The organism is Saccharothrix xinjiangensis (assembly GCF_039527585.1).
Taxonomy (GTDB): domain Bacteria; phylum Actinomycetota; class Actinomycetes; order Mycobacteriales; family Pseudonocardiaceae; genus Actinosynnema; species Actinosynnema xinjiangensis.
In genome coordinates, this window is sequence record NZ_BAAAKE010000001.1 from 454,233 (window position 1) to 683,463 (window position 229,231).

Sequence of the window (229,231 nt, forward strand, 5' to 3'; positions counted from 1 at the left end):
CCGCCCGTGAACCAAGAACGCCCCCGGGACCAACGGTCCCGGGGGCGTTCCAGCAACTCAGATCAAGCAGACTCGGCGTCGGACTCCCCGCCGCCCTCGCCACCCGAGGAGGCGAGGTCCACCGGCGGCGCGTCCGGCACCCGCATCGGCTTCGACTCACCGCGGAACACGAACCGCGCCTTGTCGTCCGACTCGGTCTCGCCGTCCCAGCCCTCGACGTCGGTGATGATGATCTGCCCGGCCTGGATCTCGCCGAACAGGATCTTCTCCGACAGCTGGTCCTCGATCTCGCGCTGGATGGTCCGGCGCAGCGGCCGCGCGCCCAGCACGGGGTCGAACCCGCGCTTGGCCAGCAGCTTCTTCGCGCGATCCGTCAGCTCGATCGCCATGTCCTTGTTCTTCAACTGCTGCTCGACGCGGGCGATCATGAGATCCACCATCTTGATGATCTCGTCCTGCGTGAGCTGGTGGAAGACGATGATGTCGTCGATCCGGTTGAGGAACTCGGGCCGGAAGTGCTTCTTCAGCTCGTCGTTGACCTTGTTCTTCATCCGCTCGTAGTTGGACGCGGTGTCCTGACCCGAGGTGAAGCCCAAGCCCACGGCCTTGCTGATGTCCGACGTGCCCAGGTTCGACGTGAAGATGATGACGGTGTTCTTGAAGTCCACCGTCCGGCCCTGGCCGTCGGTCAGGCGCCCGTCCTCCAACACCTGCAACAGCGTGTTGTAGACCTCCTGGTGCGCCTTCTCGATCTCGTCGAACAGCACCACCGAGAACGGCTTGCGACGCACCTTCTCCGTCAGCTGGCCGCCCTCTTCGTAGCCCACGTACCCGGGAGGCGCGCCGAACAGCCGCGACGCGGTGTACCGGTCGTGGAACTCGCCCATGTCGATCTGGATGAGGGCGTCGTCCTCGCCGAACAGGAAGTTCGCCAGCGCCTTGGACAGCTCGGTCTTGCCCACGCCGGACGGGCCGGCGAAGATGAACGAGCCCGACGGCCGCTTCGGGTCCTTCAACCCGGCCCGGGTGCGGCGGATCGCCTGGGACACGGCCTTGACCGCGTCGACCTGGCCGATGATCCGCTTGTGCAGCTCGTCCTCCATGCGGAGCAGACGCGTGGTCTCCTCCTCGGTGAGCTTGAACACCGGGATCCCGGTCCAGTTCGCCAGCACCTCGGCGATCTGCTCGTCGTCGACCTCGGCGACGACGTCGAGGTCGCCGTCCTTCCACTGCTTCTCCCGCTCGGCCTTCTGGCCGAGCAGCTGCTTCTCCTGGTCCCGCAGCTTCGCCGCGCGCTCGAAGTCCTGCGCGTCGATCGCGGACTCCTTGTCCCGGCGCACGTCGGCGATCTTCTCGTCGAACTCGCGCAGGTCCGGCGGCGCGGTCATCCGGCGGATCCGCATCCGGGCCCCGGCCTCGTCGATCAGGTCGATCGCCTTGTCGGGCAGGAACCGGTCGTTGATGTACCGGTCCGCCAGCGTCGCCGCGGCCACCAGCGCGGAGTCGGTGATCGAGACGCGGTGGTGCGCCTCGTACCGGTCGCGCAGACCCTTCAGGATCTCGATGGTGTGCTCCAGCGACGGCTCGCCGACCTGGATCGGCTGGAACCGGCGCTCCAGCGCGGGGTCCTTCTCGACGTACTTGCGGTACTCGTCGAGGGTCGTCGCGCCGATGGTCTGGAGCTCACCGCGAGCCAGCATGGGCTTCAGGATCGAGGCCGCGTCGATGGCGCCCTCGGCCGCGCCCGCACCCACCAGGGTGTGGATCTCGTCGATGAACAGGATGATGTCGCCGCGGGTGCGGATCTCCTTGAGCACCTTCTTCAGGCGCTCCTCGAAGTCACCGCGGTACCGCGAGCCCGCCACCAGGGACCCCAGGTCCAGGGTGTAGAGCTGCTTGTCCTTGAGGGTCTCGGGCACCTCGCCCTTGACGACCATCTGGGCCAGGCCCTCGACCACGGCGGTCTTGCCCACGCCGGGCTCGCCGATCAGGACCGGGTTGTTCTTGGTGCGGCGGGACAGCACCTGCATGACCCGCTCGATCTCCTTGGTGCGCCCGATCACCGGGTCCAGCTTGCCCTCCCGCGCGGACGCGGTCAGGTTGCGCCCGAACTGGTCGAGCACCAGGGACGACGACGGGGTGCCCTCGCCGCGGCCGCCGGACTCGGCGGGCTCCTTGCCGCCCGAGTAGCCCGACAGCAGCTGGAGCACCTGCTGGCGCACGCGGTTGAGGTCGGCGCCCAGCTTGACGAGCACCTGGGCCGCGACGCCCTCGCCCTCGCGGATCAGACCCAGCAGGATGTGCTCGGTGCCGATGTAGTTGTGGCCGAGCTGGAGCGCCTCGCGCAACGACAGCTCGAGCACCTTCTTGGCGCGCGGGGTGAAGGGGATGTGACCGGAAGGGGCCTGCTGGCCTTGGCCGATGATCTCCTCGACCTGCTGGCGCACGCCCTCCAGCGCGATCCCCAACGACTCCAGCGCCTTGGCGGCGACACCTTCACCCTCGTGGATCAACCCCAGGAGGATGTGCTCGGTGCCGATGTAGTTGTGGTTGAGCATCCGGGCCTCTTCTTGGGCCAGGACAACCACCCGCCTCGCGCGGTCGGTGAACCTTTCGAACATTCGCACTCCCTGACTGCTGCGCCGGCGGTCCTCGAGCTCACCACAGGCAGACCGTGGAGAGCGCGGCACCGTGGGACCACTGTAGTCGCCGGCCCCGAGACTCTCAGTTCCCCTTCGCCCGCAGTCGCCTTCGGGGATCTCTGACATCGGTGCCAACGTGTGATCTGCCTGGGAGATTCCACGGATCGGGCGCTGTCCGCTCAGCGCGAACATTCAGCCGTTCGGCGTCCCGCACGTGACCGGTGTCACCGGATGGGCTTAACTTAGGGGAACCTCGGTAAGGTTAGGCAAGCCTGAGGAACCCCTCGGGTGAAGCCCGGGGAACCAACCCGGCGAAGACCCGCGGACGTTGAGGACCTTCTGGACATGACCGTACCGGCGAGGGTGACCGCACGCGAGGCGACGACCCCCCTGTCCGAATCCCTGACCAGGGCGGCGTCCCTGGCCACGGGGTTCGAGGTGCGGTTCGGCCTGCCGGTCGACCCGGTCGAGCGGGCGGCGTGGACGACCTGCGCGGAGTTCACCTCCGAGCCGGAGCGGTTCGACACCTGGCGCGGCGCGCTGGCCGAGTGGCTGCGCGACCAGTACGGCGAGGCGCCGGAGCGCACCACCGCCGGCTACGTCATGAGCTGGTACCTCAACGTCGTCGGCGTGCTGGGCGGGGTGCTGTTCCACATGGCCCGCCGGGTGCCGTCGCTGCGCCCCTCCGACGTGGCCATCAAGGTGGCCGGCTCCGGCCGGCCGCACACCATGGGCGTGGCCCTGCTGACCGACGACTTCGCGTGCCTGCCCGACGACCCGGCGGGCAACCACCCGGCGGCCACCGTCGTCGCCGACGAGAACGCCCTGGCCGCGCTCCTGCGGGCCAGGTTCGCGGCGCACGGCGCGGCGTTCGTGGCGGCGTTCGGCCCGACCGTGCGGCTGGGCCGCCGGATGCTGTGGGCCGCGGCCACCGACGCCCTGGACAGCGCCGCGTGGACGGCGGGCCAGATGTGCGGCGACGAGTCCTCCGGCGTGGTGGACGCGGCGCTGCTGCTGCCCGCGAAGCTGGAGCCGTTCACCTCGGCCTCGACCCTGCGGGCGACCGAGACGGGCTGGACGCGCCGCCGCGAGAGCTGCTGCTTCCACTACGTCCTGCCGGGCGCCGAGGCCTGCGCCACGTGCCCGAGGGTGCGCTGACCGGTTCGGCTCGTGCCGGCCCCTCACCGGCGCGACCGCTCACCGGTGCCGGTGACCGATGGGCACCACCAGCGGCGTGCCCGCCACCGGGTCGACCACCACCTTCGCGTCCAGCCCGAACACCTCCAGCAGGGTCTCCTCGGTCAGCACCTCCGCGGGCGGCCCGGCCACCACGACCTCACCGGCCCTCATCGCCACCAGCCGGTCGGCGTACCGGGCGGCCAGGTTCAGGTCGTGCAGCACCATCACCACGGTCCGCCCGAACTCCGAGTTCAACCGCTGGACCAGGTCCAGCACGTCGATCTGGTGGGCCAGGTCCAGGTAGGTCGTCGGCTCGTCGAGCAGCAGCAGGTCCGTGCCCTGCGCCAGCGCCATCGAGATCCACGCCCGCTGCCGCTGCCCGCCGGACAGCTCGTCGACGGCCCGGTCGGCCAGCCCGCTCATCCCGGTCATCTCCAGCGCCGACGCGACCACGGCCTCGTCCTCCGCCGACCACTGGCGGTACCAGGCCTGGTGCGGGTGCCTGCCGCGCGCCACCAGCTCGGCCACGGTCAGCCCGTCGGGGGCCTGCGGCGACTGGGGCAGCGTCGCCAGCACCTTCGCCACCTCGCGGGTCGGCGTGCGGTCGATGCGCTCGCCGTCCAGCAGCACCTCGCCCGAGCGGGCGGGCAGCAACCGCCCCAGCGCCCGCAGCAGCGTCGACTTGCCGCACCCGTTGGGCCCGATGACGGCCGTCACCGAGCCGGTCAGCACGTCCAGGTCCAGCCCGGACACCACCAGCCGCTCGCCGTAGCCCACGGACAGCGCCCGCGCCCGCAGCCGGGCCCCCGGCGCCGCGCCAACCCCGGTCATACCCGTGCCTCCCGACGACTGCGGACCAGCAAGTACATGAGGTAGGGCGCGCCGAGCACGGCGGTCACCACGCCGACCGGCAGCTCGACCCCGCCGAACGCGACCCGCGTGACCAGGTCGGACGCCACCACCAGCAGCGCGCCGACCACCGCGGAACCCAGCACCGGCGGCGTGGCCGTGCCCGCCAGGCGCAGCGCGACCTGCGGCGACACCAGCGCCACGAACGCCACCGGCCCGGCCGCCGCCGTGGCCACGGACGCCAGCACGACCGCCAGCAGCAGCAGGCCAGCCCGCGCCCGGTCGAGCCGCACGCCCAGCCCACGCACCGTGTCGTCGTCCAGTTGCAGCGCGCCCAGCGACCGGGACCCCAGCAGCGCCACCGGCAGCAGCACCGCCAGCGCCGCCGCGACCGGCACGACGTGCTCCCACCCGCGGCCGTTCAGGCTGCCGGTCAGCCACGCCACGGCCCGCGCCGCGTCGGTGACGTCGCCGACGGTCAGCAGGTAGCTGGTGGCGTTGACGGCCACCGCGGCCACGCCGATGCCGACGAGCACCAGCCGGAACCCCTCGATGCCGCGCCGCCACGCCAGCCCGTGCACCAGCAGCCCGGCCACCAGCCCGCCGCCCAGGGCCGCGAGCGGCACCCCGAAGCTCGCCGCCGCGCCGCCGACCGCGCCGAACGACCCGGCGAAGGTGATCAGGAGCACCGCGCCCACCGCGGCGCCACCGCTGATCCCGAGCACGTCCGGGCTGGCCAGCGGGTTGCGCGCGATCGCCTGGAACAGCGCGCCGGCGATCCCGAACGCGGCGCCGACGCACACCCCGGTCAGCACCCTGGGCAGGCGCAGGTCGAGCACGATGAACCGCTGCCCGCGCGTCCCGCCGCCAAGGAGCACGTCGAACACCCGGCCCAGGCCGATCGGCACGTCGCCGAGCCCGACCGCGACCCCGCCCGCGACGGCCAGCGCCGCCAAGCCCGCGACGACCAGCGCCAACGGCCGCCACCGCAGCCGCCAGGACACCGGCCCGACGCGCACCCCGCCCCCGCCGCGCGCCTCGGCGACGACGCCGGCCGCCCCGCCCCGGCTCACAGCCCCACCAGCTTGCGCCGCCGCACCAGGGCGATGAAGAACGGCGCGCCCACCAGCGCCATCACGATGCCGACGTCCAGCTCGCCGGGCCGCGCCAGCACGCGCCCCAGCACGTCGGCCGCCAGCAGCACGACCGCGCCCACCACCCCCGAGAACGGCAGCAGCCACCGGTGGTCGGGCCCGGTCAGCGCCCGCGCCACGTGCGGCACCACGAGCCCGAGGAACCCGATCGGGCCGCACGCCGCGACCGCCCCGCCCACCAGCAGCGTGATCGCCACCACGCCCACCACCCGGGTCGCCGCGACGCGGTGCCCGAGGGACCGGGCCACCTCGTCGCCCAGGGCCAGCGCGTTGAGCCCGCCCGCGTTGAACGCCGCCAGGACCAGCCCGACCAGCAGGAACGGCAGCACCTGCCACAGCACCGCCAGTTCGCGCCCGGCGAGCCCGCCGACCTGCCAGAACCGGAACGCGTCCAGGCTCTGCCGGTCCAGCAGCACCAGCGCGGACACCAGGCCGGTCATCAGCGCGGACACCGCCGCGCCCGCCAGGGCCAGGGTCACCGGCGTCGGCCCGGAGCGGCCGGACCCGAGCAGGAACACCACCACGCTCGCCACCAGCGCGCCCGCGAAGGCCGACCACACGTACCCGTAGAGGTTGTCCACCCCTAGGGTGAAGATCGACAGGACCACCGCGAACGACGCGCCCTGCGTGACGCCGAGGATGCCGGGGTCGGCGAGCGGGTTGCGGGTGTGGCCCTGCATCAGCGCGCCGCCGACGCCCAGGGCCACGCCCACCGCCACGCCGAGGGCCGTCCGGGGCACCCGCAGCTCGCGCACGACCACGTCGTCCTCGGCGCCGGTCCGGGCGGTCAGCGCCCGCCACACCTCGTCCAGCGGGATGTCCCGCGCGCCCACGGCGACGCTCGCCAGGGCCACGAGGACCAGCACGCCGGACAGCGCGCCGAGGAGCGAGAGCAGGCGGGTGGCGCGGAGGCCCAAGGTTTCCCCCTCACCAGTCCAGACCAGGTGAGGGCAGCCTAACCGAACCCGACCGGGGAAGAGGCGCCGCGCCCGACGTGCCGAACACCACAACCAATCGAGACGGCCGAAGACCGAACAGAAGATCGCCGTGCGGGGAACGGGTGAACAAAAGGATCTTCAACGCGCGCCGGCCGTCGGGAAGATCACCTCATCGGACCCCGCGCTACTCGGCCGGCACGAGCCCCCACAAGTCCGTCGACACCCCCATCCGGCACGCGCGAAGCCCTCACCCGAACGACCGCACAAGCCTCCCCGACCCCCTACCGAGTCGGTGCGGAAAAACAACCAAGGGGCGCCGGAATACCCGGCGCCCCTTCGTCGATTGGCGTAATTGCCCGTGGCCTGCGCCACGTCGCCGTGGTCAGCCCTGCTGGTGGTAAGCCTCCAGCACCTCGGCCGGGATGCGGCCCCGGTCTGAGACCTTCATGCCCTGCTTGCGGGCCCACTCCCGAATCGCCTGGTTCTGTTCCCGGTCAGCCGAGGCCGGACGCGCCGCCTTCACACCGGCGGGCCGACCAGGACCGCGCTTGCGGCCACCGGCCTTGCGCGCGCTGGCGACGAAGTCGGCGAGGGCCTCGCGAAGCCTGGACGCATTGCCCTCGGAAAGGTCGATCTCGTAGGACACGCCGTCCAAACCGAAACCGACCGTCTCCTCGGCCTGCCCACCGTCCAGGTCATCGACCAGGGTCACGGTGACCTTCTGCGCCATGCGTATCCTCCTGGACTCGAATGCGCGGCGTGCTCCCCGACCGCGACCTAAAGCATTGGCGAGTGCAGGTTAGCGCACAAGTAGCGTAATCCGCCGCCCGGAGTCCGAGAAGTTACTCATTCCGGGCGCACGAGGGGGAACAGGATCGTCTCCCGGATACCGAGACCGGTGAGCGCCATGAGGAGGCGGTCGATGCCCATTCCGACCCCGCCGCTCGGTGGCATTCCGTACTCCAGCGATCGCAGAAAGTCTTCATCGACCGGCATGGCCTCGACGTCGCCACCGGCGCCAAGGCGCGCCTGGGCTTCCAACCGCTCCCGCTCCACCACCGGGTCGACCAGTTCGGAGTATCCCGTGGCCAACTCGAAACCGCGCACGTACAGGTCCCACTTTTCGGCCACACCCGGACGGGTGCGGTGCTGCCGGGTGAGGGGTGACGTCTCGACCGGGAAATCGCGCACGAACGTCGGCGCGTGCAGGCCGTCGCCGACCAGGTGCTCCCACAGCTCCTCGACCAACTTGCCGTGGCCCAGCTCGGGATCGACCTCGAAGCCGTGCTTGTCGGCCAGTTCCCGCAGCCGCTCCGCGGTGGTCCCCGGCGAGACCTCCTCGCCGACCGCCTCCGACAGCGACTCGTACATGCCCAGCGTGGTCCACTCGCCGCCGAGGTCGTACTCCTCGCCGTCGACCAGCGTCACCACGTGCGAGCCGGCGACCGCCAGCGCGGCCTCCTGGATCAACTCCCTGGTGAGGACCGCGTTCGTGTCGTAGGTGGCGTACGCCTCGTAGTACTCCAACATGGAGAACTCGGGCGAATGGGACGAGTCCATGCCCTCGTTGCGGAAGTTGCGGTTGATCTCGAAGACCTTCTCGATACCGCCGACCACGCAACGCTTGAGGTAGAGCTCCGGCGCGATGCGCAGGAACAGGTCGATGTCCAGGGCGTTCGAGCGGGTCACGAACGGCCGGGCGGTGGCGCCGCCCTGCAACGTCTGCAACATCGGCGTCTCGACTTCGACGAAACCGCGCCGGTGGAACGACTCCCGCAAGGAGCGGACCACGGCGGCCCGGTTGCGCACCGTGTTCCGCGCCTGCTCGCGCAGGATCAGATCCACGTAGCGCTGCCGAATGCGGGTTTCCTCGGCGAGTTCCTTGTGCGCGACCGGGAGCGGGCGCAGCGCCTTGGCCGTCAACCGCCACTCGTCGGCCAGCACGGACAGTTCGCCGCGGCGGGAGGTGATGACCTCGCCGTGCGCGAATACGTGGTCGCCCAAGTCGACGTCGGACTTCCATTCGGCCAGCGCCCGCTCGCCCACGCCGTCCAGGCTCAGCATCACCTGGAGTTCGGTGCCGTCGCCTTCGCGCAGCGTCGCGAAGCACAACTTGCCGGTGTTGCGGATGAACATGACCCGCCCGGTCACGCCCACGACGTCACCGGTGGACGTGTCGGGGTCCAGCCCCTGGTGGGCGTCGCGCACCTCGCGCAGCGTGTGCGTGCGGGGAACTTCGACCGGATAGGGATCGACGCCCCGTTCCAGCAGACGCGCCCGCTTCTCGCGGCGCACCCGCATCTGCTCGGGGAGGTCGTCGTCGCTGGTCGCGGAAGGGATCGCCGGCTGCTCGCTCACGGAGAGGAAGGGTACGGAAGAACTCGCCCGGTATTCGAACCGGCTCTCACTAGGCTCGGGCCGGTGACGTCAGACGACTTGCGCGCCCGGCGGGCGAACTCCTTCGGAGCGCACGCCGCGGCCTACGCGGAACACCGACCCGACTACCCGGTCGCCGCCGTCCGGTGGGCGCTGGGACCGCTGGGCGACGACGGCCCGCTCCGGGTGCTCGACCTGGCCGCGGGCACGGGGAAGCTGACCGGCGTGCTGCTCGCCGAGGGCCACCACGTCACCGCCGTCGAGCCGGACGAGGGGATGCTCGCCGAGCTGGTGCGCCGGCACGGCGCGGCGCGGGCGCTGCCGGGCTCCGCCGAGCGCATCCCGCTGCCGGACGACACCGTGGACGCGGTCCTGGTGGGACAGGCGTTCCACTGGTTCGACCCGGGGCGCGCGTTCCCGGAGATCGCGCGCGTGCTGCGGCCGGGCGGCGTGCTGGCGGCGCTGTGGAACGACCTGGACCGGTCGGTGCCGTGGCTCGTCGAGTTCGACCGGGTCGCCGGGTCGAGCGTCGGCTCGAACGACGCGCGCGGCGACTGGATGCCCGCGCACGAGGACTTCGCCGACGTGGCCGAGCGGGAGTTCCGGCACGCCCACCCGCGCACGGCCGAGTCGTTGGTGGCCACCGTCAACACCCATTCGCACATGCTGGTGATCCCGCCCGAGGAGCGCGACGAGGTCAACGCCCGGGTGCTCGCGTTCCTCGCCGCCAACCCCGAGACCGCCGGTGGCGGGTTCGACGTGCCCCTGACGACCCTCGTCAAGCGGGCGCGGTCGACGCGCTGAGCCGGCGCGCCGGGTCGACGTGCCGAGCCCGCGCGCCGAGCCGCGTCAGCGCATGTTCCGCTCGAACACCAGGCGCAGGCCCAGCAGCGTCAGGTCCGGCACGTGCGCCTGGATGGTGGCGGACTCCGTCACCACCAGGGGCGCGAGCCCGCCGGTGGCGATCACCGTCACCGGACCGGGCTCGCTCGCCTGGAGCTCGGCCACGATCCGCCGCACCAGGCCGTCGACCTGGCCGACGAACCCGTAGACGATGCCGGACTGGAGGCACTCGACGGTGTTCTTGCCGATCACCGACCGGGGCCGCACCAGCTCCACCTTGCGCAGCTGCGCGGCGCGGGAGGCCAGCGCGTCCACCGAGATCTCGATGCCCGGCGCCAGCGCGCCGCCGAGGAACTCGCCCTTGGCGGAGATGACGTCCAGGTTGGTCGAGGTGCCGAAGTCCACCACCACGCACGCGGTGCTGTGCAGGTGGTGCGCCGCCAGCGTGTTGATCACCCGGTCGGAGCCGACCTCCTTGGGGTTGTCCACCAGCAGCGGCACACCGGTCCGCACGCCCGGCTCGACCAGCACCTTCGGCACCGCCGAGTAGTAGCGGCCGAGCATCACGCGCAGCTCGCGCAGCACCGCGGGCACGGTGGACAGCGCCGAGATGCCGGTGACCTTGTCCGCGTACTCGCCGAGCAGGCCGCGCATGGTCAGCGCCAGCTCGTCGGCCGTCATCCGCGCGTCGGTGCGCATCCTCCAGTCGCGGACCAGGGAGGCCTTGTCCCCGGTGCCGTCGTACAGGCCGAGGACGATGTTGGTGTTGCCGACGTCGATGGCGAGGAGCACAGCCGTTCCCCCCTAGTTCTCGGCCTGGATCAGCGCGTCCAGCGCCGCCGCGTCCTCGGTCTCCGCGGGCGCGGCCTCGGCGTGCGCCCCGTTGGCGTGGGTCCCGTTCGCGGTCGCCCCGGTGGCCTGGGTCCCGGTGGCCTGGGCGGACGTGCCGCCGTTGACCAGGCCGGAGCCCTCCGGCGCGTGGGCGGGGTCGGCGCCGAGGTCGACCACCCGGTTGTCGGCGTCGACGAAGACGACCTTCGGCCGGTACGCCCGCGCCTCGGCGTCGTCCATCTGGCCGTAGGCGATGAGGATGACGAGGTCGCCGGGCTTCACCAGGTGCGCGGCCGCGCCGTTGATGCCGATCACGCCGCTGCCGCGCTCGCCGGGGATGACGTAGGTCTCCAGGCGCGCGCCGTTGGTGACGTCCACGATCGCGACCTGCTCGCCCGCCAGCAGGTCGGCGGCCTCCATCAGGTCCTCGTCCACCGTGACCGAGCCGACGTAGTGCAGGTCGGCCTGCGTGACGGTGGCCCGGTGGATCTTCGACTTGAGCATGGTGCGGAACACCGCGGTCCCCCTATCTACTCGTCACCGGTGCCGAGCAGCACGGCGGCGTTGTCGATCAGTCGGGTCGAGCCGACGCGGGCGGCGACCAGCAGCCGGGCGTCACCGTTCTCGGGCGCCGGACCGAGGTCGGGCGCGCGCAGCTCCAGGTAGTCCAGCTCGACGCCGGGCTCGGCGGCGAGCGTGTCGCGGGCCGCGGACAGCACGGCCCCCGCGCCCTGGCCGCTGACGTGCGCGCCCGCCACCAGCGCGGCGGACAGCGCGGTCGCCGCGTGCCGCTCGGCGTCGGACAGGTAGCGGTTGCGCGAGGACAGCGCCAGGCCGTCGGGCTCGCGCACGGTCGGCACGCCCACCACGTCCAGCGGGAAGTTCAAGTCGCGCGCCATCCGGTGGACCAGCGTGAGCTGCTGGTAGTCCTTCTCGCCGAACACCGCGTAGGTGGGCTGCACGATGTTGAACAGCTTGGCCACCACGGTCAGCACGCCCGCGAAGTGCCCCGGCCGCGACGCGCCCTCCAGCTCGTCGCCGAGCGGGCCCGGGTGGACGGTGACCGTGCCGCCCGGCGGGTACATGTCCTCCGCGGAGGGCGCGAACACCAGGCCGACGCGCTCCTCGCGGCAGATGTCCACATCGGACTCCAGGGTGCGCGGGTAGCGCTCGAAGTCCTCGCCCGGCCCGAACTGGGCGGGGTTCACGAAGACGGAGACGACGACCACGGTGTTCTGGAGCACCTGGGCCTCGCGGATCAGCTTGCGGTGACCCTCGTGCAGCGCGCCCATGGTCGGCACCAGCGCGACGTTGCGGCCGGCGGCCCGGAGCGCCTTCGTGACGCGGTTCAGCCGCCGGGGGTCGTGGTGCACCGTGACGTCGCCCGGCTTGTAGTCGTCCTTGGTGAGGGGCTTGGTCATGCCTGTTCAGTCCTCGAGGGTCGAGCGGACGTCGGACGCCGGTCCGGGCTTGAGCAGCCCGGCGGTTCGTGCGCGCGCCTCGGTGCGGCGCGCCAGGACCCGGTAGGCGGGCAGGGTCTCGTGGTCGGCGAGCACCGCCAGGTGCTTGGCCACGGTACCCGCGTCGCCGCGCGCCACCGGGCCGGTCAGCGCGCGGTCGCCGTGCCGCAGGACGTTGTCCAGCGCGGCCGACAGCAGGGGGCCGAGCACCCGCTCGGCGTTGGCGACGCCCGCCTCGCGCAGCAGGTCCGCGCAGTCGGCGACCAGGGTCATCAGGTGGTTGGCGCCGTGCGCGAGGGCGGCGTGGTAGAGCGGGCGGGCGGCCTCGGGCACGCGGACCGGCTCGGCGGACATCTCCACCACGAGCGCCTCGCCCACGCTCCAGGCGACCTCGTCGCCGTCGGCCGCGGTGACGCCGACCGAGCAGGCGCTCATCCGCTGCACGTCCTCGGCGCGGCCGGTGAAGGTCATCACGGGGTGCAGCGCCACGCACAGCGCACCGGCCTCGGCGGCCGGGGCGAGCACGGCGACGCCCTGCGCGCCGCTGGTGTGCACGACGATCTGGCCCTGGCGCAGCGAACCCGTCGCGACCAGGCCGCGGACGAGGCCGGGCAGCTCGTCGTCGGGCACGGCGAGCAGCACGAGGTCCGCGGGGGCGGCGACCTCGGGCGGCGGCAGCACCGGGGTGTCGGGCAGCAGTTCCTCGGCGCGGCGCAGCGAATCGCGCGACACGGCGGAGGCGGCGCTCACCACGTGCCCCGCGCGGGACAGCGCGGCGCCGAGCACCGAGCCCACCCGACCGGCCGAGATCACTCCCACGGCCAGCCGCGCGGGGCGGGGGGTCGCGTCCATGCGACGTAGCTCCTTAAGCGGCGTTCCAGTCCCTTCCACCGGGTACCGGACGACGGCCGCGAGCGTAATCCGACGGGTTGTCCGCGGTGGTCAACTGCGACGAACGCCACCCGCGGCCTTGAGCGCGCCCGGCGCGTCCACAGCGGCCTGACGTGCGACGACGAGGGCGTGCAGCAGCTTCGAGTGACGTTCGTCGGCGTCCGCGCCCGCGGTGCCCTGCGCCATCCGGTGCCGCAGGAACGCCAGTTCCGTGGCCGCCACCTGGTAGCCCGCGACGGCCTTGGCCGCCTGCTCGCCGACCTTGCGGCGGACCGCGCGCCGCCACCGCCGCCGACCCTGGAGGCTGGCCAGCAGGGTGACCTCGCTGGAGGCGATCCAGCGCTGCTCGGCCATCGCGGGCAGCTGCGCCGCGACGACCCGCTGCTCGCGGCGGCGCTGCCAGACGACCATGCACACCATGCCCGCGAAGATCGGGACCATGATCAGGAAGTAGAGGTTGATGAACGTGGAGCCGGTGCCGACCGTGGTGGAGAAGTTCCACAGCGAGTGCAGGCCGACCGCGGCGAGGTAGCCCAGGAGGGGCGCGGCGACCTTCAGCGCGCGGTGGCCGGTCATCGCCGCGACGCCGATCCCGATGCCCGTCAGCGAGGTGAACAGCGGGTGCGCGAACGGCGAGAGCACGCCGCGCAGCACGAACAGGGCGACCACGCCGCTGCTCAGGTCGCCGAACCCGCTGTCGGCGAAGACGCGGGAGAAGTACCAGATGTTCTCGGTGAAGGCGAAGCCCGCGGCCGTGACGCCCGCGTAGACGATGCCGTCCACCACGCCGTCGAACTCCTGCCTGCGGCGCAGGAACACCGCGACGATGAACGCCGCCTTGGCGGCCTCCTCGACGACCGGGGCCCCGATGACGGCGGCGAACGTGGCGCCGTCGCCGTTGATCAGCTCGCCGAGCACGTAGGCGGTCTGGTTGAACACCAGCGAGGTGATCGTCGCGCCGCACGCGCCCCAGGCGAAGGCCAGCAGCAGCACCTTCGCCGGTTCGGGTTCCCACCGGTCCACCCACAGGTAGGCGCCGAGGACCGCGAGGACCGGCACCAGGGCGGCCAGCGCGCCGACCAGGATGGGCAGCAGGCCGACGCTGCTCGTGCCGAGGCCGAGCAGCACCAGCCCGGACACGCCCAGCGCGATCAGGCCGACGACCGGGAGCAGCACGGTCCAGCGGCGCTGGTCGACGCGCTTGCGGGCGGGAGTGGTCACGGACGCAAACCTTAAAGGGACACTTGACCGGTGGTGGAGTCGGAATCCGCTTGGCGGGAGGCGCTGTACGGACCGGCGGGGTTCTTCACGCGCGGCGAGGTGCCCGCCGACCACTTCCGCACCGCCCCCCTGGTGGGACCCGAGCTGGCCGAGGCGCTGCTCGTGCTGCTGGACCGGGTCGACGCCGCCCTGGGACGGCCCGACCGGGTGGACTTCGTGGACGTGGGCGCGGGCGGCGGCGAGCTGGCCGCGGCGGTGCGGGCCCTGGCGCCCGGGTCGCTCGCGCCCCGGCTGGTGGTGACGGCGGTGGACGTCGGCCCGGCCCGGTCCCTGCCGGGGGTGCGGTGGGCGCGGGAGCTGCCGACGTCGGTGCGCGGGCTGCTGGTGGGGCACGAGTGGCTGGACGCGATCCCGTGCCCGCTGGTCACCGGCCCGTCGGAGGACGGGTGGCTGGCCCGGTGGTGGCCGGTGCGGGAGGGCGAGCGGGCGGAGGTGGGCGCGCCCCGGGACGCGGCGTGGGCGGGCGCCGTGGCGCGGGTCGCGGCCGGCGCGGCGCTGGCGGTGGACTACGGGCACGTCCGGGCGGACCGGGCGGCGGGCCGGTACGCGGCGGGCACGTTCGCGGCCTACCGCGGCGGGCGGCGGGTGGAGCCGGTGTTCGACGGGAGCTGCGACCTGACCGCGCACGTGGCGCTGGACGCGTGCGGCGCGGCGGCCGGCGGGGAGTGGGTGCTGGTCTCCCAGCGGGACGCGCTGGGCGCGCTGGGCCAGGGCGGTTCGGTGGACCCGGCCGCCGCCGACTGGCTGGCGGCGGCCGAGCGGGCGTCCCGGGTCGCCGAGCTGCGGGCGGTGGGCGGCCTGGGCTCGTTCGGCTGGCTCCTGCACGGGGTGGGGGTGCCGGTGACCGACCTGCTGCCGCCCCTGCCGCCCTGGCGGCCGTGAAGCCACCGGGCCCGGGGCGGCGGCGCCGCTCCCCGACCAGCTCGGAGCCGGTGTGCGGCGGCACGACGACGGTCTCGCCGGGGCCGGTGCCGCACGGGAGCCCGCGGGCGGTGCACGGCAGGCAGTTCGCAGCGAGCCGTGCGCGGCGAGCCGTGCGCGGCGAGCCGTGCGCGGCGAGCCGGCGCCCTCCGCGCGAGCGGCGAGCCGGTGCCTTCCGCGCGAGCGGCCGGCGCCAGGGCCGAAGACCGCCGGCCGGCGCATCCCCTCCCGGGCGACCCTGGGGCCATGAGGATCCACGCCCTGCCCGCCGACGTCCTGGACCGCGCCCGCGCCCGAGCCGGCGCGGACGAGCACCACGAGCTGCACCCCGAGTCGCCGGGCGCGCCGCTGCGGTGCTGCCTGCGCCGCGCCGGGGACGGTGAGCCGGTGGTGCTGTTCCGCTACTCGCCGACCGCCGGGCGCGGCCCGTACGAGGAGGTCGGCCCGGTGTTCGCCCACGTCGAGCCGTGCGGCGGGCCGGAGACCACCGCGGCGCTCCCGGAGGCTTTCCGGCACGCGCAGCGGCTGCTGCGGGCGTACGCGGCGGACGGCCGGATCCACGGCGGCGAGGTGGCCGCGCCGGAGCGGCTGGAGGACGGCATCAGCGGCCTGCTCGACGACCCGGCGGTGGTCGAGGTGCAGGTGCGGAGCGCGTCGCACGGCTGCTTCCTGTTCGCCGTCACCCGCGACTAGCGGCCGTGCGAGCATGACCGGGTGGAGATCACCGTTGGCGTGGGAGCCGGGGCGCGCCACCTGGGCGTGGACCGGGTGGTCGACCTCGGCCCCCTGCACCCGTCGGCGCACGGCGCGTACCGGCTGAGGCTGACCGTCCGCGACGACGAGGTCATCACCGCCGCCGAACCGCTCGTGGGACACCTGCACCGGGGCGCGGAGAAGCTGTTCGAGGTCCGCGACTACCGGCAGGTCCTGACCCTCGCCAACCGGCACGACTGGCTGGCCGCGTTCTGCAACGAGCTGGCCGTCGCGCTGGCCGTGGAGCGGATGACCGGCATGGAGGTGCCCCCGCGGGCCCAGGTGCTGCGCGCCCTGCTGTGCGAGCTGAACCGGGTCATGGCGCACCTGGTGTTCCTGGCCCCGCTCACCGGGACGCGCGACCGGGACGCGGTGCAGGCCGTGCTGGAGGAGGCGTCCGGCGGGCGGATCCACTTCATGTTCAACCGGATCGGCGGCCTGCGCGAGGACGTCCCCGCGGGCTGGACCGACCGGGTGCGCGAGGTGCTGGCGGGAGTGGACCCCGGCGAGGCCCCGCCGGGGCTGGCGGGGCTCGGCGTGCTCGGCCGGGAGGACGCGCTGGCGTTCGGGGTGACCGGCCCGATCGGGCGGGCGTCCGGAGTGGACTTCGACCTGCGCCGGGACGACCCGCTGCCCGGCTACGCGGGCCTGGACGTGCGGCCGGTGGTGCGCGCGGAAGGCGACGCGCTGGCCCGGGTCCGGTGCCTGGTGGACGAGGTGCGCCTGTCCGTCGAGCTGGCCGGGCGGTGCCTGGACCGGTTGCCGGGCGGACCGGTGAACGTGCGGCTGCCCAAGGCGGTGAAGGCCCCCGAGGGGTCGGTGTACACGTGGGTGGAGGCGCCCTTGGGCACGTCCGGGGTGCACCTGGCGTCCCGGGGCGAGAAGACGCCGTGGCGGTTGAAGCTGCGGACGCCGTCGTTCAACAACGTCCAGGCGCTGTCCGCGCTGCTGCCGGGCACGCGGGTGGCCGACCTGCCCGCGGTGCTGGGGTCGTTCGCCGTGGTCGTGGGCGACATCGACAAGTAGCAGGTGGCCGGTGGCGAGTCAGGGGGAAGGGCTGACCCCTGCTCTTCCGGCCCGGCCCCGGCCCGACCAAGCCCAACTACCGCCCGGCTCAATCCCGGCCCGGCTCAGTCCTCGCCGCGACGCCGGCGGCGGCGCGGCGAGTCGGCTCCGCCGAACGCGGCGAGCAACTCGCTGACCGACTTGCCGTCCGCGTGGGCGCCTGCGGGCTCCACCGGCTCGGGGGCCTTGCGCCGGCTCGGCTTGGAGATCTCCTCCCACGTGTCGCCCCGGTCCTCGGCACGGCGGTGACCGCCCGCCTCGGTGGGCTCCGGCGCCCGGCGGCGACCTGCGGAGGGCGCGGCTTCCGCCTCCAGGCGCTCCACCGATCGGCGTCCCGGCCGACCTTCCAGCTCGGCCGATGCGCGACGTGCGGCGTCGGCGGACCTGCGGCCCGTCTCCGCGGCCACGGGGCGGTGGGTCCCGGCCTGGTCAGCGCGCGAACCCGTCACCGGCTGGGGCGTGCCCGGCTGCTCGGCCCGCCTGCCCTGCACCGGCTGGTGGGTGCCGGTCTGCTCGGCCCGCCTGCCCGCCACCGGCGGGGGCGTGCCCGGCTGCTCCGCTCGCCTGCCCTGCACCGGCTGGTGGGTTCCGGTCTGGTCCGGACGTGCGCCCGCCACCGGCTGGTGCGTGCCGGTCTGCTCGGGCCGCCTGCCCGGCACCGGCTGGTGGGTGCCGGTCTGGTTCGCGCGCGCCCCGGTGACCGGTTGGTGCGTCCCGGTCGGGGTGGCGTGCGCGCCCGGCGCCGGTCGGGGCTCGCCGGGTGACCGCCGGGGGTCCCCCGTCACGGGCCGGTGTTCGCCGGTCAGTTCGGCGCGGCGCGCTTCCAGGCTCGGGCGGCGGCCCGCCGCGCTCGTCACCGGGCGGTGCTCGCCGACCAGGTCCACCCGGGCGGAACCGGTGCGGTCCTCGGCCACCGGGCGGTGCTCACCGGTCAGCTCCGCCGGCGACCGGCCGGCCGCGCGCTCGGCGGGCGACCGCCGGACCGGGACCGCTCGCGCCGCGTCGGCCCGATTCGCGTCAGCCCGATTCGCGTCGGCTCGCGTCACGTCGGCTCGCGTCACGTCCGGGCGGCGCGCCTGCTGGGCCTCCGCCTGCCGCACCTGGGCCACCGCTTCCCGGCTGATCATCTCGGTGCGCTCGGCCACCCGGCTGCGTCGCTGGCCGCCGTGGTCGTCCTGCGCGTAGTCGTCCTGGGCGGGTTCCGGCGCTCGGGCCGGTTCGGCCGGGGCCGGGCGGCTCGCCGCGTCAACCCGGTTCGCCGCGTCCGCCCGTCCTGCCGCCTCCGCCCGGCCCACGCGCTCGGTCGGCTCGGCCTGGGGGCGCGCCACCGCCTGGGGCGTCGGGCGCTGCTGGGCCGCGCGGGCGGGCTCGCGGCGCGCCGGCTGGGCCGGTTCCCGCCGCACCGGCTCCGGGCGTGCCGGTTCGGGGCGCCGAACCTGGTCCTTGCGGGACGTGTCGTGGCCCACCCGCTCGATCAGCTCGGTGCGGTCCGCCGAGGGCTTGTCCGCGGTCTTGGCCACGACCTTGTTCGCGACCTTCTTCGCGCTCGCGGCGGGCAGCGCGGGCCCCGCGGTGATGATCCGCTGGTCACCCAGCGCCATCAGCCGGGACTGGTCGGACAGGGCGCGCATCCGGGTCGACTCGGCGCGCAGCGCCACCCGTTCGACCAGGACCTCGCCACCGAGCAGGGCCTCCAGGTTCTCCCGCAGGGCGCGCAGCTCGTCGCGCAGCGCCTCCAGGTCGTCCTTGGCCTCGTCCTGGACCCGCTTGCGGGCCTCGGTCTCGACCTCCAGCTCGTACTCGCGGCGGGCGGCGACCTCGCGTTCCAGCTCCAGCTCGTAGACCGACTGGAGGTCCGCCACCTCGTCCTCGCGGTCGGCGACCTGCCTGCGGTAGCGGGCGGCCAGGAAGGCGCCCACCAGGGCCGCCCACAGCGCGGCGACCACGGCCAGGCGCAGCCAGCGGGCGTTGTCGCTGAGCACGAGCACCGCCGCGGCGCCCAGGGCGAGCGCCAATGCCGCTACCAGCAGTAGTCGCCCGGAGCCACGACCGTGATCTTGCTGGTCGTCATCGTCCGACGCGCCTCGCCCGGTCATGGCGTCTACCGTACCGGTCAGTTATCCGATTGAGACCTCGGCGTCGGTATTCACTCGTCGCGGTGGGGATCGGTCGGCGTTCTGCAGCAGTGCTCCAGCCACAGCGCGGCGCCGATCAGCGCGGCGGCGCACACGACCCCGACGACGGCGCTGACCACGTCGTGGCCCGCCGCCTCGAACTCGTCCCGCACCGGCAGCACGTGGACCAGCACCCCGGCCCACGCGCCGAGCATGATCGCCCCGAGCAGCGACGACGCCTTGGCCAGCGCCACGGCGCGCGCCGCCGTCAACGGCTGCACCGGTTCCGCGCCGGGCTTGCGCAGGATGCGGGCGCGCAACGAGAACGCGAGCCACAGGTCCACCGCCGCGATCACCAGCAGGGTGAACCCGGCGAACGTGGGCAGCGGCGGCAGCGTGTCGTAGGTGAGCCTGATCAGCAGGTGCGCGAGCAGACCCGCGACGAGTCCGGCGGCGAGCAGGTCACGGGGCTTGGTGAACCTCACCCCACCATCGTCCCCGACACCGCGCGGCAGGCCGGAACACCCCACCGCTGGTTGCTCGTAGGTGGTCACCGGAGCGAGAGATCATCCCTCCGGGTGACACCGCTCAGGTCCAGGCCCGCCACCAGGTCCGCCACCCGCCCGTGTCCGGGCAGCACCGCGCCCGGCTCCACGTCCAGCCACGGCACCAGCACCGTGGCCCGCTCGAACGCCCCGGGGTGCGGCAGCAGCAACGACGGGTCCGACGAGGTCACCCCGTCCACCACCACCACGTCCACGTCCAGCGTCCGCGGCCCCCAGCGCCGCTCGCGCACCCGCCCCGACGCCTCCTCCAGCGCCTGCCCGCGCCGCAGCCAGCCCCACTCGTCCTCGTCGCCGGACACGACCAGCACCGCGTTGAGGAAGTCGTCCTGGTCGGTCACGCCCCACGGCGCGGTCTCGTACACCGGGGACGCCGCGACCAGCGACCCGGCGAAGCCCTCCACCGCGGACCGCAGGTGCCCGAGCCGGTCGCCGAGGTTCGACCCGATCGACAGGACCGCCCTAGTCACGGGTCCTCCGGACGGTCACGGACACGTCCGCGAACACCAGCGGGATCGGGGCGGACGGCTTGTGCACCGTCACCTCGGTCGCCCGCACCCGCAGGTCGGTCATCACCTCGTCCGCGACCTTGCCCGCCACGGTCTCGATCAGGTCGTAGGGGCCGCCGGCCACGATCGCCGCCGCCCGCTCGGCCAGCTCGCCGTAGTGCAGCGTCTCCCGCAGGTCGTCGGTCGCCGCCGCGCGGGACAGGTCCAGCCACGCGGTGATGTCGACCAGGAAGTCCTGGCCGTCGCGCTTCTCGTGCTCGAACACGCCGTGGAAGCCGCGCACGCGCAGGCCGCGCAGCGAGATCCGGTCAGCCACCGGAACCACCCCTGCCCGCCCTCCACGCACCGGCCACCGCGACCGCGTCCAGCGACTTCGCCACGTCGTGCACCCGCACGCCCCACGCCCCGTTGAACGCCGCCAGCGCCGAGACCGCCGCGGTCGCGTCCTCGCGGCCGTCCGGCTCGCGACCGCCCAGCAGCGAACCCAGGAAGCGCTTGCGGGACGCGCCCACCAGCACCGGGAACCCGAGCGAGACCAGCGCGTCGAGGCGGTTGAGCAGCTGCCAGTTGTGGTCGGCGTCCTTGGCGAAGCCCAGGCCGGGGTCGAGCACGATGTCGTCCTCGGCCACGCCGGCGGCCAGCGCCGCGTCCACCTGGCGGCACAGCTCGTCCCGCACGTCCTTCACCACGTCGTCGTACACGGCCAGCCGGTTCATGCCCCGGCTGTGCCCGCGCCAGTGCATCAGCACGTACGGCACGCGGGCCGACGCCACCAGCGGGATCATCGCCGGGTCGGCCAGCCCGCCGGACACGTCGTTGACGATGGACGCGCCCGCGTCCAGCGCCGCCTCGGCCACCCGCGCCCGCGTGGTGTCCACGCTGACCGGCACGCCCTCCGCGACCAGCGCGCGGATCACCGGCGCGACCCGCGCGGCCTCGACCTCCGGGTCCACCCGCTCCGCGCCCGGCCGGGTCGACTCGCCGCCCACGTCGACCAGGTCGGCGCCCCGCCGGAACAGGGCGACGCCGTGCGCCACGGCGTCGTCGAACCCCAGGTAGCGGCCACCGTCCGAGAACGAGTCGGGGGTGACGTTCAGCACGCCCACCACGACGCAGCGGTCCGGTCTGGCCACGCTCACCGCAGGCGTCCCCGGATCAGCTCGATCGCCTCCGCGCGGGACGACGCCGAGTCGCGCAGCAGGCCGCGCACGGCCGACGTGGTGGTCCGCGACCCGGGCTTGCGCACGCCGCGCATCCCCATGCACAGGTGCTCCGCCTCGACGACCACGATCGCGCCGCGCGGTTCGAGCCGCCGCACCAGCGCGTCCGCGATCTGCGACGTCAGCCGCTCCTGCACCTGCGGCCGCTTGGCGTACAGGTCGACCAGCCGCGCCAGCTTGGACAGGCCGGTCACCCGCCCGTGCTCGTTCGGGATGTAGCCGACGTGCGCCACGCCGTGGAACGGCAGCAGGTGGTGCTCGCAGAACGAGTACATCGGGATGTCGGTGACCAGCACCAACTCCTCGTGCGACTCGTCGAACGTCTTCGCCAGCACGCTGTCCGGGTCGGTGAACAGGCCCGCGAACAGCTCGCGGTACGCCCGCGCCACGCGTGCCGGGGTGTCGCGCAGCCCTTCGCGCTCCGGGTCCTCGCCGCACGCGAGCAGCAACTCGCGCACCGCGGCCTCGGCGCGCTTCTGGTCGAAGGGCCGGCGTGCGAGACCGGCCCCCCCGTTCACGGGGAGGCCGGTCTGGTCGATCTCGGTCACGTGCGGTTGTCCGGATCCGTCTCGAAGTTCCGCTTGCCGGCCTCGGCGTCCTGCGGCTGCTCCGGCTGGGGCTGCCACGGCGGCTGGGCCACCCCGCCACCCGGCGCGGTCGCCGGGGTCCACCCGGGCGGCGCGCCGTAGTTCGGCGGGACGGCCGACGGCGCGTGCGGCGGCTGGGGCTGGGGCTGCTGCCCCCCGTACGGCTGGGGCTGCGGCTGCTGCCCACCGTACGGCTGGCCCTGGTACTGCTGGCCGCCGTACGACTGGCCGCCGTACTGCTGGCCGGGCTGCGCCGGCTGCTGGTGCGGCTGCGGGTACTGCGCGCCGTTGCTGCCGTTCGGGCCGTTGGGCCCGTTCGGGTTGACCGGCGGCGCGGGCGTCGGGTCCGGCGCGGAGGGCTCCGCGTCGAGCACGTCCTCGATCGCGGGCGGCCACGGCTCGCCGCGCTCCTTGGCCAGTTCCGCCGGGGTCTTGACCGGCGGCTTGTCCGACGGGGTGCGGTTGCCGAACTCGTTGAACTTGGTGATCCGGGGCCGCTTCTCGACCGAGGCGAAGACCCGCTCCAGGTCCTTCTGGTGCAGGGTCTCCTTCTCGATCAGCTCCAGGGTCAGCGCGTCGAGCACGTCGCGGTAGGTGTTGAGCACCTCGTACGCCTCGGTGTGCGCGGCCTCGATCAGCTCGCGCACCTCCTCGTCGATCTCGTGCGCGACCTCCAGCGAGTAGTCGGCCTGCCTGCCCGCGGTGCGGCCGAGGAACGGCTCGCCGCCCTCCTGGCCGTACTTGACCGCGCCCAGCCGGGCGGACATGCCGTACTCGGTGACCATCGCGCGGGCGATCTTGGTCGCCTGCTCGATGTCGTTGGACGCGCCCGTGGTCGGCTCGTGGAAGACCAGCTCCTCGGCGGAGCGGCCACCCAGCGCGAACACCAGCCGGGCGATCATCTCCGACCTGGTCATCAGGTCCTTGTCCTCCTCGGGGACGGACAGGGTGTGACCACCCGTCCGGCCGCGGGCCAGGATCGTGACCTTGTAGACCGGGTCGATGTCCGGCATCGCCCACGCGGCCAGGGCGTGCCCGGCCTCGTGGTAGGCGGTGATCTTCTTCTCCTTCTCGGAGATGATCCGGCTCTTGCGGGCCGGACCGCCGATCACGCGGTCGACCGACTCCTCCAGGGCGGCGTTGGTGATGACGGTGCCGTTCTGGCGGGCGGTCAGCAGGGCGGCCTCGTTGATCACGTTGGCCAGGTCGGCGCCGGAGAACCCGACGGTGCGCTTGGCCAGGCCGTCCATCTCGGCGTCCGGGGCCAGCGGCTTGCCCTTGGAGTGCACGCGCAGGATCTGCTTGCGACCCTTGAGGTCGGGCACGGACACCGGGATCTGCCGGTCGAAGCGGCCCGGCCGCAGCAGCGCCGGGTCGAGGATGTCCGGCCGGTTGGTCGCCGCGATCAGGATGATGCCGCCGCGGGAGTCGAAGCCGTCCATCTCGACGAGCAGCTGGTTCAGCGTCTGCTCGCGCTCGTCGTGGCCGCCGCCCATGCCGGCGCCGCGGTGGCGACCCACCGCGTCGATCTCGTCCACGAAGATGATGCAGGGCGCGTTCTGCTTGGCCTGCTCGAACAGGTCGCGCACGCGCGAGGCGCCGACGCCGACGAACATCTCGACGAAGTCGGAGCCGGAGATCGAGTAGAACGGCACCCCGGCCTCGCCGGCCACGGCGCGCGCGAGCAGCGTCTTGCCGGTGCCGGGCGGCCCGTAGAGCAGCACGCCCTTGGGGATCTTGGCGCCCAGGGCCTGGTAGCGGCCCGGGTTCTGGAGGAAGTCCTTGATCTCGTAGAGCTCCTCGACCGCCTCCTCGGCGCCCGCCACGTCGGCGAACGTCGTCTTGGGCATGTCCTTGGAGAGCTGCTTGGCCTTGGACTTGCCGAAGTTGAGGACGCGGTTGCCGCCGCCCTGGGCGTTGTTCATCATCCACATCAGCAGGAGCAGCAGCAGGCCCAGCGGGACCAGGTACAGCAGCATCTGCATCAGGAACGAGTCCTGGGTGACCTTGGTCTCCAGGACGGGGTCGTTGGGCGCCTCGTCGAGGATGGTGAAGATCTCGTCCGTGGAGCTCGCCGGGAACTGCGCCCGCACGCGGTTGCTGCCCTCGACGGTCACCCCGTCGTTGAGGGTGAGCTTGAGCAGCTGCTCCTTGTCCTCGATCGTGGCTTCCTTGACCTGGCCGTCCCTGATCTGTTGCAGTGCCTGGGACGTCTTGATCGGGGTGTAGCCCCGGTTGTCGTCGAAGAGCACGTTGAAGGCGTAGAAGAGCAGCAACACCGCCACGATCCACAGCAGCGGGTTGCGAAGCAGGCGCTTGCGGTCCATGCACTTACGGCCGGCGGGCGGCCTCGACCCTCCCTGACTTGTCGACGGGCGCGGACGGGCACACCCGTCCGACCAGCCTACCGCCCGTGCTCGGGCGGAGTGCTCCGCGTGCGGGACCCGTCGTGTCTTGCCGGACCAACGGGCGGGGGCCGCCCGGTGTTCCCGGCCCGGGATACCCGGTGACCGCGGACACGGATCGCAGGTCGAACCGGTTCAGCCGGGAGGGGCGCCGGGGGTGAACCGGTTCGGGTCCGGGTCCGTAACACTCACCGGGGGTGGTGCGTTACCAGCAGGTAGCGAGGACATGAGCAGCACTCGGGTGACATGGGACACGAGAGGTTGTCATGTGAGCAACGCGTGTCATCCTCGGCAACTACCGCCAGTTCCCTGTAGCGCCCAACCGGGTGAACACCGAGCGAAGGTGTGAACAACATGCCAGCGCGCAACCGAGCGACCCCCGGTCGCCTCCGCCGCGTCGCCCTGCCGGTCGGCGCGCTGCTCGGCGTCGTGGCGGCCGCCGGCGCGGCCGTCGTGGCGATCCAGGCCACCAGCGGTCCCGAGTGCCGGGGCACCCTCCCGCTCAAGGTCGCGGTCACGCCCGCGGTCGAGGAGGTCGTCCGGGGCGCCGCCGACGACTACCTGGCCACCCAGCCCGTGGTGGACGGCAAGTGCGTCCAGGTGCAGGTGGAGGCGCGCGGCGCGGCCGACGTGGCCAAGGAGCTGCCCACCGCCCAGATCAACCCGCCCGCGCTGTGGGTGCCGGACTCGTCCATGTGGGCGGCGGAGACCCAGCGGCAGGCCGGCGACCAGGGCGTGGACGCGCCGCGGCTGGAGGTCCGCGACCCGCTGGCCACCTCGCCGCTGGTGATCGCGGGCTCCGAGCGGGCGATGGCCTCGCTCGGCTGGCCCGTCACCCCCGTGAGCTGGGCGCGGGTCGTCGACCCGAAGGTGACGGTGACGCTGAGCGACCCGACCACGTCCACCGAGGGCCTGGCCACGCTGGCGGTCGTGCGCTCGCAGCTCGGCAACCCCGACGGCACGCCCAAGCCCGAGCTGATCGGCGCCCTGCTGCGGGTCGGCCGGGACGCGCTGCCGTCCGTGCGCGACGCGTTCGGCAAGGTCGTGCAGGGCGCCGAGGACGCGCCGGTGTTCACCGCCTCCGAGCAGTCCGTGCTCGACGCCAACCGGGCCGCCGGCACGCGCCGGGTCGTCGCCTCCTACCCCGCGGAGGGCACGGTCGCGTTCGACTTCCCGGTGGTGCGGGTGAGCCGGGTCGGCGAACCGGCGGGCACCGCGGCCGCCGCGGACGGCTTCGAGGAGGCGCTGCGCGCCGGCGGCACCGCCCGGCGGTTCGCCGAGCAGGGCTTCCGCACCCCCGGCGGCGAGGCGCCCGACGGCTGGACCAACGAGGTCGACGGCGTCCGCGGCGACGACGTGGCCACGCTGGGCACGCCGTCACCCGACGAGGTCTCCGAGCTGCTGCGCACCTGGGGCGCGGTCAGCCTCGACACGCGGCTGCTGGCCGTGCTGGACGTGTCCGGCTCCATGGCCGAGACCACGAGCAACGGCCAGACCAGGGTCGACGCGGCCAAGGAGGCCGCGCTGACCGCCCTGGGCATGCTGCCGGACACCTCGGAGATCGGCCTGTGGGCGTTCTCGACGAACAAGAAGCCGCCGAACGACTGGATCGAGCTGGTGCCGATCGGGCCGCTGGGCGAGCCGATCGCGGGCGCGCCGCGGCGCGTGCAGCTCCAGAAGGGCGCGGGCGGCCTGCCCGCGCTGGTCGGCGGCGGCACCGCGCTGAACGACACGGTGCTGGCCGCGTTCCGCCACGTGCAGCGGACCTACGACCCGTCGATGATCAACTCGGTCACGCTGATGACCGACGGCAGCAACGACGACATCTCCAGCATCGACCTGCCCTCGCTGCTGACCGCGCTGCGCGAGGAAGCCGACCCGGCCCGGCCCGTGCCGATGATGATGGTGGGCCTGGGGCAGGACGCCGACATGGACGCGCTCAAGCAGATCGCCGAGGCCACCGGCGGCAAGGCCTACCAGGCCATGGAGCCGGAGGACATCCGCGGCGTGCTGCTGGACGCCATCTCACAACGCCGCTGCCGGCCGAATTGCTGATACCGGCCCGCCGAGGCCGACTTCCCGGCGGCCGAGCCGCCGCGACGGAGGAGCGGCAGTTCTACGCTGAGTAAACCTTCGGGTCCAGCGTGCCGATGTACGGCAGGTCGCGGTAGCGCTCGGCGTAGTCCAGGCCGTAGCCGACCACGAACTCGTTGGGGATCTCGAAGCCCACGTACTTCACCGGCACCTCGACCTTGACCGCGTCCGGCTTGCGCAGCAGCGTGCACACCTCCAGCGACCGCGGCTTGCGCGACGCCAGGTTCTTGAGCAGCCACGACAGGGTCAGGCCGGAGTCGATGATGTCCTCGACGATGACCACGTCGCGGTCGGCGATGTCGCGGTCGAGGTCCTTGAGGATGCGCACCACGCCGGAGGACGAGGTCGACGAGCCGTAGGAGCTCACCGCCATGAACTCCAGCTGCACCGGCACCGGCAGGGCCCGCGCCAGGTCGGTCATGAACATGACCGCGCCCTTGAGCACGGTGATCAGGACCAGGTCGTGCTCGCGGTCGGCGGGGTAGTCGGCGGCGACCTTGTTGGCCAGCTCGGCCACCTTGTCGCTGATCTCCTGCTCGGTGATGAGGACGGAGCTGATGTCGCCGTCGTACACGGACGGTTCCCCTTTGGTCATGCCTGCACTGGTTCCACGTCCAGCCTGCCATGCGCGCGCCGCGCCACAAAGCCGCCCGGCAACCACACCCCGCCCTGACCTCGCCAGTCCCCCACAAGGGCGTCCACCCTCCGGAGGTGCGAGTCGGACAACTCGGGCACGTCCTGCTGGAGCAGCCACCGCCGCAGCACGCGCCGGCGCAGGGCGGCGGGCAGGGGCTCGATCTCGGCCACGGCGCAGCAGTCGCCGTCGAACGCCTCGGCCAGCTCGTCCAGGGCGTCGTTGTCCTCCCGCAGCTGGGCGGCGGTGCGGGCGAGGGCGTCCGCGACACCGCCCTGGAGCACGTCCTCCAGCAGCGGCAGCACCTCCCGGCGCAGCCGGACCCTGGTGTAGCGGGGGTCCTCGTTGTGCGGGTCCTGCCACGGGACGAGGCCCAGCTCGGCGCAGGCGGCGGCGGTGGTGGCCCTGGGCACGCCCAGCAGCGGGCGGCCCCACGGCGGGTCGTGCGGGCGCATCCCGGCGATGCTGCGCGGCCCCGAGCCGCGGCCGAGGCCGAGCAGCACGGTCTCGGCCTGGTCGTCCCGGGTGTGGCCGAGCAGCACCAGCCCGCGCCCCGGTCTCAGCGCCGCGTACCTGGCCCGCCGGGCGGCGGCCTCAGGACCACCCGGACCGGTGACCTCGACCCGGCGCACCTCGGCGTCCAGGCCCAGGTCGCGGCAGGTCCGCGCGGCGTCGTCGGCGACCCGCGCCGAGCCGTCCTGGAGGCCGTGGTCGACCACGACCGCCCGTGCCGCGGTCAGCCGCGCGGTGACGGCGGCCAGCGCGAGCGAGTCCGCGCCGCCGCTCACCGCCACGGTGACCGCCTCCGGGCGGTGCTCGTCCAGGAACCTCCGCACGGCCACGCGCACCTCGGCCAGCGGGCCGTTCACGGCACGCGCCTCACGGCTGGACGCGGCGCAGCCAGGAGGCCGGGTCGGCGATCTCGGCGCGCGTCGGCAGGGTCTCCGGGCCGGTCCAGACGGTGTTGAAGCGCTCCATGCCGACCGCGTCGACCACGTGCCCGGTGAACGCCGCGCCCTCGGCGTACTGCCGGACCTTGGCCTCGACGCCGAGCAGCGTGCGCAGCACCCGGTCGAGCAAGCCGCCGCCCTTGCGGCGGGCGGTGAAGCGCTCGCGGATGACGCGGACCGACGGCACCACGTCCGGGCCGACGGCGTCCATCACGTGGTCGGCGTGCCCCTCCAGCAGCGTGGACAGGGCGAGCAGCCGGTCCAGCACGTCCCGCTGGGCGGGGGTCTGGAGCAGGTCGACCACGCCGCCCGCCTCGCGCAGCCGCTTGGGCAGGTCGCGCAGGCGCGGCGAGGAGCCCTCGTCCATGGTGCCGAGCAGGGTCTCCACCAGGCCCGAGAAGTGCTCGGCGAGCCACGGCACGGCGGTGAACTGGAGCCGGTGGGTGCCCTCGTGCAGGCACACCCACATGCTGAACTCCTCGCCGGGCACGTCCAGGGACCGCTGGGCGCCGACGATGTTGGGCGCCACGAGCAGCAGCCTGCCGCCGTCGGAGAACGGGTCGTACTGGCCGAGCACCCGGCCGCTGAGGAACGCGACGACCACGCCCGCCTGCACGCCCGCCGTGCCCGCCAGGACACCGCCGAGCGCGCCGGACTGCCGGGGCAGCGCGCCGTCGGTCAGCGCGGCGAGGCCCTGCACGGCGGCCCGCACCCAGCCGGGCCGGTCCACGACCTCGCCGGGCTTGAGCGGCAGGCCGTGCCCGAGGCCGGTCAGCTCGCGCACGTGCGCCTCGGCGTCGACGGCCAGCTCGCGCAGCCGGTGCACGGCCACGTCGGCCTCGGCCCTGGGCACCACCGGCCCGGGGCTGAGGAGCTTGGTCGCGGTGGTGACGGCCAGGTCCCAGTCGACCGTGGTCCGGTTGCCTGGGGCCTGCCCGCTCGGGGCGCTGCGGTCCTGCGTCGCCGGGTTCACCCCGTTGACGCTACCGGCGCGGACCCGGTCGGGCGACACTCCCGCGCCTAGCAGCCGCAGGTGCGCAGGGCCGCCGCCATCTGGTCCAGCGCGCCGCGCACCTTCGTCGTGTCGTCGCCGCTGAGCGACATGAACGCGAACACCAGCAGCCGCCCGTCGGTGTCCAGCACCACGCCGGCCAGGGAGTTCACGCTGGTCAGCGTGCCGGTCTTGGCGCGGACCCAGCCGCGTCCCCCGGTGCCGCGCTCGGCGAACCGGCCGGCCAGGGTGCCGCTGCCGCCCGCCACCGGCAGCGCGGTCAGCAGCGGCCGCAGCTCCGCGGTCTTCGGGTCGGCGGTGTCGGGCCCGGCCGCCGCGGCGAGGATGTCCGCGAGCAGCCGCGAGGGCAGCTTGTTGTTCGGCGACAGCCCGCTGCCGTCCTCGAACGCGGCCCCGGTGAGGTCGAACCCGTTCTCGGTGAGCACGTCCCGCACCGCCTGCGCGCCGCCCGCGAACGACGGCTCCGCGCCGCGGACGATCGCCACCTCGCGGGACAGCGTCTCGCCGAGCACGTTGTCGGACAGCTGCATCATGTTCTCGACCAGCTGCCCCACCGGCACGGACTTGACCTCGCCGAGCACCTCGGCGCCCTCCGGCGCGGCGCCGGCGGCGACCGACGTCACGCCCAGCCGCTGCGCGAGCGCGGCCGCGGTGTCGGCGGCCGGGGTCCCGGTGCGCCGGACGTCGGCCATCCGCGGGTCGCTGCGGCCGCCGCTGAGCATCAGCGGCTGGATCGGCGAGACGTAGCCGTCGGGCACGTCGGCGGGGGCCCAGCCGGGCGCCAGCCCCGGACCGGTGTACCGCGACGCGTCGTAGAGCACCCGGGTGACCGGTCCGGTCGCCCGCACCTGGGCGACGAGGTCGTCGAGGGTCGGCGCGCCGGGGTAGACCGTGGCCTCGCCCGCGGGCAGCGGCGACAGCGTCGGGTCGCCGCCGCCGACCAGCACCACCGTGCCGGGCTCGGCGCCCCGCACGACCTTGGTCGACAGCTGGGCCGCGTGGTCGAGGCCGAGCAGCGCGGCCGCGGCGACCAGGACCTTCGTGGTGGACGCCGGGGTCGCCGGCGTGGTCTCGCCCTGGTTCCACAGCACCTGGCCGCTCGCCGGGTCGATCACCGTGCCCGTCAGGGGGGTCAGCAGCTCGTCGGCCATCGGCCCGGCCAGCACGGATTGCACGCCCGCCGGGGTGGGCCGCGCGCCGCCGGGGCCCACGCCCTTGACCGCGAGCGTCACCGGCGCGGGCGGCGGCGCCGCCGCGGTGGTCGCGGCGGGCGTCCGGTCGAACCACCCGCGCTGCGCGCCCACCACCGCCGTGCCGGCCAGCGCGAGCACGAGCAGCACGGCCGCGGCGATCAGGACCGGGCGCTTGCGGCGCCGGGCGGTCGGGGCTTCCCCTTCACTTTCCGTGATCGGTTCAGGGACCGGTTCAGGTTCCGACTTGATCTCGTTCGCGGGCCGCGCCGGGGGCGGCGAGGGTGGCGCGGCGGGCTCGGGCGCGGGCGGGCGGCGTTCCGGGGGCACCGGGGCCGGGATCCGGACCGTGGGCGGGTCCGGCCGCCTGACCTGCACCGTCGGCGGCTCGTGGTTGCTGTCGTCGCCGTCGACGGTCGGCCAGGACGGCTCGTTGGGCAACGCGATCCTCCGCGGTCGAGTACGGGCAACGTCACACCCTCGGCTCAGGGTTGACGAGACGGCGTAGTCCACACTAGTGGCGTAACGAACGGCGAGAACGAGCGAGGACCGCGCAGTGGAGTTCGACGTCACCATCGAGATCCCCAAGGGGGTCCGCAACAAGTACGAGATGGACCACAAGACGGGGCGAATCCGGCTGGACCGCACCCTGTTCACGGCCACTCAGTACCCGGCGGACTACGGGTTCGTCGACGACACGCTCGGTGAGGACGGCGACCCCCTCGACGCCCTCGTCCTGGTCCAGGAGCCGACGTTCCCCGGCTGCCTCATCCGCGCGCGCGCCATCGGCATGTTCCGGATGACCGACGAGAAGGGCGGCGACGACAAGCTGCTCTGCGTGCCGGCGGAGGACCCGCGCAGCGAGCACCTGCGCGACATCCACCACCTGAGCGAGTTCTACCGGCTGGAGATCCAGCACTTCTTCGAGGTCTACAAGGACCTGGAGCCGGGCAAGAGCGTCGAGGGCGCCACCTGGGTGGGCCGGACCGAGGCCGAGGCCGAGATCGTCCGCTCCTACCAGCGCCTCAAGGACGCCGTGGCGCGCGGCGAGGAGCACTGAGCGCGTGGACGACGAGGAGGAGGCCCGCCCCCGTGATCGGGGGGCGGGCCTCCTTCCGCTCCGGCGTCAGTGCATCGCGATCGGGGCGGGCTCGTCGGGCGACTCGGCGTCCTTCACCCGCTCCAGGCCGGAGCGCGTGGACAGCGGCACCTCGCGCAGGAACCACACGATCACGAAGCCGACCAGGGTGACCACCGAGCCGACCAGGAACACCAGGTCGATCGAGCCGGAGAACCCGTCGAGGAACGGCCGGGCGAGCACCGGGTCGAGCCCGTTGAGGAACTCGGTGTTGTCCAGGTCGAACCCCTGGCCGCCCTGGAGCGCGCCGGCGAACTCGCGGTTCTCCGGGCGGGCCAGCGCCGCCTGGAAGTCCGGCGAGCCGAACGCCGAGCGCAGCGACTCGCCGATCTTGTCGCCGACCGTGCTGAACAGGATCGACAGGAACACCGCGGTGCCGACCGTGCCGCCGATCTGCCGGAAGAACGTGGCCGAGGCGGTCGCCACGCCCATGTCCCGCGGCTCGGCGTCGTTCTGGATGGCCACCAGCAGGGTCTGCATGTTCAGGCCCAGGCCGATGCCCAGGAAGAACATCAGCGCCAGCGGCTGGTACATCGGGGTGTCCGGGCCGACGAAGCTGAACAGGAACAGCATCACCGTCATCACGCCGAACCCGACCACCGGGAACACCTTGTAGCGGCCGGTCCTGGAGGTGATGCTGCCGCTGGTGCCCGCCGCGGTCATGATGCCGATGGTCAGCGGCACCATCATCAGGCCCGACTCGGTGGCCGAGTAGCCCTTCACGATCTGGAGGTACAGCGGCAGCGAGACCATGCCGCCGAACATCCCCAGGCCGAGCACGAAGTTGACCGCGTTGCCCAGCGCGAACGTCTGCTTGCGGAACAGCCGCAGCGGCAGCAGCGCCTCGTCGCCCATGCGCTTCTCGGCGAGGACGAACCCGATCAGGCCGAGCACGCCGACCACGCACAGGGCGATCGAGGTGGTCGACGCCCAGCCCCACTCGCGCCCCTGCTCGGCCACGATCAGCAGCGGCACCAGGCCCACGGTGAGCAGGGCCGCGCCGGCGAAGTCGATCCGGTGGTTCACCCGCTGGTGCGGGATGTTCAGCACCTTGGCCACGACGACCAGCGCGACCAGCGCGATCGGCACGTTGATCAGGAACACCCAGCGCCAGCCGGCCGTGCCCAGGAACGTCTCCAGGCCCGCGAACAGGCCGCCGACGACCGGGCCGGCCACGCTGGAGACGCCGAACACGGCCATGAAGTAGCCCATGTAGCGGCTGCGCTCGCGCGGCGAGGTGATGTCCGCCATGATCGCCATGGCCAGCGACATCAGGCCGCCCGCGCCCAGGCCCTGGACCGCGCGGAACGCGGCCAGCTCGTACATCGAGCCCGCGATGCCCGACAGCAGCGAGCCCGCGAGGAACAGCGAGATCGCGGTCAGGTACAGCGGCTTGCGGCCGTAGATGTCGGACAGCTTGCCGTACAGCGGCGTCGAGATCGTCGCGGTGATCAGGTAGGCCGTGGTCGCCCACGCCTGGAGGGTCTGGCCGTGCAGCTCGTCCGCGATGGTCTTCATGGCGGTGGCCACGATCATCTGGTCCAGCGCGGCCAGGAACAGCCCCAGCAGCAGGCCCGACAGGATGGTCAGGATCTGCCGGTGGGTGAGCAGCGCGGCGCCGGGTGGCGGCGCGTCCGCTCGGGTTGTCGCTTCCGACATGGTCATCTCTCCCCTTCTGAGCGCGGCCCCAGCCCGCCCTCAGCGATGAAAAACGGGAGCGCTTTCTCGTAGTCCCCCACGAAGCGCTCGAAGTACTCGACGAACCGGTCCCGGTCCTCCGGGTCCCAGTCCGCGAACAGGCGGATCAGCGCCTCGTTGCGCTGCCTGCGGCGTTCGGCGACCAGCCGGGCGCCCGCCTCGGTGACGGCCAGCACGCTGGCGCGGCCGTCCTCCGGGTCGGCCCGGCGCTCGACCAGCCCCTCCCTCACCAGGGCCGCCACCTGGCGGCTGACCGTGGAGGGGTCCGAGAACACCGCTTCGGCGAGGGCGCTCGCCCGCGAGGGTCCCAGCTGGTTCAGGTTGGCCAGCAGGATGAACGCGGACTTGTCCACGCCCGACTTGCTCAGGTGGGAGGCGACGCAGGCGTGCATCTTGTTCATCCGCACCAGCGCCATGCCCAGCCGGTCGGCGCTCAGCAGGTCGTCGGCCTGCCCTTCGTCACGCACCGGGGTCACCGTCCCACACTCCGTTTGCTTGCAGCAACCAACTAGTTGCTGAGTACAAGCATGAACCTCGCGCGGGGTTCCGGCAAACGAATTGCCGGTGACGCGCGTCTCACGGGTTACTGACCGGTAATATGACGGCCATGAGCGCTGATCACTCGTTCGTCGCCGAGGCGATGAAGCAGGCGGTGCCGTGGGTGAAGACCACGGGCATCGAGTTCGTCGAGGTCGGGGGCGACCGGGTGGTGGCCGAGCTGCCCGACCGGGAGGAGCTGCGCAACCACGTCGGCGGCCCGCACGCGGCCGTGGTGTTCGGCGTCGCCGAGACCGCGTCCGGCGCGGTGGTGATGGCCGCGTTCGCGCCGCACCTGGACCGGGCCACGCCGCTGGTCGTCCGCTCCGAGATCGCCTACCGGAAGCTGGCGCTGGGCGTCCTGCGCGCCGAGGCGGTCCTGGGCAGGCCCGCCGCGGACGTGGTGGCGGAGCTGGGGGGCGGCACGCGGCCGGAGTTCCCCGTGCACGTGACGATCACCAACGCCGAGGGCGTCACGACCGGCGAGGTGACCGTCGTCTGGACGCTGCGCCCGAACCGCTGAGGCCGCCGTCGCGGGACGCGGGCCCGGCGGTGCGGGGCGGTAGCTTCACCGGGGTGAAGGTGGACCGGCTGGAGATCGACCCCGACCCGACGACCGTCCCCGACGCCGCCCGCGCCGCCGAGGAGGCCGGCTGCGACGGGTTCTGGGTCGCCGAGACCAGGCACGACCCGTTCCTCGCGCTGGGCCGCGTCGCCGGCGCCGTCGACCTGGAGCTGGGCACGGCCATCGCCGTCGCGTTCGCGCGCAACCCCATGAGCACCGCCGTGCTGGCCAACGACCTCCAGCTGCTCTCCGGCGGCCGGTTCCACCTGGGCCTGGGCTCGCAGGTGGAACCGCACGTCACCAAGCGGTTCGGGATGCCGTGGTCGCGGCCGGCGGCGCGGATGCGCGAGTTCGTGCTCGCGGTCCGCGCCGTCTGGCACAGCTGGGCGACCGGCGACCGGCTGCGGTTCCGCGGCGAGTTCTACACGCACACGCTGATGACGCCCTTCTTCGACCCCGGGCCCAACCCCTTCGGCAACCCCTCCGTGTGGCTGGCCGGCGTCGGCGAGCTGATGACCGAGGTCGCGGGCGAAGTGGCGGACGGCTTCCTGTGCCACAACTTCACCACCGAGCGGTACCTCCGCGAGGTCACCCTGCCCGCCCTGGCCCGAGGCCGGGCCAAGGCGGGTCACGCGGCGGACGTCGAGGTCCTGGGCCCGTCCCTGGTCGCCCACGACGACCTGTCGGTCGCGGAGGTCCGCAGGCAGATCGCGTTCTACGGCTCCACCCCCGCCTACCGCAAGGTCCTGGACCTGCACGGCTGGGGCGACCTGCACGAGGAGCTGCACCGGATGTCCCGGCGCGGGGAGTGGACCGGGATGGCCGACGCGGTCACCGACGAGGTGCTGCACGCGTTCGCCGTCGTCGGCACGCCCGCCGAGGTGCGGGCCGAGTACGCCCGCCGCTACGGCGACGTGGTCACCAGGGTCGCCGCGCCCGTGCTCAGGACCGGGTGAGCGGCGCCCCGCCGTCGCCCGATCCGCTGATGATCGCGACGCGCCCGTCCGGCGACCGCCCGGACACCCCGGCGCGCCAGTAGCTTCCGCGCCGTGAAGACCGACCGCCTGGAAGTCAGCCCGAACCCGACGAGGGTGCTCGACCTCGCGCGCACCGCCGAGGAGGACGGCTGCGACGGGTTCTGGGTGGCCGAGACCTCCCGCGACCCGTTCATCGCGCTGGGCCGCGTCGCGGGCGAGGTGGAGCTGGACCTGGGCACGGCCGTCGCGGTGGCGTTCGCGCGCAACCCGATGACCACCGCGATGGCGGCCAACGACCTCCAGCTGCTCTCCTGCGGCCGGTTCCACCTGGGCCTGGGCACCCAGGTGGAGGCGCACGTCTCCAACCGGTTCGGGATGCCGTGGTCACGACCGGCGGCGCGGATGCGCGAGTTCGTGCTCGCGATGCGCGCGATCTGGCACTGCTGGGCCACGCGCGGGCAGCTCGGGTTCCGCGGCGAGTTCTACACCCACACGCTGATGACACCGGTGTTCAACCCGGGCCCCAACCCCTTCGGCAACCCCTCCGTGTGGCTGGCCGGCGTCGGCGAGCTGATGACCGAGGTCGCGGGCGAGGTCGCGGACGGCTTCCTGTGCCACAGCTTCACCACCGAGCGGTACCTGCGCGAGGTCACCCTCCCGGCCCTGGCCCGAGGCCGGGCCAAGGCGGACGGGTTGCCGCCCCTGGAGGTCCAGGGGCCCTCCCTGATCGCCTACGACGACCGGTCGGTGACCGGGATCAGGCGGCTGATCGCGTTCTACGGCTCCACCCCCGCCTACCGCAAGGTCCTGGACCTGCACGGCTGGGGCGACCTGCACGAGGAGCTGCACCTGCTGTCCCTGGACGGGCGGTGGGACGAGATGGCCGGCCTCGTGCCCGACGAGGTGCTGCACGCGTTCGCCATCGTCGGCACGCCCGCCGAGGTGCGGATCGAGTACGCCCGCCGCTACGGCGGCCTGGTCACCAGGAGCGCCGCGCCGACGCCGGCCGCCGTCAGGACCGGATGAGGTGGCCCCCGCTCGGCTCGTCACCGAGCACCCGGTGCCGGAACAGCTCGGTCCGGCCCCGCGGCCTCACCCACCGCCGCCGCCCGACCCTCGCCGCCACCACCGCTAACGGCAGGGCGAGCACCGTCACCAGGATCATCGTGCCCATTGGCGATCACCTCCAGGCTGGCAACGGCACGGTCGCCCGACCCTGACGCCGATGGCAGAAGTGTCACCCCGATGGAGCAGCCTGGCAACCTCCCGCGCCGAGGACCGGCACGACGAAGGCCCCGGACCGGGGTCCGGGGCCTTCGGATCTCGCGAGCCGCCTATCGGAATCGAACCGATGACCTGCTCATTACGAGTGAGCCGCTCTGGCCGACTGAGCTAAGGCGGCGAGACGTGACAACTATAGCCGAAGCGCCGGCGTCACCTGACCGGGGGGTCGGTCGTTACCCCGAACGTGACGGATGCACGTGTCCGCCACAGCTGACGCCGCCGTCACGGGAGGTACCAGACCACATGCGCCCGTTGGCCCTGCCCGCCGCCGCCCTGCTGGTCGCGCTCACCGCCTCCCCCGCCTTCGCCCAACCCGTGGTCACCACCCCGGTGCCGGCGCCGCAAAACCCCGGTCAGCCGCCCGCGTCCTCGGGACCCGAGCTGGTCACCCACGCGATCGGCGACGCGGGCACCGGGCTGGCGGTGGTGCGGCTCGCGCCGGGCTCGACGCCGACCAACTCGATCCTGCCCGGCTTCGGCGAGCAGCTGCCCGAGCAGTCGGCCGCCGAGATCGGGGTCGGGCTGGCCAGCGCCCAGGCCAACACCGAGGCGTTCCTCAGCTACGAGCGCGCGGTCGCCCAGGCGTCGCCGCTCGGGTTCGCCGTCCAGGGCCGCGCGCCCCAGACGCCCGGCACGCTCGTCCAGACCGCCTCGCCGGACAACGCCGAGCCCCTCGCCGGCGTCCTCGCCCCGCCCGCCACCCCGCTGGACGCCCTGCTCAAGGTCGGCCTGCTCAACGGCAGCGCGCACGCCCGGTGGCACGACGAACTGGGCCCGTGCGTGAGCCCGGTCGCGGACGCCAGGACCTCCGTGGCGAGCCTGAGCGTGCTCAACGCCATCCCGACCCTGCCGAGCTCGCAGGACCTGACCGGGATGCTCACCCAGGACACGCCCAAGCTGGACGAGGGCGCGAAGCGGTCCCTGGTCGACGACCTCAAGCAGCTCGCCGGCCCGCTCAGCAGGCTCGGAGGCCTGCTCTCCGGCACACCCGACAGCGGCGCGAACGGCTCGCTGCTCAGCCTCCCGGACACCCTCGGCGCCAACTCCAAGGTCGAGCTGGTCGACCTGCCGGGCAGCGCGAACAAGGCCGTCAAGTCCACCTCCACGCTCCAGGCGGCGAGCATCCGCCTGCTCCAGGGCACCCCGGCGGAGCTGCGCGTCGACGTGGTCTCCCAGCCCTCGCTCACCGCCCTGTCCACCGGTGACCCGGCCACCTCGACCGTCACCTACAGCGCCCCCGTGCTGAGGGTCAGCCAGGGCGGCCGGGAACTGGGCACGCTCGACGCCGCCAACCCGGGTCTCGACGTGCCGATCGGCGTCCTGCCCGGCCGGGACCTGCCCCTGGTCGGCGACCTCGGCGACGCCCTCGACATCGGCGTCCTGCGGCTCCAGGTCGCCCAGTTCAACCGGAAGGAGCAGGTCATCGACGGCCCGCTCCAGCAGGGCGGCCCCGCCATCAAGGGGTTCATGCTCGGGGCGACCGCGCGCCTGCTCGACCTCCAGCTGCTGCCGACCGATGCCCTCGGGCTGCCGAACCTGCCGTCGGCGTTGGCGCAGGTGTCCCTGGGTGAGCAGATCGTGCGCGCGGCCGCCCCGACCGGCGGGGTGGTGTGCGGCGCGCCCACGCCCACCCAGCCGGAACCGGGCGGTGGCGGCCAGGCCGCGCCGCCGAAGCAGCAGCTCGCCTACACCAACGCGGCGTACAAGACGGTCCCGATCTTCTGGACCGGCACCGCCCTGCTGCTGCTCGGCGTCGTGCTGGTCGCCGCCCTGCCCGCCCGCCGCGCCGTCCCGGCCCGGTCGACCGAGCGGCCCCCGTCGGGCTGAGACCGGCGTCAGCCGCGCTGGAGCGCGACGAGCATGGCCTCGACCGCGATGCGCGGCTTGACGTTGCGCTCCAGCGCGGTCCGGCAGCCCAGCACCGCCTCCAGCCGGCGCAGCGCCGACTCGGGCGTCCACGCCTCCGCGGCCCGCCGCGCGTCGTCGGCCCGGTCCGGGTGGTTCAGCACGGCCCGCGCGCCCGAGGAGGTGACCAGCACGTCCCGGTAGAACGCGGCCAGGTCGATCAGGGCCTGGTCGAGCGAGTCGCGCTGGGTGCGGGTGGCCCGCGACTTCTGCCGCTTCTCCAGGTCCTTGATCGCGCCCTTCGCGCCCCTGGTCGCGGCCGCCGTGCCCTTGCCGGTGCCGCCCGCGCCCATGGCCGTCTCCAGCGCCTCGCGCTCGGCCACGTCACGCCCCTCGTGCGCGCTCACCGCGTCCGCCTCGGCGGCGTTGACGAGCTGGTCGGCGCACGTGAAGACGTCCGCGGGACGGCGCAGCGCGAGCGGGATGCGCAGCACGGACTCGCGCCGCGCCCGCACGGCCTCGTCGGTCGCCAGCCGCCGCGCCCGCCCCACGTGCCCGCCGCACACCGAGGCCGCCCACGAGGCCACCTCGGGCGACAGGCCCTCCTCCGCCAGCGCGGAGGCGATGGCCGCGGGCCGGGGCGTGCCCAGCGACACCACGCGGCACCGCGACCGGATGGTCACCGACACGTCGTGCGGGTGGCCCGACGGCGCGCACAGCAGGAACACGGTCCGCTCCGGCGGCTCCTCCACGGCCTTGAGCAGCGCGTTCGCCGCGCCCTCGGTGAGCCGGTCCGCCTCGGTGACGAGCACCACCTGCCAGCGCCCGGACGTCGGCCGCCGCGCGGACACCTGGACCAGCGACCGCATCTCGGCCACCGAGATCGACAGGCCCTCCGGCGCGACCACGCGCACGTCGGCGTGCGTGCCGGCCAGCGTCGTGTGGCACCCGGCGCACGTGCCGCAGCCCGGCCGGTCGTCCGTCACCGCGCACTGGAGCGCCGCGGCGAACGACCGCGCCGCGTCGACGTGCCCGGACCCCGGCGGCCCGGTGAACAGCCACGCGTGGGTCATCGCGCCCGGCGCGGGGGTGCCGCCCGCCACGATCGACGCGGCCGCCTCGGCCGCCGCCGACAGCACCGCGACCGCCTCGGGCTGGCCGACGACCTCGCCCCACACACCACGGTTCACCAGGCGACCGTACCGATCCGTCAGGACCTCTCGGCCACCGGTCGGGACGTCGTCCCGGCGCGCGCCGACAGCAGCGGCAGCACCGCCTGCGCCACCCGTTCGGCGACCTCGTCCTCGGTGCCGTCCGCGTCGACCACCACGTACCGCTCGGGGTCGGCCGCGGCCATCTCGGCCAGCAGCTCCCGCACCCGCCAGTGGTGCTCGGCGTTCTCCATCGCGCCGCCCGACCGCGCCTGCGACGGCGTGCGGTCCAGCAGCACGGTCACGTCCGGCCGCAGCCGACCGGTGGCCCAGTCGACCAGGCCCTCGACCTCGCGCGGCTCGACGCTGCCCACCGCGCTGAAGTGCGCCAGCGGGCTGTCGACGTACCGCTCCATGACGACCAGCGCGCCGCGGTCCAGCGCGGGCCGCACCTCGCGCTCCACCACGTCCGCCCGCACCGCCGCGGCCACCAGGGCATGCGCCCGCACGCCGGCCAGGTCGGCGGTGGTCAGCAGGTTGCGCAGCCGCTGCTCGTCCAGGTCCGGGTCCGACGCCAGCAGCACGTCGCGCCCGCGGGCGCGCAGCGCCTCGGCCAGCCGCCGGGACTGCGCGGCGGTGTCCAGCCGGGTGTCGCCCTCGACCGCGATCAGCACGCCGCCCTTGCGCCGCCCGCGCCCGCGCAGGGCCGAGAGCAGGTCGGACAGGATCGGCTCGCTGCGCCGGTCGTCCATCTGCCGGTAGGCGACCAGCCCGAGCAGCGCCGCCAGCAACCCGGCGCCGAACAGCACCGGCCGGGTGCCGTCGACCTGCATCGGGTGGCCGAAGACGGTGATCGTGCGCTGCTGCACCAGCGACACCAGCAGCGGCGCGGCGGCCGAGGAGATGGCCAGCACCACCTTCAGCAGCGACTGGAGCAGCGCCACGGTCCGGCCGCGCATCGCGTCCTCGACCTGCGAGCCGACGATGGTCAGGCCGGTCAGGAACGCCACGCCCGCCGACGCGCCGACGAATGCCACCGCGACCAGCGCCACCCACAGGTGCGGCGCGAGCGCCACCACCACCAGGCTCAGGCCCGCGACCAGGATCGTCAGCCCGAACAGCCGGTCGTGCGACAGCTGCCGTGCCATCCGGGGCGCCGAGCCCATGCCGAGCGCCAGGCCGACGAACACCGCCACGAACAGCAGGCCGAACGTCGACGCGCCGCCCAGCAGCGACTGGGTGTAGAGCGGCGCGGTGCCGATGACCGCGCCCGCCGCGGCGAACGCGCCGACCATGCCGATGACGAGCCCGCGCACCAGCGGCGTGCGGCCCGCGTACCTCAGGCCGTCCCGCATCATGGCGAAGAACCCGTCCGCCTCGCCGTCCTCGCGCTTGCGCCGGTTCACCGAGGCGATCCGCCCGGACAGCTCGGGGATGCGGGTGGCGACCATGATCGCCGCGGACACGTACAGCGCGCCGTTGACCATCACGGCGATGGTCGCGATGCGGAAGTCCAGGTTGGAGCTCTGGAGGTTCAGGTAGCCGGGGATGCCCGAGATCAGCGCGTACAGGCCGGACGCGGAGATGACCGAGATGCCGTAGGTCATGACCAGGCCGAGCTGGTTGGCCGTCTCCACCTGGTCGGGCCGGCGCATCAGGTTCGGCACCGCGGAGTCCTTGGACGGGATCCACAGCATCGCGCAGCAGCCGACCAGGAAGTTCGCGATGAACAGCCACCAGGTGGTCCCGACCAGGGCGATCGAGATGAACAGGCCGCCGCGGAGCAGGTCGCAGACGACCATGACCTTGCGGCGGTCGAACCGGTCCGCCAGCACGCCGCCGACCGGGGCGAACAGGATGCCCGGCAGCAGCTGCGTCAGCACCACCAGGCTCAGCGAGAAGCTCTGCCACTGGTAGCTGTCCGTGAGCTGCGTGACCAGGCCCGTCAAGGCCAGGAACGACAGCCAGTCACCGACACTGCACAGATAGGTGACGGCCCACAGCCTGCGGAACGGCCGGATCGCCAACACGCTGCGAATCCGGTGGCTGGTCGAAGCCGCTGTGCCGCCGTCCTGGATCGTGCTCACCCCCGTTGTGCCAGGCCACCAGCGTAGCCGGGGCGATTCACCCGGATGGCCACAACCACCTCACGGGTGACCGAAGCGAGATCACCTCAGCAGGTCGGCCACGGCCCCGATGATCTCACGGAGCACGTTGACCAGCAGTCCGCTCACCACGAGCAGCACGACCAGGCACCCGACGAGCGCGCCGCGGCCCTTCTTCGGCTCCGCCGGCAACGCCGCGTGCAGCGTCGGCGCGGGAGGGTCGGGCCGCGGGACCTGCCGCCGCCGTGCCGGCCCCCGCTGCACCGGCGCGGGGACGGCCACCACCGGCGGCGCCACGGGCCGGGCCGGCTCCACCGGGGTCACGACCTCCCGGTGGGGCGGCCCCTCGCCCGTGACCAGCCCGGCCAGCGGGTCGGGGAAGGACGGGGGAGGTGGCAGGGCCTGCGTGCCGTCCGGACCGAACTCGTCCACGCCACCTCCCAGCGCCGACCCCCGAGACTAGCCCTTGGACTTGGCCGGGGCCTTCTTCCGAGCGGGTGCCTTCTTGGCCGCCGGCGCCTTCTTCTTGGTCACGGGGCCCTTCGCCCGCTTCTCCGCCAGCAGCTCGGCCGCCCGTTCGTCGGACAGGCCCTCCACGCTGTCGGACTTGCGCAGCGACGCGTTGGTCTCGCCGTCGGTCACGTAAGGGCCGAACCGGCCCTCCTTGACCACCATGGGCTTGCCCGAGACGGGGTCCGCGCCCAGCTCCTTCAGCGGCGGCGCGGCCGCCGCCCGACCCCGCTTCTTCGGCTCCGAGTAGATCTTCAGCGCCTCGTCCAGGGTGACCGTGAACAGCTGGTCCTCGCCGGTCAGCGACCGCGAGTCGGTCCCCTTCTTCAGGTACGGCCCGTACCGCCCGTTCTGCGCGGTGATCTCGGCGCCCGTCTCCGGGTCCTTGCCGACCACGCGCGGCAGCGACAGCAGCTTCAGCGCGTCGTCCAGCGTCACCGAGTCCAGCGACATCGACTTGAACAGCGACCCGGTGCGCGGCTTCGCGGCCTTCTTGCCCTCCGGGGGATCCGGCAGCACCTCGGTCACGTACGGCCCGAACCGGCCCTCCTTGGCCACGATCTCGTGACCGCTGACCGGGTCGACCCCCAGCGAACGCCCCTCCTGCGGGGTGGCGAACAGCTTCTCCGCGATCTCGGGCGACAGCTCGTCCGGCGGCAGGTCGTCGGGCAGGTTGGCCCGCTGCGACGCGCCGTCGACCTCCCGCTCCAGGTACGGCCCGTACCGGCCGACCCGGACGTAGACCGTGCGGCCCTCCTCGTCGGCGAACAGCGGGATCGAGTTGACCTCCCGGGCGTCGATCTCCTCGACGCTCGACCCGACCAGCTTCTTCAGGCCGCCGGACCGCCCCACCGACGACTCCGGCCCGACGTTCCCGCCGAAGTAGAACCCGGACAGCCAGGTCGTCCGCTCCTGCCGGCCCGCGGCGATCCCGTCGAGCTCGTCCTCCAGCGCGGCGGTGAAGTCGTAGTCGACCAGCCGGCCGAAGTGCTGCTCCAGCAGCCCGACCACCGCGAACGCCACCCACGACGGGACCAGGGCGGAGCCCTTCTTCCACACGTAGCCGCGGTCCTGGATGGTGCTGATGATCGAGGCGTACGTGGAGGGGCGCCCGATGCCGAGGTCCTCCATGGTCTTGATCAGCGAGGGCTCGGTGAACCGCGGCGGCGGCGACGTCGAGTGCCCGTCCGCCGACAGCTCGGCGGCCGTCACCACCTGGTCCTTCACCAGCTGCGGCAGCCGCGACTCGACGTCGTCCGACTCGCCGCCCGCCTCCGCGTCGACGGTCTCGACGTACGCCTTCAGGAACCCGGCGAACGTGATCGTCCGGCCCGAGGAGGCGAACGTGACCTCCTCGCCGCCCGCCGCCCGCCCGGTGATCCGCACCGACGTGGTGTTGCCCCGCGCGTCGGCCATCTGCGAGGCGATCGTGCGCTGCCAGATCAGCTCGTAGAGCTTGAACTCGTCGGAGTCCAGCTCGCCGGCGACCTGGCCCGGCGTCCGGAACACCTCGCCCGCCGGCCGGATGGCCTCGTGGGCCTCCTGCGCGTTCTTGACCTTGCGGTTGTACTGCCGCGGCGCGCTCGCCACGTACTGCGCCCCGTACAGCTCGGTGGCCTGCGCCCGCGCCGCCGTGATCGCCGTCTCCGACAGCGTCGTGCTGTCGGTGCGCATGTAGGTGATGTAGCCGTTCTCGTACAGCTTCTGGGCGGTCCGCATGGTCCGGTCGGCGGAGAACCGCAGCTTGCGACCCGCCTCCTGCTGGAGCGTGGAGGTCATGAACGGCGCGTACGGCTTCCGCGAGTACGGCTTCTCCTCCACGGAGGAGACCGCCAGCGACGCGTTGACCAGGCCTTCCGCGATGGCCCGCGCCCGCGCCTCGTCCAGCACCCGGACCTCGGCGCCGTCCTTCAGCCGCCCGTCCGAGCCGAAGTCGCGCCCGACCGCCAGCCGGACCCCGTCGACCGCGACCAGGCGCGACGCGAAGTTCCGCGGCGCCGCCCCGGCCCCGGCGTCCATCACCGCCGACACGTCCCAGTACCCGGCGGACACGAACCGCATCCGCTCGCGCTCCCGCTCGACCACGATCCGGGTCGCCACGGACTGCACGCGGCCCGCCGAGAGCTTCGGCATGACCTTCTTCCACAGCACGGGGCTGACCTCGTAGCCGTAGAGGCGGTCCAGGATGCGGCGCGTCTCCTGGGCGTCGACCAGGCTCTGGTCCAGGTCGCGCGGGTTGGCGGCGGCCGCGCGGATCGCGGGCTCGGTGATCTCGTGGAACACCATCCGGCGCACGGGCACCTTGGGCTTCAGCGTGTCCAGCAGGTGCCAGGCGATGGCCTCGCCCTCGCGGTCGCCGTCCGTCGCGAGGTACAGCTCGTCGGCGTCCTTGAGCAGTTCCTTCAGCTCGGCGACGGTCGCCCTCTTGTCCGGCGTGACCACGTAGAGCGGCTCGAACGCGTTGTCGACGTCGACGCCCAACCGGGCCCAGGGCATGCCCTTGTACTTCGCGGGCACGTCGGCGGCGCCCCTGGGCAGGTCCCGGATGTGCCCCCTGGACGACTCCACGACGAAGTCCCGTCCGAGGTAAGACGCGATCTTGCGCGCCTTGGTGGGCGACTCGACGATCACCAACCGCCGGTTGCCCGTGCCCCCGTTTGTCCTCTTCGCCCGTGTCGATCCAGCCACGCCGTCCCGCTCTCTTCGAACACTGTGTCCCAACCCGCCAGTGTGCACTGTCCTTTGTCGCCGTTGGGCAGCCCTGGTCGGGACAGGGTGACACAACTGTGCCCCATCTTCCGCCGGGAGGACGCGCTACGCGGCCGGCCAGGTGCGCTCCGCAACACCCCGAGGAGCCCGTCCGACCAGCTCAGCGAGCCGTTCGAGCCTCCTGCGACCAACCACACGAAGTGCGGGTCCGCCCGAGATGGTCGAGGGCAACCCCGCCCAACCCAATGCCTCGCGCAAAGGCTCGTGCGTCTCCGGCGCACCGGCGTCGAGCCCCAGGAAATACCCGGACTCGATCCACCGACCGGCCCCCAGCGCCCACAAGCGGAGCACACCACCGTCAAGGGCGAAACCGGGTGGAACGACCTTCCGCCCACCATCAAGCCACTGCGAGGCCAATCCGGTCAAATCAGTTCGAAAAGCGGTCGAGACCCGCAAACCCCCATCCCCGACCTCAACCCGAGCCTCAACCCCCCGCTCGGCCAACGCCCCCGCAACAGCCCGCCCCCGAGCCTCCGTGTCCACCCCCACCACAACCCGAGCCGCCCGCCCCCGGGCGAACCCCAGCGCCTGACCGGGTCCGCACAGCAGACCCGCCAGGTCACCGACACAAGGCTGCCGGGCCTCGGCCGAGAAGAAGGACAGTTGCCCCACGGCCAAGCAGCGTAGAACACACGTTCGACCCCCACCAGTCTCCGAAGGGCTGAAACACACCAGCCCCACCAACCACAGGGGTCCCGAACCCAGAACTCACCGGTCCCGAACGTACGACACGCGCGACCTGAACGTACGACACGCCCAACCGGAACGTACGACACGCGATGCCGGACCGGACGACTCGCGATGCCGGACCGGAGGACACGCGATGCCCGACTGGACGACACGCGGGTAGAACGGGACCGGCAGCGGCCGGCGGCCCCGATTTGACATGGGTTCGAGTGCCATAGGCTGGTCGGAGCCGGCAGGCTCGGCGGGACGCTCTTCCCCGCCGTGCCTGCCGGCTGCGGCCTGCCTCCGGTACTCGTAAGGGCCCCATGTCAAATCGAGGCCTTCGCCACCACCGGGGCTTTCACCAGCGGCTTCCCACCACCGGGCTTGAACCACCGCCCAGGACTCAGCCGCCCGGCACCCAGCCGGCCAGCACCCAGCCGGCCGGCACCCAGCCGCCCAAGACCCAGCCGGCCGGCACTCAGCCGCCCAGCGACTGGAGCATCTCCGTCATCTCCACGCACTGCGGGGCCTGCTTGAACGCCTCACCCAGCTCCGGGTCGTCCTGGAGCTTCTTCACCTGCTCCTGCAACTTGGACGGGTCGGCCTGGTCCCCGCCCAACTGCTCCAGCTTGGTGGCGAACTCGGGGTCATTCGGGTCGAGCGCCGCCAACTCGTCGTTGACCTGCGTCAACGTCTCCCCGGAGTCGTTGAAGAACTTGACCAGCTCGTCGTGCAACTGCTGGGTGTCCGCCGACGGCGCACCCATCTCCTCCAGCTTCTCCCCGGCGTCGGTGAGCGACTTGCCGGCCGGTCCGCTGTAGTCGAGCAGCGCCTGCTTCTGCACCGCCGGGTCCTCGGCGCCGCCTTCGAACATGGTCTTGAGCAGGTTCATCACGCCCTCGACCGTGGGCCCGATGCCCTCGCAGAACGTGCCGGCCCACTCCACCGGGTCGGCACTGGCCGACGCCGTGGTGCTGGTCGTCGTCGCCGTCGACGAGCCCGAGCCCGAGGCCGAAGACCCGCTGCCACCGCCGCACGCGGCGGTCACCAGGGCCGCCGACAGCACACCGGCGACCGCAGCGCGGCGCTTCAGAGCACTCTTCACAATTACCCCCCATTAGGGTGAAGTCAGAGGGCGCAACCTACTACGACCCCTACACCGCGCTTACAGGACGCCTGCTACGGCCATCACCGCACAGGTACCCACGAACAGCCACTCCTGTAACCCACAACCGCACCGCGCCACATCCAGGTGAGCCTCACGTGGTCGGCGCGGCGCTCTCCGGCGGCGTCAACGTGCGCAACGACTGACAGGCGTCGGCCTTCTCGGCCGCCGCGGCCAGCTCCGGCGACGCCTCCAACTGCTTCAGCGGCTCCACGAACGAGTCCAACCGCGTGATGGCCTCACCAGCGGCCTGCAACCCGCCCACCGGGTCGTTCGCGTCAGCCGCCTCCAGCGCCGCCTTGGCGTCGCCGAAGTTCTTCGCGATGTCGGTGAACGTGACCGCCATCCGCTCGACCTGCTCGTCCCCGCCCGTCACGGGCGAGGGCCCGACCTCCCTCAGCTGACCAGCCGTCCGGGTGAACGCGTCGGCCATCTGCCCCATGTACACGGCCATGTCGGCCTTCAGCGCGGCCGGGTCGCCCCCGTCGAGCCGGGGCGGCGTCTTCGGGGTCGTCACGAACGCGGAAGCCGCCGTGCACACCTTGTCCATGTACGCCACCGCCGCCTCGTCCCCCGGCGGGGCGGACGACGACGGCGCGGTGGAGTCACCCCCTGACCCGCACCCGGCAACCACCAGCACCGCGGCCACCAGCGGAACAAACCTCATCAGGGCACTCCCACCTCTCGCCCGGGGATCCCACCCCGACCCGGGGCCTCGACCTCTGGACCACCCCAGTCTGCCCCACCAACGCGAAAGGGGCGGGGCGCCCACACCGGGCGCCCCGCCCCACCGGCCAACCGGCTCAACCACCCAACCGGCCCAACCGCACGCTCAGCTCGACCAACCAACCACTCAGCTCGGCCGAACCACCCAGCTCAACCCGACCACCCAGCTCACGCCGAGGTGGTGGCCTCCGCCGGAGCGTCCGCGATAGCCGTCCCACGCCGCTTCGACACCACGACCGCCGCCACGATGATCGCCGCGGCCACCGCCGCGATCGCGTACCGCACCCCGGCCGAGGCGTCCGCCCCCACCGAGTAGGTCACGATCGCCGGCGCGATCAGCACCGACACCAGGTTCATCACCTTGAGCAGCGGGTTGATCGCCGGCCCGGCGGTGTCCTTGAACGGGTCGCCCACCGTGTCGCCGATGACGGTCGCCGCGTGCGCGTCCGACCCCTTGCCACCGTGGTTGCCGTCCTCGACCAGCTTCTTCGCGTTGTCCCAGGCGCCACCGGAGTTGGCCAGGAACACCGCCATCAGCGTGCCCGTGGCGATCGCGCCCGCCAGGTACCCGGCCAGCGGCCCGACGCCCAACCCGAACCCGACCGCGATCGGCGCCATGACCGCCAGCAACCCGGGGGTGGCCAGCTCGCGCAGCGAGTCGCGCGTGCAGATGTCCACGACCCGGCCGTACTCCGGCTTCACGGTCCCGTCCATGATCCCGGGGTTCTCCCGGAACTGCCGCCGCACCTCGAACACGATCGCACCGGCCGCCCGCGTCACCGCGTTCACGGCGAGGCCGGAGAACATGAACACGACCGCCGCGCCGATCACCACGCCGACCAGCACGTTCGGGTCGGACACCAGGTTGGAGAACGAGACGGGCACCTCGTCCAGCCCGACCGACACCTGGGCCAGCGCCTGCGAGATCGCGTCCTTGTAGGAGCCGAACAGCGCGGTCGCGGCCAGCACGGCCGTGGCGATCGCGATGCCCTTGGTGATGGCCTTGGTGGTGTTGCCCACCGCGTCCAGCTCGGTCAGGATCTGCGCGCCCTCGCCGTGCACGTCGCCGGACATCTCCGCGATGCCCTGCGCGTTGTCGGACACGGGGCCGAAGGTGTCCATGGCCACGATGACGCCCACCGTGGTCAGCAGGCCGCAGCCGGCCAGCGCCACCGCGAACAGCGCCACCACCACGGACCCGGACAGCAGGAACGCGCCGTAGACCGCGCCGCCGATGACCAGCGCCGTGTAGACGGCGGACTCGAAGCCGACCGAGATGCCCGACAGGATGACCGTCGCCGCGCCGGTCAGCGAGGTGCGCCCGACCTCCTTGACCGGCTTGTGCTCGGTGCCGGTGTAGTAGCCGGTCAGCCACAGGATGACGCCGGCCAGCACGATGCCGATGATCACGGCCATCGCCGCGATGAACCGCGGGTTGCCGCCGGTCGAGGCCACCGCCTCGGACACGCCCTCCAGCGCCCCGAACGACGAGGGCAGGTAGACGAACGCCGCCACCGTGCACAGCACCGCGGAGATGAGCGCCGAGATGTAGAACGAGCGGTTGATCGCCGCCAGGCCGCTCTCGCCGACGCGCGCCCTCGTGATGTAGACGCCGATGACCGCGGTGAACACGCCGATCGCGGGCACGATCAGCGGGAACAGCAAACCCTGCACGCCGAACGCGGCCGTGCCCAGGATCAGCGACGCCACCAGCGTCACCGCGTAGGACTCGAACAGGTCGGCGGCCATGCCCGCGCAGTCGCCGACGTTGTCGCCCACGTTGTCCGCGATGGTCGCGGCGTTGCGCGGGTCGTCCTCGGGGATGTTCTGCTCCACCTTGCCGACCAGGTCGGCGCCGACGTCGGCGGCCTTGGTGAAGATGCCGCCGCCGACCCGCATGAACATCGCGAGCAGCGCCGCGCCGAAGCCGAAGCCCTCCAGCACCTTGGGGGCCTGACCGGCGTAGACCAGCACGACCACCGCCGCGCCGAACAGGCCGAGGCCGACGGTGAACATGCCGACCACGCCGCCGGTGCGGAACGCGATCCGCGTGGCCTTCTCACGGCCGCCCGCCTCGTTGGCCGCGGCGGCGACGCGCACGTTCGCACGGGTCGACAGCCACATGCCGAGGTAGCCGATGATCGCCGAGAACACGGCGCCGACGATGAAGAACAGCGACCTGCCGATGCGTTCCCCGATGTCTTCGGCGGGGAGCGCGAACAGCAGCACGAACACGACGACCACGAAGATGGCGAGCGTGCGGAACTGCCGGTTGAGGTAGGCCGCCGCGCCCTCTTGGACCGCCTTGGCGATGTCCTGCATCTTCGGGGTGCCCTGGCCCGCGGCCAGCACCTCCCGGAGCAGCACGTACCCGACGGCCAGGGCGGCCAGCGCGACCACGGCGACCACGGCCACGAGGCCGCGATCACCCCCGGAGAGCTCCAAGCCCTCCGCGAGGAATTGCCGGGACATCCGTCCTCCTGGTGAGTTTTTCTGGCCCAATGAGGGCCATCACGTTGATGTGAGGCCGGTCACTTCCGTGCCTGTCACCCTCGTCACAACGTGATGCATCCCTCATTGGATGCGATAGCGGCGGAGTCTATTCATAGCGCGCAACAGGGCAACGGCGCGCGTCGATCCGTACACACACCGTTATCCACACAGGACGCGGAGCACCCCGCCAAGTACCCGGACACCCTGTGAAAACACCACCCGAATCCGGCTCCTCCCCACACGCACACCTCCCTGCCCCGCCTCCGACCACCCCCGCTTCCCGCTTCCCGCCCCCCACCTCCCCGCCCCTCCCCCAGCACGTGAAGCCCACCCGGAGCACCGGTGTGCGAAGCTGCCGGACGTGGCGGAGCAGGGACGTCGTTTGCTGGACCGGGTCCTCGCCGGCGTGCCGACCGGGGAATCGCCGCTGACGCACACCGAAGACCTGCCACCCCGCCCCGCGCAGCACGCGCCCTGGCCGTCCTGGGTGCCGGAGGCCGTCACGTCCGCCCTGGTGGAGCGTGGCGTGACCCGACCGTGGCGGCACCAGGTCGAGGCCGCCGAACGCGCGTGGGCCGGCGAGCACGTGGTGGTCGCGACCGGCACCGCCTCGGGGAAGTCGCTGGCCTACCAGCTGCCGGTGCTGAGCGCGCTGACGACCGACCCGAGGGCGACGGCCCTCTACCTGTCGCCCACCAAGGCGCTCGGCGCTGACCAGCTGCGGTCGGTGGAGGAGCTGCGGCTCCCCGGCGTGCGCGCGGCGTCGTTCGACGGCGACACGCCGATCGCCGAGCGCGATTGGGTGAGGGCGCACGCGAACTGGGTGTTCAGCAACCCCGACATGCTGCACCGGGGCGTGCTCCCGAACCACGCCCGGTGGATCCGGTTCCTGCGCCGGCTGACCTGCGTGGTGGTCGACGAGTGCCACACCTACCGCGGGGTCTTCGGCTCGCACGTGGCGCTGCTGCTGCGCCGGCTCCGCCGGGTGGCCGCGCGGTACGGCGCGAACCCGACCTTCGTGCTCGCCTCGGCCACGGTCGCGGACCCGGCCGCGTCGGCGCGGGCGCTGCTCGGCGTGGAGGTCGTCGCCGTCACCGAGGACGGTTCGCCGCGCGCCGGTCGCACGGTCGCCCTGTGGGAACCCCCGCTGCTCGAAGACCTCGAAGGCGAGAACGGCGCCCCGGTGCGCCGGTCGGCGGGCGCGGAGACGGCGCGCATCCTGGCCGACCTGACCGTGGAGGGCGCGCGCTCGCTGGCGTTCGTGCGCTCCCGCGTCGGCGCCGAGCTGACCGCGATCGGCGCCCGCCGCCTGCTGTCGGAGGTCGACCCGGAGCTGGCGGGCCGGGTCGCCGCCTACCGCGGCGGGTACCTGCCGGAGGAGCGGCGGGCGCTGGAGCGGGCCGTGTCGTCGGGCGAGCTGCTGGGGCTGGCCACCACGAACGCCCTGGAGCTGGGCGTGGACATCGTCGGCCTGGACGCCGTCGTGGTGGCGGGCTTCCCGGGCACGCTGGCCTCGTTCTGGCAGCAGGCGGGCCGCGCCGGCCGGACCGGCGACTCGGACGCCCTGGTCGTGTTCGTGGCCCGGGACGACCCGCTGGACACCTACCTGGTCCACAACCCGTCGGCCGTGCTGCACAAGCCGGTCGAGGCCACGGTCCTGGACCCGACGAACCCGTACGTCCTCGCGCCGCACCTCGCGTGCGCCGCGGCGGAGCTGCCCCTCACGCCGGACTCGCTGGCGGACTTCGGCGGCGACGCGGCGCTCGCGGTCGTCGAGGGCCTGACCGCCGACCGCGTCCTGCGCGAACGGCCCAACGGCTGGTACTGGACGTCGCACGACCGGCCGCACGCGAACGTCGACATCCGTGGTTCCGGCGGCGAGCAGGTCGTGGTGGTGGAGGCGGACTCGGGCCGGATGCTCGGCACGGTGGACCCCGGCTCGGCGCACTGGACGGTGCACCCCGGCGCCGTCTACCTGCACCAGGGCGAGTCGTACGTGGTGGACCAGCTGGACCTGGGGACCGGCATCGCGCTCGTGCGCGCGGAGCGGCCGGAGTGGTCGACCACGGCGCGGGACACCAAGGACATCTCGGTGGTGCGGGTGCTGGAGGAGCGCGAGTTCCCGGGCGTGAAGGTGTGCCTGGGCGAGGTCGAGGTGACCTCGCAGGTGGTCGGCTACCTGCGGAAGCTGCCGTCCGGCCAGGTGGTCGACTCGGTGCCGCTGGACCTGCCGCCGTTGACGCTGGTGACGCGGGCGGTCTGGTACGCGGTGTCGGCGGGGTTGCTGGGCAGTGCGCCGGGGGGCGCCGGTCTGGCTCCGGCGCGCGTCCCCGGCGCACTGCACGCCGCCGAACACGCGGCGATCGGCCTGCTACCGCTCTTCGCGACCTGCGACCGCTGGGACATCGGTGGTGTCTCGACCGCCTTGCACCAGGACACCGGGGAGGCGACGGTGTTCGTGCACGACGGTCATCCGGGCGGTGCCGGGTTCGCCGACCGCGGTTTCGACGCGGTCGTCCCGTGGTTGATCGCTACTAGGGAGGCCATCGCTGCTTGCGCGTGTCCGGCCGGGTGCCCGTCCTGCGTTCAGTCGCCGAAGTGCGGGAATGGCAACGATCCGCTGGACAAGGCTGGCGGGGTGGCCGTGCTGGACGTCGTGATCGGGGCGGTCGGGGTGAACCCCGGCGACGCCCGGCACGGCCACGGTGATCACGACCGGTCGGCGGCGACCAGGTCGTAGCTCGGTGCGCTGAGCAGTGCCTCGTGCACGACGCTCGCGTGCGGCAGCTGCCAGGCGCAGATGTGGGGCTTGACCCGCCAGTGGACGACGCCGTGGTGGGCCGGGCTCGGCGGCAGCGGGACGTACTCGCCCTGGGCGCGGTGCGTGACGCCGGGGTCGGCGATCAGCACGCCGCCGGAGGCGACGAGGAACATCCAGCGCCCGGCGGGCGTGGCCACGATCGGGACGGGGATCCCGGTGGCGCGCAGCGCGACCGCGGCCCGCCGGCCGAGTTCGGCGTCGACCTCGACGGCGTCCACGCCGTGCCCGGTGGCCAGCAGGATGCTGTAGGACTGGCCGCTCCACCAGGTGGCGACCTGGTCCGCGCGGGTGCCGATGCGGTCCTGCCAGTCGTGGTGGACGGGCACCGGCCCGCGGTCCTCGACACCGTCGGGCCCGGCCCACCGCTCACCCGCCGGATAGGTGCCCGGCAGCACGGACCACCCGTGCCACGCGAGGGTGACCGCCTCCGCGCGCAGCTCGATGCGGAAGGCCCCGCGCCAGCTATCCGACCACTCCATCGTCCGTTCGCCTCCTGTGAACCCGCGACACCGCGTCTGGTGTTCCTCGACACCGCGTCGGTGTCGCCACTTGAACTAACGACATGACCGGCGGTTCTGGTAACCGCCAGTCGACAACTGGTCGATTCGGCACGTCGAGCGAAACAGCGGCGGACGAGCGGCAGAACAGCGCGGGAACTGCTGATCCACCGCGAGGCCGCGAATCTGCGGCCTGGTCCACCCGTTCATCGCCGACGAACGACCGCTCGTCGCGGGAGCAGGGGTTCAGCCTTCAGCCGGACCTGCCCGTGCCCGCGCGCTCGGCGCGCCGAACAGCGGACGACCGCCGAAGAGCCTCGTCCCACCGACGACCGACGGCTCACCGACCACCCGGACGCTCACCTCCCACCCGTCCACCTCGCACCCGGCCAACCGACCGCCCATCCGCCCGACCACCGCCTCGGCCTGCCCGCAAGCAGCCCCGACCCCGGCCACCAGGTGCCCGGCAGCCGCCAACGCCGCGAGATCGGCGGCGGCGGCCACCCGGTGCCGGTCCACCACGGCCGCCCCGACGTGCACCCCCACCAGGACGAGCCCGAACCACACCCCCGCCACCGCGACCGCGAGGACCGACGCCGTCCCGCGGTCGTCACCGGGCCACCACCTCCGCACACCGCTCACCGCACACCCACCACCCCCGGCTCCACGACCGCGTAAGCACGGGCCCGCAACTCGACGCCCAACCGGGACACGGCGACCTCGACCCACACCCCGTCCCCCTCCCGCCGAACCGCCACCCGCGCACCCGCCGGAGCGATCGCCTCCACCACACCGCCGACCCGCCCCCCTTCCCCGCGAGCGACGAGCCGAGCCGCCTCCCGAGCCGCGTCCGTGCACCGGAGCTGCCCGACGACCGCCATCACCGCCGTCACCCCGAGCACCAGCACGACGGCCAACCCGCACATCGCGACCGCCGCCTCGACGGTCACCGCGCCCCGATCCCCGCGCGGCAACCACCGCGACTCCGCACACCCCCGCCACACCGAGCGCGACCGCCACCGCCGCCGCGAGCCCGAGCGCCGCCGAGACCGCCACACCGACCGCAGCCGACATTCCGGCACCAGCGAGCCGGGACATCGCCTACCCGCTCCCCCGACCGGTCGCCCACCGCCGGCCGCAGCGCGCCCACCGCTCCCCGCTGCCGGCACAGCCAACGTGGTCGCCGTGGTCGCCGCCGTCGCCGTGGTCGCCGTGGTCGCCGCCGTTGTCGTGGTCGCCGTGGTTCGCGCGGGCAGCACGCTTGCTCGCGGCGACCTGATCGGCATCGGCTCGATCGGTATCGGCTTGATCGGCATCGGCCTGGTGGGCGAGTTGTTCCGGGTCAGCTCGTCCCCCGGCCCGGCGCGGACCGGGTCGAGCCGCCGTTCCTCCCGGCCTTCCCCTGTGACAGCCGGGTTTCCCGGGTCCGCCGCGCAGCCGGTCCTCATGCGCTCACCTCGAAGGCTCGTTCCAGCATCCCCTGGACCAACCCGACCACCCAGTCGCCCTTCAAGGCGACGAGCAGGACCGTGGCCAGCGCCGCGGCGGCGAGCAGGCAGAGCGAGTACTCCACCGTCACCGTCCCCTTGTCGTCCAACGACATCTTCTTCCTCCATCCACAGTGGACACTCTTCATCACTCGCCCATGCCACCGATCAGCCCCATCACCACCGGCAGCACCCCGAGGCACAGGAAGGCGGGCAGGAAGCACAGCGCCAGCGGTCCCGCGACCAGGACCGACGCCCGTTGCGCGCGGGTCTCGGCCCGGTCGGCGACCTTCGCCCGCGCCTCGGCGGCGAGGTCCGCCGCCGCGCTCGCCAGAGCCGCGCCGGAACGGGCCGTGCGGCGCGCCGCCCGTGCCAGCGGTGCGATGTCGGGGTGACCCAGGGCCCCGGCCCACGCCGTCACCGGGTCCGCTCCCAGGGCGAGGAGGTCGCCGACCTCGCGCAGGCGTTCGGCCGGGCCGGGCGGCACACCTGAGCGCACGGCGTGCACGGCCCTGGCCACGGGCAGCCCCGCCCGGAGCGCCGCGGCGAGCAGGTCCCAGGTCGCCGCCGCCGCGAGCGGGTCCGGTGGGACGGGTTTCAGCCGGCGCGGGCGGGCGCGAGGTGGCTTGAGCCTCGACGCGGCCCTCCGGGGCGGTGGGAACACGAGCAGCGCCAGGGCAAGCAGCAACAGGCTCATGCGATCACCTGCCTGGTCAGCCGACCGCTCCAGCGCAGACCCGCGCAGATCAGCAACGCACCGACGACGAGGAGCACCTGACCCGCCGCGCTACCGGTCAGCACGGCGAGCGGCCCCGCGCCGGTCAGCTCGCCCAGCAGGACGCCGAACAGCGGCAGACCGGCCAGGACGGCGGTGCTGGTGCGCGGCCCCGCCATGCGGGCCTGGACCTGCCTGGTGAACGTCACGCGCCGGTCCAGGTCCCGGCGCACCGCCTCCAGCACGTCGGCCAGCGGCACGCCGTGGTCCACGGCCAACCGCCACGCCCGCGCCAGGTGACGGGCATCGGGGAAGTCCGCCAACGCCACCTCCACGTCACCACCCCGGGCGGACGCGGCGGCGATGGCGCGCAAGACCTCGGTGGCGGGCGACTCCGAGTCCTCGGCGGCACAGGCGGCCGCCCTGGCCGGGTGCGCGCCCGTGCGCAGTTCGGCCGCGAAGGCGCTCAAGCCCTCGGCCAACGCCGCAGAAGCCCGGAGCCGAGCGCGACAACGCGCGGTCTCGCGGCGGTGGTGCCACGCGGTGGCCGCCAGCAAAGCGCCCGCGATCGCACCCCCGACACCGACGAGAAGACCAACGGCCGCCCCCGCCACCACCACCGCAGGCCGGCCGGGAGTCGGCAGTCGCCAACGGCGGGTCGGCCGCCCCCGGAGCAGCGCCAAGCGCCGCCTCGCCGATGGTGATGGATAAACCAGGACGGCGGCTGCCAACAGCAGGAAGCTCATGGCGCACCTGCCTTGGACCTCGCCCTGACCACGGGTTGGGTTTCGGACAGCGATGCCCCGCCGGACGACAGCACGGCACCGGCCAACAGCGCCCCGCCAGGCGGCGATGCCGCACCGGACGACAGCGCCACACCAGGCGGCGATGCCATACCGGTCGGCAGCGCCGCACCAGCCGAACGTGCCGTGCCGGCCAGCGGTGCCACGCGGGCCAGCGGTAGCGCGCCGGCTGGCGGTGCCATGCCGGCCGGTGGTGCCGACTCGGCTGGTGGTGTCCGGCTGGTTAGCGGTGCTTGGTCGGCCGGTCGCGCTTGGTCGGCCGGCGTTGCCCGGTCGGCCGGTGGTTGCCACGTGCCCACCGGTTCCGCCCTGCTTTCCGTCCTGCCTTCCGTTCGCGCCGGAGGCGAAGCGGAATGCGGCTTCGACCGGCCCACCAGTGACCTGAGGACGGCGCCGGCCTCGTGCCAGCCGGTGTCGCGCCGCCAGGCCGGTTCCACTGCCAGGTCACCGCCACGGCGGTGCAGGACGCCGATTTCCGCGAGGTGCCGGGCGCCGTCCGGTGCGCGGCGCACGTGGAGCACGACCTTGACCGCTGCGGCCAGTTGGCTGTGCAGCGCGTGCCGGTCCAGTCCGCCCAGGGCGGCCAGCGCCTCCAGCCTCGCGGGGACCTCGGCCGGTGAGTTGGCGTGCAGGGTGCCCGCCCCGCCTGTGAGACGTCATCGAGGAGTTCAGCAGGGCGACGCTGTGACCTGGTGAGTGAACGGTTCAACGACAGGCCGGTGTGCGGGTGTCGTGTCAGCGAACCGTTCAGCAATCCGGGCGGTTGGCGTCCGAACCTACGCTGGTGCTTCGACCGCTCGTCCTGGCCGCGCCGGGGGCGGGTTCCGCTTTCGCGTCCGGAGCTTGGTGGCTTTCTCGAAGTGCTCGGCTGCGGACTTGTCGACCGTGACGCGGTCCATGACCTCGCGGGTGATGGCCTCGGCGCCGCTGTTGACGGCTTCGATGGCGGACTCGCGGATCAGGCTGGACAGGCTGGCGATGCTGCCGCCGGTGCGCTCGTGGAGGTATCGCCCGTGGTGCCGGGTGAGGCTGCCTGGTTGGTGCTGGTAGAGCAGCAGTGCGGCTTCCATCGATGCGATCACGCCGACCCATTCCTTGGCTTGTGCCGGTGTGCCGATGGAGAAGGGGGTGACTCGGTGTAGGTCGTTGCGTCCGGCGGTTTGTGTGGCGCGGGACTTGGCGCTGCCTTCGAGGAAGAGGCCGCCTTCTTCGAGGTCGTGCCCGGTGTAGACGAACGTGGCGGCGGTGTAGTTGGCCAGGTACTTGAGGTGGTCGTTGGCGACCTTGCCCTCCTTGAGGGACACGTCGAGGAAGTGCGCGTCGTCGATGATGACCAGTTCGGTGCCGACGATGCGCATGGCCCTGAGGACCAGGGTGGTGATCTCGGACTTGGTCGCGGATTTCCGGTAGGGCTGCATGAGGAAGTCCGCGATGGCGATGGACAGGTCCTTTGGGGTGGTCTGGGCTTGGATGCTGATGTAGACGACCGGAACGTAGTCGCGGACGAACTCCTGCCCCTCGTCGGTGACGAACCGCTCGGGCTCGGTCTCGCGGAGTTCGTTCTCGTAGTCCGCGGCGAACAGCTTCACCAGGGTGGACTTGCCGGTGGTCGGTGGCCCGTCGATGACCTTGCCGCGCCGGGCTCCGGCGGGCTGGTAGCGGTTGACGTCGAGGCGGCGGTGCAGCTCGTAGTGCAGGCGTTCGATGTCGGGCGTCCGTACCAGCACGCCGGCGCTGTGGTGGGCTTTGCGTGCCCGGTTGAACTGGGCACGGGCGACGGAGGACATGTCGTGGTACTCGGTCGGGGAGGGCATGTCGGGCGCCGGTGGCGGCGTGGCGGTGAGGTAGCGACGCCACTCCTCCTTAGTGGCGGGCTCGGCCAGTCCTGGATGCATCAGCTCTCCCGGAGGTGTCGGGGCACCCAGGTCTTGGCCGGGGTGATGTCGCCGAAGTCGAAGTCGTCGAAGTCGTCGTCGGGGGTGGGGGCGGCCAGGTCGGGCACCACGCGCAGCGGCGGGACCTTGTGCTCGTCCGGGGTGTCGGCCGCGCCGGCCAGGGCACGGTGGTGGTCTCGGGCGGAGGCGCGGGCGCGTTCGGCGTCGCGTGCGGCACGGCGGCGGTCCTGGCTGGTCCAGGACTCCGGGGCGTCGGTGCGGTTTTGCAGGTCGAGCAGGGCGGCTGCGACCTCGGCCTGGTCCGCTTTGCGTTTGCCGCGGCCGGCGATCAGCCGGGTGACCTCGCGCAGGGTGTTGTCGGTGAACGGCTGGTGCTCGTCGAGGGCGTGAGTCCAGCGCAGCATGTGCCAGCGGCCGTCGGCGGGGTCGCAGAAGTAGGCGTGCAGGGCGTTGCGCGGGTCGAACCGGATCGGCCACTTGCCGCCCGAGTTGGGGTAGGGCGAGGTGGCGTTGCGGTAGCGGTACAGGACGTCGTCGTAGTAGGTCAGGTGGTTGTTCTCCACGCCGTCCGGGTGGATCTTGCGCCACGCGATCGGCATGAGCTGGAAGTACATGGTGGGGTCGCTGGGGCAGGTGACGTACCCGGCGAGGCTGACGCCCAGCTCGTATGCCTGGTTGGGCGAGAGCCGTTCCGACGGGTAGCCCGGCACGGTCAGCCCGGCGTGCCAGCGACGCTGGTAGACGGCGACGACGTACTCGGCGAAGAACTCTTCGAGTTCGGCGATGGTCCAGCGGGCCACGCCCTGGGGATCACGTCCTCGGCGGGCGACGTCGGGCCCCTTGTAGCCGGCGACGTGTTCGCTGAACTGCTGGCGGATGGTGTTGAACACCGCTTCGACTTCCGGCTTGTCGGTGGGCTTTCCCTTGCGTGCCAGGGGAAAGTTGATGCCCAGCGAGGTGCAGGCGCGGCGAACGACGTCGGACTTGTAGGGCTTGCCGTGGTCGACGAGCAGGGTCTCGGGGTAGATCACCGGTCGGGCCGCGGCGGCGGCGAGACGCTGGTCGATCTTGAGGAGGCGCTCGTTGGGGATGCGCATCATGGAGAACCGCAGGGTGTCGGCCCAGCCCGGCCGCATGGGTTCGGGGGTCATCGCGTCGGCGACCAGCAGCCCGATGTCGATCGCCTTGGTGCCTTCGGGGGTGAGCCGCCAGGCCAGCAGCGACCGGGAGAACAGGTCGAGGGCGACGGTGAGTTCGACGGGCACGGTCTCGTCGGTGATCGGGTCGTAGGCGAAGACGTCGAGCCGGGTGGTGTCGAGCATGACGATTTCGCCGGGGCGATGGGCGACGACGTGGCCGAAGGACCAGTCGGGCTGGTTCGCGGTGGTCTGGCGGGTCTTGGACAGGCCGAAGGTGTGGCGGTTCTTCAGCAGCAGGTTGGTCGCCCGGCGGAAGGTCGACTCGGAGGGGAGCACGACCGCGCCGGGCCCGTGTGCGGCGTCGAGCCGGTTCTGGACGCGCCGGTAGAACCGCAGCAGGGTGCCGGTGGAGTCGTTCTCCTCGTAGGCGGCCTGGTCGAGGATGGCGTCGATGATGCGTGGGTCGAGGCGGGCCAGCGGGTTGCGGGCGCGCTGCTTGCGCTGGTCGACCAGGGCCATGACGCCGTGTTCGCGGTAGCGCAGCAGTTGCTTCCACAGCCAGCGGCTGCTCAGTCCCAGTTCGTCGGCTTTGGCTTCCAGCCGGTCCCGCTGGGTTCGTGCGGGGTCGTAGGCGGGCCGGGGTTCGCCGGGAGCCGGGTCGGCGGCGTTACCGGAGCGGTAGCCGGTGGTGGCCTCCCGCAGGTGGTCCTCCAGCTCGAACGCGGCGGCGCGCACGTCGTCGGCGAGGTCGTCCCACAGCGCGCCCTGGTCCCAGCCGGGTGTTGCCGCGGTGTCCAGGGGCGGGTCCGCGTCGGTCCCGCCAGGGGCGTTCCCGGCGGTGAGGTCGGTGGTGGGTGCCGTGGCGGGCGTCGGGGCCGCGGCGAAGGAGAGGTCGGCGAGCAGGGCGGCGGTGGTGATGATCTGGGTGACGCCGCTGGCCGAGCGCAGTCGCACGGCGGTGTCGAGGAATCCGACGATCTGGTGGTCGTCGTCCTCGAACCGGATCCACTGGTGCAGGGTCAGTTTCTGCGGCCGGGTCACGGTTGGCCTCCGGTGGTGGACGGGTCGGTGACACGACTGGTCGGGAGCCGGCGCGCTGGATTGCCGATGGGGGTCGACGTGCTGGGCGGGGCCGTCGGCGCGGGCCCGGACGGGGGTGGATTCCCGCAGTGGTTCGGTGAGGTCGAAGACGATCTGCTGCTGCCAGCACAGGTGGAACAGCACCGGCCGGGCCAGCTCGGGGACTTCGGTGAAGCTGCACAGGTCACCGATGGGGACCGGCTTGTGGGCCAGTGCCAGCAGTTGGGGGAGGTACTCGGCGCCGGCGTGCGGAGGTCTGCGGAATCCGGCCAGCCAGGACACGGTCGCCCACAACTGCGGGTCGGGTTCGCCGACCAGGCCGTAGTCCCAGCCCAGTTCCCGGCAGGCGGCGCGGGTGCGGCGGGCTTGGCGCTGCACGTCGAGGTGGTCGAGCTTGCCGGGGTTCTTGACGTCCAGCAGCAGTACGCTGCCGTCGACGCGGCGGGCGAACAGGTCGGGCGTATGGGTCCACGGGCCGTCGGTGTCCACGCCGTCGAAGGTCAGCGGCTGGCCGACGAACGCGGTCACGTCCGGGTCGAAGTCCAGCAGGGTCATCCACTTGGACTCCAGCCAGCTCTCGTAGCCGACCAGGCGGCCCGTGGTGGCCGACCAGTAGTCGCCGGGGGTGTGGCGGGAGCCGATGTAGTGCGGGATTACGCGGGCGGGCGGGCAGTGCTCGAACGCGACGTCGCGGGCCTGCGCGAGCGGGATCACCTGGTCGGCGCCGCCGGGCTCGCGGTAGTACACCGCCGTGCGGGTGCCGGTGCCCATCGTGTGCCAGCGCGGCATGATCGGTGTCATGGCCCCTCTCCGTCGAGGAAGTGGGTCGTGGCCCAGGTGAGCAGGTCAGCGGCCAGTTCGTCGGGCAGCCACCGGGCGAACCGGCGCGATGTCTCGCGCACGGATTCGGGGGTGGCCGTCCAGCCGTGCCGGTAGGCGGGGGCATCGCGGATGTCGCCGTCGGTGAGCCGAGCCCAGATCCAGGCGGCGGCGTGGCGGCGGCGTGCGGGGGTCACGGGGAACCCGAGCCGGGCGCACGTCGGGCGAAGTACGGCCTCGGGAACCTCGTGCAGGGAGCGGAGCCGACGGCGGCGGTCGGCGTAGTCGACCAGCGGACGCCGGCCCAGGCGGCGGGTGGCCTCGCTGATCGCGTCCCAGAACGCGCCGACGTCGCCGATCCGGCGCAGCACGGTGTCGGAGGCGCGCGCGGCCTTGCGCGGGTCCATGTCGAGCTGCCGTCCGGCCTCCGGCCAGCTCGCCGCGCCCACCAGGCGGGCCACGGCCAGCGCGGCGAGCCTGCGTCCGCTGGGTTCGGCGGTGCCGGGCAGATGGCGGACGATCAGGTCGCGGTAGTCGGCGCGGTCGAGTTGCTGGGGCACGTGTCGGAGTTCGACTGCCCCGGGATCGGTCAGGACCGGGACCGCCCCGGCGACACGGGAGGACGGCGGGACCAGCTCGTCCAGGACGGCGGCCAGCGGTTCGGGGGCGCGTACGTGCCGCAGCGGGTTGTGCCCGCCCGACCTGCGCCGGGTGGCGGTCATGGCCTCGACCAGCGGGGCGATGCCGTGGGCGCACGCCCGGCGATCCGGGGCGGCGAAGACGTGGTGGGCGGCGGCCAGCAGCCCGGCGGCGTGTTCGGCGCCGGCCGGGATGGCACGCAGGCTGCCGGGCACGACCTTGCCGGCCTCGCGGCGCTGCCGGTACTCACAGGCGAACGTGCGCATCCACGCCCGTGTGCTCGCCTCCGCCCGACGCGGCAGGCGCACGACGGCACCGGTGAACCGGATCATCCCGGCGAGGTACTTCACCGCCTGGAACCACTGGGCCGGTTCCACAGATTCCCCGGCGATGGGCACCGGCCGGCCCTCGGCCGCCCACAGCGCCGCCTGCTGGGCGGCGACCAGGTGCTGCTCCACCGGCGTGGCGGGCATCGCGCCCATCGGCTGGGCGCAGCGGCCCGGCCCGATGTGGTTACCGCACACGCGCGGGTCGATGAGGACCGCCCTGGACAGCCCACGGGGGTGACCGGCATAGCCGCGGCGCAGCGGGATGCCGCAGCTCGGGCAGACATCGAGCAGCAGCACCCGGTGCACCGGGCAGACCGCGGCGATCCCCAGCCGCCACCACGTCGGCCACACCGGCGCCTCGGCCAGGCAGCGCGGACAGGCCCGGCTGCCGTGCGGCAGGAACCACTCCCGCTTGAGCAGCCGCCGCAGGCTGGTCTCGCTGCTCAGGTCCAGTCCGGTCAGGTTCAGGGCGGTGCCGTCGTAGCGGGCCAGCTGCATGTCGTCGAGCACCGCCGCCTCCAGCCCGGTCGCGGCGACCAGCCTGCGCCGGGTGGTCGCCGACAGGGCCAGGCCGTAGAACACCGGCCGCACGTCGGAGGTCCGGTAGCCGCGGACCTCCAAGCCGAGCAGGGTTGCTGCCGTGCCCGGCGGAATCCGGTGCTCGGCGGCGAAGCGGTCCACCCAGGAGGCGAACGACTCCCCGGCACGCGGCAGGATCACCACGGCGACGCGGCGCGGCAGGCCGGCGGGAAGGGCGGTGACCTCGGCGCGTGCGGTGTCCGCGACGGCGACAGCCGGGGAGGTGGCGCCGGAGGACGACGGGGACGCCGAGCGGGATGCCGCGGCCGATCCTGCCATCCTCCGCCTACCCTTCCGGTAGCACCAGGCCAATGTGCTTATAGTTTATAGAAACTATCAGAGAGTAGGTGTGATGGCCGACCGGGTCCCACCGGACGCGTTGCACGAGCTCAGCGCCGCGTTGTTCGGCCGTGCCGTGCGCCTGCCGCTGGCCGTGTGGGTCCGTGGCCGGACCGGGCCGTTCTTCCAACGCGAGGCCGCCGAGGGCGTCGGCACCCACCAGCCCTACATCCGCAAGGAGCTGGCCACCCTGGTCACGCTGGGCATGGTCCGCGAACTCCCCCGCACCAGCCGGGCTCGGGTGTTCTACGAGCAGGTCCCCGACCACCCGTGGTGGTCGATCATCGACACGGCACGGCAGGTCGCCCGGACCGCGCCCGACGCAGGCCGCCCGACGACGGGGACCTGAGCACCGTCCCGGGCCTGCGCGCACCACAGCGCCCGCCCGGTCCTCACCCTTGGTGACCGGGCGAATCCGGGATGCGACAGGATGGGCGGTGGACGCCTCGCCCGGCCCGCCGACCAGACGGGCGCACCGGGACGCCGACGCCGACGGAAGGGAACACGTGACGGTCCAGGACGTGTACCTGCTCGCCCTGCACGGGCCCTACCGGTCCCCACAACACCCGGTGCCGATCGACGCGACGATCGTGCACGCCCTGACGCTGCTGCACCCGGCGGTGCCGCAGCCGGACGGCGGCCGGATGTACCGGTGCCTGACCGAGTTCCCCGGCCGCACGGCAGGCTGCGTGGTGCCGCTGTCCACGCTGACCTTCGAGCTGGACGGCGGGCGGCTGTGGCCGGAGGTCGCCGACTGGGAACGTGTCGTCGACGCCGTGGTACACATCGCTCGCCACCAAGGCTGCGACGCCGTGCCGTTGGGCCTGCCGCAGGTCGCGGCCGTCCTGCTGGGCGGCGGCCCGAACACCGTGCACGAGCTGTACCACCCGGACGGCTCCCGCTCCCAGGCCGGGCCGGACGACCGGCAACAGCACCTGGACGAGCTGACCGGCCACGTTCACCGGTTCGCCGCGGAAGGCCCCTTCTGGCCGGGCGACGACCTCGTCGCTCCCCCGCGCGAACCGCGCGTGCTGCCCTACCGGCCCTACGGCTTGTAGTTCCGGCAGGACGACCATGCACAGCACCGACCTGCTGCTTCCCGTAGAGCCGTCGTGAACGCCGACGATCGCGTCCTGCTGCTGGACCTGGAAAACCTCGGCACCGTGCGGCTGCGGCCCCGGCCGCTGCGGGCACGGCTGGAGACGCTGCTGGCCGCCGCGGGCGAGATCCACCACGCCGTCGCCGCCTACGCCCTGCCCACCGGCGAGGACACCGACCCGTTGGCGTCGTTGCTGGCCGAGCTGCGCATCGCGCCGCTGCGCGTGCCGCCCGGCGCCGACGGAGCCGAGGTGGCGCTGCTCGCGCACGCCCGTCACGTCCACACCGAAGGCGGCCGGATCTTCCTCGTCGGCAGCGCGGACGGCCGCTTCGTCGAACTCGCCGGGCTCGGCCGCGTCGAACTGCTGGTCTGGGAGGGCCAACCCGTCGCCACCCGGCTGGCCGAGCGCGCCCACCACGTACATCGCCTCGCCCGCCCGACCGGCACCCCCACCGAGGATGCCGGCGGGCAGCACGAGCACGAACCATCCGACGCTCCGATTATGCCCGCTCCATCGGCGGGTCCGGTCCGGGGTGAGGTGAGCGTGGCGGTCCGGTTGCTCACCGGCGTGGCCACCGGCATCGGCGTCGCCGTAGGCCACCGCCTGCTCGACACCGTGCTGCCGCGCCGGAACCGCTGAATGCCGATCGTCCCGTCCCAGGTGCGCAATTCTGTGATCAGAATCCGCTCACCGACGATGAACTACACCGTTCCGCGTGATCACCGCCTCGGTCAGACTCGCGCCGGGCTCGGCCTGCCCGACGACGTCGCTGCGGAGTAGTGAGGTGCCGTCACCGCACGGACCGGCAACTCGGCCGTGATCCTCTGCACGGAGGAGGCTCAGACGGCCTGGAACTAACGCCGTACCCAGATGCGACTGTACACATGGTAGCCACGCGGCTTGCCGTCCTCGGGACGTACAACCAGGTAACCTAGATCTGCCTCAGCAGTTTTAATGCAGGCGACAAGCGCATAGCTGCCCAGCTCGTCGGCCGCGAAATTTTCCCTCCAATCTTCGGGCTTGACCTCCGCGCAGTCCTTTTCCCCGGGAAGGTACCCGTCAGGAACCGGGTGATCCTCCTTTTTGAGAGCAAAGTTTTCGAGCCAGCTTGGCCTGTCATTCCACTTTTTTTCATCATATTTGGTCGACCGGGCAATTCTTGCCGCCCCGTAAGCCTTGAGCTCGCCCGTCACGTGATCGTAAGAGATGTCACCGCCCACCCCTCCGAAATCAGCTTCGAGGTCAACGACCGTTTCAGCACTGGTTTCATGAAAATGGAACTTCTTTACAGCGATTTCGGCAGGCCCTCGTGGCTCGGTCGACTTCGGGGGGCCTGCATCGATGACAGCGATCTTTGATCCGGATGCAGCCTCCACGATCACCCGGTCCCGGCTGACTTCCCGCACGAACTGGCCGTCCTGCTCAATCCGCATGGTTCGCCCACTGCCGAGTTGGTATGCCTCGCACACCTGCCTGTTAGTACCTTTCTGACAGATGAACAACTGCGACGCATCCTGAGGGTCGGCAGGGCCGGGACCGCCGCCTTGCGCCAAGGGCACTTCGCCGTTGAAGGACACCTGTCCGTAGGGTGTCACGATCTTATGCGAAACCTTGACGGAAAATTTTCCAGTCGTGTCCAGCGAGAACTCAATCGGAGCGAAGGGTAGTTGCACGGCAATGCTGCCGCTGATGGGCAGGCCCTCAGCCTTCTTCTCGACAGTCTGCCCTGGCGGTTCAGGCAACCCGGCCAACGGGTGCGACCGTGCCGCGTCGGCACCGCAGCCAGCCAGTAGTAGCGAAAAGGATGCAGCAGTCAGCACCGAAAAGGTGAGAAACCTTCTAGACATGGACGGTCGACCTTCCTCGGCGAGTTGCAAGAACCGGGCAGTCGTTGTTCTACCATGCGTCGCCTAGTCATAAATAGCGTTCGCGCGAGGTCGGAGCAAAAGATCATCCGAACAAGCTAAGGGGACCCCTAAGGGCCCTACGACCTGCGTCGACCGGTAGATGATCCACTTATGCGCATGTGCGCGTCGAGAGCATTGTTGATCACTTCGCTGCCTCGTCGGGCAGTTTTAGCTGGACAACCTCCAGGTCTCGCACATGAGTCTTCCAACCATCGCCCTGCCTACCGACCTGGAGATCGCCCGGCAACTCCCCCCGGGGGCTCTCGCTCGGCGGCAACCGGCCGCACGTCAAGGGCAAGATCCGCGAGTACCTGCCGCTGTAACGCCCTGATCGGCAACTATTCGAACTCGTGGCAGGTTTCCGGCGTATTCCGGCTGTCCCCCTCGGGCTGCCGCAGCGATAGGTGCAACGCCCAGGCCGCTGCCCGGGTGGAGTCGAGCAGGCTCTGCCGGAGGGGTTCCGGCATGGTTCCGGTTCCCAGGCCGGAGGCGTCCACCAACGCGGCGAGCGCTGCGCGCTGCCCACCGGTCGCAGCGGCCTGCGTGCCGGGGTGCCGCAGTAATTCCCGAGCGGCGTATCCGTCCGCCGCCCCGATCGCCTCGTCAACCACCTGGAGGAGCACCCGGTTGGCCGCCTCGGGGTCGGTGGTGTCGGCGAGCGTGGCCACGGTGAGTCCGAGTTGGGCTCGGAAGAAGGCGTAGCCGGGGATCGGCCAGCGCTCGACGAACCTCGTGATCATTGTGGCGACGGCCCGTCGCCGCGACGGGCTGTCCGTGTCGGTGCACATCACCGTCAGGCAGGAGGCGACCTGGAGTTCCCATGGCTGCTGCGGGGTGCTGTCCGCCAGGGCTGCCCGTGCCGCCGTGAGGTCTCCGTTCACCCAGGGGGCCACAATCGCCGTCTGGCGGCCCTCCATGAGGTGCAGGCCGATCCCACGGTGAGCGTGGGCAAGGGCGAGCGCGTCGTCCCACCGTCCGGCCAGGACCAAGGCCCGGATGCCGTCTCCGAGCAGGTGCAGCCACACCCATTCCCGCAGCTTGTGGTGTTCGGCGCGGCTGCCGGTCAGGTCGGCCAGCGGCAGGATGTGCCCGTCGACGACCAGGTCGGTGTTGGACTTGACGGCCTGGAATATCGCGGTGAGCAGCCGCAGCGCCTGGTCGCCGTCGTGGGCGCGCAGCCGGAGCCGGGCGAGGTTGACGACGGGTTCGAGCATGTGGCGGGCGTGCAGCACGCTGAGCGGCCGGTCGGCGGCGCGGTAGAGGTCGATGTGCTGCCGGCACAGGTCGCGGGCCAGGTCCGGCAGGCCGCAGTCGCTGGCGATCAGCGCGGCCTTGTTCAGGGCGTGGGTGCCTTCGGTCAATCGGTCCGCGCTGTCGTGTCTGGCGGCGCGGGCGCTGTCGGCGATCTCCTGGACGCGTTCGGGCAAGGACGGGCAGGCGGGTCGGGGACGGCCCAGCATCGGGAAGCGGCGGATCACGGCCGCCGACGCGGACGAGTTCGGCGCGGGGGTCATGGTCAGCTCCGGGGCAGCAGGGCGGTGCTCGCCGCGCGGGCGAGGATGCCCTGGCTGGTGGCCGAGAGGCCGAATCGGTTCCAGTGGAAGATCACCATGTGGGTGAGGATCGCTCGGAGGCCGCGGTCCAGGACGCCGTCTGCGGCGTCGTGGCCGAGCTGTTGGCCGGCGGTGCGTAACGCGGCGAGCCACGGCGCGGCGTGCGCGACCGGCCCGCCGGGCGTGAACAGCTCGCTGTCGGCAAGGTCGGTGATCGACAGGAGCACGCGTAGGTTGTCCACGAGCGTGCCGGTGCGTGCCGTGTCGGCGTCGGTGGGCGCGGGGCGTAGCCTGGCGACCCGGTCGAACACGTCGCCGCACTCGAACGTGTCCAGCCCGGCGGTGCGCATCAGCCCGCTCAGCAGCAGGATGGACAGTTCCCGGCGGCCGAGGCCGGGAGCGTCGTGGCGCAGGTAATCGAGCACGCCGGCGCTGTCGGCGCAGAACAGATCGTGGACGGTGTCCATGCCGGCCGGGCCGCCGAAGGCGGCGGTCTCCGGCTCGTACACCGTCGGCCACCACCGTATGACGGCTCCGGTGTCGGCCAGTTCGTCGAGTACCCCGTTGACGGCCGCGGTGTCCGCGCGCAGCAGCCGCAGCCGCCAGCAGGGGTGTTTGCGCAGGAACCACCATCCGGCCACCGCCCCGTCGGCGCGGAGCCAGTCCAGGGCCGGCCCGAGCGTCGTGGCGCCGGCGGTCTCGGCGTGCGACCAGTCGGCGAACCGGACCCGGACCTGGTACCAGGTGTTCTCGGCGGCTCGCTCCAGCGCCGCGAGCCCGGCGGCCCGGTAGGTGTGCACCGCGTCGTCGAGGTCGGCCGGGTCCAGGTCGTGGCCGGCCGCGACGGTGGCGGGATCGGTGCCCGCGAGAACCGCCAGTACGGCGGCGGCGAGTTCGGTGGGCGGGGCTGTGCGGCAGGTGGCGGTCAGGCGATCAGCAGGCATGTGTCCCATCCGGTGTGAGGCGGCGTGCTGTGCCGCGCGGTCTCCAGCGCCAGGCCCGTTCCGGCGCGCCCGGTCAGCAGCCCGGCGGCTGCGTCGTCGCCCTCCGGGTCGTCGCCGGTCGACGGCGCGTGCCGGGCGAGCCGGGCGGCCAGGACAGGGAGCCGGCGGGCGAGGGCGGGTCCGAGGGCGTCGTGGGAGGCGCGGTAGGCGGTCTGGTACACCCCGGCGATGCCGTGGCACAGGCCCGGCTCGGTGATCCGGTCGAGCTGGGTGTCGGTCAGGCCGGCAGCCAGGGTGTCCTCGGCGGCGTGCCGGCGTCGCGGGTCGTCGGTGGCCAGGGCGGCCAGTTGCTGGGCGCGGGCGATGCCGACCGTCCCGTAACACCAGGAGGGCCGGCCGGGATGGGTGTGGGCGGGGCAGCCGGCGCGCAGTTCCTCGCGGGTGATCCACTGCGGCCACCAGGGGCCGTCCGGTCCGTCCTGCCGCCACCGGTCGAACCACGCGGTGAGCGCGGCGATCGCCTCGTGCTGGTCGTCGACCACAGTCCCGCGCAGGGTGGCCAGGGCGAGCAAGGACAGCAGGCCGGCCGCGCCGTGGGCCATGCCGAAGTTCGCGTGCCCGCCTGGGGTCGGCAGGATCTCGTCCGGGTCGTGCGCCACCCACCAGCCGGGCAGTTCGTCGTCCTCGGAGCACGGCCGGGTGGCCAGCGTGACCGCGTACCGCAGGATTCCGGCCAGTTCGTCGCTGTCGGGGTGGTGGTGCAGCAGCAGGGCGCCGATGCCGGTCAGCCCGTAGAACAGGTCGTACTCGCCGAATGTGGCGAACCCTCCGCGGTCGATGCGGGTGGCGGCGACGGCCAGTCGCCGCCGGGTCAGGCGCAGCACGTGTTCGTCCAGCGTCTGGCCGGCGGCGCGGTAGCGGGGGTGACGGTCGGCGACCGTGTGCAGCAGGAACGCGACGGCGGGCGCCCCGTAGTAGAGGCCCGCGTGTTCGGCGGCGTCGACCGGCCCGGTCACCACCCCCCGGATGTGGGCCTGTGCGGTCTCCCACCTGCCGGAGCCGGTCCGGGCGCGTTCGACATGCAGCAGCGCGGTTCCCACCGCACCGCGGGCCAGGGACTGGCCGGTCACCTCGTCGCGGGTCAAGGTCACCTCGCCGGTGTCCGGGCGGAAGTTCGCGTCGGCGCTCACCGGACGCCGGCCAGGGCGAGACGGCGCAGCGCGACGGCGCGGGCGAGTCGTCCGGTCTCCTTCTCGAAGATCGGATCGACGCCGACGGCGCGGATGTGGTGCTCGTGCAGCAGCGTGCGCAACACCGTGCCCGGCTCGCGGCCCTGCTGGACCAGCGCACGATGGTAGGTGCCCAGTGCGGTGTCGCGGGCGTGCCAGGCGTCGACGACCGTCTGGCCGCCCGGCAGGGCGCGAACGGCGTGGTACTGCTGTCCGGGGTCCGCCACGGCGAGCGCCCGGTCGCGCAGGGCCCGGTCCAGGGGGCCGTGCTCTTGACGCAGGCATTCCAGCAGCGCCCGGTGCCCGGCCACCGGGTCGGGCGCGAACGCGGCGGCCAGATGGGCCATCGAGGCCGCGGCTAGGGCCTGGGCGGGAATCCCTGATTCCTGCGCTGCGGCGAGCTGCGCGATGGCGGCCGTGGTGTCGGTGGCGAACACCTGCTCGGCCGCCGCCCGTGCGGGGCCGTCGCCGTAGCGGGCGGGGTGCTGCGGCATCGGGGCGAGGGTGAGTTGGCCGGGAAGTCCGCGGGAGTCCAGGTCGGCCGCGAACGCGGCCAGGCGGGCGGCGACGGCTGCGTAGTGCCGTGGGCCGCTCAGGCGCAGGAACACGGCGAGGTGGTGATCGGTGTCGGGCCGGATCATGTCGCGGTGCCGTCGCGCCCACCAGGACCGGACCGGTAGGTCCGGGTCACGTGGGTCGTGGAGTTCGGAGACGAACCGGGGCAGGTGCGCGGTGAGGATTTCGTCGAATCGGGCCGGGTTGCCCGCCAGTTGCGCGTGGACCAGGGCGGAGTCGCCGGGCTGGAGGGCGGCACCGGGTGCCGCGGTGGCGGGCAGCGGCCGTGCGGGCGGGGTGATTGCGGTCATCGGGATCAGCAGCTCCGCCGGTCGCCCGATCCAGCCCTGCCCGTCCGGCGGGCCGTCCTCGTGTAGCTCGATCCGGTCAGTGCGCTCCAGGCGGGCGTACAGCAGCGCACGATCCAGTACGTGGTCGAGGTCCACGGGCAGGCGCAGCTCTCCCTGGACCAGCACCACGCGTGCCGGTACGCCCCACCGCTGCCGCCACGACCGCAACGCCTGCTCGCCGCCCCGGGCTCCGGGGCGGTCGGCTTCGGGGCGGGCGTCGAGGTCGGCGGCGGTGAGGACCCAGCGGGCGGCGGAGAGCACCGTGCGCCGGTAGCGGATGCGCGGCACGTAGGGCAGGACGCGGGCGGCGCCGAGGTCGAAGCCGCGGAACACCGCGCTGCGGGCGTCGGCGACCTCGGCGAGGAACCGGGCCAGCAGCGGGCTTTGCACGGCGGTGTCCAGGGCGTGCGGAATGCGGGGCATCACCCGCCGACCGGTGGAGACCTGCACCAGGTACATCTGCTCGGCGTCGGCGGTGACCGCCAGGTCGTCCACCTCGATGACGGTGAGGTCGGGGCGGGCCGGTCCGGGGTGCCCGGGGTGCTCGGACAGCGACACGACCTCGCCGAGCAGCGGCGGCACCCGCACCACGTTCTCGTTGTGCGGACGGCGCGGCGGGAAGGACAACTGCACCGCCACCACCGTGTCGGGTGCCTCCCGGCTCGGGGGCCGCGCCGGTCCGGCGGTGTAGGTGGCGGCCAGGCGGGCGCGGTCGGCGTCGTCGAGCAGGTGGGCGAACCGTCCGGCCATGCTGGTGTGGGCGGGCGGCGCGGCGGTGACGCGGAGCCGGAACTCGCCTCGGTCGAGCGCCTCAGTCGACGCGGCGTGCACCTCGGCTCCCAGTTCGATCCGCTGGGGCGCGACGGCGTCGGCGTGTTCGCCGACGGTCAGCGCCTCGACGTCGGCGTCGGTCAACTCGACCTCCCGCGCCCCGGTCAGGGTGGCCTGCTGGATCAGCGACAGGAGGGCGGCGTCGCGGTCGGTCAGCACGCGCCACGCGGGTCGGGCGCGGGGCGCGCCGAGGTAGCCGGCCGGGTATCCGAGGCCGGAGTCGGCGACCAGGTCGCGCACCGGCACCAGCGCGCCGGGACCGTAGCGGGCGCGGAACCGGGCGTGGTAGTCCAGCCACACGGCCGACCCGAAGGGTTGGGTGCTGGTCCGCAGCAGCACCGTGGCGGCGCGCGCTGCCTCGTCGAGCACCCGCTCGGGGATGGCGATCGTGGCGTCGATGCGCACGTCGGTGGCCAGCGCATGACCGACTCCGGGGACCAGGGCGGTCATCCGCGTGACGACCGCCGCGCGGATCCGGCGTGCCCGTGCGGGGTCGCCGGTGGTGTTGTGCCGGGCGAGATCGGCGCGGATCGCGTCGAGTTCGTGCAGTGGCGCGGCGAGGTCGTCCAGGGTGTGCGCTTGGGCCGCGCGCAGGGCACCGATCAGATGGGACAAGGCGTCGACGCCGGTCATCGGGGGCCGCAGGCTCGTGATCAGGACACCGGCGTCGACCAGGCCGTGCAGCAGTGCGTGGACCTTGTCGGGGGCCGCGGAGGGGAACCGGACGGTCGTCTTCTCGGCGAGCGTGTCGAAGTGGATCGGCGCACCGGCCGCGGCCAGCACGAACTGCACAGGACGGGTGAGCCGGACCGACGACTCCCGCAGCGGCCCCGGTGTGGAGGCCCCGACCTCGGCCCGCCGGTGCACGATCACCCGCCCATCCCGCACGACCCGCGCGGTGTCGACCACGACCGTCAGGCGTGGGCGCAGACCGGGGTGCCGTTCGAGCCGGTCGATCAGCGTGGTGAGCCATTCGCCGTCCACCCGCGCCACGGCCCGGTGACGTGTTCCCACCTCGGCCGTCGCGGGCCCGACAGCGACCGGCCCGACCCCGGCGAACAGGCCGAACGGCGTCGCCCGCCGCCGCCAGCGCAGCAGGTAGGACGCCACGGAGATCACGGCACGGCGTAACTCCTTCGCCGTGGGCGTGCTCGTGTCCTCGCCCAGGATCCGGTCCAGGCGCGCGCCCAGGACGGGGCTGGCCAGCGTCAGCGCGTCGCGGGCCTCCGGGCGCGCCCACACTTTCGCCAGCCACGCACGGCCGTCCTGTTCCACCGCGACCGGGTCCGCCGGGTTCAGCCGCGTGGCCGGGTCAAGGTCGCCGGGATCGGTGGTGACGCGGGCCAGCACGAGGCCGGTGTGCTGATAGCGCGGGGACACGGTCATGGCGATTCGTTCTCCTCACCCGGTCACGGTCGGTCGCAGGCACCGCCGTCGGCACCCGGGCACAGCCCGGGACACCGACGGCGGCAAGGGGTTGGATCAGAACGGGTCGTTGGAGCCGGTGCTGCATGCGCTGGTGTTGCAGGTGTCGCCGCATCCGTCGCTCGTGTCGCACATCATGATCACGAGCCTGGTGGTGGACTCCACCACGCGCATGTCCAGCTCGAACTCCGCGTCGTCGACCGCGGTGTCCAGGGACTCCGAGTGGTCAACGGCCAGTGCTGCTGTCATTCGGTTCGCTCCTCACTTCTCGGGGTTGTGCAGGGCGCCCTGGCCGGCCGCGGCGTCCACCGTGGGCGGCCAGGAAATCGTGACCAGGCCGTGCGCCTTGACCAGCACGGCCGTGTCCTCGCCGGGCTCGGGAGGCTGTGAGCCGGCCGGCCAGTAGGCGAAGGCGGGCTCGACGATGCGGGCCGTGCGGTCCCATGCCCGGATCTGTTCGACCATCGCGGTGGCGGCGGCCTCGCCGTGCGGGCCGTAGGCGCGCGCGCCGAACTCCACGCCGCCGCCTTCGGGCAGGGGGCGCACGGCCAGGTAGGCGAAGGAGTCCTCGCGCACGACGCCGAAGGGGAACCAGCCCTTGCGTTCGGCGGCCATGTCGGTGCCCTCGTCCACGGCCAGCTTGCAGAAGCCGGGCAGGAACGCGGCGAACCACAGGTGCAGGTCGGCGAAGGACACGCCGTGCCTGATCGTGACGCCGGACCAGACCTCGCCGCGGTCGGTGGCCAGCACGCCGTCCAGCAGGCTCATCTCCTGCGGCACGTCCCCCTCGAAGCGCAGCTTGACGTGCCGGCCGTTGCGGTCGGGCAGCAGGAAGACCCGCTCGTCGCGGGCGCCCTCGCCCTGCATCGGGACGAACCCGGCCACCTCCGCCGACGTGCTCACCAGGTGATCGCCCTCGCGGCGGAAGCCGATGGCGCGGGTGATGCCGTTCATCCGCAACGGAACGACGATCCTGCCGTCCGCGGACAGGTGCTCCAGCCAGGCCGGCGCGAGATCCCACGCCCCCACCGTCACCAGGATCGCGTCGAAGGGCTCGTGAAGCCCCGGCAGCGGGTTCTCCGCGTCGGCCTGCACCACGGCGACCCGGCTGCCGTATCCGGTCGCGTCCAGCAGCTCGCGGGCGCGGTCGGTGACCTCCGGGTCGATGTCCACACTGACGACCCGCCCGGCCGGGCCGACGACCTCGGCCAACAACGCGGCGTTGTACCCGCCGGACCCGATCTCCAGCACGCTCATGCCCGGACCGAGTTCGGCCTGCTCGATCATCCGGGCCTGGATGTACGCCGCGCTGGTGGAGGAGATGATCACACCGTCGGGGTCGCGCTTGATCGCCACCGGGTTGTCGACGTTGTAGGTGACGTCCAGCGGCGTGCCCTCGGCGACGAACAGGTGTCGGGGCACCGTACGGAAGGCCCGCTCCACCACCGGCGAGGTGATCATGCGGCGGTCGAGGAGCTTGTCCACGAGGGCGTCGCGGAACTCTGAGACGCTCGCGTCGTCATGTCGGAGAGTGTTCACCTGGTTACCCTTTCAGAGGGGTGGTCTCGATGACGCGCCGGTTCACAGCCGGTTGGACCGGCGGTACGCCGCACTCGGGGCGTGGCATATCCCCTGGTCGGGAAGCCTCCGGTCCCGCGACGGTCGACCGGCCGGCGGCAGTCGCGTACCTGCCGGTTCGGTGGGCGGGAGAACCGTCGGCGGCGATCGGGTGCCGGTGGGCGGTGGTCCGGACGGTGCGGGGGCGGGGGCGAAGCCGGCCCGAGCACTGCCGACAGCGGCCGTGCTGGTCGGGTCGGTGGGCGTCCGGCAGGCTGCGCCACGCCGAGGCCGGCCGGGTGATCCCGGTACCGGCTGGCGCGGCGCGGGGACGCAGGTCGCCGTCGGTGGCCGGCTTGTCCAGGTAGTCCAGGCGGTCGTGCACCGCGCGCCGGACGGTGTCGGCCGGGATCTCATCCATCACGGGGCTCCTCGTCCTGTGGTGCCGGGCAGCGCCGAGCTTTCGGGACCGTGACCGTTCGGGGCGGCGGCCAGGAGACCGGGACGGCCCGGGGTTCTGATGTCCGCGCGCAGCAGCGGGCTGTCCGCGCGTCGGTGTGCCCAGTCGCCGTTGTCGGTGCACACGTACAGCAGGCTCGCGTACCGATCGGTGCACGGCCAGACGCCGATCACCGGGGACAGTTCGCCCAGGCCGGGCAGCACCACGAGGTCGTTGAGGCGGATCTGGCGGGCGGGCACCGGTTCCAGGGGCACGGCCAGGATGCGCGGGTCGCGGACCTCGATGATCGGCTCGGCCTCGTTCTCCAGTTCCTTTTCGGTGCGCCGGTGCCCGCGATGGCAGAACACGCCCGGTGGGTCACCGGGACGCCGCGACAGGGTCGGGTTCCACTGCCAGAGGCGTCCGGCGCGGTCCAGCAGCGTCCGTGGCCGCGCTGGCGGGATCGGTGGAGTCAAGGCCGGCTTCTTCCTGGGGCGGGAGAGGAGTCGATCGGGACGAGGTGCCGGACCGGCAGCTGGATGTGCAGGCGGGTGGCGGCACCGGGTGGGCCGGGCGGGGACAGCTCATCGAGGATCGCCAGGGCGGCGCCCGGCAGCAGCACGACCGCCGGCAGGACGGCGACCGCCCGCAGCGCGCTGGTCGGGGTGGCGTGGATCGCGCGACGATGGTCGTCCTCGGGCACCTGCACGTCCTCCGTTCCTGGTCACAGCCGCCATAGCCCGTCGAGTACGTGTTGCAGCAGCACCGGGTCGATCCGGCGGGGGTTACGCAGGGCGTCCACGGCGGCGGCGCGTTCGCCGGTCGCGTCGTCGGGTACCGCGGTCGGGTCGTCGAGGTCGTGGGCGGCGGGCAGCACCGCCGCGGGCCCCTGTCCCACGGGTGGGTTTCATGGATCGGCGTCCTTGCCGGTCACCGGCATCGCGGCTGTCCGCTCGGCCGGCGACTCGGCCGCAACCGGCCGGTCGGGGCCGGTTGCCCTCCTGGGCAGCGGGGGCGCGGGGGTGAGTGGAAACGGCGGGTGGGAGGCGGCCATCGCCAGCACGCAGCAGTCCGGGCACAGGTGCTCGGGCGTCGGCGGGCGCAGTTCCCACACGTCGTCCACGGGCAGGCCGCACAACCCGACCGTCGGTTGACCGGGATGCACGACGTGGGCACGGCCAGCGTAGAAGGTGCCGCCGGGCCGATTGGTCCCCCACCACCCCGTCGACGGTCCGACGGAGTGGACCGGTGTCCTGTCCTGCATCAGCGACCGCACCCCGATCACGCCTGCCGCGTACGGGGCCGCTCGGCCACCGCTCCCGCCGAGGCGCTGCCGTCACCGGTCGGCAGCGCTGGCGGGCACGGCGTATCCAGTCGGCGGGTCGACCAGTCCGGCGACCGCGTCCCGGCGATGCTCGGCGCCGCGACCGGCGGGCCGGTCGGACCGGAGCGAATGGTCGGGTGGCGGTTGCGGTGCAGGGCCGGGTTCAGGGTGCTCATCGCGCACCTGCGCCGGTGGGGGCGTTGATCCGGCGGACGTGGCCGTGCACGCACTCGTAGAACCCGCACACCAGCCGATACAGGCCGCAGCGGTGGCCGCCGGTGGGGAAGGTCAGCATCGGGCGTGCGGCCGGTGCCGGTGAGGTGGGAGCCCGGTGGCCCGACCCGGGTCGGGGGTCCGCGTCGGGCCACCGGGGGCTCGTGTCGGCCGCTGCCTTCGACGAGCCCGGCCCGGTTGCGCAGCGGCGGGGACCAGCGAGGGTCGGCCCGGGTTCGGGCTGGTCGGTCATCAGCGTCGGCGTGGCCATGACGTCCACCGTCGCGGCTCGCGTCGACCTTCCCGATCCCCAGCGGTGCTAGCCCCACTGGGGCTTGACATCGCGGACTGGACAGGACTGGCTGGTATCCAGCGGGGGCCACGCTGTGAACCTGCGCGAACACCGTTCGGCGTCGGAAGGCGAGTCATGACTGGTCCGGGACGACAACGCTGTCGGTTCTGCGGCACCGCGCCGGCCGCCGCCACCGACCCGATGTGCGGTTCCTGCGCCCGCGCCGCCGGGTTCCGCAAACCGATCCCGAAGGGGTTCTACGAGGACGCGGACCTGCGCGCCGCGCTGGCCCGCTACGACTTCGGCGCGGTGTTCGCCGCGGTGCGGCAGCACACCGGGCTGTCCCAGCTCCAGCTCGCCGCCCTGCTGGATCTGTCCCAGTCCAGGGTGTCGGCCGTGGAACGGGGCGAGCGGCGGCTGACGCACGTCAAGCTGGTCGCCCGTCTGGCCACCATCCTGCGCATCCCGCCGGGATTGCTCGGCTTCCCCGTCGGGACCGGCGGTAGCGTGACGACACAGGAGGAGGTGAGCTGGTTGGAGCGCAGGGACTTCCTCGCCCTGGTCACGGCCGCCACGTTGGGATCGAGCCTGCATCCCGAGCTGGCCCGGTTGGGCTCGCTGCTGCCGGATCAGGTCGAGCCGGTGACCCGGCCGCGTATCGGCGCGGCCGACGTCGACGCGATCGAGGCGATCACCGACGGGTTCCGCCGCTCGGACTTCGCCCACGGCGGCGGCCTGTGCCGCGCCGCCGCGGTCACGCAACTGCACCAGGTGCGCCGGCTGGAGGACGCCGTGTGCACTCCGGAGGTCCGCACCCGGCTGTTGGTCGCGGTCGCCGAGCTGGCCAGCATGGCCGGATGGCTGGCCTACGACGTCGAGGACCACGACGCCGCCCGCCGCCTGTGGACCTACGCCCTGGACACCGCCCGCCGCGCCGAGGACCACCCCCGCGCCCCCGACCTGGCCGTGGACGTGCTGCTGGACATGGCACACCAGGCGCTGCACCTGCATGGCCTGGACCCGGTCGAGCACGCCGACCGGGCGGGCGAGGCGCTGCATCTGGTCCAGCTCGCCTCGGCCACCGCCGCCAACCGCCGCCACCCGGTCTCCACGATCACCTCCGGCTACATCTCCGCCGTGCTCGGATGGTGCCGGGCCACGCTCGGCGAAGCCGACTCGACCCGCCGCGCCATCGGCAACGCCCAGGACACCTACGCCGCCGCCGACCCGGCCACGACCCCGCCGTGGGCATGGTTCGTCACCGACGCCGAGATCACCGCCCAACAGGGCCACTCGCTGTACCTGCTGTCGCTTCAACGCCCGGAGTTCGCCCCGGAGGCGATTGAGAAGCTGACCAGCGCCGCGACCGGATACGGGGCTGCGTACGAGCGCAGCCGCGCGGTGATCCTGCCCCCGCTGGCCTCGGTGCAGTTCCAGGCCGGCGACCTCGATGTCGCCGTGGCCACCGGGTACGACGCGGTGGATGCGATCACCGGGCTGTCCTCCACCCGCGGCTACGCCAGGCTGCGCGTGCTGGACACCGTCGCCGCCCCGCACAGCGGCCGGCCGGAGGTCGCCGACCTGCGCGAGCACATCCGCAGGACGCTGGCCAGCACGGCGGCATAGGCCGCCGATGGCCCTACCCGCCCGTCAGGAGGACTCCGGTCTGCCCGGCGTGCCCGCGCTGCGGGAGGCGTGCCGGATCTTCGGCGCCGACCCTGCCGGTGCCCGCCTGCTGCACCAGCGGTCCAACGCGGTGTACCTGCTGCCCCGCGACCACCTCGTCGCCCGACTGGCCCCGGACACCCCGGTGCGCCGCCGCCGCGCCCGAACCAGCGTCGAGGTCACCCGCTGGCTGGCCGACCAGTCCGAGCCGGTCGCGCTGGCACCGGCGCCCGGAGAGCAACCGGTCCTCGCCGCCGACGCGGTGGCCACCTTCTGGCCCCACCGGCCCACCACGCCGGTACCGACGCCGGCCGACCTGGCGGCGCCGCTGCGCCGCCTGCACACGCTGCCCATCCCGCCGTTTCCGCTGCCCCGCTACCAGCCGCTACTGCGGCTGTTCGAGGCCGTGGACCTCGACCGCAGGCGCCCGCACCCGGCCGTCACCGACGACGACCGCGCCTGGCTGCTCGACCGCGCCCACACCCTGGTCGACACCTTCACCACCACCTCCTTCCCCTTGGGCGAAGGGCTCGTCCACGCCGACGCACACAGCGAAAACCTGGTCCGCGACCACGACCACTGGCTGCTCATCGACTGGGACGGTGCCTGCCTCGGCCCCCGCGAACTGGACCTGGTCACCGGCATCCCGGACCACTTCCATGAACCCGAAGCCGAGCGGACCCGGTTCCTGGCGGCCTACGGCCGTAACATCCTCGACTGGCCCGGCTGGGTGCTGCTGCGCGACATCACCGAACTCCACGCCCTCGGCGCCTACATCCGCCTGGCCCCCGGCAAGTCGGCCGCTGCCGCCGAACTGCGCCACCGCGTCCGGTCCCTGCGCACCGGAGACCGGTCCGCCCGCTGGCGCGCGATCCCCTGACCAACCGACCATCGGCGGAACCCACACCTCGGCGGGGGTCGCCCACGTGCAGCATGGTCTTCCGAACCCGCACCACCGGTTCGCGCACCCCCGTATGGGATTCTTGAACTTTCCAAGCTAACGCAACCGCGACGCCACCCATTCGACTATAAATGACAGCAGATTCTGCGGCTTGACTTCGGCGACCAGAAGAGTGACCATCGCAATCATAAGGGAAACAAATGCAAGCCAGAGCGCAACACGACTAATCTTAAGAGAGTCATTGGACGCACCAAGCGCCGCCACGGTGGAAAGAATCTCCCGGTAGTCCCTGTCCGCAGCAATCAGATCTTCGAACCACTCGGACTGGCGTTGCTCCAGTTCCTCATTCATGCTGGTCGGCTCGGGCACTTTGCCCCCCTGGGCGGCATAAGCGTCAGCGCTCTGCGGGAACCAGCCCACCATGAACTGCGCATCTCCTGTGTCGCGCCACTTCCGACCATGGAACCGTTGCAGATCGCGAGCGACGCTCGTCAAGTCCAGGCTGAGTGTGAGAAATGACGCCCGAAGCAGTTTCAGCCCTTTTCCCTTGAAGCGGCCGTGCCGGGTCTGCGCTTCATCCCGAAGCCTTGCATAATCTTCGTCCATATGCATGGCCATACGCGACACCGCCAGCAACACGAAAAAGTTCCGAGCGTGCTCTTGGGTGACGTGAACGATACCGTCGATCCCACCGCCTCCGTAAGCAGCGAGATTTTCCATTCGCTCCTCCACGGTGTTCCTGTTTCCCCAGATCGCCCACGTTTCCGCACCACCTATTGTAGGTGTGAGAGTCTTGCTTGCAGGCTCGACCACCAGTCCCGGCAGATCCCCCGAGGTCCGAGAACGAATTGAGTAATCGGTCAACCCGAGCGCCCGCATGGATTCCCGCTGCGCAGCTTCAGAGTCGGAATCCGCGAACGGATCGCCCTGTTCCGTCAGTATGAGATCGACTAGAGGATGCAGCCTGGAGTGTGCGGCGAAAAATCCTGGACACGAGTCCGCCAGCCATCTACGAGCCGCGTCGTGGATTGACCTCCTCGCCTGTTGGGTTTTTCGGAACTTCGTCCACATTCGACCCTGAGCCATCGGTCGGCCGAAGTTTCGCACGACCTCCGGCTCATGCGTTTCGTGCCATATATCGTCCACCGCTTTCGCGGACTCCTTGTTTATGTCGAACCTGGCCAGTACGGCAGTGAGACCCGCTCCGATCTGGATAGCGATCAGACTCACTTGGTCAAAGTGGTCGGGAAGCTTCTCGCGCAGGCTGTCCGGCGACCATCTATCCGAGTCCGGGTCGATCACATCCGCGAGTCTCCACCACGACCAACCCTTCCCCGTACGGGATTGCTCAAGAATTTCCCTGCCTGTAGGCCCGCTACCCGTCCATGCGTGATACTCTCCCCACGACTTGCGCTTCAACGCGGAGGCGAGGTTTTCAAATTGACTTGGCGGGAAGAACTCCACCAACCACAGCGCCGGAATATGGACATGCTCGTCATCGGCCACAATCAGGTTCTGCCTAGGGTCGTCCGGACTCCACGCCCTGTACACTTCCGCCTGGCGAAAAGTCATCAACGACACCATGCGACGATTGATCCATCGTCGCCCCCGGTGCGGAACTAGCTTTGCGCGCCATGAACTGTCGATCCAGGAAAGAACATTGTACAGCGCGTCCTGCCAGCGCCGCCCCGAACCAAGCTCCGGCACCGCCGAAAAAGCCCTGTCGCTAAATGATTCCAAATCGTCGGCTACCGGCCGACTGTCGTCTCGACTTCCTTCGCCCTGTTTATTCTCGTTCACTCTGACGCCGATCTTTGAGCTTACGCACGTCTCCGGACAAATCGGCTTTAGGCTGCCCGAATTTGCGACCTCTCGAAATCCAGGTAAGACAGCATAGAGCAGGCGAACATCAGTGCCTGCATGGCGTTGCACCTATTGTACTGACGAGGACTGACGGTATGTGCCGTTGCGTGGCGACTGTAGGTCTCCGGCACGGCGTCGCCTTTCTCTACGAAGAACTGCTGGTACGCCTGCCACAGAGGGGCGAATGCGATGAACTCGTGAATTTCGAGGTCGTCGTAGGCTTCTGTGGTGCGTTTCCCGCTTCGATCGGGGGTGTAGTTTTTGCGATCGTCTCCGAAGTGGGCACCGACGAGGGCGTCGATGAGGGAACTCGCCAGCGCCTGCGCAGCCTCGGCATGGCCCGCGTCGAGGGCGTCGAGGGCGGCAACCACAAACGGCACATACGGCGCGGTGAATTCTGCCGTACAGGCGGCGACTAGTTCGTGACAGTCTTCCGAGATGCTCTTCCAGTGCTGCTCAAGGAGCATTCTGCGCTTGCTCGCGCTGTCGGCGAGAATGAGTTCCTCGGCAGTGGAAGCGCGCGGGATGCCGTAGAGCGGGATGCCGTCAACCATGACGACGCTTTCAACCTGCTCGAACTTGAGGTTCTCGATTTCCCGCAGGTTCGGGGGGTAGAAGGAAAATTCTACCTTGGCAAGCGATGCTTGTACATTCGCCAGAAAGTCGGCGTATTGTCCAGCGAAATTCGACAGGGCCCCGGTTGCCATGCTGCCGATGCGGAAGTCAACGTTTTTGATCAACTGTTCGGCGATGCCGTTGAGGTTCGCCTGCAGGAGCGCCCTGGTCTTGAAAAGGTCGCTGTTGATAATGGTGGAGAGTTGCTTCTGCATTGCACTCTGTGCGCTGAGGAGAGGTGCGGCGACGCTTTCAGCGACTACCTGTTGCGCCCTGGCGACCGCCATCAGGGCCTCACTGTTGACGGACAGTGAGGCGGCCGTTCGACTTAGGAACTGCTGGACCTGCGCCAGGCTTTTGCGAAGTTCTTCCTGTTGCTCTGGTGTCAACTGAGCAACTCTGGCGCCCTCGGGGGTCTTTTCGATCTCCTGCGGGGTCTCTCGCTCGTCGTCTGCCACATGAGGAAGGTTAGCCATGGAGACAATCGCGGCTGGCAGGCACTTGGGGAAGCCGTGAGGCGAGGGTCGGTGTGGCGGTGTCTGCGGCCACCACACCGACAAGCGCTCAGCCTCCCCAACTCGGTCTCAACCGTAGGGCTCCACGCGCGGCGGGGCGGCGATGTCCTCGGCTCGGTGGTCCGCCGACAGTGCCAGTAGGGCGTTCCGCTGAACAGTTCGTCCGGGGCGGGCGGCCCGACTGGACTCCGACCGATCTGCAGGCTCTCGGGGCCTACATCCGCCTGGCCTTCAGCCAACCCGCTCGCGGCCGTCGAACCACACCACCGCGTCCGGTCCTTGCGCATCGGTGACCGGTCCGCCCGTTGGCACACGCTCGGCTGAGCCGCGTTCCGCTCGATAGAGGCCAGCAGGTCCGTCGGAGCGGGCTGAGGTCACGTCGGCATAGTCATGCGGTTGAGGAGGACGCGGGTCAACAGCAGGGCCTCCTTCAGCGTGGTGACCAGTCGGCACGACGGTCGTCGCGGTTCCTCGGGTCGCCCCGCGGAGGCGTGAACACCGGCGCCGTCAGGAGGTTCCTCCGCCGCAGTTCCCAGCGCCGCCGCGGCCGGTCCACCCACTCCCACGGCAGCCGGTCCGTCTCGGTGGCCTGTGGCGTCCCGTCCTCCTCGGCGGGGACCACAGACCATCCGGCTGTGCCGGCGTCCGGCTGTGCCGTGCTGTCCGTGGAGTCCGCGTTCTCTTGCGCGGACGGCGAGACGATTGCCGGGGAAGTCACCGCGATCGCCCATTCCCCCATCGCCACCAGCAATTCGGTATTGGCGAATTGTCTGGCGACGCCCTCGTCCTCGTCGAACAGCAACTCGTCCCGCCAGGCCGGCTGCGGTTCCATGTCCAGGACTCGCAGGCCGGGTATCGCCTGTACCGCTGATTTGCCGAAGACGTAGTTTGCGACCAAGGCCCGCTCCAGGAGCCGGAACGCGGGTGTGGCCAGCCTATTCGTGTAGTACTCGACGATGTACTGGGCCGCCTGGATCGGTTGGCTCTCGTCGTCCCACAACGCGTCGAGGATGCTCATCGCCGCCGCCATCAACATCGGTCCGGGCTGGTGGCTATACAGGCTCGCGTACTGGAACTCCGCCTCGGCGCCGGCCATCCGAGCGACTTGGTCTCTCACGGGCTGGAACAGCGAGTACGCCAACCACACAGGTGGGTCGACATCCGGTCCGAGCATGTCCACCACACCGAGCTGCACCGCCAGCCTCAGCGCCATGTGCAGGTCATTCCCGTACCCAGGCGACAAGTCTGCCGCCTCCAACCGACCGGTCAACATGTCCTGCAAGGTGAGCACCCGGTCGCTGGTGACCGGGTAGCGGGGCAATTCGTCCCAGCGTGCACCACAACCGGCCACACGACGCCCCCCGGCCCGGGTGTTCCGCTGGCGCCACTTCCCGTCGAGCGACCGGCGCCTCACGAACTCGGCAGTCGGCCCTCCACAGGTGCTCAGGTACCGCGTCTGGCGGCCGATCTGGATGGGTGTCCGACAGGCGGGACACCAACTGTGCAGGTAGAGCCGATGTTCGGTGCACGCGACGACGGTGAGGAACCGCCAGTCCCTCTTCCAGATCGTCGGCTCCTGCGCGACGCACTCAGGGCACACAGCCGAACCGGTCGCCCGCAACGGCCACGGAGGACGGCCGCGCGACCGGTTCCAATTCCAAGTCAGCAAGCGGGGGCCGGTTTCCCTTACCCCAGCCGTCAGGAGCATCGCCCGCACCCGCTGCTCGTCGAGGCCCGTCGCGGCCGTCACCGACTCCAAGCGCTCAGCAGTCAACTCCACGCCGTTGCGTACCACCGACACGTTGGTCGGCAACTCCAGATACCCCAGCATCTGGTCGATCGTGACCTTGTGTGTATCCGCCGAACGAGCGACCCACGAGGCGAACGCCTCACCGCATTGCGGAGTCGGGACGCAGGCCAGCCGACGGGACTTCAGCCCCTGTTCGCGAGCCCACCGGAGCCTGGCGGCGCGCAGTTCCTCCTCCTGCTCACGCTGAGCCGCCCTGGCCACCTCCATCCGGTCGGCGGTCTCCAGAAGCCGAACCCGGGCCTGCTGCCAAGCAAACACAGGTGAAGAGATACACGATATGAGGCGTCAATGGACTGTGACCCCGGAATGGCGTGTCGACCGGTCACTGTCGGTGGTGACCGCGCGCCCGTGTCGTCCCGGGTCGCCAGCCGGCCGGTTCGGCAGGGCTGCACCGTTCAGCTGCCTGGTCCGTTCGTCGTGAGCGGCGGCACGTCGCGGTGGCCCTGCGCGACCCGACGGGTGTGGAGGAGTCGTCGTCCGCCTCGGCAGCCGGGTCCAGGACGTTGCGAGAGATCGCGTCTCACGCACCGAGGACGTGGTCCTCGGCCAAGTTCTCCGCCTCGTCGAAACGTCCTTCCTCGGCCAGCCGCAGGATGGCCCGGCACATGGCGTCGGGGGCGCAGTGGGCGGTGTGGTTGATGTCGTAGAAGGCCATGGCCCGCGCGTTGGCCGAGTCGGAGTGCTGGGGCTCCACTACCGCAGGGCACAGCGCGCTAGGGTCGATGCAGATCCAGCTCTCCAGGTTCATTCCTCCGGGGCAGTCCTGCCAGTCGTGGTACGGCTCGCCACCGTGTGCATCCGCTCCGTCCGGATCGACGAGGTCGTAGTCGATGGGGACCGCGGGGCGCGGACGGTGTGGGGCCGGCAACGACGGCCGTGCACGATGCCGGACCGGCTTCGACGTCGAGGGCTGCATCCCCGGCGCCTCCACGTGCACGTTCCAGCCCGGCCCCATCACGGCCGCCACAGCGTCGCGCAGCAGTCCCAGGTTGCGTTCCTCGGCCAGTCGACGGGCGATCGGGGCGGATTGGTGCCGCACGATGAGCGTGCGGTCTTCGATCAGGTCCGGTACGACGTTGGTCAGCATGGCCTCGGCGGACCGGCTGTGGCTCCTGATCTGTTCCAGCATTCGTGGCCATGCTTCGCGCATGGCGTGTGCGTCCGGGCCGGTACCGGCCTGACCGACAGGAGTGCTCGGCGGTGCAGGAAGGGAGCCCGCCATCGACCGCAGCCGGTCGAGTGCAGCCCGACAGTCTCCTGCGGCCCGGTGCCCGCCCTCCAGCTTGTGGTTGCGGAATCCGGAACCCCGGCTGTTTCGGTCGCCGGCCCAAGCAGCGTGGCGGCGCATCGCGCACTCCCATGCCCCCACCAGCCACGCCGGTTGCGCGGTACCGCCCACGACCTGCCGGTGCTCGGCGCGGAGGCGACCCTGGTCGAACGGTGCATTCCACGCGATCACCGACCGGTCCCGCAGCAGTTCGTCCAGGCGCGGCCACAGCTGTGCCATCGTCGGTGCGCCGACGAGCATGGCCGCGGTGATGCCGTGGGTCTGCTGGGCCCTGGGGTTGATCACCGCGCCTTCGGGGTCGACCAGGGTGTCCAGCAGTACGGTTCCATCGGTGGCCAGCACGGCGATCTCGATCACCCTGCCGTGGTAGTCGGTGGTCTCGGTGTCCAGGACGACCGCCGACGGGTCGCGGAGTACGCGTCGCGCCCAAGCCGCCACGTCCTCCCCGCCCTCCGGCCGGGTGTTCGGCGTGGAATCGTGCACCGGGAGCGAGTCCCACCTCGGAACGGACGTCGGCGGTGCCAGGGGGCGAGCCGAACGCACGTCGTAGAGCACCGTGCGCCACACGTCGCCCTCGAACACCCTCTCCAGCCAACCGCCTGCGACAGCCGGATTGCCAGGCCGCAAACCCGATCGCCGCAACTGGTCCGTCGTCTTCAAGTGCTCGGGCATACGGCCCTGGTACACCGTGCTCACCGCTCGCGCCTCCTCGCCCTTCTCGATGTCGCGATCAGCATGGCCTCGGACACCCATAGAGACAGGCGACACGCCGCACGGGACACCACACACGTGTTCGATCGGGGAACACCCCTACGCCGGTGAATCGCTGCCGTGCCACCACATAGAGGCCGGCACCCGCTCTTTCGGAATCTGCGCTCGTCAAGAGTTCTCCACCGATGCTCCACAATAACAGTAACGCAGGAACGTTAGATTGTAGGGTGCACCATGTACAGTGGGTGCAAAATACGACGGCCACCCACATAACCTTCATAGCCGCAGATTTGCCTTACCGCGGCACTCGACCACACCTTCACTGTTCCCTATTGCGTCGAAAATGTCCGATTGCCTACCTCGCAGGCCCTAGCCCGCAGAGTTGCCGTCAAGAAGAAGGCAACCGCGCGCTTTTGATTCAACAATCCTGCCACTTGCAACGCTGGCGGCTCAGGCCCGCAGTTGACACCTCCGAGTACCAACTTGCCAGCTACGGCGGAAATTTGTTACTACAGCACAGGGAGAACGCTCAAGCGTACAATTAAAACCCGCTTCCATGACGCGAGCAGTGCGAGATCACGAACATGCCAAGTCCGCTCGAATTGTGCGACTACTTCTCCCTCTTGACCTCTTGCTGACCCTTTTCATAGTTCTCATCCCAGTTTCCACCTTCCTTAAACAACTCGGAACCAGCTGCACGACCGAGCGATGCAGTATTGATCGTATCCGCGAATCCATCGCGCCCACGCGGGGCCATGATGTCGTCCGTCCTGCTGGCTGCGTTCTTTAGCATGTCTTCACCTAACGTAACCTTGTCGCGGATAGCGTTGTTGATCCGAGACAAAGGCTCCTCGATCTTCTTCACCGCAGCGTGGTTCTTACCGATCGCCTGACCGACACTGTTGGCCTTGCGACCGATACCAACCGCAGCCTTGGCGAGCGCGTCCGACACTCCTTTAAGGTTATCGAACTTGCGAACGATCAGTGCAAGCTTCATCAACAGCTTACTCACCTTGCCCGCGATCTTGCCTGCAGTCGCCGCTGCTCGTGCCACCGCCCACCCGGTGAACGCGGCGATCGAGGCCCCGAAGCTGCACCAACTCGTCGCGATCGCGGTCGCCGCAGCGATGAGGAACTCCGCCACAACATCAGCAATAATGTCGCGGATAACCCCACGAACCGCAGCAACCAGCATTCCGGTAAACCGCACACCGGTGGCAACTGCGTCTGCAGTACCCTCCAACGCCTTGATCTGGTCGGCGAGCGTGGCCGCGGCCTTGCGGTAACCATCGCCGGATGCACCAGTCCACGTTGAGGTCTGACTAGTGGCGATCTGCGCATAGTCGTTGCCTACCTCCACGCACGCCTTCGCGACTTCACCCCAGGTGGCTGCGACGACATTGATCGCACCTGGATCGCCAGCGAGGTCATCGAGCGGTTCCTTGAGGAATGACACGTGCTCGATCAGCCAGCCGATACCCGCGCCCCCGAGCGTGCCCAGCGGGTTGGCAATGAATCCGAGTAAGTCCAGGCTCGCCGCAACACCATCGAACGCCCAATCACTGGGGTTTTTGAGGTCTTCGGCGCTCTTCCAGACGGAGTCGATGATACGAGCACCCTCGGTGGCGTTGTCAGCACTGACGTCAAAAACCATCATTCCCCCATGAATTTGCCGAATAGCTTTGCGTGGTCGTCGTCGGTCTGCTGGGTGGTATCTGCACAGTCGCGCAATGCGTCGGCAATATCGGGGAGCGCCGAGGCCAGTTCGTTGACCGATTTAGCGATCAACGCGATGTGAATGCGCACGGGCACGCTGAACACCTGACCGATGAGCCCATAAGTCTCGGTACCAAGTTCTACGCTCTCGCCTCGCGTAGCCACCTTCGCGAGCTCCGCGCCTATCGACTGCACATTGACAGCATGGTTTATTATATCTTCGGGCACCATTTCAAAGCTTTCCGACATTGGATTCCCTTACCGGTAGATGGTTCCGAACGGTTCATCATCGTTAGGGTTTCGCGGTCGCTGCCACTGCTGCTGCCGATCTTCGACTTCTTCCGGCTGCTGCGCCGCAGTGACCTGTTCGCGCAGGAAGTCCATGGCGGCAGTGTCACCAATCAGAGGTCGCATCGTTGCCTCCATCTTCTCGGCAACGACCGCATGCCCCCTGCTGATGGTTTCAGTGATCACGGCAGCCAGCCGGTCATGAGACATCCTCATTGCCGAAGGCTTCAGGCTCAGCTTTTCCAATCGACCACCCGGCGCCATCGTCACAGCGACCGAACGGTCCGGACTGCTCACATGTGCTCGCAACGCTTTGAGCTGAGCCTGCGTCTCCTCGGCCCGCTGTTGAATGTCGTTAACACGACGCACGTACTCGTCAAGGCGCTGCTGTCCAGCACCCATTTCCGCGGAGCTCATGCCTGATGAGGTTAGAGCACAAAGCTCTCTCTACCTGTCAACCAGTTGGGTGACCATGCCCTTTGCAGACTGCCGGGTGCTGACCGTGATGATCAACATTGCCAGCAGGACGACTGCGTCTCTACCGCCTGCTAGCCATACTAGGAGTGGAGCTTCTGCAGGCACAGAGAGCGAGGCCTTGACGATCGCGCCCGCCACGAGCATCCCGATCAATACAGTCGGTACCCAACTAGTGCCACCGTCGGGCACCGGCGTCCTTGAGTCGAGGTACGGCTGTCCGTATCGTACGATCCGCGCGGCATCCTTGTGCACACTGTCCGCGATCACCCCGACGAATGCGGCTACCAGCACGGCGAACCCCGCGAGCACTCCAGAGGGCGGGTCGACAAGCCAGGCGTCCTCCAACTCAGGCCACGGCGATACGAAGGCGCCAGCTCGACGCGGCGCATCGAAGAACGGCATCGACGCCAACCCCTCCGCCGCTGCTGTGGCGAGCCCGAGCCAGGCGTACAGTCGCAGCCGCCGGACACGCCGCGTAACAGGAGTTACCCTCACGTCCTTCTTGGTCACCGGCCACTGTTGCTCAGGCTCCTTTTTCTTGCGCTCACCGGTCGGAACAACGAGCAGAAGAACCGCCGCCCAGGAAAGCCATGCGATCAGCAGCCCGAGTACTACGGCCGCGAGCGGCCCGGCGAGAAACCACCGCCCGCTGTCGTTGCGCCCGGGATCCCGGTTCGACAAGAAGACCGCGACATCACGCTCACCTGGCTTAAGCTGCCCAGGCGGGAACGCGAGTTGCTGAGTATGCCCGTCCTCCCAACGCACGTCGGCAGTGCACTCGTAGCTGGTGCCGAACCCCCACCTCCCGATCGGTCCGTGCTCGGTACACGACGACACGGTGGCGACGCCCACCTGTCTCGCGTCGACCGACCCCACCAGGACGTCGGTGGTTCGGACCGTCGTGGTCAACACCAGGAAGACAGAAACGGCGGCTACAGCGAAGGTCAGAGCTAAGACGAGAGCGCGCACAGTGACACCATAGACACCAAACGTGTGGTCCGAGCCCGGCCGTAAGTAGTCAACTTGCCGGTGGGCACCAAGATCCGCAGGTGTACTTCCTTCACGCCATCCGCGTGTACGCCGGAGTAGCCTGTGCGCGCGCCATGTGGCAGTGAGCACAGGGGCGACGACGACAGTCGGGCGATTCTCGGTAGGCACCATGTGTGATCGGGCAACGCATGGAGACAGAGCCGTACGGAACCGCTTGCGCGTGTTCTAGAGATGTTCGCCGCTGTGGTGCCGCAGGAAGCCGTCGTCGACGACCGGATCGCTTAGGCGCCAGCCGCGTCCTTCACGCGACAGGTCTCCGGTGACGGTGAAGGGGAGTTTGCTCCGGTACGCCAGGATGGCCCAGTCGTGGTCCTGGCCGGTGACGGTCACGTTGACCGCGCGGGTCTTGCCGCGGACGTCGGCCACCAGCACGATCGTGGCGGATTCGGGTTCGTCGGGTGCGGTGTCCTCGCGAGTGAGTGACCGGACGGAGCCGATCAGGGTTTCCCGTCGTGGTGGTTCCTCCCGTCGTACCAGCCGTTCGCGCACTTGGGGCAGTCCGTTGATGGCGTCGCGGTCGAGAACGATGGCCCGGGTGCCCACGGCAGGCGCGGGTTCGCTGGCTGCCCAGCGGAACGACAGGTCCAACGACCGCAGCGACTGCGGGGCCGTGATGTCCTCCAGCGACTCCACCACGCCGGCGCTGAGGCCGAACTGGGCGGCGGACTCGATCACGGACTCGTCGAGTGCGCGGGTCAGGTTCCGGGTCGTCTCCAGCGCCTGGGCCAGGGTCTGCATCGCGGAGCGGGAGAAGGCGGGGGCCACGGTCGGCTGTGCCGCGTCCGCGGCCGGCGCGGGTTCGGCGGGGTCTCCGAGGCGGGCGAGGATGGTGAACACGAAGCTGCCTCGTTGGGTGTGGCCGAGGCGGACGTCGTGGTCGAGGAAGTCGTTTACGACGTTGGACCGGCGACCCTTGTGGGAGTGGTTGGGGTCGTGGGCGGTCGTCGCGGCGGCCTTGAGCATCTTGTACAGCGCGTCGATCGTGGTCTCGGCCTGCTTGAACGGGATGGTGCCGTCGGCCATGGGTTGATCGAGCCGGACGAAGAACAGGTCCGCACGGGCGGAGACGATATGGTCGGCCAACTGTGACGCACCGACGCCGTAGACCTCCGACAGCGCGATCAGGGCATCCTGAAAGCGGTCGGCGAAGTCGGCGTATCCGGTGGCCAGCGGCAGCATGATGCGGGCGAGGTCGCCGCGGGCTCCCGGCAGGCGCCATATCTCACGGACGGCGTCACGCCGGGACTCCAACTGCCAATCGTGGCTGGCCAGGTACTGCGATACCGCAGACGGGGCGAGTGTGGTCGCGAGTTCGCGGTAGTCGTTCGCGGTCGATGCGCTCACCAGTCACCTCCGTCCCCGATAGCAGCCATGATGGCCTCCAGGCCAGCGACATCAAAGAGGTTACTGCGCGGTAGGTGCACTGTCCTGCTGTCCTGTCCCGGGAGCAGGTCACCGAGGTTCGTGGCGCGTTGGTAGTACAGGCGGCTGTGGGTGAGCAGGCGTTCGTCGTCCTGGTCCAACCAGTCGTCGCCGTCAACGGGGACGAGCAGGACGCCGAGATAAGCGGGGATGAAGCGGTCCGGGGAGACGAGCTTGGTGTACGCCTTGGCCTTCATCGGCCACGCCAGGTGATCGGCTGCGAGGTAGCGGTGCTGGGTGGTGCACTTGAGCTGCAACTCGAACTGGGGGCCGTAGAACTTCTTGTAGCGGACCGAGGAGGCGATGGTGATGTCGACGCCGTCGTAGTCGGTGGCGTGGGTCTTGATCCAGCAGCCCGCCGCCGCCGCGACCATGTGCACGAATCCCAGGCTGAACTGTTCCTGGCGCGCGGACTTGGGCAGACCGGTGTCCGCCTGGTCGTCGACGTCGTCGTGCTGCTCCGTGTCTACCCCGGTCATGCGTACCTTTCACCGCCTGCCCTGTGGTCAGCACGATGCCACGGCAGTTGGGGTGACACTCGACGGTGGTTCTATTCCACCTGATCGGAGCATCATCGCGGTGCCGTGGCGTCACCGGTCCGCCACGGCGCGTTGCGGTGGTCAGCTGCTGAGCAGCTTGAGCAGTTCCAGGAGTTCGTCTCGGGAGAGTTGGTTGCGCAGCACGGCGGCGATCTCGGGTATCGACGCGGTCTTCTGCACTCGGACCTTGGGCGGCGGTTGGCGGAGCCCTGAGTCGATCATCGCCTTGTTGGCGGACATCTCTCCGGCGATGACCTTCGCGTGGTACTCCGGTGCGTCCTTGCGGAGTCGGCGCAACGCGGCCTGCCGCGATGTGCCTGTCGGCCGAGAGGGGGCAACTTCGTTGATATTATCAACGAAGTTGCCTGTGTCTTCCGTGTCTGTGGACGGGTGGTCGCCATCCGGTTCGGCGACCACGTCGATCCGTTCGGGTGCGCGGGCCGCCGCGAGGTCACGGCGTTCGCCCTGGTGCGAGCCCAGTGCCTGGTCGAACCTGTCGAGCAGTTCGACATCGGAGGCGATCAGCGATTTGATCCGCGTCGGAGTCGTGTTGAGCCCTTTGGGGCTGGTGACGAACTTGGCGAACGAACTGAACTTCACGACGCTGCCGTCGGCGTAGACGTACTCGCGCCAGGGTTCCTCGTCGATGAGGCGGCCCAGGCCGAGCAGGACCGTCTTGAGCCCGTCGGTGCCGTACTTGAGAGCCTCGCCTGTGGCTCTCACGATCCGCCAGTTGTCCTGCAAGTCCGCCACTGCTAGCGCCCCCGGTCCATGTCGGTCACGATCCGCAGCAGCTCCTCGAGCTGGGGGATCGTGGCCTTCTCGCGCTTCTCGACGCCGACTCTCCTGTTGAGCTCGCCGTTGAGGGCGCTGTACTCGATCCCCTTGGTCTTGCACATCCGCTTCACAATAATGTTGATCTGTTGCCGGAGCGCGGAAACCTTCTTGTAGTTCGGCACCGCGGGTGCCGCCGGCGCGGCCGGCGCGGCCGGCGCCGGCGGGGCCACCGGCTCCGTCGTCGGCGTGGCCATGTCGAACAGCATCCCGGGCGCCGCCGGCACCGCAGGGGCCTGCGCAACGACCGCCGCCTCCGACATGATCTTCGCGGTGAGTTTGGCCGCGAACGCCACGTTGGTGGAGGTCGGGGTGAAGCCGAGTTCGGTGACCCGGCGCGTGGCCTCCTCGATCGACGGCGTCAGCCACTGTTCGCCGGACAGGATGGTCGCGTGGTGCTCGGCGCGCGTGGAGTCCAGGGGGATGATCCCCTGCGGTTGGGTCGACCCGCCGCCGCCATTGCCCGCGGGGACGTCGTCGTCCTTGGCCTTGTCGGACAGGGCGTGGTCGATCTCGCGTTCGATCTTCTTCGCCATTTGGATCATCGACGGCAGCGACGGGATGAACAGCGTGGCGATCGACGTGTCCGGCTCGCCCGAGGGGCTGCGGCGGGTGCGGACGAACCTGCCGACCACCTGCCGGAAGAACAACTCGGCTTCGACGTTGGTGGCCCACACGCCGACGATCAGACGGGGGATGTCCACGCCCTCGGAGACCATCTTCACCGCGACGAGCCAGGGATCGCGGCTGTTGGCGAACGCGGTGATCTTGTCCGACGCGAACGGGTCCTCGGAGATCGCGAGTACGGGAGCCCTGCCGGTGATACTGGTCAGCACCTCGGCGTAGCGCTTGGCCTTGGCCTGGTCCTCGGCGATGATCAGACCGCCCGCGTCGGGGGTCTCCTTGCGTGCGTCGATCAGGTCGCGATGGGCCTGCTCGATCACCGAGGGGATCCACTTCCCGTCGGGGGCCAGGGCTGTCCGTAGTGCGCGCTTGGCTTCCTTGGGGTCCTGCTCGTTGTGGATGCGCCCGCTCGTGGTGACCCCACCGGCGTCCCAGGTGCCTTCCCCGTCCAGTGCGGGGAACACGATCGGGCGGACCACGCCGTCGGAGTCGACCAGGGCGTCGCCGTAGTTGTACTGCACGTCGGACTTGGAGACCAGAATCCCGTTCTCGTCGGGTTCGTAGGCCACGAACGGGATCGGGTTGTCGTCCGAACGGAACGGGGTTCCGGTGAGCAGCAGTCGTTTGGTGGCGTTCTGGAATGCCGTCTTCACCGCATTGCCCCACGACCGGTCCTCTCCGGCGTGGTGCACCTCGTCCAGCACGACGAAGGCGCTCTGGCTCATCCGCCGGTACACGTGTGGCTGGCTGGCGACCGCACCGTAGGTGACCACCACGCCGTCGTAGGTCCTGTTCACGGCGAGGTTGGAGTTCTCGAACTTCGGGTCGAGCTGCAACCCGAACTGCGCGGCGGCGTTCGCCCACTGGTAGCGCAGGTGGCTCGTCGGCACGACGATCACGATGTTGCGGCAGCCGCGACGGAAGTGTTCGACCGCCGCCAGCGCGAACGTCGTCTTCCCGGCGCCCGGCGTGGCCGTGACCATGAAGTTCGGCCCCGGCGACAGGTCCATGGCGTCGAGGGCCCGCTTCTGCCAGGCGCGGAGGCGACGTTGGGTCATCGTGGAGTTGCCCTTCTTCCGATTGCATGGCGGACACAGCGCCTGGCCGTTGACGACATCGGTGACGCCACCCCTGCTGTACGGGATCACGTGGTCGCCGTGGAATCCTGTTTCGAGGTCAGCCCCGCACGCCTCGCAGCGGCCATCCGCGGTGAGGTACAGGGCAATGCGCTCGCCGCCGTTGAATGCCCGTCGCTCCCCCGCACTCATGGACACCTCCGCGATCGGGATCCCTCCGGGTCGAGGGCTGCCTGGTCATGGCGGTCGGCGCCGACGCGCCGTCAGGATCGCCTGTCAACTGTGGAGACCCGAGGTCACGAGGGCTGACCGAGGAACCGCACCTTAACAGCGGACGACGACAATGTGTGCCCCGCCACGTCCTCGCCGGATCGACCTCACATCCCGCCGGATGTCCAACCTGTGGCTGGAGCGTCGTTCCAGCGGCACCAGACCTCGACCCGCGCCGGGATGACTGCGCGGTGATCGCGGTTGCTCCTAGTGTCGGCGCCGACACCGGGCATGAGGCCGACAGGCGGCCCTAGCTGGGCCGCCCATCGCCATGCGGGATCCGTGCGGTCCCGGCGTGTCCTCCACCCCGGTGCCAGCGGGGGCTGTACCCCTCCCTGCTGAACGATTCGATGACAATGCTGAACTACACGCTGAACGAATCAGTGACGCGCTGAACTTCTTGACGCCGTCTCACACCGCCGTCGTGGCCGGTGTTGAGGGCGGACAGGAGGTCGCACACCTCCGGGCCCCGCACCTCGCCCACGACGATCCGGTCCGGGCGCATCCGCAGCGCCTGGCGGACCAGGTCGCGCATCGTCACCTCGCCCGCGCCCTCGATGTTCGGGCCCCGGGCCAGCAGGCGGACGAACTGCGGGTGTCCGGGCTGGAGCTCACCGGCGTCCTCCACGCAGACCAGTCGTTCGTGGTGCGGCACGCAGCCGAGGAGGGCGGCGAGCAGGGTGGTCTTGCCCGAGCCCGTTCCGCCGACCACGAGGAACGCCTGCCTGCTCACCACGATCGACCGGAGCAGGTCGGCGATCTCCGGGTCGAACGTGCCCTTCGCCCCCAGGGTCGCCAGGTCGTGCGCCGCCGGGCGGAGGACGCGCAGCGACAGGCAGGTCGTCGGCGCGATGGGCGGCAGCACCGCGTGCAGCCGCACCGAGCCGGGCAGCCAGCCGTCCACGTAGGGTGCGGCGTCGTCCAGCCGGCGGCCCGCCGCCACCGCCAGCCGCTGCGCGAGCCTGCGGACGGCGGGCTCGTCGGGGAACGCGACGCCGGTGCGGCGCAGGCCCTCGACGCCGTCGACCCACACCTGGTCGGGCGCGGTGACCAGGACGTCGGTGGTGTCCGGGTCGCGCAGGAGCGGTTCCAGCGGCCCCGCGCCGACGAACTCTTGACGCAGCACGGTGAGCGCGCGCCGGACGTCCTCGTCGCCGAGCACGCCGCCCGCCTCGCCCCGCACCGCCGCCGCGACGGAGGCGGAGGTGAGGGCGGCAGGGCCGTTGGCCAGGCGTTGGCGGACGCGTTCCACCAAGTCAGCCATGACCCGCTCCTCGGTGGTGGTTCCGTTGCGATACAAAGAAAACGGTGTTATCGGTCGGATCGTCGGGAAAGGGCCGGGGTCGAGACCGGGATCGGGACTGCGGTCGGGGAAGGATCGGGTGCCGGGGACGCGGCGGCGAGGCGAACGAGCCGCCGTGCGGCGGGTCGAACACGCCGCCGTGCGGCGGGTCGAAAGCGCCGCCGTGCGGCGAGGCGTACGAGCCGCCATGCGGCAGAGCGAACGCACTGCCGTGCGGCAGGCCGAACGCACTGCCCTGCGGTGAACCGAACGCACTGCCGTGCGGCGGCTCATCGGTGTCCGGTGCAGACCGGCCGAACACCTCCGCGCGCACGAGCCGTGCGAAGCGGTCCTCGATCGGGGCCCGGGAGAACCCCGACGGCGCCGACCGCTCGTCCGGCGGCACGTGCGGGCGGCAGGTGCGGAACCCCGGGCGCGGGCGGTGCAGCGGGTGCCGCACCACGGCTGGTCCGCGGTCAGCAGGCATCGAGCACCGCCAGGACCTCACGGGCCGCCTTGGCCAGCGGCCCCCGCCCGGCGCCCGGGACGCGGCCCTCGTCCAGCGCGGCCGCCAGCCCCGGCTCGGAGCGCATGGTGGCGAGCAGCGGCAGGTCGACCGCGTCCACCACCTCGGCCGTCGACAGGCCGCCGGGCGCCGGGCCGCGCACCACCGCGCGCAACCGCACGCCGCGGGCCGCCACCTGCTCGACCAGGCCCTTGGCGGCCATGCACGCCTTCACGTCCGCGGGCACCACGAGCACCGCCAGGTCGGCCCGGTCCAGCGCCGCGCAGGCGGCCCCGGTGAGCTGCCGCGGCACGTCGCACACGACCGTCCCGCCGGCGCGCCTGCCCGCCTCGACCACCGCCGCCACGGCCTCCGGCGCGGGGCCGGGGCCGGTCCGGCCGCAGGACAGCACGGACAGCCTGCCCGGCCCGCGCTCGCGCCCCGGCAGCGCCGAGTGGAGCGCCGCCGCCGGCACCCGCCCCTCCTTGAGCTGCAACGTGGACCAGCGCAGGCCGTCCTGCCGTTCCGCGCCCAGCAGCAGGTCCAGCCCGCCCGCGAGCGGGTCGCAGTCGACGAGCAGGGCCCGGCCGCCGGCGGCCAGCACGGCCTGGCCCACCGCGACCGCCAGCACGGAAGCCCCCGCGCCACCCCGCGCGCCCACCACGGCCAGCACCTTGCCGTCGCCCGCCGAACCCTCGACCGCGTCGGCCAGCGCCGCGCCCAGCCCGACCACGCCGTCGGGCAGCTCGAACACCTGCTCCGCGCCCAGGGCCAGGGCGCACCGCCACGTCCCCGAGCCCGGTGGACCCCCGCTCACCACCAGCACGCCCGGTCTGCGCGGCAGCTCACCGGCCGCGCACGCGGCCACCGCGTCCTCGTCCAGCACCACCGCGGGCGCGCCGGCCCACCGGCCGCGCAGCTCGCCCACGTCGGCCACCCGCTCCAATTCGCAGCCCGCCACCGCCGCCGCGTGCAACACCTCGTCGACCAACACCTCGTCGGCTACCAAGGCCACCGGTCGCTTCATCGCCCCTCCCGGGCAGGAGTCGTGGATCTTCGGGTTCCACGGTCTCGGGCGGTGAGGAAGGACACAACGGAGCAAGATCAAGATGTGGACAACTCGGTGGCCTGTGGACAAGTCGCCTGGACTCGCCCGGCGCGCACCGCGGATGCGAAAAAGCTTCAGAAGCCGATGGAAACCGCCGCGAACGCGTTCGGCGGTCCGGCGAGGGGGCCGGGGAACCGACCCCGGACATGGGACGACCCCCGCCAGGGGGGAGGGACGGGGGTCGTCGATGGTTCAGTCCCGGGGGGTCGGACTGAACCTGTCCGGTCGAGCCGGACCCATCTACTGTATCCCCCTGGGCCAGGGTCTTGCGTGTCTTCCGTTAGAGGGACGCGGAAAATTCGGTGGACCGCACACTCAGTTCGTAAACTGCCGAACGACCGCGAACGGGCCCGCACCGCCACCCGGCCTAAGCTGGACCGGTGACCGATCTCGCCACCGAAGGCAGTCGCGTCGCCGCGTTCTTCGACTTGGACAAGACGGTCATCGCCAAGTCGAGCACGCTGGCGTTCAGCCGGCCCTTCTTCCAAGAGGGCCTCATCAACCGGCGTGCGGTGCTCAAGAGCGCCTACGCGCAGTTCGTCTTCATGCTGGCCGGCGCCGACGCCGACCAGATGGACCGGATGCGCTCGCACATCACCGCGCTCTGCGAGGGCTGGGACGTCGGGCAGGTTCGCTCGATCGTGGAAGAGACGCTGCACGACATCGTCGATCCCCTGGTCTACAAAGAAGCCACGCAGCTCATCGGCGAGCACAAGGAGCAGGACCACGACGTCGTCGTCGTGTCCGCCTCCGGCGAGGAGCTGGTCGCGCCCATCTCCACCATGGTCGGCGCGACGCTCAGCGTGGGCACGCGGATGGTCGTCGCCGAGGGCCGCTACTCGGGCGAGGTCGGCTTCTACTGCGCGGGCGAGAACAAGGCCATCGCGGTCAAGCAGCTCGCCGACCAGCACGACTACGACCTGTCCCGCTGCTACGCCTACTCGGACTCGATCAGCGACCTGCCGCTGCTGGAGGCGGTCGGCCACCCCACCGCCGTCAACCCGGACCGCGCGCTGCGCAAGGTCGCGGCGCAGCGCGGGTGGCCCGTGCTGACCTTCTCCGACCCGGTGTCGCTGCGGGCGCGCATCCCCCGCCCCTCGGGCACGGCGGTCGCGGTGACGGCCATCGGCCTCGGCGCGGCGACCGCGGCCGGCGTGGCGTGGTACGGCCTGCGCCGCCGTCGCCGGAGCTGATTCACCCCGCGCCCGCCCCGGACAGCGGTACCCGGACCCGCGCGCGGGCGGGAATCCCTGCCCCGGCGGGAAAACCGCTACGGAACGTCGCTTGACCGGTGCACCCCATCGAGCTCTTGCTGTGACGCCGAACACGGATTACAAATGAAGTGCGGACCTCGGGTCGGCCAGGGGCGAAGCGGAGGAGAAGCCTCGCCCACCCCGGCAGAGCTCCGTGCGCGGACTTCGAGACACCCACGCGCAGCACGCCGCGGGAGGCTTGTCGTCTAGGGCCTGCGTACCGGGACGCCGGACGCCGAGGCCAGGTCGGTACGACACGAGTTGCACGCTTGGTAACTCGACAGCCCGCGCCACGGCGGTGGGCCCCTCTTCGGAGGGGCCCACCGCCTGTTTGTGCGCCCTGAACCCCACCAACTTCACCCGATCGAATGGCCGCGCACGACGCGGCCTTGTCGGTGCCCCCCAGCACGATTCCCACGTCGGGCGACCCGTTGACCCGCTCCTGTGACGTGGGTAACTTGCCAAACGTCGCCACTAGTGGTTGATGATTTCCAGTGGGGAGGCCGAAGTGCTCCGTCCGCTCTTCGCCGCCGTCGTGGTCGCGGCCTCCGCCGCGTCCGCGCCGGCCGGCGCGACCCCCGTCCCGGACCAGGCCGACGGCGCCGACCGGGTCCGCGGCGCCACCGCCCTGGTCCGCGGCATGACGCTGGAGCAGAAGGTCGGCCAGCTGTTCGTCACCTACGTGCACGGCCAGTCGGCCGACGAGGCCCACCCCGGCAACCTGCGCGACTTCGGCGTGGCCACCCCCGCCGAGGTCGTGGCGAAGTTCCAACCGGGCGGCGTCGTCTACTTCAACAACTCCAGCTACGACAACATCGACACCCCGCGCCAGGTCGCCGCCCTCTCCAACGGCCTCCAGGCGGCCGGCCGCATCCCGCTGGCCATCGCCACCGACCAGGAGATGGGGATCGTCACCCGCATCGGCGCGCCCGCCACCCAGTTCCCCGGCAACATGGCGCTCGGCGCGGGGCGCAGCGCGCGGGACGCCGAGCGCGCCGCCCGCATCACCGCCCGCGAGCTGCGCGCGATGGGCGTCAACCAGGACTTCGCGCCGGACGCGGACGTCAACTCCAACCCCGCCAACCCGGTCATCGGCGTCCGCTCGTACTCCAGCGACCCGGCGCTCACCGCCGAGCTGACCGCCGCCCAGGTGCGCGGCTACCAGCAGCACCCGCTGTCACCGCACGCGGTCAGCGCCACCGCCAAGCACTTCCCCGGCCACGGCGACACCGCCGAGGACAGCCACACCAGCCTGCCCGTGGTCGACCGCACCGCCGAGCAGTGGCGCGCCCTGGACGCCCCGCCGTTCGAGGCCGCCATCGCCGCCGGCGTCGACTCGATCATGACCGCGCACATCAGGGTGCCGGGGATCGACCCGTCGGGCGAGCCCGCGACGCTGTCCAAACCCGCCATCGACCTGCTCCGCGAGGACCTGGGCTACGACGGCGTGGTCATCACCGACTCGCTGGCCATGGCGGGCGTCCGCCAACTGCACCCCGACGCCGAGATCCCCGTGCTGGCCCTGAAGGCGGGCGTCGACCAGCTGCTCATGCCCGTCAAGCTCGGCGAGGCGGTCGACCGCGTCGTCGCGGCGGTGCGCGCCGGCGAGCTGACCGAGCAGCGCATCGACCGGAGCGTGCTGCGGGTGCTGCGGATGAAGCTGCTGCGCGGCATGTTCACCAGCCCGCCGACCAGCCGGGCGCGGGTCGACTCGACCGTGGGCGCGGCGGAGCACCTGGCCGCCGCGCGGGAGATCACCGACCGCACCGTCACCGCCGTGCGCAACGACGCCGGCGTGCTGCCCCTGGCGACCCGCCCGACCGCGCCGCTGGTCACCGGCTGGGGCGAGACGACGACCCGCACCCTGGCCTCGGCGCTGGGCGGCGCCGCGCTGCCCACCGGCGCCGCGCCGACGGACGCGCAGGTCACCGCCGCGGTGCGGGCCGCGGGCGACGCCGACCTGGTCGTCGTGCTCACCAACGCGCTGTCCCGGCAGCCCGCGCAGCGGGCCCTGCTGACCGCGCTGCTGGCGACCGGCAAGCCCGTGGTCGCGGTGGCCGTGCAGAACCCGTACGACGTGGCTCACACCGACGCGCCGACGTGGCTCGCCACCTACTCCTACGGCGCCGTCGCGATGGAATCACTCGCTCGTGTGATCACCGGCGAGGTCCGACCCAGTGGCGAGCTCCCGGTGGCCGTGCCGGGACCGACGCCGTACCCCTTCGGCCACGGCCTGGGTTGGTGAGGCCGGTGGACCGCAGGCACTTCCTCGCGGCAGGGGCGGGCGCGCTCGCCGTGCCCGCGCTCGGGGCTCCCGCCGGGGGCCGCGGGCCGCGCCGCCCGCACCGGGTCGAGACCGGCGCGGAGCTGCTGGCCGCGCGCGGCTGGGAGCGGTTCGCCGGGCGCAGGGTCGGCGTGGTCACCAACCCGACCGGCGTGCTCCGCGACCACGGCCACGTCGTCGACTCCATGGTCGCCGCCGGCCGCCCGCCCGTGGCCGCGTTCGGCCCGGAGCACGGCTTCCGCGGCACGGCCCAGGCCGGCGGCTCGGAGGGCGACTACTTGGACCCGCGCACCGGCGTCCCGGTCTACGACGCGTACGGCGCGAACGCCACCAAGCTCGCCGCCATGTTCACCAAGGCGGGCGTCGACGCGGTCGTGTTCGACATCGCGGACGTGGGCGCGCGCTTCTACACCTACATCTGGACCATGTACACGGCCATGCAGGCCGCCGCGGCCACCCGCGCCGAGTTCGTCGTGCTCGACCGGCCCAACCCGGTCGGCGGCACGGCCCGCGGACCCCAGCTCGACCCCGCGCACGCCACGGGCGTCGGCCGCAAACCGGTGGTCCAGCAGCACGGCATGACCGTCGGCGAGCTGGCGCTGCTGTTCAACGACGAGTTCCTGCCCGACGACGGCGGCCGCGTCGAGCGCCTCGACGTCGTGGAGGTGCGGGGCTGGCGCCGCGACGACCTGGACACCGGCGTCCCGTGGGTCGCCCCGAGCCCGAACATGCCCACGCGCGACACCGCGCTGGTCTACCCGGGCACGTGCCTGTTCGAGGGCCTGCTGTTCTCCGAGGGCCGCGGCACGACGCGCCCGTTCGAGACCATCGGCGCGCCGGGCCTGGACTGGCGGTGGGCCGAGGACCTGAACGCGCTGGGCCTGCCCGGCGTCCGGTTCCGCGAGGCCCACTTCACGCCGACCTTCCACAAGTTCGCCAACCAGCTGTGCGGCGGGGTGGCCCTGCACCTCACCGACGCGAGCCGGTTCGACGCGCCGCGCACCGCCGTCGCCATGATCGTCGCGGCCAGGCGCCGCTACCCCGACCGGTTCGCCTGGCGGCCGGACAACTGGATCGACAAGCTCAGCGGCTCCGACCGGCTGCGCCGCATGGTCGACGCGGGCGCGGGCGCCGACGAGGTGGTCGGGGCCTGGCAGGACGAGCTGGCCGCGTTCGAGCGCACCCGACGGCCCCACCTGCGCTACCGGTAGATGGAGGAGCGATGCGCGTACCCGCCCTGCTGATCGCCACCACCCTGCTGACCGGCGTGCCCGCGCACGCCGGCACCGGCCGCGAGGCCCGGTTCGACCGGCCGCACGAGGGCTGGTCGAACAGCGTGCTGCGAACGGGTACCCCGGAGCGCGTGGGACTCGACCCGGCGCCGCTGGACGACGCGTTGGCGCAGGTGGAGCGCTACACGCGGGCCGACGCGAGCGGCCACCCGCTGTTCTCCGGCGCCGTCACGCTGTACGCGCACGAGGGCGCGGTGGTCACCCACGAGCCGACGGGGTGGGCGGTCCGCTACGCCGACGCGGCCACCGAGCTGCCCGAGGACCAGCGGGTGCCGATGACCCGCGACACGATCTTCGACCTCGCGTCGATCTCGAAGCTGTTCACCTCGATCGTGGTGATGCGGCAACACGAACGAGGGAAATTCGAGCTGGACGACCCGGTCGCGCGCCACCTGCCGGAGTTCGGCGTCAACGGCAAGGGGGACATCACCGTCCGGCAGCTGCTCACGCACACGTCGGGCCTGGTGGCGTGGCTGCCGCTGTGGTCGCGGTACCCGGACGTGCCGTCGCGGCTGAAGGCCGTGATGGACGCGACGCCGGTCAACCCGCCCGGCACGAAGTACCTGTACTCCGACCTGAACCTGATCACGCTCGGCGTGCTGGCCGAGAAGTGGTCCGGGATGGGGCTGGACGACCTGGTCCGCGAGGTCGTCACCGCGCCGCTGGGTCTGAGGGACACCGGCTACAACCCGCCCGCGAGCAAGCTCGACCGCATCGCCGCCACCGAGCACCAGGCGGGCCGGGGCGTGGTCAGGGGTGTGGTGCACGACGAGAACGCCTGGTCGCTGGGCGGCGTCGCGGGCCACGCGGGCGTGTTCTCCACGGCGCGCGAGCTGGCCGTGCTCGGCCAGGCGATCCTCAACGGCGGCCACCACGCGGGCAGGCGGATCCTGCGCGAGGAGACCGTCGAGCTGATGCTCACCGACTTCAACCAGGGCTTCCCCGGCAACTCGCACGGCCTGGGCTTCGAGCTGGACCAGCGCTGGTACATGGGCGCGCTGACCTCGCCGCGGGCCGCCGGGCACACCGGGTTCACCGGCACCACGCTGGTGCTCGACCCGCTGTCCCGGTCGATCGCGATCCTGCTGACGAACCGCGTGCACCCCACCCGCGACTGGGGCTCGATCAACCCGGCGCGGCGCGTGGTGGCCGACGGGTTGGCGCGGGCGATGGCCGTGGCGCCGCGGCGCGGCACCGCGTGGGCGCCGGAGGTCGACGGCGCCGTGCTGAGCACCCGCGACCTCTCGCGGCAGGCCGGTGAGCAGCGGTTGTCGTTCTCCGCGTTCGTCGACCTCGACCCCGGCGACCGGGTTGTCGTGGAGGCGACTAACGACGGGGCCGCTTGGCGCGATGTCCAGGTGTTGGCCGGTTACGGGCAGCGGCGGTGGCAGCGGGTCGAGGTGGTGGCCGAGGCGGCGCTGCGTTACCGCTGGCGCTACGTCCGGGGCACGGGCTACCACGGCCGCGGCGTCTACGTGGACGCCGTGCGCATCACCGACCGACACGGAGTGTTGCTCGACGCGGAACGCGAACCCCATGGACTTCACTCCACTGGGTGGCGAGTTGCGGACCGCTAGTCACCCAAGGTCACGGTTTGGGGTGTTATAGGCCCACTCTCCGTTGACCACTCCTTGAACGGTTAGTAAGTTTCCCACGTGTCCACCGAGAGCACCGCCGAGTCCAGCCCCTTGGTGACCATCCGCTCCCTGCTGCCGGGCCTGGCCCGCGCGGAGCAGCGGGTCGCCAAGGTGGTGCTGGAGAACCCGGCGACCGTCGCCCACCGCAGCATCACCGAGGTCGCCGAGGCCGCGGGCACCAGCGAGACCACGGTGACCCGCTTCTGCAAGGCCATCGGCGTCGGCGGCTACCCGGAGCTGCGCATCGCGCTGGCCGCCGACACCGCCCGCACGGCCGCCCGCACGGCCGCGCGCACCGACCGGGACCTCGGTGGCGACATAGGGCCGGGCGACGACCTGCGGCAGGTCGTGGGCAAGGTGGCGTTCGCCGACGCGCGGGCCGTCGAGGAGACCGCCGAGCAGCTGAACGTCGAGACGCTCCAGGCGGTCGTCCACGCGGTCGCCGGCGCCCGGCGGGTCGACGTGTACGGCTTCGGGGCCAGCGCGTTCGTCGCTTTCGACCTCCAGCAAAAACTTCACCGGATCGGGCGAACATGTTTCGCCTGGAACGACACGCACATCGCGCTCACCTCCGCCGCCGTGCTGACCGGCGACGACGTCGCGGTCGGCATCTCGCACACCGGCTCCACCTCGGAGACGGTGGAGGCGCTGCGGGTCGCCCGCGACCACGGCGCGACCACCGTGGCGCTGACCAACTTCCCGCGCTCGCCGATCAGCGAGGCCTCCGACCACGTGCTGACCACGGCCGCGCGCGAGACCACGTTCCGCTCCGGCGCCATGGCCAGCCGGATCGCGCAGCTCACCGTGATCGACTGCCTCTTCATCGGCGTCGCGCAGCTGCACGTGGACAGCGCCAAGACCGCCCTGGAGGCCACCTACGACGCGGTCTCGGGGCACCGGCTGGGCGCCCGGCCGGACGGCAGGCGGCGTCGGGAGCCGGGTAAATGACGCCGCCCCGGGAGGACGTCGCGGTCCGCGTGGACTCGCCGACCGAGGCCCGCAACCCCAGGACCGGCGACCTCGACCGGCTCTCCACCCTGGAGGTGCTGCGGCTGATCAACACCGAGGACCACCTGGTCCCGGACGCCGTGGCGGCCGTGCTGCCCGAGCTGGCGCGGGCCGCCGACCTGGCCGTGGGCGCGCTGCGCGCGGGCGGGCGGGTGCACTACGTGGGCGCGGGCACGTCCGGCAGGCTCGCCACCCTCGACGCGGCCGAGCTGGTGCCGACGTTCAACGCGCCGCCGGACTGGTTCCTCGCCCACCACGCGGGCGGCCGCGAGGCCCTGGTGCACGCCGTCGAGGACGTGGAGGACCAGGCCGCCAGCGGCGCGGCCGAGATCCGGCGGCACGCCTCGCCCGGCGACGTCGTGCTGGGCGTGACCGCGTCCGGCCGCACCCCGTTCGTGCTGGCGGCGCTGGCCGAGGCCCGGCTGCTGGGCGCCCGGACGGTGCTGGTGTCGAACAACCCGACCGCGCCCGCGCCGGTCGACGTGGACGTGCTGATCGCGGTCGACACCGGTCCCGAGGCGATCGCGGGCTCCACCCGGATGAAGGCGGGCAGCTCGCAGAAGCTGGTGCTGACCTCGTTCTCCACCGCGGTGATGGTCCGCCTGGGGCGCACCTACTCGAACCTGATGGTGTCCATGCGGGCCACCAACGCCAAGCTGCGCGGCCGCACCGTGCGCATCCTGCGCGAGGCGACCGGGCTGCCGGAGCACGAGTGCACCGCCGCGCTGGCCGACGCGGGCGGCGACCTGAAGGTGGCCCTGGTGCACCTGCTGTCCGGCGTGCCCGCGGCCAGGGCCGCCGAGGCGCTGGAGAGCACCCAGGGGCACGTCCGGCAGGCGCTCACCCTGCTGTCACCGGGCGCCACGGGATAGGCGTCGACAGCACCATCGCGCTGGACGTCTCGCCGTAGCCGCCCAGCCGCACGAGCAACCGCTCCAGCTCGCTGACCGAGGTGGTCACCACCTTGACCACCGAGCAGATGTCCCCGGTCAGCCGCACCACCTCGACCACCTCGGGGCAGTCGTCCAGCAGCTCCGGGTGCACCGTGATGCACCTCGGGCCGTAGCACTTCATCCGCACCAGGGCGACCACCGAGCGGCCGACCGCGGTCGGGTCGACCGCCGCCCGGTAGCCGGTGATGACGCCCGCGTTCTCCAACCGCCGCACGCGCTGCGCGACCGTGGGCGGCGAGACGTGCACCCGTCGGGACAGCTCGTTGTACGACAGGCGCGCGTCCTCCTGGAGGGCCTCCAGCAGGGCCCAGTCCACGCGATCCAGCTCGATGCTCACGAATGAAAAGCTACCGACCCCACGGCTTCACGGACGCGAGAAGATGGGTGCCGGACAACGTGCGTCGCCCCTTCAACTCACCCGATCGCGCGCCCATCATTGAGGTCATGACTTGTCCCGTCTCACCCAAGCTCGACTTCGGCGGCACGACCCCCTACGAGGACTACGTGCACGCCTCCGTGCTGCACGACCTCCAGCGGCAGTGGTCCGACGACCCGCGTGAGATGTCGTTCCTGGTGATCACCCAGGTCATGGAGCTGTACTTCGGCCTGCTGTGCTTCGAGTGGCGGCAGGCGCAGAAGGAGCTGCGGGTCGACGACGTGCGCGCCGCCGTGCGCACCCTGCGCCGCAGCGAGCTGCACATGCAGGCGCTGAACGCGGCGTGGCGGCCGATCGCGCGGATGACCCCGGCGGAGTTCAACTCGTTCCGCGACGCCCTGGGCGAGGGCTCCGGCTTCCAGTCCGGCCGCTACCGCGAGGTCGAGTTCCTGCTCGGCGAGAAGTCCCGGTCGATGCTGGTGCCGCACCGGGCCGTGCCCGCGCAGCACGACGCGCTGGAGGCGCTGCTGCACGAGCCGAGCCTGTACGACGACGTGCTCGCCGCGCTCCAGCGGCAGGGCCTGGCCATCCCCGACGAGGTGCTGAAGCGGGACCTCAGCCAGGCGTACGAGCCGAACGCCGCCGTGGAGGAGGTGTGGGCCGGCGTCTACCGCGGCGGTTCCGGCGACCTGCTAGAACTGGGCGAGGCGCTGACCGACGTCGCCGAGGAGTTCGCCCGCTGGCGCTACGACCACCTGCTGGCCACGCGGCGCTCCATGGGCGCCAAGGCCGGCACCGGTGGTTCGGCGGGGGTCGCGTGGCTGGAGAAGCGCACGCGGCGCTCGGTGTTCCCGGAGCTGTGGACCGCGAGGAGCTACGTGTGATCGACCCGTTGGCGCACGTCCGCGACCTGTTCGACCTGGACGACGACGTCGTCTACCTCGACGGCAACTCGTTGGGCGCGCCGCCGAGGAACGTGGCCGCGCGGGTGGACCGGGTGGTGCGGGAGCAGTGGGGCAGGCGGCTCATCCGGTCCTGGTCCGAGGGCTGGTGGGAGGCGCCGGAGCGGGTCGGCAACCGGATCGGGCGGCTGGTCGGCGCCGGGCCCGGTCAGGTCGTGGTCGCCGACTCGACCAGCGTGAACCTGTTCAAGGCGCTCATGGCGGCGGTGCGCAACACCGACCGGTCGGAGATCGTGGTGGACGCCGGGACGTTCCCGACCGACGGGTACGTGGCGCGGTCGGTGGCCGAGCTGACCGGGTTGGCGCTGCGGCCCGCGCCGCCGGAGGAGCTGGACCTGCGCGACACCACGGCGGTCGTGCTGCTCAACCACGTCGACTACCGCACCGGGCGGCTGCTGGACATGGCGGCGTTGACCGAGCAGGCGCACGCGGTGGGCGCGAAGGTCGTGTGGGACCTGTGCCACAGCGCGGGCGTGCTGCCGATCGAGCTGGACGCGCTGGGCGTGGACCTCGCGGTCGGCTGCACGTACAAGTTCCTCAACGGCGGGCCGGGGTCGCCGGCGTTCATCTACGTGCCGAAGCACGGGCAGGCCGCGTTCGAGCAGCCGCTGACCGGGTGGACCGGGCACGAGGTGCCGTTCGCGATGGACCCGGAGTACCGGCCCGACCCCGGCGTGTCCCGGGCGCGGGTCGGCACCCCGGACATCATCTCGATGCTCGCCCTGGACGCGGCCCTGGACGTGTGGGACCAGGTGGACCTGCGCGACGTGCGGGCCAAGGGCCTGGCCCTGACCGCCCACTTCCGCGCCCTGGTCGAGGACCTGCCCGGCATCGAGGTGATCACCCCGGCCGACGAGTGGCGGGGCCACCAGGTGTCCCTCCGCCACCCCGACGCCCAGCGCTTGGTGGACCGGCTGGTCGAGCGCCAGGTCATCGGCGACCACCGGCCGCCCGACGTGCTCCGCTTCGGCTTCGCCCCGCTCTACAACACCTTCGACGAGGCCGAACGAGCCGCCGCGACCCTGAAAGAACTCCTCTGACCGCGCGAGTCGTACGTTCAGGTCGACCGTGTCGTACGACTCGCGGTCAGGTGGTGGCGGCGTCGGCGATGCCGCGGGCTTCCCGGGCGCCGGCTTCCAGGGTTCGGCAGTGGAAGAGGAGCCACTGGCGGACGCCCTCGGGGTCGCCGGTGGAGAAGGCGTGCAGGGCGGCGGCGTAGTCGTCGCGGCGGCGCAGGCACATGACCTCGGGGACGCCCAGGGACTTGGGGTCGAGGCCCGTCGCGATGGCGGTCAGGCGGGCGGCGGCGCGGGCGACCACGCCGTTGGTCGTGGCGAAGGGCGACAGCGACATCAGTTCGCCGTGGACGACGGCCACGACGAGCGGGCCGGGGACCGACGTGCCGCCGGTGACCAGGCGGGCCAGCAGGTCCAGGCGCTCGGAGACGCCCGGCACGAGGCGGGGCCGGCCCGGGTCGGGGTCCAGGTCGGCCGCGGCCAGCACGTGCAGCCGGGCCAGGGCCTGGAGGGGCGCCCGCTGCCACGTCGGCAGGAGCACGCCCAGGGCCTCGGCCACGCGCAGCGAGCCGGCCAGCACCGGGTCGGTCACGGCGCCGTCGGCCGGGATCTCCACGGGGCCGCCGTCGATGGCCGCCGACGCGCGGGCGGCCCGGACCGACGCCTCGGCCGCGGTGGTCGCCCAGCCGCGCAGGTTCACGCGGTGCCGGTGCACCTGGAACACGGCTTCGCGCGCCGAGTCGACGGCCTCGGGCACACCGGGCAGGTCCAGCAGCGGGGCGAGCGGGTCGGTCACGCCACCGAACACTACCCGCCGGTAAGTGGAATGCCGAACGTCCCTGGGATTGGCCATTACAGGTAGCCACTTCCGGTATTAGCGTCCAGGTATGACCTGGTACGACCGTCCCGTGCTCACCGGCCCCCACGTCCGCCTGGAACCCCTCGGGCCCCACCACGCGGAGGGCCTGCACGAGGCCGGCAAGGACCCGGACACCTGGACGTGGCTGAGCACGCCGCAGCCGAAGGACCTGGACGACACCCGCGCCTACGTCGAGCGCGCCCTGGCCGACCCCGACCGCCTCCCCTGGGCCCAGGTCGACCCGCGCACGGGCGAGGTCGCGGGCACCACCTCCTACTACGAGATCGACCCGCGGCACCGGGGCCTCTACATCGGCCACACCTGGATCGGCACGCGCTGGCAGCGCACCGCGCTGAACACCAACGCCAAGCTCCTGCTGCTCCGGCGCGCGTTCGAGGACCTCGGCGCGCACCGCGTCGGCTGGCACACCGACCTGCGCAACGAGCGCTCCCAGCGCGCCATCGAGCGCCTGGGCGCGACCCGCGAGGGCGTCCTGCGCGTGCACCGGGTCCGCCCGGATGGGACGTTGCGCGACACCGTGGTCTACTCGATGACCGCCGACGAGTGGCCGCTGCTCAAGGAGCGCCTCGCCGCGTGACCAGGCTCACGCCACGTGCCGTTGGTCGCAACTTACGTGTCATTCGGCGGGAACACTGTGGTCAGGGGCCTCGAAGCGGGTTACACAGTTACCCACGCGTTTTGGAACCCGCCGAAATTGGTCTGAACCTTTTGGGTGCGCAGTGAGCTGGATCGCACTACGGTCGGTGCGCACCCCACGGATTCAGGAGGTACGCCCCGCCATGACAGAGCCGCACGCCGCCCTGGACAACCTGTTGACGGAGAACAGGACGTTCCCGCCCAGCGAGGAGTTCGCCGCGCAGGCCAACGCCACCGCCGAGCTGTACGACACGGCGAACGCCGACCGCGAGGCGTTCTGGGCGGAGCAGGCCGAGCGGCTCTCCTGGGACACGAAGTGGAATCAGGTCCTCGACTGGTCGAACGCCCCGTTCGCCAAGTGGTTCGTCGGCGGCAAGCTCAACGTCGCCTACAACTGCGTCGACCGGCACGTCGAGTCCGGCCACGGCGACCAGGTCGCCATCCACTGGGAGGGCGAGCCCGGCGACAGCCGCGCCATCACCTACGCCGACCTCCAGCGCGAGGTCTCCAAGGCCGCCAACGCGCTCACCGAGCTGGGCGTCGGCGCCGAGGACCGGGTCGCCATCTACATGCCGATGGTCCCCGAGGCCATCTTCTCCATGCTCGCCTGCGCCCGCCTCGGCGCGCTGCACAGCGTGGTGTTCGGCGGCTTCTCCGCCGAGGCGCTGCGCACCCGCATCGAGGACTCCCGGGCCAAGCTGGTGATCACCACCGACGGCCAGTACCGGCGCGGCACCCCGGCGCCGCTCAAGCCCGCCGTCGACGAGGCCGTGTCCAAGGCCGGGAGCGTCGAGCACGTGCTCGTGGTCAAGCGCACGGACAGCGACGTCGAGTGGACCGAGGGCCGCGACGTGTGGTGGCACGACGTGGTGGACCGCCAGTCGGACCAGCACACCCCCGAGGCGTTCGACTCCGAGCACCCGCTGTTCATCCTCTACACGTCGGGCACCACGGGCAAGCCGAAGGGCATCCTGCACACCTCCGGCGGCTTCCTGACCCAGACCTCGTACACGCACCACAACGTGTTCGACCTCAAGCCGGACACCGACGTCTACTGGTGCACCGCCGACATCGGCTGGGTCACCGGGCACAGCTACATCGTCTACGGCCCGCTGTCCAACCGCGTCACGCAGGTCGTCTACGAGGGCACCCCGAACACCCCGCACGAGGGCCGGCACTGGGAGATCGTCCAGAAGTACGGCGTCACGATCTACTACACCGCGCCCACGCTGATCCGCACCTTCATGAAGTGGGGCGCGGACATCCCGGCCAAGCACGACCTGTCCAGCCTGCGCGTGCTCGGCAGCGTCGGCGAGCCGATCAACCCCGAGGCGTGGATCTGGTACCGGGAGAACGTCGGCGGCGGCCGGACGCCGATCGTCGACACCTGGTGGCAGACCGAGACCGGCGCGATCATGATCTCCCCGCTGCCCGGCGCGACGTCCGCCAAGCCCGGCTCGGCGCAGCGCCCGCTGCCCGGCGTCTCGGCGAAGGTCGTCGACGACCAGGGCAACGAGGTCGGCAAGGGCGGTGGCGGCTACCTGGTGCTCGACGAGCCGTGGCCGTCGATGCTGCGCGGCATCTGGGGCGACGAGGAGCGCTACCGCGACACCTACTGGTCCCGGTTCAGCGAGCAGGGCTTCTACTTCGCGGGCGACGGCGCGAAGTACGACGCGGACGGCGACATCTGGCTGCTCGGCCGGGTGGACGACGTGATGAACGTGTCCGGGCACCGCATCTCCACCACCGAGGTCGAGTCCGCGCTGGTCTCGCACCCGACGGTGGCCGAGGCGGCGGTCGTCGGCGCGTCCGACGCGACCACCGGCCAGGGCATCGTGGCGTTCGTGATCCTGCGCGGCGGCGTGGCCGAGGGCTCCGACGGCGCGGAGGCGATCAAGGCGCTGCGCGACCACGTGGCCAAGGAGATCGGCCCGATCGCCAAGCCGCGGCAGATCATGGTCGTGCCGGAGCTGCCGAAGACCCGCTCGGGCAAGATCATGCGCCGCCTGCTGCGCGACGTGGCGGAGAACCGCCAGGTCGGCGACGTCACCACGCTCGCCGACTCGTCCGTCATGGACCTCATCTCCAGCGGCCTGAAGTCGGGCGCGTCGGAGGACTGAGCACGTCGCGAAAGGGGCGCCTCCCGGACGGGAGGCGCCCCTTTCGCGCGTCGAGGTGGTTCGCGCGTGGGCGATCCCGGCGGTCTCGCTGCTCCCCCCCGGTCCTGTCGGCCCGCCGCTGCCGCGCGCACCGGCGCGCCGACGCGGCGGGGTGATCTGCCGGTCGAGCGGCCTCGACCGCCCGTGCATGGCACGATGGCGCGGTGACCAGCGCTCGGGAGAACACCAACGGCAGCGGGCTGCCACCTGTCCCGTCGATCCCGCTGACCGCGGAGAGCCCGGCGACGATCGCCGGCGAGACCTCCATCGGCGGTCTCGTGCGCGACGCGACCGCGCACCTGTCCACCCTGGTCAGGGCCGAGGTCGAACTCGCCAAGTCCGAGGTCGCGGGTGAGATCAAGAAGGGCGTGAAGGGCAGCGTCTACTTCATCGTCGCGCTGACGGTGCTGCTGTTCAGCTCGTTCTTCTTCTTCTTCTTCGGCGCGGAGCTGCTGGACGTGTGGCTGCCCCGGTGGGCGGCGTTCCTGATCGTGTTCGGGCTGATGCTGGTGGTCGCGGGCGGGTTCGCGTTCCTCGGGGTCCGCAAGGTGCGGAAGCTGCGCGCGCCGCAGCGGACCATCGACTCGGCCAGGGACGCGGTCGCCGCCATCCGGCACCGCGGCGAGAGCCGCTGACGGCCGTGCGGCCGCCGCCAGACCCGTCGACCTCGCGGGTGCCCGGCCCGTGGGCGCACCGGGACGTGTCCGCGAACGGCATCCGCCTGCACGTGGCGGAGATGGGCGACGGACCGCTGGTGCTGCTGCTGCACGGGTTCCCCGAGTTCTGGTGGACGTGGCGGCACCAGCTGCCCGCGCTGGCCGAGGCGGGGTACCGGGCCGTGGCCGTGGACCTGCGCGGCTACGGCGACTCGGACAAGCCGCCGCGCGGCTACGACGGGTTCACCCTCGCCGGCGACGTCGCCGGGCTGGTCAAGGCCCTCGGCGCGACGCGGGCGCACCTGGTCGGGCACGCGTGGGGCGGCATGCTCGCCTGGACGGTCGGCGCGATGCACCCCCGCCTGGTGTCCTCGGTGACCGCGCTGGCCGCGCCGCACCCGCTGGCCCTGCGCCGCGCGATCCGCCGCCACCCCCGCCGCCAGGGCCGGGCCAGCTCGCACGTGTTCCGCTTCCAGCTGCCGCTCCTGCCCGAGCGCCGGCTGACCAAGGACCGCGCCGCCGCGGTCGGCGGCCTGTTCACCGCCTGGTCGGGTCCGAAGTGGACGGTGTCGTCGGAGTTCGACGAGGTGGTCCGGCGCAACCGCGAGGCGGCCCTGGTGCCGGGTGTCGCGCACTGCGCCCTGGAGTACTACCGCTGGGCCGTGCGCTCGCAGCTGCGCAGCGACGGCCGCCGCTTCGCCGAGGCCATCGACCGCCGCCTGGAGGTGCCGGTGCTCCAGGTGCACGGCGCGCTCGACCCGGTGGTGCTGGAGTCGACGGCGACCGCGTCGGGCCAGTGGGCGGGACCGAACTCGGCCCTGCACGTGCTGCCCGAGGTGGGGCACTTCCCGCACCAGGAGTCGCCGAACACCGCGACGAAGCTGATCAGCGAGTTCCTGGGCGGGTTCTAGGTCACGAGGCGCAGGTCTGCGTCGACGCCCGCCGCACCAGCGCGGGCGCGTCCTCGACCTCGTCCGCGACCTCCTGCGCGGTCAGCACGAACCCGGTCTCCTGGTCGTCCACCGCGGCGCCGAACACCACGCCCATCACCCGTCCCCGAGGGTCGACCAGGGGCCCGCCGGAGTTGCCGCTGCGCACCTTCGCCCGCACCGTGTACACGTCCCGCGTCACGGTCTGCGCGTCGTAGATGTCCGGTCCGCGCAGCACCGGGATCCGCTCCCGCACCCGCGCCTCCGACGCCGTGTACGGGCCGTCCAGCGGGTAGCCGAGCACGATCCCGTCCTCGCCCGGCTCGATCTCGTCCGTGCGGAACTCCAGCGGCGCGGCGTCGAAGTCCGGCACGGCCAGGATCGCCACGTCGGTCTGCGCGTCGTAGTGCACGACCGTCGCGTCGAAGCGACCCAGCCCGACCTCGATCGACACGTCGGTGGTGCCCGCGACGACGTGCGCGTTCGTCATCACCCGCTCCCGCGCGATGACGAAACCGGTGCCCTCCAGCGCCCGCGAGCACGCCGGCGCGCGGCCGCGCACCTTCACCACGCTGGGCCGCAGCCGCTGCACCACCGGGTCGCTGATCAGCGCCGGGTCGGGCGGCTCGACGTCGCGCAGCGGGGTGCGGTCGAACGGGTTGACCGCCGCCGGGAAACCCGACACGTCGAACAGGTTCCGCAGGTCGTCGGCCAGCTCCCGGGCCGCCTGCGGCATGGCCTCGTCCACCGTGGACAGCATCACCGACTGGTTCAGGCCCTTGGACAGGCCCGGCATCCCCGCGACCATGGTCAGCGGCAGGGCGATCATCCACGCCACCACGAACACCACCGAGGCCTGCACGATCGCGCCCAGCGCGCTGTCCACGCCGCGCAGCGGGCTGGAGTCGACCCGGGACTTGAACGTCCGGCCCACGTAGACGCCCAGCGTCTCGCCCAGGGCCACCAGCAGCACCACGACGCCGACCGCGAAGACGACCTTGGTCACCACGTTCTCGAACTCGGCCACCACCAGCGGGGCGAGCTGGGTGCCCAGGACCAGGCCGATGAGCACGCCGGCGAACGCGGGCAGCGCGACGACCACGCCCTGCCGGGCGCCGGAGAGCGCGGCGAAGGCGGCGAGCGCCAGCACGAGCAGGTCGACCCAGTTCACGGCACCTCCGTCGCGCGCAGGGCGAGGTCGAGGTCGCGCACGTCCGCGGCGTTCCACGGCCGTTCCCACCCGCCCAGCGCCAGCAGGCCGTTCAGCAGCCCGGCGGTGAAACCCCACACCAGCATGCCGGGTGCGGAGAACGCGGGCCCGACGTAGCCGGACGAGTGGCGCACCCGGAACCGGTTGGCCGGGTCGGCGAGGTGCGAGATCGGCACCCGCGCCACCGCGGCCGTCTCCGCCGGGTCGACCGGCGCCACCGGCGACGGCTCGGTCCAGTGCGCCAGCACCGGCGTGACCACGAAGTTGGACACCGGCACGTGCAGCTCGGGGAGCGTCGCGACGGGCCGCACGCCCTCGCGCAGCACGCCGGTCTCCTCGAACGCCTCGCGCAGCGCGGTGTCCACCGGGCCGTCGTCGGTCGGGTCGGCCGCGCCGCCGGGGAAGGCGACCTGGCCGGGGTGCGAGCCGAGGGTGTCGGCGCGGCGCAGCAGCAGCACGTCGGGACCGTCGCGCCCCTCGCCGAACAGCATGAGCACGGCGGCCGGGCGGCCCGTGCCCGGCGGTGGCGGCGCGATGCGGGTGAACGCGCGGGCGTCGATCTCGGCGGTGGCCTTGACCAGGCCGGCCATCCACTCCGGGACGTCGCCCGGTTCGACCAGGGCGGTCACCCGACCACCTCGCGCACCTGCTCCACCGACTCGAACACGAGCGGTTCCGCCACCTCGGTCAGCGAGCCGTCCTCGCCCACGACGTAGCTCACCGGGAGCCTGGGCGGCACGCGGAGGGCGCGCCGCGCCGCGTCGGCCGGGTCGTGGACCGCCGGCAGGCGCACGCCCAGCTTGGCCAGCAGTTCCAGACCGTCACCCTCCTTGCTCGCCACGAGCACCGCCAGGACCTGCGCCGCGCCCGGCTCGCGCGAGTACGCGTCGAGCACCTTCAGCTCCTCTTGACAGGGAACGCACCACGTGGCCCAGAAGTTCACCAGCGCCCGACCGGGCAGGGCCGCGGCCAGGTCGACCGGCGCGCCGTCGCCGAGGCAGGTCGCGGTGAGCCCCCGCAGCCCGGCGGGACCGCCCGGGGTCCCGCCCGGCCCGCCGGCGCACGGCGGCAGCCCGGCCCGCTCGCGCAGCGGGCCCAGGTCGGGCGCCGACCGGGACGGCGGGCCGGCGCCCACCGGGTCCGACCCCCTCGGCCACAGCGCGACCACGCCCGCCACCACCAGCACCAGGACGACGACCGCCCACCGCGCTCGGGCGCTCACGCCAACTTCTCCCCCGCCCGGACTCGCTCGGCCAGCGCGATCAGGTGCGGCGCCTCCTCGCCCTTGACCAGCTTCTCCGCCTTGACCGGGTCGACCTGGCCGACGCCGAAGGACGGGCACTGCGGCGCCAGCAGGCACGCGCCGCAGGCGGGCGTGCGGGCGTGGCACACGCGCCGGCCGTGGAAGATCGTGCGGTGCGAGAGCAGGGTCCACTCCTTGCGCTCGACCAGCTCGCCGACCTCGCGCTCGACCTTGACCGGGTCCTCCTCGGTGGTCCAGCCCCAGCGGCGGGTCAGCCTGCCGAAGTGCGTGTCGACGGTGATGCCGGGCACGCCGAACGCGTCGCCGAGCACCACGTTCGCGGTCTTGCGGCCCACACCGGGCAGCGTGACCAGGTCATCCAGCCTGCCGGGCACCTCGCCGCCGAACCGCTCCACCAGCGCGGCGCCCAGTCCCACCAGGGAGGTCGCCTTGTTGCGGTAGAAGCCGGTGGGGCGGATGAGCTCCTCCAGCTCGGTCCGGTCGGCCGAGGCGAAGTCCTGGGCCGTGCGGTAGCGGCGGAACAGCATGGGCGTGACCTGGTTCACCCGGACGTCCGTGGTCTGCGCGGAGAGCACCACGGCGACGAGCAGCTCCAACGAGGTGGTGAAGTCCAGTTCGCAGTGCGCGTCGGGGTAGCCGACGGCCAGGACCCGTGTCATCCGGCGTGCCCGGCGGACCAGCCCCAACCTCGTCTCCGGCTGCTTCACCGCGCTCTTGGCCATGCCCGAACACTACTGCGTGGACCGCGTCACCTCGCGTGGTGGCGCATCGCTCGGTGGGGGCGTTTGCCGGCTCACGATCGCGGGGAACAGCAACCGCGAGCAACCAGCATCCCGCCACGGACGTCCCCTGTAAGAACGCACGACGACACGCCGGAGTGACCCCCCTCATGCGCGCTCAACCGGATGCGCAAGGATCGGAGCCATCATGACTGCCTGGTTCGTCATCGCCGTTCCGATCGTGATCATGTTCTTCGCGCTCTTCATGGAGCGCGTCGAAGCCCGTCTCCGGCACGTCGCGGTGCAGGAGGACGAGGTCGAGGAGTTCCTGGAGTCGGCGCGCCCCGACGAGGTCAGGGCGCTCTACGGGCACGGCATCGGCCGCGCGCTGGAGCTGTTCCGGCTGCGCCGGCTCGGCGGCCGCGCCAGGAACCTGCGTCAGCGACGCGTGCGCCGCTAACGCCGGACCGGACCAACAACGGCGAGGCCCTCGGGGTCACCCCCGGCGGGCCTCGTCGCGCTGTCTCGAGCGCTCTGGGCGGCGCGCCGGAAGGCGATCCCCACCACAGCGCTTAGACTGCTCTCAGTGATCGGCGGCAAGGCGCTGCTCCGCCAGAAGGCGGAACGCGCTCGACCATGCCGCCGTGTCTCGACAGGAGGGACGAGGTGGACGAGACCCTGGCCCGCGCGGGCATCTTCCAGGGGGTTGAACCGGCTGCAGCGGAGGCACTGGCGCAGACGCTGGAGTCCGTTGAATTCCCGCGTGGCCACGTGATCTTCGCGGAAGGCGAGCCGGGCGACCGGCTCTACATCATCCAGTCCGGGAAGGTGAAGATCGGCCGGAAGTCGCCCGACGGCCGGGAGAACCTGTTGGGGATCTTCGGCCCGTCCGACATGTTCGGCGAGCTGTCGATCTTCGACCCGGGCCCCCGCACGTCCACCGCCACCACGGTGACGGAGGTCCGCGCGGTCAGCATGGACCGGCCGGCGCTGCGGCAGTGGATCACCAACCGGCCGGAGATCGCCGAGCAGCTGCTGCGGGCCCTGGCCCGGAGGCTGCGCCGGACGAACTCCATGCTGGCCGACCTGATCTTCACCGACGTGCCGGGTCGCGTGGCCAAGGCGCTGTTGCAGCTCGCGCAGCGCTTCGGCAGCCAGGAGGCCGGGCTGCTGCGGGTCACCCACGACCTGACGCAGGAGGAGATCGCCCAGTTCGTCGGCGCCTCGCGCGAGACGGTGAACAAGGCGCTGGCCGACTTCGCCCACCGCGGTTGGCTCCGGCTGGAGGGCAAGAGCGTGCTGATCCTGGACCCGGAGCGGCTGGCCCGCCGAGCCCGGTAGAGGAGGGGCAACAGGGCCGGGCGCCGCCCCCGACGCGGCGCACCGGCCCTGTTGTTCGCGCGGCCCATCCCCCGACAGACCACGCCTCCACACCTCCGACGCCCGCAGGCCCCGACCCTTGGCGCCGGAAGGAGGTTGGGTTACCCGCTGCGACCTGGGCCGAAACGGGTGCGGAAAGGCTGTTTCGCCAACGATCGCACGAGACCCCTCCCGCAACTCAAGGGCTTTCACCCTCAGGGACACCCTGTTCAGCGGTTTCGTTGCATGTTTCACCCGGTCATCGCATCGCCGCTCCCGAACCGCACTGTCGAATCAGGCCATCAGGGTCCCCCGCGCGGGTGAGGTCGTCGACGAGATCACCAGGGAGGAACCGGCGCGCCGGCGGTGAGGAACCGCACCGGCAATTGACTGGTACGGGCGTACCACCAGCCCCATACTGGTACGCATGTCCCACTCTGCCCGCCTCTCCGACTACCGCGCCGCCCTGACCACCCCCGCCATGCGCGGCCCCGTCGCCGCGTCCCTGCTCGCCCGCCTGCCGATCGCCATGATCGGCCTCTCGCTGCTGCTCTACGTGCAGCGCGAACGCGGCTCGTTCGCCATCGCCGGACTCGTGTCCGCGGCGGCGCTGGTGGGCGTCGCGGTCGGCTCGATCGTGCAGGGCAGGCTGATGGACCGGTTCGGGCCGACGCGCCCGCTGATCGTCTCGGTGTCGCTGTTCGCGGTGGTCGTGGCGGTGGCCGTGACGGCGATCGAGGCCGGCGCGGCGCTGCCCGCGCTCGTGCCGCTGGCGTTCGCCGTCGGGGTCACCGAGCCGATGGTCGGGTCGGCGTCCCGGGCGCTGTGGGCGCACGTGGTGCCCGCCGGGCCGACGCGGCTCGCCGGCTACGCCTACGAGGCCATCAGCATGGAGGTCTTCTTCATCCTCGGCCCGGGCCTGGCGGGCCTGCTGGTCGCGGCGCCGTGGGCGGGCACCGGCGTGGTGGTCGGCGCGGCGTCGATGGTGGCCGGCGCGCTGTGGTTCGCGCTGAACCCCACCGTGCGGGGCGTGCGGCCCGAGCCGGTGCGGCGCAGCCTGCTGGGCGCCCTGGCGTCACCGGGGATGCGGACGGTCGCGCTGGCCGCGCTCGGCTTCGGCGTGACGATCGGGTTCATCGAGGTGGCCGTGCCCGCGGCCGCGACCAAGGCGGGCCACCCCGGCGTGGGCGGCCTGCTGCTGAGCCTGTGGTCGGTCAGCTCGGTGCTGTTCGGCGTGCTGTACTCGATGAGGCCGTTCCCCCGGGCGATGCACCTGCGGCTGCCCGTGCTGCTCGGCGGTTTCGGGCTGCTGTCGCTGCTGCTGGCGGTGCCGACCGGGCTGATCGGGCTCGGTGCCGCGCTGTTCGTGGTGGGCACCCTGATCACGCCGCAGTCGACCACGCACTCGACGGCGATCGAGCAGGTCGCGCCCGACGGGACGGCCACCGAGGCGTTCGGCTGGGTGGTGACGGCGGTGACGGTCGGGTTGGCGATCGGGCAGTCGGCGAGCGGGCAGCTGGTGGAGACGCACGGCACCGGCGCGGCGTTCGTGGCGGCGGCGGTGTCCGGGGTGGCGATCGCGGGCCTGGTGTGGCTGTTCCGCGGCACGGTGGCGGCCGGCGTGCCGCGGCCCAGGCGGGACGAGGTGGAGCTGGCCGCCTCCCGCTGAGGCTGTCGCTCCCCCGGTGGTCGCCCTCCCGGCCGGTTGTCCTGACGGCCGTCCGGGCAGTTGTCCACAGGTGGGCGGACGCGGCCGGCTTTTGTCGGTGGTCGGCTCTGACTTCGACGCATGGACGTGACCGCCACCACTCATGGACCTGACCCTGGGCGCCGCGGTGCGGACGCCCCCGGGTTCGCCTGCTCGTGGAGGGCTCGCGCCCGGCGACCCGCACCGGCGCCGCCCGCTCCTGCCCCCGCCCCTGCTCCTGCTGCTCGACGACGCGATCCCTGTACTCCGCGGGCGTGCGCGTGCACGGTACGGCATCTCGATTGGAACCGATCGCGACGGATCGTTATCGAATGGCATTCGCTTCGCTACCGTGGGCGCGGACAGGCGAGCCGGGCGTCCTGGCCCCGGCGGTGATCCTGGCCGAGGCGTCCAGGCAGCCCGACCGCGTCGCCCTGTCCTGGTCGGGTGGCAGCGCGAGCACCGCGCTGCCGGCCGCGCCGTTACCCGACGATCGAGTGCGCGAGTTGCTGGAGGCGGTCATCGACAGCACGGTGTTGGTGGAAGCGGACGTCCTGGCGGGCGCCGTGCGCCGAGCGGTGCCCTGCGCGGGCCCGCACGGCTCGGTGACCCTCCAGCTCCACGACGGTGAGCTGCGGGTGCGGGGCAGCGATCCACAGGCGGGAGAGTCGGAGGAGTCGGTGGAGGCCACCATCGACGGCAACCGCGTGACCAAGACGTTCCAGGCCAGGTACCTGGCGGACGCCCTGCGAGCCTTCAGCGGCCGCCGAGTGGAACTCCGCATCCAGGACGGCCTGCGCTCCACGGTCCTCACGTCACCAGCCGACGTCGACGGCATGGAGCTGACCTACCTGGTGGTCCCCCTGCGAACCAACGTCTGACCGCCGGGGCGTCGGCGAAGTTCACACGATGTGGTGATCATCGGCAAAAAATGTACGAAAACACCGTCACCAATCATCGGTTAAACCATGAGGAAGCCCCGAACCACCCCGCCCACCTCAACCACCCCCAGAGCCGCCGCCACCAGCCCGGCCCACCCACCCCGCCATCCCGACAACCCGCCCAGGCCACCCCCGACGACCTCCGGGGGGAGCCACCCCCACCACCCGACGCTCCAACCACCCGACGGCCTCACCACCCGACACTCCAACCACCTGACGCCCCGGAGAACCACCCAGACGCCTTGAGGGCCAGGCTCAGACCTTCTGCGTCTCTGCTCACCGGGAGCGCGGGCACACGACCCCTCAGAGAACAGGCGCGGTCCCGTCCGGGGACAGCCCCAGGTACTCCAGCTGCGACCTCACCGACCACTCGGCCGCGGGCCACAGCGAGCGGTCCACGTCGGCGTACACGAGTTCGACCACCTGCCTCGCGGTAGGTGCCCCGCCCAGGTGCTCGACCGCGGCCCTGACCTGGGCCAGCCGCTCCTCGCGGTGCTTGAGGTACGCCTGGGCCACCGCCACCACGTCGGGCAGTTCGGGGCCGTGGCCGGGGAGGACGGTGGTGCCCCCGGGGAGCGCGGCCAAGGTCTTCAGGGTGGCCAGGTAGTCGCCGAGCTTGCCGTCGAGGACGGTGGTGCCGCGGCCGAGGATGGTGTCGCCGGTCAGGACGGCGTCCCGGGTCAGGAACGAGATCGAGTCGTCGGTGTGGCCGGGGGTGGCCAGGGCTCGGATCTCCAGGCCTCCGGCCTCGATCACGTCGCCGTCGGACAGGGCGGCGGTGCCGAGGGAGCGGGTCACGGCGTGGACGGGGGCGTTCACCAGCTCGCCGAAGGCTCGTGCCCCTTCCGAGTGGTCTGGGTGGCCGTGGGTCAGGAGGACGGCGTCCACCGGGCCGCAGGCGGCCACCCGGTCGAGGTGGGCGCGGTCCAGGGGGCCCGGGTCGACCACGGCGCACGTCGGTGAACCGGGTGCGCGGAGGACCCAGGTGTTCGTCCCCTCCAGGGTCATCACGCCCGGGTTCTCCGCCAGCACGACCGACGCGAACGGTGTGACCTCGCGCAGCACGCCGTACTGAGGGCTGGTGGCGCTGTCCCGAGGGCCGGCAGCGCTGGGGCGGGGGTTGGTGCTGCCGGGGCGGGGGTTGGTGCTGCCGGGCCCGGAGTCGGCGGCGCTGGAGCGGGAGTCGGCGGCGCTGCTCCCAGGATTGGCAGCGCTGGAGAGGGAGTCGGCGGCGCCGTGCTCCGGGGTGCCGGCTCGGTTGGCGCGGTTGTCCTCGACGTTGCTCACGGCACGATCACCCTCAGCACCCCGCCCTCTCGCACGATCTTGGGAATGATCTTCGACACCTCGCGCGGCACGGCCAGGACCTCGGCCACCGAATTCAGTTCTGCCAGGTCGGCCAATGTCACCCAGGTGGGTGGCAGCAGGGCGCGTTGGCCGGCTTTCCAGTCCGCCAGGGCGTCGCCTGGGGCCTGCCACTCGCCGTCGGAGGCTTCGGTGGTCATGCCGTCCGCGCGTTGGCCCGTCGGCAGCACCGCGACGAAGAACCTGGTGTCGTAGCGTCGCGGTTCTTCTTCGGGGGTGACCCAGTTCGCCCACGGGCGCAGCAGGTCGGCTCGGAGGACCAGGCCCGCCGAGGTCAGGAACTGGGCCAGTGACAGTTCGCGCGCCACCAGGGCCGCTCGTGCCTCCGCGTAACCGGAGGTGTCCGCTACCACCGAATCGGGTGAGGGTCCGGCCAGGAGGACGCCGGATTCCTCGAACGTCTCGCGGACCGCCGCGCACACCAGGGCGCGGGCCAGTCGGGGCGTGCAGGCGAACTTCTCCGCCCACCACGAGGGCTGCGGTCCGGCCCAGGCCACGGTCGTGTCCGCGTCGCGCTGGTCGACGCCGCCGCCGGGGAACACCGTCATCCCGCCCGCGAACGCCATCCCGGCGACCCGCCGCAGGAGGAAGGCCTCGACGCCCGCCTCACCGTCGCGCACCAGGACCACCGTCGCGGCGTCGCGCGGCGTGACCGGTGGTCCGTCGAGCGCCTCCGGGGCCATTCCCGGCGGCAGCACCAGTTCGTCGGGTAGTTCGCGCACGACCCGAGCCTACGACGAGGATCACCTCCCGTGGACACCACGCGAAAAGGCTGCCTGCTCAACGTCCTGCTGTTCGGCTTCGGCGCGGTCCTCGGCACCGGGCTGACGGCGGTCGCGGGCGTGGTCCTGTTCCTGCCTTCCAGCACCACGATTTCCACGAACGAGGGAAGCCCGAACGTGTACGTCAAGGAGCGGTCCCGGTTGTTGGGCGGCACCGATCACGAGGTCTGGTTGGGGCGGACGGAGGATTACGGCCACGTCGTCCCCATCCCGGACGCGTGGGGCACGGCGCCCGAGGTCGTCCGGACGCCGGAGGGGGTGGAGCTGCGGTTCGGTTCCGGGGAGGCGGACGGCGGGAGCGGTGGGGGCGGGACGATCGCGGGTGGGCGGATCTTCGTGCCGGCCGAGGCTTACGTCGGCGGCCGATGAATGATCGGGTGGGGTGGCGGGGCGCGTTTTAGGATCGGTCGTGTGACTGATCAGCTGCGCGTAGGGCTCGTCGGCGCCGGTCCGTGGGCCACCCGGGTGCACGCGCCGGGCATCGCCGACCACCCCGGCACCCGCTTGACCACCGTCTGGGCCAGGCGACCGGAGGCCGCCGAGCAGGTGGCGGGCGCTTACGGCGCGACCACCGCGTCGACCCCCGAGGACCTGCTCGACCAGGTGGACGCGGTCGCGTTCGCGGTGCCGCCGGAGGTGCAGGCGCCGATCGCCATCGAGGCCGCCGCGCGGGGCAGGCACCTCGTCCTGGAGAAGCCCATCGCCTCCACCCTGGAGGACGCCGAGCGCCTCGCCGACGCCGTCGAGCGCAACGGCGTCGCCTCGCTCGTGGTGCTCACCAGGCGCTACGCCCCGGAGACCCGGGAGCAGCTGGCGCAGCTCGACGAGGCGGGCGGCTGGGTCGGCGGCAGCGCCCGCTGGCTGACCGGCGCCCTGCTCGGCGGCCCGTTCTCGCACTCCGCGTGGCGGCACGAGCGCGGCCCGCTGGACGACGTCGGCCCGCACGCCTTCGACCTGCTCGACGCCGCCCTGGGCCCGATCACCGACGTCGTCGCGGCCGACCGCTCCGAGCACGGCCTGTGGCAGGTGGTCCTGCGCCACGAGGGCGGCGCCACGAGCGTGGCCACGATGACCATGACCCTGCCGCTCGACCCGGGCGTCTCCGAGGTCGTCGTCTACGGCGAGCACGGGCACCGCGTGCTCGCCGACCGGGGCTCGACCGCGCGGCAGTGCTTCACGAACCTGCTGGACGACTTCGTGGCCATGGTCGACAGCGGCACGACGGAGCACCCGCTGGACGTGCGCCGCGGCCTGCACCTGCAACGGGTCATCGACCTGGCGCGCCGCAAAGCGGCCGGCGAGGCGTGAGGGCCGGCGGAGGCCCGTCGTGACCTCGGCCCCGGCCCCTCGCTCACCGCGAGGGGCCGGGGCCGGGTCGTCGAACGCTCCGCGCGCCCCTAGCCGGGCTGCCTGCCGTTGTTCGGCTTGGGCATGCCGTTGACGAACTCCGGTCCGCCGGGCCACGTCTGCTGCTCGCGCTGCGCCAGCTCCTCGTGGAGCTGCTGGAGCAGCGCCCGTTCGCGGTCGCTGAGCTTGGCGTCCACGGTCGGCGGGAGCTGCACGGACGCGGGCGCGTGCCCGTCCGCCAGCGCCGCCTGGAGCGCCGCCAGGTCGTCCGGACCCAGCTCGGTGGTCACCTCGGACCGCGACAGCGGGTGGTCGTCGGGCAGCGGCAGCGGCGTGACGATCGCAGGCGCGATGGACAGGGGTCCGACGGTCCGGGGCTCGACGGTCCGGGGCTCGGTGGCCACGGGCTCGGGCTCGGGCTCGGCGATCGCCGGTTCGGCGGTCACGGGCTCCACGGCGACGGGCTCGGCGACCACCGGTTCGACGCCGAAAGGTTCGACGCCAAAGGGTTCGACGCCGAGGGGTTCGACACCCGAAGGCTCGGCACCGAACGGCTCGACACCCAGGGGCTCGGCGCCCGAGGGCACGGCGCCCGAGGGCTCGAACGGGCGCCGTTCCTCCTCGACCGGTTCGCGCACGGGCAGGCGCTTGACCGGCTTCGGCGGGAACGGTTGCACGCCCTCGTAGGCGTCGACGCGGGAACGTCGTGACTTGGAGCCGGTCTGGGGTTCGGCAGGCACCGGTGCCGGCTCGACCACCGGTGCCTGGTCCCGGACGTCGCCGTCGAACCAGGTCGTCGGGTCGGGTGGTGGTTCCGGGGTGGTGGAGCCGGACGGGAAGAACACCTCGCGGGCCGTGGTGGTGGCCGCGGCGTGGTACTCGCCCAGCGGCGTGCCCGCGGTGAGCACCTCGACGGCGGCCCGGATGCCCGCCTGGCGCAGCACGGTGTCGACCCGGTAGGCGGTGGCGGGCCCGAAGCCCGCCGGGCCGATGTCCACCAGGACGACCCGCTGCGGCAGCGGTCCGGGCGTGGCGCCGGACGGGCTCGACCTCCAGGTCGCCCGCACGCCGCGCACGTCGGGCAGCGCCGACAGGGTCTTGCCCAGCGCCTCGCCGAGGCCCTGGGCCGGGTCCGACTCGGCGGTGAACCGGTGCCGGGGCACGGGCACGTGCTCGACCGCGAACAGCCGGTCGGCCAGGGCCGGGTCGGAGCGCACCTCGGCGAGCAGCGCGCCGAGGTCGTGCCGCTCCTGCGGCGACACCGGGATGCGCCCCGCCAGCAGGCAGCCGACCAGCAGTTCCACGGCTCTGTCCAGCTCGGCGACCGCCAGCAGCTCACGGGCCTGGGTCAACGCGTCGTCGTCGACTCGTCCGGCCAACGCCAACAGGAGGTCGTGTAAACGGACGGGGAGTCCCACTCCGTCGTTCGTCACGCCTGCTCTCCTTCCGGCCCGCGCGGGGAGCGCCGAGCTCTAGACGGGCACCAGGTGCCCGTCGGCCTCCGCGCCGGTGCACACCAGCTCCGAGGCCGCCAACGCCGCCCGGTGGTAGGGCGGCAGGTCCAGTCCGGCGGGCAGGACCTCGACACAGGGGTCGTGCTCGCCGAGCGCCCGCAGCACGCGCTGGAGCTCGCCGGTCAGCCGGGCGAACCCGGAGGTGGCGGCGACCAGGACGAGCCGCCTGGGTTCGCCCACGCCCAGCCGCCACGCGGACCGGACTTCGCCGACACCGGGCCGCCCGCGCAGGGTCGCTCCGAGCACCACGGTCGCGGAATCACCCATCAACACCCGTTCGGGTGATTCCGGGGAGAAGGTGTAGCCGGGATCGGGCAGTTCGTCCAGTCCCTTGACGGAACTGGTGGCGGCCCGGTCGGCGCCGTGCGGCACGAGGGCGTCCACGAGCAGGCGCTGCTCGTGGTCGGTCAGGCCGACGCGGTCGTGCAGCAGCGTGCGCGGCAGGGCTCGGGCCAGCACGACGATCCCGTCGGTCGCGGCCCAGTCGCGGAACCGCCACAGCACGTCGTCCGGGAGTCGCCCGGCCAACCGCAGCAGCAGCTCGTGGCACGTGTCGGACATCTCACTCCCCGATCTCGACGATCAGTTCCACCTCGACCGGCGCGCCCAGCGGCAGCTCGGCCACGCCGACCGCCGACCGCGCGTGCCGACCGGCGTCGCCGAACACCTCGCCGAGCAGCTCGGACGCGCCGTTGAGCACGGCGGGCTGCCCGGTGAAGCCCTCGGCGGAGGCGACGAAGCCGACCACCTTGACCACGCGGACGACCGAGTCGAGGCCGACCAGGGCGTCGACCGCGGCGAGCGCGTTCAGCGCGCAGGTGCGGGCGTGGGCCTTGGCCTCCTCGGGGCTGACGTCGCCGCCGACCTTGCCGGTGGCCGCCAGGGAGCCCTCGACGAACGGGAGCTGGCCGGACGTGAAGACCAGCTGCCCGCTGCGCAGGGCCGGCACGTACGCGGCGAGCGGGGCCGCCACCGCGGGCAGCTCGACGCCCAGCTCGGCCAGCCGCGCCTGCCAGCTCATGCCTTGGGCCGCTTCAGGTAGGCGACGTGCTGCTCACCGCTCGGGTTGGGCAGCACGGTGACCAGCTCCCAGCCGTCGGCGCCCCACTGGTCCAGGATCGCCTTGGTCGCGTGGATCAACAGCGGGACGGTCGAGTACTCCCACGTCTGCATGGCGGGCAGCCTAGCGGCACGCGCTGAGCGGTGGCGGGTGCTACCGGCCATCGGGGTCCGCCCGGATCCCCTCGACCAGCTCGGTCGCCCCTCGGCGGTCGCCTCCCGACAGGTCGGCCGGCAGCTCGTCGGGGTCGGGGACCGCTGCTCCGGCGCCGGCGTGGGCGGCCCACGCGACGGGCCCGCCGATCCCGTTGCGCACGGCCACCGGCCGAGTCCGGGGACCCCTTCCCGCGCAGCACTGCGGTTTCCGCAGGTGACGACTCGCTGACCAGGCGCTACCTTGATCGCGTGGAAACGTGGCGGATCGTCGCCACCAGCGCGTTCCTGGTGGGCGGACTGGTGATGGTGCTCGTGGGCATGGCGCAGGCCCGCGACCGCAAGGGCGTCCGCCCGGGCGACGTGCGGCGCGCGGCGCTGATCGGGCTCGCCGTGGTCGCGGTCGTCGCGGTGCTCATCGCCTACGTGCTGCCGTCCGTGGTGGCGTGGGGCGTGGTGGGCGCGACCGCCATCGCGGTGGTCTTCATCACCATGTGGGACTGACGTGGCGGCTCCCTCCGCCCAGCGGGTCACCCGTCCGCGCGCCTAGGCTGACCTGGTGGACGGCTGGACCGACGAACTCACCCGCGCCCGCCTGCACGTGGTGACGGGCAAGGGCGGCACGGGCAAGACGACGGTCGCCGCGGCACTGGCCCTCGCGCTGGCCACCGGCGGCCGGCGGGTGCTGCTGGTCGAGGTCGAGAACCGGCAGGGCGTCGCGCAGCTGTTCGACCGCCCGCCGCTGCCCTACGCGGAGCAGCGCATCGCGTCCGCGCCCGGCGGCGGTGAGGTGCGGGCGCTGGCCGTCGACCCGGAGGCGGCGCTGCTGGAGTACCTCGACATGTTCTACAACCTGGGCTTCGCCGGCCGGACGCTGAAGAAGATGGGCGCGATCGAGTTCGCCACCACGCTGGCGCCGGGCCTGCGGGACGTGCTGCTCACCGGCAAGGTCAAGGAGTGCGTGCGGCGCACCACCAAGAGCGGCAGGCACGAGTACGACGCGGTCGTGCTGGACGCGCCGCCCACCGGCCGGGTGGTCCGCTTCCTCGACGTCACCCGCGCCATGGCCGACCTGGCCAAGGTCGGCCCGATCAAGGGCCAGAGCGAGGGCGTGGTGCGGCTGCTGCACTCCGGCGACACCGCGGTGCACCTGGTGGCGCTGCTGGAGGAGATGCCGGTGCGCGAGACCCTGGACGCGGTGGCCGAGCTGGACGGCGCGGACCTGCGGCCGGGCGCGGTGTTCGTCAACCGGGTGCGCCCGCCGCGGCTGCCCGCCCGGTCGGTGGCCGCCGCGGCGGCGGGCCGGGTCGACGCGGACCAGGTGCGCGCCGGCCTGGTGGCGGCGGGCCTCGACCTGGACGAGGACGTGCTGGAGGGCCTGGTCGAGCAGACCGAGGAGCACGCCGCGCGGCTGCGCGCGGAGCAGCGGGCCAAGGAGAAGCTGGCCGAGTCGGACCTGCCGACCCTGGACCTGCCCGAGCTGACCGACGGGGTGGACGTGGCCGCGCTCTACGAGCTGGCCGAGGTGATGGTCGGGCGGGGTGTGCGGTGAACCGGCTGGACGTGGACGCGCTGCTGGACAACCCGGCGACCAGGGTGCTGGTGTGCTGCGGCTCGGGCGGCGTCGGCAAGACGACGACGGCCGCCGCGCTGGCCGTGCGCGCCGCCGAGCGGGGTCGGCGGGCGGTCGTGCTGACCATCGACCCGGCCCGCAGGCTCGCCCAGTCGCTGGGCCTGCGGGAACTGGACAACAACCCCCGCCGGGTCGAGGGCGCGTTCCGGGGCGAGCTGCACGCGATGATGCTCGACATGCGCCGCACGTTCGACGACATGGTGTGGCAGCACGCGGGCCGCGAGCGGGCCGAGCAGATCCTGGCCAACCCCTTCTACCAGACGATCTCCACGTCGTTCTCCGGCACGCAGGAGTACATGGCGATGGAGAAGCTGGGCCAGCTCGTCGCGCTGGACGAGTGGGACCTGATCGTCGTGGACACCCCGCCGAGCAGGTCGGCGCTGGACTTCCTGGACGCGCCGCAGCGGCTGTCCACGGTGCTCGACGGCAGGCTGATCCGGATGCTGTCGGCGCCCGCCCGAGCGGGCGGGCGCGGCATCCGCAAGATCGTCGGCGCGGGCTTCGGCCTGTTCACCAAGGCCGTGTCGACGATCGTGGGCAGCCAGCTCCTGAACGACGCCTCGACGTTCGTGCAGGCGCTCGACAGCACGTTCGGCGGCTTCCGGCAGCGCGCCCAGTCGACCTACGACCTGCTGCGGTCGCCGGGCACCGGGTTCCTGGTGGTCGCGGCGGCCGAACCGGACGCGCTGCGGGAAGCCAGCTACTTCGTGGAGCGGTTGGGCGCGGAGCGCATGCCGTTGACCGGCCTGGTCGCGAACCGGACGCACCCGGTGCTGGCCCCCTTGCCCGCCCCGAGCGCCCTGGCCGCGGCGGACCGGCTGGAGCGCTCGGGTGACGCCCCGCTGGCCGCCGCGGTGCTGCGGGTGCACGCGGACCGCGTGGCCGTCGCCGATCGCGAGAAGCGACTGCTCGCGCGGTTCACCCGGGCGCACCCGGGCGTGCCGCTGGTCGGGGTGCCCGCGCTGCCGACCGACGTGCACGACCTTGGCGGTCTGCACGAGATCGGCAGGCGGCTCGCGGGCGAGTGAACCCCCGTGGGGGCTCAGCCGACCTTGGACTCCTCGATGTGCTCCTGGCGCGCGCTGGCCAGCAGCTCGTGCCAGGACGTGACGTCCGGGCGGCGCCGCAGCAGCGCCCGCCTCTCGCGTTCGGTCATGCCGCCCCAGACACCGAACTCGATCCGGTTGTCCAGGGCCTCGGCAAGGCACTCGGTGCGCACCGGGCAGCCCAGGCACACCACCTTGGCCTTGCGCTGCTCGGCGCCGCGCACGAAGAGCTGGTCCGGCTCCTCGTCACGACACGAAGCCTTGATCCGCCAATCCCCCTGATTCATATATCCCCCACCTCGGTTCACACAGTGTCCAGACTTCCTAAATCCGCCACACCCCTGCCGCGGATGCCGTAGGCTGACCACTGTCGAGTGGTCGCACCTCCGACTGCTGTCGTGGACAGTGACGGACTGTAGAGCCTTCTGGTTCCACCTCCAACCCTGGGTTGCCCACCTGTTACCTGTCTTGAGTACGAGTACTCATCCTGGGTAATCAACTGTGCGCGACCTCTCGCGCACTTTGCGTGGCGCGTACCCTGACCTGCATGCGAGCCAGGAACGGCGTGCTGAAACTGCTGGGCCTCTGTCTGCTGGCCGGTGTGCTGCTGTCGGGGCTGCTGTTCCCCGTGGTCGGCTCGCTGGGGCTGGTGTCGAACCGGGCCAGCGACACGGTCGACAGCATCTCCGCGGACCTGGTCACCACCGACCCGCCGTTGATCACCACGATCACGGACAAGGACGGCGTGCCCATCGCCTACCTCTACGACCAGTACCGCGTGCTGGTCCCGCCGGAGAAGATCGCGGACGCGATGAAGGCGGCGCTGGTCTCGATCGAGGACCGCCGCTTCTACGAGCACCAGGGCGTGGACTGGCGCGGCACCATCCGCGCCGGCCTGACCAACCAGTTCAGCGGGGTCGTGACGCAGGGCGCGTCCACGCTCACGCAGCAATACGTGAAGAACTACCTCGTGCACGTGGTGGCGCGCAACAACCTGGTTGAACAGCAAAAGGCGCAGGAGCAGACGATCGCGCGAAAAGCGCGTGAAGCCCGGATCTCGATCCAGTTGGAAACCAAGCTGGGCAAGGACGAAATCCTCGCGCGCTACCTGAACGTGGTGCCGTTCGGCTCGACCATCTACGGCATCGCCGCGGCGGCCCAGGCGTACTTCGGCACCACGCCGGACAAGCTGACCGTGGCGCAGTCGGCGATGCTCGCGGGCATGGTCAACAGCCCGTCCGCGCTGAACCCGGAGGTGTTCCCGGAGAAGGCGCTGGAGCGGCGCAACCAGGTCATCGACAAGATGGTCGAGAACGACAAGCTGTCCCGGGACACCGCCGAGGCGTCGAAGCGGGAGCCGCTGGGGCTCGCCTCGCCGGTGCGCACCCCGCCGAACGGCTGCGTCGGCGCGGGCCCGGAGAACGGGTTCTTCTGCTCGTACGCGCTGAACTACCTGGAGCGCAACGGTTTCAGCCTGGAGCAGCTCAAGACCGGCGGCTACACCGTGCGGACCACTTTGGACCGCACCATCACCACCCACGCCAAGCAGGCCGCCGAGGCGCAGGTGGCCAAGTCCGTCAACGGCATCGCCAACACGGTGGCGGTCGTGCGGCCCGGCAAGGAGCGGCACGAGGTGGTGGCGCTCGTCGCCAACCGCGACTACGGGCTGGACGCCGACCAGTTCCAGACCCAGTTCGACCTGCCGTCCGGGGTGGAGAACAAGTTCGGCGCCGGGTCCGTCTACAAGGTGTTCACCGCGGCGGCCGCCCTGGAGAAGGGCATGGGCATCGAGAACACCGTCGCCACGCCCACCTCGTACGTGTCGCGGGTGTTCAAGGGCGGCGCGCCCGGCTGCCCGTCCACCGGCGAACCGGACACGCGCTGGTACTGCCTGCGCAACAACAACAGCAACTACCCGGCGCAGATGACGTTGCAGACGGCGTTGCAGACCTCGCCGAACACCGGGTTCGTGATCCTGGAGGAGCAGCTGGGCATGGACCCGGTCGTGGACATGGCGTCGCGGCTGGGCCTGCGCGAGACCATGGCCACCAACCTCTCGGGCACGCGCCCGGACTCGCGGGCCAAGGACCACAAGCTGCGGGTGTCGCAGACCGAGTTCTACAAGTCCAACGGCGGCAGCGCGTCGTTCACCCTCGGTCCCGCGCCGACCAGCACGCTGGAGCTGGCGAACGTGGCCGCCACGCTGATGAGCGGCGGCGTGTGGTGCCCGCCGTCGCCGGTCGCGCAGGTGCTCGACCGCAACGGCGAGCAGGTGCCGGTCAACGAGGCGCCGTGCGAGCAGGTCGTCGCCGAACCGCTGGCCAACGGCATGGTGGCCGGGCTGTCGAAGGAAGACCAGGGCACGGGCACCGCCGCCGGGGCCGCGCGGGCGTTCAACTGGAAGCGGCCCATGATGGGCAAGACCGGCACCACCGAGGACTACAAGTCGGCGGCGTTCATCGGCGCGACGCCCGAGTTCGCGGGCGCGGTGCAGACGTTCAACGACGGCCCCAACCCGAGCCCGATCTGCGTGGGCGGCACGCCGCGGCTGTGCCGCGAGGGCACCATCTACGGCGGCACGGTCCCCGCGCGCACCTGGTTCGACGCGATGACCGACGTCCACGCGGGACTGCCCGTGAGGGACCTGCCGCCGGTCGAGGAGCGCTACCGCAAGGGCGGCAGCGAGATCCGCATCCCGGAGGTGGTGGGCCGCAACGTCAACGACGCCACGCGGACCCTGGAGGAGGCCGGCTACAAGGTCTCCGTGCAGAACCGCAACTCCGAGCAGCCGAAGGGCCGCGTGGTCGGCCAGACGCCGCGCGGCAGCGCGTTGAAGGGCACCGTGGTGACGCTGCTGGTGTCCACCGGGTACGTGCCGCCGCCGCAGCCCGCGGAGCCGACCAACCCGACCGCGCCGCCGGGGCAGACGCAGCCGGTCGACCCGCGGCCGACGGCGCCCGGCCGGACCGTCGAGCCGCCGGGGTTCACCATCCCGGTCGAGCCACCCGGCAGGTAGACCGGTGGGTACCCCACCGTCGGCTCGGGCCGGGTTCGGCTGCGCCTCGGGGCCGGGTTCGGCTCAGGCCAGCTTCGACTTGACCGCCGCGGCGACCCGACCACCCTCGGCGCGGCCGGCCACCTCGGCGTTGACCGCCTTCATGACCTGGCCCATCTGCTTCATGCCGGGCCGCTCGCCGGACTCGTCGGCCAGGCCCGCGAGCACCCCCTCGACCAGCGCGGCCAGCTCGTCGTCGGACAGCTGCGCGGGCAGGTAGGCCTCCAGCACCTCGGACTCGGCGCGCTCCTGCTCGGCCTTCTCGGCGCGCCCGGCGCCCGCGAACGCCTCCGCGGCCTCCTTGCGCTTCTTCACCTCGCGGGTGATGACCTTCCGCACCTCGTCGTCGCTCAGCTCACGGGCGGTCTTGCCGGAGACCTCCTCGGTGGTCACGGCCGTCAGCGCCATCCGCAGCGCGCCCGCCCGGACGGTCTCCCGGTTCTTGATCGCCGACGTCAGGTCCGCCTTCAGCCGCGCCTTCAACTCCGCCATGGTCGGGAACGGTACCGGGCGACCCGACACGCCCCGAATTGGTCAAGCCCCTACCCTCGGGGGCGTGAACAAGTTCGGCCGCGCCCTCCTCGCCACGACCGCCCTCGGCACCGCCACCGTCGCCTACGCGGCGGGCATCGAACGGCGGCGCTGGACGCTGCGGGAGGCCACGGTGCCGGTCCTCGCGCCGGGCTCGACCCCGCTGCGCGTGCTGCACCTGTCCGACCTGCACATGCTCCCCGGCCAGCAGTCCAAGCAGCGGTGGGTCGCGGCGCTCGCCGAGCTGGAACCCGACCTGGTGGTGAACACCGGCGACAACCTGGCGCACCTCCAGGCCGTGCCCGCCGTGATCCGCGCCCTGGGCCCGCTGCTCGAACGGCCCGGCGTGTTCGTGTTCGGCAGCAACGACTACTACGCGCCGCGCCCGAAGAACCCGGTGCGCTACCTGCTGCCGTCGGCGAAGACCAAGCGCATCCACGGCATCCAGCTGCCGTGGCGCGACCTGCGCGCGGCCATGGTGGAGCGCGGCTGGCTGGACCTGACGCACGTGCGGCGGACGTTCCGGGCGGGCGGCCTGGAGGTCTTCGCGGCCGGCCTGGACGACCCGCACCTCAAGCGCGACCGGTACGACGAGATCGCGGGCGACGTGCCGGCGGCGGACCTGCGGCTGGGCGTGACGCACTCCCCCGAGCCGCGGGTCCTGGACGGCTTCGCGGGCGACGGCTACGACCTGGTGCTGGCCGGCCACACGCACGGCGGGCAGCTGCGCGTGCCGGGGTACGGGGCGATCGTGACCAACTGCGACCTGGACCGGTCGCGGGCCCGCGGGGTGTCCCGGTGGGGCGCGCACACGTGGCTGAACGTGTCGGCCGGGCTGGGCACGTCGCCCTACGCGCCGGTGCGCTTCGCCTGCCCGCCGGAGGCGAGCCTGCTGACGCTGGTGGAGCGGCCCGTCGACGCAGGTCAGGACGGGTCCGGTGTGGAAAGGGATACCCGGTTCGGAGTGGGTGGGGGCATCAGGTAGAGTTCTCCTCGTTCCGCCGGGAAGCCGGTGGGGCGAGACCGGGGTGTGGCGCAGCTTGGTAGCGCGCTTCGTTCGGGACGAAGAGGTCGCAGGTTCAAATCCTGTCACCCCGACACTGGTCAGAGGCCCTTTCCTCCTTCGGGAGGAAGGGGCCTCTTCCCGTTCGGAGCCGGTGCTCTCAGGACATCCGGCCGTGGTGGTCGGCGACGGCCGCGAACGCCGCCTTGGGTTCCCAGGTGCCGTCGTCCCGGACTTTCACCACGCCGTAGCTGCCCAGGTCCAGGTCTTCGGACGGGGTCGGGCGGTGGGGGAGGAAGTACGAGGCGAAGGTGTTGACGAAGGTGGTGTCCACGCCCGCCTCGTCGAACAGGGCCAGCAGCTCGCGCACGTAGCCGGCTTGCTCCTCCTCGTCGCGCTCGTGCTGGCCGTGCAGGCCGGCCGGTTCCGCGCCGTCGAAGCGGACGATGTCGAAGCCCCGCGCGCCACGGGCCGCCGCGCCCCGGAACGTCGCGCTGCCGAACTCGGTGATCGCCACCGGTTTGCCGCTCGCCACCAGGCGGCGCACGGCGTCCTCGAACACGTGCGCCACCTCGGCCGACCGGTAGAGGTCCACGCCGACGAAGTCGAACGGGGTCCAGTCGACCTGTTCGAACGGGATGGACGCGTAGCTGATCCGGCCGCCGAACCGCCGGCGCACGACCTCCACGGCCCGGGCCAGGAACTCGTTGACCAGCGCGGGCACGGCGGGCAGGGCGGCGCGCAGCGCGGCGGGGTCGCCGAGCAGCGCGAGCCGGTCGTCCAGGGTTTCGCCGGGCAGGAAGCCCCTGGTGAACAGGGTCAGCTCGGCGCCCAGGACCAGCACGACCTCGCCGCCCGCGACGCGGAGCCGTTCGGCGCGGTCCGCGCAGTCCGCCAGGAACGCCAACAGCTCGTCCCGGGTCAGGTCGCAGGTGAACGGGGAGAACCACACCTCCAGCCCTTCCTCGACGGCGATCGTCGCGGCCAGCTCCAGCCGGTCCGGGTCGCCGCCCGTCGGGCGCACGGCGGTGCAGTGCAGCTCGTCGCGGATGACCTTCAGCTCGTGCCGGACCGTGGACGGGTCGAAGTGCCTCCTCGTGGTGCTGCCCCGGTTGATGAAGCCGGTGTCGTAGGTGATGCCTTTGGCACGCATGACCACCCCTCTCTTTAAGGTACTAGTTGTACCTTAACTATGTCTTGAATGAGGTCGGTGGCGGGTGCGCTAAGGTACCGGTCGTACCTGAGGAGGTTCTGTGGAGGGCCAGGGGCGGCGGCGCGGGGCCGCGTTGGAGCGGGCGATCCTGGACGCCGCGGTGGCCGAGCTGCTGGAGGCCGGTTACGCGGGGCTGACCATGGACCGCGTCGCGAAGCGCGCGGGCACGAACAAGAACGCGATCTACCGGCGCTGGCCGAACCGGGCGGCGCTCGGGGTGGCCGCCTACCGGCAGCTCGCGGAGGAGGAGCTGCGCCCGCCGGACACGGGCGGCCTGCGCGGCGACGCGCTGGCGGTGCTGCGCAAGGTCAACGACGACCTGGGGTCGCCGCGGGGCGACGTGCTGCGGGGGCTGCTCGCGGGGATCGCGGACGAACCGGAGTTGCTGGCCCAGATCCAGGGCAGGCTGGGTGACGCGGCCGCGGGGCCGTGGCTGACCCTGCTGGGGCGCGCGGTGCGGCGGGGCGAGGCGTCGCCGGAGGCACTGCACCCGAGGGTGGCGACGGTGGCGATCGCGCTGCTGCGCAACGAGTACGTGACGCGCGGCCTGGCTTCCGTGCCGGATGACACGCTCGTGGAGATCGTGGACGAGGTCTTCCTGCCGCTCGTGCGCGGGCGCGGGCCGGCCTGATCCACGTCCGTCGCCGGCGCCCGGGTGGTCGCTGTTCCGGCGGCGCACCCGCCCGACCTCCGGCGTGCCGCCAGGACCGGGATCGCCGCGACCTTCTCGGCCGGCAGGTCGTCCCAGAGCAGCCCCCGCGGACGCCTCTGGTCCGGGCACCGGATGACGTCCTCGGGGGTGACCACCACGTCCACGCGGAAGTCGTGCGCGCTCTCGGGCAGCTCGGCCAAGCGGTCGGCGGCTTCCCGGGCTCCGCGGAAGGACGGGATGCGGCCGAAGACGCCAGGAGGGACGGCTCGGTGCTCCTCCGGCAACGACCGGACACGCTCACGAGCCGCTTGCTTCGCTTGATCGACGTCCGTCGACTGCCTGTCCTCGCTCTCCTGTCGTCAACACGGGCCACTTCAGGCCGGTACAACAGTCCCGACCCAGCTCCTAGGACACCACGTCCTACCTTCCATCAGCCATTCGTTGTGCCTCTGACCTGCGCATTCTTGACCTGCGGTCCCATCCGTCCCGGCAGGGAGGCGCCCGGCCCGTGTCCGATGACCTGAGTCTCGGCGAGCGCATCAAGCGCGCCCGGACACGACGCCGGTTCGCCCAGGAGCAGTTGGCCGAAAAGGCGGACGTGAGCGTCGACCTCGTCCGCAAGCTCGACCAGGGCGTGCGGCACACGGCGAGCATGAGTTCGCTGACGCGCATCGCCCGCGCGGTCGACGGCGACGAGCTGCTCCAGGCGATGAACGTGTCGGCGCTGTCGTGGGTGTTCTTCAAGCAGGGGCGGCTGGACGACGCGGAGGCCGCCGCCGTGCGGAACAAGCAGGCCGACCGCTCCGAGGAGCACCTGAGCCTGGCACGCGCGGCCGCCGCCCGGGTCGGCAAGGACCACCACCTCTACGCCACGTCGTTCGGGCCGACGAACGCCGGGATCGCCGCCGTGGACGCGGCGGTGGAGGGCGAGCGCTTCGAGCACGCCCTGGAACTCGCCGAGGCGGTGCCCACGAACGGGTGGGTCTCACCGACCTTCAAAGCGCGGCACCTGTTCGACGTCGCGATCGCGCACAGCGAACTGGGCCACGACGAAGCGGCCACGGCTCAACTCCTCGCCGCCGAGGGCATCGCGCCGGAGTGGATGCGCTACCACACCTTGAGCCGCCAGACCGCGCGCGAACTGGCGGACAGGGCACGGCGGAAGCGCACACCGCTGCTGCAACTCGCCGACCGGTTGAACATCGACCTTTAACTGTGCGGATAGCCACGATCGTGTAACCGGACTGGGACAACACGTCCCAGCCCGGTCTTCCATTCGGATTTCCTCTGCAATTCCGCCACTTCCACGCGGCCGCCGGTCCTGCCATCTTCCCAGGGCGACCGAAAGTGATTTCTCCCGATGGAGGACGCCAGTGGAAACCTCGCACGAAAGCACTCGACCGAGCACCGCGCACAGTCGTGAGCTGGGCGCTTACCTGCGCCTGGTCCGGAAGCGGTCGGAGATCCCGTTCAAGGAGTTGTTGGAGACCTTGGCGTGGTCGGCGGGCAAGTTGTCCAAGTTGGAGCGCGGCACGCGGCACACGCACCCGCAGGAGATCGCCTTCCTGCTCGGCGCCTGCGGCGTGGACAAAGCGATGCGTGAACGCATCATGGCGCTGGCCGCATCACCCGACACCGGCAGTTTCGTGCGCGTGCACGACAGCTCACCGGACACCCTGCTCGGCCTGCGCACGGACGAGGAACAGGCCACCACGGTCACCTCCTACGACCCGGTCGGCATCCCCGCCCTCGTCCAGACCGACGACTACACCCGAGCCCTGACCGACGACGAAGAAACCGTCACCGCCCGACTGGAGCGCCAAAGCAGCCTGGCGACCCCTTCCTGGCGCAGGGTGACGGTCTTCCTCCGCGAAGCCGCCCTGGGTGCGGTGGTCGGCTCGACTTTGGTCATGCGGGACCAGCTGCTGCACCTGACCCTGCTGTCCGGAACTCCGAACACGGTCATCCGGGTCATCCCGCGACACCAACCACTGAGCGCCGCCCTGTGCCATCCGGCCACGCTGCTCACCCTCCAGCCACCCGCCCGGCCGATGGTCCACGTCGAGACCGACCTGGCCACCACCTTCCACGACGCACCCGAACTCGTCACCGCCTACCAGGACAAGTTCCGACAGCTCAACCACCTGGCCCTCGACCCGACCGAATCCCGGACACACCCCTGACGCGCGCCCCCGAAGCCACACGCGAAAGGCATCGGGGGCGCAGCGCGAGCGCGGAGCGCCGTAGCCACGCCGAGGGGCGCAGCCCCGGGTCGGGGCGTGGGGGTTGCACCCCCACGAGGCACCGCTAGCGCGCGTGCGGGCGCAGTTCGGCCAGTTTGCGGAGCAGTTCCCCGACCTCGTTCCAGTCGAGCTTGGCCGACTCGCCGGGCGGGGTGTGGATGCACACGTCGCCGTCTTCCGTCAGGGACACCTCAAGGGTCCGTCGACGACCCAGGGCGTCCACGCACGGCACGCGGCCGCCCTGTCGAACCGTGTTCTCGATCATCGGTCAGACCTCCCCTGTTCGGGTGCGTATGTCCGGGACTTCGTTCGTCCGAACGTGGGCGTTACGCATTACTCCCCGCTGTTGCCATACGGAAACCAGCGGGAGAGACGAAGAGTCGTCACGTTCTGTTACACCGATCGAGTGAACAGTTGACGATTCAACTCACTGAACGTAACGGCCATCAAGATCCATGCGACGACGAGGCAGTGCGCCGGGACCGGGGTCCGAGGTCCGGCGCCGACCAGCCGAGGAGAGTCACATGAGCATCACCTCCGCCGCCCGCCCCACCGCCAGGAACCGGCTCTCCCTCCTGCTGTGGTCGCAGGTCGTCCTGGGGTTGGCGGGCGCCGTCGCGATCTTGTCCTCGCCCCTGTCCGGCCTCGTGGCGGGCGTCCTCCTCGCGGTTTCGGCCCTCGCGGTCCGCGGGTTGCGCCACGCCTCGCTGACCGTGGAGCGGATCTTCGAGGAGGAGCTGGACCGCTGAGAGCGAATCCGAGTGGTCACTCTGAGTTGCTTTTTGCCCTCCGATAACCATGAATCAGGGGGTGACAGATCGCGCGGAACGCGACGCCCTGCGTCGGCGGATGTACGGCGAGGGCGACCTGGCGGCCCTGCCCGTGTTCGCCGGCGGCTTCATCAACTTCGGCTACTGGCGCGACGTCGACCTCGCCGGCGAGCTGACCACCGAGCAGCGCGTCGCCACCCAGGAAGCCCTCTACGACGTCGTCCTCGACGCCCTCGCCACCCGTCCCGGCGACCGCGTCCTGGAGGTCGGCTCCGGGCGCGGCGTGGGTGCCCGCCTCGCGTTGCGGCACGACCCCTCCCTGGTCCGCGGGCTGGACCTGGAGCCGGAGCAGGTGGCTCGCGCCGCCGCGGCCAACGACGACCCCCGCGTGGCGTTCACCTGCGGCGCCGCGCACGACATGCCGTTCGCCGACGCCTCCTTCGACCGCCTGCTGTCCGTGGAGGCCGCGCAGCACTTCGAGGACGTCCCGGGCTTCGCGCGGGAGGGCGCGCGCGTGCTCGTCGACGGCGGCCGACTGGCCCTGACCACGTTCTTCGCCACCACCGCGGCCGCCGTGCCGGAGCTGGTCCGGCTGGTCCGGTCGTTCGCCAGGGGCCTCGACCTGGCCCACCCCGTCGACGACGTGCTCGGCCACCTGCGCGCCGCCGGGTTCGCGGACGTGACCGCGACGAGCATCGGCGAGCACGTGTGGCGGGGCCTGGACCGCTGGCTCGAACTCGGACTTCACCCGAACGGGTGGGACCGCGCCTACCGGCGGGCAGCCGAGCGCGGCCTGCTCGACTACTACCTGGTCACCGGCGTGAAGCCGGCAGGATCGGGGGCGTGACGACGCACCCGACCGCCGACATCCCCGACCCGCTGTTCCCCGACGCAGACGCCGAGGCGCGCTGGCGCGCCCGCTTCACCGCGCCGCGCGTCAGCCTGCCCGGCTGGGCGGACGACGCGCCGGACCGCAACCTGTACCTGTCGAACGCGAGCGGCGTGTGGGAGGTCTACGCCTGGGACCGGGCCGCCGACACCCACCGGAAGGTCACCGACCGCCCGAACGGCACCTCCCACGCCGCGCTCACGCCCGACGGCGAGGCGATCTGGTGGTTCGACGACACCGACGGCGACGAGTTCGGCACCTGGGTGGGCGAGCCGTTCGGCGCGGGCCGCGACGCGGAGCCCGCCGTCCCGGGCGTGCCCGCGGGGTACCCGGCGGGCCTGGAGATCGGTCACGACGTGGTCGTCGTCGGCACCTCCACCGACGACGGCACCACCGTGCACGTCTCGCGCGGCGGCGGCCCCGCCGAGGTGGTCTACCGGCACGAGAACGACGGCGGCGTGTCCGCGCTGTCCAAGGACGAGACGCTGATCGCGCTGTCGCACTCCGAGCACGGCGACAACCGGCACGCCGCGCTGCGCGTGGTGACGCCGACCGGCGAGCGGGTCGCGGAGAAGTGGGACGGCCCCGGCAAGGGCCTCGACGCGATCGCGTTCAGCCCGGTGCGCGGCGACAACCGGCTGCTGGTCGGGCACGAGCGGCGCGGCAAGGACGAGCTGCTGATCTGGGACGTCGCCGCGGGCGCCGAGACCGAGGTCGTGATCGACCTGCCCGGCGAGATCAGCGCCGACTGGTACCCGGACGCGCGGGCGCTGCTGGTCGCGCACACCTTCCGGGCGCGCAACACGCTGCACCGCTACGACCTGGACACCGGCGAGCTGACCGCGCTGGCCACCCCGCCGGGCACGGTCGGCGGCGCGCACGTGCGCCCGGACGGCTCGGTGGAGTACTCGTGGTCCTCGGCGGCCCGACCCGGCGTGGTGCGGGTGCTCGGCGTGGACGGCGACGAGCGGGTGCTGCTCTCGCCGCCCGGGCACGGGGCGCCGGGGTCGACCGCCCTGGAGGACGTGTTCGTCGGCGAGGTGCACGCCCTCGTCGCACGGCCCGACGGCGCGCCGGAGGGCCCGCTGCCGACCGTGTTCCACCTGCACGGCGGGCCGCACTCGGCCGACGAGGACCGGTTCTCCGCCTACCGCGCGGTGTGGCTGGACGCCGGGTACGCCGTGGTGCACGTCAACTACCGCGGCTCCACCGGCTACGGCTCGAAGTGGCGCGACGCGATCGAGGGCAGGCCGGGCCTGACCGAGCTGGAGGACGTGGCGGCGGTGCACGACTGGGCCGTCTCCTCCGGGTTCGCCGACCCGGCGAGGTGCGTGGTCAACGGCGCGTCGTGGGGCGGCTACCTGGCCCTGCTCGCGCTGGGCACCCAGCCCGAGCGGTGGGCGGCGGGCGTCGCCGGCGTGCCGGTGGCCGACTACCTGGCCGCGTACGAGGACGAGATGGAGCCGCTGCGGGCGTTCGACCGGGCCCTGTTCGGCGGGTCGCCGGAGGAGGTGCCCGACCGGTACCGCGAGTGCTCGCCGCTGACCTACGTGGACGCGGTGCGCGCGCCCGTGCTGGTGCTGGCGGGCGAGAACGACCCGCGCTGCCCGATCCGGCAGATCGACAACTACCTGGACCGGCTGGCCGAGCGGGGCGCGACCTACGAGGTGTACCGGTACGACGCCGGCCACGGCTCGCTGGTGGTCGCGGAGACCATCCGGCAGACCGCGGCGGAGGTCGCGTTCGTGCGGCGCGTGCTGGGCTGAGGCGCGGGTGCTCTCCGGTGGACCGGGAACGGTCCACCGGAGAGCACCCGCGGTCAGGTCACGGCGGTCAGGACACGACGGTCAGCACCCACTTCTGCCAGGTCAGGCCGGGCGAGAGCTGGTAGGTCGTGACCCCGTCGCCCAAGGGCGTCGCGTAGTCGCCGTTGTGGGCGTTGCGCAGGCGGTGGCGGCCGAGCGGGTCGCCCTCCAACCGCCACTGCTGCCGCGGGTCGGCCACGTCGCACGGGTCCCACGTGTCCACGCGCGAGCCCCTGCTGTACAGCTGGAGGCAGCGGTCGGCCGACTCGTTGCGCAGCGCGAACGCCCCGTCGCCCAGCTCGACCCGCCGCCACCGCTGGCCGGCGGTGCCCGCGCAGGCCCGGAGCTTGACCAGCACCGAGGACTCGTTGGTGACGCACGTGCCGTCGCTGGTGCTCCGGATCTCGATCAGCCGGCCCGCCGTGTCCACGGGCGGCGGGACGACCTCCGGCAGCACGGTCACCCGCCAGCGCTGGTGGTCGGTGTCGACGCTCTGCACGCCGACCACGCCGTGCGAGTCGTTGATCCTCGTGTCCGCGACCAGGCCCGTGGTCGCCTCCACCACCTTGACGACCCCGTCACCGGCCGGCGCGAACGTCACCCGCTGGTGGATGTCCTCGTCGTCGCACGTGAAGCTGTTGGTGCGCCACAGGCACTCCGGGTAGCCGAGGTTGCGCAGCATGAACGTGCCGTCGGCCAGCGGGACCCGCTCCCACTTCTGGTGCGCGTCGCCCGTGCACGGCCCGACGCGCAGCCGCCCCGTGTCCGGCGCCAGCTCCAGGCACTGCCCCAGGGCCACGCCCCTGATCTCCAGCACCTCGTTGCCCGCCGCGTGGGCGGGCAAGGGTGCGATTACCCCCATCGCGATCGCGACCGCCGCAGCGGCCACTACGCCAAGTGATCCCCTCTTCACTCTCCTCACCCTAGAGGTGGGGACCGACAATTCCGGGGCGGACAGGGGAACGCGGCCACCGGGTCACCCCGATGGCCGCGCCGCGACGCCGGTGTCAGGCCTGCTGGGCCTGCCACATCCAGTGCGCCTGCTCCAGGTTCCTGGTGACCTCGATGAGCAGGTCCTGGGTGACCAGGTCGGACTTGTCGGTCTCGTCGATCCGCGCGCGCAGCCGCTCGACCAGCTTGGCCAGCGCGGTCACGACCGCGCCGACGACGTCGTCCTCCTTCAGCCAGCCGTCCGGGAACCCGGGCACGCCCGAGCCCTCGGCCACCGTCCTGGCCTTGCCGTTCGGCGAGATGCCGAGCGCGGCGGCCCGCTCGGCCACCTCGTCGGTGTAGGTCCGCGCGGTGGTCACCAGCTCGTCGAGCTGGAGGTGCACGCTGCGGAAGTTCTTGCCGACCACGTTCCAGTGCGCCTGCTTGGCGACCAGCGACAGGTCGATCAGGTCGACCAGGGTGGCCTGCAGGACCGCGCCCACCGCCGCCTTGTCGGATTCGGACAGCGAACTGGTGATCGGGCTCTTGCTCATTGCCTGACGCCTCCTTCAGACGGTGGCGGTGACGGCCACCTCGATGTTGCCGCGAGTGGCGTTGGAGTACGGGCAGATCTGGTGCGCCGCGCCGACCAGCTGGTCGGCCGTGCCCTGATCGACGCCCGGCAGGTGGGCGACGAGCGCCACGCCGAGCCGGAAGCCCCCTTCGCCCTCGCGGCCCAGGTCCACCTTCGCGGTGACCGTCGTCTCGCCGAGCGGGACCTTCGCCTGGCGGGCGGCCACCTTCAGCGCGCTGTGGAAGCAGGCCGCGTAACCGGCCGCGAACAGCTGCTCCGGGTTGGTCTTGTCGCCGCCGGGACCACCCAGCTCCTTCGGCGTGGCCAACTGCTCGTCGAGCACGCCGTCGGACGAGCGGACCTCGCCGTTGCGCCCGTCGCCGACCGCGACGGCTTCCGCCGTGTAGAGCACCTGCATCTGACGCTCTCCTCTGAGCTGGTGGTTGATCCCGGCAACCCGTGCAACGCCGCGCCGGCGCTGATCCACACCAGGTGGTGCGGCAGCTCACGCCCTCGGGTGAGAGCTACCCGCTCATCCCGCCCTCGACACGGCGAACTCGGTCACCTGTCGCCCGATCGTGCGAAGCTGGTCGGCCACCGAGGGCGCCGAGCAGCCGCCTTCGAGGTCGAAGTCGACCTCCCGCGAGTTCACCGCCGCGCCCAGGGGCGTCGGCCAGCCGCGCAGCGCGTGCACGATCGACCGCAGCGCGGTCAGCGTGGTCACCGACGCCTGCCAGCCCATGGCTGTGGCGACGCAGCCGACCGCGCGGCCGTCCAGGTAGGGGCGGTCGTCGTCGCGCAGGTCCTCGACGTAGTCCAGGGCGTTCTTGACGAGGCCGGACACCGTGCCGTGGTAGCCGGGCGAGACCAGCACCACGCCGTCGGCCGCTCGCAGCGCCTCGACCAGCCGGCGGGCGTTGTCCGCGCGGTCGGGCACCGCCGGGTCGTAGAACGGCAGCACCAGGTCGGGCCCGCGGACCTCGATGGTCTTGGCGCCCGCCTCGGCCGCACCGCCGAGCGCGATGCGCAGCGCGCGCTCGGACTGCGAATTGGGGCGGAGGGACCCGCCGATGCCCACCACGGTGACCGTCATGGTCATCGATACTGCCACCTCCAGCTAGGTCGAGGTCCACTCCTCGCCTACGGGTCTACCGGCTAGTAACGTGGGCCTCATGTCGAAGCTCGCCGAATCGGTACCCTCCGGCGTCCTCGCCGGCGCCCTGCGCTTCGCGTTCGGGCTGCCCGCTCCCCTGCGGCGGCTGATCACCGGCCGCCCGATCACCGTCGACGGCCAGCGGCTGCACCCCGAGGCCCAGCTCCTGCTGCGGTTGCAGCAGCTCAGCGGCGAGGACTGGCGCACGACGACACCCGCGGCGAACCGCCTCGCGCTGTCGCGCAGCACCCAGCTGGTGTGCGGGCCGGTCATCGACGGCGTGGCGGTGCGCGCGCTGTCGGCGGGCGGCGTCGGCGCGCGGTTCTACGAGCCGACGGACCTGCCCGCGGGCTCGCCGCTGCTGGTCTACCACCACGGCGGCGGGTGGGTCAGCGGCGACCTCGACAGCCACGACAACCTGTGCCGGTTCCTGGCCGTCGAGGGCGGCGTGCGGGTGCTGGCGGTGGACTACCGGCTCGCGCCCGAGCACCCGTTCCCGGCCGCCGCGGACGACGCGCGGACCGCGTTCGAGTGGGCGGCCGCGCACGCCGGCGAGCTGGGCGTCGACGCGCGGCGGATCGCGCTGGGCGGCGACAGCGCGGGCGGGAACCTGGCGGCGGTGACCGCGCTGGAGGCGGGCGAGGTCAAGCCCGTGTTCCTGCTGCTGTTCTACCCGGCGGTGGACGCCTCGGTGCGGCGGCGGTCGCGCGACCTGTTCGGCCGCGGGTTCTTCCTCACCGACGAGAAGATGGACTGGTTCCTGGACCACTACGCGCCGTCGCGCGAGTCCCACACCGACCCGAGGCTGTCGGTGCTGCTGGCGGAGGACCTGGGCGGCCTGCCGCCGACGTACCTGGCGACGGCCGGGTTCGACCCGCTGCGCGACGAGGGCGAGGCCTTCGCGGCGCGGCTGGCCGAGCAGGGCGTGCCGGTGGTGCTGCGGCGGCACCCCGGGCTGTTCCACGGTTTCGCGAACATCCTCGGCGTCGGCGGGGTGTTCCGGGAGGCCGTCGCCGAGGCGGTCGGGTCCCTGCGCACCGGGCTGGCGCTGGCCAACTCGCGGCAGGACGTGCACGAGACGGCCTAGCGGGCGGTCCCGCCCTCCCCGCGCGGGTGGGCGGGCCGGCCGGGGAGCTGCGCGTGGTGGTCGAGGTGCTGCGCGCGGACTTCCCGCGTGCCCGCCTCGCCATCCCGTCCGACGAGCTGCGCCCGGTCGGCGGCGGGCCCCGGGGTCACCGGCTGACCGCCCTGCCCGTCCCGCCGCGCCCGTGAGCGCCGGGACCGCGGACGCCAAGAGGCCGCCCGGTGCCGGAACCGGACGGCCTCACCTGGCAGGGCTATGCGCCGGGCTCGTGGTGGATCACTTGCCGAAGGCGGCGGCGATCTTGTCGCCGGTCTCCTTGTCGATGTTGCGCCAGTACTCGAAGACGCGCTCCAGCACCGGCTCGGACACGCCGTTGGACGCGTGCGCGACCACGGTCTTCACCAGCCGCTCGCGCTGGGCCTCGTCCATGACCTCGCGGATCAACGTGCCGGCCTGGCCCCAGTCGTCGTCCTCGGGGTGCAGCTTGTAGGCCGAGCGCACGGCCTCGTCCTCGACGCCGTAGGTCGTGGTGACCTCGCCGGCCGTCGCGGCGGAGGCGTGCGGGCCGCCGTAGGAGTTGGGCGCGTAGACCGGGTCGGACGCGTTGGTGAACCGCATCGCGCCGTCCTTGGAGTACGAGTTCACCGGCGACTTCGGCCGGTTCACCGGCAGCTCGTTGTAGTTCGCGCCGATGCGGTAGCGGTGGGCGTCCGGGTAGGCGAACATCCGGCCGACCAGCATCTTGTCCGGCGACGGGCCGATGCCCGGCACCAGGTTGGTCGGCTCGAACGCGGCCTGCTCGATCTCGGCGAAGTAGTCGGCCGGGTTCCGGTCGAGCACCAGCTTGCCGACCTCGACCAGCGGGTAGTCGCCGTGCGGCCACACCTTGGTCAGGTCGAACGGGTTGAACCGGTAGGTCGCCGCGTCCGCGTACGGCATGACCTGCACGTGCAGCGTCCAGGACGGGAACTCGCCGCGCTCGATGGAGTGCCACAGGTCGGCGCGGTGCGCGTCGGCGTCCTCGCCGGCGATCCGCGCGGCCTCCTCCGAGGTCAGGGTCTCGATGCCCTGGTCGGTCTTGAAGTGGTACTTCACCCAGAACTTCTCGCCGGCCGCGTTCTCCCACAGGTAGGTGTGCGAGCCGTAGCCGTTCTGGTGGCGCCACGTCCTCGGGATGCCCCGGTCGCCCATCAGCCAGGTGACCTGGTGCGCGGTCTGCGGCTGGAGGGTCCAGAAGTCCCACTGCATGTCGTGGTCGCGGCGGCCGGTGTCGGCGCGGCGCTTCTGGGACCGGATGAAGTCGGGGAACTTGATCGGGTCGCGCAGGAAGAACACCGGCGTGTTGTTGCCGACGACGTCGTAGTTGCCCTGCGTCGTGTAGAACTTCAGCGCGAAACCGCGCGGGTCGCGCCACGTGTCGGGCGAGCCCAGCTCACCGGCCACGGTCGAGAAGCGCAGCAGCGCCTCCGTCTTCACGCCCGGCTGGAACAGCGCGGCCTTGGTGAAGCGGCTGACGTCCTCGGTCGCCTCGAAGTGGCCGAACGCGCCGCCACCCTTGGCGTGCACGACCCGCTCGGGCACCCGCTCGCGGTTGAACTGGGCGTTCTTCTCGATCAGGTAGTGGTCCTGAAGCAGGATCGGCCCGTTCGCACCGAGGGTCAGCGAGTGGTCGTCGCTGGCGACCGGGATGCCCGCGTTGTTGGTGGTGTGACGCGCTTGGGTCACGCTTCCAGCTCCTTTTGTGGGTGCGGCAGTCAGTGCCCTTGACAACCGGGGCACAGGCCCCAGAACAGGACCTCGGCCTCGTCCACGGTGAAGCCCTCCGTCGAGGACGGCTCCAGGCAGGGCGCGGCGCCGTGGACGCAGTCGACGTCCGCGGTCCGCCCGCACGCCCGGCACACGAGGTGGTGGTGGTTGTCGCCGGTCCGCGTCTCGTAGCGCGCCGGGTGCCCGGCGGGCTCGATCCGGCGCAACAACCCCGCCCCCGAGCAGGCGTGCAGCACGTCGTAAACGGCCTGCGTGGACACGGAGCCCAACCTGGCCCGCACGCCCTCGGCGACCTGGTCGGCCGTGGCGTGGGGGTGCTCCGCGAGCCAGTCGAGCACCGCGAGCCGGGGCGCGGTGACGCGCAGCCCGGCGTCCTTGAGCAGTTCACGAGGTCCTGGGGTCATGGCTCCACCACTCCATCACGTTCTTTTGAATCAGTCAAGAAAACGACTCGTTAAAGTTGTTGCCCGGTCGGGTGAAGATGGCCCCGTGAACGTCGCCCCTTACCTGGCCGTCCTGCGCACCCCGCGCGTACCCGGTCTCATGCTGTTGATGCTGGTCGCGCGCATACCGGCGACGGCGGCGGGCATGACCATCACCATGCACGTGCTGCTCGGCCTGGAGCGCGGCTACGGCGAGGCGGGCCTGGTGGGCGCGCTCAGCACGATCGGCGCCGGGCTGGGCTCGCCGCTGATGGGGCGGCTGGTCGACCGGCGCGGGCTGCGGGCCATGGTGTCCGTGTCGATCGTCACCGAGGGCGTCTTCTGGTTCGTCGCGCCGCAGCTCGACTACCCGGTGCTGCTGGTCACGTGCTTCCTCACCGGCATCACCATCATGCCCGTCATGTCGCTGGGCAGGCAGGTCCTGACCGCCCTGGTGCCCGAGCCGGGCCGGCGCGCCGCGCTGGCGATGGACTCGATGGCCGTCGAGGTCGCGTTCATGGCGGGCCCGGCGCTGGGCGTGGCGCTGGTGACCCAGGCCTCCAGCCGGACCGCCATGTGGGCGATCGGCACGGCGATGGTGCTGGTCGGCGTGGTCCTGTGGGTGGTGGACCCGCCGGTGCGGCACGAAGGCGAGAGCAGCGAGCGCGTGCCGGTCCGGCAGTGGCTCGACGGGCGGCTGGTCGGCGTGCTGATCAGCGCGGGCGGCGCCACGTTCGTGCTGTCCGGCGTCGAGGTGTCCGTGGTGGCGTCCATGCGCGAGCTCGGGCTCACCGGGTGGACCGGCGCGGTGGTCGCGGTGATGTGCGTGGCGTCCCTGGCCGGCGGCTTCGTCTACGGCGCGCTGCCGCGCGTGCCGCCGCTGTGGGCGCTGATGGGCGGCATGGGGCTGCTGGCCATCCCGATCGGCCTGTTCGGCGCCTCGCCGTGGCTGCTGTCGCTGGCCCTGGTGCCGACGAACTTCCTGTGCGCGCCGACGATCACCGCGACCGGCGAGGCGATCACGAAGCACGCGCCCGCTTCGGCGCGGGGCGTGGCGATGGGGTTGCAGGGGTCGGCGTTCACGCTGGGCGTGGCGCTGGGGCAGCCGTTCACCGGGTTCGTGATCGACCACTCCGCGCCGGGGTGGGGGTTCGCGGTGGCGGGGCTGGGCGCGGTGGCGATCGCGCTGGGCACGATCGCGCTGGACCGCCGCACCGCTCTCGCGGGCGCCCTGTGACGTCGCATTCGCCAGGACCGATCAACAGGACATGGACGAGGGCCCGGCGCGCAGCGGCGCCTGCGGCCGTCCCACGCGCAGCGGCCTGCCGTGCAAGGCGGAGGTGCACGGCCGGGCGATCGCCTGCAAGATCCACACCACCGAGCAGGAGCGAACTCTCGCGGACGCCTGTGAACGGGGTTACCGCGAGGGCTACGAGCGCGGTCGCGAATCCGCCGCCTACGGCGAGCGGCTGCGCGTCGAACACCTGGAACGGCGCGTCCGGGAGCCGGAGACGCGCCTCGACCGCGAGACCCGGATCTTCGAGGTCGACGGGGACCAGGTCGTCGGCGTCGGCGGCTACGCCTACCGCTGGGACATGGACCATGACATCCGCGTTCACAACCACCCGAACAGACCAGGGCGAATACCTGGCGGTTCTCCTTGCCCTCGATAACCGGCGACCGACAGACGCGGGGGTTGATCGTGGCACGTACCGGACGAGGGTCGACGGGAGCGCAAAGAACACGGCAACAACTCGCCCGAGAGGCCGAACGCGCGCGGGCAGCGGCGGAACGGCGACACGTGGCAGAGGAGAAAGAGAAGAAGCGACAGCACGTCGAGCAACGCGCGCGGGAAGCCGAGAAGAAGACGATCGGGCTCCGGGACAGGGTTGAACTGCTGGGCGGCATCCTGGTCAACGGACTCGATCGCCCCGCGGCATTGGACTGGAACCGGATGCGGGTGAACGCCGAGTTGCCCGAGCTCGATCTCGGCAAGTGGGCACGCCGCGGAGAGGGAAACCCTCCTGCGGGACGCCGCCCGGCACAACGAGCAGGTCGAAGGTTTCCGGCGAGGGGTGCGGGACCGGCAGAAGGAGCACGTTGAGCGTTACTTGTCAGAGGTGCTCGCAACCGCCCCGCTGCCCGAGAAGTTCCCACGCAGGTACGAGGTGACCTACAACCCGCGTTCCGAACAAGTGGTGGTGCGCTGTGAACTCCCGCCGCGCGAGGTGGTGCCGACCACCGCTTCCTACCGCTACCTGCCGACCAAGGACGAAATCCGGGATATCCCGCGCAAACCCAGGGAGGTGGCCGAGCTCTACCGAAGCATCGTGAGCCAGGTGGCATTGCCGTGCCTACGCGATCTCTTCAACGCGGATCCCTCCCTGGGCTCGATCGGGTTCAACGGGCACGTACCTGCCGTCAACCCCGTCACCGGCGAACAGGAATATCCGTGCATCCTCAGTTTGGAAGTTGCGCGGGACGCTTTTCCCTTGGACGGCAACCTGCACCGCGTGCAGCCCGAGGCGTGTGTGCAGGGCTTGAAGGCAATCGTGTCCAACCACCCGTACGAGCTGGAGCCGATCCAGCCGATCATCGATTTCGACCTGACCAAGTACAAGTTCGTCGAAGGTCTGGACGCCGTGGCGACGCTGGACACCCGTCCGGACCTGATGGACATGTCACCCACCAACTTCGAGCACCTGGTGCGCCAGGTCTCCGAGGCGCAGGGCGCCGAGGGGTGGACCACCGAGCAGAGCAAAGACGACGGTGTCGACGCCGTGATCGTGCGACGCGACCCGTTGGTCGGTGGCTTGAGCATCGTGCAGGCCAAGCGGTACAGCAAAGTGGTCGGCGTGAGCCACATCCGCGAACTCGCGGGCGCGATGGAGGAGAAGAAGGCGGGTCGAGGTGTCCTGGTCACGACCTCCTGGTTCGCCTCCGGGTGCAAGCAGAAGGCCCATGAGCACGGCCGGATCGAACTGATCGACGGGAACCACCTGGTTTACCTGATCAAGGAGCACCTGGGCAAAGACGTCCTGATCGGCATCCCCAACCGCCCCCGGTCGGCGAGCGAAAGGTGACCGGCTTCTCCGCGGGCGCTAGACCAGCTCCCTCAACGCCCGGTAGAGCCGCTCCACGGCGGGGCGGGCGGCCGCGTAGTGCCGCACCGCCCCCTCGTCCGGCTTGACCACCTTCGTCGGCTTGATCAGGTCCGCCGCCGACGTCAGGGACGGCAGCTCGCCCAGCGCCCGCCACGCCAGCAGCGCCGCGCCGACGCCCGAGCCCTCGCTGTCCTCGGCGACCTCCAGCTCCAGCCCCAGCGCCGAGGCCAGCACGGTCGCCCACAGGTCGCTGCGGAACGCGCCGCCGGTCACCCGCACCGCGTGCACGTCCGCCACCGACCGCACCGCGTCCAGCACCAGCGCCAGCTGCTGCGCCACGCCCTCCACCAGCGCCCGGGTCACCTCGGCGCGACCGTGCTCGCGCCGCAGGCCGACCACGGCCGACGACGCGCCCGGGTCCCACCACGGCGCGCGCTCGCCCAGCAGGTACGGCAGGGCCGTCACGCCCGCCGCGCCCACCGGCACCGCGGCGGCCTCCTCCAGCAGCGTCACCACGTCCGCGCCGAACGCCTCCGAGGCCCACTGCGCGACCACGCCGCCGTTGCTCACCGCGCCGCCCAGCACCCACAGGCCGTCGGCGATGGCGTAGCAGAAGACGCGTCCCCCGGCGTCCACGCCGGGCTGGTCGCGGACCACCCGCAGCGCGCCGCTCGTGCCCAGCGACACCGCGGCCACGCCCGGCACCACCGCGCCGACGCCGAGGTTGGCCAGCGGCCCGTCGCCGCCGCCGAGCACGACCGGCGTGCCGCGCACCAGCCCCGGCACGTCGAGGGCGAGCGGGAGCCAGTCGGTGGGCGCGAGCAGCTCCGGCAGCCGGTCCGCGGTCACCCGCGCGTACTCCAGCGCGCCGGGGTGCCAGGTCAGGGAGCGGAGGTCCATCAGGCCGGTGGCCGACCCCGACGAGTGCTCGGTGGTCAGCCGCCCCGTCAGCTCGGCCGCCACGTAGTCCTTCAGCCCGCACCACCGGTCGGCGGAGAAGCCCTGCTCGGCGAACCACGCCAGCTTGACCAGCGGCGACATGGTGTGGACCGGCGTGCCGGTGGCGCGGTGCAGCTCCAGGCCCGCGGCGGTGCCGCGCAACCGCGCGGTCTGCTCGACGGCGCGGTTGTCCGCCCAGCTCAGCGACGGCGTCACCGGCCGGCCGTCGGGCCCCAGGCCGATCAGCGTGTGCATCGCGCCGGTCAGCGCCAGGGCGCGCACGTCGTGCCCCTGCGCGACGACCTCGCGCAACCCGGCCAGCGCCGCGCCCAGCACCTCGTCCGGGTCGTGGGTCGCCTCGCCCGAGGGCGTCGTGCGCATCGGGTAACCGCGCTCCGCCGACGTCACCACGCCCGCGTGCCGGTCGACCGCGATGACCTTGGTCGCCGTCGTACCCAGGTCGATCGCGAGCACCACCTCAGCCATGGTCATGAACCTACCCGGCGCGCACACCGGTGACACGCACAATGCCAACCCACGGGGAAAGAAAACCCCGGGTCGGAATATCGCACAAATACCGAACCCAATCCGACGATTGACGACCCGACCTGCCGACACCCAGGCTGACCAGGCAGTTCATCGAGAAAATTTCTTCTCGCACAGAATACGAGGCAGTCATGGACCGACGATTCCCGCGCTGGTTGGCGGCAGCTGCGCCGCCCTGATCACACCCACCGGCGCGGCCGGCGCGGAAGAGGCCGGCGCCGAAGCGGTCACGGTGGTCCTGGTGAACGTCGGGTCGAACGGCAGCTGCCTCGACCTCTCCTCTTACGCGAGCGGCACCCCGGCCACCCTGTACCCGTGCTACAGCGCGCCGAGCCAGCAGTGGGTCCTGACCGCCGCGGGCAAGATCCGCAACGTCGGCGGCGACGAGTGCCTGGACCTCCAGTCCTACGCCACCGGCACGCCCGCGGTCGTCCACACCTGCTACAGCACGCCCAGCCAGGTGTGGGACGGGGTCTGAGCGGACGCGGGGCCCGAGCGGGCGCGGGCGCCCCGGCGCGAACCGGGGCGCCCGCGCGCCGGGTCAGAGCCGGGTCGCCAGCTCCTCCGCGATCTCGTAGGTGTTCAGCGCCGCGCCCTTGCGCAGGTTGTCACCGCACACGAAGAAGTCCAGCGTGTTCGGGAAGTCCAGCGCCTGCCGCACCCGCCCCACGTACGTGGGGTCCTCGCCCACCACGTCCGCGGGCGTCGGGAACCGCTTCTCCGCCGGGTCGTCCACCAGCACGACGGTCGGCTGAGCCGCGAAGAGCTTGTGCGCCTCGTCGACGGTCACCTCGCGGGCGAACGTCGCGTGCACCGCCAGCGAGTGCGTGGTCACCACGGGCACGCGCACGCAGGTCGCCGACACCTTCAGGTCCGGGATGCCGAGGATCTTGCGGGACTCGTTGCGGACCTTCAGCTCCTCGCTGGTCCACCCCTCGTCCTTCAGGGACCCGGCCCACGGCACCACGTTCAGCGCCAGCGGCGCGGGGAACGGCGAATCGGACACCGGCAGGCCCGCCGCGTCCAGCGCCTCCCGCACGTCGCCCGCCCGGACGCCGACGTCCTTGCCCGCCAGCGCCGAGATCTCGGCGTACAGGCGGTCGACCGCCTCCTGGCCGCCGCCGGACGCCGCCTGGTACGAGGCCACGACCAGCTCGCGCAGCTCGTACTCGCGGTGCAGCGCGCCCAGCGCCGCCATCATCGACAGCGTGGTGCAGTTCGGGTTGGCGATGATGCCCTTGGGCCGGTTGACGACCTCGTCCGCGTTGACCTCGGGCACCACCAGCGGCACCTCGGGGTCCATCCGGAACGCCGCCGAGTTGTCCACCGCGATCGCGCCGCGCGCCACCGCGACCGGCGCCCACTCCGCGGACACCGAGTCCGGCACGTCGAACATCGCGACGTCCACGCCGTCGAACACCTCGGGCGCGAGCGCCTGGACGGTCAGCTCCTCGCCGCGCACGGTGATCTTCTTGCCCGCGGACCGCGGCGACGCGATCAGCCGGATCGCACCCCACGGCACGGACTCCCGGCCGTTGATGATGTCGATCATGACGGTGCCCACGGCGCCGGTGGCGCCGACCAGGGCCAGGACCGGACCCGCGCTCATCGCCCACTCCCCGCGTACACCACGGCCTCCTCGTCGCCGCCCAGCTCGAAGGCGTCGTGCAGGGCGCGCACGGCGTCGTCGAGCTGCGTGTCGCGGCAGATGACCGAGATCCGGATCTCCGAGGTGGAGATGATCTCGATGTTCACCCCGGCCGCGGCCAGGGCCTCGCAGAACTGCGCGGTCACGCCGGGGTGCGAGCGCATGCCCGCGCCGACCAGCGAGACCTTGCCCACGTGCTCGTCGTAGAGCACCTGGTCGAAGCCGATCTCCTCGCGCGCCTTCTCCAGCGCGGCCACGGCGCGGGGGCCGTCGTCCTTCGGCAGGGTGAAGGTCACGTCGGTGCGGCCGGAGACGGCCTGGGAGACGTTCTGCACGACCATGTCGATGTCGAGCTCCGCCTCGGCCACGACGCGGAAGATCCGCGCCGCCATGCCGGGCAGGTCGGGGACCGCGGTCACGGTGACCTTGGCCTCGGACCGGTCGTGCGCGACGCCGGTGATCATCGCCTGTTCCACGGGAAGGTCCTCCACTGACCCGGACACGATGGTCCCGGGCTTGTTGCTGAACGAAGATCGGACGTGCACGGGGACGTTGTAGCGGCGGGCGTACTCGACGCAGCGCAGCATGAGCACCTTGGCCCCGCTGGCCGCCATCTCGAGCATCTCCTCGTAGGTGATGGTCTCCAGCCGCTTGGCGTTCGGCACGATGCGCGGGTCGGCGGAGAACACGCCGTCCACGTCGGTGTAGATCTCGCAGACGTCGGCCTTCAGGGCGGCCGCCAGCGCCACCGCGGTGGTGTCGGTGCCGCCGCGGCCGAGCGTGGTGATCTCCTTGCTGTCCTGGCTGACGCCCTGGAAGCCCGCGACGATCGCGATGGCCCCCTCGGACAGCGCGTCCTGGATGCGGCTGGGCGTCACGTCGATGATGCGCGCCTTGCCGTGCACGGACGTGGTGATCACGCCGGCCTGCGAGCCGGTGTACGAGCGGGCCTCGGCGCCCAGCGAGCTGATCGCCATCGCCAGCAGCGACATGGAGATCCGCTCGCCCGAGGTGAGCAGCATGTCCATCTCGCGGGCGGGCGGCACCGGGGACACCTGGCGCGCGAGGTCGAGCAGCTCGTCGGTCGTGTCGCCCATCGCGGACACCGCGACGACGACGTCGTTGCCCGCCTTCCGGGTCGCGACGATGCGCTCGGCCACCCGTTTGATCCGCTCGGCGCTTCCCACCGAGGAACCGCCGTACTTCTGGACGACGAGCGCCACAGGACCTCTCCTCCCAGGTGCGAAAGCCCAGCTCCCCGGGAGAGTACCCGGCCCGAGGAGTGGACAGGGGGCGCCGTGACCCCCACTACGCTCGTCGCCGTGGCAACCCTGGAGGCCGTGCACGTGGAGCCTGAGGACGCGTCGTCGGTGCGCGGGCGGTTGGCGCGCGTGGCCGGACACCGGGTGTCGCTGCTCCTCGCGCCCGCCGTGCTGTACCTGCTGGTGCGCGAGCTGGGGCTGCTGGCGCTCCGGCTGATGGCCGACCGGTGGGACAAGGACGTCACCGGGGCGCTGACCTCGTGGGACGGGCAGTGGTTCCTGGGCATCGCGGGCGGCGGGTACGGGGACGTGCCGAGCGGGCTGGTCGACGCGTTCGGGCGGCGGTCGGCGGAGACGCCGCTGGCGTTCTTCCCCGGCTACCCGGTCCTGGTGCGGTGGCTGGACGCCCTGCCCGGCGTGGGGACGGTGGGCGCGGCGTTCGCGGTGAGCCTGGTCAGCGGCCTGGTCTGCGCCTACGGGCTGGCGAGGCTGGGCGCCTCGGTGTTCGGCGGGTCGCGGCGGGCCGGGCTGGTGCTGGTCGTGCTGTTCGCGGCGTCGCCGATGTCCGTGGTGCTGTCGATGGCGTACTCGGAGGCGACGTTCTGCGCGCTGGCGGCGTGGTCGCTGGTCGGCGTGGTGGAGCGGCGCTGGCTGCTCGCCGGGCTGTGCTGCGCGGGCGCGGGGCTGGTGCGGCCCACGGCGGGCGCGCTGGTGCTGGCGGTGTGCGCGGCGGCGGCGGCGGCGATCTGGCAGCGGCGCGACGGGTGGCGGCCGTGGGCGGGCGGGCTGCTCGCGCCGCTCGGGCTGGCGGGCTACCTGGGGTACGTCGCGGTGGTGACGGGCCGCTGGGACGGCTGGTTCGCGGTGCAGCGGGACGGGTGGGACTCGCGGTTCGACGGCGGTGCGGCGACGTGGAAGTTCGCGCTGCTCGTCCTGGGCGACCCGCGGTCGGTGCTGGAGCTGGCCACGGTGTGGTTCCTGGTGGCGGCCCTGGTGCTGGTGGCGCTGGGCCTGCGGCGCGGCCCGGAGTGGCCGCTGGTCGTGTACGGGGCCGGCGTGCTGGCGATGGACCTCGGGTCGAACGGGCTGATGAACTCCAAGGCGCGGCTGCTGCTGCCCGCGTTCACGCTGCTCGTGCCGGTGGCACTGGCGCTGGCGCGGCGGCGCACCCCGACGGTGGTGGCGGTGCTGGTGGGGGTGTCGGTGTTCAGCGCGTGGTTCGGCGCCTACGCGATCACGGCCTGGAGGTACGCGATCTGATGGAGGTCAACCCCCTGATCGCCGCCCGGTGGAGCCCCCGGGCGTTCGACGCGACGGCCGAGGTGGGGCCCCCGGTGGTCCGGGTGCTGCTGGAGGCGGCCCGGTGGGCGGCCTCGCACGGCAACACCCAGCCGGCGCGGTTCCTCGTCGGGTACCGCGGTGACGACACGTTCGAGCGGATCTTCGAGGCGCTCCGGCCCGGCAACCGGACGTGGGCGTGGCGCGCGTCGGTGCTGCTGGTGGGCGCGGTGGCCACGGTCGACGAGCGGGGGCCGCTGCCGAACACCGAGTTCGGGCTGGGCCTGGCGGTGCAGAACCTGGTGCTCCAGGCCGTCGAACTCGGGCTGGTCGCGCACCAGGTGGGCGGGTTCTCGCCGGAGGCGCTGCGGGAGGCCTTCGCGATCCCGGGGGACGCGCGGCCGGTCGTGGTGGTCGCGGTCGGGGTGCTCGGGGACGCGGACGACCTGCCGGAGGACCTGGCCGCCCGGGAGCGCCGGGAACGCGTGCGCAAACCGCTGGCCGAAACGGCGTTCACGGGTGAATGGGGTCGCCCGGCTTTCGAGTGACCCGTGCCGATCGCCGTTCCCCCGGAAAAGCCCGGGAAAACGCCGAGGGCTCCCGCCGCAGGGGGGAGGGCGGCGGGAGCCCAAGACGTGCTCGCGGTCGATCGGACCCGGGTTACCGGGCGACGACCCTCGCGAGCAGGTTGGCGACGACGAGCCAGAAGATCGCCGCCAGGCCGTAGTTGACGATGAGGTCGAGGTTCGCGTTGCCCAGCTGGAACAGGCCGGGGAAGAACAACGCGAGCGGCTCGGCCAACTGCTGGATGAACTTGAAGAGCGCGTTGGCCGGGTTCGCCCCAAAGAGGTTCATCAGGATGTAGATGACCTCGATGAGCGCGAACACGGCGCCAACACCGTGGATCACCCGGGCAGCGGTGTAGCTGCCGCTGCGCGTTGAGGTTCGCCATCTGGACATGTCAAGAGGCTGCCCAAGCCACTATCGAGTGAAACTCTTCCGGGTGAAGTTCCACCATCTGGGCGCTCGGTTCCACGTCACCCGGCGATGTGGTTAACCTAGTCGACATGGCACGCGGCCTCCTGCTTCGCCGCCGTGACGGGGTCTGACCAGACCGGCCCCCCGTCGCGGGATCGAGCGTTGCCGCCGGTCGTTCCTCCCACGACCAGCAGGAGAAGCCCCGTCATGACCAGCAACCCCGACGCGTACGCCTCCGGGACCAGCCGCATCCGCACGCCGGCCCGCCCCGTCGAGGGCGCGCCCGCGTGGAACCCGCAGCGCGGCACCTCGATGCCCGTCCACCGCTACCGGCCGTTCCACGAGCTGGTGGAGGTCGTCGACGTGCCGGACCGCACCTGGCCGACCAGGCGGGTCGAGAAGGCGCCCCTGTGGTGCGCGGTCGACCTGCGCGACGGCAACCAGGCGCTGATCGACCCCATGTCGCCCGCGCGCAAGCGCAAGATGTTCGACCTGCTGGTGCGGATGGGCTACAAGGAGATCGAGGTCGGCTTCCCGGCCGCCTCGCAGACCGACTTCGACTTCGTCCGCGAGATCGTCGAGGACGGCGCGATCCCGCCGGACGTGACCATCCAGGTGCTGACCCAGTGCCGGCCCGAGCTGATCAGCCGGACGTTCGAGTCCCTGCGCGGCGCGCCCAAGGCGATCGTGCACTTCTACAACTCGACCTCGGTGCTCCAGCGGCGCGTCGTGTTCAAGGCCGACCGCGAGGGCGTCAAGAAGATCGCCACCGACGCGGCGCGGTTCGCCCTGGAGCAGGAGGAGCTGTACCCGGAGACCGAGTTCCGGTACGAGTACTCCCCCGAGTCCTACACCGGCACCGAGCTGTCCTACGCGCTGGAGGTCTGCGACGCGGTCTCCGAGGTCATCCGGCCGACGCCCGAGAAGCCGCTGATCGTCAACCTGCCCGCGACCGTCGAGATGGCCACGCCGAACGTGTACGCCGACTCGATCGAGTGGATGTCGCGGAACCTGGCGCGGCGCGAGTCGATCATCCTGTCGCTGCACCCGCACAACGACCGGGGCACCGGCGTGGCGGCGGCCGAGCTGGGCTACCTGGCCGGCGCGGACCGCATCGAGGGCTGCCTGTTCGGCAACGGCGAGCGCACCGGCAACGTCTGCCTGGTGACGCTGGGCATGAACATGTTCAGCCAGGGCGTCGACCCGCAGGTCGACTTCTCCGACATCGACGAGATCCGCCGCACGGTCGAGTACTGCAACCAGCTGCCCGTGCCGGAGCGGCACCCGTACGGCGGCGACCTGGTCTTCACCGCGTTCTCCGGCTCGCACCAGGACGCGATCAAGAAGGGCTTCGAGGCCCTGGAGGACGCGGCCAAGGACGCCGGGCAGCACGTGGACGACTTCCCGTGGGAGGTCCCGTACCTGCCGATCGACCCCAAGGACGTCGGGCGGAGCTACGAGGCGGTCATCCGGGTCAACTCGCAGTCCGGCAAGGGCGGCGTGGCGTACCTGATGAAGACCGAGCACCACCTGGACCTGCCCCGGCGGTTGCAGGTGGAGTTCTCCAAGGTCATCCAGGAGGTCACCGACACCAACGGGGGCGAGATCAGCCCCAAGGACATGTGGGACGCGTTCTCCACCGAGTACCTGGACGCCCTGGCCCCGCTGAAGCTGCTGCGCCAGAAGGTCTCCGGCGACGGCAGCGGCCACGAGCGGATCAAGGCCTTCGTGGTGGTCGACGGCGAGACCCAGGAGATCACCGGGACGGGCAACGGCCCGATCGCCGCGTTCGTGGACGCCCTGGCCACGATCGGGTTCGACGTGCGGGTGCTCGACTACTCGGAGCACGCGCTGTCGTCGGGCGACGACGCGCGGGCGGCCGCGTACCTGGAGTGCGCCGTGGGCGACCGCGTGCTGTGGGGCGTCGGGATCGACAGCTCCACGGTGTCCGCGTCGCTGCGCGCGGTGGTCTCGGCCCTGAACCGGGCCAACCGGTAGCAGCGGGCGTCCCCGGCCGCCGTTCGCGCGGCGGCCGGGGAACCCGGTGATCAGCCCCGGGCGGCGTGGTCGAGCCGGGACCGGACGGCCGCGCGGGCGCGGTCGTAGGCGCGCGGGTCGTCGTGCAGGACGGACCGGGCGTTGGCCAGCTCCAGGAACGCGACCAGCTCGAACGCCAGCTGGTCCGGGTCGGGCACGCCGGGCACGGCCGCGGCGGTGTCCCTGACCAGCTCGTGCCACCGGGCGCCCAGTTCGGCGACCTGGTCGCGCACCCGGCCGGGCCGCGCGTCGAACTCGGCCTGCACCGCGTAGAAGAAGCAGCCGCCGGGGAAGGTGCGCCCCTCCGAGTACGCCAGCCAGCCGTCCAGCAGCAGCTCCAGGCGCCCCGGACCGGGCGGCACGGCCAGCGCCGGTTCCACGACCTGCCGGACGAAGATCGCCGCCGCCGCGCGCACGGTGGACAGCTGGAGCTCCTCCTTCGAGCCGAAGTGCGCGAACACGCCGCTCTTGCTGACCTCCAGCTCGGTCGCCAGCCGCCCGATCGACAGGCCCTCCAGGCCCTCGACCGACGCGATCTCCGCGGCGCGCCGCAGGATCTGCCGCCGCGTCTGCTCGCCGCGCTCCACCCGTCCGTCGACCTTCACGACCCCACGCTAACCCCTCGCGCGCCGGCGTCCCTTGACCGCGATCAAACTAACTGTACGATCGTTCGTACAAGTTGAAGGGGGAACCGATGGACCTGCTGGAGCTGAACCGCTCGGCGCTCGACCTGAACCTGGAGCTGTGGGCGGAGGTGGGCGAGGACCGCCTCGACCTGGACACGCCGTGCGGCGGCTGGACCGTCTACGAGCTGATGCGCCACCAGGTGGAGACGACGCTGTCCTTCACCGCCGCCGCGCTGGAGACCGGGCCGATCGAGCCCGCGAGCGACGACATGCTCACCGCCTACCGGATGGCCGCCGACGCGGCGACGGAGGCGTTCCGCGCGGACGGCTTCCTCGACCGCACCGCCACGTTCCCGGGCTACGGCCCGCGCCGGGGCAAGGACCTGGTGGCCGCGCACTTCGTCGACAACCTGGTGCACGCCTGGGACCTGCGCCGCGCCCTCGGCGTCGACGCCACCCTGGACCCGGACCTGGCCGACGCCGCCCACCGCATGGCCCTGCGCTACCCCGACACCCCGGACGTCCGGGGCCCCGGCGCCGCGTTCGCCCACCCGGTCCCCGTCCCCGAGGACGCCCCCGTCACCGACCGCCTGGTGGCCCTGCTGGGCCGCTCCCCCACCTGGCCCGCCTGAAACCGCGCGAGTCGTACGTCCGGACTCATCGTGTCGTACGTCCAAGACCCCCGAGTTGCATGTTCACGACCGATGCGGGGGGCGCGAACGCTGAACTCGGGGGTCCTGGACGTACGACACGCGAGGTCTGGACGTACGACTCGCGCGGTTTTTGGGGGGAGGGGGCGCCCGGCTGGGGGGTGGGCGCCCCCTTCGGGTCAGGGGTTGAGGATCTCGGTCACCGAGGACGGGCCGATCAGGGGGATGTCGGGGGAGATGCCCTCCTCCTCCACGAGGACCGGTTCGACCTCGTGGGGGCGGAGCTCGCCGGACCGGATCCCCTCCGCCCAGTGGCACGCCACCTTGTGCCCCGGCAGCACCTCGCGCAGCGCGGGCCGCTCGGTGTCGCACCTGGTGGCCTGCCGCCACGGGCACCGGGTGTGGAACCGGCAGCCGGACGGCGGGTTGGCGGGCGACGGCAGGTCGCCGGTCAGCAGGATCCGCTCCCGGCGGTCCTCCACCAGCGGGTCCGGCACGGGGATCGCCGACAGCAGGGCCTTGGTGTACGGGTGCAGCGGCTCGGCGTACAGGGCGTCCGAGGTCGCCTCCTCCACCATCCCGCCCAGGTACATCACGCCGACCCGGTCGGAGATGTGCCGCACCACGGCGAGGTCGTGCGCGATCACCAGGTAGGTGAGGCCGAACTCGTCCTGGAGCTCCTCCAGCAGGTTGACCACCTGCGCCTGCACCGACACGTCCAGCGCGGACACCGGCTCGTCGGCGATGATCAGGTCCGGCTCCACGGCCAGCGCCCGCGCGATGCCGATGCGCTGCCGCTGGCCGCCGGAGAACTCGTGCGGGTACTTGCGCAGCGACGTGACGGGCAGGCCGACCGCCGACAGCAGCGAGCGCAGCCGCTTCCCGGTCGCCTCCCGCCCCTTGTCCAAGCCGTGCGCCCGCAGGCCCTCGACCAGGATCGACTCCACGGACTGCCGCGGGTCCAGGGACGACATGGGGTCCTGGAACACCATCTGCATCCGCCGCCGCATCTGCCGCAGCGACTCGCCCTTGAGGCCGACGAGGTCCGTGCCGTCGAACACCACGCGGCCCGCGGTGGGCTCGACCAGGCGCAACATGCCGCGCCCGAGGGTCGACTTGCCGCAGCCCGACTCGCCGACGAGCCCGTAGGTCTCGCCGCGCCGGATGTTCAGGTCCACCCCGTCGACGGCGTAGACGTGGCCGACCGTGCGGTCCACCACGAAGCCCCGCTTGATCGGGAAGTGGACCTTCAGGCCCTCGACCGACACCAGCGACTCGCCCGCGGCGTGGTCCCCGGTGGCGGTCGGTTCGACAGCCGCGGTCATGCGGGCACCTCCTGGGCGGCGGGCGTTCCCGGCAGCACCGGGTTGTGGCAGCGCAGCGCGCGCAGGTCGGCCCGCTCCAGCGCCGGGGTGACCTCGCGGCACACCGGCAGCGCGTTCGGGCAGCGCGGTGCGAAGGCGCACGCGTGGTCCCACGGGATGTTGTCCGAGACCGAGCCCTTGATGGGGGTCAGCTTCTCGCCGCGCGGGGCGTCGAGGCGGGGGATGGACGCGAGCAGGCCGTGGGTGTACGGGTGCCGCGGCTCGGCGAACAGCGGGTGCCGCTCGGCCTCCTCCACGACGCGGCCGCCGTACAGCACGTTGACCTCGTCGCACAGGCCCGCGACCACGCCCAGGTCGTGCGTGATCATGATCAGCGCCGTGCCGGTGTCCCGGACCAGCTCCTTGAGCAGGGCCAGGATCTGCGCCTGGATCGTCACGTCCAGCGCGGTGGTCGGCTCGTCGGCGATGAGCAGCCGGGGCCGGCACGCCAGCGCGATGGCGATCAGCGCGCGCTGCCGCATCCCGCCGGACAGCTGGTGCGGGTACTCGGTCAGCCGCCGCTGCGGGTCGGGGATGCCGACCTTGTCCAGCAGCTCCGCCGCCTCCACCATCGCCTGCTTGCGCGGCATGTTCCGGTGCCGCTCCAGGACCTCGGTCACCTGCAACCCGATCGGGATCACCGGGTTCAGCGACGACAGCGGGTCCTGGAACACCATGCCCAGGTCGCGGCCGCGGCGGTCCCGCATCTCCCGGTTGCTCAGCTTGAGCAGGTCCGTGCCCTCGAACTTCACCGAGCCGGTGACCTTGTTGCCGCGCGAGGGCAGCAGGCCCATGATCGCCAGCGACGTCACGGACTTGCCGCAGCCGGACTCGCCGACCAGGCCCACGGTCTGCCCGGGGTCCACGTCGAAGGAGACGCCGTCGACGGCGCTGAACGGTTCGGACCCACGGCGCTGGAACACCACGCGCAGGTCACGCACTTCGAGCATCGCCACCGCGGTTCACCTCCTGTTCTTCGGGTCGAGGGCTTCGCGCAGCGACTCGCCCAGCAGCGTGAACCCGAGCGCCACGATGATGATCGCGATGGCCGGGTAGAACGCCAGCTCGGGTCGAACGTCGATCCAGCGCTGCGAGTTGCCCAGCATCAGGCCCCACTCCGCGCGGTCCGGGTCGGGGTCGCCGAGCCCGAGGAACGACAGCGACGCGGCCTCGATGATGGCGGTCGCCAGGGTCAGCGTGGCCTGCACGATGACCGGGCCGAGCGAGTTCGGCAGCATGTGCCGGAACACGATCGTCCTGCGCTTCACGCCCAGCGCGGTCGCCGCCAGCACGTGGTCGCTGTGCCGCTGCGCCAGCATCGCGCCGCGCAGCAGGCGGGCGAAGATCGGCACCGTGGTCACGGCCACCGCGATGATCACCGTGGTCTGGCTGCCCCGGCTGGCCAGCGCCGCGATCGAGATCGCCAGCAGCAGGCTCGGGATGGACAGCATGATGTCGGTGAACCGCATCAGCCAGCTGTCCACCCAGCCGCCGAACGCGCCCGCCGCGCCGCCGATCAGCATGCCGAGCACGAGGCCGATGAGCGTCGCGCCCACGCCGACGAACAGCGACTGCTGCGCGCCGACCAGCAGCCGGCTGAAGAAGTCGCGGCCCAGCTCGTCGCTGCCGAGCAGGAAGCCGGGCATCGGACCGGGGATGAAGTCGGCGCGCAGGCCGTCGACCAGCTCCGGGTACCGGCGGTAGGGGTCCTTGGGCGCGATGAAGGGCGCGACCACCGACAGCGCCGCGAACAGCAGCACGATCACCGCGCCGATGATCGCGACGGGGCTGCGGGCCATGCGCCTGAGCGCGTCGGCCGCCAGGCTGGTGCCCGCGGACTCGGCCAGTTCGTCGACTCGCCGCTTCTTGCGGTTCAGCAGTGTCATCATGACGTCCGCACCCTCGGGTCGATGATCGCGTAGGAGACGTCGACCAGCAGGTTCACCAGGACGTACACCACCGCCGCCAGCAGCAGCAGCGCCTGGAGGCGCGGGTAGTCGCGGCGTTCGATGCCCTGGGCGAGCAGCGACCCGAGGCCGCCCCACACGAACACCCGCTCGGTGAGGACGGCGCCGCCGAGCAGCAGCCCGGTCTGGAGGCCGATGGTCGTGGACACGGGCAGCATCGCGTTGCGCAGCACGTGCCTGCGCCGCACGATCGGCGCCTGGAGGCCCTTGGCGTTGGCGGTGCGGACGAAGTCCTCGTTGAGCACGTCGAGCACCGACGCCCGGGTGATCCGCACGATGACCGCGAGCGGGATCGTGCCCAGCGCGATCGCCGGCAGCACCAGGTGCCACAGCGCGTCGGCCGAGGCGTCCCACTCCTGGGTGAGGAGGCCGTCGAGCACGGCGAAGTTCGTCACGCGCGTCGCCTCGATCGTGACGTCCTGCCTGCCCGAGGGCGGGAACAGCGCGAGGTCCTGGGCGAAGACCTGCTTGAGCAGGATGCCGAGGAAGAACACCGGGACGGCGACGCCGACGAGCGTGCCGATCACGGTGGCGTTGTCGAGGAAGCGGCCGCGGTAGCTGGCCGCCATGTAGCCGAGCGGGATGCCCAGCACGATGGCGAACAGCAGCGCCGCGAGGGACAGTTCGATGGTCGCGGGCAGCGCCCGGCCGATCTCGGCCAGCACCGGCTCACCGCTGATCAGCGAGCTGCCGAAGTCCCCCGTGAGCACGCGCCCGAGGAACTTGAAGTACTGGATGAACAGGGGCTGGTCGAGCCCGAGCACCTTGTTGAGCGCGTCGATCTTCTCCGGCGTCGCCTTGTCGCCGAGCAGCGCGCCGGCGGGACCGCCGGGCAACGAGCGCAGCCAGATGAACACCAGCAGCGAGAGGACCAGCAGCGTGGGGATCGCCTGGAACAGGCGACGGACTATGAATCGCAGCATGATGGAAACCCCTTGGACAGCAGTGGTGGCGCCCGGGTCGCGGGCGCCACCACCGGCCGTCCAGTCGGATCAGCCCTTGCTCACCGTGTCGAAGCGCTCGTCGGTGAGCGGGCTGGGCACGAGGCCCGAGATCTTGCTGCTCACCACGATCGCCGGCGGCGAGTGGGACACGGGGACCGCGGGCAGGAACTTGCTCATGAGGTCGCGGCTGACCTGCTTGTAGGCGTCGGCGTGCTCGGTCTGGTCGACCACCGCGTCGGCCGCCGAGATGGCGTCGAACAGGGCCGGGTCGTTGAAGCCGAACTCGGGCTTCTCGCGGCCGAAGAACGTGCCGATGAAGTTGCCGGCGTCGTTGTAGTCACCGGTCCAGCCGAGCAGGTGCAGGTCGTGCTTGCCGAACTTCTGCACGTCGTCCTTGTAGCCGCCGTTCCACGGGCGGGAGACCAGCTCGACGTTGATGCCCGCGGCCTTGAGGTCGTCGGCGATGACGGCCGCCAGCTCGGTCGGGTTCGGCATGTACGGCCGGGAGACCTCGGTCGGCACGTAGAACTTCAGCGACAGGTTGCCCGCGCCGGCCTGCGCCAGCAGGTCCTTGGCCTTGGCCAGGTCGTACGGGTACTCCTGCGCGTCGTCGGCGTAGCCGGCGACCGTGTCGGGCATGAACTGGGTGGCCACCTGCGCGCCGGCGGGCAGCTTGGTCTTCACCAGCTGCTCGCGGTTCACCGCGTGGGCGATGGCCTGGCGGACCTTCAGGTCCTTCAGCGCCGGCGTGTTGGTCCCGTTGATGCCCAGGTACAGGATGTTGAACGCGGGGCGCGGGGTGACGTTGAAGCCGTCGCCCTTGAGCGAGTTGTAGTCCGCCGGGCTCGGCAGGTCGTAGCCGTCGATCGTGCCGGCCTTCAGCTCCTGCTTGCGGGCGTTCTCGTCCGGGATGATCTTGAAGATCAGCTTGTCGAGCTTGGCCTTCTCACCCCAGTACTCGTCGTTGCGGACCAGGGTGATGGTCTTGTTGGCCCGGTCGAAGCTCTCGAACTTGAACGCGCCGGTGCCCGTCGGGTGCTCGGTCGCGTAGGCCGGGTAGCTGAACGAGTCGCCGGACTGCTGGACGCTGTCCGCTTCGTACTTCTTCAGCGCGTCGGGGCTGGAGATGGACAGCGCGGTCAGGCCGAAGGCCGCGGGGAACGCGCCCTTGTACTTGTTCAGGTTGACGACGGCGGTCGACTCGTCCGTCGCCTCGCAGGACTTGTAGATCGGGTCGCCCGCGGCGTCGCCCTCGTTGGCGGCGAAGCCCTCGAACACGTCGCCGTAGTAGATCATCTGGCTCTGGGCGGCGGCGCCCTTGATGTTGAACCAGCGATCGAAGTTGAAGCAGACCGCTTCGGCGTTGAACGCGGTGCCGTCGTGGAATTTCACATTTTTCCGCAGTGTGAACGTCCACGACGTGCCGTCGCTGTTCGGTTCCCACTTCTCGGCCAGGCCGGGAGCCAGCTCCGCGGTGCCCCGTTTGTAGGTGATGAGGGTGTCGAACATCTGGCGGATAGGCCGGAAGCTCTCACCGTCGTCGTTGAAGATCGGGTCGAAGTTCTTGGGCTCGCCCGCGGCGCCGAAGACCATCGTGCCGCCGGTCTGACCGGTCCCGGCGTCTCCCCCACGTTCGGATTGCGCACAGGCGGACAGTGCGAGCACAGCGACGCCGGTCAGGCCGATCGCGGCCGTCCAGCGTCGTCGTGCCGTTCGGGAATGAGCCATCAAACACCCCTATGGAAATCCGGGATCTCTCGGTGTGGTCAGGGACCCTAACCGGTCGCCACAACCCTTCTGTGACAGCACAGGTCACGATCCGGCCACGTGGCCTCCTATTCTCATACATACGGTCCACTCGCGCTGACCCAACGTGACCACGGTGGATCCGGCAAACGCTCTCCTACGCTGTACAACGGACAACAGAAACCCCCACTCGCGCGGAGGGAGGTCGCCGGTGAGCCCAGTGGTCGAGTTCCGCCTCCTCGGGCCGCTCCAGGTGCTGGTCGACGGCGAGCAGCTGGCGGTCCGGGCGGGGCGGCAGCGCTCGCTGCTGGTGTCGCTGCTCATGCGGGCCGGGGCCGGGGTTTCGGTGGACGAGCTGGCGGAGCACATCTGGGGCGCCGACCCGCCCGCGCGGGCCCGCGGCACGCTCCAGACGTACGTGATGAGGCTCCGGCAGGTGCTCGGGCCCGCCGTGCCGATCCGGACCGTGCCCGACGGGTACCTGATCGACGTCGACGAGCGCACGATCGACGTGATGCGGTTCGAGCAGCTGGTCGAGGAGGGCGAGCGGGAGCGGGCCGCGGGCAGGCTGGAGCCCGCGTCGGCGATCTTCGCCGCGGCCCTGGCGCTGTGGCGGGGCCCGGCGATGGTGGACGTGCCGTCGGAGGTGCTGCACCGCGACGAGGTCCCGCGCCTGGGCGAGCGCAGGCTGCACGCCGAGGAGCGCCGGCTGGAGGTGGACCTGGAGCTGGGCAGGCACGCCGAGCTGGTGCCCGAGCTGTACCGGCTGACCGCCGAGCACCCGCTGCGGGAGCGGCTGTGGTCGCTGCTGATGGTCGCCCTGTACCGGTCGGGGCGGCAGGCCGACGCGCTCGCCGCGTACCGCAGGGTCGGCGACCTGCTGGCCGAGGAGCTGGGCATCGACCCCGGCGACGAGCTGCGGCGCGTGCACCAGCAGGTGCTGAGCTCCTCCCCCGCGCTCGGCGCGGGCCAGTCCGCGCCCAGCGCGCGCGAGCGGGTGGTGCCCTCGCAGCTGCCCGCCGACATCGGCGACTTCGTGGGCCGCGAGCAGGCCGTCCAGCTGATCGAGGCGCTGCTGCGCACCGCGCAGGGCGTGCCGGTGGTCACGCTGGCCGGGCCGCCGGGCGTGGGCAAGACGGCGCTGGCCGTGCACGCGGCGCACAAGCTGCGGCACTTCTTCCCCGACGGGCAGCTGTACGTGAACCTGCGCGGGTACGCCCCGGGGCCGCCGCTGAGCGCGGTCGACGTGCTGCCGCGGTTCCTGCGGGCGCAGGGCGTGCCGCCGGGCGAGGTGCCGCTGGACCAGGACGAGCAGGAGGCGATGTTCCGGTCGCGGCTGACCGACCAGCAGGTGCTGCTGGTGCTGGACAACGCGGCCAACGCCGAGCAGATCCGGCCGCTGCTGCCCGGCTCGCCGGGGTGCGCGGTGCTGGTGACCAGCCGGGACACCCTGCGCGGGCTGGCGGTGAGCCACGCCGCGTCCAACGTGCGGCTGGACGTGCTCGACCGGCCCGAGACGCGGGCGCTGCTGGCCGGGATGCTCGGCGAGGACGTGGTGGCCGCCCAGTCCGGGCCCGCCGACGAGCTGGCCGACCTGTGCGCGCACCTGCCGCTCGCGCTGCGCATCGCGGCGGCCAACCTGCTGTCCCGGCCGGAGATCACCATCGCCTCCTACGTGGAGGAGCTGCGGGCGGGCGACCGGCTGGCGGCGCTGGCCGTGGAGGGTGACGAGCGGGCCGCCGTGCACGCGGCGTTCGACCTGTCCTACACCGCGCTGAAGCCCGAGCTGGCGGCGCTGTTCCGGCTGCTCAGCCTGGCCCCCGGCGACATCACGCCGGACGTGGCGGCCGCCCTGGGCGGGCTGACCACGCAGGACGCCCGGCGCCGCCTCGACCGGCTGGCCACCGCGAACCTGGTCGACAACCACGCGCCCGGCCGCTACCAGTTCCAGGACCTGCTGCGGGACTACGCGGCCGAGCGGCTGGAGTTCGAGGACGACCCGGCCGAGCGGGACCAGGCCGTGCGGCGGCTGCTGGACTGGTCGATCAGGTCCGTGGACAACGCGACGGACGCGTTCAAGAGCACCCTGCTGCGGCTGCCTCGGACCGGCGCGGCGGCGGGCGTGACGCCCCGGCTGTTCGCGTCCTCGGCGGAGGCGCTGGCCTGGCTCGACGCCGAGCGGGGCAACCTGGTGGCGCTGGTCGTGCACGCGGCCGACCGGATGCCCGACCCGGACGTGTGGCAGCTGGCCGACGCGCTGCGCCGCTACTTCTACCCGACCGGGCTGCCGGTGGAGTGGCTGGCCACGGCCAGGGCGGGCCTGGCGGTGGCGCAGGCGACGCAGGACCCGGTCGGCGAGGTGGCGATGCTGTCCTCCCTGGGCACGCTGTACTGGGCGATCGGCCAGCACCGGGTGGCCGTGGACCACTTCCGCCGCACCATCCCGATCCAGCAGCGCACCGGCGCCGCGCCCGCCGCGGAGGCGGCCGTGCTGGCGAACCTGGGAGCGGTCTACATCGAGGTCGGCGAGCTGGAGCTGGCGGCCGACCACCTGGAGCGGGCCCTGGTGATCACCCGGTCCATCGGCGCGCTCCAGCAGGAGGGCATCGCGCAGCTCAACCTCGGCGGCGTCTACATGCAGCTCGGGCAGCTGGACCGGGCGGTGTCGTCGTTCGAGGGCGCGCTGGACGTCGGCAACCGGCTGGGCGCGTGGATGACGCAGGCCGACAGCCACCGGGCGCTGGCCGAGGCGCACCTGTTCCTGGGCGAGCCGGAGCGGGCGGCGCGGCTGTACGAGCGGTGCGGCGAGCTGTACGAGCGGGCCGGCGCGCGGCGGTTCGCGCACTTCTCGCACGAGGGCCTGGCGCTGGCCTGCCTGATGCGCGGCATGTTCGCCGAGGCGGCGGCGGAGGCGGGCCGGGCGGTGGCCATCGCGGAGGGCCTGGACAACCTCAAGGGCGTGTGCGACGCGACGAACGCCCTGGGCGAGGCGCTGTGCGGGCTGGGGCGGCTGGACGAGGCGGTGGAGCGCACCACCGAGGCGCTGCGGGTCGCCGAGGAGACCGGCTACCCGATGGGCATCTGCGTGGCCCGCCGCGGGCTCGCGCTGGCCCACCGCGCGGCGGGCAGGCTCGACGAGGCCCGCTACTCGGCGCACCAGGCCCTGGACAGCGCCGTCCGCTACCGGCTGCGGCTGGCCGAGGTGGACGTGCTGACCGTGCTGGGGCGGGTGCGGCTGGACCAGGGCGACCCGGCGCAGGCGCTGGACCTGGCGCTGCGGGCGCTGGAGCTGAGCCGGAACACGGGCCAGCGGTTCGTGCGGGCGCGGGCGGAGCACCTGGTGGGCGACGCGCTGGCCGTCTCGGGCGACCGGGACGGCGCGGTGGCGCGCTGGCGGGCGGCGCTGGACGGGTTCGGCGCGGTCGGCTGCCCGACGGAGGCCGAGGTCGTGCGCCGGCAGCTCGGGTAACCCCCGGGCCCGCGGCGCTCAGGCGACCGTCAGCCCCCGGGCCCGCGGCGCTCAGGCGACCGTGACGACGCGGGTGGCGCGCTCCCTGGCGCCGTCCACGGCGAACCAGCCGCGCTCGAACGCCTGCCAGCGCTCCAGGTGGGCGCGGCTCGCCTCGCCGTCCCGGGCCACGGCCCTGGCCAGCCGCTCCGCCGGGTCCGGCAGCTCCACCCAGACGGCCTCGTCCAGGCGCGGCGCGATGGCGCGCCGCGCGGCGGACACGCCCTCGACGACCAGGGCGCCCGCGACCGGCACGGTGACCCACTCGCCGAGCCGCGGCCACCCCTCGGACCAGTCCATGCGCCGGTAGCGCCCCGGCTCGCCCCGCCACAGGGGCTCCAGGACGCCGTGCAGCAGGCGCGGCCACCACGCGACCGGGTCGGTCCACGTGGCGAAGTGGTCGGTCGGGACCACCGGCGCGCCCAGCTCCCCGGCCAGCCGCGCCGCGTAGGTCGACTTGCCCGAGCCGGACGGGCCGTCGACCGCGACGAGCCTCACATGCTGCGCCGGCCGGACAGCGCCCGGCCGAGGGTCAGCTCGTCGGCGAACTCCAGGTCACCGCCCATCGGCAGGCCCGAGGCCAGCCGGGTGACGGTGAGACCGGGGAAGTCGCGCAGCATCCGCACCAGGTAGGTGGCGGTCGCCTCGCCCTCGGTGTTGGGGTCCGTGGCGATGATGATCTCGTTGACGTCCGTGCCGATGCGGGTGAGCAGCTGCTTGATCCGCAGCTGGTCCGGCCCGACGCCCGACAGCGGGTCGAGCGCGCCGCCCAGGACGTGGTAGCGACCCTTGAACTCCCGGGTCCGCTCCACCGCGAGCACGTCCTTCGGCTCCTCCACCACGCAGATCAGCGTCAGGTCGCGACGCGGGTCGCGGCAGATGCGGCAGGTCGTCTCGGCGGAGACGTTGCCGCACACGTCGCAGAACACCACGCCGTCCTTGACCTTCTGCAAGGCGTCCTGGAGCCGGCCGATGTCGGCCGGTTCCGCGGCGAGCAGGTGGAAGGCGATGCGCTGCGCGCTCTTGGGACCGACGCCCGGCAGCCGGCCGAGTTCGTCGATCAGGTCCTGGACGGGCCCCTCGTACATCAGCCGAACAGCTTCCCGAGACCGCCGAGGTCGTCCATCCCGCCCATGCCCGCGGCCAGCGGGCCCATCTTCTGGGCGGCCAGCTCCTGGGCGGCTCGGTTCGCGTCGCGCACGGCGGCGACGACCAGGTCGGACAGCGTCTCGACGTCGTCCGGGTCGACCACCTTCGGGTCGATCTCCAGTCGCTTGAGCTCACCGCCGCCGGACACCACCGCGGTCACCAGACCACCGCCCGCGGTGCCGGTCAGCTCGGACTCGGCCAGCTCCTGCTGGGTGGCCGCGAGCTTCTGCTGCATCTCCTGCGCCTGCTGGAGGATCTGCTGGATGTTGGGCCCACCGGGTTGCACCGCGGGTTCCTCTCTTCCGGGTTTGCCGCCGTTCACCAGCGTAGCCGCGTCGATCAGCCCTTCAACGGGCGAGCACCCAGCTCGTCGGCCAGGAGCTTGAGCACGACGGCCTCGGGGTCGAGGCCCTGGCTGCCCTCCTCGGTCGGCCGGGCGGCCTCGGCGAGCATCTCCTCCTCGTCGACGGGCTCCGGCGGCAGGGGGTCGTCGGGCTCGGGCGGCTCGGGCGGCGGCGGGATGTCGTCGGCGGGCGCCGACGAGGTCGACGGGCCCTGCCTGGACGGCTCGGACCGGCGCGGCTGGGCCTGGCTGGGCCTGGTCGGGGCGGGTCGCTGCGGTTTCTGCTGCGCCGGGCGGGCGGGTGCGGCGCTCGGCTCGCCGTGCACGCACTTCACCTGCCACGCGCCACCCAGGACCTTGGCGAGCGCGGCGGCGATGGCGTCGGCGTTGCGCGGTTCGGCCAGGCGGCGGGCCAGCGGGGCGGACGGGTGGGTGAGGGTGACCACCGTGCCGTCCACGTCGGCCACGGCGGCGTTGGTGAGCATCGCCTCGGTGCTGCGGCTGGCCCCGCGGACCACGCCCAGCAGCTCCGACCAGCGCCGGCGCAGCTCGGCCACGTCGACGCCCGCCGAGGCGGCGGGGGCGGGTTCGGTCGGTGCGGGTGCTGTCGGGGCCGGGGCGGCGGGGGTCTCGGCGGCGGGGGCCTGCGGTTCGGGCGCCGGCGCGGGTCGTTCCGCCGGTCGGACCGGGGGCGCGGCCGGGTGGTCGGCCGGCTCGGGCGCCGGGGCCTGCGGCTCCGATGGGCGGGACGCGGCCGGCTGGGGCGCGGCCGGCTGGGGCGCGGCCGGCTGGGGCGCGGCCGGCTGGGGCGCGGCCGGCTGGGGCGCGGCCGGCTGGGGCGCGTGAACCTGCGGTGCCGGGGCCTGGGGCGGGGCGGCCTGCGGTGCGGCGTCCTGGGGCGCGGCCTGCGGCGGGACGGTGTGGAGCGCGGCGGCAGGAGCGGCCTGGGACGCGGTGGCGTGAGGAGCGGCCTGGGGTTCGGCGGCGTGGGGTTCGGCGGTCTGCGGCGCCTCGGGGCCCCGCTGCGAGGGGCGCTGGAACATCCGCCCGGCAGCGGGTCCGCCGCCGTTCGCGGGCCCTGAGCCGTTCGCGTGCGCGCCGCCCGAGCCGCCGGCCGGCGGTCCGTGGCGCTCCAGCTGCTCGACCCGCTGGAGCAGGCCCGACTCGACGTCGCCCACCGAGGGCAGCAGCATCCGCGCGGCGACCAGCTCCAGCAGCAGCCGGGGCGCGGTGGAGCCGCGCATCTCGGTCAGGCCCTGGTGCAGCACCTCGGCCCACCGGGTGACCGTCGCCGGCCGGGTCGCCTCGCGCTGGGCCGCCATCTTGGCCAGCTCGTCGGCCGGCGCGTTCACCAGCCCGCGCTCGCCCGCGTCCGGCACCGCGTGCAGCAGCACGAGGTCGCGCAGCCGGTCCAGCAGGTCCGAGGCGAACCGGCGCGGGTCGTGGCCCGCCTCCACCAGCCGGTCGATGGTGCCGAACACGGCCGAGCCGTCGCCGTGGGACAGGCCGTCCACCACGTCGTCGATCAGCGCCACGTCGGTCACGCCGAGCAGCGAGATCGCCCGCTCGTACCTGACGCCCTCGGGCCCGGCGCCGGACAGCAGCTGGTCCATGACCGACTGCGTGTCCCGCGCCGAGCCGCCGCCGGCCCTGATGACCAGCGGGAACACCGCCGGCTCGACCGCCACGCCCTCGGCCGCGCAGTTCCGCTCCAGCAGCGCCCGCATGTCCCTCGGGGGGATCAGCCGGAACGGGTAGTGGTGGGTGCGCGAGCGGATGGTGGGCAGCACCTTGTCCGGCTCGGTGGTGGCGAAGATGAAGATGAGGTGCTCGGGCGGCTCCTCCACGATCTTCAGCAGGGCGTTGAAGCCCTGCGTGGTGACCATGTGGGCCTCGTCGATGATGAACACCCGGTAGCGCGACTCGGCGGGCGCGTAGAACGCCTTGTCGCGCAGCTCGCGGGCGTCGTCGACGCCGCCGTGGCTCGCCGCGTCCAGCTCCACCACGTCCACGCTGCCCGGCCCGTTGGGCGCGAGGCCGACGCACGAGTTGCACTCGCCGCACGGCTCGGGCGTCGGCCCGGTCACGCAGTTCAGCGAGCGCGCCAGGATGCGGGCGCTGGAGGTCTTGCCGCAGCCGCGCGGCCCGGAGAACAGGTAGGCGTGGTTGACCCGGCCCGCGCCCAGGGCGGTGCGCAGCGGGTCGGTGACGTGCTCCTGCCCGACCACCTCGCCGAAGGTGGCCGGACGGTACTTGCGGTAGAGGGCGAGCGCCACGTCGGCGACCTTACCGGGAGGGTCCGACATCGCCGCCGGGCCGGGCGAGAAGACAAAAGGGGACCCCGTGCACCCACCAGAGCCCACTTATCCTTGCTGCCTTCCGGCCCTGGGGAGGTTCATGGGGTGTGTGCCGCACGAGGTCCGAAGCCAGTGTAGCCAATCGCCCTGGACGGCTTCACACCGGGCACGGGAAACTCTTCACCGACATCGGCAACTCCCGGTGAAGGAGGAACGCCATGAGGGTCCTGATCCTCGCGTGCGCCACCCTGCTCCTCGCCGCCGGCACGGCGGCGGCCGACCCGGTCGTGCCCAGGCACGCCATCGTCGTCTGCCAGACGGCGAGCTTCTACGGCAACTACAACCACGCGTCCGGCCCGGTCGAGTTCAAGCGGACGCTGACCTACGGCAACAAGATCGGCCACACGCCCGGCGCCCACCCCGTCTACAACGGCTGGGCGGCGAGCATGGACTTCGGCCCCAACGACTGGGGCTACCTCCGCGCCGAGTGCATCGGGGGTTACGACTCGTGGTGAGCAAAGCGCTGCTCGTGGCGGCGGTCGCCCTGGTGGCGACCGCCGCACCCGCCCAAGCGGCCAACGGCACCGTCGGTGAGCGCGAGACCGTGTGCGCGACCGACCTCTACGTCCGCACCGCGCCCAACGACGGCCCGTGGATGGGCACCCTCTACCGGGGTCAGACGTTCCTGGTGAAGGGGCCCAAGGTCGGCAACTACGTCTACGGCTTCGCCTACGGCCACATCAACGCGAACGGCTGGGTGGCCGACGGCTGGTTCTGCTAGAGCCCGAGCGCCTGGCCGAACAGCGGCACGGCGTGGTCGAGCGCGTAGGCCGTGCCGAGCGTCGAACCGCTGGAGAAGGCGTTGACCAGGGCTTTGTCCTCCAGGACCAGCGCCTTCTCCGGCACCAGCGGGTTGGCCTTGAGCGCGCTCGCGTCGCCGCCGATCGGGAACAGCACGGTCAGGTCGGCGTCGAGCAGGTCGAGCCGCTCCGCCGAGATGTCGACGTAGAACGAGCCGGACGCCAGGTCCTCGACGTCCTGGCGCGGCGTGAAGCCGATGGCCTTCATGAAGTCGGTCCGGGCGTCGCCGGAGACGTACGCGCCGAACTTGCCGTCGAAGTACGCGCCGACGACGGTGGACTTGCCGTCGAACTTCTTGTTGTCGGCGAACTTCGCCTCCAGGTCGCTGACGAGCTCCCGGCCCTCGTCCTCCTTGAACAGGGCCTTGGACACCAGCTCGACCTGCTGCTCCCACGTCGTGCCGTACTGGATCACGTCCTCGGGCGCGGCGATGGTGGGCGCGATCTTCGACAGCGTCTCGTGCTTGACCTGGTCGTTGTCGGACCGGGTGTTGAGGATCAGGTCGGGCTGGAGCGCGGCGACCGCCTCGTAGTCGATCTCCGTGGTGCCCAGCAGCCGCGGCGCCTGCCGGTACAGGTCCTCGGCCCACGGGCCGACGCCCTTGCCGCCGAACCCGAGCCAGTCGCTCGCGCCCACCGGCTGCACGCCCAGGGCCAGCGCGGTCTCCGCGTCGGACCAGCCGAGCGCGACCACCCGCGTCGGCGGCTCCTCGACGGTCACCGGGCCGAAGCGGGTGTCGACCGTCACCGCCCCCTGAGCGGCGCCGCCCTCCCCACTCCCCTGGTCATCCCCACCACCGCCGCCACAGGCGGCCAGCAGCAGGGCGGACACCACGACTGCGAAACCACGCTTCACCTTGCACCTCCTTAGGTGAGCCTAACCGAACAAGTGGTTGTGGCCGCACGGAGAGGCGGTGCTGTGAGCAAGGTCGTCCCGCGCGTGCCCTCAGCTCTCCCGCCACCACCGTCCCGCCCGGCGAATTCGGTGGGATTCCCTCGTGCTCCACAACGGGGAACGCGAGCGGACCAGCCGTTTTGGGCCGGGCCGGACCCTTCCGTTAGACTCCTCGACGGAGGATTCGCATAGTGGCCTAGTGCGCACGACTGGAAATCGTGTTGGGTTAACCCCCTCACGGGTTCAAATCCCGTATCCTCCGCAGACCAGGGCCCCGGTCACCACCAGGTGACCGGGGCCCTGTCTTGTCCTGGAGGCAACGCGACAGGGCCCTGGGGCGTTTAACCAGTGATCGACTGATTACTGGGAGGACACGCACATGAGGATCGTCACGACGGCTGCCGCGGCAGCCGCGGCCGTAGCGGCAGCCGTGGTCGCCACCGGTGTCGCCGCGGCCACGCCCTCGGCCGAGGTCGGTGCGAGCGGGCCCGCGCAGTACAGCGCCAGGGCGTGGCACGACGTCAAGGTCCGGCACTGCCCCTCGACCGCGTGCACGCAGGCGCCCGGGAGCCCGATCCTGGCCGGCTGGACGGTCGGCGCGTACTGCTGGGTCCACGGCGAGTCGGTCACGGACTTCGGCTACACCAACGACGTGTGGCTGAACGTCGGCAGGCAGGACGGCGGCACGCAGTGGTCCAGCGCCATCTACTTCGCCGGCGACGAGTACGCCGGCCTGCCGCGGGACGCGCGGTGCGCTGACGCGCCGAAGCCCCCCACGACGACCACCACGCCGAGGCCGACCACGACCACGACCACGACCACGCAGGCGCCCACCACCACGCCGAGGCCGACCACCACCACGGCCTTCCCCACCACGACGGCGCCCCCCACCGCCACCGTCCCGCCCACCACGGCCTTCCCCACCACCGCCTTCCCGACCACGACGGCCGCGCCCACCCGGAGCTGATCGCCGCGACAGGAGAGGCCCCCTCGGACTCCGCGTCCGAGGGGGCCTCGTCGTTGCCCGGTTCAGCCGCGGGGCAGGCACTCCAGGACGTCCTCCAGCAGGAAGACGACCTTGTCGACGTTCGCGTTGCCGGTGCTCGGGCGCAGCTTCACGACCTGCGGGTCGTGGTCGCTGGCCTGGTCGGCGAACTCGGCGTTGACGTGCACCACGTCGTAGCGGTAGCGGGTGATGTTCGAGCTGATCAGGATGTGGTCGAGGGTCTGCGAGTTGCCCTCGAACACGTAGCTGTACCGCTCGGCGGCCGGGAGGGTGTTCATCAGGGCGACGACCTGCCCGCCCGCGGTCAGGGCGTTGACGACCGGGGAGAACTGGTAGTCGTTGATGTCGCCCGCGAGGACGACGTTGGCGCCCTTGTCGACCGCCTTGACCCGGTCCACGAAGCCCTTGAGCAGCGCGGCCTGCTGGAGGCGCTGCACCTCGGAACCGCGGGTCGGCTCCTGGTAGCGGCCGTGCATGGCCTGGTCGCCGCCCTTGGAGTTGAAGTGGTTCGCGACCACGAAGACCGTGCGGCCGCGGAACTTGAACTCGCCGGCCAGCGGCTTGCGGCTGGACTCCCACGCCTGGTCGGCGGGCGCGATGCGACCCGGCGACACCGACAGCGCCGCGCGGCCGTGCTGCTTCACGACCTCGACCGGCGTGGTGGCGTCGCCGCCCGGCCGGTCGACGAAGGACACGCGGTCCGGGTTGAACAGGAACGCGACCCGGATGTTGCCACCCGGCGCGCCGCCGTCCGCGCCGTTCACGGGGTTGATCTGGCGCCACCGGTAGCGCGGGCCGCCCGCGGCCGCGATGGCGTCGGTGAACTTGGCGAGGGTCGCCTCGGCGGTGACCGTGCCGTCGTTGGCGGTGCCGTTGTCGTCCTGGATCTCCTCCAGCACGACGACGTCCGGGTTGGCCAGGTTCGCCACCACGGCGGTGGCCAGGCGGTCGAACTTCGCCTGGTCGTTGGTCGCGGCCAGGTTCTCCACGTTGTAGGTGGCCACGGACAGCTCGTAACCGCGCTGCGCGTCGGTGACCTCGGGCCGGATGCCGCCCGACACGTGCTCGCCCACCGACTTGGCGGCCAGCGCGTAGCCGCCGAAGTTCCCGTACTCGACGTTGCCGACGGTCGCGCCGCGCCAGGTGTCGCCGACGTTGCTCCTGACCGGCGTCGCGCTGCCCGGCTTGACCTTGATCCGGCCGTTGTTCGGCTGGTCGTACCCGAGGTAGATGGTGCCGCCGCGGGCGGTCGGGTTCTGGTCCGGCTTCAGCGTGACGAAGGTTTCGTTGAAGTTGTTGGTGGGCCCGACCACGCGGAGGTCGTTCGCCTGGACGTACATGCCCTCGCGGGACTCGAAGTAGTCCAGCGCGTAGGTGGCCGGGTCGAGCGGCAGCGCCTCGATGGTGCCGCCGCCCGCGGTCGGCAGGTAGCCGGCGGGCACGGAGAGGACCTCCGGCGCGGGCAGGGCGTTGCCCTTGGACTTCACGGTGACCGTGGCGCCGGTCAGCTCGGTGAGCGTCTGCAGCGAGTTGGACGGCGCGTCCCCGTCCGGCCGGTACTCGGCGACCGTGCCGGTGACCAGCACGTCGTCGCCCGGCTCCACGGTCGGGTTCAGGCCCGCGGTGTAGACGAACAGGCCCTCGCTGGTGCGCGGGTCGCCGTCCGGCGCGGTGTCCTGGAACCAGAAGCCGCGGTCGCCGGTGGCGCGGACGGCGGTGACGACGCCCGGCACGCCCGCGACCCGCCGGCCCGCCAGCGGCGAGACGCGGGTCGTGCCCTGGATGTCGCGGATGCGCTCGTCACCGGGTTCGGGCTCGGGGTCCGGGTCCGGACCGCCCACGCCCTGGCCGGCGGAGTTGACCGGCGTCGGCGCGCCCGTGGTGAAGTCGGCGGCGTTGTCGTCGGTGTCGGTGAGCGCGGGGCGCGCGGCCGAGGTGGTGCTGCCCAGGTTGCCGGTGGGCGTGCCCTCGCGGACCACGGTGGACGTGCCGTAGCCGACCAGGTCGCGGACGCGGGTGTCGGCGCCGCAGTCCGCGGCGGTCTTGCAGGTCAGCGCCGCGGTGCCGGTGACCAGGGCGATCGTGCCCCCGGTGCCGGACATGGCGATCGTGCCGACGGCGTCCGGCGCGGGCAGGTCGACCGTGCCGCCGGAGCCCTTGGCCTGCGCGACGAGGAACCTGCCGCCGGGGGCGATCGAGCCGGTCAGCGGGGTGACCTGCCACTGGCTGCTCGGGCTCGCGCCGGAGGGCAGGTACTGGACGCTCCAGCCGTCCACGGGGACCGGCGCGGCGGCGCGGTTGGCCAGCTCGACGAAGTCCTGGGTCAGGGTGGCGCCGGAGTTCCCGCCGCCGCCGTAGACCTCGGCGACGAGGGCGTCCGGGCTCGGGGCCGCGAGGATCGGCGTGGCCAGGGCGAGCGTCACGGCCGAGGCGGCGGTGACCGCTACTCCGAGGCGGAGCGGAGTGGGTCTCAAGGGGTCCTCCGGTGGTTGGCGGGTTCGCGCATCCTCCCCGGATCGAGTGAACGGCGGTAGTCGCCGTCACTAACTGTTGACCCCCTCTTGAGCACAGGCCACTCACTCGAACGTGTGTTCGAGTGATGGGGTAGAGTGCCGGACGCGCGCCCGACCGGTGGCCCTCCCAGCGCCGGAGCGGGCGCGGTGCGCACGACAGGGGCGCCGGCCCGGCCTGACGAGGTGCGGCTCGGCGCCCCTGTGCCGTTCCCGCTCCCGCCGGCGCGACACCGCGCGGCCGGAAGTTCCGGTCGACCTTACGGCAACCGCGCCTCCTCCGCCCCCAGGAGCGCGGAACCCGTTCCCGATCAAGGGCGCACCGCCCGCGGCAACCACACCATCCGCTTTTCGCGTGAATCAGCGCGGTTCACCTGTCGATCATTCCGGCAGGGGTCTAGTATCAGTAGAGCGCGCAGTTCTCGTGCACATTGCCGGTTTCGACCGAATTCAAGCGGAGCACCTTGGCGGTCCGGCGCCGCACCGACCGGTCGAGCGAGCCGCCGGACCCGTCGTCATCGAGTCACAACGCGTGGACCAGCGCACTTCCAGTTCAACATGTGTGATGCAGATCACAGATGCAATTCAACCCGGTGCCCGCCGTGTCGATCTTTCCACGCTCCGCTGTCACCCGTAGCCCGGGAGTGTGGACTACCGGAATTAATCTTGCCCCAGCCCTGGATGTGGTCTAAAAAGGTTCTTACCGCTGCCACGGTTACCGGCCACGGGCGCCGTTCTCCGTGCCATTCCAAGATCCGGTGATCACGGTGCGCGCGCATTCACACCCTACTCTTGCCCCATGGCAGCTCTTGTCGGCGCTTATCCATGGGCGTTCGTGGTCGTCGTCGCGCTGATCCTGGTGTTCGTCTTCAGTGTGGTGTGGCTGGTGCTGAGCAAGAAGGGCAGGGATGACGAGGTGGTCATCCGCCTGTTCCCGAAACCGGAGATCACGATCGGCCGAGTTCCCGGCGGGCAGGTCAGGGGGTCGAGGTCGAGCCGCCGCTGAGCCGGGAGACCGGGGCCTGTCCGCCGAAGAGCGGGCAGGCCCCGTTTTCGGTTGGTGCGGACGAGATCCGCGAAGCCCCACCCCGCGGGTCCCCGTGCAGGCGACCGGAACCCGCGCCTCACGGATCTCCCCGGTCGACGACCAATGACCGTGGTCGGGGGGGTCGAGACCAGGACTGGGGCGAAACGTCGGAGCCCCGCTCACCGGGTTCGGTGAGCGGGGCTCTGAGCAGCGGTGGCGGTGGGATTTGAACCCACGGAGGCTTTCACCTCACACGCTTTCGAGGCGTGCTCCTTCGGCCGCTCGGACACGCCACCGCCGAGAACAATACAAGACCGCCCCCGGATGACCCAAACGGGGGTCGGTTGGAGTTGGAAACGCTGGTCAGGAGGGCTGGTTGGGGCTCAGAGGTCCTTGAAGAACGACTCCATCAAGGTCGCGCACCTGGCCTCCAGGACACCGCCGACCACCTCCGGTCGGTGGTTGAGCCTCCGGTCGCGGACCACGTCCCACAGGGAGCTGACGGCGCCCGTGCGGGGTTCCCAGGCGCCGAAGACCACGCGGTCGACCCTGGCGAGGACCAGGGCGCCGGCGCACATGGTGCAGGGCTCGACGGTGACGGCGAGGGTGCAGCCGGTCAGGCGCCAGCCGTCGCCGTGGGCGGTCGCGGCGGCTCGCAGGGCCAGCACCTCGGCGTGGGCGGTCGGGTCGCCCAGGGCCTCGCGGGCGTTGCAGGCCCTGGCCAGTTCCCCGCCGTCCGGGCCGTAGACGACCGCGCCGATGGGGATGTCACCGGTCCTCGGGGCCTCGGCGGCGACCTCCAGCGCGGCCTCCACCATGGCCTCGTACGGCTTGCCGGTGGTCACGCCTGGATGCTGTCCAGCAGCTTGGTGAACTCGTCACCGAAGCCGCACCGCTGGGCGATCATCTGGAGCTGCTCGTCCGGGTACAGCTCGACCTCGTCGACGATCACCTGCAACTCGTGCTGCGGCATGCCGAGGTCGGCCAGGACCGCGAGGTCGCCCTCCGGCCACAGCTCGTCGTCCTCCTCGTCGGGCGGGTCCACCCTCAGCAGGTCGAGGACGTCGGCGGCGATGTCGTAGTCCAGCGCCGCGGCGGCGTCCGACAGCAGCAGCGCCACTCCACCCGGGACCGGGCGGAGGATGATGAAGAACTCGTCGTCCACCGCCAACATCCCGAAGGCGGCGCCTGTCGAGCGCAGTTGGCGCAGTTCCGTGATCGCCGCGTCGAGCTCGGACAGCGCGGAGCTGTCCATCTTGCTGCACCGCCAGCGACCGTCCTCCCGGACCACCGCGGCAGCGAAGCCGTTGACCGGCTCCTGGTGTGCCATGTGCACACCGTAGGGCCACGGGCACATGGCCGGTAGCACGGGGGCCGCGGGCGCGGGCGACCGGGGGCTCGCGGTGTCACTATCGAGGGATGAGCACAACTCTGCCGCACGCCTTGACGACCGCTCCCGAGCCCCGCTTCACGGGGCTGGTGGAGGCCGCCCGCGCCCTCCAGCCGAGGACCGTGGCGCTGCGCCGACAGGTGCACCGGCACCCCGAGCAGGGCTTGGACCTGCCCGCGACCCAGGCCGCGATCCAGCACTCGCTGTCCGGCCTGCCGCTGGAGGTGACCACCGGCCGGTCGAGCAGCTCGGTCACCGCCGTGCTGCGCGGGGCCAAGCCGGGGCCGACCGTGCTGCTGCGCGGCGACATGGACGCCCTGCCGCTCCAGGAGGAGACGGGCCTGGCGTACACCTCCGAGGTCGACGGCAGCATGCACGCCTGCGGCCACGACACGCACGTCGCCATGCTGGCGTCGGCCGCGCGCCTGCTGTCCTCGCGGCGCGAGGCGCTGGTCGGGCAGGTCGTGTTCATGTTCCAGCCCGGCGAGGAGGGCCACCACGGCGCGCGGCACATGCTCGACGAGGGCGTGCTGGACGCGGCGGGCACGCCGGTGGAGAAGGCGTTCGCCCTGCACATCACCTCGACGCTCCAGTCCGGCGTCGTCATCAGCCGCCCCGGCCCGACGATGGCCTCTGCCGACACCTTCCACGTCACCGTCACCGGCCGCGGCGGGCACGGCGGCATGCCGCACGACACGATCGACCCGGTGCCGGCCGCCGCCGCCATGGTCGGGGCGCTCCAGACGATGGTCGCCAGGCGGGTCAGCGTGCACCAGCCGGCGGTGGTCACGATCGGCCGGATCGCCGCGGGCACGACCACCAACATCATCCCGGAGACCGCCCTCGTGGAGGGCACCATCCGGACCTTGTCGGAGGACACCAGGGAGCTGGTGCACCGCGAGTTGCAGCAGGTCGTGAAGCACGTCGCCGCCGCGCACGGCTGCACCGCCGACGTCTCGATCGTGCCCGGCTACCCGGTCACGGTGAACGACGCCGAGGTGGGCCCGCACGTCATGGAGGTGACGGCCGCCGCGCTCGGCCCTCGCTGGGCCGCGCCCATGGAGGACCCGCTGATGGGCGCGGAGGACTTCTCCTACGTGTTGCAGCGGGTGCCGGGCGCGATGGCGTTCCTGGGCGCCTGCCCGCGCGGGGTCGACCTGGCGCAGGCGGAGCCCAACCACTCCAGCCGGGTGCTGTTCGACGAAGCGGCCATGGAGCACGGCGTGGTCGTCTACACCGCCTTCGCGCTGGATGCCCTGCGGTGAGACGCCCGGCGGCGCCTCCTCACCGCCCGGCGGTGGGAGGCCCGGCGGTGGAGGGGCGCCCCCGCTGAGGGTGGCCGCGGGCGCGTGAGGTGACGGGCCGGTCCGGGCCGCGGGAGGAGAACCGACCGCGGCCCGGCCGGTGGCGACGGGCGGGACGGTGGCGGAGAGCGGGTCCGTGGTCGTGAGCAGGCCGGTGGCGGCGGGCAGGCCGGTGGTCGTGAGCGGTGCGGTCGGAGTCGGGTTCATGGCTTCGACCGTGCCGGCGGCGGGGAGGGGGCGCGAGGGGCGATCCGCGACCTGTGGACAACTCCTCGGCCTGTGGACGACTAGGGGTTGGGCGGTGTCGCCGGCAGGATGTGGGGCGTGCGAAGCGTGTGCGTGGTCGGGCTGGGGTTGATCGGCGGGTCGGTGTTGCGCGCGGCAGCCGCCGCGGGCTTCGTGACCTGGGGCGCGACCGCCTCGGACGACGACGCGGAGGCCGCGCGCCGGGACGGTCACGACGTCGTCGACCTCGCCGCCGCCCTTGAGCGCGCGGTTGCGCAGGACGCGCTCGTCGTCGTGGCGGTTCCGCTGCCGGCTGTGGAGAACGTGCTGCGCGCCCTCCCCGGGGGCGTCCGCCTCACCGACGTCGTCAGCGTCAAGGGGCCGGTCGCCGACCTCGTCGCGCGCGTCGCGCCGCACGCCCGCTACGTCGGCGGCCACCCCATGGCGGGCACGTCCAGGTCCGGCTGGGACGCGGGCCGCGCGGACCTGTTCCGGGACGCCGCCTGGGTCGTCACCGCCGAGGACGGCGCGGACCTCGACGTGCTCGGCGACGTCATCGGCCTGGCCCTCGCCTCGGGCGCCCACGTCGTGCCCACCACCGCCGCCGACCACGACGCCGCGGTGGCCCGCATCTCCCACCTCCCGCACGTGCTCGCCGCCGTGCTGGCCAGCGTCGGCGCGGGTGGCGGCCCGCTCGCCCTCTCCCTGGCCGCGGGCTCGTTCGGCGACGGCACGCGCGTCGCGGGCAGCCGCCCCGAGCTGGTCCTGGCGATGTGCGAGGGCAACCGGGCCGCGCTGCTGGGCGCCGTGGACGACGCGCTGGGCAGGCTCGGCGCGGCCCGCGGGTCGCTCGCCTCGACCGGCGGCCTGGCCAAGACCGTGGAGGCCGGCCACACCGCCCGCCTGGCCCTGGAGGACCGGCCCCGGCTCGCCGAGGCCGCGGTCGACCTGACCGCCCCGGGCGCCCTGGCGACCCTGCGCGACCTGGGCGCCCGCGGTGGCCGCGTCATTGGCCTGAACGGCTCAACCGCGCTCGCTCTCACACCCTGACCACGCGCGCGGCCATAGAGTTCGCCCCGTGGAGCGCCGGAAGCTGGTCGCACTGGTCGGCGGTGTCGTCCTGCTCGGCGGCACGGTCGCCCTGCTGCGCGACGAGTCCGCCCCGCCGCCTCCCCCGACCTTCGAGCGCTTCCTCGCCGACCGCGTCGAGCACGTGCCGGACACCCACGAGCTGCGCGCGCCCACCGACCTGGCGCTGACCGCGCTCGACCGCACCAGCCTGCGCGCGAGCTGGACCGCCGCGGGCGGCCTCGGCCACGGTGGTTTCGAGGTCCGCTGGAACGGTGCCACGCGCCTGGTCCAGGGCACGGAGACCGAGCTGACCGACCTCGACGTGAACGCCGACGTCGCCGTGGAGGTCCGCGCCGTCGACGGGTTGGGCAACCGGTCCGAGCCCGCCACCGCGACCGCCGTGCCGCGGTTGGCGCACGACGAGGCGCAGGACGACGACCTGTTCGGGCCGGTCGACGTGTTCGACGGTCCGGCGGCGCTCTCGCCGCACCGCTGGCGCGTCCTGACCGCCGCCAAGCCCTACGACACCACCGGTGACAGCACCGACTGCCTCGGCCTGCGCCCGTTCAACGGCCGGCGACTGGAGGTCACCTGCGACCTGCTGGAACTCCAGTCGAACGTGCCGATGGCGCTGGGCGAGCCCGGCCCGGACGGGGCGGTCGGCAGGGTCGTCCTGACCACCGACGGCCCGCTGACCTCCGACGGCGAGGTGTCGATCGCCCTGCTGCCCGAGCCGTTCCAGGACCTGCCCTCCCTGGCGGAACGACCGCCGCCGGGCGCGGTCGTCCTGCGCCTCACGTCGACGAGCGCGCGCTTCGAGATCGGCGAGGGCGTACCCGCCACCGACGAGGTGGCGCCCGTCGCGGGCACGTTCACGCTGCCGTCGTCGGGCGTGCGGCACCGCTGGGAGGTGCGCGTGCTGCCCGGCGCCGTGGTGGCGCTGCGCGACGGAGTGGCGCTGGCCGGCGCGTCGGTGGCCGTGCCCTGGCGGGTCGCCCGCCCACGCCTGGTGTTCCGGGAGGCCCGCGAGACCCTGCTGGACTCGTTCGGCGTCGGTGGCGTCCCCGCCGACCCGGAGCCCGCCTCGGTGGTGCGGCTCGGTTCGGGCAACGGCGAACTGCTGGGCTCCGCGCCCGACTCGCGGCTGTCGGGCGGCACCTCGGTCCGCGTGGTCGCGACCGTGTTCGCCCCCTCCGACGTGCCGATGACCTTCGAGTTCGGCTCGCACTCCGCGCCCGCGACGCGCATGCCGGAGGACAGCTCCGGGTCCGACGAGGACGTGGTCTACGCCGATTTCCCGCTGACCGCGTCGGACGAGCCGGAGCCCCGGCGCGTGCGGCTCCGGGCGGGCGGGTACGCGCACGCGTCCGACACCCGGCTCGTGATCTCCGACGGCCCGGACGCGCGCCGCCCCCTGCCCCCCGTCACCGACCTCCCGACGCCCGCGCCGAGGGTGCCCGCGCCGTCGATCACCGTGGTGCGCGAGGACGGCGTCGCCAGGGTGGTCGTCGAGCTGGGCGACCCGGCGGCGCGCGAGGTCGCCGCGGTGAAGGGCGTCGAGGTCGACTTCGACGGCGAGCGGATCGCCACGCTGCCCACGAACGGGTCCGCGGGCGGGCGGCACGAGTTCGCGCTGCCGCTGGACGACGTGCCCACCGGCGGCCACGACGTCGAGGTGCGGGTGCTCCCGGTGGCCGAGCGGGGCGAGGTGCGGAAGCACCGGCACAGCTTCCAGATCCGGCCGTTGTAGGTCTCGGCTCCGCAACGGGGGGTGACCGCCGTCACCCCGGCACCTAGCTTTGCCCTGTGGACCGTCGCCGGATCGCCTTCATCGCCGCGGGCGCGGTGCTGTTCGGCGGGCTGGTCGGGGTCCTGCGGACCGCGGACGCGGGCGATCCGGGCCCGCCGACCGGCACCTCCGCGCCGCCGCCGACGTCGCTCGCGCCGTTCGCCGCCGAGGGCGTGCTCGTGCCGACCGCGGGCGCGCCGCCGGAAGCGCCGCGGGACCTGGCCGTGACGTCCGGGCCGCGGCGGTTGCAGCTGCGCTGGGAGGGCGGCGCGCCGGGTTACGAGGTGCGCTGGGGCACCGACCGCGCCGACCGGTCGAAGCTGGTCACGCGGTCCGCCGTCCAGCTCGACGGCCTGGAGGACGAGCGGCCGCACGTGGTCGAGGTGTACGCGGTGGACGCGTTCGGGCAGCGGTCCGCGCCCGCGAGGTCCTCCGGCACCCCGCACGGCCGGCCGGCGGACGGCTACGCGTCGGCCGACCCGTTCGACCGGGACGACTCGCCCGACCCGACGCGGTGGCGGCTGCTGTCCCGGCCCAACTGCGCGCGCGCCACGCCCGGCCGCGGCGACGACGGCCGGCGGCTGGTGCTCGCCAGCAATTGCGCGGCGGCGCCGGCCACGCTGCGGGCGCGGGCGCCGTTCGTCCTCCGGGACGCCGACGAGCTGGGCCGGTTCGCGGTGGAGACCGACGCGCCCGGCTCCGACGGCGAGCTGGCGCTGGACCTGGTGCCCGGACCGGTGTCGGTGGTCGGCGGCGACGGGCTGCCGCCGGGCGCGGTGCGGCTGCTGGTCGAGACCGGCAACGGGACCACGGAGGTGGGGGTGCGGACCGCCGGGGGCGCGCCGACCCGGGCGGTGCGCGAGGTGCCCGCGCTCGACCCCGGCTTCACCCACCGGTGGGAACTGGTGCTGCGGCGCGACGGCGCGCGGGTGCTGCTCGACGGCGAGCTGGTGGCGACCAGCCCGGTCGTGCCGACGTGGTCCGAGGCGACCGCGCTGGTGTCCGTCTCCGGGCCGACCGGGCAGCGGGTGGCGATCAGCCTCGTCGCGTTCGACGCGGCGCCCGCCTCGCCGCCGCCGCTGGTGCCCGCGCCCGACGTCGAGGTCGAGGTGGCGCCCGGGGCGCGGGCGCGCGGGGAGGGCGCGCCGCTGCCCGGGGTGACCGGCGGGCAGCTGCGGATGGGCCTGCTGCACACCGACGCGTCGCCGGAGGCGCCCGCGCTGAGCGCGTCGGTGGCCGGGGTGGAGGTGCCGCTGCGGCCCGCCGTGCCGGGGACGCCGTGGCGGGCGGGCGTGGTCTACCCGGTGGTGGCGGACCTGCCGGCGGAGGCGCTGGAGGTGACGCCGGAGGACCTCGTCGTGACGGTGCTGACCCGGCTGCGCGTGCAGGTGACGCACGTGGACCTGGAGCTGAGCGGGACGCCCTCGCGCCCCGCGCCCGCCACCGCGGCCCCGACCACCCCCGGCCCGGAGCTGGCCCGCGTCGACGGGGCGGTGCTGGACGCGGGCGGCGGGGCCGTGCCGCCCGGCGCGGCCGTGCGACCCGGGCGGCTGGTGCTCGACCTGGAGCTGAGCGGCCGGTCCGGTGCGCCGCTCGCCGGGCTGGCGGGGTTCGGCGTGTGGTTGGACGGCGAGCGGGTGGCCGCGGTGCCGACCGACCGGGGCGGTCCGGGCATCGTCGGGCGGTACCGGTTGGCGCTGAACACCTCCGGGTTCCCGGCCGGGCCGCACATGATCGAGGTCCGGCTGTTCGGCACATCGGGTGAGACCCGCCCCACCTCGGCGTTCATCCCCTTCTTCGTCGGCCGGTGACAAGATGGGGCCATGCCACGGCCCCTCATCCTCGACGCCGCCCGCACCCCGTTCGGCCGCTACCGCGGCGGGTTGTCCGGGGTCCGCGTGGACGACCTCGCCGCGCTGCCGATCACCGAGCTGCTGCGCAGGCACCCCGCGCTGGACCCGGCCCGGATCGACGACGTGCTGCTCGGCAACACCAACGGCGCGGGCGAGGAGAACCGGAACGTCGGTCGGATGGCGGCGCTGCTGGCCGGGCTGCCCACCTCGGTGCCCGGGGTGACGGTCAACCGGCTGTGCGCGTCGGGCGGCGAGGCGATCGCGCAGGCCGCGCGGGCGCTGGCGATGGGCGACGCGTCGCTGCTGGTCGCCGGTGGCGTGGAGGGCATGACGCGGGCGCCGTTCGTGGTGCCGCGACCGGACCGGGCGTTCGCCGACCGGTTGGAGTCGGTGTCCACGGCGCTCGGGTGGCGGCTGGTGAACCCGCGGATGAAGGCCGAGTGGACCGTGCCGCTGGGGCGGGCGGCCGAGGACGTCGCGGTGTCGCTGGGCATCACGCGGGACCGGATGGACGCCTTCGCGCTCCGGTCGCACCGGCGGGCGTCGGCGGCCTGGGACGCGGGGGTGCACGACGGGTTCGCGTTCCCGGTGCTGCTGCCGGACGGGTCGCCGGTGCGGCGGGACGAGTCCGTGCGGCCGGAGACGTCGCTGGAGAAGCTGGCGAAGCTGAAGCCGGCGTTCTCGGACGACGGCCCGGTGACGGCGGGCAACGCGTCGCCGCTGAACGACGGCGCGGCGGCGTTGCTCATGGGCGACGAGGCGGCGGCGGCGGAGCTGGGCGTCACGCCGCTGGGCGAGTTCCTCGGTTCGGCGGTGACGGCGGACGAGCCGCAGCGGTTCACGCTGGCGCCGGTCGCCGCGATCCGGAAGCTGCTGGGGCGGCTGGGGGTGGCCGCGGAGGACGTCGCGCTGTGGGAGGTCAACGAGGCGTTCGCGGCGATGGCGCTGTCGGTGCTGCACCACCTGCCGGAGGTGGACCCGGAGAAGGTGAACGTGCACGGCGGGGCGATCGCCTACGGGCACCCGCTGGGCGCCTCGCTGCCGCGGGTGGTGGTGGACCTGTGCCGGCACCTGCGGGCGCGCGGTGGCGGCCTGGGCGTGGCGGCGGCTTGCGTGGGGGTCGGGCAGGGGATGGCGATCGCCGTCCGGGTGTGACGATCGCCTGGTCGAGCGACGGTGCGGGGTGGGGTCGCCCGGTGTGGTCGGGGCGGCCGAGGTCGCTCGACCGGGGAAGTGAGCCCTGGCGGGCCCGTCGGGCGGCGGGAGCCAGGGCTTCGCGCTTCCCCGCTCAGATGCGGTAGGCGATGCGGGGGTAGTCGACCACCAGGCCGGTCTGGTCGAACGTGATGTCCTGCTGGAACTCCCCGTGCGTGAAGGAGACCACCGAGCGGCCGTCGCCGAGGGTGACCGTGCGGTACTGCTGGCGCACCAGCTGCACCGACAGGTCCGGCAGGGTCACGTAGACCATCGACAACTCGTGCTCGCCCTCCTCCAGGTGGAGGTTGAGCCGCCGCACGGGGAGGGCGTTGAACAGGACCGCGAACTGCACGTCCACGTCCTGCGCCCCCTCGAAGTCGGCCCGTTCCGCGCCCTGGCCGTGGTCGACCAGCCAGACGCCCTCGGACGAGCGGCTGATGGACACGTGCCGCTCCTCGGACAGCGTCGCGGTGCGCAGCAGGACCCGCTTCACCGCGCCGGTCTCACCGACCGACACCTCGTACGAGCCGCTGAACTGCTCGGCCGGACCCGCCGTCACCAGGCGGCCGGACGCGCGCAGCTTGCGCTCGGACAGCAGCAGCCGCACCTGCTCCAGCCTGGGCACGTCGTAGCCCTGCCAGGTCAGCATCTGGGCGGCCGGGGACCGGGTCTCGCCGGTCGGCGCCGCCTGCTCGGCCGTGCTCACTGCCCACCCGGGAGGATGTCCTCGGCCGGCTCGGCCTGCGCCTGGTGGCCGGACCGGTCGGCGGCGAACCCGGCGGCCCGGCCGACGCCGGCGGCCGCCTCCACGCGGTCCCGCCCCGGCAGCCCGGACGCCTTGCCCTTGATCTCATCGAAGTTCATGGTGCTCCTTCGCACTCCCCAAGGCAGGCTACCCGAACCGCCCGGTCACACCCAGCGACAAACGAGGACGGCCCCCTCGGGGTTCCCGAGGGGGCCGCCATCACCCGTTGTGACTAGGCGGTGCGCTTGCGGCGCACGACCAGCAGGGCGGCCGCGCCGGCGCCCAGCAGCCCGAGGCCGATCAGGAGCGGCACGAAGATCGACGCGCCGGTGCTGGCCAGCTCGTCGGTGTCACCGCCGCCGGACACGACCGGGGTGGTCGTGGTGGTCGGGGCCGTCGTGGTGGTGGTCGGCGCGGTGGAGCTCGTCTGCGACGGGGTGCTCGGCTGGGTCACCACGGTGCCCGCCACCCAGTTCGCCCCGGCCTGGGCCTCGACCTGGACCTTGGACGGCTTGGCGATCACCAGGGACTGGGTCTTCTTGTCCGAGTCGACGGACACGAACAGGCGACCGTGCTGGAGCTCGGCGTCGGCCTTGACGGAGAACTTCACCTCGCCGACCGGGGTGCCCTCGGCGACCTTGACGAAGATCTCGGTGGCCTGCGGCTCGGTGGCCTCCGCGCGGAAGCCGCCGTCGGCCGGGGCCAGCGGGTTGCCGTCCTTGTCGGTGAAGGTGACGCCCTGGGGCAGGTCGGCCTCCAGGACGAACGAGTCGGCCGTGGTCTTGACGACGAACGGCCCGATCAGGTCGCCGCCGGCCTTGCCGGTGGTGGACCCGGGCTGCTCGATCTCCAGGGTCGGCGCGGGCTGCTGCTCGACGCCGACGTTCTCCGCGCCGGTCAGGTACTCGTAGACCGCGCGGACGTCCTCGTCGACCCCGGCGTCCTCGTCCTTGGTCGCGGCCGTGCCGGACTTCAGCGCGGCGCCGTCGCTGAAGTGCCAGATCGCGGCCTGGGTCGCGGCGATGGCCTCGCGCTCGTCGATGTCGCGGCCGGTCTCGCCGGACAGGACCGAGGTCTCCCGCAGCGGGTAGCTGTTGTGCAGGATCCAGTTGATCCGGTCGGCGTTCTCGGTGAACTTCGTCTGGGGGTTGGGGTGCTCGTCCCACGGCACCTCGTGCAGCGGCGTGCCGTCCTTCAGCGTGGTCGGCAGCTCGACGCAGTAGGCCTTGACGACGGTCTTGTCGCCGTCCTCGACCACGTACAGCGGGATGAGGTTGGCGTCGAACCAGTCGCGCTCCTCGCCCTCCAGCGCGATCTCGATGCCCTCTTCGTGGTGCTTGAAGAACTCGGGGTTGTCCTGTTCGGTGCCCGGGATCTTGCGCTCGATCGGGATGATCTGCACCGCTTCGGCGAAGGCGGGGAGCGCGGCGGTGGACAGGGCGATCGAGGCGCCGAGGACCGCTGCCCCGAGGCGCTTCGGAGTCAACCGGGATGCCATGTGTCTCCTTGAGGCTCGCGAGGGTAGCCCGTTGGTGTGGATCAAGGCGGCGGACTGCCGAAATCGGTGGAACGCCTCCGCGCGGGTTCGACACCGGATCGACAGAATCGGCCGAACCCTATCCGATCCGGCAGCACCCGGTCCGACAAGGCCGACAGGCCCTCCACACAGGACCCGACCAGCGGAAACGGGTCTTATCAGTCCACTGTGGATGACCTAGTTGATCGACACCGCGTCGAGGCCGATCGCGGAAGTCCGTTTCGGGACAAGGCGAAACGCCCCGTCGGACCCCTGTGGACAACTCCGGTTTCCGCAGTTCAGCGGCTTGGTCCACAGAAGACCCGCAATTCCCCGGAATCCTGCTTCGATACCACACCGTTGCCAAAAGGTGATCTAGGCGACCAGGGCGGACGGCGCGATCGGCCGGATGTCGCCCACCCGCAGCGACGTCCCGGGCAGGCACAGGTCCTTCGCCGTCGGCGCCTGGCCGGTCAGCATCCACCGCACCAGGGCCGCCAGCTGGAACGAGATCAGCGGCGGCACGGCGTCGCCCAGGTGCCGGTAGGCGTTGCCGATCACCGACACGTCGAACCGGAACTTGCGCGGGAACCCCTGGAGCAGCGCCATCTCCCGCACCGTGCACAGCCGGTGCTGCTCGGGGTGCGCGTACCGGCCGTTGCCGACGTGGCCGCACTCGCGCTTGATCGTCCGCGCGGGCTCGTCCCACCACATCCGCCCGTACACGTCGGGGTGCGAGCCCCACTTGCCCTCTTGGATGATCTTGCGCTGGGCCGGGTTCAGCAGCAGCTCCGACGCCGAGCCCACGAGGTCGCCCCACGAGCCGCCGTCGGCGGGGATGGCCCGCATCCGCTCCAGCGACCGGTCCCGGCGGAACGACGGCGACACGTGCATCGCGTCGTCCGGGTGCGCCTCGCCCGCCTCGACGAGCGGCAGCCTGCCGATCGCCCGCCGCACGCTCGTCGCGCCCTGCTTGACCTCCCAGCCGGCCCACACGTCGTCCAGCGTGCGCAGCGGCACGCCCGAGTCCACCGCCACCACCATGGCCCGCTCCCGCAGCTGCGGCAGGCCGAAGCGGGAGAACATGTGCGTCGACGCGTCCACCTCGTAGCCCAGCTCCAGCAGCTGGTCGGCCAACCCGTCCAGGTGGTGCCGCTGCTTGCCCTTGACCAGCTCGCGCGCGTTCTCCAGCACCATCACCCGGGGCCGGAACTCCGCCACGTACGCCGCGACCCGGCCCACCAGCGAGTTGCGCGGGTCGTCGCGCAGGTGGTTGTTCGGCGAGATCCGGGTGAAACCGGAGCACGGCGGGCACGCCACCAGCACGTCCAGCTCGCCGCGCTCCAGGCCCCACACCTGCCGCAGCACGGCCGGGTCGAGCCGGCCCAGGTCGACCTGGAGCGGGTCGACGCCGATGTTGTCCCGGTAGATCCCGTTGCACCGCAACGAGCCCAGCCGGGAGGACGGCTTGCCGATCTGGGCGTCGGCCGCGCCGACGACGGTGAAGTCCCGGTGCGCTTGGAAGCCCAGGCTCATGCCACCGGCGCCGGAGAACAGGTCGACGACCTTGAAGTGGGGTCCGCGCACCGCGCGATCGTACGGCCGCCCGGCCGTTCCGCTGACGAGTGATCCCACCGGTACCGGTTCGCCGAATCGCGTAGCTTGCGCGACATGCAGCTCCCACCAGCATGGCAGAGGCCCGATCCCCTGCGCGGCTTGGAGGACGTGCCCTGGTCGGTCCTCTCCCGCGGGGCGGGTGTGGACGACCTGTTGCGCGACGCCGTGCACGACGACCGCGCCGTGCGCGAGGCCGCCTGCGCCGAGCTGGTCGACCGCCTGCTGGACGAGGACACGGTGTCCGAGGCGAGCGCGCGGGCCGTGCCGTTCCTGGTGGAGCTGGGCGCGAGCTACCGGGTGCCCGCCGACACACGCGATCGGATGATTTTCCTGCTGGCCGCGACGGCGTTGGCGGGCGCGGGTTTCACCGACGACGGCCGGCGCACCCGGCGCCGGTGGAACGCGCTCGGCCGCGAGCTGCCGAGGCAGCCGCCGGACTGGATCACCCAGACGCGGCACGACGTCGCCAAGGGCGCGCCGAAGGTGTTCGAGACGCTGGCGGGCGCCGAGGTGGCGTGCTCGATGGCGCTGGCCATCGCGGTGCCCGAGGTGGTGCCGCCGCACGTGTCCGACGTGGCCGACGCCATCGCCTCCGACGACCACTCGCCGCGGCTGCTGGCGCAGGCCGCCCGGGTGGCGCGCCACCTGGTGGGCGGCGCGCCGACCACGCCCCTGCTGCTGCGCACCACCGCGCACGGGAACCCCGAGCTGCTGCGCGCGTACCGGGGCAAGCGGTACCCGGTCAACCAGCCGCCCGAGGTGACCCTCCAGCTCATGGGCTACCGGTACGCCCACCTGGCCGCGTACGGCGACCAGGAGTGCTTCACGCCGTGACCGCGGTCGGCTCCACCACGGGGGCGACCAGCTCGTCGTCGTCGATCGGCACGGCCGGTTCCAGGGGGCCCAGCGAGGTGCCCCAGTCCTGGTCGGCCAGCGCGAACGCGGCCACGGTCAGCGCCACCACCGGCCTGCCGCGCGGCAGCTCGTCGGCGTCGAGGTCCAGCTCCAGCCGGGCGCCCAGCGGCGACGGCCGCAGCCGCAGCACGGCGTGCGGCACCTCCTCGGGGTGCGCCCACCGGCACGACCACTCGGTGAACACGACCGGGCGCTCCACCATCTCGGTCGGGTGAACCGCGCGCACGTTCGCGCCGACCGAACCGTGCCGGTAGCCGTCCGCCGCCGAGACCAGCAGCTCCTCGAACTCGATCGACGACACGCCCAGGTCGTGCCCGGCGACCAGGGCCACCTGCACGAGCGCCAGCGGCAGCTGCGGCAGGGCGTCCTCGAAGCACACCATCGCGCCGCCGTAGCGGGTGTTGATCTCGGTGGGCAGGAAGCCGTCGGCGGTGGCGATGCCGTCCAGGGTGAAGGTGCCCCGGTAGTCGACGGTCTCGCGCAGCCGCTCCCCGACCCGGCGGGCCAGGTTGCGCATCTGCTCGCGGATGCGGGCGGGCGGGTCGTAGTGCGAGGCGCAGCCCGCGTACAGGAACCGGGCCTGGCCGGCGCGGCGCGGCACGACCATCTCGATCGGCCGCAGCACCGCCGTGCCATCCGGGAACACGATCCCGTGCACGCTCACCGGGATGCCCTCCAGGAACGGCATCACCCGGATGAACTCGCACTTGGCCGCGAGCACGTCGAACGCCTCGCGCGCCTCGGCCCGGTCGCGGACCCGGCGCACGAAGTTCGCGCCGCCGTTGATCGCCGGCCCGTCGCCGGACCACACCGCGCCCGCGCCCTTGTCGAGCCGCAGGCTCGCGTCCCACAGGGCGTCGAAGTCCAGGCCCAGCACCACTGCGGGCGCGCGCGGCGCGGACAGCTCGTCCCACAGCGCGTCGATCGTGGTCTTGTTCTCCAGCTCCACCCACTCGTGGCGGCGGGCGTTGAGCACGGGCCGGCCCGCGAACTCCGGGACGTGCGCGTACGGGGTGCTGATCACCAGGGCCTCGCCGCGCGGGTCGAAGTCGGACAGCACCTCGCGGACCGCGCGGTTGGGCGAGGTCAGCAGCCTGGTGAGCCGGTTCTGCTCGGTGGCGACGAACCCGCCGCCGATGCCCAGCGGCACCCAGCGGGCGATCTCCGAGTCGTGCAGGGGAGCGTGGTCGTCCGTCGACAGCACGAGCGTGCGGCGGGCGCCGAGCTGGTGCAGCTCGGCCACGCGATCGCTCAGCCGGGTGCCGCCCGCGAGCACGACCAGCCGGTCGCCGAAAAGGGTGCGCAGGCGCGCTTGAAGCGCGCGGAAGACGTGATCCATCGCCGAGAACTCGCTTTATGAGAAGCAGACGAGACAGCCGGCGAGCGCCGGGTGCCACGCACTGTAGAGGCAGGCGATGGACACGGCCCAGCACGGTCGGGCAACGACCGGATGAAAGTTGCCGATGGGCTCAGCGGCGAGCGCGCGAGATCATCGAGCGGCTTCGCGAAGTACCTGGTCAACCCGCTTGAGGAAGGCCCTGGCGCCCTTGGGGCCGGGGAAGGGCAGGGTGAGGCCCAGCAGCGTGTCGTCCACCGACGGTGGCGCGGCGGCCACGATCGCCGCCGCCGTCTCCAGGAAGCGCTGCCGCTTGGCCTCGTGCGCGGCGTGCTCCGCGAGCACGACGTCGATGCTCGGGTGCGTGACTGGGTACGGGTAACTCACTCGGGTTGTATCGGCCCCACCGGTCCACACCTTTAGGGTCAATTTTCACCAGATCACCCGACCATCCCCTGAGCGGAGCGTGCTGGGATGTCCGCCATGCGCGTGCTGGTCAGCGGTGCCTCGGGGTACGTCGGTCGGGTGGTCGTCGCCGAGTTGGCGACCGCCGGCCACACCGCGATCCCCCTGCCGGGCGATGTCCGGCTGCTCCCGACGCTCCCCGGCGCGGACGCCCTGGTGCACCTGGCGGGGCTCGGGCGGGTGCGCGAGTCGTTCGAGGACCCGGTGCGGTACTACGACGTGAACGTGGGCGGCACGGTGAACCTGCTGCGGTCCGCGCCGCCGCGGTTCGTGCTGGCGTCCACCGCCGGGGTGTACGGCGCGGCGACCCTCGGCCCCGTCACCGAGGACGTGCCTCGGGCGCCGGCCAACCCGTACGCGGCGTCGAAGGCCGCCGCCGAGGACGTGGTCGGGTGGGCCGCGCGGGCGGGCCGGGTGTCGGCGGTGGCGCTGCGCCTGTTCAACGTGGCGGGAGGCGGGGACCGGGACGACACGCGGGTGGTCACGAGGGCGTGCGGCGCGGCGTCCGGGCGGCTGCCGGCGGTGGAGGTGTTCGGCGACGGGTCGGCGGTGCGGGACTTCGTGCACGTGCGGGACGTGGCGCGGGCGTTCGTCGCCGCGGTCGAGCGGCCCCTGACGGGTTACGAGGTGCTCAACGTGGGCGCGACGCCCGCGTCGGTGGCCGACGTGCTGGCCTCGGTGGCGCGGGTGACCGGTCGGGAGGCGCCCGCGGTGCGGCGGCCCGCGCACCCCGGCGAGGTGCGCGAGCTGCGCGCGGACACCACCCGGCTGCGCGCCCTGGGCTGGGCGCCGCGGCACTCCGACCTGGACGACGTGGTGCGCGACCAGTGGGCCGCCGAGAGGGCCCGCGCCGGAGGACCCCGCGCCGAGGGGGTCTAGGCGCGGCGGGCGGAGTTCCCGCCGGAGCTCTGGCAGCTGGCGGTCGAGCGCCGCGCGGCGCCGGAGCTCCTGCTCACCTGCGCCTGGGCATGACCACCCGGTCCAGGTCGGCGGCCACCACCAGCTCACCGCCGAACACCTCGGCCGCCTCGGCGCGGAACGCCTCCGGGTCCGGGTAGCGCTGCGAGAAGTGCGTGAGCACGAGCTTGCGCACCCCGCTCTCGGCGGCGACCCGCGCGGCCTGGCGGGCGGTCAGGTGGCCGTGCTCGGCGGCCAGCCGCTCGTCGGCGTGCAGGAACGTCGACTCGATCACCAGCAGGTCCGCGCCCTCGGCCAGCTCGTAGGCGCCGTCGCACAGCCGGGTGTCCATGACGAAGGCGAACCGCTGGCCCCGGCGCGGCACGCTGACCTCGTCCAGCAGCGGCGGCCGCAGGTCGCGGACCGCCGGGCCGCGGATGCCGCGGGCCTCCAGCAGCTCCGGGACCATGGTGCGGCCGTCCGGCTCGACCAGGCGGTAGCCGTAGGCGGGCACCGAGTGGTCGAGGCGGCGCGCTTCGAGCACGCCGAACGCGCCCTCGGCGATCACGCCCGGCCCGGTGACCGGGTGCTCGCGGACGTCCGCCACGTCGTGGAAGGACGTGGCGCGCCGGAGCCGGTCGAAGAAGTGGGCGCCCTCGGCCGGGAAGTGGGCGTGCACCGGGTGCGGCACCCGGTCGAGGGACAGGCGCTGCACCACACCGGCGACGCCCAGGGAGTGGTCGCCGTGGAAGTGCGTGACGAGCAGCCGGGTGATGTCGTTCGCCGCGACGCCCGCGAGCAGCATCTGGCGCTGCGCGCCGTCGCCCGGGTCGAACAGGAAGCCCTCCGCGTCCCAGCGCAGCAGGTAGCCGTTGTGGTTGCGGGTGCGGGTCGGCACCTGGCTGGCGGTGCCCAGGACGACGAGCTCTCGGGGTGACACGTGGCAGAGTCTGCGGCATGGAGAGCTTGCGGGTGGTGTCGTCCTGGCCGGTGGGGACCGCGGCGGCGGCCGTGGTGCGCGCGGACGGCGAGGTGCTCGGCGCGCACGGCCCGGTCGACCACCGGTTCCCCCTGGCGTCGGTGACGAAGTTGCTGACCGCGTACGCGGTGCTGGTGGCGGTGGAGGAGGGCGCGGTCGAGTGGGACGCCCCCGCCGGGCCCGCGACGCTCAGGCACCTGATCGCGCACGCGTCCGGGTTGGCGTTCGACTCCGACGCCGTGCAGGCCGCGCCCGGGACGAAGCGGATCTACTCCAACACCGGGTTCGAGGTGCTGGCGCGCTCGGTGGAGGAGGCGGCGGAGATCCCGTTCGGCGAGTACCTGCGCCAGGCGGTGTTCGAGCCGCTGGGCATGGAGTCGTCCTCTTTGGACGGCTCGCCGGCCGCGGGCGCCACGTCCACGGTGTCGGACCTGGTGCGGTTCGCCGCCGAGGTGCAGTCGCCGGAGCTGGTGTCGGCCGGGCTGGTGGCGGAGGCGACCTCGGTGGTGTTCCCGGGGCTGCGCGGCGTGCTGCCCGGCTTCGGGTCCCAGAAGGACAACGACTGGGGGCTGGGGTTCGAGGTCAGGGCGGGCAAGTCGCCGCACTGGACGGGCGCGTCCAGCTCGCCGCGCGCGTTCGGGCACTTCGGGCAGAGCGGGACGTTCCTGTGGGTCGACCCGGACGCGGGCGTCGCCTGCGTGGCGCTGACCGACCGGGACTTCGGCGAGTGGGCGGTCGAGGCGTGGCCGCCGTTCACCGACGGGGTGCTGGCCGAGCTGGGCGGGCGTTGAGCGCCTTCCCCGGCCGCCGGTGGCGGCCGGGGAGGCGGTGTCGTCAGGGCGTCACGACGGCGTGCCCGCGCACCCGGCCGCGCCGCACGTCCTCCACGGCCTTCGCGACGTCGGCGAGGGGGTAGGTCCGGTCCAGCACGGGGGTGAGCCGGCCGGACTCGATCAGGTCGCGCAGGAACAGCAGGTCCTCGTGCCGGTCCTTGTGCACCAGCGGTTTCGCCTTGAACCCCAGGAACGGCGCGGCCACCAGGGCGCGCAGCCAGCGGTCGGTGCCCATGAACCAGCACCCGCCCGTGCCGCCGACGAGCACCACCGCGCCGCCCTTGCGGACCAGCCGCCGGCAGGTGCGCAGCGACGGGTTGCCGTAGAGGTCGACCAGCACGTCGAACCCGCCGGGCGGCTCGCCGGTCGCGTAGTCGTGCACGTGGTCCGCGCCCAGGTCCCGGGCCAGGTCCGCCTTCGCCGCGCCGCACACCGCCGTGACCTCGGCCCCGAACACCTTGGCCAGCTGCACCGCGTACGTGCCCACGCTGCCGGTGGCGCCGTGGACCAGCACCTTCGTCCCGGGTCCGACCCGACCGAGGTCGCGCACGGCCTGGAGCGCGGTGAACCCGGAGATCGGCACCGCCGCGGCCTGCTCGACCGTCAGGTTCGCGGGCTTGCGGGCCAGTTGGCCGGCGGGCACCGCGGCGTACTCCTGGAACGCGCCGGAGCACCAGCCGAACACCTCGTCACCGACGTCGAGCGAGTCGACGCCGGGCCCGACCTCCTCCACCGCGCCCGCCAGCTCCAGCCCCGGCACGCGGTTGCGCGGCCGGCGCAGCCCGGTGATCGGCCGGGCGAGGTAGGGCAGCCCGCGCATCAGGTGCCAGTCGCCGCCGACCACCGGCGCGGCGCGCACGCGCACCAGCACCTCGCCGGCGGCGGGCACGGGCTTCTCGATGTCCACCAGGCGCAAGACCTCGTCGAGGTCGCCGTAGCTGTCCTGCACGATCGCCTTCACGAGTCCTCCTCGGGGTACTGGAAGACGTCGCCGAGCGGCACCCCGAACACCCTGGCGATGCGGAAGGCCATCTCCAGCGAGGGCGAGTACCGGCCCTGCTCGACGGCGATGATCGTCTGCCTCGTGACGTCGACCCGGCGGGCCAGTTCGGCCTGGGTCATCTCGCCGTGCGCGAAGCGCAGCGCCCGGATCGAGTTGGTGATCCTGGTCGGCTTGCCCACTCAGAACCCCCGCCGGTAGGCCACGAGCTTCACGGCGGAGCCGACCACGGCCCCGATCGCGAACACGGCGTAGATGGCGTTGGCGATCCAGAAGTGGGGCGCCTCGACCAGGGCGAGCGCGAGCGGGGCGACCATGCCGACGCCCAGCACGCCGGAGCCCACCCGCTCGCCGTGCCGGTCGATGTCGCGGTCGCGCTCGTCGGCCCGGTGCACGTCGCTGGGGCGGGCCACCTCCACGGCGATCCGGACCACGACCGCGAGCACGATCGACGCCCCGATCGACCACAGCATCGGCGCGGCGTAAGGGGTCGCGGCCAGGTCGTCCCCCGCCCGTGAGGCCATCACCCCCAGGTACCCGAGATAGGTCACGGCGGTGACCACCAGGTACACCCAGGCGCCCTTCTCCTCGTACGTCACCGGCCACCCCTCGTGTAAAACGAATTTGACATCACCAGTGTCAGGCGAGCTTGACCTCGTGTCAAGAAGTTTTGACACGGTCGGTTCCGCCTAGACTGCGCGGGTGAGTTGGGTGACCGTGCGCCAGTTCCGCTGGACGACCCGGACCGGCGCGGACGACTACCCGCGCGTCGGGGAGGTCCACCCCCTCAGCGACCGCAAGCGGCTGCCGGTGAACGTGGCCGAGGTCTTCCACGTCAACGCCCTGGCCCCGGCCGCCAGGGTCAGGTTCGACACGCGGCTCGACGAGCTGCGGCTGCTGGCGAACTACCTGAGCGCGTCGCCGGGTCGCCCCGTCAGGCTGCGCCAGGACGACTTCCGGTCCAGTTCGCTGCACATCCGGCGGTTCGTGAGCGAGTCGTTCGGCCTGGGGATGCTCACCGCCGCGGTCCAGGCGGCCTACGAGTGGAACGACGGCGACCCGGGCGACCTGAGCGCGCTGCCCATGACGCTGGCCGCGTCGTCCGCGAAGCAGGGCGTGCGGCCGGACCTGCTGTTCCAGGCGCCGGGCCTGCTGCTCGCGGGCGAGGCCAGGGGCCGGTCCGGCAGACCGCCGCGCTCGACGAGGCTGCCGCGCGAGCGCCTGGACCGGCTGCTGCCGTGGGCGCACGTGCACCGCCACCCGATGGTCATGACCTGGGCCTACCTCGACGGCGACGGCGTGGTGGTCGACTTCTTCGCCCCGGCGGAAGGGGTCGAGTGGCTGAGCGGCGCGATCGGCGCCCCGGACCCCAAGGCGGGGCTGCGCCTGCCGCGGGCCGAGCAGGTGGCGCTGCGCGAGGTCGACCCGGCGCCGGCGCAGCAGGAGCTCTTCCCCCGGCCCGCCCCCGACCGGCTCTCCCCGCTGAGCCTGTTCGAGGTCGGCACGAGCGCGCTGCGGTCGGTGGAGGACCAGCTGTTCGACACCGCACCGGCCGCGCCCGTGCCCCTGGCCGGGCGGACCGCGCGCGGCCGGTGGGCGCCGGTGGACCCGGTCGGCGGCTCGCGCGGCTCGGTGCTGCTGGCCCTGCTGGACCGACCGCTGCCGTCGGCGGAGGCGACGGCGCTCGCCCGCCGCTGGCGGGCGCGGCACCGGCACGCCGAGGCCGACGACCTGGCTGCGGGCGACCTGGCTGCGGGCGACCTGGCTGCGGGCGACCTGGCTGCGGGCGACCTGGCGGTGGCGGTGCACGGCCGCACCGTCGTCGCCCTCGCCCCCGCCCGCGACGGCCAGCCCTGGGACATGCTCACCGGGTGACCCCCGCACCGCACGGCGCCGGCAATCGTCGGCGACCGCCGGTCCACCGGTCATCGGAGACGGCCCCGACATGACCGATTTCAACGCGAAGTCATTAGTTCATCACTGACGGAGATACATGAGAATCAGTCATTGATGTGCTTCGGGAAGATGTCCGGAAACTTTTTCCCCCGAACTGAAACGCATTAAGCGGACCTGTCGATACAGGCGCATACGGAAACGACCGACCTCCACCGACGACCCGGCGGGCGCCCCCGCGCGCCCGGACGACCCCGGCAGGTCACTTCGCCAGAAACGAGTGTGACGCGCATGGTCACCATGCTCCTCCTGCTCACCGCCGCCGGTATCGCGCTCGGGCTGTTCCGGATCCACCGGAACGGACTCCCCGACCTGACCCGGCTGCGATTCCCGTGGATTCCGCGACTCGGCCGGGGGGAGGTCTTCGAAGTGGACGAGGAGCACGCGCACCAGCGCCGGATCATGCTGCACCGGGTGGCCGCGCAGGCGGCCCGCCTGCCCGCGCCCCCCGACGGCCGGCCGCTGTTCATCACCGTCCGCACCCACCCCGCGGACGCCGAACTGCTCGGCCGCGACGTCATCGACGACGAGTTCGAGGTCAACCTGCGGCTGTCGGGAACGGGCTCGGGCACCAGGGTGCGCATCCGCGAGTACCTGCGGGTGGACGCCATGCCGCGCACCCGCGTGCACGTCAGCCCGGACGAGCGGCCCACCGCCGCGCCGCCGACCCGGGCCCTGGTGGAGCGGACGGCGGCCCCCGCCGCGCGACTCGTCCTCGTCGGGGAGCCCGCGACGTCCCTGCACCTGCCCGCCGCGGGCGGGGTGATCGGCCGCGACGCGGCGTCGTGCCAGGTCGTGATCGACCTGCCCACCATCTCCCGGCAGCACGCCCGCGTCCGGCCCCGCGGCGACGGCTTCGAGGTCGAGGACCTCCTCAGCGCCAACGGGGTCACGATCAACTCCAGGACCACGACGTCCGGCGTCCTCCACCACGGCGACGTCCTCGGGCTCGGCCGTGCCGTCCGGCTGCGGCTGGAGATCGGCGCCCGGGGGCGCGGCGGGACCGCCGAGTCGTCCGCGCGGGGAGGACCGGTCGCCGGACCACCCGACCGCGGGCACGACCGGCCGCGGAGCCCCGGCGCACCCGGATGACCCACGAGACGCACCCCCCGCGAACCGAGCGAGGCGCCATGCAGAGAACCGCCCCCGACAGCCCCCTGGACACGAGACGCCCGAGCTGGCCGCTGCTGCCCTTCTGGTGGCTGGGCAACGGCTTCGCGTGGCTCGGCGGGGCCTCGTGGCGCGCCGTGGCAGGCCGGCACGAGCGCTCCTCCTACCAGTTGTCCGGTTTCTTCGTGCTGCTCAACGGCTTCGTGGCCTGGGCGCTGATCAGCCTGGCCGCGGTCGGGCTGGAGGTCGTGCCGGACTTCGCCGACGCGCTGCCCGTGACGTTCCCGTGGGGCTTGTTCGTGCTGGCGTTCGACCGCGCCATCGCGGCGAAGGTGGTCGACCCCGACGAGAACGCGTGGCGCAGCAGGTCCAGCTACTTCTTCCGCGCCCTGTGCGCGATCGTCATCGGGTTCGTCATCGCCGAGCTGGGCGCGCTGGCGATCTTCCGCGAAGACGTCGAGCGCACCATGAACGACACGATCTCCCGGCAGGTCGACCAGTCGCGCAGGCTGATCGTCGGCGAGGAGGGCCGCCCCAGCCAGCGCCAGACCGCGCTGCTGGAGCTGGAGGGGCAGCTCACCGCCCTGGGCGACGACAGGACGAGGACGCAGCGGGACTTCGAGGCCGCGCGGCGGCACGCCGCCTGCGAGCGCGACCCCCGCGGCTGCGACGACCTGCGGGCCGCGGGCAAGATCACCGGCGTCCCGGGCGAGGGCGACAAGACGCGGCTGCTCGACACCGCCGCGGACGCCGCGGGGTCCGCGCGGGACCTCGCCGCCGGGGAGTACGACACCCGGGCGCCCGGCCTGCGGCGGCAGGTCGGGGAGCTGCGCGCCGAGATGGACGACGACCTGCGGGAAGCCCAGGGGGTCGCGGAAGCCGGTGACGGCGTGCCCGCCCGGTGGCGCGCCATGTACGACTTCACCGCGAGCGACCCGACCGGGTTCTGGATGCACGTCATGCTGATCGCGTTCGGCGTGCTGCTGGACCTCATCCCGCTGCTGGTCAAGCTCTGGCGCGGGCGCACCGGCTACGACGCGACCGTGGTGGCGCACCGGAAGCGGCGCGAGGTCGAGGTCTCCGTCGCCGCCTCCCGGCACGAGGAGGACCTGCGCCGGGCCTGGAACCGCGAGCGGATCGACGAGGAGCTGGAGGTCGACCTGGCGGGGCTGCGCGCCGGCACCAGGCGCCGGATCGAGGTGGAACGCGAGCGCGTCCGGTACGAGGTGGCCGTCGAGGCCATTCGCGAGGAACCGGACCGGCTGGTCGTCGCCCCCGCGTCCGCGGAGCTGGAACCCGCCCCCGTGCGGCTGCCCGAGGGGTGGACCGAGGAGGACCGGGCGCTGGTGAGCCACGTGTTCGGCGGTCTCTACAAGGCCGTCGAGCCGCTGGGGGGCGCCGATCCCGGCGCGTTCGGCCGGATGCTGCGCGGGCGGGACGAGAAGAGCGGGCAGGACGTGGTCATCAAGGCGGTCCGGGACACCGACGGCCGGGACGGGACGCGCAGCCCGCTCGGCGAGATGTGGCAGCGCGAGGTCGACGCCGCGCGCAAGCTGTCGCACTTCAACATCGGCCAGGTCATCGCGTCCGGCCTGGACAAGGGCTACCTGTGGACGGCCTCGCCGCTCTACCAGCCCGGCAGCCTGGTGCGGTGGATCGAGAGCACGGCGGACCAGCACCCGAGCGCGTACACGCTCCAGCACACCATCGACTACGTGAAGCAGCTGGTGGACGCGCTCACCTACGCGCACGAGCACGACGTGACGCACGGCGACATCAAGCCCACCAACGCCGTGCTGCACGGACCGACGCTGAAGCTGGTGGACTGGGGCTTCGCGCGCGTCTCGATCCGGCTGGAGCAGGGAGCGGCCACGGCCCTGGCGGGCGGCACCCCGCTCTACACCGCGCCCGAGGCGCTGCTGGGTGGCGAGTTCGACGCGGAGCTGGCCGACCTCTACTCGGTCGGCGCCACCTGGTACTTCCTCCTCACCGGCAAGCCCCCGTACCAGGAGGCGGACCTCCGGGGCACGGCGCGCGAGATCGCGTGGCAGGTCCAGCGGCGCCAGGTGCGGTGCCGGCCGCTGCCGGAGTTCCTGCCCGACCTGCCGAAGGTGGTGGTGGACCTGGTCCACGACCTGGTCTCCGTGTACCCGCGCACCCGGATCGGCGACGGCGGCGGCGACGGGCCGGCCGCGCACCTTCAGCGCGCGATGACGGGGCTGACCACGGACCCCGACGTGCACGCGAAGGGCGGCCTGCCGGTGGGGCCGGCGGCCGTGGGCCGCAGGAAGCACGGCGCCCGCGCGGTCCGCCCGGTGACCGCGCCGGGCACGGCCGTGCCCGCGACGGGGGCGGACGCCGTTCCGCTCACGCGGATGACGATCCTCGACGTGCCCCTGACCACCTCCGCGGAAGCGCCCGCGCGCAACGGGGCCGTCCCGTCCACCCTGCTGGAGGACGGGAGCTGACACCCCGGTGATCCGGTCCCGGCCGGGACCGCGGGCCCACCGCGGTCCCGGCCGGGACGTCCGGGATCAGCGCGCCGGGGCGTCGGCGCACCGCGCGTCGGCGGACAGGCCGGCGTACTCGTCGCCGACGAAGTAGACGGCGCTGGACCACAGGGCCGGGCCGTTCTCGTCGGCGTCCTCGACCTGGAGCCAGACGTCGTTGGTGATGCCGGCGTCCGTGACCGGCTCGCCGCGCACCCAGCACTCGACCTTCCGCTGCTGCCCGGCCACCAGCGCCCCCGCCGTCCCGCACGCCGTCGAGGGGCAGGTCCGGATGTTGACGTCGTGCCACGCCGTGACGGTGTGGAGCGCGCCGGCCGTGGCCGAGCCGCTCCAGGCGACCAGCCCGGCGGCGGCCAGCGCCACGACGAAGGCGGGTTTGACGGTCCTCATGTGTCCTCCCGGTGATCGGAGACGATCACTGGGTACACGCCTCGGACGGCCCCCGGCGTTGCCTCGACCGGTCCCGGACCGCGCCGGGCGTTCGGCAGCGTCGCGGAGCAGGCGTGCAGGGAGCTCTGGTGCCGGTAGTGGTCCAGGTAGAGCACCACGACGTCGTCGGTGAGCGCCGTGACGGACGTGGTGCGGGCCTGGAAGGGATCTCGTCGAACATCGAGGCGAGCGCCTCCAGCTCGGGGTCGACCCCCGGTGCAGGGCGCTGTCGCCGTAGCCGTAGACCAGGTAGCCGTCCTCCCAGGACTGGGGGGCAGCTTGTCGGGGTCCTCCGCGGGCGGCTTTTCCCGACATGGACGGCTCCGGCGAGGCCCCCGCGTTCGGCGGCCTTGCGGGCGCGCGACTCCTCGACCAGGTCGTCCCCCACAGGTGCCATGCGGTTCGGGCAGTGCGGCTATCGAACAGGACGGGCCACCAGGCGGACGTCGCTCCCTGAGCGGGCCACGTCGAGCAGCTCCAGGCGAAGGATTTCGGACATGCTGTGGATGCCGGCGTTCTCCAGGCCGCTCTTGCCAGAGCCGAGCAGGGCGGGGGCCACGTAGTTCACCACGCGGTCGATCAAGCCTTGGGCGATGAAGCTGCCGGCGAGCGTGGGGCCGCCTTCGAGGAAGATCGCCCGCACGCCGCGGTCGTGGAGGCCCGTGAGGACGGACGGCAGGTCGAGGCCCTGGTTCGCGCGCTTGACCTTCAGCACGTCCACCACGCCGTCGAGGTGTGACGCGTCGGCGTCCTCAGCTACGACGATGAGCGTGGACGCGGCGTCGTTGCAGACGTTCGCGTCGGCCGGGGTCTTGGCGTTGCTGTCGAGCACGACGCGGAGCGGCTGGCGCTTCGGGTCGTTCACGATGGACAGGTCCAGGCGCGGGTCGTCGTTGCCGCGCACGGCCAGGTTGGGGTTGTCGGCTTGCCGGGTGCCTTAGCCGACCACGGTGGCGTCGCAGCCCGCGCGGAGGAGGTGGACCTCGGCTCGGCTCTCCGGGCTGGTGATCCACTGGCTGGTGCCGTCCACGACCGCATGATCTTGGCGCTCGTCGCCAATTCTCGGACCGTGCGGTGTGACCGGGTGTCCCGGGCGATCCTGAGCGCCTCCACGCCGCTCTCCAGCGCTGCTTCGGGGAGACCCGCGCGTGCTGCGACGGCTGTCCTGCGGGCGAGGTGCAGGCCGCGTTCGCGGTGGAAGGACCGGGGCCACTGGCTCATGACGTGGTCGTACTCGGCGAGGGCGCGTTGGTGGTCGCCGAGGGTGCCGTAGACGGCCGCGCGCTGCACTGACACGTAACCGGGTGTGCAGTAGCTCGCCAACGAGTACGGGTCGAGCGTCGATGTGGTGGCCTCGGAGAGGGCCTGCGCACGGTCGATGTAGGTCATGGCCGTGTGCTCGTGGCCGTCCAGCGCGCTTGCGTGCGCGGCCTGCTGGTGGATGGCCGCACGTACCTGTGGGCTGGATACCTTGGCTTCGTAACGGATGGACGCCTGGGCGAGCGTGACCGCTCGGGCGCGTTCTCCGAGGAATTGGGCCTGCTGACTCATCCGCATGAGGACGTAAGCCGCGATGGTGGCGCTGCCGGATCGCCGACCTGCTCCCCCGCTGACCGGACCAGGTCACCGGGGCCGAGAAGGCTGTCCGCCGACACCAGGGCGTCCCGGAGCGAGACGAAGTGGTCGATGATCTCGGGATCCACCGAGGCACGGCTGATAGACCGCGAGGACGGGAAACCCGGGAGGGAGGAGGCCGCCAACCCGGCCAGGGCTCCCATGAATTCACGCCGCTCCACGCTGTCCCCTCCGGACGAGTCTTCGGCGCGCTTGGCGAGGCGACGCCGCGCTTTGGCGACGGCGACCGCCCGTGCGAGCACTTCCACCGGAATTCCGAAGCTGCTCTCGCAGTGCTGCTGCCAGCAGGGCGTCACCAGGCGCTTCTCGGATTCCCAGCGGGACACCTCGTTCCGGGTGACCGCACGGCCGGCACGTACGGACAGGTCATCGGCCTGCTCGCTCTGCGAGCGGCCGGTCTCCTCGCGGAGGTGGCGCAGGAGCGCGCCGATGCTCGTCGGCCCGCGCATGTCGCCATCCTGACTGGTGAAGAGGTGGAACGTCACCATTGTGGCCACCTCTCCTGGCCCCTCTCCGGCCATATGGCCCCTCCGGCGGCGACTCCGCCCGATCGGTCTGACGGCGACCCTGATCTCGGCGCCGGCGCCGGGTGATCAGCCAGGAAGTGCCCCCGGACCTGCGTCATCCCCTGGCGCCGGTAGTCGCTCATCGAGGCCGTAGGACGAGGAGGCGGACGACTGTGCCAGTCGAGCCGAAGCCGTACACCGTCAGGCTCCGCGCCGAGACCTTCGCGAAAGCGGCGCAGCTCGCCGGATTCAGCTCCGACTACCGCCTGCCCGGCGCGATGGGGCTCAACCGCTCAACCGTCACGCGGGTCAGGAGCGGTGCGCTCCAGCCCGGTCCCGCGTTCATCGGCGGCGCGCTGACCGCGCTGGCGCCGATGCGGTTCGAGGACCTGTTCGAAGTCGCACCCGAGTTCCGACGGACCGGCCTCGACATTCCCCAGCAGGAAGAGAGGACCGACCGTGCCGAAAGCCACCCAGGAGATCACCGACCCGATGACGGCCGCACTGGTGTACGCCGGGATGGGCTGGCCGGTAATACCCGGAGCGGTGTGGCGGAACGGCAAGTTCGTCGACCCGGCGTCGGGTGAGCCTGCGGACAAGATCGTGTTGCGGCCGATCGACACCGCGACCATCGGTGAAACCCGGGCGATGTGGCTGGTCACGCCCGAAGATTCCCGTTGAGGACCGAGAGCGCGGAGGAGGCGCGGACGGTCTTCGAGATCGGCTCCCGCCCCAGGGGCGTGAGAGTGCACCTCGTGTGGCTGGACGACTCTGCCTGAAGCCACCGGCGGTCTGCCCGCGCAGCAGGAGGTGCCTCCGATCGGGGCCACCTCCTTCAGCTCACAGGCGTGGCTGCGCGAGATGCCGAACGCGCTCGCCGCCTTCGCCACGTTCACTGTCGCGGGCCAGCGCCTGACCTCAGCGGGTGTCGGGCAACGTGGAGCCGGCGGAGCTGTTCCAGGGTGACGGACCAGTCGCTGTCGCCGAGCACATCACCCGACTGCTGTCACAGCAGATCCAGGCCGAGGAGAAGCCGGCGGTCGGCGAGGGGTGCGAGAACAGCGGCTACGTCGTCGTGGACGAGGTTGGCAGGCTTTCCAAGCGAGCCGGCGTGAAGCGGATCGTCCATCTCCACAGCAGGACCGAGGCGCTCCGCAAGCTCTACGGCTGAGCAGCAGTACGAGCGTTCGTGTGAAGATGTGAGGCAGCAGCCCCTCCACACAACAAATCAGGACCCTGTTCCGTTAACCGGAACAAGGCCCTGACCTGGACTAACCATGGCGCGCTCGGCAGGATTCGAACCTGCAACCTTCTGATCCGTAGTCAGATGCTCTATCCGTTGAGCTACGAGCGCATCGTTCTTCAGTTGTCACCCGGCCGAAGCCAGGTGTTGCGGAGGCTCCGGGATTTGAACCCGGGATGGGGGTGAACCCAAACCGCATTAGCAGTGCGGCGCCATAGACCAGACTAGGCGAAGCCTCCCGGAGCCCTCGGCTACGACGCATAGATTACACATGCCCCCGACCGGTTAGCAAAACGCCCCCCTCCCTGCCGCGTTTCCGCAGGTCAGAGCAGGCCTATGGCAGGAGGGGGCGTTCACCTGCGGTTCAGCCGGCGGGTGGGGAGGCCAGGTCCAGGAAAGGTCGGAGGGAGTCCGGGTTGCGCAGGGCGTCCAGGCTCACCGCCCGCTCGGGCGGGGTGCCGGCCAGGATCTTCTTGACCGGGACCTCGCACTTCTTGCCGTTCAGGGTCCTGGGGATCTCTTCGACCACGATGAAGCTGTTGGGCACGTGGCGCGGTGACAGGTTGGTCCTCAGCTCGGCGCGCAGGGTCGGTTCGAGCTCTGTGAAGTTCGTCTCCCCGTCGAGGACCAGGAAGCAGAGGAGTTCGCCGTCGGTGCGGCCGGCGCCGGAGGTGTCGATCACCAGTGAGTCGAGGACTCCCGGTGTGCTCTCCACCACGCGGTAGAACTCGCTGGTGCCCATGCGGACCCCGCCCCGGTTCAGGGTGGAGTCGCTGCGGCCGTAGATGACCGCCGAGCCCCGTTCCGTGATGCGGATCCAGTCGCCGTGCCGCCAGACGCCCTCGAAGGTCGAGAAGTAGGCGTCGTGGAGCTTGGCGCCGTCCTCGTCGCCCCAGAAGAACACCGGCATGGACGGCATGGGCTTGGTGATCACCAGTTCGCCCACCTCGTCGACGACCGGCTCGCCCTCCTCGGAGTAGGCCGCGACGGCCGCGCCCAGGGCCCGGCAGGACAGCTCGCCCAGCCAGACCGGCACGTCGGGGGCCGCCGCCACGAACGCCGTGCACAGGTCGGTCCCGCCGGAGACCGAGGCGATCTGGACGTCCCGGCCGACCGCGTCGGCGATCCACCTGAAGCCCTCGGGCGTGAGGGGCGCGCCGGTGGAGCCCACGGTCCTCAGGGAGGACAGGTCGTGCGCCGCCGCCGGGTTCAGGCCCTCCTTGAGGCACGACTGGATGTACGGGGCCGACGTGCCGAAGTACGTCACCCGGTGCTTTTCGGCCAGCCCCCACAGCACGTCGAGGTCGGGGTGCGCGGGGCTGCCGTCGAACAGCACGACCGTCGAGCCGACCAGCAGGCCGGAGACGAGGTAGTTCCACATCATCCAGCCGGTGGTGGTGAACCAGAAGAACCGGTCCCCCGGGCCCAGGTCGCTGTGCAGGGCCAGCATCTTCAGGTGCTCCAGCACGATGCCGCCGTGCCCCTGGACGATGCCCTTGGGCAGCCCCGTCGTGCCCGACGAGTACAGCACCCACAGCGGGTGGTCGAACGGCACCGGGTCGAAGGCCAACTCGGCGCCGTCGTGGTCGGCGAGCAGGGAGTCCCACGTCACCGCGCCGGGCAGGGGGGCGCCGCCGACGTAGTCGACCACGACCGTGGCGCGCAGGGACGGGATCGCCGCCCTCAGCTGCTCCACCACCGGCCGCACGTCGAACGCCCGCCCGTTGTACCGGTAGCCGTCGACCGCGACGAGGACCTTGGGCTCGACCTGGGCGAACCGGTCGGTCACCGCCCGGACGCCGAAGTCCGGCGAGCACGACGACCAGGTCGCGCCCAGCGACGCCGCCGCCAGGAACGCGATCAGCGCCTCCGGCGAGTTGGGCACGAGCGCCACCACGCGGTCGCCCACGCCGACCCCGAGCGACGCGAACCCGGCCCGCACGGCCGCCACGCGCCGCCTCAGCTCACCGTGGGTCAGCTCGACCGTCAGGCCGTCCTCCCGGTGGAAGACGACCGCCAGGGCGTCCTCAGGTCCGCGCAGGGCGTGTTCGGCGTAGTTCAGGGTCGCGCCGGGGAACCAGGTCGCGCCGGGCATCGCCTCGTCCGGCAGCACCCGGTCGCACCCGCGGTGGAACAGCACCCCGAAGAACTCGGCGACGGCGCCCCAGAAACCCTCCAGGTCGGAGGTGGACCACTGCCGCAGCGACTCGTAGTCGGGCAGGTCCAGGCCGTGGCGCTCGGCCACGGCGGCGCGGAACGCGGTCATCCGGCTCGCCGCGACCCGGTCGGGATCCGGGCGCCACAGGACTTCCGCCTCGCCGGCGGCGGCGCCGGCACGCATCTCGGTCATACCTGGAGTTCCTAGCCGAAGAACCGCCGCGGAACCACAGGGCGCGTCCACACACCGGATCAGTTCCGGCCGGCGCCCACCACCAGTCGCTCGACCGCGGAGATCAGCCTGGGCGCGTCGGTGGGCGCCACCACGAGCCACCCGTCGTCGCGGCGCACCAGGTAGCGGCCCTCGGCGGTGTCCAGCCACGACACCACCGCGCCGGTCGGGTGCAGGTAGCCGGCCCGGTTGCGGGCGATCACGCCGACCTGCCCGCCGCCGCTGCGCGTGGTCACCGCGCGCATCAGGGTGTTCGCCTCCGGCTCGCGCAGGCCGACGCCGCGCAGCACGTCCAGGAAGCCCTCCGAGCCGTCGGCCTCGCCGGCCCGGCCCGCGGCCAGGTAGTCGTCCCACCGCACGTTCACCGACCGGCCGCCGCCGGGCGGGGCGGGCGGCAGGGTGTTGACCGTGGTGGCGGCGAGCGCGGTCGACCGGAACCCGGTGACCTGCACCTGGTCGCCGAGCCGCCCCGCGAACGCGCCGTGCCACGCGGCGGTGGCCAGGCCGCGCGCCTGGGCGCCGCGCAGGGTGAAGAAGACCTCCAGGCCCACCTCGAACTCCGCCAGGCCGCGCAGCAGCCCGTACAGGTCGCCGTCGGGCCGCCGCACCGTGCCCAGACCCCGGGCCGCGAGCTCGCGGGACGCCCTCTCGACGAGCCGCTCGCGCTCCGCCCGCGTGTGCCCGAAGTGCCGGGTGCCGAGCGGCACGGGGTGGGCGTCGCCGTGGACGGACCACCAGAGCAGGAAGAACTCCAGTTCGCTGAGCCGGAAGACGCGCTGGGTCACAGCCCGATCACCGGTGGTGCGGCCTTGCGGTCGGCGGCGAACACGTTGTCGTCGTCTTCGAGGTAGCCGGGGCGGTTGCGGTCCCGGTCGTCATTCGCGCCCGCGGCGACGGGCGGCGGCGCGGCGATCGGCGCGGCGCCGATCATGCCCGCCTGCGGCGTCACCGACTTCGGCGCCTGGAACTGGCTGGTCACGCCGCCCGGGTTGGCGGGGCCGCCGCGGTCGCCGAGCGCGCCGCTGACCGCGCCGGGGCTGCCCAGGGCGGTGCCGCCACCGCCACCGCTGCCACCTGCGACCACGGACGCGGGCACGCCGCCGCGACCGCCGTACCCGCCCCGGCCGGCCGCGAAGCCGCCGCGGCCGGACTGCGCGGGCGCGCCGCCGGGCCGCTGGTTGGCCTGCTGCTGTTGCTGCTGCTGGGACCCCGGGGTGTTGTTGTTCACCACCACCGGGTGGCCGTCCGCGCCCGTGGTCGGCGCCGTGGTCGACGGGATCGTCGTCACCGCGGGCGGCGTGGGCGGCGCGACCGGGTTGGTCGGCGGGCTGAACGACGGCACGGTCCGGTCGACCGCGTAGGAGTTCTGCTGGAACATCGCCATGACCTCGGCGGCCTGGCGGTGCGTCGCGTCGGCGACCACCACGGACTCGATCGCGGGGCCGGCGATGGTGTCGATGCCGGTGAACGCGCCGGTCCCCGCCGTGGCCGCGTGGTGCCCGGTCGTGGTCGCGTGGTGCCCGGCCACGATCCCGGCCCGGCCCCTGTCGACGGGGGTCGGCGCGTCGTACCCCGCGCTGCCGAAGTCCGCGGACGAGACCAGCGGCGACCGGGGCGTGGCGGCGACCGGCGTCGACGCGGTCGGCACGCCGACGACCGGGTTGACCACCGGCGGCGCGGGCGCGGGCGGCGGCATCATCTCGCGCGCCGTCTGCACGTGCTCGATCTCGGTGGCGATGCACTTGGCCACGTTCTCGGCGTGCTCGCTCGTGTGGAGCGCCCACTTCTCCACCGACTCCAGCGCCTCGCGGGCGCGGTCGGCCGTGCCGCCCTCCCACGCCTGGGAGGAGCGGTTGATCGCGGTGGCCAGCAGGTCGCGCACCTCGTTGAGCGCCTGGCCCACGGCGGTCCAGTCGGACTGGGCGGTGCCGGCGGCCCTGAGGTCGACGCCGGTGTTGATCATGTTCCACAGCTGCTGGTGGGAGTAGATCATCCAGTCGACGGGGTCGCCGAGGTTGCTGGGCTTGTCGTGGTCGCCGTTGTCGTGGCCGCCGTTGTTGTTGTTGCCCATCAGCCCTTGGCCTCCCCAGCGGAACCGAAGGTGTCGGCCGCGTCGTCGTCGGCTTCCTGGAGGTTGCGCGCGGCCCTGCGGATGGTCTCCTCGACCTCGAACAGCACCTGCATGAAGTCGCCGATCACGTTGACCGCCGACGACTCGTCGCCGACCGCGACCTCGCGCAGCCTGCGGCTGATCGCCTCGCTCACCCAGTTGTTGCCGAACTTCAGCTCGATGTCGAGGTCGCTGACCGCCTTGGTGTGCACGGTGTCGACCAGGGCGCGCGCCTGCGAGACCAGCTTGAGCAGGTCCTCGATGCCCTGCCGGTCGAGGTCCAGCTGCACGGCCTGCTTGTCCACCGCGTCCAGCGCGGTGTTGGCCTTGTCGAGGTCGGTCTTGGCCGCCTCGGCGAAGGTGCCCGTGGGCACGGGGGTGGCCGGGTCCGTCGTCGCGGGCGCCGGCGCGGCGGGCCCGGAGGTCACCGGCTCGGAGGTCACCGGTCCCGAGGTCACCGGCTCAGGGGTCACCGGCTCAGGGGTCACCGGCTCAGGGGTCACCGGCTCAGGGGTCACCGGCTCAGGGGTCACCGGCTCAGGGGTCACCGGCTCGGCCGCCGCGGGTCCGGCGGGCGTCGGTCCGGCGGGCGTCGGTTCAGCGGCGGCGGGCGGCACGGCGGGCGCGGGCGCGGCGTGCCCAGCGGGCACGGGCGGCGCGACCACGGCGGGCGCGGCCACCGCGGGCTCGACCACAGCAGGCGCGGCCACCGCGGGCTCAGGCGTCACCGGGGTGGTCACCGCGGGTTCGGGCGCGGCCGGGGTGCTCGCCGCGGGCGCGGGCGCGGCCGGCGCGGTGGCACCCGGCGCGTTCAGGAACGGCGCGGGCAGCGTCACGGTCGTCGCACCGGTCGGATCGGGCGCCGGAGCGGGTGGTGGTGCGACAGGTTGAGGCACGGCGGCGGGCTGCCCCGCCGCGGACGGCGTGAAACCAGCCGGGACCTGCACCGTGGGTGCTCCAGCCATCAGCGGAACCGTGTTCCCGTCGCTCATCACTTACCCCCTGCACTGCGATTCGCAGCAGCCGCTCCGCGCGTTAGCCGGCCGCGACCGAATCAGGCGTTCCGGACGCTCCCCTTAGATGTACCGGGAAGCCCGTCCGGTTCCAAGCCTCCGACAAGAGGCTTAGCGAAGATGCGAATCGAACCAGTTCAAGGCCCGCTGCCAGGCCTCCGGGCTGACGTCCGGGTCGGCGCCCGAGCGGTTCCCGGCGCGCGCGAACCCGACCACGTCGGTGGCCACCGGCGCGGCGGCCGCCGCGTCGCGCAGCTTCTCCACGTCGCCGACCGGGATGTCCGGGTCGTCGTCGCCGTAGAGCCCCAGCCACGGGCAGGTCAGCTCCTCCGCGACCGCCACCAGCGACGGCAGCCCCTCCGCCAGCGGTTCGACGATCCCGCCGCCGCCCACGGTGACCGCGGCCCCGATGGTTCGGCTTCCCGCAACCACCATCGCGACCGTCCCGCCGAGGTCGAACCCCATGACGCCCACGCGGTCCCGCCCCACGCCGCGCTGCTCCAACCAGACGAACGCCACGTCCGTGTCGGCCAGCACGTCCTCACCCGACAGGCCGCTCACCACCGCGGGCGCGTCCTCGCCGGACACCTCGTCGTACAGGTGCGGCGCCACCGCGAGCCACCCCTCGGCGGCGAGCCCACCCACCAGACCGCGGACGGTGTCGGTCACGCCCCGCGCCTCGTGGAGCACGACCAGGCCGCCGCGGACGGCGTTCTCCGGCTCGGCGACGGTCAGCGTCAGCTCGCGGCCGTCGGTGAGGGAGATCGTCTCGGTGCGGGTAGGTGTCATGGCCCAACCCTTCCACGAGGGGGTGAACGCCAGTCAACGTGAGCAACCAGACGACAGGTGTGCCCGTTCGGCGCAACCAGGGGATAACGTCCAGCTCAGAATCCCGAAGGGAGCCCTTGGATGACCGTGCGAACCCGTGCCGACCTCGGTGCCCTGCCCAGCTACGTGCCCGGCAGGACCGTGCCCGGCGCCGTCAAGCTGGCCAGCAACGAGGTGTCGGCCGGACCGCTGCCCAGCGTGGTCCGGGCGATCGCGGACGCGGCCACCGCCGTGAACCGCTACCCCGACACCGCCGCCACCGACCTGGTGGCGCGCCTGGGCGACAAGTTGGGCGTGCCCACCGGCCAGCTCGCCGTCGGCTGCGGCTCGGTGACCCTGTGCCAGCAGCTCGTGCAGGCCACCTGCACCGAGGCCGACGAGGTGGTGTTCGCGTGGCGCTCGTTCGAGGCGTACCCGATCATCACCGCGGTGGTCGGCGCGCGGCAGGCGAAGGTGCCGCTGACCGCGGGCCACGGCCTCGACCTCGACGCCATGGCGGACGCGGTCACCGACCGGACGCGGCTGGTGTTCGTGTGCAACCCGAACAACCCCACCGGCACCGCGCTCACGACCGCCGAGCTGGAGCGGTTCGTCGACCGCGTGCCCGCCGACGTGCTGGTCGTGGTCGACGAGGCCTACAAGGAGTTCGTCGACGACCCCGACGTGCCGGACGGCGTGGAGTTCGCCAAGGCCCAGTGGGCGGCCGGGCGGGACAACGTGGCCGTGCTGCGCACCTTCTCCAAGGCCTACGGGCTGGCCGGGCTGCGCGTCGGCTACGCGGTGGCCTCGCCCGAGGTGGCCGAGGCGCTGCGCAAGGTCTACGTGCCGTTCAGCGTGAACGCGCTGGCGCAGGTCGCGGCGCTGGCCTCGCTGGACGCCGAGGACGAGCTGATGGCGCGCTGCCGCGCGGTGGTGGCCGAGCGGGCGCGGGTGCGGTCGGAGCTGCTGGCCGCCGGGTTCGAGGTGCCGGTGTCGCAGGCGAACTTCGTGTGGCTGCCGCTGGGCGAGCGGACCGCGGCGTTCAACGAGCACTGCCTGGCGCACAAGGTGGTCGTGCGGGCGTTCGCCGGCGACGGCGCGCGCGTGACGGTCGGCGAGGTCGAGGAGAACGAGGCGTTCCTGGCGGCGGCCCGGTCGTTCACCGGGTGAGCAGCTGGACGATGGCCACGACTCCCACCACCACGATGACCGCGCGCAGCGCGGCCGGTGGGAGTCGGCGGCCGACCTTGGCGCCGATCTGGCCGCCGACCACCGAGCCGACGGCGAGCAGCAGCACGGCGAGCCACGCCACGTCCGCGATGAAGATGAACAGCACGCCCGCGACCAGGTTCACGAACGCGGTCAGCACGTTCTTCAGGGCGTTCATCCGCTGGATGTGCTCGTCCATCAGGACGCCCATCAGGCCCATCACCAGCACGCCCTGGGCCGCGCCGAAGTAGCCGCCGTAGATGCCCGCGAGGAAGACGCCGACCCACAGCGCGAGGCCGCCGTGCTCCTGGCGCTCGCGCTCGGCCAGCTTCCGGTTGAGCCACGGCTGGAACACCACCAGCACCAGCGCGATCGCGATCAGCACCGGGACGATCGCGGAGAACGCGTCCTCCGGCAGCACCACCAGCAGGACCGCGCCGAGCACGCCGCCGAGCACCGAGGCGGGCAGCAGCCGCTTGACCCGGCCCGCCTGCCCGGACAGCTCGCGCCGGTAGCCCCACGCGCCGCTGAGCGAGCCGGGCACCAGGCCGAGGCTGTTGGAGACGTTCGCCACCACGGGCGGGTAGCCGACCGCGAGCAGCACCGGGAACGTCACCAGGGTGCCGGAGCCGACCACGGTGTTGATGCCGCCGGCGAAGACGCCGGCCAGGACGACGAGGACCGCCTCCAGCGTCGTCACCGCTGCTCCCCCCGTCGCGCGTTCGGTCCGATCAGCGGACGCTAACACCGCGTCGGGCGGAGCGCGGTGTGGCGCTACCTACACCGCGTGCCGCGTGGCTCGGACAATCGCCGGTCACGCGCCCGCACGTGCGGGAGGCACCGGTGGGGCGCGGCCCGGGCCACGCCCCACCGGTGTGTCAGGCCGCGCGCCTGCCGAGCACGCGCGTGCCCAGGCCGAGCGCCAGGACCAGCAGGCCGAGCAGTCCCAGGCCGAGCACGCTCGCGCCGGTCGAGGCCAGCGCCACCGGACCGCCCGCCGAGCCGCCGCCCGTCGAACCGCCGCCCGTCGAGTCACCTCCGGTCGAGCCGCCGCCGGTCGAACCGCCGCCGGTCGAACCGCCGCCGGTCGAGCCGCCGCCGGTCGAACCGCCGTCAGGCGCGCCCCCGGCGGGCGGCCCACCCGGCGCGGGGTCCGGGCGGACGAGGTCCGGGTCGGCGACCTCCGGGCCGGGCACGACGAACACCACCTCCGGTGACAGTTCGCCGCGCACCGCCTCGAACAGCGGCCCCGGCCCGCCGAGGACGACCTCCCACGGCCCGACCACGACCGGCGTGTAAGCGCCGACCGGCAGGTCCGGGAACGTGAACGAGCCGTCCCGACCCGTGGTGGTGCGGGCCACCGGCGCCCCGGTGGCCGGGTCGAGCAGCACCAGCTTCACGTCGGGCACCACCACCTGCGGGTACGTGTCGCGCACCTCGACGCGACCGGTCGTGGTCCACGTCGCGCCCGGCACCTTCGCCTCGGCCCGCGCGAGCGGGCTGCCCTCCCACACCCCGCCGTCATAGGCGTCCAGGGGGCCGAACGAGCACGCGGCGGTGACGCGCCCGTGGTCGGCGGCCGACGCCGGCATGTCCGCGGTCACCGCGCCGGACCAGGTCGCGCCGGCCGCGAGCGGCAGGCCCTCGTGCAGCGGGCCCCACTGCGGACCGCCGAGGACGCCGTGCCCCCGGCCCGCGTCGTCGCAGTTCACGTGCACGGTCAGGTCGCGGCCGGTGTCGTTGGTCAGCGACACGGTCAGGCCCGGCCGGTCGGTCGGCAGGTAGGAGGCCTCGGCGAACTCCATCCGCACGTCCAGCGTCTCCCGCATCGACCGGATCAGCGGGATCTCCAGGACCGTCCCGCCGTCGCCGACGACCCGGGTGTTGGCGTAGTGGTCGAACGCCTCGACCCAGCCGTCGTGGGCGCCGGACGTCCGGTAGACGCCCGCGGGCAGGTCCTCGGCGGAGGCCCGGCCGTTCGCGCCGGTCACGACGTCGGCCTCGGTGTGCGGCACGCCGCCGGCGAGGTGGACGCGGGTGCCCGGCAGCTCCTCGCCGGTGTCGGCCACGCCGTCGGCGTCGGCGTCGGCGAACGCCAGGACCTCGACGTCGCCGCGCTCGACCGTCACGTCGGCGGAGAGGTCGACGGGCACCTGGACGGTGCCGCCGATCCTGCCCTTGAGCCGGACCTTGCCGTCGTACCCCCAGGTGGGCGCCCGGCCGACCAGCTCGATCTCGTACGTCTCGCCCGGCCACAGCTCCAGCCGCTCGACGCCGCTGTCGTACGGGGACAGCGCGCGCCACTGGGCGGGGTCGTGCTCCAGGGCGGACCGGGCCCACTCCGGCTGGAACACCAGCGCCATGCCCGAGTTGGCGCCCGCGTTGGTGAGCCGGACCTTCACCCGCACCGGGTCGTTGATGTCGTAGGTGGTCCTGTCGAACGCGATCTCCGCGTCCAGCCGGTAGTCCGGCCGCGGCAGCTCGACGAGCGGGCCGGGCACGGCGACGAACTCCACGTCCGTCGTGCCGCCCGCGGTGACCTCGGCGGTGAACCAGCCGTCGCCGGTCGCGCGGTCCCGGTACGGGCCGGCCAGGAGGAAGCGGTGCTCGCCCCGCTCGATCCGGGGGAAGGTGAACCGGCCGTCCGCCTCGGTCAGGGCCGACCGCGAGGTCAGCCTGGTGCGCGCGTCGTACACCGAGATCCACGCGCCGGCCAGCGGCACGGGCGCGCCGTCGCCGGAGTCGAACAGCAGGGTGCCCCGCAGGTCGCCGTAGTTGTCGTCGACGTCGGCGTGGTCCGACCCGCCGACGTAGCCGCTGGTGCTGCGGCCCGCGTTGCCGAAGTGGCACGAGATGGACAGCTCGCCCTTGGCGACCGCGCCCGCCGGGACGGCCTCGGTGAGGGCGAACACCCTGGTCTCACCGGCGGCCAGCGTGACGCCCGGCCCGTCCGGGTCCAGCGGCGCCCACTCGGGGCCGGTCGGCACGATCCGGCCGTCCTCCCCGTCGCCGGAGCACACCGCGACCACGTTGGCCAGCGGGACCGCGCCGGAGTTGGTGAGGGCGACCCGGATGCCGACCGGGTCCGCGCCCAGGTAGGAGTCGCGGTCGAACTCGACGAGGCTCCTCAGGACGTGGTCCACCGTCGGGACGACCGGCAGCTCCAGGCTCAGGGCCTCGCCCGAGCGCACGGTGAAGCTCGCGGCGCGGGGCGCCACGACGAGGCGGTCCGGGTAGGTGTCGACGGAGATCTGGTAGGCGCCGGGTTGGACGTGGTCGAACGTGAACCGCCCGGTCGAGTCGGTGGCGCCGCCCAGCCCGCTCTGCGACCCGGCGGTGCGGGCGGTGACCGTCCTGTTCGCCAGGCCCTCGCCCTCGTCGAACCGGCCGTTGCCGTTGGCGTCGCGGTAGGCGACCCCCTTCACGGAGCCCGACCGCGGCAGGCGCGCCGTGTCCGAGGCGGAGTTGTCGTTCGGGGTGGGGTCGAAGCTCGGGCTGCTCTGCGGGCCGACGTGGGCGCCCACGGTCAGGTACACCGAGTCGGCGATCAGGTGCCGCGACCGGCCGACCAGGTCGTAGGTCCTGCCCTCACCGGGCGCCAGGGTCGGGCCGGGCACGCGCCCCAGCTCCAGCCCGCCGACCCCGAAGTCGACGGAGCCGTTGACGGTGAAGCGGACGTCCTCCGCGGGCGCGTCGCCCTTGTTCCGCACGGTGATCGTGACGCCGATGTCGTCCGTGACCGCGTACTCCTCGCGGTCGAAGGCGACGGTGAGGGCCAGGTCCGGGAGGTTGGCCGGTGGGAGGGCCTGGGCGGCGGGCCGCTCCTCGACGGGAGCCGCGCCCCGCTCGGCGGTCTTCCCGGTGAGCGGCTGGTCCGGCACGCCGGGGTCGGTCGGGCCGGGGTCGGTCGGGCTGGTGGTCGGCGTCTCCACCGGGGTTTCCGCCGGCGTCCCGGTCGGGGACGGCGCCTCGGTCGGGGTGGTGGTCGGCGTGGTGGTCGCGACCGCCGGCGGCTCGGTCTCCTGGGCGTGCGCCACCGGACCGCTCAGCGCGACGGCCAGGGCCACCAGGCCCGCGGTGGCCGCGCGCAGGGTGCGTCTCGCGCCGTTCGGGCGCGCGACATCGTTGTAGGACAAGGTTCCCCCCTTGCAGGTATGGCCCGCAAGCTACCGGGAGGCCCTTCGGGACCAGGGGGGATTTTCCGAAATGCGCCCATGCGGTGCACAGAGGACCGATCGCGGTCCTCTGTGCACCGCAAGCGGCTTTGCGCCGTTCGCCGGCCGAGGACGCGGCGACCGCCCTGGCCTCGATGGAGCCGAGGTCGTCGGTGTCAGCCGAGGTCGTTGGTGTCAGCCGAGGTCGTTGGTGTCAGCCGAGGTCGTTGGTGTCAAAGGTGTTGCAGCGCGCCGGGTCGCCGGTCTCGTAGCCGGTCGTGTACCACTTCTGGCGCTGCTCCGAGGAGCCGTGGGTGAACTGGGTCGTGTCGACCCGGCCGCCGCCCAGCTCGCTCTGGATGTAGTCGTCGCCGATGCGGGCCGCCGCGTCGAGCGCCGCGTTCACGTCGTCCTGCGTCACGCCGGTGATCAGCGGCTTGCCGGACCCGGTCGGCACGCTCTGCGCGTGGTTGGCCCAGGCGCCCGCGTAGCAGTCGGCCTGGAGCTCCAGCCGCACGGAGCCGGACGTGGGACCGGCCTCCTGGCCGACCCGGTCGGAGGTGCCGAGGAGGTTCTGCACGTGGTGGCCGTACTCGTGGGCGAGGATGTACGCCTCGACGAACGGGCCGCCCGCCGCGCCGAACTTCTGCTCCAGCTCCTGGTAGAAGGACAGGTCGATGTAGACCTGCCCGTCCGCGGGGCAGTAGAACGGCCCCACCGCGGAGGTGGCGTTGCCGCAGCGGGTCTGCACGCCGCCGGAGAAGAAGTTGGTCTGCGCGCGCTCGTAGGTGCGGCCCGACCGGGCGAACTGGTCGCTCCAGAACGCCTGGATGGAGTTGATGAACGCGACCGCCCGGCAGTCGATCTCGCGGTTGGCGTCCGCGCCGGTCCGGCACTTGTCCGCGATGGCCTGGGAGCCGACCTGCTGGTCCCGGCCCACGTCGCCGAAGCCCGAGCCGGAGGGCAGCTGCCCGGTGCCGCCGATCTGGGACAGCACGAAGTAGATGATCAGGCCCACGATGCCGAGCCCGCCACCGCCGAGGGCGACGCGGCCACCGACCCCGCGCTGGTCGGTGACCTGCGACGTGTCGAGTTCGGCGTTCTCGTTGAACTGCACCGCGTCCTCCCAGCAAGGCCGACCGGGCCCGGCGCGCCAAAGCCCGGATGCGGAGCCCGACGTCGGGGCACCGCACCCGGGTTTTCCAGTTGTGGAGGTGGCGAAACCGTTCTCCGCGGGGTTGGCGTGGACCTCGGTCGGCGCCGCCTCGAAGACGACGCCCTGAGGCAACCGGGTCAACAGCGTCAAGCGCGTCGAGGTCACCAGGGGTGTTGCGCGCTCGAAACCCCGTGTTCGCCGCTCGCGTTCGCGGTCGGGACGGTCTGAGGCCGTGCCGGTCGCGGGGTCGCGGTCGAACGTGGTTCGTCACCGCGTGGTCTTGTCCGCACCGCACCACCTGTCCCTTCCGGGCGTGCCCCGGTGGTTCGCTCGGGCTTTCCACCGCCGGCAGGTCCTCCTTCGAGGATGCGCCTGATCGGCCCCGTCCGCAAGCCATCGGCAAAGCCCTGAACTGGTGAAATGCAATTCGTGCCGGTTGCGAACGGTGAGCGGCCCGGTGGCCGGGCCGCTCACCGCGGGTGTCACGGCGTGGTGGTGATGCGGCCGAGCGCCGGCGGGGCGACGTTCGGGTTCGCGGTCAGGTACGCGGTGAAGGCGTCGAGGTCGATGCCGCCGCCGGTGATGTCCGTGCCGCCGGTGAAGGTGCTGAAGCCGTCGCCGCCGCCCTGGAGGAAGCTGTTGATCGTGACCCGGTAGCTCGCGGCGGGGTCGATCGGCGTGCCGTCCAGGGCGAGGTTCGAGACCTTCGAGCCGATCGGCGCGGACGCCGACCAGGAGTAGGTCAGGCCCCGGGACGGCTGGAGCACGATCTGCCGCTGCGCGCCGTTGACGACCTGCCACTGCTGCTCCAGCGCCGCCTTGAGCTGGACGCCGCTCAGCGTGACCGTCTGGAGGATGTTGCCGAACGGCTGCACGGTGAACGCCTCGCCGTAGGTGACCACGCCGTCGCCCTCGCCGGCGGGCGAGGAGGCGTAGGACAGGTCGGCGCGCACGCCGCCCGGGTTCATCAGCGCGAGCACCGCGCCGTTGCCCCGCGTGGCGGCGAGCTGGGAGTCCGCGATCAGGTTGCCGAGCGGGGACTCGCCCGCCGCGTTCTGCGCCCGGAGGACGTCCTGGGCGATGGTGCCGACCCGGCGGTTGGCGATCGGGCCGGACTTCGCCTTGGCCAGGTCGATGATCGCCTGGACCTCCGGGTCCGCGGCGACGTCCTTGGTGACCACGTGGTTGCGGGCGACCGTGGCGGAGCGGACGACCTCGCGGGTCCGCTTGTCGATCTTCAGGTCGACCACGGACAGCTCGCGGCCGAACGCCAGGCCCTCGATGAAGGGGCGCGGGTTGCCGGCCGGGTCGGTGACCGTGCAGTTGTAGTGCTGGTGGCTGTGGCCGGAGAAGACCGCGTCGATCTTCGGGCTGACCTGCTCGGCGATCTTGCGGCCGGGGCCGCCCTCGACCGTGCGGCAGTCGTCGGGGCCGCCGCCCGAGGTGTTGTCGCCCTGGTGGATGAGCAGGACGATCGACTTGACGCCCATCCAGTTCAGCAGGTCGGCGTAGCGGTTGGCGGCGGCGACCTCGTCGCCGAACTCCAGCTCCCTGATCCCGTTCGGGTCGACCAGGATCGGCACGTCCTTCAGCGGCATCCCGATGAAGCCGATCGGCACGCCGTCGCGGAACTCCACCCAGAACGGGGGCAGCGCGGGCAGGCCCCGCTTGTTTGCCAGCGTCACGTTCGCGCCCAGGATCGGGAAGTCGGCGCCCTCGTAGCGCTCCCGGAACTGGCAGCCGTCGGTCGGGTGGCAGCCGCCGCGCTGCATGCGCAGCAGCTCCCGGTAGCCCTCGTCGAACTCGTGGTTGCCGGCGGCGGTGGTGTCCATGCCGACCCGGTTGAGGACCTCGATGGTCGGCTCGTCGTGGAACAGCGCGGAGATGATCGGCGAGGCGCCGATCAGGTCGCCCTGGCCCACGATCACGGAGTTGCGCACCTGGGCCTGGAGCCGCTTGATGTGGGTGGCGTTGTACGCCGCGCCACCCGCCTCCACCTGGGTGCCGTCGGACAGCGTCACCCGACCGGACGAACCGGTCGGGGGCTCGATGTTGCCGTGCAGGTCGTTGATGCCGATCAACCGCACGTCCACCGTGCGTGACGGCTTGTTGTCGGCCTGTGCCGGTATCTGCGCGACGGTCACCGCGAGCGCCGCCGCGGCCGTCGCCGCGAGCGCGGCGACACGCCGGTTCAACGAGGTCATGTGGGGGTCCTCCCTGGCTGCGCCCCGGTAGGAGGGCGCGCTACGGCGGAGGAGTTTGCCTCGCGGAGCTGACGCGCACCAGACATGTGAGTGGATCGTCCGTTAACGGAGATGTGCGGGCATAGCCTGGTGGCGTGACTGAGCAGGAACCGCGCTGGCTGGACGCCGGGGAGATGCGCGCCTGGCGCAACTACGTGGTCGGGGCGTCGATGTTGGAGGACCGCCTGCACCGCGAGTTGCAGGAGCGGCACGGCGTGTCGCTGGCCGACTACGAGGTGCTGGTGCGGCTGTCCGAACGCCGGGGGCGGCGGATGCGGATGTCGCAGCTGGCGGACGAGGTGGCGTCGTCCAAGAGCAGGGTGTCGCACCAGGTGGCCAGGATGGAGCGCGAGGGCCTGCTCCGGCGGCGCGAGTGCCCCGAGGACGGGCGCGGGGTGTTCGCCGAGCTGACCGACAGGGGCGTGGCGGTGCTGGAGGGCTCCGCGCCCACGCACGTGGAGGGGGTGCGGGCGCACATGATCGACCTGCTGTCGAGGGAGGAGCAGGAGGTGCTGGCGAAGGTCTTCGACCGGGTCATCGCGCACCTGCGGGGGATGGACGGGTAGCCTGCTGCCGGCACACCGGGAAGCGTGGCAGAGCGGCCGAATGCACCCGCCTTGAAAGCGGGAGACGGGCAACCGTCCGGGGGTTCAAATCCCTCCGCTTCCGCAGCTTGAGCAGCGGGAACAGGGTGGCCTACCAGCCGGTGGGTCGTCCCGCTGGGCACGCAGTCTCGTTCGTGGTCTCACGTGCTTTCCGGCGGCCCCGCGAACCGGAGGATCGGGCAGGTGCCCCGTGCCGCCCACAACCCCGCGCTGCGCGCCCGCGGACGAGTACGAGTCGGAAGCCGGGTCGTTCGCCGCGCTGCTCGGGAGGGGTGTCGCCATCACGCCCGACGTGGTGCGGCAGGTGTGGGAGGACTGGTTCGGGTCGGGCTCGGGGTTCCTCCACCTGGCGTCCCCGGACTCGGTGGCCCGGTTCGCGGCCGCGCACGGGTCCCCGGGTGGCGGGGCAGGTCGCGCAACCCCGGGGGCCGGCTGTCGGACCAGGTCCGGGGTGGCCGCGCAGATGTGCTCCTCCCACCACTCCCGCGGCGGTGCGGCTCGCCCTTCGCCACGCCGGCGTAGATGAACGCGAGGCTGTGCTCGTCGGTCAGCGGGACGTCGAACACGTGCTCCCCGCGGCACTCGTCGCCCGGGTAGACCGCTGGCCCGTCGCCCGGGTCCACGGCCTTCAGCTCCTCGGGCGAATCGGGAGCGGGCTTCCCGAACTTGACGTCGGGGCGGTGGTCGTAGCTGTCCGCCTCGTCCGGGTACCGGATGCGCTCCGCGGGCCCCGAGCCTCCGAAAACAGGTCGAGGATCGCGCACGCGTCGTGGTCAGGCCGATGGCCGGGTGGCCGGGCGGCCGGGCGGCCGACGACGTCCGCACGACGAGGGCGGGGCCGGTCCTCCGCGGCAGACCGGCCCCGTCCGCTCAGGTCGTCACGCCACGTCGGCGTGCGAGTGGTGGTGCTCCTCGACGTGCGGGGAGCGCGCCGCCGCGGCGCGGGTTTCCGCCCGCTTCGCGCGCGGCGGGACGCCGTTGACGTCCTCGGTGCTGATCGCGTACGACGCCGTCACCCACGCGAGCGCGTCGGAGTTGCGGTCCAGCGCCTTGCGGTCGACGTTGCCCAGGTCGTCCCCCGGACCGTGGTAGTTCGGGTCGTAGGCGACGCCCGCCGTGCCGCCCCACTTGGCTGCCTGGGCCTCCGTCTTGACGCCCTCCGCGCCGGTGAACAGGCCGCCGGCCGGGATGCCGTTGGCGATGAACTCGCCGTAGTCCGAGCGGCCGCTGAAGTCGGTGCCCTCGGTCGGGACGCCCTTCTCGACCTCCAGGTAGTCGACGAAGGCCTGCTCGATCTGCGCCGAGCCGTAGGGGCCCTCGCCCGCGCCGACACCGTCGGAGTCGTCGCCGTCGTAGACGAAGTAGGCCGCGTTCGGCGAGCCGATCATGTCGAAGTTCAGGTACAGGGCGATGTCGAGCTGCTGCTCGAACGTCAGCGACCGCACGTACTTCTCCGAGCCGATCACGCCCAGCTCCTCGGCGCCCCACCAGGCGAACCGCACCGCGTTGCCCACCTTCGGCGAGCTGCCGAGCTGGAGGGCCGTCTCCAGCAGGCCCGCCGAGCCGGTGCCGTTGTCGTTGATGCCCGCGCCGACCTCGACGCTGTCCAGGTGCGCGCCCGCGACGACCACGTTGTCCTTGCGGCCGGTCCTGGTCTGCGCGACGACGTTGCGCGAGACGCGCTCCTCCTCGTGGTAGCGCAGGTCGACCGTGACGGGCTCGCCCGCCCGCGCGGCCAGGGCCGCCCCGTCGGCGCGGGTCACGCCGCCGGTCGGCACGACGCCGGGCGCGCCGAGCGTGACGCCGGCGAGGGTGCCCTCGGCGTTGTTGGAGACGACCACGGCGACCGCGCCCGCCGCGGCGGCGTTGCGGTGCTTGACGTCGAACGTGCAGGCGCCGCGCGGGACCAGGGCGATCGCGCCGGTGAAGTCCTGGCCCCCGAAGTCGGCGGCCTCGCAGCCCGGCGTGGCGTCGCTCGCGGGGACCACGCGCAGCGGGCCGGTGACGCCGCCGACCGGGGTCTGCGGCGAGAACTCCAGCGGGATGTTCTCGTAGGTCGTGGAGCCGACCTCGGCGACGGCCGCGTCGGTGATCTGGACCGGGTAGGTGAACTCCGGCGTCGTGACGTCGAACCCGGCGCCGCGCAGCTTGCCGGCGACGTACTCGACGCTCGCGTCGTAGCCCGGCGTGCCCGCCGCGCGCGAGCCGCCCGTGCGGTCGGCGATGCGCTGGAAGGCGATCAGGTGGCGGTTGACCCCGTCCAGGGTGACGCTCTTGGTGAGCTTCTTGGCCAACTGCGGTCCGTCGAGCTTCGCCGGCGCGGCGTTGCCGGTCGGGACGGCGACCAGGATGAGGGAGGCCGACGCGGCGAGGACCGCCGCGCGCCGGATCCCGGTTCGTGCTGACATGATCGAGTTCCCCTTCACTCGGATGAGGCACCCTCACAAGCGGCAGGCGTCAAATCAATCCGTCGGTCGTCGGGTTCTCAGCCCGTGAGCAGCGGCAAGCACGGCGTGACGCCGCTCACCCCCAGCTCCCAGTCGGGCCGGCGGAACGTCCCCGGGGTCACCAGCAGCCGCGTCTGCGCGGCCCGCTCGCCACGCCTGATCTGCACGAACCCGCCGTCCGGCCGGTAGCCGAGCTTGCGGCTCACGCCCAGCGACGGCAGGTTGTCGTCGAACGCGCTCGACCGCGCCGTGAGCGCGCCGAGGTGGTCGAACGCGAACGCCAGCACGGCCGCCCGCATCTCGGTGCCGAAGCCCTCGCCCTGGTGCGCCAGCCCGAGCCACGACCCGGTCGTGACCTCGCGCAGCACCGCGAAGTCGTCGGCGCCGAGCCCCTGCGAGCCGATGACCTTCCCCTCGGCCCTGACCAGGAAGTTCAGCGTCCAGTTCGCCGGTGACAGGGTCGCGCGCACGCGCCAGTGGAACTGGAGGGTGTTGCGCGGGATCAGCTCCCGGGGCGCGTCGGTCCAGGCCACGCCGAACGGGGTCCAGTCGGGCCGGTGCACGCCGTCGAGCGCCAGGTCGACCAGTTCGAGCAGCCCCTCGTCGTCGTCGGGGCGCAGCTCCAGGCGCGGCGTGCGCAGCACCAGGTCGTGGAACGGCCAGTGGTTCATGCCCGTCGATGGTGGCGACCGCGCGGTGGGCGTGCCGGCGGATTACCGTCGGGCCCATGCGAGCGATCACCACTCGGGAACCCGGCGGGCCGGACGCGATGGCGTGGACGGAGGTGCGGGACCCCGAACCGGGGCCCGGTGAGGTGCTGGTCAGGGTCGCGGCGACCGCCGTGAACCGGGCCGACCTGCTCCAGCGCCAGGGCCACTACCCGCCGCCGAGGGGCACCACGGACGTGCCGGGCCTGGAGTGCTCGGGCACGGTCGCCGCGCTGGGCCCGGGGGTCACCGGGTGGCGGGTCGGCGACGAGGTGTGCGCGCTGCTGGCCGGCGGCGGGTACGCGGAGCTGGTCGCGGCGCCCGCCGCGCAGCTGCTGCCCCTGCCCGGGGGCGTCGACCTGGTGACGGCGGCGTCGCTGCCGGAGGTCGCGTGCACGGTGTGGTCGAACGTGGTGATGCTGGCGCGGCTGTCGGCCGGCGAGACGTTCCTGGTGCACGGCGGCGCGGGCGGCATCGGCACGCACGCGATCCAGGTGGCGAAGGCCCTGGGCGCGCGGGTCGCGGTGACGGCGGGGTCGGCGGAGCGGCTGGCGCGGTGCGCCGAGCTGGGCGCGGACGTCCTGGTGAACTACCGCGAGCAGGACTTCGTCGCCGAGGTCGGCCGGGCGGACGTGGTGCTGGACAACATGGGCGCGGCCTACCTCGACCGGAACGTGGACGTGCTCGCGCCCGACGGGCGGCTGGTGGTCATCGGGATGCAGGGCGGGGTGAAGGCCGAGTTGAACATCGGGAAGCTGCTGGCGAAGCGGGGGACGGTGAGCGGCACCGGGCTGCGGTTCCGGCCGGTGGACGGGCCGAACGGGAAGGGCCGGATCGTCGCGGAGGTGCGGGAGCACCTGTGGCCGATGGTCGCGGACGGGCTGGTCAAGCCGGTCGTGGACCGGGTGCTGCCGATCGAACGGGTCGCGGACGCGCACCGGGCGCTGGAGGGCGGGGACGTGTTCGGGAAGGTGGTGCTGACGGTCTGAGGGCCGGGCCGGGCCCGGTCTGAGGGCCGGGCCGGGCCCGGTCTGAGGGCCGGGCCGCCGCCGGTCAGTCGAGCGCCGTCGCGGTGGCCAGGAACGTGCGCGGGGTGGTGCGGAAGCGCAGGGCGAACTCGTCGGCCCACCGCACCAGCACCGTCTGCTCGCCGGGCCGTTCCGCGTCGTCGACCAGGACCGCCGCGCCGGGCGCCAGCACGCCCCGGAAGACCGGCAGCGCCGGGTAGCGCGCGTCGCCCAGCAGGGGCCCGTCCACGAGCAGCAGGTCCACCAGGCCGTACCGCTCGACGAACGCCGACACCTCGTCGTGCACCAGCTGCGGGTGGTACCACTGCCCGTTGCCCAGGGCCGCCGGGTGGGGTGAGAGCGGCGCGTGGACGACCCGGGCGACGTGGCCGAGGCCCTCGCGCCGCAGCTGGCTCGCCACGAACGCGGCGGTGCGCTCGTCGTGCTCGACGGACAGC

General features: G+C 72.4%; 211 protein-coding genes, 7 tRNA genes, 1 other RNA gene and 3 pseudogenes (1 of these 222 running past the window's edge). 80 read left to right on the forward strand and 142 right to left on the reverse strand.

Annotation, left to right across the window (positions count from 1 at the left end):
• Positions 1-62 precede the first annotated feature (62 nt).
• Positions 63-2,621, reverse strand: coding sequence for an ATP-dependent Clp protease ATP-binding subunit (locus ABD223_RS02140; RefSeq protein ID WP_344034094.1), 2,559 nt, complete (start codon positions 2,619-2,621; stop codon positions 63-65).
• Between the two features lie 366 nt (positions 2,622-2,987).
• Here ABD223_RS02140 and ABD223_RS02145 point away from each other — a divergent pair, with 366 nt between their 5' ends.
• On the forward strand, positions 2,988-3,800 hold the full coding sequence (locus tag ABD223_RS02145; protein ID WP_344034095.1) for a (2Fe-2S)-binding protein: 813 nt from the start codon (positions 2,988-2,990) through the stop codon (positions 3,798-3,800).
• Positions 3,801-3,839: 39 nt separating this feature from the next.
• Here the strand turns inward: ABD223_RS02145 and ABD223_RS02150 are convergent, their stop codons facing one another.
• The 5 genes from ABD223_RS02150 to lysS form a co-directional block, all read right to left on the reverse strand.
• Positions 3,840-4,652, reverse strand: coding sequence for an ABC transporter ATP-binding protein (locus tag ABD223_RS02150; protein WP_344034096.1), 813 nt, complete (start codon positions 4,650-4,652; stop codon positions 3,840-3,842).
• Complete coding sequence (locus ABD223_RS02155; RefSeq protein ID WP_344034097.1) at positions 4,649-5,743, reverse strand: FecCD family ABC transporter permease; 1,095 nt, start codon at positions 5,741-5,743, stop codon at positions 4,649-4,651. The genes ABD223_RS02150 and ABD223_RS02155 overlap by 4 nt, the downstream gene beginning before the upstream one ends.
• Entirely contained in the window at positions 5,740-6,741 is a 1,002-nt protein-coding gene (locus tag ABD223_RS02160; protein WP_344034098.1) for a FecCD family ABC transporter permease, read from the reverse strand. Before ABD223_RS02160 ends, ABD223_RS02155 begins: the two co-directional genes overlap by 4 nt.
• A 403-nt stretch (positions 6,742-7,144) precedes the next feature.
• Positions 7,145-7,492, reverse strand: a complete 348-nt coding sequence (locus tag ABD223_RS02165; RefSeq protein WP_344034099.1) for a histone-like nucleoid-structuring protein Lsr2 — start codon at positions 7,490-7,492, stop codon at positions 7,145-7,147.
• 116 nt (positions 7,493-7,608) lie between these two features.
• The gene (gene lysS / locus ABD223_RS02170; protein WP_344034100.1) at positions 7,609-9,120 is read right to left on the reverse strand and encodes a lysine--tRNA ligase; all 1,512 of its coding nucleotides are present in this window, start codon (positions 9,118-9,120) and stop codon (positions 7,609-7,611) included.
• A gap of 63 nt (positions 9,121-9,183) precedes the next feature.
• Between lysS and ABD223_RS02175 the strand changes: the two genes are divergently transcribed.
• Positions 9,184-9,942 carry a class I SAM-dependent methyltransferase gene (locus tag ABD223_RS02175; protein ID WP_344034102.1) on the forward strand — a complete coding sequence of 253 codons (759 nt, stop codon included), beginning with the start codon at positions 9,184-9,186 and terminating at the stop codon, positions 9,940-9,942.
• Between the two features lie 45 nt (positions 9,943-9,987).
• Here the strand turns inward: ABD223_RS02175 and ABD223_RS02180 are convergent, their stop codons facing one another.
• From ABD223_RS02180 to ABD223_RS02200, 5 genes are all read right to left on the reverse strand, one after another.
• Positions 9,988-10,773, reverse strand: a complete 786-nt coding sequence (locus tag ABD223_RS02180; protein ID WP_344034103.1) for a type III pantothenate kinase — start codon at positions 10,771-10,773, stop codon at positions 9,988-9,990.
• Between the two features lie 12 nt (positions 10,774-10,785).
• Positions 10,786-11,328 (reverse strand): aspartate 1-decarboxylase, encoded by a 543-nt coding sequence (gene panD, locus ABD223_RS02185; protein WP_344034104.1) that lies wholly within the window; start codon positions 11,326-11,328, stop codon positions 10,786-10,788.
• 14 nt (positions 11,329-11,342) lie between these two features.
• The gene (gene panC, locus ABD223_RS02190; protein ID WP_344034105.1) at positions 11,343-12,233 is read right to left on the reverse strand and encodes a pantoate--beta-alanine ligase; all 891 of its coding nucleotides are present in this window, start codon (positions 12,231-12,233) and stop codon (positions 11,343-11,345) included.
• Positions 12,234-12,239: 6 nt separating this feature from the next.
• Complete coding sequence (locus ABD223_RS02195) at positions 12,240-13,124, reverse strand: Rossmann-like and DUF2520 domain-containing protein (RefSeq protein ID WP_344034106.1); 885 nt, start codon at positions 13,122-13,124, stop codon at positions 12,240-12,242.
• 90 nt (positions 13,125-13,214) lie between these two features.
• Positions 13,215-14,339, reverse strand: coding sequence for a PrsW family intramembrane metalloprotease (locus ABD223_RS02200; RefSeq protein ID WP_344034714.1), 1,125 nt, complete (start codon positions 14,337-14,339; stop codon positions 13,215-13,217).
• Between the two features lie 75 nt (positions 14,340-14,414).
• On the opposite strand from ABD223_RS02200, the gene ABD223_RS02205 reads away from it, so the two are divergent.
• From ABD223_RS02205 to ABD223_RS02215, 3 genes are all read left to right on the forward strand, one after another.
• Positions 14,415-15,326: an SAM-dependent methyltransferase gene (locus ABD223_RS02205; RefSeq protein ID WP_344034107.1), complete on the forward strand. Its 912-nt coding sequence runs from the start codon at positions 14,415-14,417 to the stop codon at positions 15,324-15,326.
• Positions 15,327-15,611: 285 nt separating this feature from the next.
• On the forward strand, positions 15,612-16,058 hold the full coding sequence (locus tag ABD223_RS02210) for a DUF1203 domain-containing protein (protein WP_344034109.1): 447 nt from the start codon (positions 15,612-15,614) through the stop codon (positions 16,056-16,058).
• 21 nt (positions 16,059-16,079) lie between these two features.
• Positions 16,080-17,144, forward strand: a complete 1,065-nt coding sequence (locus ABD223_RS02215; protein ID WP_344034110.1) for an NADH-quinone oxidoreductase subunit D — start codon at positions 16,080-16,082, stop codon at positions 17,142-17,144.
• A gap of 104 nt (positions 17,145-17,248) precedes the next feature.
• On the opposite strand, the gene ABD223_RS02220 is transcribed toward ABD223_RS02215, so the two are convergent.
• From ABD223_RS02220 to ftsH, 7 genes are all read right to left on the reverse strand, one after another.
• Complete coding sequence (locus ABD223_RS02220) at positions 17,249-19,279, reverse strand: DUF6779 domain-containing protein (RefSeq protein WP_344034111.1); 2,031 nt, start codon at positions 19,277-19,279, stop codon at positions 17,249-17,251.
• A 50-nt stretch (positions 19,280-19,329) separates the two neighbouring features.
• On the reverse strand, positions 19,330-19,782 hold the full coding sequence (locus tag ABD223_RS02225; protein WP_344034112.1) for a DUF3180 domain-containing protein: 453 nt from the start codon (positions 19,780-19,782) through the stop codon (positions 19,330-19,332).
• Positions 19,783-19,847: 65 nt separating this feature from the next.
• A complete protein-coding gene (gene folK / locus ABD223_RS02230) occupies positions 19,848-20,330 on the reverse strand; it encodes a 2-amino-4-hydroxy-6-hydroxymethyldihydropteridine diphosphokinase (RefSeq protein ID WP_344034113.1) in 483 nt (160 codons plus the stop codon).
• The gene (gene folB / locus ABD223_RS02235; RefSeq protein WP_344034114.1) at positions 20,323-20,685 is read right to left on the reverse strand and encodes a dihydroneopterin aldolase; all 363 of its coding nucleotides are present in this window, start codon (positions 20,683-20,685) and stop codon (positions 20,323-20,325) included. Before folB ends, folK begins: the two co-directional genes overlap by 8 nt.
• A complete protein-coding gene (folP, locus tag ABD223_RS02240) occupies positions 20,678-21,508 on the reverse strand; it encodes a dihydropteroate synthase (protein ID WP_344034115.1) in 831 nt (276 codons plus the stop codon). The genes folB and folP overlap by 8 nt, the downstream gene beginning before the upstream one ends.
• The gene (gene folE / locus ABD223_RS02245; RefSeq protein WP_344034716.1) at positions 21,505-22,128 is read right to left on the reverse strand and encodes a GTP cyclohydrolase I FolE; all 624 of its coding nucleotides are present in this window, start codon (positions 22,126-22,128) and stop codon (positions 21,505-21,507) included. Before folE ends, folP begins: the two co-directional genes overlap by 4 nt.
• A gap of 5 nt (positions 22,129-22,133) precedes the next feature.
• A complete protein-coding gene (gene ftsH, locus ABD223_RS02250; protein WP_344034116.1) occupies positions 22,134-24,503 on the reverse strand; it encodes an ATP-dependent zinc metalloprotease FtsH in 2,370 nt (789 codons plus the stop codon).
• 432 nt (positions 24,504-24,935) lie between these two features.
• Here ftsH and ABD223_RS02255 point away from each other — a divergent pair, with 432 nt between their 5' ends.
• Positions 24,936-26,636 (forward strand): substrate-binding domain-containing protein, encoded by a 1,701-nt coding sequence (locus tag ABD223_RS02255; protein ID WP_344034117.1) that lies wholly within the window; start codon positions 24,936-24,938, stop codon positions 26,634-26,636.
• Between the two features lie 61 nt (positions 26,637-26,697).
• On the opposite strand, the gene hpt is transcribed toward ABD223_RS02255, so the two are convergent.
• From hpt to dacB, 4 genes are read right to left on the reverse strand one after another with little or no spacing between them, the layout of a single operon-like run.
• Positions 26,698-27,249, reverse strand: coding sequence for a hypoxanthine phosphoribosyltransferase (gene hpt / locus ABD223_RS02260; RefSeq protein WP_344034717.1), 552 nt, complete (start codon positions 27,247-27,249; stop codon positions 26,698-26,700).
• Positions 27,250-27,266: 17 nt separating this feature from the next.
• Positions 27,267-28,178, reverse strand: coding sequence for a tRNA lysidine(34) synthetase TilS (gene tilS, locus ABD223_RS02265; RefSeq protein WP_344034118.1), 912 nt, complete (start codon positions 28,176-28,178; stop codon positions 27,267-27,269).
• A 10-nt stretch (positions 28,179-28,188) separates the two neighbouring features.
• Positions 28,189-29,232, reverse strand: coding sequence for a zinc-dependent metalloprotease (locus tag ABD223_RS02270; RefSeq protein WP_380646310.1), 1,044 nt, complete (start codon positions 29,230-29,232; stop codon positions 28,189-28,191).
• A 47-nt stretch (positions 29,233-29,279) separates the two neighbouring features.
• Positions 29,280-30,902, reverse strand: a complete 1,623-nt coding sequence (gene dacB / locus ABD223_RS02275) for a D-alanyl-D-alanine carboxypeptidase/D-alanyl-D-alanine endopeptidase (protein ID WP_344034119.1) — start codon at positions 30,900-30,902, stop codon at positions 29,280-29,282.
• A 115-nt stretch (positions 30,903-31,017) separates the two neighbouring features.
• On the opposite strand from dacB, the gene ABD223_RS02280 reads away from it, so the two are divergent.
• A complete protein-coding gene (locus ABD223_RS02280; RefSeq protein ID WP_344034120.1) occupies positions 31,018-31,521 on the forward strand; it encodes an inorganic diphosphatase in 504 nt (167 codons plus the stop codon).
• Positions 31,522-31,587: 66 nt separating this feature from the next.
• On the opposite strand, the gene ABD223_RS02285 is transcribed toward ABD223_RS02280, so the two are convergent.
• On the reverse strand, positions 31,588-33,258 hold the full coding sequence (locus tag ABD223_RS02285) for an MDR family MFS transporter (protein ID WP_344034121.1): 1,671 nt from the start codon (positions 33,256-33,258) through the stop codon (positions 31,588-31,590).
• A gap of 2 nt (positions 33,259-33,260) precedes the next feature.
• Complete coding sequence (locus ABD223_RS02290) at positions 33,261-33,764, reverse strand: MarR family winged helix-turn-helix transcriptional regulator (RefSeq protein ID WP_344034122.1); 504 nt, start codon at positions 33,762-33,764, stop codon at positions 33,261-33,263.
• Between the two features lie 140 nt (positions 33,765-33,904).
• Here ABD223_RS02290 and ABD223_RS02295 point away from each other — a divergent pair, with 140 nt between their 5' ends.
• The 3 genes from ABD223_RS02295 (at position 33,905) to ABD223_RS02305 (ending at position 36,402) form a co-directional block, all read left to right on the forward strand.
• Entirely contained in the window at positions 33,905-34,357 is a 453-nt protein-coding gene (locus ABD223_RS02295) for a DUF4442 domain-containing protein (RefSeq protein ID WP_344034123.1), read from the forward strand.
• A gap of 53 nt (positions 34,358-34,410) precedes the next feature.
• On the forward strand, positions 34,411-35,355 hold the full coding sequence (locus ABD223_RS02300; protein WP_344034124.1) for a TIGR03617 family F420-dependent LLM class oxidoreductase: 945 nt from the start codon (positions 34,411-34,413) through the stop codon (positions 35,353-35,355).
• Positions 35,356-35,448: 93 nt separating this feature from the next.
• On the forward strand, positions 35,449-36,402 hold the full coding sequence (locus ABD223_RS02305; RefSeq protein ID WP_344034125.1) for a TIGR03617 family F420-dependent LLM class oxidoreductase: 954 nt from the start codon (positions 35,449-35,451) through the stop codon (positions 36,400-36,402).
• Here the strand turns inward: ABD223_RS02305 and ABD223_RS02310 are convergent.
• Together ABD223_RS02310 and ABD223_RS02315 are read right to left on the reverse strand one after the other, a co-directional pair.
• Positions 36,389-36,550, reverse strand: coding sequence for a hypothetical protein (locus tag ABD223_RS02310; protein ID WP_344034126.1), 162 nt, complete (start codon positions 36,548-36,550; stop codon positions 36,389-36,391). The two genes, ABD223_RS02305 and ABD223_RS02310, sit on opposite strands and share 14 nt — an antisense overlap.
• A gap of 154 nt (positions 36,551-36,704) precedes the next feature.
• Positions 36,705-36,778 (reverse strand) — tRNA-Thr (locus ABD223_RS02315).
• 125 nt (positions 36,779-36,903) lie between these two features.
• On the opposite strand from ABD223_RS02315, the gene ABD223_RS02320 reads away from it, so the two are divergent.
• Complete coding sequence (locus ABD223_RS02320) at positions 36,904-38,487, forward strand: hypothetical protein (protein ID WP_344034127.1); 1,584 nt, start codon at positions 36,904-36,906, stop codon at positions 38,485-38,487.
• An 8-nt stretch (positions 38,488-38,495) separates the two neighbouring features.
• Here ABD223_RS02320 and ABD223_RS02325 read toward each other — a convergent pair whose 3' ends face one another.
• The 7 genes from ABD223_RS02325 to ABD223_RS02355 form a co-directional block, all read right to left on the reverse strand.
• Positions 38,496-39,695: a DNA polymerase III subunit delta' gene (locus ABD223_RS02325; RefSeq protein ID WP_344034128.1), complete on the reverse strand. Its 1,200-nt coding sequence runs from the start codon at positions 39,693-39,695 to the stop codon at positions 38,496-38,498.
• A gap of 20 nt (positions 39,696-39,715) precedes the next feature.
• Complete coding sequence (locus ABD223_RS02330) at positions 39,716-41,743, reverse strand: bifunctional MFS transporter/dTMP kinase (protein WP_344034129.1); 2,028 nt, start codon at positions 41,741-41,743, stop codon at positions 39,716-39,718.
• A gap of 81 nt (positions 41,744-41,824) precedes the next feature.
• Positions 41,825-42,193, reverse strand: coding sequence for a hypothetical protein (locus ABD223_RS02335; protein ID WP_344034130.1), 369 nt, complete (start codon positions 42,191-42,193; stop codon positions 41,825-41,827).
• A gap of 27 nt (positions 42,194-42,220) precedes the next feature.
• Positions 42,221-44,959, reverse strand: a complete 2,739-nt coding sequence (gene topA, locus ABD223_RS02340; RefSeq protein ID WP_344034131.1) for a type I DNA topoisomerase — start codon at positions 44,957-44,959, stop codon at positions 42,221-42,223.
• 1,228 nt (positions 44,960-46,187) lie between these two features.
• Positions 46,188-46,814 (reverse strand): hypothetical protein, encoded by a 627-nt coding sequence (locus tag ABD223_RS02345; protein ID WP_344034132.1) that lies wholly within the window; start codon positions 46,812-46,814, stop codon positions 46,188-46,190.
• Between the two features lie 154 nt (positions 46,815-46,968).
• Positions 46,969-47,541 carry a hypothetical protein gene (locus ABD223_RS02350; RefSeq protein WP_344034133.1) on the reverse strand — a complete coding sequence of 191 codons (573 nt, stop codon included), beginning with the start codon at positions 47,539-47,541 and terminating at the stop codon, positions 46,969-46,971.
• 227 nt (positions 47,542-47,768) lie between these two features.
• Positions 47,769-50,072 carry a sodium-translocating pyrophosphatase gene (locus tag ABD223_RS02355; protein WP_344034134.1) on the reverse strand — a complete coding sequence of 768 codons (2,304 nt, stop codon included), beginning with the start codon at positions 50,070-50,072 and terminating at the stop codon, positions 47,769-47,771.
• A 382-nt stretch (positions 50,073-50,454) separates the two neighbouring features.
• Between ABD223_RS02355 and ABD223_RS02360 the strand changes: the two genes are divergently transcribed.
• Positions 50,455-52,833: a DEAD/DEAH box helicase gene (locus ABD223_RS02360; RefSeq protein ID WP_380646303.1), complete on the forward strand. Its 2,379-nt coding sequence runs from the start codon at positions 50,455-50,457 to the stop codon at positions 52,831-52,833.
• Here ABD223_RS02360 and ABD223_RS02365 read toward each other — a convergent pair.
• The 10 genes and pseudogenes from ABD223_RS02365 to ABD223_RS02410 form a co-directional block, all read right to left on the reverse strand.
• On the reverse strand, positions 52,803-53,393 hold the full coding sequence (locus ABD223_RS02365; RefSeq protein WP_344034135.1) for a bifunctional DNA primase/polymerase: 591 nt from the start codon (positions 53,391-53,393) through the stop codon (positions 52,803-52,805). The genes ABD223_RS02360 and ABD223_RS02365 overlap by 31 nt on opposite strands.
• A gap of 264 nt (positions 53,394-53,657) precedes the next feature.
• Positions 53,658-54,053 (reverse strand): Rv3654c family TadE-like protein, encoded by a 396-nt coding sequence (locus ABD223_RS02370; RefSeq protein ID WP_344034136.1) that lies wholly within the window; start codon positions 54,051-54,053, stop codon positions 53,658-53,660.
• Positions 54,050-54,361 (reverse strand): TadE family type IV pilus minor pilin, encoded by a 312-nt coding sequence (locus tag ABD223_RS02375; protein WP_344034137.1) that lies wholly within the window; start codon positions 54,359-54,361, stop codon positions 54,050-54,052. Before ABD223_RS02375 ends, ABD223_RS02370 begins: the two co-directional genes overlap by 4 nt.
• A 494-nt stretch (positions 54,362-54,855) precedes the next feature.
• Positions 54,856-55,014: a DUF4244 domain-containing protein gene (locus tag ABD223_RS02380; RefSeq protein WP_344034138.1), complete on the reverse strand. Its 159-nt coding sequence runs from the start codon at positions 55,012-55,014 to the stop codon at positions 54,856-54,858.
• Positions 55,015-55,046: 32 nt separating this feature from the next.
• Entirely contained in the window at positions 55,047-55,595 is a 549-nt protein-coding gene (locus ABD223_RS02385) for a type II secretion system F family protein (protein WP_344034139.1), read from the reverse strand.
• Positions 55,592-56,083, reverse strand: a complete 492-nt coding sequence (locus ABD223_RS02390) for a type II secretion system F family protein (RefSeq protein WP_344034140.1) — start codon at positions 56,081-56,083, stop codon at positions 55,592-55,594. Before ABD223_RS02390 ends, ABD223_RS02385 begins: the two co-directional genes overlap by 4 nt.
• 737 nt (positions 56,084-56,820) lie before the next feature.
• Positions 56,821-57,063 (reverse strand): annotated as a pseudogene (locus ABD223_RS02395) (TadA family conjugal transfer-associated ATPase); the annotation flags it as partial.
• A 129-nt stretch (positions 57,064-57,192) separates the two neighbouring features.
• The gene (locus tag ABD223_RS02400; protein WP_344034141.1) at positions 57,193-58,311 is read right to left on the reverse strand and encodes a TniB family NTP-binding protein; all 1,119 of its coding nucleotides are present in this window, start codon (positions 58,309-58,311) and stop codon (positions 57,193-57,195) included.
• Positions 58,311-61,331 carry a TnsA-like heteromeric transposase endonuclease subunit gene (locus ABD223_RS02405; RefSeq protein ID WP_344034142.1) on the reverse strand — a complete coding sequence of 1,007 codons (3,021 nt, stop codon included), beginning with the start codon at positions 61,329-61,331 and terminating at the stop codon, positions 58,311-58,313. Before ABD223_RS02405 ends, ABD223_RS02400 begins: the two co-directional genes overlap by 1 nt.
• Positions 61,328-63,175, reverse strand: a complete 1,848-nt coding sequence (locus ABD223_RS02410) for a TniQ family protein (RefSeq protein WP_344034143.1) — start codon at positions 63,173-63,175, stop codon at positions 61,328-61,330. Before ABD223_RS02410 ends, ABD223_RS02405 begins: the two co-directional genes overlap by 4 nt.
• A 73-nt stretch (positions 63,176-63,248) precedes the next feature.
• Here ABD223_RS02410 and ABD223_RS02415 point away from each other — a divergent pair, with 73 nt between their 5' ends.
• From ABD223_RS02415 to ABD223_RS02425, 3 genes are all read left to right on the forward strand, one after another.
• The gene (locus ABD223_RS02415; RefSeq protein ID WP_344034144.1) at positions 63,249-63,584 is read left to right on the forward strand and encodes a hypothetical protein; all 336 of its coding nucleotides are present in this window, start codon (positions 63,249-63,251) and stop codon (positions 63,582-63,584) included.
• 88 nt (positions 63,585-63,672) lie between these two features.
• Positions 63,673-64,293, forward strand: coding sequence for a hypothetical protein (locus ABD223_RS02420; RefSeq protein WP_344034145.1), 621 nt, complete (start codon positions 63,673-63,675; stop codon positions 64,291-64,293).
• Positions 64,294-64,347: 54 nt separating this feature from the next.
• On the forward strand, positions 64,348-64,974 hold the full coding sequence (locus ABD223_RS02425) for a hypothetical protein (protein ID WP_344034146.1): 627 nt from the start codon (positions 64,348-64,350) through the stop codon (positions 64,972-64,974).
• 215 nt (positions 64,975-65,189) lie between these two features.
• Here the strand turns inward: ABD223_RS02425 and ABD223_RS02430 are convergent, their stop codons facing one another.
• The 12 genes from ABD223_RS02430 to ABD223_RS02485 all read right to left on the reverse strand — a co-directional run bounded on the left by ABD223_RS02430 (position 65,190) and on the right by ABD223_RS02485 (position 76,625).
• Complete coding sequence (locus ABD223_RS02430) at positions 65,190-66,182, reverse strand: hypothetical protein (RefSeq protein WP_344034147.1); 993 nt, start codon at positions 66,180-66,182, stop codon at positions 65,190-65,192.
• A 398-nt stretch (positions 66,183-66,580) separates the two neighbouring features.
• Positions 66,581-67,720, reverse strand: a complete 1,140-nt coding sequence (locus tag ABD223_RS02435; RefSeq protein WP_344034148.1) for a hypothetical protein — start codon at positions 67,718-67,720, stop codon at positions 66,581-66,583.
• A 38-nt stretch (positions 67,721-67,758) separates the two neighbouring features.
• Positions 67,759-68,739, reverse strand: a complete 981-nt coding sequence (locus tag ABD223_RS02440; protein WP_344034149.1) for a thiopeptide-type bacteriocin biosynthesis protein — start codon at positions 68,737-68,739, stop codon at positions 67,759-67,761.
• Positions 68,721-69,929, reverse strand: a complete 1,209-nt coding sequence (locus ABD223_RS02445) for a lanthionine synthetase C family protein (RefSeq protein ID WP_344034150.1) — start codon at positions 69,927-69,929, stop codon at positions 68,721-68,723. Before ABD223_RS02445 ends, ABD223_RS02440 begins: the two co-directional genes overlap by 19 nt.
• On the reverse strand, positions 69,926-73,090 hold the full coding sequence (locus ABD223_RS02450; protein WP_344034151.1) for a lantibiotic dehydratase: 3,165 nt from the start codon (positions 73,088-73,090) through the stop codon (positions 69,926-69,928). Before ABD223_RS02450 ends, ABD223_RS02445 begins: the two co-directional genes overlap by 4 nt.
• A gap of 96 nt (positions 73,091-73,186) precedes the next feature.
• Complete coding sequence (locus ABD223_RS02455; protein WP_344034152.1) at positions 73,187-73,378, reverse strand: FxLD family lanthipeptide; 192 nt, start codon at positions 73,376-73,378, stop codon at positions 73,187-73,189.
• A 12-nt stretch (positions 73,379-73,390) separates the two neighbouring features.
• The gene (gene fxlM / locus ABD223_RS02460) at positions 73,391-74,668 is read right to left on the reverse strand and encodes a methyltransferase, FxLD system (protein ID WP_344034153.1); all 1,278 of its coding nucleotides are present in this window, start codon (positions 74,666-74,668) and stop codon (positions 73,391-73,393) included.
• A 438-nt stretch (positions 74,669-75,106) separates the two neighbouring features.
• Positions 75,107-75,601 (reverse strand): hypothetical protein, encoded by a 495-nt coding sequence (locus ABD223_RS02465; protein ID WP_344034154.1) that lies wholly within the window; start codon positions 75,599-75,601, stop codon positions 75,107-75,109.
• Positions 75,598-75,828 (reverse strand): hypothetical protein, encoded by a 231-nt coding sequence (locus tag ABD223_RS02470; protein ID WP_344034155.1) that lies wholly within the window; start codon positions 75,826-75,828, stop codon positions 75,598-75,600. Before ABD223_RS02470 ends, ABD223_RS02465 begins: the two co-directional genes overlap by 4 nt.
• A 21-nt stretch (positions 75,829-75,849) precedes the next feature.
• The gene (locus ABD223_RS02475; protein ID WP_344034156.1) at positions 75,850-76,023 is read right to left on the reverse strand and encodes a hypothetical protein; all 174 of its coding nucleotides are present in this window, start codon (positions 76,021-76,023) and stop codon (positions 75,850-75,852) included.
• A 9-nt stretch (positions 76,024-76,032) separates the two neighbouring features.
• Positions 76,033-76,248 (reverse strand): hypothetical protein, encoded by a 216-nt coding sequence (locus ABD223_RS02480; RefSeq protein WP_344034157.1) that lies wholly within the window; start codon positions 76,246-76,248, stop codon positions 76,033-76,035.
• Between the two features lie 158 nt (positions 76,249-76,406).
• Positions 76,407-76,625, reverse strand: coding sequence for a hypothetical protein (locus ABD223_RS02485; protein ID WP_344034158.1), 219 nt, complete (start codon positions 76,623-76,625; stop codon positions 76,407-76,409).
• A 464-nt stretch (positions 76,626-77,089) separates the two neighbouring features.
• On the opposite strand from ABD223_RS02485, the gene ABD223_RS02490 reads away from it, so the two are divergent.
• Complete coding sequence (locus ABD223_RS02490; protein ID WP_344034159.1) at positions 77,090-78,580, forward strand: NsdA family TPR-like regulatory protein; 1,491 nt, start codon at positions 77,090-77,092, stop codon at positions 78,578-78,580.
• A gap of 7 nt (positions 78,581-78,587) precedes the next feature.
• A complete protein-coding gene (locus ABD223_RS02495; protein ID WP_344034160.1) occupies positions 78,588-79,499 on the forward strand; it encodes a phosphotransferase in 912 nt (303 codons plus the stop codon).
• Positions 79,500-79,616: 117 nt separating this feature from the next.
• Here ABD223_RS02495 and ABD223_RS02500 read toward each other — a convergent pair whose 3' ends face one another.
• The 14 genes and pseudogenes from ABD223_RS02500 to ssd form a co-directional block, all read right to left on the reverse strand.
• Positions 79,617-81,320: a hypothetical protein gene (locus tag ABD223_RS02500; protein ID WP_344034161.1), complete on the reverse strand. Its 1,704-nt coding sequence runs from the start codon at positions 81,318-81,320 to the stop codon at positions 79,617-79,619.
• Positions 81,321-81,367: 47 nt separating this feature from the next.
• Positions 81,368-82,456, reverse strand: coding sequence for a hypothetical protein (locus ABD223_RS02505; protein ID WP_344034162.1), 1,089 nt, complete (start codon positions 82,454-82,456; stop codon positions 81,368-81,370).
• A gap of 487 nt (positions 82,457-82,943) precedes the next feature.
• Complete coding sequence (locus ABD223_RS02510) at positions 82,944-84,581, reverse strand: TniQ family protein (RefSeq protein ID WP_344034163.1); 1,638 nt, start codon at positions 84,579-84,581, stop codon at positions 82,944-82,946.
• Between the two features lie 262 nt (positions 84,582-84,843).
• Entirely contained in the window at positions 84,844-86,307 is a 1,464-nt protein-coding gene (locus tag ABD223_RS02515) for an exonuclease domain-containing protein (RefSeq protein WP_344034164.1), read from the reverse strand.
• 625 nt (positions 86,308-86,932) lie between these two features.
• Positions 86,933-87,976 (reverse strand): hypothetical protein, encoded by a 1,044-nt coding sequence (locus tag ABD223_RS02520; protein WP_344034165.1) that lies wholly within the window; start codon positions 87,974-87,976, stop codon positions 86,933-86,935.
• Entirely contained in the window at positions 87,976-88,287 is a 312-nt protein-coding gene (locus ABD223_RS02525; protein WP_344034166.1) for a type VII secretion target, read from the reverse strand. The genes ABD223_RS02520 and ABD223_RS02525 overlap by 1 nt, the downstream gene beginning before the upstream one ends.
• A 9-nt stretch (positions 88,288-88,296) precedes the next feature.
• Positions 88,297-88,743 carry a YbaB/EbfC family nucleoid-associated protein gene (locus tag ABD223_RS02530; RefSeq protein ID WP_344034167.1) on the reverse strand — a complete coding sequence of 149 codons (447 nt, stop codon included), beginning with the start codon at positions 88,741-88,743 and terminating at the stop codon, positions 88,297-88,299.
• 30 nt (positions 88,744-88,773) lie between these two features.
• On the reverse strand, positions 88,774-89,772 hold the full coding sequence (locus ABD223_RS02535; RefSeq protein ID WP_344034168.1) for a DUF6346 domain-containing protein: 999 nt from the start codon (positions 89,770-89,772) through the stop codon (positions 88,774-88,776).
• 246 nt (positions 89,773-90,018) lie between these two features.
• The gene (locus tag ABD223_RS02540; protein WP_344034169.1) at positions 90,019-91,197 is read right to left on the reverse strand and encodes a hypothetical protein; all 1,179 of its coding nucleotides are present in this window, start codon (positions 91,195-91,197) and stop codon (positions 90,019-90,021) included.
• The gene (locus ABD223_RS02545; protein ID WP_344034170.1) at positions 91,194-91,754 is read right to left on the reverse strand and encodes a DUF4365 domain-containing protein; all 561 of its coding nucleotides are present in this window, start codon (positions 91,752-91,754) and stop codon (positions 91,194-91,196) included. The genes ABD223_RS02540 and ABD223_RS02545 overlap by 4 nt, the downstream gene beginning before the upstream one ends.
• A gap of 141 nt (positions 91,755-91,895) precedes the next feature.
• On the reverse strand, positions 91,896-92,567 hold the full coding sequence (locus ABD223_RS02550; protein WP_344034172.1) for a hypothetical protein: 672 nt from the start codon (positions 92,565-92,567) through the stop codon (positions 91,896-91,898).
• Positions 92,568-92,569: 2 nt separating this feature from the next.
• Positions 92,570-94,540 (reverse strand): DEAD/DEAH box helicase family protein, encoded by a 1,971-nt coding sequence (locus ABD223_RS02555; RefSeq protein ID WP_344034174.1) that lies wholly within the window; start codon positions 94,538-94,540, stop codon positions 92,570-92,572.
• Positions 94,541-95,033: 493 nt separating this feature from the next.
• A pseudogene (locus tag ABD223_RS02560) lies at positions 95,034-95,882 on the reverse strand (TadA family conjugal transfer-associated ATPase); the annotation flags it as partial.
• Between the two features lie 494 nt (positions 95,883-96,376).
• Entirely contained in the window at positions 96,377-97,432 is a 1,056-nt protein-coding gene (gene ssd / locus ABD223_RS02565; RefSeq protein WP_344034175.1) for a septum site-determining protein Ssd, read from the reverse strand.
• Positions 97,433-97,893: 461 nt separating this feature from the next.
• Between ssd and ABD223_RS02570 the strand changes: the two genes are divergently transcribed.
• The 6 genes from ABD223_RS02570 (at position 97,894) to murQ (ending at position 105,859) form a co-directional block, all read left to right on the forward strand.
• Positions 97,894-98,706 (forward strand): HAD family hydrolase, encoded by an 813-nt coding sequence (locus ABD223_RS02570; protein WP_344034176.1) that lies wholly within the window; start codon positions 97,894-97,896, stop codon positions 98,704-98,706.
• A gap of 544 nt (positions 98,707-99,250) precedes the next feature.
• Positions 99,251-101,011, forward strand: a complete 1,761-nt coding sequence (locus ABD223_RS02575) for a glycoside hydrolase family 3 protein (RefSeq protein WP_425563910.1) — start codon at positions 99,251-99,253, stop codon at positions 101,009-101,011.
• A gap of 5 nt (positions 101,012-101,016) precedes the next feature.
• A complete protein-coding gene (locus tag ABD223_RS02580; RefSeq protein WP_380646283.1) occupies positions 101,017-102,261 on the forward strand; it encodes an exo-beta-N-acetylmuramidase NamZ family protein in 1,245 nt (414 codons plus the stop codon).
• An 11-nt stretch (positions 102,262-102,272) separates the two neighbouring features.
• Positions 102,273-103,919 (forward strand): serine hydrolase domain-containing protein, encoded by a 1,647-nt coding sequence (locus ABD223_RS02585; RefSeq protein WP_344034178.1) that lies wholly within the window; start codon positions 102,273-102,275, stop codon positions 103,917-103,919.
• 78 nt (positions 103,920-103,997) lie between these two features.
• Complete coding sequence (locus ABD223_RS02590; RefSeq protein ID WP_344034179.1) at positions 103,998-104,927, forward strand: MurR/RpiR family transcriptional regulator; 930 nt, start codon at positions 103,998-104,000, stop codon at positions 104,925-104,927.
• Positions 104,924-105,859 carry an N-acetylmuramic acid 6-phosphate etherase gene (murQ, locus tag ABD223_RS02595; RefSeq protein WP_344034180.1) on the forward strand — a complete coding sequence of 312 codons (936 nt, stop codon included), beginning with the start codon at positions 104,924-104,926 and terminating at the stop codon, positions 105,857-105,859. Before ABD223_RS02590 ends, murQ begins: the two co-directional genes overlap by 4 nt.
• Here murQ and ABD223_RS02600 read toward each other — a convergent pair.
• Positions 105,828-106,277, reverse strand: coding sequence for an Lrp/AsnC family transcriptional regulator (locus ABD223_RS02600; protein ID WP_344034181.1), 450 nt, complete (start codon positions 106,275-106,277; stop codon positions 105,828-105,830). The genes murQ and ABD223_RS02600 overlap by 32 nt on opposite strands.
• A gap of 107 nt (positions 106,278-106,384) precedes the next feature.
• On the opposite strand from ABD223_RS02600, the gene ABD223_RS02605 reads away from it, so the two are divergent.
• Both ABD223_RS02605 and kynU read left to right on the forward strand, forming a co-directional pair.
• Entirely contained in the window at positions 106,385-107,200 is an 816-nt protein-coding gene (locus ABD223_RS02605; protein ID WP_344034182.1) for a tryptophan 2,3-dioxygenase, read from the forward strand.
• On the forward strand, positions 107,197-108,318 hold the full coding sequence (kynU, locus tag ABD223_RS02610; protein WP_344034183.1) for a kynureninase: 1,122 nt from the start codon (positions 107,197-107,199) through the stop codon (positions 108,316-108,318). Before ABD223_RS02605 ends, kynU begins: the two co-directional genes overlap by 4 nt.
• A gap of 46 nt (positions 108,319-108,364) precedes the next feature.
• Here the strand turns inward: kynU and ABD223_RS02615 are convergent, their stop codons facing one another.
• On the reverse strand, positions 108,365-109,090 hold the full coding sequence (locus tag ABD223_RS02615) for a Fic family protein (protein WP_344034185.1): 726 nt from the start codon (positions 109,088-109,090) through the stop codon (positions 108,365-108,367).
• A 91-nt stretch (positions 109,091-109,181) separates the two neighbouring features.
• On the opposite strand from ABD223_RS02615, the gene ABD223_RS02620 reads away from it, so the two are divergent.
• From ABD223_RS02620 to ABD223_RS02635, 4 genes are all read left to right on the forward strand, one after another.
• Positions 109,182-109,751: a GNAT family N-acetyltransferase gene (locus ABD223_RS02620; RefSeq protein ID WP_344034186.1), complete on the forward strand. Its 570-nt coding sequence runs from the start codon at positions 109,182-109,184 to the stop codon at positions 109,749-109,751.
• 202 nt (positions 109,752-109,953) lie between these two features.
• Positions 109,954-111,930 (forward strand): acetate--CoA ligase, encoded by a 1,977-nt coding sequence (gene acs / locus ABD223_RS02625; RefSeq protein WP_344034187.1) that lies wholly within the window; start codon positions 109,954-109,956, stop codon positions 111,928-111,930.
• Between the two features lie 203 nt (positions 111,931-112,133).
• On the forward strand, positions 112,134-112,604 hold the full coding sequence (locus tag ABD223_RS02630; RefSeq protein WP_344034188.1) for a phage holin family protein: 471 nt from the start codon (positions 112,134-112,136) through the stop codon (positions 112,602-112,604).
• A 5-nt stretch (positions 112,605-112,609) separates the two neighbouring features.
• The gene (locus ABD223_RS02635; protein WP_344034189.1) at positions 112,610-113,536 is read left to right on the forward strand and encodes an alpha/beta fold hydrolase; all 927 of its coding nucleotides are present in this window, start codon (positions 112,610-112,612) and stop codon (positions 113,534-113,536) included.
• 1 nt (position 113,537) lies between these two features.
• Here ABD223_RS02635 and ABD223_RS02640 read toward each other — a convergent pair whose 3' ends face one another.
• From ABD223_RS02640 to nth, 4 genes are read right to left on the reverse strand one after another with little or no spacing between them, the layout of a single operon-like run.
• Positions 113,538-114,725: a MarP family serine protease gene (locus tag ABD223_RS02640; RefSeq protein ID WP_344034190.1), complete on the reverse strand. Its 1,188-nt coding sequence runs from the start codon at positions 114,723-114,725 to the stop codon at positions 113,538-113,540.
• On the reverse strand, positions 114,722-115,354 hold the full coding sequence (locus ABD223_RS02645; RefSeq protein ID WP_344034721.1) for an NUDIX hydrolase: 633 nt from the start codon (positions 115,352-115,354) through the stop codon (positions 114,722-114,724). The genes ABD223_RS02640 and ABD223_RS02645 overlap by 4 nt, the downstream gene beginning before the upstream one ends.
• Before the next feature lie 35 nt (positions 115,355-115,389).
• A complete protein-coding gene (locus ABD223_RS02650; RefSeq protein ID WP_344034191.1) occupies positions 115,390-115,986 on the reverse strand; it encodes a TlpA family protein disulfide reductase in 597 nt (198 codons plus the stop codon).
• A complete protein-coding gene (nth, locus tag ABD223_RS02655; protein WP_344034193.1) occupies positions 115,983-116,750 on the reverse strand; it encodes an endonuclease III in 768 nt (255 codons plus the stop codon). The genes ABD223_RS02650 and nth overlap by 4 nt, the downstream gene beginning before the upstream one ends.
• Positions 116,751-116,955: 205 nt before the next feature.
• Here nth and ABD223_RS02660 point away from each other — a divergent pair, with 205 nt between their 5' ends.
• From ABD223_RS02660 to ABD223_RS02675, 4 genes are all read left to right on the forward strand, one after another.
• A complete protein-coding gene (locus ABD223_RS02660) occupies positions 116,956-117,207 on the forward strand; it encodes a hypothetical protein (protein ID WP_344034194.1) in 252 nt (83 codons plus the stop codon).
• Positions 117,208-117,413: 206 nt separating this feature from the next.
• Entirely contained in the window at positions 117,414-118,088 is a 675-nt protein-coding gene (locus tag ABD223_RS02665; protein ID WP_015097742.1) for a Crp/Fnr family transcriptional regulator, read from the forward strand.
• Positions 118,089-118,533: 445 nt separating this feature from the next.
• Positions 118,534-119,775 (forward strand): MFS transporter, encoded by a 1,242-nt coding sequence (locus ABD223_RS02670; RefSeq protein ID WP_344034195.1) that lies wholly within the window; start codon positions 118,534-118,536, stop codon positions 119,773-119,775.
• Positions 119,776-120,125: 350 nt separating this feature from the next.
• The gene (locus ABD223_RS02675) at positions 120,126-120,674 is read left to right on the forward strand and encodes a hypothetical protein (protein ID WP_344034196.1); all 549 of its coding nucleotides are present in this window, start codon (positions 120,126-120,128) and stop codon (positions 120,672-120,674) included.
• Positions 120,675-121,037: 363 nt separating this feature from the next.
• On the opposite strand, the gene ABD223_RS02680 is transcribed toward ABD223_RS02675, so the two are convergent.
• Both ABD223_RS02680 and ABD223_RS02685 read right to left on the reverse strand, forming a co-directional pair.
• Positions 121,038-121,799 carry an MBL fold metallo-hydrolase gene (locus ABD223_RS02680; protein ID WP_344034722.1) on the reverse strand — a complete coding sequence of 254 codons (762 nt, stop codon included), beginning with the start codon at positions 121,797-121,799 and terminating at the stop codon, positions 121,038-121,040.
• A gap of 218 nt (positions 121,800-122,017) precedes the next feature.
• A complete protein-coding gene (locus ABD223_RS02685; RefSeq protein WP_344034723.1) occupies positions 122,018-122,782 on the reverse strand; it encodes an NUDIX hydrolase in 765 nt (254 codons plus the stop codon).
• 69 nt (positions 122,783-122,851) lie between these two features.
• Between ABD223_RS02685 and ABD223_RS02690 the strand changes: the two genes are divergently transcribed.
• Both ABD223_RS02690 and ABD223_RS02695 read left to right on the forward strand, forming a co-directional pair.
• Positions 122,852-123,250 carry a hypothetical protein gene (locus tag ABD223_RS02690; protein ID WP_344034197.1) on the forward strand — a complete coding sequence of 133 codons (399 nt, stop codon included), beginning with the start codon at positions 122,852-122,854 and terminating at the stop codon, positions 123,248-123,250.
• A gap of 42 nt (positions 123,251-123,292) precedes the next feature.
• Positions 123,293-124,189: a Gfo/Idh/MocA family protein gene (locus ABD223_RS02695; protein WP_380646273.1), complete on the forward strand. Its 897-nt coding sequence runs from the start codon at positions 123,293-123,295 to the stop codon at positions 124,187-124,189.
• A gap of 89 nt (positions 124,190-124,278) precedes the next feature.
• Here ABD223_RS02695 and ABD223_RS02700 read toward each other — a convergent pair whose 3' ends face one another.
• The 5 genes from ABD223_RS02700 to ABD223_RS02720 all read right to left on the reverse strand — a co-directional run bounded on the left by ABD223_RS02700 (position 124,279) and on the right by ABD223_RS02720 (position 127,123).
• Positions 124,279-125,607, reverse strand: a complete 1,329-nt coding sequence (locus ABD223_RS02700) for a hypothetical protein (protein ID WP_344034198.1) — start codon at positions 125,605-125,607, stop codon at positions 124,279-124,281.
• Between the two features lie 93 nt (positions 125,608-125,700).
• Positions 125,701-126,303: a hypothetical protein gene (locus ABD223_RS02705; protein ID WP_344034199.1), complete on the reverse strand. Its 603-nt coding sequence runs from the start codon at positions 126,301-126,303 to the stop codon at positions 125,701-125,703.
• A 1-nt stretch (position 126,304) separates the two neighbouring features.
• Positions 126,305-126,763, reverse strand: coding sequence for a RidA family protein (locus tag ABD223_RS02710; RefSeq protein ID WP_344034200.1), 459 nt, complete (start codon positions 126,761-126,763; stop codon positions 126,305-126,307).
• On the reverse strand, positions 126,760-126,915 hold the full coding sequence (gene sp36, locus ABD223_RS02715; RefSeq protein ID WP_344034201.1) for a Sp36 family protein: 156 nt from the start codon (positions 126,913-126,915) through the stop codon (positions 126,760-126,762). Before sp36 ends, ABD223_RS02710 begins: the two co-directional genes overlap by 4 nt.
• Before the next feature lie 40 nt (positions 126,916-126,955).
• Positions 126,956-127,123 carry a hypothetical protein gene (locus ABD223_RS02720; RefSeq protein ID WP_344034202.1) on the reverse strand — a complete coding sequence of 56 codons (168 nt, stop codon included), beginning with the start codon at positions 127,121-127,123 and terminating at the stop codon, positions 126,956-126,958.
• Between the two features lie 83 nt (positions 127,124-127,206).
• On the opposite strand from ABD223_RS02720, the gene ABD223_RS02725 reads away from it, so the two are divergent.
• The 3 genes from ABD223_RS02725 to bagB are packed head-to-tail and all read left to right on the forward strand — an operon-like array spanning position 127,207 to position 129,615.
• Positions 127,207-127,458, forward strand: a complete 252-nt coding sequence (locus ABD223_RS02725; protein ID WP_344034203.1) for a hypothetical protein — start codon at positions 127,207-127,209, stop codon at positions 127,456-127,458.
• Positions 127,459-127,513: 55 nt separating this feature from the next.
• Positions 127,514-128,506, forward strand: a complete 993-nt coding sequence (gene bagA, locus ABD223_RS02730; protein ID WP_344034204.1) for an ATPase BagA — start codon at positions 127,514-127,516, stop codon at positions 128,504-128,506.
• Entirely contained in the window at positions 128,503-129,615 is a 1,113-nt protein-coding gene (bagB, locus tag ABD223_RS02735; RefSeq protein ID WP_344034205.1) for an ATPase BagB, read from the forward strand. Before bagA ends, bagB begins: the two co-directional genes overlap by 4 nt.
• Positions 129,616-129,629: 14 nt before the next feature.
• Here bagB and ABD223_RS02740 read toward each other — a convergent pair whose 3' ends face one another.
• On the reverse strand, positions 129,630-129,920 hold the full coding sequence (locus tag ABD223_RS02740; protein WP_344034206.1) for a WhiB family transcriptional regulator: 291 nt from the start codon (positions 129,918-129,920) through the stop codon (positions 129,630-129,632).
• A 260-nt stretch (positions 129,921-130,180) separates the two neighbouring features.
• Here ABD223_RS02740 and ABD223_RS02745 point away from each other — a divergent pair, with 260 nt between their 5' ends.
• A complete protein-coding gene (locus tag ABD223_RS02745) occupies positions 130,181-132,649 on the forward strand; it encodes a transglycosylase domain-containing protein (protein WP_344034207.1) in 2,469 nt (822 codons plus the stop codon).
• Between the two features lie 63 nt (positions 132,650-132,712).
• Here the strand turns inward: ABD223_RS02745 and ABD223_RS02750 are convergent, their stop codons facing one another.
• Positions 132,713-133,180, reverse strand: a complete 468-nt coding sequence (locus ABD223_RS02750) for a GatB/YqeY domain-containing protein (protein WP_344034208.1) — start codon at positions 133,178-133,180, stop codon at positions 132,713-132,715.
• A gap of 64 nt (positions 133,181-133,244) precedes the next feature.
• Between ABD223_RS02750 and ABD223_RS02755 the strand changes: the two genes are divergently transcribed.
• Both ABD223_RS02755 and ABD223_RS02760 read left to right on the forward strand, forming a co-directional pair.
• A complete protein-coding gene (locus ABD223_RS02755; protein ID WP_344034209.1) occupies positions 133,245-134,204 on the forward strand; it encodes a metallophosphoesterase in 960 nt (319 codons plus the stop codon).
• A 39-nt stretch (positions 134,205-134,243) separates the two neighbouring features.
• Positions 134,244-134,317 (forward strand) — tRNA-Pro (locus ABD223_RS02760).
• Between the two features lie 65 nt (positions 134,318-134,382).
• On the opposite strand, the gene ABD223_RS02765 is transcribed toward ABD223_RS02760, so the two are convergent.
• Positions 134,383-135,375, reverse strand: a complete 993-nt coding sequence (locus ABD223_RS02765) for a hypothetical protein (protein ID WP_344034210.1) — start codon at positions 135,373-135,375, stop codon at positions 134,383-134,385.
• 100 nt (positions 135,376-135,475) lie between these two features.
• On the opposite strand from ABD223_RS02765, the gene ABD223_RS02770 reads away from it, so the two are divergent.
• From ABD223_RS02770 to ABD223_RS02780, 3 genes are all read left to right on the forward strand, one after another.
• Positions 135,476-136,066, forward strand: a complete 591-nt coding sequence (locus ABD223_RS02770; RefSeq protein ID WP_344034211.1) for a TetR/AcrR family transcriptional regulator — start codon at positions 135,476-135,478, stop codon at positions 136,064-136,066.
• Between the two features lie 529 nt (positions 136,067-136,595).
• On the forward strand, positions 136,596-137,300 hold the full coding sequence (locus ABD223_RS02775; RefSeq protein WP_344034212.1) for a helix-turn-helix domain-containing protein: 705 nt from the start codon (positions 136,596-136,598) through the stop codon (positions 137,298-137,300).
• A 160-nt stretch (positions 137,301-137,460) separates the two neighbouring features.
• Positions 137,461-138,270 carry a helix-turn-helix domain-containing protein gene (locus tag ABD223_RS02780; protein WP_344034213.1) on the forward strand — a complete coding sequence of 270 codons (810 nt, stop codon included), beginning with the start codon at positions 137,461-137,463 and terminating at the stop codon, positions 138,268-138,270.
• 124 nt (positions 138,271-138,394) lie between these two features.
• Here the strand turns inward: ABD223_RS02780 and ABD223_RS02785 are convergent, their stop codons facing one another.
• Positions 138,395-138,595 carry a hypothetical protein gene (locus tag ABD223_RS02785; RefSeq protein ID WP_344034214.1) on the reverse strand — a complete coding sequence of 67 codons (201 nt, stop codon included), beginning with the start codon at positions 138,593-138,595 and terminating at the stop codon, positions 138,395-138,397.
• 259 nt (positions 138,596-138,854) lie between these two features.
• Between ABD223_RS02785 and ABD223_RS02790 the strand changes: the two genes are divergently transcribed.
• The 3 genes from ABD223_RS02790 to ABD223_RS02800 all read left to right on the forward strand — a co-directional run bounded on the left by ABD223_RS02790 (position 138,855) and on the right by ABD223_RS02800 (position 141,755).
• The gene (locus tag ABD223_RS02790; RefSeq protein WP_344034215.1) at positions 138,855-139,079 is read left to right on the forward strand and encodes a hypothetical protein; all 225 of its coding nucleotides are present in this window, start codon (positions 138,855-138,857) and stop codon (positions 139,077-139,079) included.
• 61 nt (positions 139,080-139,140) lie between these two features.
• Complete coding sequence (locus ABD223_RS02795) at positions 139,141-139,947, forward strand: class I SAM-dependent methyltransferase (protein ID WP_344034217.1); 807 nt, start codon at positions 139,141-139,143, stop codon at positions 139,945-139,947.
• Complete coding sequence (locus tag ABD223_RS02800; protein WP_344034218.1) at positions 139,944-141,755, forward strand: S9 family peptidase; 1,812 nt, start codon at positions 139,944-139,946, stop codon at positions 141,753-141,755. Before ABD223_RS02795 ends, ABD223_RS02800 begins: the two co-directional genes overlap by 4 nt.
• A 67-nt stretch (positions 141,756-141,822) precedes the next feature.
• On the opposite strand, the gene ABD223_RS02805 is transcribed toward ABD223_RS02800, so the two are convergent.
• The 4 genes from ABD223_RS02805 to ABD223_RS02820 all read right to left on the reverse strand — a co-directional run bounded on the left by ABD223_RS02805 (position 141,823) and on the right by ABD223_RS02820 (position 144,391).
• Entirely contained in the window at positions 141,823-142,638 is an 816-nt protein-coding gene (locus tag ABD223_RS02805) for an RICIN domain-containing protein (protein ID WP_344034219.1), read from the reverse strand.
• A 163-nt stretch (positions 142,639-142,801) separates the two neighbouring features.
• Positions 142,802-143,278, reverse strand: a complete 477-nt coding sequence (locus ABD223_RS02810) for a Dps family protein (RefSeq protein ID WP_344034220.1) — start codon at positions 143,276-143,278, stop codon at positions 142,802-142,804.
• A 15-nt stretch (positions 143,279-143,293) separates the two neighbouring features.
• A complete protein-coding gene (locus ABD223_RS02815) occupies positions 143,294-143,716 on the reverse strand; it encodes an organic hydroperoxide resistance protein (protein ID WP_344034221.1) in 423 nt (140 codons plus the stop codon).
• A 114-nt stretch (positions 143,717-143,830) separates the two neighbouring features.
• The gene (locus tag ABD223_RS02820) at positions 143,831-144,391 is read right to left on the reverse strand and encodes an NADPH-dependent FMN reductase (RefSeq protein ID WP_344034726.1); all 561 of its coding nucleotides are present in this window, start codon (positions 144,389-144,391) and stop codon (positions 143,831-143,833) included.
• Positions 144,392-144,470: 79 nt separating this feature from the next.
• Here ABD223_RS02820 and ABD223_RS02825 point away from each other — a divergent pair, with 79 nt between their 5' ends.
• Together ABD223_RS02825 and ABD223_RS02830 are read left to right on the forward strand one after the other, a co-directional pair.
• Entirely contained in the window at positions 144,471-145,538 is a 1,068-nt protein-coding gene (locus tag ABD223_RS02825) for an alpha/beta hydrolase (RefSeq protein ID WP_344034222.1), read from the forward strand.
• 53 nt (positions 145,539-145,591) lie between these two features.
• Entirely contained in the window at positions 145,592-145,723 is a 132-nt protein-coding gene (locus ABD223_RS02830) for a hypothetical protein (protein ID WP_344034223.1), read from the forward strand.
• An 88-nt stretch (positions 145,724-145,811) separates the two neighbouring features.
• On the opposite strand, the gene ABD223_RS02835 is transcribed toward ABD223_RS02830, so the two are convergent.
• Positions 145,812-147,260, reverse strand: a complete 1,449-nt coding sequence (locus ABD223_RS02835; protein WP_344034224.1) for a catalase — start codon at positions 147,258-147,260, stop codon at positions 145,812-145,814.
• Between the two features lie 29 nt (positions 147,261-147,289).
• Positions 147,290-147,706: a Fur family transcriptional regulator gene (locus ABD223_RS02840; RefSeq protein WP_344034225.1), complete on the reverse strand. Its 417-nt coding sequence runs from the start codon at positions 147,704-147,706 to the stop codon at positions 147,290-147,292.
• 85 nt (positions 147,707-147,791) lie between these two features.
• Between ABD223_RS02840 and ABD223_RS02845 the strand changes: the two genes are divergently transcribed.
• The 4 genes from ABD223_RS02845 to ABD223_RS02860 all read left to right on the forward strand — a co-directional run bounded on the left by ABD223_RS02845 (position 147,792) and on the right by ABD223_RS02860 (position 150,807).
• Positions 147,792-148,961, forward strand: coding sequence for an MFS transporter (locus ABD223_RS02845; protein ID WP_344034226.1), 1,170 nt, complete (start codon positions 147,792-147,794; stop codon positions 148,959-148,961).
• Positions 148,962-148,992: 31 nt separating this feature from the next.
• A complete protein-coding gene (locus ABD223_RS02850; protein ID WP_344034227.1) occupies positions 148,993-149,397 on the forward strand; it encodes a hypothetical protein in 405 nt (134 codons plus the stop codon).
• Positions 149,398-149,525: 128 nt separating this feature from the next.
• A complete protein-coding gene (locus ABD223_RS02855; RefSeq protein WP_344034228.1) occupies positions 149,526-149,828 on the forward strand; it encodes a hypothetical protein in 303 nt (100 codons plus the stop codon).
• 64 nt (positions 149,829-149,892) lie between these two features.
• Positions 149,893-150,807: a restriction endonuclease gene (locus ABD223_RS02860; RefSeq protein ID WP_344034229.1), complete on the forward strand. Its 915-nt coding sequence runs from the start codon at positions 149,893-149,895 to the stop codon at positions 150,805-150,807.
• An 18-nt stretch (positions 150,808-150,825) separates the two neighbouring features.
• On the opposite strand, the gene ABD223_RS02865 is transcribed toward ABD223_RS02860, so the two are convergent.
• A complete protein-coding gene (locus ABD223_RS02865; RefSeq protein WP_344034230.1) occupies positions 150,826-152,253 on the reverse strand; it encodes a gluconokinase in 1,428 nt (475 codons plus the stop codon).
• A 301-nt stretch (positions 152,254-152,554) separates the two neighbouring features.
• Here ABD223_RS02865 and ABD223_RS02870 point away from each other — a divergent pair, with 301 nt between their 5' ends.
• Entirely contained in the window at positions 152,555-152,791 is a 237-nt protein-coding gene (locus ABD223_RS02870) for a ricin-type beta-trefoil lectin domain protein (RefSeq protein WP_344034231.1), read from the forward strand.
• A 63-nt stretch (positions 152,792-152,854) separates the two neighbouring features.
• On the opposite strand, the gene ABD223_RS02875 is transcribed toward ABD223_RS02870, so the two are convergent.
• Together ABD223_RS02875 and ABD223_RS02880 are read right to left on the reverse strand one after the other, a co-directional pair.
• On the reverse strand, positions 152,855-153,922 hold the full coding sequence (locus ABD223_RS02875; protein WP_344034232.1) for an aspartate-semialdehyde dehydrogenase: 1,068 nt from the start codon (positions 153,920-153,922) through the stop codon (positions 152,855-152,857).
• Positions 153,919-155,184, reverse strand: a complete 1,266-nt coding sequence (locus ABD223_RS02880; protein WP_344034233.1) for an aspartate kinase — start codon at positions 155,182-155,184, stop codon at positions 153,919-153,921. The genes ABD223_RS02875 and ABD223_RS02880 overlap by 4 nt, the downstream gene beginning before the upstream one ends.
• 99 nt (positions 155,185-155,283) lie before the next feature.
• Between ABD223_RS02880 and ABD223_RS02885 the strand changes: the two genes are divergently transcribed.
• Both ABD223_RS02885 and ABD223_RS02890 read left to right on the forward strand, forming a co-directional pair.
• A complete protein-coding gene (locus ABD223_RS02885) occupies positions 155,284-156,483 on the forward strand; it encodes a hypothetical protein (protein WP_344034234.1) in 1,200 nt (399 codons plus the stop codon).
• On the forward strand, positions 156,483-157,049 hold the full coding sequence (locus ABD223_RS02890; RefSeq protein WP_344034235.1) for a nitroreductase family protein: 567 nt from the start codon (positions 156,483-156,485) through the stop codon (positions 157,047-157,049). The genes ABD223_RS02885 and ABD223_RS02890 overlap by 1 nt, the downstream gene beginning before the upstream one ends.
• Positions 157,050-157,161: 112 nt before the next feature.
• On the opposite strand, the gene ABD223_RS02895 is transcribed toward ABD223_RS02890, so the two are convergent.
• Positions 157,162-157,461: a hypothetical protein gene (locus ABD223_RS02895; protein ID WP_344034236.1), complete on the reverse strand. Its 300-nt coding sequence runs from the start codon at positions 157,459-157,461 to the stop codon at positions 157,162-157,164.
• 225 nt (positions 157,462-157,686) lie between these two features.
• Between ABD223_RS02895 and leuA the strand changes: the two genes are divergently transcribed.
• A complete protein-coding gene (gene leuA, locus ABD223_RS02900) occupies positions 157,687-159,477 on the forward strand; it encodes a 2-isopropylmalate synthase (RefSeq protein ID WP_344034237.1) in 1,791 nt (596 codons plus the stop codon).
• A gap of 50 nt (positions 159,478-159,527) precedes the next feature.
• Here leuA and ABD223_RS02905 read toward each other — a convergent pair whose 3' ends face one another.
• The gene (locus ABD223_RS02905; RefSeq protein ID WP_344034238.1) at positions 159,528-160,121 is read right to left on the reverse strand and encodes a TetR/AcrR family transcriptional regulator; all 594 of its coding nucleotides are present in this window, start codon (positions 160,119-160,121) and stop codon (positions 159,528-159,530) included.
• An 89-nt stretch (positions 160,122-160,210) separates the two neighbouring features.
• On the opposite strand from ABD223_RS02905, the gene ABD223_RS02910 reads away from it, so the two are divergent.
• Complete coding sequence (locus ABD223_RS02910) at positions 160,211-160,774, forward strand: TIGR03086 family metal-binding protein (RefSeq protein WP_344034239.1); 564 nt, start codon at positions 160,211-160,213, stop codon at positions 160,772-160,774.
• 197 nt (positions 160,775-160,971) lie between these two features.
• On the opposite strand, the gene ABD223_RS02915 is transcribed toward ABD223_RS02910, so the two are convergent.
• The 5 genes from ABD223_RS02915 to ABD223_RS02935 all read right to left on the reverse strand — a co-directional run bounded on the left by ABD223_RS02915 (position 160,972) and on the right by ABD223_RS02935 (position 166,795).
• Entirely contained in the window at positions 160,972-162,117 is a 1,146-nt protein-coding gene (locus tag ABD223_RS02915) for an ABC transporter ATP-binding protein (RefSeq protein WP_344034240.1), read from the reverse strand.
• Positions 162,114-163,112: an ABC transporter ATP-binding protein gene (locus ABD223_RS02920; RefSeq protein WP_344034241.1), complete on the reverse strand. Its 999-nt coding sequence runs from the start codon at positions 163,110-163,112 to the stop codon at positions 162,114-162,116. The genes ABD223_RS02915 and ABD223_RS02920 overlap by 4 nt, the downstream gene beginning before the upstream one ends.
• 6 nt (positions 163,113-163,118) lie before the next feature.
• Positions 163,119-164,045, reverse strand: a complete 927-nt coding sequence (locus ABD223_RS02925; protein ID WP_344034242.1) for an ABC transporter permease — start codon at positions 164,043-164,045, stop codon at positions 163,119-163,121.
• Positions 164,042-165,046: an ABC transporter permease gene (locus ABD223_RS02930; protein WP_344034243.1), complete on the reverse strand. Its 1,005-nt coding sequence runs from the start codon at positions 165,044-165,046 to the stop codon at positions 164,042-164,044. The genes ABD223_RS02925 and ABD223_RS02930 overlap by 4 nt, the downstream gene beginning before the upstream one ends.
• 69 nt (positions 165,047-165,115) lie before the next feature.
• On the reverse strand, positions 165,116-166,795 hold the full coding sequence (locus tag ABD223_RS02935; protein ID WP_465269823.1) for an ABC transporter substrate-binding protein: 1,680 nt from the start codon (positions 166,793-166,795) through the stop codon (positions 165,116-165,118).
• Between the two features lie 229 nt (positions 166,796-167,024).
• Between ABD223_RS02935 and ABD223_RS02940 the strand changes: the two genes are divergently transcribed.
• Positions 167,025-170,282 carry an AfsR/SARP family transcriptional regulator gene (locus ABD223_RS02940; protein WP_344034245.1) on the forward strand — a complete coding sequence of 1,086 codons (3,258 nt, stop codon included), beginning with the start codon at positions 167,025-167,027 and terminating at the stop codon, positions 170,280-170,282.
• Between the two features lie 51 nt (positions 170,283-170,333).
• Here the strand turns inward: ABD223_RS02940 and ABD223_RS02945 are convergent, their stop codons facing one another.
• The 5 genes from ABD223_RS02945 to ffs form a co-directional block, all read right to left on the reverse strand.
• Positions 170,334-170,819, reverse strand: coding sequence for a uridine kinase family protein (locus tag ABD223_RS02945; RefSeq protein WP_344034246.1), 486 nt, complete (start codon positions 170,817-170,819; stop codon positions 170,334-170,336).
• A complete protein-coding gene (recR, locus tag ABD223_RS02950) occupies positions 170,816-171,409 on the reverse strand; it encodes a recombination mediator RecR (RefSeq protein WP_344034247.1) in 594 nt (197 codons plus the stop codon). The genes ABD223_RS02945 and recR overlap by 4 nt, the downstream gene beginning before the upstream one ends.
• The gene (locus ABD223_RS02955) at positions 171,409-171,756 is read right to left on the reverse strand and encodes a YbaB/EbfC family nucleoid-associated protein (protein ID WP_344034248.1); all 348 of its coding nucleotides are present in this window, start codon (positions 171,754-171,756) and stop codon (positions 171,409-171,411) included. The genes recR and ABD223_RS02955 overlap by 1 nt, the downstream gene beginning before the upstream one ends.
• 53 nt (positions 171,757-171,809) lie before the next feature.
• Positions 171,810-174,089: a DNA polymerase III subunit gamma and tau gene (locus tag ABD223_RS02960; RefSeq protein ID WP_344034249.1), complete on the reverse strand. Its 2,280-nt coding sequence runs from the start codon at positions 174,087-174,089 to the stop codon at positions 171,810-171,812.
• Positions 174,090-174,143: 54 nt separating this feature from the next.
• Positions 174,144-174,238: signal recognition particle sRNA small type (gene ffs / locus ABD223_RS02965), an RNA gene on the reverse strand.
• 90 nt (positions 174,239-174,328) lie between these two features.
• Here ffs and ABD223_RS02970 point away from each other — a divergent pair.
• Both ABD223_RS02970 and ABD223_RS02975 read left to right on the forward strand, forming a co-directional pair.
• Positions 174,329-174,625 carry a hypothetical protein gene (locus tag ABD223_RS02970; protein WP_344034250.1) on the forward strand — a complete coding sequence of 99 codons (297 nt, stop codon included), beginning with the start codon at positions 174,329-174,331 and terminating at the stop codon, positions 174,623-174,625.
• On the forward strand, positions 174,619-174,891 hold the full coding sequence (locus ABD223_RS02975) for a hypothetical protein (protein ID WP_344034251.1): 273 nt from the start codon (positions 174,619-174,621) through the stop codon (positions 174,889-174,891). The genes ABD223_RS02970 and ABD223_RS02975 overlap by 7 nt, the downstream gene beginning before the upstream one ends.
• On the opposite strand, the gene ABD223_RS02980 is transcribed toward ABD223_RS02975, so the two are convergent.
• A complete protein-coding gene (locus ABD223_RS02980; protein WP_344034252.1) occupies positions 174,888-175,826 on the reverse strand; it encodes an iron-siderophore ABC transporter substrate-binding protein in 939 nt (312 codons plus the stop codon). The two genes, ABD223_RS02975 and ABD223_RS02980, sit on opposite strands and share 4 nt — an antisense overlap.
• A 216-nt stretch (positions 175,827-176,042) precedes the next feature.
• Here ABD223_RS02980 and ABD223_RS02985 point away from each other — a divergent pair.
• Together ABD223_RS02985 and ABD223_RS02990 are read left to right on the forward strand one after the other, a co-directional pair.
• A tRNA-Ser gene (locus tag ABD223_RS02985) sits at positions 176,043-176,127 on the forward strand.
• Between the two features lie 117 nt (positions 176,128-176,244).
• Positions 176,245-176,832 carry a hypothetical protein gene (locus ABD223_RS02990; protein WP_344034253.1) on the forward strand — a complete coding sequence of 196 codons (588 nt, stop codon included), beginning with the start codon at positions 176,245-176,247 and terminating at the stop codon, positions 176,830-176,832.
• Between the two features lie 62 nt (positions 176,833-176,894).
• Here the strand turns inward: ABD223_RS02990 and ABD223_RS02995 are convergent, their stop codons facing one another.
• Positions 176,895-179,345: an endonuclease/exonuclease/phosphatase family protein gene (locus ABD223_RS02995; protein WP_344034254.1), complete on the reverse strand. Its 2,451-nt coding sequence runs from the start codon at positions 179,343-179,345 to the stop codon at positions 176,895-176,897.
• An 835-nt stretch (positions 179,346-180,180) separates the two neighbouring features.
• Here ABD223_RS02995 and ABD223_RS03000 point away from each other — a divergent pair.
• Positions 180,181-180,387, forward strand: coding sequence for a hypothetical protein (locus ABD223_RS03000; protein ID WP_344034255.1), 207 nt, complete (start codon positions 180,181-180,183; stop codon positions 180,385-180,387).
• Between the two features lie 232 nt (positions 180,388-180,619).
• On the opposite strand, the gene ABD223_RS03005 is transcribed toward ABD223_RS03000, so the two are convergent.
• From ABD223_RS03005 to ABD223_RS03015, 3 genes are all read right to left on the reverse strand, one after another.
• Positions 180,620-180,704: transfer RNA gene (locus ABD223_RS03005), tRNA-Ser, on the reverse strand.
• Positions 180,705-180,791: 87 nt separating this feature from the next.
• Positions 180,792-181,226: a nucleoside deaminase gene (locus ABD223_RS03010; RefSeq protein ID WP_344034727.1), complete on the reverse strand. Its 435-nt coding sequence runs from the start codon at positions 181,224-181,226 to the stop codon at positions 180,792-180,794.
• A 23-nt stretch (positions 181,227-181,249) separates the two neighbouring features.
• Positions 181,250-181,738: a tRNA adenosine deaminase-associated protein gene (locus ABD223_RS03015; RefSeq protein WP_344034256.1), complete on the reverse strand. Its 489-nt coding sequence runs from the start codon at positions 181,736-181,738 to the stop codon at positions 181,250-181,252.
• A gap of 89 nt (positions 181,739-181,827) precedes the next feature.
• Between ABD223_RS03015 and ABD223_RS03020 the strand changes: the two genes are divergently transcribed.
• From ABD223_RS03020 to ABD223_RS03040, 5 genes are all read left to right on the forward strand, one after another.
• Positions 181,828-183,063 (forward strand): M20 metallopeptidase family protein, encoded by a 1,236-nt coding sequence (locus ABD223_RS03020; RefSeq protein ID WP_344034257.1) that lies wholly within the window; start codon positions 181,828-181,830, stop codon positions 183,061-183,063.
• A 363-nt stretch (positions 183,064-183,426) separates the two neighbouring features.
• Complete coding sequence (locus tag ABD223_RS03025) at positions 183,427-184,377, forward strand: prephenate dehydrogenase (protein ID WP_344034258.1); 951 nt, start codon at positions 183,427-183,429, stop codon at positions 184,375-184,377.
• Positions 184,378-184,405: 28 nt separating this feature from the next.
• Positions 184,406-186,148 carry a fibronectin type III domain-containing protein gene (locus ABD223_RS03030; protein WP_344034259.1) on the forward strand — a complete coding sequence of 581 codons (1,743 nt, stop codon included), beginning with the start codon at positions 184,406-184,408 and terminating at the stop codon, positions 186,146-186,148.
• 56 nt (positions 186,149-186,204) lie between these two features.
• Complete coding sequence (locus tag ABD223_RS03035) at positions 186,205-187,998, forward strand: fibronectin type III domain-containing protein (protein ID WP_344034260.1); 1,794 nt, start codon at positions 186,205-186,207, stop codon at positions 187,996-187,998.
• A 12-nt stretch (positions 187,999-188,010) separates the two neighbouring features.
• A complete protein-coding gene (locus ABD223_RS03040; RefSeq protein ID WP_344034261.1) occupies positions 188,011-189,195 on the forward strand; it encodes a thiolase family protein in 1,185 nt (394 codons plus the stop codon).
• Positions 189,196-189,328: 133 nt separating this feature from the next.
• On the opposite strand, the gene ABD223_RS03045 is transcribed toward ABD223_RS03040, so the two are convergent.
• The 4 genes from ABD223_RS03045 to ABD223_RS03060 form a co-directional block, all read right to left on the reverse strand.
• A complete protein-coding gene (locus tag ABD223_RS03045) occupies positions 189,329-189,943 on the reverse strand; it encodes a putative glycolipid-binding domain-containing protein (protein ID WP_344034262.1) in 615 nt (204 codons plus the stop codon).
• Entirely contained in the window at positions 189,940-190,101 is a 162-nt protein-coding gene (locus ABD223_RS03050) for an antitoxin (protein ID WP_344034263.1), read from the reverse strand. Before ABD223_RS03050 ends, ABD223_RS03045 begins: the two co-directional genes overlap by 4 nt.
• A gap of 113 nt (positions 190,102-190,214) precedes the next feature.
• Positions 190,215-191,480, reverse strand: a complete 1,266-nt coding sequence (locus ABD223_RS03055) for a thioester domain-containing protein (protein WP_344034265.1) — start codon at positions 191,478-191,480, stop codon at positions 190,215-190,217.
• Positions 191,481-191,873: 393 nt separating this feature from the next.
• Entirely contained in the window at positions 191,874-193,085 is a 1,212-nt protein-coding gene (locus ABD223_RS03060; protein WP_344034267.1) for a DNA cytosine methyltransferase, read from the reverse strand.
• An 84-nt stretch (positions 193,086-193,169) separates the two neighbouring features.
• Between ABD223_RS03060 and ABD223_RS03065 the strand changes: the two genes are divergently transcribed.
• Positions 193,170-193,949 (forward strand): hypothetical protein, encoded by a 780-nt coding sequence (locus ABD223_RS03065; protein ID WP_344034268.1) that lies wholly within the window; start codon positions 193,170-193,172, stop codon positions 193,947-193,949.
• Here ABD223_RS03065 and ABD223_RS03070 read toward each other — a convergent pair.
• Entirely contained in the window at positions 193,939-195,369 is a 1,431-nt protein-coding gene (locus tag ABD223_RS03070) for a hypothetical protein (protein WP_344034269.1), read from the reverse strand. The two genes, ABD223_RS03065 and ABD223_RS03070, sit on opposite strands and share 11 nt — an antisense overlap.
• Positions 195,370-195,519: 150 nt before the next feature.
• Positions 195,520-195,711, reverse strand: coding sequence for a hypothetical protein (locus tag ABD223_RS03075; RefSeq protein ID WP_344034270.1), 192 nt, complete (start codon positions 195,709-195,711; stop codon positions 195,520-195,522).
• Positions 195,712-195,840: 129 nt separating this feature from the next.
• Here ABD223_RS03075 and ABD223_RS03080 point away from each other — a divergent pair, with 129 nt between their 5' ends.
• On the forward strand, positions 195,841-196,710 hold the full coding sequence (locus ABD223_RS03080) for an NAD-dependent epimerase/dehydratase family protein (protein WP_344034271.1): 870 nt from the start codon (positions 195,841-195,843) through the stop codon (positions 196,708-196,710).
• A 73-nt stretch (positions 196,711-196,783) separates the two neighbouring features.
• Here the strand turns inward: ABD223_RS03080 and ABD223_RS03085 are convergent, their stop codons facing one another.
• Positions 196,784-197,668 carry a ribonuclease Z gene (locus tag ABD223_RS03085; RefSeq protein WP_344034272.1) on the reverse strand — a complete coding sequence of 295 codons (885 nt, stop codon included), beginning with the start codon at positions 197,666-197,668 and terminating at the stop codon, positions 196,784-196,786.
• Positions 197,669-197,685: 17 nt separating this feature from the next.
• On the opposite strand from ABD223_RS03085, the gene ABD223_RS03090 reads away from it, so the two are divergent.
• On the forward strand, positions 197,686-198,498 hold the full coding sequence (locus ABD223_RS03090; protein ID WP_344034273.1) for a serine hydrolase domain-containing protein: 813 nt from the start codon (positions 197,686-197,688) through the stop codon (positions 198,496-198,498).
• Positions 198,499-198,541: 43 nt separating this feature from the next.
• Here ABD223_RS03090 and ABD223_RS03095 read toward each other — a convergent pair whose 3' ends face one another.
• The 3 genes from ABD223_RS03095 to ABD223_RS03105 are packed head-to-tail and all read right to left on the reverse strand — an operon-like array spanning position 198,542 to position 200,139.
• Entirely contained in the window at positions 198,542-199,501 is a 960-nt protein-coding gene (locus ABD223_RS03095; protein WP_344034274.1) for an NAD(P)-dependent alcohol dehydrogenase, read from the reverse strand.
• On the reverse strand, positions 199,498-199,722 hold the full coding sequence (locus tag ABD223_RS03100; protein WP_344034275.1) for a helix-turn-helix transcriptional regulator: 225 nt from the start codon (positions 199,720-199,722) through the stop codon (positions 199,498-199,500). The genes ABD223_RS03095 and ABD223_RS03100 overlap by 4 nt, the downstream gene beginning before the upstream one ends.
• Positions 199,723-200,139, reverse strand: a complete 417-nt coding sequence (locus ABD223_RS03105) for a hypothetical protein (RefSeq protein WP_344034276.1) — start codon at positions 200,137-200,139, stop codon at positions 199,723-199,725.
• Between the two features lie 103 nt (positions 200,140-200,242).
• Between ABD223_RS03105 and ABD223_RS03110 the strand changes: the two genes are divergently transcribed.
• The 3 genes from ABD223_RS03110 (at position 200,243) to ABD223_RS03120 (ending at position 205,071) form a co-directional block, all read left to right on the forward strand.
• Entirely contained in the window at positions 200,243-201,415 is a 1,173-nt protein-coding gene (locus tag ABD223_RS03110; RefSeq protein WP_344034277.1) for a hypothetical protein, read from the forward strand.
• A 309-nt stretch (positions 201,416-201,724) separates the two neighbouring features.
• The gene (locus ABD223_RS03115; protein ID WP_344034278.1) at positions 201,725-202,585 is read left to right on the forward strand and encodes an FHA domain-containing protein; all 861 of its coding nucleotides are present in this window, start codon (positions 201,725-201,727) and stop codon (positions 202,583-202,585) included.
• Positions 202,586-202,623: 38 nt separating this feature from the next.
• Entirely contained in the window at positions 202,624-205,071 is a 2,448-nt protein-coding gene (locus ABD223_RS03120; protein WP_344034280.1) for a DUF4407 domain-containing protein, read from the forward strand.
• Positions 205,072-205,137: 66 nt separating this feature from the next.
• On the opposite strand, the gene ABD223_RS03125 is transcribed toward ABD223_RS03120, so the two are convergent.
• The 6 genes and pseudogenes from ABD223_RS03125 to ABD223_RS03145 form a co-directional block, all read right to left on the reverse strand.
• The gene (locus ABD223_RS03125) at positions 205,138-205,503 is read right to left on the reverse strand and encodes a hypothetical protein (RefSeq protein ID WP_344034281.1); all 366 of its coding nucleotides are present in this window, start codon (positions 205,501-205,503) and stop codon (positions 205,138-205,140) included.
• A gap of 454 nt (positions 205,504-205,957) precedes the next feature.
• Complete coding sequence (locus ABD223_RS03130; protein ID WP_417750548.1) at positions 205,958-206,446, reverse strand: RibD family protein; 489 nt, start codon at positions 206,444-206,446, stop codon at positions 205,958-205,960.
• A 33-nt stretch (positions 206,447-206,479) separates the two neighbouring features.
• Entirely contained in the window at positions 206,480-206,572 is a 93-nt protein-coding gene (locus tag ABD223_RS03135) for a dihydrofolate reductase family protein (RefSeq protein WP_344034282.1), read from the reverse strand.
• Positions 206,573-206,625: 53 nt separating this feature from the next.
• Positions 206,626-207,099: pseudogene (locus tag ABD223_RS43830) on the reverse strand (NsdA family TPR-like regulatory protein); the annotation flags it as partial.
• Positions 207,090-207,665 carry a helix-turn-helix domain-containing protein gene (locus ABD223_RS03140; RefSeq protein ID WP_344034283.1) on the reverse strand — a complete coding sequence of 192 codons (576 nt, stop codon included), beginning with the start codon at positions 207,663-207,665 and terminating at the stop codon, positions 207,090-207,092. The gene ABD223_RS03140 and the pseudogene ABD223_RS43830, both read right to left, overlap by 10 nt.
• Positions 207,666-207,976: 311 nt before the next feature.
• Positions 207,977-208,345, reverse strand: a complete 369-nt coding sequence (locus tag ABD223_RS03145; protein WP_344034284.1) for a hypothetical protein — start codon at positions 208,343-208,345, stop codon at positions 207,977-207,979.
• A gap of 263 nt (positions 208,346-208,608) precedes the next feature.
• On the opposite strand from ABD223_RS03145, the gene ABD223_RS03150 reads away from it, so the two are divergent.
• The gene (locus ABD223_RS03150) at positions 208,609-208,854 is read left to right on the forward strand and encodes a hypothetical protein (protein WP_344034285.1); all 246 of its coding nucleotides are present in this window, start codon (positions 208,609-208,611) and stop codon (positions 208,852-208,854) included.
• A gap of 107 nt (positions 208,855-208,961) precedes the next feature.
• Here the strand turns inward: ABD223_RS03150 and ABD223_RS03155 are convergent.
• The 7 genes from ABD223_RS03155 to ABD223_RS03185 all read right to left on the reverse strand — a co-directional run bounded on the left by ABD223_RS03155 (position 208,962) and on the right by ABD223_RS03185 (position 215,227).
• Positions 208,962-209,037, reverse strand: a tRNA-Arg gene (locus ABD223_RS03155).
• 39 nt (positions 209,038-209,076) lie between these two features.
• Positions 209,077-209,165, reverse strand: a tRNA-Ser gene (locus tag ABD223_RS03160).
• A gap of 125 nt (positions 209,166-209,290) precedes the next feature.
• Positions 209,291-211,276 (reverse strand): acetoacetate--CoA ligase, encoded by a 1,986-nt coding sequence (locus ABD223_RS03165; protein WP_344034287.1) that lies wholly within the window; start codon positions 211,274-211,276, stop codon positions 209,291-209,293.
• A gap of 59 nt (positions 211,277-211,335) precedes the next feature.
• On the reverse strand, positions 211,336-212,100 hold the full coding sequence (locus ABD223_RS03170) for an ESX secretion-associated protein EspG (protein WP_344034288.1): 765 nt from the start codon (positions 212,098-212,100) through the stop codon (positions 211,336-211,338).
• Complete coding sequence (locus tag ABD223_RS03175) at positions 212,097-213,386, reverse strand: PPE domain-containing protein (RefSeq protein WP_344034289.1); 1,290 nt, start codon at positions 213,384-213,386, stop codon at positions 212,097-212,099. The genes ABD223_RS03170 and ABD223_RS03175 overlap by 4 nt, the downstream gene beginning before the upstream one ends.
• The gene (locus ABD223_RS03180; RefSeq protein WP_344034290.1) at positions 213,386-214,261 is read right to left on the reverse strand and encodes a hypothetical protein; all 876 of its coding nucleotides are present in this window, start codon (positions 214,259-214,261) and stop codon (positions 213,386-213,388) included. Before ABD223_RS03180 ends, ABD223_RS03175 begins: the two co-directional genes overlap by 1 nt.
• Before the next feature lie 288 nt (positions 214,262-214,549).
• Positions 214,550-215,227, reverse strand: coding sequence for a dienelactone hydrolase family protein (locus ABD223_RS03185; RefSeq protein ID WP_344034291.1), 678 nt, complete (start codon positions 215,225-215,227; stop codon positions 214,550-214,552).
• Positions 215,228-215,347: 120 nt separating this feature from the next.
• On the opposite strand from ABD223_RS03185, the gene hisC reads away from it, so the two are divergent.
• Entirely contained in the window at positions 215,348-216,415 is a 1,068-nt protein-coding gene (gene hisC, locus ABD223_RS03190; RefSeq protein WP_344034292.1) for a histidinol-phosphate transaminase, read from the forward strand.
• Here hisC and ABD223_RS03195 read toward each other — a convergent pair.
• The 4 genes from ABD223_RS03195 to ABD223_RS03210 form a co-directional block, all read right to left on the reverse strand.
• Positions 216,405-217,154: a sulfite exporter TauE/SafE family protein gene (locus ABD223_RS03195; RefSeq protein ID WP_344034293.1), complete on the reverse strand. Its 750-nt coding sequence runs from the start codon at positions 217,152-217,154 to the stop codon at positions 216,405-216,407. The two genes, hisC and ABD223_RS03195, sit on opposite strands and share 11 nt — an antisense overlap.
• 178 nt (positions 217,155-217,332) lie before the next feature.
• Complete coding sequence (locus tag ABD223_RS03200; RefSeq protein WP_344034294.1) at positions 217,333-220,590, reverse strand: SdrD B-like domain-containing protein; 3,258 nt, start codon at positions 220,588-220,590, stop codon at positions 217,333-217,335.
• 232 nt (positions 220,591-220,822) lie between these two features.
• Entirely contained in the window at positions 220,823-221,725 is a 903-nt protein-coding gene (gene ypfJ, locus ABD223_RS03205; protein ID WP_344034295.1) for a KPN_02809 family neutral zinc metallopeptidase, read from the reverse strand.
• Between the two features lie 521 nt (positions 221,726-222,246).
• Entirely contained in the window at positions 222,247-223,968 is a 1,722-nt protein-coding gene (locus tag ABD223_RS03210; RefSeq protein WP_344034296.1) for a bifunctional metallophosphatase/5'-nucleotidase, read from the reverse strand.
• Between the two features lie 134 nt (positions 223,969-224,102).
• On the opposite strand from ABD223_RS03210, the gene ABD223_RS03215 reads away from it, so the two are divergent.
• Together ABD223_RS03215 and ABD223_RS03220 are read left to right on the forward strand one after the other, a co-directional pair.
• Positions 224,103-224,573: a MarR family winged helix-turn-helix transcriptional regulator gene (locus tag ABD223_RS03215; protein WP_344034297.1), complete on the forward strand. Its 471-nt coding sequence runs from the start codon at positions 224,103-224,105 to the stop codon at positions 224,571-224,573.
• A gap of 18 nt (positions 224,574-224,591) precedes the next feature.
• A tRNA-Ser gene (locus ABD223_RS03220) sits at positions 224,592-224,676 on the forward strand.
• Positions 224,677-225,490: 814 nt separating this feature from the next.
• Here ABD223_RS03220 and ABD223_RS03225 read toward each other — a convergent pair.
• Positions 225,491-227,020, reverse strand: coding sequence for a M28 family metallopeptidase (locus ABD223_RS03225; protein WP_344034298.1), 1,530 nt, complete (start codon positions 227,018-227,020; stop codon positions 225,491-225,493).
• A gap of 77 nt (positions 227,021-227,097) precedes the next feature.
• On the reverse strand, positions 227,098-227,730 hold the full coding sequence (locus ABD223_RS03230; protein ID WP_344034299.1) for a GNAT family N-acetyltransferase: 633 nt from the start codon (positions 227,728-227,730) through the stop codon (positions 227,098-227,100).
• Between the two features lie 56 nt (positions 227,731-227,786).
• Between ABD223_RS03230 and ABD223_RS03235 the strand changes: the two genes are divergently transcribed.
• On the forward strand, positions 227,787-228,755 hold the full coding sequence (locus tag ABD223_RS03235; protein WP_344034300.1) for an NAD(P)H-quinone oxidoreductase: 969 nt from the start codon (positions 227,787-227,789) through the stop codon (positions 228,753-228,755).
• A 64-nt stretch (positions 228,756-228,819) separates the two neighbouring features.
• On the opposite strand, the gene ABD223_RS03240 is transcribed toward ABD223_RS03235, so the two are convergent.
• A protein-coding gene (locus ABD223_RS03240) for a class I SAM-dependent methyltransferase (protein ID WP_344034301.1) crosses the window boundary here: on the reverse strand, positions 228,820-229,231 show its 3' portion. Its footprint extends 230 nt past the window's final position; 412 of the gene's 642 nt are visible here — the last part of the coding sequence; its start codon lies off the right edge, out of view; the stop codon is at positions 228,820-228,822.

Coding starts and splice junctions, on each gene's coding strand:
- ABD223_RS02140 (WP_344034094.1), bottom strand. CDS start 2,621: ATGTTCGAAAGGTTCACCGACCGCGCGAGGCGGGTGGTTGTCCTGGCC.
- ABD223_RS02145 (WP_344034095.1), top strand. CDS start 2,988: ATGACCGTACCGGCGAGGGTGACCGCACGCGAGGCGACGACCCCCCTG.
- ABD223_RS02150 (WP_344034096.1), bottom strand. CDS start 4,652: ATGACCGGGGTTGGCGCGGCGCCGGGGGCCCGGCTGCGGGCGCGGGCG.
- ABD223_RS02165 (WP_344034099.1), bottom strand. CDS start 7,492: ATGGCGCAGAAGGTCACCGTGACCCTGGTCGATGACCTGGACGGTGGG.
- panC (WP_344034105.1), bottom strand. CDS start 12,233: ATGACCAAGCCCCTCACCAAGGACGACTACAAGCCGGGCGACGTCACG.
- ABD223_RS02195 (WP_344034106.1), bottom strand. CDS start 13,124: ATGGACGCGACCCCCCGCCCCGCGCGGCTGGCCGTGGGAGTGATCTCG.
- ABD223_RS02210 (WP_344034109.1), top strand. CDS start 15,612: ATGAGGATCCACGCCCTGCCCGCCGACGTCCTGGACCGCGCCCGCGCC.
- ABD223_RS02220 (WP_344034111.1), bottom strand. CDS start 19,279: ATGACCGGGCGAGGCGCGTCGGACGATGACGACCAGCAAGATCACGGT.
- ftsH (WP_344034116.1), bottom strand. CDS start 24,503: ATGGACCGCAAGCGCCTGCTTCGCAACCCGCTGCTGTGGATCGTGGCG.
- ABD223_RS02255 (WP_344034117.1), top strand. CDS start 24,936: ATGCCAGCGCGCAACCGAGCGACCCCCGGTCGCCTCCGCCGCGTCGCC.
- ABD223_RS02285 (WP_344034121.1), bottom strand. CDS start 33,258: ATGTCGGAAGCGACAACCCGAGCGGACGCGCCGCCACCCGGCGCCGCG.
- ABD223_RS02295 (WP_344034123.1), top strand. CDS start 33,905: ATGAGCGCTGATCACTCGTTCGTCGCCGAGGCGATGAAGCAGGCGGTG.
- ABD223_RS02310 (WP_344034126.1), bottom strand. CDS start 36,550: ATGGGCACGATGATCCTGGTGACGGTGCTCGCCCTGCCGTTAGCGGTG.
- ABD223_RS02320 (WP_344034127.1), top strand. CDS start 36,904: ATGCGCCCGTTGGCCCTGCCCGCCGCCGCCCTGCTGGTCGCGCTCACC.
- ABD223_RS02350 (WP_344034133.1), bottom strand. CDS start 47,541: ATGAGGTTTGTTCCGCTGGTGGCCGCGGTGCTGGTGGTTGCCGGGTGC.
- ABD223_RS02355 (WP_344034134.1), bottom strand. CDS start 50,072: ATGTCCCGGCAATTCCTCGCGGAGGGCTTGGAGCTCTCCGGGGGTGAT.
- ABD223_RS02365 (WP_344034135.1), bottom strand. CDS start 53,393: ATGGAGTGGTCGGATAGCTGGCGCGGGGCCTTCCGCATCGAGCTGCGC.
- ABD223_RS02380 (WP_344034138.1), bottom strand. CDS start 55,014: ATGTCGTTGGACGACAAGGGGACGGTGACGGTGGAGTACTCGCTCTGC.
- ABD223_RS02385 (WP_344034139.1), bottom strand. CDS start 55,595: ATGAGCCTGTTGCTGCTTGCCCTGGCGCTGCTCGTGTTCCCACCGCCC.
- ABD223_RS02400 (WP_344034141.1), bottom strand. CDS start 58,311: ATGCATCCAGGACTGGCCGAGCCCGCCACTAAGGAGGAGTGGCGTCGC.
- ABD223_RS02405 (WP_344034142.1), bottom strand. CDS start 61,331: ATGACACCGATCATGCCGCGCTGGCACACGATGGGCACCGGCACCCGC.
- ABD223_RS02410 (WP_344034143.1), bottom strand. CDS start 63,175: ATGGCAGGATCGGCCGCGGCATCCCGCTCGGCGTCCCCGTCGTCCTCC.
- ABD223_RS02415 (WP_344034144.1), top strand. CDS start 63,249: ATGGCCGACCGGGTCCCACCGGACGCGTTGCACGAGCTCAGCGCCGCG.
- ABD223_RS02430 (WP_344034147.1), bottom strand. CDS start 66,182: ATGTCTAGAAGGTTTCTCACCTTTTCGGTGCTGACTGCTGCATCCTTT.
- ABD223_RS02440 (WP_344034149.1), bottom strand. CDS start 68,739: ATGCCTGCTGATCGCCTGACCGCCACCTGCCGCACAGCCCCGCCCACC.
- ABD223_RS02450 (WP_344034151.1), bottom strand. CDS start 73,090: ATGACCGTGTCCCCGCGCTATCAGCACACCGGCCTCGTGCTGGCCCGC.
- ABD223_RS02455 (WP_344034152.1), bottom strand. CDS start 73,378: ATGACAGCAGCACTGGCCGTTGACCACTCGGAGTCCCTGGACACCGCG.
- ABD223_RS02485 (WP_344034158.1), bottom strand. CDS start 76,625: ATGAGCACCCTGAACCCGGCCCTGCACCGCAACCGCCACCCGACCATT.
- ABD223_RS02490 (WP_344034159.1), top strand. CDS start 77,090: ATGACTGGTCCGGGACGACAACGCTGTCGGTTCTGCGGCACCGCGCCG.
- ABD223_RS02495 (WP_344034160.1), top strand. CDS start 78,588: ATGGCCCTACCCGCCCGTCAGGAGGACTCCGGTCTGCCCGGCGTGCCC.
- ABD223_RS02520 (WP_344034165.1), bottom strand. CDS start 87,976: ATGGTTTTTGACGTCAGTGCTGACAACGCCACCGAGGGTGCTCGTATC.
- ABD223_RS02525 (WP_344034166.1), bottom strand. CDS start 88,287: ATGTCGGAAAGCTTTGAAATGGTGCCCGAAGATATAATAAACCATGCT.
- ABD223_RS02530 (WP_344034167.1), bottom strand. CDS start 88,743: ATGAGCTCCGCGGAAATGGGTGCTGGACAGCAGCGCCTTGACGAGTAC.
- ABD223_RS02545 (WP_344034170.1), bottom strand. CDS start 91,754: ATGACCGGGGTAGACACGGAGCAGCACGACGACGTCGACGACCAGGCG.
- ABD223_RS02555 (WP_344034174.1), bottom strand. CDS start 94,540: ATGAGTGCGGGGGAGCGACGGGCATTCAACGGCGGCGAGCGCATTGCC.
- ssd (WP_344034175.1), bottom strand. CDS start 97,432: ATGAAGCGACCGGTGGCCTTGGTAGCCGACGAGGTGTTGGTCGACGAG.
- ABD223_RS02575 (WP_425563910.1), top strand. CDS start 99,251: ATGATTTCCAGTGGGGAGGCCGAAGTGCTCCGTCCGCTCTTCGCCGCC.
- ABD223_RS02585 (WP_344034178.1), top strand. CDS start 102,273: ATGCGCGTACCCGCCCTGCTGATCGCCACCACCCTGCTGACCGGCGTG.
- murQ (WP_344034180.1), top strand. CDS start 104,924: ATGACGCCGCCCCGGGAGGACGTCGCGGTCCGCGTGGACTCGCCGACC.
- ABD223_RS02605 (WP_344034182.1), top strand. CDS start 106,385: ATGACTTGTCCCGTCTCACCCAAGCTCGACTTCGGCGGCACGACCCCC.
- ABD223_RS02620 (WP_344034186.1), top strand. CDS start 109,182: ATGACCTGGTACGACCGTCCCGTGCTCACCGGCCCCCACGTCCGCCTG.
- acs (WP_344034187.1), top strand. CDS start 109,954: ATGACAGAGCCGCACGCCGCCCTGGACAACCTGTTGACGGAGAACAGG.
- ABD223_RS02645 (WP_344034721.1), bottom strand. CDS start 115,354: ATGGCCGGCCTGGTCAAGGCCACCGCCGAGATCGACGCCCGCGCGTTC.
- nth (WP_344034193.1), bottom strand. CDS start 116,750: ATGGCCAAGAGCGCGGTGAAGCAGCCGGAGACGAGGTTGGGGCTGGTC.
- ABD223_RS02660 (WP_344034194.1), top strand. CDS start 116,956: ATGACTGCCTGGTTCGTCATCGCCGTTCCGATCGTGATCATGTTCTTC.
- ABD223_RS02670 (WP_344034195.1), top strand. CDS start 118,534: ATGTCCCACTCTGCCCGCCTCTCCGACTACCGCGCCGCCCTGACCACC.
- ABD223_RS02675 (WP_344034196.1), top strand. CDS start 120,126: ATGGCATTCGCTTCGCTACCGTGGGCGCGGACAGGCGAGCCGGGCGTC.
- ABD223_RS02685 (WP_344034723.1), bottom strand. CDS start 122,782: ATGGCCCCGGAGGCGCTCGACGGACCACCGGTCACGCCGCGCGACGCC.
- ABD223_RS02705 (WP_344034199.1), bottom strand. CDS start 126,303: ATGTCCGACACGTGCCACGAGCTGCTGCTGCGGTTGGCCGGGCGACTC.
- ABD223_RS02710 (WP_344034200.1), bottom strand. CDS start 126,763: ATGAGCTGGCAGGCGCGGCTGGCCGAGCTGGGCGTCGAGCTGCCCGCG.
- sp36 (WP_344034201.1), bottom strand. CDS start 126,915: ATGCAGACGTGGGAGTACTCGACCGTCCCGCTGTTGATCCACGCGACC.
- ABD223_RS02740 (WP_344034206.1), bottom strand. CDS start 129,920: ATGAATCAGGGGGATTGGCGGATCAAGGCTTCGTGTCGTGACGAGGAG.
- ABD223_RS02745 (WP_344034207.1), top strand. CDS start 130,181: ATGCGAGCCAGGAACGGCGTGCTGAAACTGCTGGGCCTCTGTCTGCTG.
- ABD223_RS02750 (WP_344034208.1), bottom strand. CDS start 133,180: ATGGCGGAGTTGAAGGCGCGGCTGAAGGCGGACCTGACGTCGGCGATC.
- ABD223_RS02765 (WP_344034210.1), bottom strand. CDS start 135,375: ATGCGTGCCAAAGGCATCACCTACGACACCGGCTTCATCAACCGGGGC.
- ABD223_RS02785 (WP_344034214.1), bottom strand. CDS start 138,595: ATGATCGAGAACACGGTTCGACAGGGCGGCCGCGTGCCGTGCGTGGAC.
- ABD223_RS02790 (WP_344034215.1), top strand. CDS start 138,855: ATGAGCATCACCTCCGCCGCCCGCCCCACCGCCAGGAACCGGCTCTCC.
- ABD223_RS02810 (WP_344034220.1), bottom strand. CDS start 143,278: ATGAGCAAGAGCCCGATCACCAGTTCGCTGTCCGAATCCGACAAGGCG.
- ABD223_RS02815 (WP_344034221.1), bottom strand. CDS start 143,716: ATGCAGGTGCTCTACACGGCGGAAGCCGTCGCGGTCGGCGACGGGCGC.
- ABD223_RS02820 (WP_344034726.1), bottom strand. CDS start 144,391: ATGACGGTCACCGTGGTGGGCATCGGCGGGTCCCTCCGCCCCAATTCG.
- ABD223_RS02825 (WP_344034222.1), top strand. CDS start 144,471: ATGTCGAAGCTCGCCGAATCGGTACCCTCCGGCGTCCTCGCCGGCGCC.
- ABD223_RS02840 (WP_344034225.1), bottom strand. CDS start 147,706: ATGACCCCAGGACCTCGTGAACTGCTCAAGGACGCCGGGCTGCGCGTC.
- ABD223_RS02850 (WP_344034227.1), top strand. CDS start 148,993: ATGGACGAGGGCCCGGCGCGCAGCGGCGCCTGCGGCCGTCCCACGCGC.
- ABD223_RS02865 (WP_344034230.1), bottom strand. CDS start 152,253: ATGGCTGAGGTGGTGCTCGCGATCGACCTGGGTACGACGGCGACCAAG.
- ABD223_RS02875 (WP_344034232.1), bottom strand. CDS start 153,922: ATGAGCGCGGGTCCGGTCCTGGCCCTGGTCGGCGCCACCGGCGCCGTG.
- ABD223_RS02890 (WP_344034235.1), top strand. CDS start 156,483: ATGGAGGTCAACCCCCTGATCGCCGCCCGGTGGAGCCCCCGGGCGTTC.
- ABD223_RS02895 (WP_344034236.1), bottom strand. CDS start 157,461: ATGTCCAGATGGCGAACCTCAACGCGCAGCGGCAGCTACACCGCTGCC.
- leuA (WP_344034237.1), top strand. CDS start 157,687: ATGACCAGCAACCCCGACGCGTACGCCTCCGGGACCAGCCGCATCCGC.
- ABD223_RS02910 (WP_344034239.1), top strand. CDS start 160,211: ATGGACCTGCTGGAGCTGAACCGCTCGGCGCTCGACCTGAACCTGGAG.
- ABD223_RS02915 (WP_344034240.1), bottom strand. CDS start 162,117: ATGACCGCGGCTGTCGAACCGACCGCCACCGGGGACCACGCCGCGGGC.
- ABD223_RS02925 (WP_344034242.1), bottom strand. CDS start 164,045: ATGATGACACTGCTGAACCGCAAGAAGCGGCGAGTCGACGAACTGGCC.
- ABD223_RS02930 (WP_344034243.1), bottom strand. CDS start 165,046: ATGCTGCGATTCATAGTCCGTCGCCTGTTCCAGGCGATCCCCACGCTG.
- ABD223_RS02935 (WP_465269823.1), bottom strand. CDS start 166,795: ATGGCTCATTCCCGAACGGCACGACGACGCTGGACGGCCGCGATCGGC.
- recR (WP_344034247.1), bottom strand. CDS start 171,409: ATGTACGAGGGGCCCGTCCAGGACCTGATCGACGAACTCGGCCGGCTG.
- ABD223_RS02970 (WP_344034250.1), top strand. CDS start 174,329: ATGAGGGTCCTGATCCTCGCGTGCGCCACCCTGCTCCTCGCCGCCGGC.
- ABD223_RS02990 (WP_344034253.1), top strand. CDS start 176,245: ATGAGGATCGTCACGACGGCTGCCGCGGCAGCCGCGGCCGTAGCGGCA.
- ABD223_RS03000 (WP_344034255.1), top strand. CDS start 180,181: ATGGCAGCTCTTGTCGGCGCTTATCCATGGGCGTTCGTGGTCGTCGTC.
- ABD223_RS03010 (WP_344034727.1), bottom strand. CDS start 181,226: ATGGTGGAGGCCGCGCTGGAGGTCGCCGCCGAGGCCCCGAGGACCGGT.
- ABD223_RS03015 (WP_344034256.1), bottom strand. CDS start 181,738: ATGGCACACCAGGAGCCGGTCAACGGCTTCGCTGCCGCGGTGGTCCGG.
- ABD223_RS03020 (WP_344034257.1), top strand. CDS start 181,828: ATGAGCACAACTCTGCCGCACGCCTTGACGACCGCTCCCGAGCCCCGC.
- ABD223_RS03040 (WP_344034261.1), top strand. CDS start 188,011: ATGCCACGGCCCCTCATCCTCGACGCCGCCCGCACCCCGTTCGGCCGC.
- ABD223_RS03050 (WP_344034263.1), bottom strand. CDS start 190,101: ATGAACTTCGATGAGATCAAGGGCAAGGCGTCCGGGCTGCCGGGGCGG.
- ABD223_RS03055 (WP_344034265.1), bottom strand. CDS start 191,480: ATGGCATCCCGGTTGACTCCGAAGCGCCTCGGGGCAGCGGTCCTCGGC.
- ABD223_RS03065 (WP_344034268.1), top strand. CDS start 193,170: ATGCAGCTCCCACCAGCATGGCAGAGGCCCGATCCCCTGCGCGGCTTG.
- ABD223_RS03070 (WP_344034269.1), bottom strand. CDS start 195,369: ATGGATCACGTCTTCCGCGCGCTTCAAGCGCGCCTGCGCACCCTTTTC.
- ABD223_RS03080 (WP_344034271.1), top strand. CDS start 195,841: ATGTCCGCCATGCGCGTGCTGGTCAGCGGTGCCTCGGGGTACGTCGGT.
- ABD223_RS03090 (WP_344034273.1), top strand. CDS start 197,686: ATGGAGAGCTTGCGGGTGGTGTCGTCCTGGCCGGTGGGGACCGCGGCG.
- ABD223_RS03115 (WP_344034278.1), top strand. CDS start 201,725: ATGGTCACCATGCTCCTCCTGCTCACCGCCGCCGGTATCGCGCTCGGG.
- ABD223_RS03120 (WP_344034280.1), top strand. CDS start 202,624: ATGCAGAGAACCGCCCCCGACAGCCCCCTGGACACGAGACGCCCGAGC.
- ABD223_RS03125 (WP_344034281.1), bottom strand. CDS start 205,503: ATGAGGACCGTCAAACCCGCCTTCGTCGTGGCGCTGGCCGCCGCCGGG.
- ABD223_RS03140 (WP_344034283.1), bottom strand. CDS start 207,665: ATGGTGACGTTCCACCTCTTCACCAGTCAGGATGGCGACATGCGCGGG.
- ABD223_RS03165 (WP_344034287.1), bottom strand. CDS start 211,276: ATGACCGAGATGCGTGCCGGCGCCGCCGCCGGCGAGGCGGAAGTCCTG.
- ABD223_RS03175 (WP_344034289.1), bottom strand. CDS start 213,386: ATGGGCAACAACAACAACGGCGGCCACGACAACGGCGACCACGACAAG.
- ABD223_RS03185 (WP_344034291.1), bottom strand. CDS start 215,227: ATGACACCTACCCGCACCGAGACGATCTCCCTCACCGACGGCCGCGAG.
- hisC (WP_344034292.1), top strand. CDS start 215,348: ATGACCGTGCGAACCCGTGCCGACCTCGGTGCCCTGCCCAGCTACGTG.
- ABD223_RS03210 (WP_344034296.1), bottom strand. CDS start 223,968: ATGACCTCGTTGAACCGGCGTGTCGCCGCGCTCGCGGCGACGGCCGCG.
- ABD223_RS03225 (WP_344034298.1), bottom strand. CDS start 227,020: ATGTCAGCACGAACCGGGATCCGGCGCGCGGCGGTCCTCGCCGCGTCG.
- ABD223_RS03230 (WP_344034299.1), bottom strand. CDS start 227,730: ATGAACCACTGGCCGTTCCACGACCTGGTGCTGCGCACGCCGCGCCTG.
- ABD223_RS03235 (WP_344034300.1), top strand. CDS start 227,787: ATGCGAGCGATCACCACTCGGGAACCCGGCGGGCCGGACGCGATGGCG.